The organism is Streptomyces sp. NPDC001678 (assembly GCF_042892945.1).
In the GTDB taxonomy this organism is placed as follows: domain Bacteria; phylum Actinomycetota; class Actinomycetes; order Streptomycetales; family Streptomycetaceae; genus Streptomyces.
This window is the reverse complement of record NZ_JBIAUP010000009.1, coordinates 1-230686: the sequence shown is the minus strand read 5'-3', so window position 1 is coordinate 230686 and position 230686 is coordinate 1. Positions and strand designations below refer to the sequence as shown.

The window sequence follows — 230686 nt, the reverse complement described above, 5'->3', positions numbered from 1 at the left end:
CCCTCGGCGAGGGCGGCGAGCGCGGTCACCGTGTCGGGCTCGGCGATGACGTAGCCGACGCGCAGCCCGGGGCTGAGGATCTTGCTCAGGGAGCCCACGGTCAGTACGCGCCCGCCGGGCGAGAGCTCGGCCAGCGAGGCGGGGGCGGTCCCTTCGAAGCGCAGTTCCCGGTAGGGGATGTCCTCGACGAGGACGAAACCGTGCTCCTCGGCGAGGCCCACCAGTTCGCGGCGCTTGTCCTCGGCGGTGGTGACGCCACTGGGGTTCTGGAAGTCGGGGATGACGTAGACGAAGGCGGGCACCCGTTCGGCGAGGCGCTCGCGCAGGACGTCGAGGTCGAGGCCGTCGTGACGGAGGGGGATGCCCGTCACCCGGGCGCCGTGGCGCTCGAATATCTGCACGGCGCGGTCGTAGGTGGGGGCCTCGACGTAGACCTCCGGCCCGGTGTCGCGCAGGAGGTGGGCGGCGAGCAGGTCGAGGGCCTGGAGGGAGCCGTTGGTGACGAAGATCCGCTCAGGGTCGGCGGCGTGGAACTTCGCGAGTTCCTCGCGCAGGGCGAGGTCGCCGGTGTGGTTGCCGATGGGCGCGTACTGGAAGACGTCGTCACGCCGGTCGGCGAGGACGGCCGCGGCCTGGGCGGCGAGTTCCTGGGCGGGGATGGCCTCGCGCGGGGGGATGCCACGGGAGAAGGGGAACATACGTGCCTCCGGTCTCGGGATATGGCTGTGGGGACGGGCCCCGTAAGGGGCGCGGGGAACTGCGCGACCAGCCACGGACGGCCCGCAGCCGACTGACCGCGCATTCCGGCGGAACGCTCAGAGATGGTGGGCGGCCGGTACGACGAGATCGCGCCCGATGTCCGCGACGCCATCGACACCGAGCTGGAGCAGCGTGTCCTCGATCTCCTGGCGCAACAACTCCAGCACCGCGCGGACGCCGTCACGCCCGGCGAGGGCGAGCCCCCAGAGGTAGGGGCGGCCCAGGCACACGGCGTCGGCGCCCAGGGCGAGGGCCTTGACGACGTGGACGCCGGAGCGGATGCCGCCGTCGACGAGGACGACGCCCCGGTCGCCCACGGCGGAGGCGACCTGGTCCAGCGCGACCAGGCTGGGGATCTCGCCGTCGAGCTGGCGGCCGCCGTGGTTGGAGACGATGACGCCCTGGGCGCCGAGGTCGAAGCAGCGGCGGGCGTCCTCGGGGCCGAGGATGCCCTTCACCAGCAGGGGCAGCGTGCTCCACTCCCGGATCCGGCGCAGGTCGTCCCAGGTCAGGGGGAGCCGGTCGATGCGGGCGTTGGCGGGGATGTCGCCTTCGAGGACGCCCAGGGCCCGCAGGGTGCCGAAGTCGACGAAGGGCGGGGTGCGGAAGCCGGAGCGCAGCGTGGAGACGCGGCGGGCCGCGTGGCTGGCGTCCACGGTGACGACGAGGGCCGACGCCCCGGCCTTCTCCGCCAGGGCGACGGTGGCGGCGACGTCGTCGAGGGAGCGGTAGGCGTAGAGCTGGAACCAGCTTCCGCCGGGCGCGGATTCGGCGATCTCGGGGTAGGCGTAATGGCTGTCGGTGCTGACGACGGAGATCGTGCCGGCGTCCTCGGCGGCCAGCGCCGTGGCGATCTCGGCCTGTTCGTGGAGCAGCCGCTGGGGGCTGGTGGGGGCGAGCAGCACGGGCAGGGAGAGCTGTTGGCCGAGGACGCCGGTGCGGGTGTCGGGGGTGGTGCCCGCGCCTCCGAGGGCGCGGGGGCGCAGCCACACCCGGTCGAAGGCGGCGGTGTTGGCGCGCACGGTCTCCTGGGTGCCGGCGCCTCCGGCCACATAGGCCCGGATGTCGGCGGAGAGCATGGTCTCCGCGGCGCGTTCGAAGTCCGGCAAGGTCAGCAGTCCGGCGAGTTCCATGTGTGCAGCCACTGAATGTCCTCCGGGGAGAAGGGACTTTCTCTGGTCAGCCGAATTGGTCGAAGGCCATCTTCACCACCATGCCCGTCACCACGAGGACGAGGACGGTGCGGACGAATCCCGAGCCCTTCTTGAGCGCCATGCGGGAGCCCAGCAGGGCGCCGGTTATGTTGCCGACCGCCATGCCGAGTCCCAGGGTCCACAGGACGTTTCCCTGGACCGCGAAGACGGCCAGAGCGCCGAGGTTGGAACCGGCGTTGACGACTTTGGCCATGGCCGCGCTCTCGAGGAACTGTTTGGCCAGGAGGGAGGTGAAGAGGATGATGAGGAAGGTGCCGACGCCGGGCCCGAACAGGCCGTCGTAGAACCCGATGCCGCAGCCCGCGACGGCGATGACGCACATGCGGCGGCGGGTGCTCGTGGCCGACTCCAGGCTCTGTACGCCGAAGTTCGGGCGGAAGGCGACGAAGAGGGCGACGGACACCAGCAGCACCATGATGACGGGGCGGAACCAGTCGGTGGGGAAGCTGGCGGCGGACAGCGCGCCGAGTGCCGCCGAGGGGACGGCCAGTCCGGCCGCCGGCAGGACGACGGAGCGGTCCAGCTCGGTGCGGCGGGCGTACATGACGGCCGCGGTGGACGTGCCCATGATCGCGGCTATCTTGTTGGTGCCCAGCGCGGTCGCGGGCGGGAACTGCGGGAAGGTCAGCAGCAGTACGGGGATGAGCAGCACTCCCCCGCCGCCCACGACGGCGTCCACCCAGCCCGCGGCGCCCGCGGCCAGGAGCAGCCCGGCCACGTCGTACCAGTCCATGTCGTCCTCGATTTCACGTGCCGGAACGATGCCGGGTGCCCGCCGCCGGCCCGGCGGGCACCTTGATCACACCACGCCCCGGATCTCGGCCATCCTGGGGATCACCCGCGGCCGTCGCATCATGCGCCGGGCCCACAGGGGGGTGGAGCGCAGCGAGTAGAAGCGGCGCAGCCAGCGGTCCGCACCGTCGTAGCGGGGCGCGAACGCCGAACGGCCGTGGGCGGCGACGTGGTTGTCGACGATGACGAGGTCTCCGGGTTCGAGGACGATGTCCTGGCACACGGTCTCCAGCGCCCGTGCGAGGGCCTTCAGGGCGTGGGCGCCCCGGGCGTCGGCGGCGTGGGTGTGGTGGGAGTTGAAGCGCAGGAAGGCCCGGCCGGGGTCGCCGAAGATCACGGGGTGGGGGCCGGAGACGGGTGGTGGCCCGGCGGCGGCGTCGCGGGTGAAGGACGACGGGTAGGCGCTGTGGTAGACGGGCAGTCGCAGCGCTTCGACGTCCTCGGGGGTCAGATGGGCGACGGCCTCGCGGACGGAGGCGACCCGGGTGGCGGCGACGCCGTCGTGGTCGCGGCGCAGGCAGAGCAGGCCCAGGAAGTCCGGGCGCAGCGGGTGGTGGACGTTCTCGGTGTGGAAGTCGAAGGCCACGGAGCCGCTGTTCTCGATGCGGGTCTCCTCCCCGGGCACGGGGTGGACGTCGTGGATGAGGGCGCCGGACTTCTCGTCCTGGTATCCGACGAGGGCGCCGAGGAGGTCGGCGACGAGGGTGAGGGTTCCGTCGGTCGGGTGGCCGTCGAGGGCGGCGGTGCCCCGGCCGGCGGGGGTGGGCGGGACGTCCCCGACCTCGATGCCGCGCAGCAGGACGTGGCCGTGGGGGGAGGTGCCCTCGGCGAAGTCGAGGAGGGTCTCGCGCAGGGCCGGCGGCAGGTCCCGTCGGAGGAAGGACATGGCGCCCTCGCCGGCGTCGGGGAAGCGGGCGGCTATTTCGGAGAGCGTCCATAATTTCTCCCGGTCCGGCCCGCTCAGCCGGTGGGTCCGTTTTATTTCCGCTAAGAGGGCCACGGTGTTTCCTCCAGGCAAGTGCGAACACGGGCGCAGGCGCTTTTCCGAAAACGGCGCGACAAAGGGCGCGACAAGGAAAGGAGGAGTGGGGAAGAAGTGGGGGGAATTCGGTGGCGGCAAAGGTGCGATCACGCTATCCGGGAAGGTCAAATCATGTCAACGAGAGGTTTCGGACAGCTGACAAGGGCATTTCACAAAGCCGCATTCCTCCCACCACCCCCTTTCTCGCATCTGGATCATGACCCTGAGCTGCGGTGGCGGAATCGCCTCGAGCGAGGCACGACCGAGACTCCAGCGGCCTGCGACGAAGCGTTCCGGCCAGCCGCTTTCATGGAACGTAAAGTTCCGGCAATGCATTGGTGTTATCGCACGAGCTGCGGGGGTCGGCGTAAGGAACTTGTAACACGGAGTTCCCTGACGCGCCGCCGCACCCGTGGTTGGCTTTCCAAGGTCATCCGCGTTTCCCCTTCCCGCCCTTTCTCCAGGGAGTTCCGTGTCCACCGTCTGCCGCCCCGTGCTCTGTCTTCCCGAACACACCGTGACCCTCGACGAGGCCGTCTCCCATATGGGCGCACTGCACTCCGGCCATCCGAGGATCGGCACGGCCCTGCGGCTGATGCGCAACACCTCGGTGCGCACCCGGCACCTCGTCGACCCCTTCGCGGACGTCATACGCCCGCGGACGTTCGGCGAGCGCATGCGCCGCTACGCGGAGGCCGGTACGGGCTTGGGTGTACGGGCCGCCCTGGGCGCGCTCGCCGAGGCCCGTACCGCGCCGGAGGAGGTCGACCACCTCGTGCTCGTCTCGTGCACCGGGTATCTGCTGCCGGGGCTCGACGCGCACGTCGCGGGCCGGCTGGGGCTGCGCCGGGACGTCCGCCGGCTGGCCTTCGCCCAGGTCGGCTGCGCGGGCGGCGCTTACGCGCTGGCGCGGGCCCGGGAGCTGGCGGCCGTCCGTCCGGGGTCCGTCACCCTGGTCGTCGCGGTCGAGCTGTGCTCGCTGTCGTACCAGGCGGGGGACGACCGGATCGCCTCCTTCGTCTCGACCGCGCTCTTCGGTGACGCGGCGGCGGCCTGTGTCGTCCGGGAGGACCGGCCCGGGCTGCGGCTCGGCGCCTCCTACGAGGACCTGGCGCCGGACACCCTGGGCCACATCTCCTACGAGGTCGACGAGCTCGGCTTCCACTTCGACACCAACCCGCGGATATCGCGCGTGGTCGCGGAGGCGATGCCCGGCCTGCGGCGCTGGCTGGAGGACGAGACGCCCGTGCTCGCGCCGCAGCCCGACTTCCTGATCGGCCACACCGGCGGGCCGCGCATCATGTACGAGGTCAGCAAGGGGCTGGGCATCCCGCCGGCCATGTTCGAGCTCAGCGAGAACTCCCTCACCCGGCGCGGCAACACCGCGAGCGTGGTCGTCCTCGACGTGCTGGAACAGACCTTCGACGACCCGCCGCGCGCCGGGGCCCAGGGGCTGGTCGTCGCGTTCGGGCCCGGGGTCACCACGGTGGCCGTGACCGGCACCTGGGTCGAGCCGTAGCGGGTGCGGGGACGGACGGGGGCCGCCCCCGCGCGAGCGCGAGGGCGGCCCCCGTCGCCGGGTGGTGCGGCTCAGTCCGTGCGGAGCGCCGGGTCGCTGACGCCGGGCTCGCCGTTCTCGACGTGTCCGGCGAACCGGCGCAGGAAGCCGGGGTCCCCCTCGCAGACCACCGTGATGTCGTACCAGCGCTTGCCGTGGCGCGTGTCCACGGTGTGGGTCACGGTCCGGCCCGCCCGCACGGTGATCGTCTCGTGCTCGCCGCCGTAGGCGTCGGTGACGGTCAGCCGCCGGTCCGTTCCGCCCGGGTTGGTCAGGGTCAGCTCCAGACGGCCGTGGCGGCCCTCGTGGCGGGCGATGACCTCGGGGGCGGCGGTGGTGCCGGGGCCCTTGAAGACGCGCAGGAAGCCGTTGGGGCCGTGCACCGACAGGTCGTAGGCGCCCTTGGAGTACGCCGTGTTCCAGGTGTCGGAGATCTTCTTGCCGGCCTCGGTGGTGTACGTCCACGGGCCGTCCGTACGGTTCCCGGAGGTGACCGTGAAGGCGGCCCCGGCGTGCTCGCCCCCGCTGAAGGTGAGGGTGAAGCGCCCGGTCGAAGGGGTCGCGGCGCCGTCCGTCAGGGGTGCGTAGGGCAGCGGCCGGGTGCGCTTCGTGCCCCGCTCCTGCCGGGGCATGGCGGGGCTGGCGGGCGGCTTCGGCACATAGTCGGGGTGGCGCTCGCGGTCCTTGGGGGCGTATCCGTCGGTGTCCGGCAGGTCGGCGGGCTCCGTGTCCTTCAGCCGGAAGTCGAACGCCGAGGTGAGGTCGCCGCAGATGGCGCGGCGCCAGGGCGAGACATTGGGCTCGGCCACCCCGAAGCGGCGCTCCATGAACCGGATGATCGAGGTGTGGTCGAAGGTCTCGGAGCAGACGAAGCCGCCGGTGCTCCACGGGGAGACGACGATCATCGGAACGCGCTGGCCGAGGCCGTAGGGGCCGGCGGCGTAGTGGCCGTTGCCCTTGAAGACGTCGAGGGCGGTGTCGACGGTGGACAGGCCCTGTGCGGCGGAGGCGGGCGGGAAGGGCGGGGCGACGTGGTCGAAGTAGCCGTCGTTCTCGTCGTAGGTGATGAACAGGGCCGTCCTGCTCCACACCTCCGGGTCGGCGGTGAGGGCGTCGAGGACCTGGGAGATGTACCAGGCGCCGTAGTTGACGGGCCAGTTCGGGTGCTCGGAGAAGGCCTCGGGGGCGGCGATCCAGGAGATCTGCGGGAGCCGTCCTGCCTTCACGTCGGCCCGCAGGACGTCGAAGTAGCCGTCGCCGTTCTTGACGTCCGTGCCGGTGCGGGCCTTGTCGTGGAGCGGGTCGCCGGGCTTGGCGTTGCGGTAGGCGTCGAAGTAGAGGAGGGAGTTGTCGCCGTAGTTGCCGCGGTAGGCGTCGTTGATCCAGCCCCATGATCCGGCCTTGTCCAGGCCGTCGCCCCGGTCCTGGTAGATCTTCCAGGAGATCCCGGCCTTCTCCAGCCGCTCGGGGTAGGTCGTCCAGCCGTAGCCGGCCTCCTCGTTGCCGAGGACCGGGCCGGCGCCCTTGCCGTCGTTTCCGGTGTGGCCCGTCCACATGTAGTAGCGATTGGGGTCGGTGGCGCCGATGAACGAGCAGTGGTAGGCGTCGCAGACGGTGAAGGCGTCGGCGAGCGCGTAGTGGAAGGGGATGTCCTCGCGCGTCAGGTACGCCATCGTGCCCGCGGACTTCGCGGGGATCCACCGGTCGTACTTGCCGTTGTTCCAGGCCTTGTGCCCGCCGGCCCAGTCGTGGTTGAGGCCCGCGATGAACTGCATGCCCAGGTCCTCGGCGTCCGGGTGGTAGGGCAGGACGTCCTTGGCGCCGTCGGGCTGGTGGAAGACCGTCTTCCCGTTCTCCAGGTGCATCGGGCGGGGGTCGCCGAAGCCGCGGACGCCCTTGAGGGAGCCGAAGTAGTGATCGAAGGACCGGTTCTCCTGCATCAGGACGACGATGTGCTCGATGTCCTGGATGCTGCCGGAGCGGCGGCGGGCGGGGATGGCGGCGGCACGGTCGATGCTGCTCGACAGGGCCGCGAAGCCCGCGGTGGCGCCGGCGATCTGGAGGAAACGCCGTCGATTGAGTTCAGCCATGGGTGAGGGACCTCTTGGGTGTGAGGGCTGACAGCAGCAGAGTGGTCCAAGAGCATCCAGCGCCGGGGAAGCGGTGGTGTCGCCAGTGTGACGGCGGGTGGTACACGGAGGGAACAGGCGTGCGGGGCCGGAAAAACGGCGAGGGGCCGGACACCCGATGGGTGTCCGGCCCCTGGAGCCGTCAGCGACGGCGGTGGTGGATCAGGCGTCGCCGCCGGTGGCGACGGCCTTCTCGGCCGCGGCCTCCTGCTGGGCGCGGGCGACCTTGCCCCGCACCAGGTACCAGCCGCCGACCAGGGCGGCCACGATGACCGGCAGGCAGTACACCGTGTCGCGACCGGCGCCCGGCTCGGCCGCCATCAGACCGAGCACACCGGCCAGGAAGACCAGGGTGATGATCTGGGTGTACGGGGCCCAGGGGAGCTTGTAGCCGGGGCGGGCGACCCGGCCGTCCTTGGACCGGCGCCAGAAGAGCAGGGAGCAGACCATGATCATGCCCCAGGTGCCGATGATGCCGATGGCGGCGAAGTTCAGCACGATCTCGAAGGCGTCCGCCGGGACGACGAAGTTCAGGCCGACACCCAGGACACAGAAGAACGCGGTGAGCAGGATGCCGCCGTAGGGCACCTGGCCCTTGTTCATCAGGCCCGTGAACTTCGGCGCGGAGCCGGACATCGCCATCGAGCGGAGGATGCGGCCGGTGGAGTACAGGCCGGAGTTCAGGCTGGAGAGCGCCGCGGTGAGGACCACGAGGTTCATCACACCGGCCGCGCCCGGGATGCCGACCTTCGACAGGACGGTGACGAAGGGGCTCTCGCCGGCGTGGTAGGCGGTGTACGGCAGCAGGAACGCGAGCAGGATGACCGAGCCGACGTAGAAGAGGCCGACACGCCACATGATCGAGTTGATCGCCTTCGGCATGATCTTCTCGGGGTTCTTGGTCTCGCCCGCCGCGACACCGCACAGCTCGACGGAGGCGTAGGCGAAGACGACACCCTGGATGACGAGCAGCATCGGCATCACACCGGTCGGGAAGATCCCGCCGTGGTCGACGATGTTGGAGATGCCCGGGGTGCTGTCGCCGACCTTGTGGCTGCTGGCCAGCAGGAAGATACCGACGACCATGAAGATCGTGATCGCGGCGACCTTGATGATCGCGAACCAGAACTCCATCTCACCGAAGTACTTCACGGAGATCAGGTTCACCGTGAGGACGACCGCGAGGGCGATCAGCGCGAGCACCCACTGCGGGATGTCGCTGAACATTTTCCAGTAATGGGTGTAGGTCGCGACGGCGGTGATATCCGCGATACCGGTCGTGGCCCAGTTCAGGAAGTAGAGCCAGCCGGCCGTGAAGGCGCCCTTCTCCCCCATGAACTCACGGGCGTAGCTGACGAACGCGCCGGAGGACGGACGGTAGAGGACGAGCTCGCCCAGCGCCCGGACGACGAAGAAGGCGAAGAGGCCGCACACCGCGTAGGCGATGAAAAGGGACGGGCCCGCGTTGTGGAGACGGCCACCGGCGCCGAGGAAGAGGCCGGTACCGATCGCTCCACCGATCGCGATCATGTTGACGTGGCGGGACTTGAGGTCCTTGCTGTAGCCCGCGTCGCCCGCGTCGACGTGCGTGGACGTCGCCGCGGGAGCCGGGGTGTCGGCCGCAGTGAGGGTGCGGTCACTCATGTATTTCTTCGCCTTCGTTCCGTGGGGGAGGCAGGACCGGGCCGCACGCTGATGTGGGGGTGACCTCCATGCCCGGGGAAAGGCCGCGCACGGCCCTCTCCCCTGCATCGCCGGGGCTTCCCGGCGATGGCCCGGTGTTCTTTCCGGGAACCGGCTGGCGACGCCGGTCCTCGGTGGTGTTTCACGAGGTCATGCGGTGAATGGTGAGAGGCGCGCAAGGATTCCGTCAAGGGTTAACGGAAAGTTGACATTTTCGAAAGCCCGGACTAGGCGGGGCTTACCCCGTCCTTATTTTGACTTTCCGCTACGGGCCATGAACGGCGGGTGGATATCGCTGCCCATTCCACCTATCCCGCGCGCCGCCCGGGCCGGTCGCCCATTTCCCGTCCCCCACGCCACCTTTCGACGGCCGGCGGCACCCCGGGGGGCCGCTCCGGGGCACGGAGAAGGGGCCCCGGCGATGCCGGGGCCCCTGTGTCCTTCCACACCCTGGTGACCAGGGTCACATATCACTCAGTGTTCCTCTTCGTTCCCGGATCCATTGCCGCTGATCACGGGGATGTCGTTCAGGATGTGCGAGAGCGGGTCGTCGCCGTCCTGAATGGTGGAGTTGTCCGTGCACTGCTGCTGTTGCTGCGAGGTGAGGACCGGGACGTCCTCGATGCCCACGTTGATCAGGAGCAGGAGCGACTGAAGGCCGAGCTTGCCCACGCCGATGCACAGCTTGTCGAGGCTGCCCTGGACGGCGGTCATCTGCGGGCTCTCGTGACCGCCGGTCACCGTGGTCCCGTGCTCGGTTTCCGACCCGTTGCCGTTCAGGGTGGTCAAACCGTCACGATCGAGCGCCGCGACCGGGGCGGCGGCGATCCCGACCGCCGTGGCCGTGAGGGCGACCGTCGCGAGTACCTTGTGGAGCACGTCCCTGCCTTTCGGTCGAGTGTTCCTCCCGAGCGGGAGGCGACCTGAGTAACTCCGGCATTTCGGAGAGGTTCCGAGCACTCACTCGTTCGTCCCAGCGGCGCCCCGGGCGGAGCCCCACTCCTCCTATTAGCGGGCCCGACGCGCCCCGGTCGCCTCTCCCCGCCGCGCCCAAAAATGCCTTATGTTCGCATTTTGACTCTTTGTTATTAGGCTACGAACGCGCGCTTGCCGACCCGCGAAGGACGCCCCCGTGATGCTCCTCCACCGGCCCCGTCAGTCGTCCCTCGTGCGATGTGCCTACGGCACCCCGCGCCGTGCCCTGGGCACGCTCCTCCTGCTGGGGCTGGTCGCCCTGGCCGCGGCGGTGGGGGGCCACGGGGTCGGGGAGCGCCTCGCCCCGGGCGGCTGGACACCGGCCCGGGCGCAGTCCACCCGGGCCGACGCCTTCCTGGCCGAGCGCTTCGGGGCCGGGCAGCCCCATCTCGTCCTGGTCGCCACGGCGCCGGGGCCGGTCGACGCCCCCGCGGCCGCCCGGGCGGGCCGGGCGCTGACCGAGCGGCTCGCCGCCGACCCCCACACCGCCTGGGTGCGCGGCTACTGGCCGCGGGCCCGGCCCGAGCTGCGCGGCCGGGACGGGCGCTCCGCCTGCGTCGGGGTGCGGTTCCACGGGGACGAGCGCGCCGTGCTGGCGGCCGCCAAGGCCGTCACGGCCCGCGAGGCCGGGCGGGCGGGGCCGCTGGAGATCACGGTCGCCGGTGAGGCGGCGCTGTTCGCCGAGATGGAGCGGCTGAGCACCGAGGGCGCCACGGTCGCCGAGATGATCATCGCCCCGCTGGTGCTGCTGATCATGCTGTGGATCTTCGGGAGCCTGGTGGCGGCGCTCCTGCCGGTCGTCGTCGGGGCCTTCGCCGTCGTCACCACCACCGCGCTGCTGCGACTGCTGAGCGAGGTGATGACGGTCTCGGTCTTCGTCCTGAACATCGCCACCGCGCTCGGCTTCGGGCTGGCCGTCGACTACTGCCTGCTGATGGTCAGCCGCTACCGCGAGGAGCTCGCGGCGGGGGCGGCGCCCGTACGGGCCGCCGGGCGGGTCCTCGCGACCGCGGGCCGGGCCGTCGCCTTCTCGGCGACCACCGTGGCGGCGGCGCTGGGCGCCCTGCTGGTCTTCCCCCTGCCGCTGACGCGCTCGCTGGCCCTGGGCGGGGCGGCCGTCGCGGTGTGCTCGGCGGCCGGGGCACTGCTGGTGCTGCCCGCGCTGCTGGTGCTGCTCGGCCCCCGGGTCAACCGCTACGACGTCTTCGCCCGCTGGCGCCGGGGCGGCCGCCGGGCCTTCGCCGAGGGCCGCTGGTACCGGCTGGCCATGTGGGTGACCCGGCGGCCCGCGGCCGTCGCCCTCGGCACGCTGCTGCTGCTCGGGCTGCTGGCCGCGCCCGGGGTGGACGCGCGGTTCGGCATGTACGACGACCGTATTCTCCCGGCGTCCTCGCCGGTCGCCCGGGCCTCGCAGCGGCTGCGCGCCGATTTCGACGGCGAGAGCGGCACCGCGGCGAGCGTCGTCCTCCCGGACGTCCGTGTGACGCCCCCGCCGGCCGCCGCCCCGGCCGTGGCGGCGGCCGCGGCGGACGGCGCGACGGACCCGGAGGACCCGGCGGCCCCCGAGGACGCCGCCGTGGACGAACCGGCGGGCCGGGCGGGCACCGGCGGCTCCTCCGGGGCGCCCGACGCCTCCACCGCGGCCGTGGACGCCTACGCCACCCGCCTCTCCCGCCTCCCCGGCGTACGGCGGGTGCGGACGGCCACGGGCGTCTACGCCCACGGCCGTCGCACGGCGGAGCCCGGGCCCTGGGCGGCGGGGTTCACGGGGCCCACCGGCACCTGGCTGAGCGTGACGCCCAGCGCCGCCTCCGTCCTCTCCCCCGACGGCCGGCTGCTCACGGAGCGGCTGCGCCACGAGCCCGCGCCCACGGCGGCCCTGGTGGGCGGGCCGGGCGCCCGGCTGACCGACACCGAGGACGCGTTCGGCGACCGGCTGCCCGCGGCCGTGCTGATCACCGTGGCCGCCACGCTGGTGCTGCTGTTCGCCTACACGCGCAGCCTGCTCGTGCCCGTCAAGGCCGTGCTGCTCAACGCGCTGAGCCTGGCGGCGACGTTCGGGATCATCGTCGCCGTCTTCCAGCAGGGCCGGCTCGACGCGCTGCTGGGGCCGCTCGACGGTCCCCGCACCACCGATGTGGTCATCCCCGCGGTGATGTTCTGCACCGCGTTCGGCCTCTCCATGGACTACGAGGTCTTCCTCCTCTCCCGCATCCTCGAGGAGCATCGCCGGGGCAGCCCCACCGACCTCGCGGTCGCCGTGGGGCTCCAGCGCACCGCGCGGCTGTTCACCTCGGCCGCGCTGGTCTTCGCCGTCGTCATGGGCTCCCTCGCCGCCTGCGACCTCGTCATGCTCCAGCTGATCGGCTTCGGGCTGGCCGTCGCCGTGCTCCTCGACTGCACGCTCGTCCGCGCCCTGCTCGTCCCCGCGATCATGTCGCTGGCCGGCCGTGCCAACTGGTGGCCCGCCACGCGCCGGGGCGCCCGCCCCGGTCCCGATACCGCGGGCCGCACGAGCCACCGGCCGTCGGCGCCCGCCGGACGGGCGTAAAACCGCCACGCCCCCGTCCCCCTGGCGGCGGTCCTCCCCCGGCCACGGCCTGGCGGCGCGTGGCGGGACAGGGGTCGTACGCCACGGGCGGCGGCCCGCCGGCTCCGTAGGGCGACCGACGCGCCTGCCGCCCGGAGCGGCCCGGCGGCCGCATACTGCGATCACGGCGCCGGACCGGAACCGGGGCGTCAGGAGGGCCGCGTGTCATGATCAGCACATCGCTCGCCGTGAGCACGACCCGCCGCAGGCTGCTGTACGCGCTGGCGGCCGCCGGCGGCGTCGCCGTGGGGGGCGGGCCGGGGGCGGCGGCACGGGGGCGGGAGGCCGGGGCCGACACGGGGAAGGCGCGGGAGATCCGGGCCGAGTTCCTCCACGCCTGGACGGGCTACAAGCGGTTCGCGTGGGGGCACGACGAGGTGCTGCCGGTATCGGGCGGGCACCGGGAGTTCTTCGCCGCCGGGCATCCGGTCGGGCTGTCGATCGTCGAGTCGCTCGACACCCACTTCCTGATGGGGCTCGACGACGAGGTCGGCCTGTGCCTCGACTGGATCGACGACCGGCTGGACCTCGACATCGACGCCCCATTCCAGGTCTTCGAGACGACCATCCGGCTGGTCGGCGGGCTGCTCGCGGGGTATCTGGTCACCGGCCGGAGGGCGCTGCTGGAGCTGTGCGCCGACCTGACCGACCGGCTGCTGCCCGCCTTCACCCGCTCCCCCACCGGCATGCCCTACCGCTTCGTCAACCTCCGTACGGGCGCGGTCTCGGGCCGTACGACGCCGCTGGCCGAGATCGGCACCCACATCCTCGAATTCGGTCTGCTGTCCGAACTCACCGGTGACCCGCGTTATCTGCGGGCCGCCAAGGGGGCGCTGGGCGCGGTGGTGCGGCGGCGGTCCTCGCTCGATCTGCTCGCCACCACCATGAACGTGGAGACGGGCGAATGGGCGGACCGGGCGGCGATCGCCGTCAACCCCCCGGTGGACTCCTTCTACGAGTATCTGTGGGGCGCCTGGACGATGTTCCGGGACGAGGACTGCCGGCAGTGGTTCCGGACGCTCACGGCGGCGATCAAGAAGCACCAGGCGGAGCGGTCGGACGGGCTGCTGTGGTTCCGGCAGGTGGACTTCCGCACCGGCGCCCCGCTGGGACGGCGCCAGTCCTCGCTGGCCGTCGCGGTCCTCCCGGTGGGCGGCGACAACGCCCTGGCGTCGGACTACTACCGCTCCTGGACCGCCGTCCTCGACAAGTACGCCGTCATCCCCGAGGAGATCGACTATCCGGGGCTCAAGGTCACCGACCCCCGCAACGAGCTGCGTCCCGAGTACGCCAACTGCGCCTTCGAGCTGTACTGGCAGACCGGGGACCCCTTCTACCGCACCACGGCGTGGCGCTACTTCCAGAACCTCAAGGCCCACCACCGCGTCCCCGACGGCTACACGGTCGTCGCCGACGTCACCCGCCGGCCCATGGCCAAGGGCGACCACTGCCCCGCGTACGTCTTCGCCGAGAACTTCAAATGGCTGTACCTCACCTTCTCGGACACCCCCCGCTTCGACTACGCGCGCGGGTATCTGAGCACGGAGGGCAAGGTGCTGCGCGGCGCCCGGCCGCCCGCCCGGGCCCGGCTCGGCTGGCTCTGACTCGAACTCCCGTTTACACGCAACCCTGTTGTGCGCCAAAGCGTCTTGAGGGGTGACAGCTGCCGCCGGGCTCCGGCCGGCGGCACGGGGGAAGCGTGTACGGGGGTACCGCATGACCGAGACAGTGATCAGCGCTGCCGGAAAGCAGGAAGCCGCGGCGGAGCTCACGCCCTTCGTCGACGCGTTGCGCGTCCCGCCGGTGCTGCGGCCCGGCCGGGCCGAGGCGCGCAGCGGCATCGAGATCGACCAGACCGCCACCTGGGCGCGCCTGCACTCGCAGCTGCCGCCCACCCGGGTGTGGACGTACGGGGGCCACTTCCCGGGGCCGACCATCGAGGTCCGGCGGGGCCGCCGGCTCCGCGTCACCTGGAACAACCGGCTGACGGGCGCGCACCCGGTGGTGGCCGTCGAGGCCGTGCCCGTACCGGGCGGGCCCGACCCGGCGGACGAGCCGGGGCGCGGCGGGGCGGTGCCGCTGGCCGAGGTGGCCGCGCTGCCCGCGTGGACGGTCACGCATGTGCACGGCGCGAACACCGGGGGCGGCAACGACGGCTGGACGGAGAACGCCGTCTCGCCCGGCGACAGCCAGCTCGCCGAATATCCCAACGACCACCGGGCCGTGGCCTGGTGGTACCACGACCACGCGATGGACATCACCCGCTGGAACGTCTTCGCGGGCCTGGCCGGGATGTACCTGGTGCGGGACGACGAGGAGGACGCCCTGCGGCTGCCGCGCGGCGAGTACGAGATCCCGCTGATCGTCCAGGACCGCAATCTCGACCGGGACGAGGACGGCCGGCTGACGGGCGCTCTGCTGCACAAGACCGTCGTCGTGGCCCACGACGCCGCGGGGAAGAACCTCACCCGGGCGTTCACCGGCCCGTACACGCTGGTCAACGGCGTCATCTGGCCGCATCTGGACGTGGCGGCCCGGTGGTACCGGTTCCGGGTCCTCAACGCCGCCAACGGCCGGACGTATCTGCTCCGGCTGGTCGACGACGAGACCGGCGAGCCGGTGCGCGGCGCGATGTGGCAGATCGGCACGGACGGCGGGCTGCTGCCGCGGCCGGTGGCGCTGGACGAGCCGCTGCCCGTGGCGCCCGCCGAGCGCCTCGACGTGCTCATCGACTTCGGCGCGCTGCGCGGCCGCCGGGTCCGGCTGGTCAACGCGGCCGAGGGGGTGCGCTATCCGCAGATCATGCAGTTCCGGGTGGACGACGAGGAGGTACGGGACCCGTTCACGCTGCCGGAGGTCATCTCCGCCTCGTTCCGGCGTCTCACTCATGAGACCGTGCCGGAGCACGGCCACCGGCTGCTCGCCCTCACCCCGCCCGGCACGGCCGGCAACGGCCACCCGGGGCTGTGGGAGATGCATCCGGTGGAGCCCGGCGCGGTGACCGTGCCGAGCGAGGGGGTGATCCAGCTCCAGGGCCCGGACGGCACGGTGCGCACCTACCGCCGGGGCGCCACGGCCTTCGACGACGCGCTGGGCTTCATGGTCGAGCACGGCGCGTGGGAGCAGTGGAGCTTCGTCAACCTGGGCGGCCCCATGCACCCGATGCACATCCATCTGATCGACTTCCAGGTGCTGGGCCGGGAGCTCTATCCGACGGGCGCGGGGAGCGGCTTCGACCAGGCGCTGGGCGGTACGCGCACCCCGCTGGCGTACGGCGGGACGGCGCCGGTGTCGGACAGCGACGCGGGCTGGAAGGACGTGATCCAGGTGCCGCCGGGTCAGCTGGTGAAGGTCATCGGCCGGTTCGAGGGCGCGAAGGGCCGGTTCATGTACCACTGCCATCTGCTGGAGCACGAGGACATGGGGATGATGCGGCCGTATGTCGTCATGCCGCGTGAGGTGATGGTCTTCCACCATGGCACGGGTGGCGGTCATGACGGCGGCCACGACGGTGGTCATGACGACGGCGGTGGCCATGACGGCCACGGTGGTCACGGCGGTTGACCGGTGCCGTCCGGCCGGTACCGCCCCCGGTCCCGGGAGCGCTCGCCGCTCCCGGGCGGGGCGGTACCGGCGGCGGTCACTTCGCGGCGGGCAGCGTGCCGAGGAAGTCCAGGAGCGCGGCGTTGACCTCGTCGGGGCGCTCCTGCTGCGTCCAGTGGCCGCAGCCCGGCAGGGTCACCCTGCGGTGGAGCTTCGGCACCAGGTGCGTCAGGTTCGCCAGCACCTGGTCCATGCCGGGGAAGGAGCGCACCACGTCGCGGTCCCCCTCCATGAACAGCGCGGGAACGTCGACGGCCCGGTTCTGGAAGGGGGCGGTGAGCTCCCAGTTGCGGTCAATGTTGCGGTACCAGTTGAGGCCGCCGGTGAAGGCGTGGTCGCCGTGGTTGGCGTACTCCCGGGCGAAGGTGGCGATGTCGTCCTCGGTGAGCCAGCCGGGGAGCCCGTCGGGCTCGGGCATCGAGTCCAGCAGGGCCTCCCCCTTGGGGACGACCCAGGGGCGGGGCGGGTCGGTGACGGGGCTGTCGCCGGAGGCGCCGACGAGCAGCCGGCGGAAGACCGCCGTGGGGTCCGCCGCGAGTTCGGCGTCGGCGCGGCCGGGCTCCTGGAAGTAGATCTGGTAGAAGCCGTCGCCGAGCACCGATCCGAGGGCGGTCAGCGGCGGTACGGGGCCGCGCGGGACCGGCGGCACGCTCAGGCCCACGACACCGCGTACGACGTCGGGGCGGAACAGGGCGGTGTGCCAGGCGACGGGGGCGCCCCAGTCGTGCCCGACGACCACCGCGCTCTCCTCGCCGAGCGCGTGGATCAGGGCGATGACGTCGCCGGTGAGGTGGAAGATGCTGTAGGCGTCGATGGCCTCGGGCTGTTCGCTGCGGCCGTAGCCGCGCTGGTCGGGCGCGACCACGCGGTAGCCGGCCTCGGACAGCGGCCCGAACTGGTGGCGCCAGGAGTACCAGCTCTCCGGGAAGCCGTGCAGCAGCAGGACCAGCGGCCCCTGCCCCTGTTCCGCGATGTGCAGCCTGACGCCGTTGACTTCGACAGTGCTGTGCTTGACCGCGCTGGTCACATGCCCTCCTGCGATTCACCTGCGAAACGTGCCGTCTCGGGTCAACGGTAGAGGGAATCCGTCTGTTCCGCCCCGGTGTTCGGGGCCGGGACGGCCGGTGGCCCCGGGAACTCCCGGGGCCACCGGCCGAAACCCGGTCGGCGTCCGGAACGGGGTTCAGGACGGGGCGCCGCGGGCGACGAGGGCGCGCACCAGCCGGCAGGTGGTCGCGGAGGGCTCGCGCACCCCGATCTGGACCGCCGCCGTCCGTATCCTGCGGTCCGTCGCCCGGTCGGGGGTGTAGACGCCGGAGTGCAGCAGGGCGATGGCCAGGCGCATCGCCTTCAGCTGGCGGTTGTACGTCTCGTACCAGTCGCGCGGCTGTCCCGCGGGCAGGCGTTTCTTGGGCAGGGTGGGAAGGCTCGGCAGATTCGGATGCGGTTGCGGTGTTGCGACAGCGGCCATGGGCGTCCTCCTCCAGAGGTCGTGGACTCTTGCTCCACACCCCCGATTCTACTGCCGGGCACTGACAATCGCCCCAGCTCAGAAGGGGTTTGCCGGGAGCGGCCCGGCCGCCGCCGGAGCCGCTCCCACCGCTTGTCGCCCCCGGCCCGGAGGCCGGGTGGCATCGGCCTACTTGTGCGCTGCCGCCGGAGCGGGCGTGGCACAGGCGATGTCGGTGCTCGTCTGGAAGACGCCGTCCTTCTTCGCCTGGCCGCCCTGGTACTCGTAGTAGAGGTACGAGTAGAGCTCGATCTTCCGGCTGGGGCCGCAGGCCGAGTCGGGGGCGATCTGGTAGGTCAGCTTGGCGGTGCGGGTGGCTCCCGGGAGGATCGGCACGTGGTAGCGCAGGGTGCCGCTCTGGTTGACCGCGTCGCACTGCACGGTGTCGCCGGTGCAGGACTTGAACGCGTACTTCAGGGCGGGGTCCTGCGAGGTGTTCCAGGTGGGCTGGATCGACTGGTACACGAACTGGGTGTTCGTGGTCTGGTCGTTGGTGAAGGTGAGGGTCACCGTGACCGTGTCGCCGGGCTTGGCGGTCGCCTTGTCGACGGTGAGCGTCATGGGCGCGGCGGGGGCGGCGGAGGCCGGCTGGGCCATGCAGGTCAGGCCGGCGGCGAGGGCGAGAGTGGCGGACAGACCGAGGCGTCTGAATCTCTGTGAGCGCATGGCCGAGGACAGTAGACACGCGACCGCGGCCTGACAGCACCCCCGGATGAGGATCGGCCAAGGTTTAGCCCGGCGATGTGACGTACGTTGCTGGTGCGTGGCCCGATGACACATGGGGACAGGTGTGCGAAGTTGGCCGGGATGTGTTGATGAGGCGTGCCGAAAGGGGACGGAAGAGCGCCGACAACGCCCCGGAGGGGTGTGGTTCGCGCCGTCGGCCGGGCTCCGCCCGGCTCGTGAAGCGGGTACGGAGAAGCCAGGAGCGTCATGCCCCTTTATGCGCGGAAGTCGTGAATATTGCCGTCCGCCCTATTGGGATGGGCCGCCGGTCGCTGAACACTCGACTCATGCGTCCGCTCGCCGCCGCCCCCGTCGCGATCGTGGGCATAGCCGGGATGTTCCCCAAGGCAAACGACGTCCGGGAGTTCTGGGACAACGTCGTCTCGGGCCGGGACTGTACGGCCGAGGTGCCGCCCGCCTGGTGGAGCCTCGACGACCACTACGACCCGGACCCCTTCGCCCCGGACCGCACCTACGCCCGCCGCGGCGCGTTCCTGACGCCCCCGCTGTTCGACCCGCGCGCGTACGGGATGACACCGCGGGCCGTGGACTCCACCGGCCTGGTCCAGCTGCTCGGCATGATGGTGGCCGAGGACGTGCTCCGCGACGCCGGCTGCCCGGGCGCCACCTGGTACGACCCCGCCCGCAGCGGTGTGGTGCTCGGCGTGTGCGGCACCAACTCCACCCTGATACCGCTGGCCGCGCGGCTGCTGGCCCCCGCCCTCGCCCGGGCCGTCGCCGCGCACGGGGCGCCGGAGGAGGAGGCCCGGCGGATCGTCCGGACGTACCTCGCGCGCCTGCCCGCGTGGACCGAGGACTCCTTCCCCGGAGTGCTGGGGAACGTCGTGGCCGGGCGGATCGCCAACCGCTTCGACCTGGGGGCGGCCAACCACACCGTGGACGCGGCCTGCGCCAGCTCGCTGGCGGCGCTGCGGGCCGCTGTCGACGAGCTGGTCTCCCACCGGGCCGACCTGATGATCACCGGGGGCTGCGACGCCGACAACTCCATCGTCTCGTTCATATGCTTCAGCAAAACTCCCGCCCTCTCCCCGAGCGGCCGGGTGCGTCCCTTCGACGCCGGGGCGGACGGCACCCTGATCGGCGAGGGCGTCGGCATGCTGGCGCTGCGGCGCCTCGCCGACGCCGAACGGGACGGCCAGCGGATCTACGCCGTCCTTCGGGGGCTGGGCGGCTCCAGCGACGGCCGGGGCACGAGCATCTACGCGCCCTGCGGCGACGGGCAGCTCACCGCGCTGCGCCGCGCCTACCGCGACGCGGACTGCCCGCCCCGCTCGGTGGGGCTGATCGAGGCGCACGGCACGGGCACCCCGGCCGGGGACGAGGCCGAACTGGCCGCCCTCAACCGGCTCATGGCCGCCGGAACGGAAGGCGAAGCACCTGGGGGCGACCGGTTCGTCGCCGTCGGCAGCGTCAAGTCGCAGATCGGGCACACCAAGGCGGCGGCCGGGGCCGCCGGGCTCATCAAGGCGGCCCTGGCGCTGCACCACAAGGTGCTGCCACCCACCCTCCATGTGGAGCGGCCCGGCCCGGAAGCCGCCCGCGCCGACAGTGTCCTGTACCTCAACACCGCGGCGCGCCCCTGGATCCGCGACCCGGGGCGCCCGGTCCGCCGGGCGGGGGTGTCCGCCTTCGGGTTCGGCGGGGTCAACTACCACGCCGTACTGGAGGAGCACCGGCCCGCGTCCGGCGCGGAGCCCCCGGCCGGGCACCGCGTCCCCCGGGCCCTGCTGTGGCACGCGCCCGGCCCCGACGAGCTCCTCGCCCGGCTGGAGCGCGGCGAGGACCCGGACGAAGGCTCCGGCGAGGGACCCGTCCCGCCCGGGCACGCCCGCCTCGGGTTCGTCGCCGCGGACGCCGAGCACCGGGCCGCGCTCCTGGCCACCGCCGTCGAACAGCTGCGGAACAGCCCCGGGCGCGACGCGTGGCGGCACGAGCGCGGCATCCACTACCGGCGGACGGCGCTCCCCGAGGGCACCCGCGTGGGCGCGCTGTTCGCCGGGCAGGGCAGCCAGTACGTGGGGATGGGACTGGGCGCGCTGCTCGCCGTGCCGCCGGTGCGCGCGGCCTTCGACGCGGCGGGCGCGCTCTTCCCTCCCTCGGACACCCTCGCGCGCACGGTGTTCCCGCCGCCGTGCCCGGCCGGTGACGCCCGGCGGGCCGAGGAGCGCCTGCGCCGCACCGCCTACGCCCAGCCCGCCGTCGGCGCGCTGGCGATGGGCCAGTACCGGTTCCTGGCGGAGCTGGGCCTCACCCCGCACGCGGTCCTCGGCCACAGCTTCGGCGAGCTGACGGCGCTGTGGGCGGCCGGCGTCCTCGACGACGCCGCCCTCCCGGCCCTCGCGCGGGCCCGGGGGCTGGCGATGGAGGAGGTGACCGAGGGGACGGACCCGGGGGCGCTGGTGGCGGTGCGCGCCCCGCAGGAGAGGGTGCGGGAGCTCCTCGCCGCGTACCCGGGGCTGGTGGTGTCCTGCCGCAACGCCCCGGACGAGCAGGTCCTGGGCGGCCCCACGCCCCTGCTGGAACGTTTCGTGACGCACTGCGCCGGGCTCTCGGTGCCCGTACGGCGGCTGCCGGTCGCCGCCGCCTTCCACACCCCGCTCGTCGCCCGGGCCCACGACGCCTTCGCCGCCGCGTGCGCCGTCACGGACTTCGCCGCACCGCGCCTGCGGGTGTACGCGAACACGGCGGGGGCCACCTACGGGCACGGCCCGGACGCCGACCGCCGGACGCTGGCCGAGCAGCTGCGGAACCCGGTGGACTTCGCGGCCCGGGTACGGGAGATGCACGAGGACGGTGTCGGGGTGTTCGTCGAGTTCGGCCCCCGGCGCGTGCTGACCGCGCTCGTGGAGCGCACGCTCGCCGGGCGGCGGGTGGAGACGGTCGCCTGCGACTCCGGGCCGGACGCCGACGGCGCGGCCGCCCTCAAGGAGGCGGCCCTCCGGCTCGCCGTGCTCGGCCTCCCGCTCGTCGGGCTCAACCGCTACGACGCCCCTCCCGCACCCGGACGGCCGGCGCCCTCGAAGGTCGCCCGGCGGCTGGAGGGCCCGAACTTCGCCGCCCTGGCATCACAGCGAGCGGCGGAACGTCAGACTCCGGAACACCAGACTCAGGAACGGCGGGCCACGGAACGGCAGACGGACGACGCGGACGGGCGGGGACGGCCCTGGTGGGCCACGCCCGGAAGCGCCCCCGGGGCGGCGGTCCCCGCGGCGGACGCGGCGGCCCTGACGCGTGCCGCCGCCGAGCACCTGGCCGTCCACACCCGGTTCCTGGACGGCCAGCTGGCCACCGCCGAGGAGCTGGGCCGGCTGCTGCGCGCGGGCGCGGCGAACGGCGGGGTCGACGCCTCCCTGGCCGCGGCCGTCCGGGCCATCGCGGACCACAACGTGGCGGTGGGGCAGGCGCACACGCGCGCGAGCGAGGTCGTCACCCGGCTGCTCGGCCCCGGTGCCCCGGCCCCCTCCCCCAGCGGCACCCGCCCCGAGGCGGACGTCCCCGCCGCGCCCGTCACCGCCCCGGACGGACCGTCACCGGACCGCTCCGCCCTCGCGGAACTCGTCGCCGCCCACCGGAACGGCGGGCCCGGCCGCCCGGCGGCGGGCGAACCGGCGGCCCTCGACCGGGAGACAGGCCTTGACCGGGAAGAAGTGGAGCGGGTCTTCTACCAAGTGGTCGCCGAGAAGACCGGCTACGACATCGGCATGATCGAGCCGCATCACTCGATCCAGGAGGACCTGGGCATCGACTCGCTCAAACAGGTGGAGATCGCGGCGGAGGTCTGGCGCCGCTACCCGGTGATCACCAGGGATGATCTCTTCCGGTTCAGCGAGGCCCGGACCGTGGCCGAGCTCACCGAGATGCTGGAACGCGTCCTCGTCGACCCGGTCGGCGCGCTCCGCCGCACCGAGGACGTCCCGCTCGGGCGCGCCTTCCCCGTCCTGCGTCCGCTGCCCGCCGTGGACGTACGGACGGACGCCTACCCGGACCGGCCGTGCGCCGTCCTGCTGGACGACGGCGGCGCGCTCTGCGCGGCGGCGGCCGGGGCGCTCCGCCCCGCGGGCTGGCGCGTCCTGCGGCTGCTGCTGCCCGGGGCCGGTGCGCCGGCCGAGGACGTCCAGGTCCTGGCCGACCTGTCCGAGGAGGCGCTCGTGCACGGTGTGGGCGCGCTGCTCGCGGCGGTGGAACGCGTCGACCTGTGCGCGATCGCCATGAGCCGCCCCACCGGTTCGGAGGCCGGCGAGGCGATCGCCCGGCTGCGGCACGCCGTACTCGTCGCCAAGCACCTGTGCCCTCCGCTGAAGGAGGCCGCCGCACGCGGTACCCGGGCGGCCTTCGTCGCGCTCACCGGGCTGGACGGCCGCCTCGGGTACGGGGGCGCGGGCGGCGACCCGGTGGCGGCGCTGGCCGGGGGCCTCGGCGGTCTCGTCAAGTCCGTGGCGCTGGAGGCCTCCTCGCTCTTCTGCCGCGCGTTGGACGTCGCCCCGGAGCTGTCCGCCGACGCGATCGGCGCGGCGTTCCTGGCGGAGGTCTCCGACTGCGCCACCGACGTCCGCGAGGTCGGCTGGGACGGCTCCCTGCGCCGCACCCCCGTGCTGGCCGACGCCCCGGACCCCGCCGTGCCCGCGCGACCGGCCCCGGCGGAGCTCACCGCCGACGATCTGCTGCTGGTCACCGGCGGGGCCTCGGGCATCACCGCGTGGTGCGTGGCCGCTCTGGCCGCCGAACGGCCCTGCGGCTTCGTGCTGCTGGGCCGCTCCGAGCTCGCCGACGCCCACGACCCGGCCGACGGCCAGATCGACGGACAGATCGACGAGCCGCCCCGGCACCGCCGGATCCGGGCCCTGGTCGAGGAGTTGCGCTCCCGGGGCGCCGAGGCCCACTACGTCGCGGCGGACGTCCGCGACGCCGCCGCGCTGGCCACGGCCCTCGCACCGTACGCCGGCCGCGTCACGGGAGTGGTGCACGGCGCCGGGGTGCTCGGTGACTCGACGCTCGGAGAGCTGACGGCCGACTCCGTCGCCCGGGTGGTCGACACCAAACTCGCGGGACTGCACAACGTGCTCTCCTGCCTCGACCCGGGCCAACTGCGGCGGCTGGTCCTCTTCGCCTCCGTGTCGGGCTACTGGGGCAATGTGCGGCAGACGGACTACGCCCTGGCCAACGAGGCGCTCACCCGCTACGGCCTGGCCTTCGCGGCGGCGCACCCCCATTGCCGGGTGACGCCCGTCGTCTGGGGGCCGTGGGAGGGCGGCATGGCCGCCCGTCTGAGCGACCTGTACGTCCAGCACGGCATCCCCGTGCTGACGCGGAGCGCCGGCTGCGAGCACTTCGTCGAACTGATGGGTCCGGGCCACGCCGGCGGTGCCGTCGTCATCGGGCCGCTGCGCGCGCCGTTCACGCTCGCCACCGAGCCGCCGGGCGCGGGCCTGGCCGCCCGGCGCGACCTGGCCGGCCTGGAGGCGGAGCCGGCACTGCGCGACCACCGCTGGTCGGGGGCGCCGCTGCTGCCGCTGACCGCCGCCGTCGGCTGGGGCCTCCACCTCCTGGAGCGCTGCCGGGGAGGGGCCGGGCCGGTGACGGAGTGCCGGGACTTCCGCGCCCGGCGGGGCCTGTACCTCGACGGCTCCCAGCCTGGGCACGCCCTGGCCCGGCTGGTGCCGGACCCGGCGGAGCCGGGCGCCGCCGTGGTCACGGTGCGCGCGGTGGACGACGGCCGGGAAACCCAGGTGCTCTACGAGGGCCGCTACCGGGGGTCCGGGCGGGCGCCCGGACCACCCCGCCGGGAGGACCTGCCTCAGCGCCCGTTCCGGGACGAGCCGCACCCCGTCTACGCGGCGGGCGGCTTCTTCCACGGGCCGTCCCTGCGGGGGCTCGGGGCCGTGCTGGAGGAGGGCCCGGACCGGCTGGTCGTGGGGGCGGCGCTACGGGACCCGGGCCTCGCCCACGGCGCGTACGGGGGGCGGCTGTACAGCCCGTGCCTCGCCGATCTGCTGGTCCAGGCGGGGGCGCTGCTGGGGCTGGCGCGCCTCGGGCGCGCCCCGGCGCCCGTCGGCGTCGAGCGCGTCGAGCTGTTCGCCCCGCTGCCCGACGGGGAGCCGTTCGTCGTCGTGGCCGAGCTCGTGTCCGCGTCGGTCATCGACCTGCGGTGCGACGTCACCGCGTGCGATCCGGACGGCCGGGTGCTCCAGCGCTGGACGGGGCTGACGCTCGTCCTCGTCGCCGAGGGGGAGCTCAAGGCCCGCCTCACCGCGCCCCGGACCGCCCCGGCGGCGGACCGACGGTGAGGACGGCGATGGACGGACTCGGCTTCGACGGCGTCCCCCTGGAGCCACCCCGGCTGTCGCCACCGGCCCCCACGGCCCGGTCCACCGACCCGCCGGCCGAACCTGCGGCCGACGGCGCCCACGGCCCGGCGACCGGCGCCGCCCCGGCCGAGGAGCCGCCACGCGGAGGCCGGGCAACACCCCCGGCGCCACCGGCAGCGAACAGCACGGCGGCGGCTCACACGGACATCGTCCGGCGGCCGGAACCCGACGCCACGACGGCCCTCGACGGCACGCCCGACCCCACGGACGTGGCCCGGACGCTCGCGCGCGAAGTGCAGCGGGCCCACGCGGCGGTGCTCGCCGCCCACCGGGCCATCAGCGCCTGGCAGACCGGCCTCGTCGCGGCCGGGACCGGCCTCGCCCCGGAGGATCCCGGGGCGCCCGCGCCGGAAGCCTCCCGCCCGGACGGCGCGCCCGGCTCGTGGGAGCGGTACGGCGGCCCCGCGTCGGCGCTCCTCGCCGGGGCCCGCGCGCCGGCCGACGCCACGGCTCCCCGGCCGTGCCCCGAGGTGTTCACCGTGACCTGGCACGATCCGGTGCCGTACGCGCCCGCCCCGCTCCGCGTCCGCTCGGCACCGGACGGGAGCCGCGAGGTCCTCGACGGCGCGCACCGCGTCCTCACGCTCCGCGCGACCGGCGAGGAGCCGCCACGGCGTCACGTCCCGCGGTTCCCGGAGGAGTTCCACCCGCACGCGGTGACGGACGTCCGCCGGCTGACCTGCGCGGAGCTCGACGCGCTCGCCGCCGGGGACGTCGCGGGCGTGTTCGGCCCCGCCCACGACCAGCGGGGCCTGGAGCCGGACGAGCTGCCCGCGCCCTGGCCGGCCCCGCTGCTGGAGGAGATCACGGTCGGCCCGCGCGCGGGCCGGTACGGCCAGGGCCTGCTGACCGCCACCGTGCGGCCGGCCGCCGGGGACGGCGGCCCGCAGTGGCCGTACTTGGTCGCGGCGGCCCTGGAGGCGCTGCGCGTGTACGCCTTCCACCAGGGGCTGCACCTGTGCCTGCCCGGGGCACGGGTGCTCCCGCTGACCGGCCGTCCCGTGCGTGTGGAGTGGCGGGGCGGTGCGGCCGGGCCGGGAGCGGGCGGCGAGCCGTGGCGGCTGACGGCGGAGGTGGCCGAACTCGGGCTGCTGCCGCGCCCGTACGCGGTCGCCGACTGCGAGATCGTCTCCGGCGGGCGGGTCGTGGCACGGCTGCACGGCCTCGGCGCGACGGTACGGGAGCGGCCCGGCGCCGGCCTGCTGCCGCACCCGGACCGGCTCAGCTGCCGCAGGACGTCCTCCGGCGCCCGGGCCCGCTTCCACGAGCTGCACATCGCCCGGGGCGCCGAGGGCCATCCGTCGACGTTCGACGCGCGCGGCGAGGGGATCAGCACACCGGTCCGGCCCCGCCTGCCGCGCGCGGGGCTGCGCGCGGTCGACCGGGGCGTCGTCTTCCGCGAGAGCGACGGGCCGGACCGGGCGGGCGCCCGGCTGGTCACCGAGCACGACGTCCCGGCGGACCCCTGGTACTGCCGGGAACACGGCGGTGGCGTACCGGCCTTCGCCCTGATGGAGATGGCCCTTCAGCCCCTCGGGCTGCTCGGGGGGCTCTCCGGCCTCTTGTGGACGTATCCCGACCGGGCCTTCGTCTGCCGCAATCTCGAGGGCCGGGCCCGGCTGACCCGGGCGTGCGACCCGCGCTCGGCCACGGTCGTCCAGGAGTCCGTGCTGCTGTCCGCGGCCGTCCTGCCGGGGGCGGTGATCGACCGGTACCGCTTCTCGCTGAGCACCGGCGGCGAGGTCTTCTTCGAGGGCGAGGCGACGCACGGCTACCTCACCTCCGAGGTCCTCGCCCTGCAGCAGGGGCTGGACGGCGGCCGGGAGACGCCCCCGTGGCTGGAGCGGCGGCCCGTCGCCCCGGCCGGGGCGCGGCGGCTGGACGCACGGCACGACGCCCGGCTGGGGCGGGGCCGGCTGGCGTTGCTGGAGGACGTGGTGGTGGTCCCCGGGGGCGGGGAGCACGGCGCCGGCTATGTGCTGTGCGCCAAGGCGGTGGACCCCGGCGACTGGTTCTTCGGCCGGCACTTCCCCCACGACCCGGTGCTGCCCGGGTCGGTCGGTGTGCAGATGCTCTTCCAGGCCGTGCGGGCCTTCGCGCTGTACACGGGGCTCGCCGGCGAGCCGCCGGGGCCGGGTCCCGATCCCGTGCCGGGCGAGGAGCTGCGCTGGACCTACCGGGGCCAGATCCTGCGCGGGCACCGGCGGGTGCGCGGTGAGGTCCACATCCGCGAGGTCCGCGCGGCCGGCGGCACGGTGCTGCTGCGCGCCGACGGCGGTGTGTGGCGCGACGGCCTGCGGATCTACCGGGCCGACAACATCACCGTGGCCCTGCCGGACGCCCGCCGGAGCACACCGTGAGGGGGCTCCGGCCCCGGGGCCGTCCTCACTCCACGACCGTGTGCTCCGCCTCCGTGTTCTCCTCCTCCACCGCCCGGCGCAGCTGGGCGTCCTGGATGAGGCTCGTGGGGTACAGGGCGCGGCCGAGGGCGTAGGGCTGGGCGTACACGGCGATCAGCTGGCGGATCTTCGCGCTGTCGGCCTGGGAGGGCACATGGACGGCCTGGACGGGGACGGCCTCGTCGTCGTCCGCACCGGGGAGACCGGCCCACATCTCCTCGGCGGCGCTCATCAGCTCGTCCGCCTCGTCGCGCAGACGGTGCCAGGCACCGTCCCGTACTGCCTGCTCCATGGCGGAGAGCGAGCCGAGGATGGTGACGTAGTCCTCGGCCAGGCGCTCCTCCTCGGGGGTCGGTTCCAGCGCCTTGACGGCCAACTCGGTTGCGTACACGGACACCTCCACGAACGGACGGGGGGATCCGGGACCACGCGTACGGTCCCGGCCCACGGCATCGTCGCGCCCCGGGTGCGCGGCCGTCACTGTGCACTCTGACCGTGCTGCCATTTATCACCCGCTCGGCCGAGCGGCGGATCCCCGCGACACCGCGCGGCCGTGGCTGTTGACTGTGCGCCATGCGGATTTCCTGGATGACGGACCGGGCGCCTGTCCCGGTGCCGCCCGCCCGTCGCCGTCGGCGGGTCGTGCCCCGGCTGCTGCTCGTGGCCGCCGCCGCGGTCTGTGCCTTCCTGCCGCCGGGGGCGGCGCCGGGTGGCGGGGAGCCGCCCGGGGTGGTCTCGGCGCGGCCGCTGACGGCGCTCGACGAGGCGTTCGGGGCGTACGCCGAGCGGGTGCGCGATCCGGGCCACTGGACCGGTGGGGACAGTACGTACTCGGTGCCGACGCCCGGCGGTGAACTGTGGGTCTTCTCGGACACGTTCCTGGGCACGGTGCGGCCCGACGGCTCCCGCTCCCCCGTCGCCGGGGAGGGCGGGACGACGCCGTTCGTCCACAACAGCTTCGTGCTGTGGCCCGCCTCCGGCGCCCCGCGCACGGTGACCGGCCGGGACCGGGCCGGGCGGCCCGATTCCCTGGTGGCGCCGCCGAACGCGGGCGAGTGGTACTGGGCGCGGGCCGGGATCCCCGACGGCCGGGGCGTCGCGGTCGTCTACGCCCGGTACGCGCGGACCGGCGCCGGGCCGCTGGACGTGGCCTGGCGCGGCTCGGTGGTGGCGCGCTTCGGCGAGGGGCGGCTCTCGCGGCCGGAGTCGGTCGCACCGCTGCCGTCGTCGGCCGGGATCTCCTGGGGCGCGTGGCTGGCCCAGGAGGGGGACCGCACCTATGTCTACGGCACCGAGGCCGCGCCCTCGGGCGGGAGTTACCTCCATCTGGCCCGGGTGGACGGTCCGGGCCTGCGCGGGCCCTGGCACTACCGGGCCGCCGACGGCTCGTGGTCCCGCGAGGAGTCCCGGGCCGCCCGGCTCGCCGGCCCCGGCGGGGCGGCGCTGCGGGTCTCGGACGAGCTGAGCGTGGTCCGGCACGGGGCCTGGTACGCGCTGGTCGGCCAGCGGGTGGACGTGCCGTTCAGCGCGGAGCTGCGGCTGGCCTGGGCGCGCTCCCCCGGTGGGCCGTTCACGGCGCCGCGCACGGTGTACACGGCGCCGGAGGCGGGCCCGGGCGGCAGCTACCGGAACCCGAACGTCCTGGCGTACAACCCGCACGAGCATCCGGAGCTGGAGCACGGCACGGACGAGCTGGTCGTCTCCTACAACGTCAACAGCCTCGTCCCCCGGGACGTGATCGACCGGGCGAGCGTCTACCGCCCCCGTTTCCTGCGGATCCGGACCGCCCGTTGACCGGCCGTCAGAGCCCGGCGTCCATGGCCAGCCGCCGTACCCCGGGCAGGTGGCCGTCGAGCTCGCCGGGCTCGAACCGGCACATGCCCACGACGTGCCAGAACTCGCCCGCGATGTCGCCGTCGAACTTGTAGCCCCCCGAGGGGTTGAGGGCGGCCCAGCCGCCGGGGACGCCGATGAGGGTGGCCCGGGCGGCCGGTTCGCCGTCCTCCGGCAGCGACCAGAGCCGTACCGTGCCGTCCTCGGCGCCGCTGGCCAGCAGGGAGCCGTCGGGGCTGAAGGCGAGGGTGAGGATCCGGCCGGTGTGTCCGGTGAGCCGGCCGGTCCCGGCACCCGTCAGGGGGTCCCACAGGCGGACGGTCCGGTCGTCGCCGGCGGTGGCCAGCAGGGAGCGGCTCGGGTGGGCGGCGGCCGTCCACAGCCGTCCCGTGTGGCCCCGCAGCCGGTGGACGACGGCGCCGTCCTGCCAGACGAGGGCCTGTCCGTCCCAGGAGGCGCTGGCCAGCCAGGCGTCGCCGGGACCGTGGACGACCGCGTACACCCGGTCGGTGTGGCCGGCGAGTTCGGCGACGAGACGGCTCCGGCCGAGGTCCCACAGGCGGACGAACGAGTCGTCGCAGCCGGTGGCCAGACCGGTGCCGTCCGCGGTGAAGGACAGGGAGCGCACCCGGCCCCGGTGCTGGCCGAGGGTGGTCACATGGGCGCCGGTGCTGCGGTACCACAGCCGGACGGTGTCGTCGTCGTTGGCGGTGGCGAGGATCTCGCCGTCGGCGCTGAAGGTCTCGGCCCAGACGTGGTCGGTCTCGGCGTCGATCTCGCGCTGGTACTCGCCGGTCTCGGCGTTCCACACATAGACGTCGCCGTCGCTGCTGGAGGTGGCGAGCAGCGGGCCGCGCGGGCTGAACACAGCGGAGACCAGCCGGTCGTTGTCGCCCGTGAGCTCGCGTACCCGGCGGCCGGTGGCGGGTTCCCAGATCCGGACGACGCCGTCGTTGCCGCAGGCCGCGAGCTGGGTGCCCGAGGCGCCGAAGGCCAGGCTGACGACCTTGCGGCCGTGGCCGCGCAGGACGTTGCGGCCCCGGCCGGTGGTGGTGTCCCACAGCCGTACCGAGCCGTCGTTGCCGGCCGACACCAGCAGCGGTCCCGACTCCGGGGCCGCCGGGCCGCCGTGGGGCCTGAAGCGGCAGGCCCACACCGAGCCCTGGTGGTCGGCGGGCTGCCGGCGCAGGGGCGCGGCCGTCCAGCCGGCCGCGGGCGGGGCGCCCTGGGTGATCCGCCAGAGCCGGACCGAGCCGTCGCTGCCGCCGGCCGCCAGCATGCCGCCCTCGGGGTCGAAGACCACCTGGTAGACGGCGCCGCCGCCGAGCAGCGGGGGACCCGCCGCCTCGCCCGTGCGCGGGTCCCACAGCATGACGTGGCCCTCGGTGTCGCCGCTGGCCAGCAGGGTGCCGGAGGGGTGGAAGTCCAGGGTGTAGACGCGGCCCGGGTGGCCGGTGCAGGTGTGCAGCGGGCGCAGGGTGGCGACGTCCCAGATCCGGACGGTGCCCCCGTCGCCCTCGCCCATGTCGCCGGTGGCGAGCAGGGTGCCGTCGGGGCTGAAGCGGGCGCGGTAGACGGCTCCCCGGTGGCCGTCGAGCTCGCCGAGGAGCCGGCCGGAGCGGGTGTCCCACAGCCGTACGCACGCGGCGGCGTCGCCGGTGGCCAGGACGGTGCCGTCGGGGCTGAACACGGCGGTGTAGACGGGCGCCTTGTGGCCGGGGAGGCGGTGGGTCACGGTGCCGGTGGCCACGTCCCAGAGGGTGACGGTGCCGTCGGCGTCACCGGTGGCCAGCCGCTCCCCGCTGAGGTCCAGGGAGACGGGCCAGACGCCGTCGGCGTGGACCTCGAGCCGGTGGAGGCTCCGGCCGGAGACGGGGTCCCACAGCCGTACGGTGCCGTCCGAGCCGCCCGTGGCGAGCACCCCGCCGCGGAACTTGACGGCGTAGACGCGGCCCGTGTGGCCGTGGAGGGTACGCAGGGCGGTGCCCGTGGCGGCGTCGCAGACCAGGACGCCGCCGTCCTCGCCGCCGAGGGCGAGGAGTTCGCCGCCGGGGCTGAAGGAGACGGGTTCGGGCAGCCGGCTGGTGCGCATGTCGAAGCCGTAGGGCACGCCGACCGCCGCGGGGCGGAAGCCGGCCTCGGCGGTCAGGCCGGGGGCGACGGCGGCCGCGCGGAGTTCGGGGGTGTCCAGGACGGCCGGTTCGGTGACCGCGTTGATCACGGCCGCGCGGTGCCAGCTGCCGCCGTCGACCCGGACGCCGCGCAGATCGGTGCCGATGAGCCGGGCCCGGCGCAGGTCGGCGCCGCGCAGGTCGGCGCCGCGCAGGTCGGCGTCGTCGAGGCGGGCGCCGGCGAGGCGGGTGTCGCGCAGGATCGCGCCGGAGAAGTCGGCGCCGACCAGGCCGGCGTCGGTGAGGTCGGCGCGGGTGAGGTCGACGCCGGAGAAGTCGCGGTAGGAGAGGTCCTCCCCGGCGAGGACGGCGCCACGCAGATCGGTGTGGGCGGGGATCCGCAGCCTGCTGAGGATCTTCATGGCGTTGGCCCTGGCCGTCTCGCCGGCCGCGCCCTCCGCCGCGCCGTCCTCGCCGCCGAGGGCCCGTTCGGCCCATTGCTGGCAGGTGCGGTGGTCGGCGAGGTCGCAGAGGAACTCCACCGCCAGCCGGCTGAACGGGCGGCGGGCCAGGAGGTCGGCCTCGCCCGTCTCGCCCCGCCCGAGCCGCACCGCGGCCTCGCGGGCCACCAGCCACTCGGCCACGGACCCGTGGATGAACCGGAACAGGCCGTCGTCGGTGCGCACCAGCAGGCTGCCGGATCCGACGGAGTGGGCGGCCTGGGGCACCGACAGCCGGGAGTCGGCGAGTTCGGTGAGGGTCTCGGCCACGTCGTTGAGCTCGTCCAGGCGCAGGGCGCTCTCGCCGCTCTCCCACAGCCGCAGGGCGAGGGTGGTGACGGCCTGCCACAGCTGCGTCAGGTCCAGGCCGGGGGCGCCGCCGGGGCCGCCCCGGGCGCGCCGGGCCTCGAAGCGCAGCCAGGAGGTGAAGACCTCCTCGTAGAGCCCGGCGGGGCTGAGCGCCCGGCCGGCGCCCGCGACGGCGCGCAGCCGGTCGTGGTCGAGGTCGGCGACGAAGCTGAGCAGCCGGGGGTTGCGGCACAGGGCAAGCAGGTCGGGGATGCCCTCCAGCAGCCGGAGCCGGCGGTCGGCGGCCTGTGCGTCGCCGTAGCGGTTCACCAGGTAGGAGCGGATCTGCTGGGGGGTGAACTCCTGGACGGCGAGCACCCGGCGCTGCGGGAGCAGCCCGACGCGCTCGCCGAGCGCGGTGAGCACCTGGGCCTGGGAGCGGAAGTGCTGGGTGCGGCTGCTGACGACGATCTTGGCGCTGTCGACGGCGGCGTCGAGGAGCACCTGGAGGTGGTCGGCGGCCCGGTCGTAGGTGACCTGGTTGACGAGTTCGTCGAAGCCGTCGAAGAGCAGGACGATCCGGCCCTGTCCGAGCATGTACCGGAAGGCGCGCAGGTCGATGGTGTCGACGCCCTGGCCGGCGAGGTGGGCGGCGACGAGCCCGTCGAGGGTGTGGGCCCGGTCGAGGCCGCTGAGCTGGATGAGCACCGGGACCAGGTGGGGCAGTTCGGCGGGGACGCGGCGGGCGATCTCGCGCAGGGCGAAGGTCTTGCCGTGCCCGAAGTCGCCGAGGAGCAGCAGGAAGCGGCCGTGGTCGGCGTCGAGGAGGCGCAGCACGTCGTCGACGAGCCCGTCGCGTTCCGTGCCGCCGGGGCGTTCCAGTTCGCGGTAGCGCTGGGGGAGGTAGAGGGCGGGCTGGTACTGGGGGTCGGCGCTGAGCCGCTCGGTCTGGGCGGCGACGTAGCCGCGCAGGTCCAGCAGGCCCTGGAACTCGGTGAAGCTGCGGACGAGGACGCCGCGGCGGCGGGCGTGTTCGCGGAGCTCCCGTGAGGGCGGCGGGCCGTCGTGGACGAGTTCGGCGTCGGGGTCGGCGCCGGAGGCGTGGACGTGGTCGATGAAGCTGTCGACGTCCTCGGCGCGCGGGGTGCCGACGAGGACGCCGACGCGCTGCTGCCGCACGAAACCGGACTCGGTCCAGGTGACGAGCAGGCCGGGCGGGTCGCCGGGCAGGCGGCGGAGCTGGACGTGCCGGTGGCGGACGCGGCAGACCTCGGCGACGCGGGAGAGCAGGGCCTCCTGGGGTCCTTCGACGACGCGGGCCTCGTCGGTTCCGCCGGGCGGCCGGCCGGGGGTGGTGGAGCCGGGGGTTCCGGGGATCGGGGTCTCGGGGGTGGGGGTGGCGGGCCGTTCGGGGCCGAAGACGTGGTGGGCGCCGCGCCAGCCGAGGGTGTAGCGGCGGGGGGCCTCGCCGGGGCTCTCGGGCCAGCGGGTGAGACCGTCGCGGGTGATCTCCAGGAGGCGGTACCGGCCGGGGGCGGCGGCGCCCAGGACGGGCAGGTCGCGGCCGGTCAGGGGCAGGACGGCGGCGGTGGGGGCGGCCGTGGCGGTGGGGCGGGCGGTGGTGGCCGGGCCGTGGAGCAGCAGGTGGAGCCGGGGCGCGGTGAGCCGGGCGAGGACGTCGGTGTCGCGCAGGGTCGCGGCGGCGGGGCGCCGGCCGGCCGCGGGGCCGCCGGCGCGGCCGGGGTCGGGGCCCAGGGCGCGGCCGGGCACGGGGGCCGTGGGGGCGGGGTCCGGGGCGGTGCCGGAATCGGGCGCGAGGGTGCCCCGGGTCTCCGGGGCGTGGCGCAGGGCGCCGAGGCGCAGCCAGCCCTCGCGTTCGTAGGAGCGCAGGGCCTGGGCGAACCAGGCGGCCTGTTCGGGGCCGAGCAGTCCGTACTGGTCCTCGGGGCGGTGGCTGTGGGCCATGGAGGAGTTGAGGCCGGCGACGACGGTGCGCAGGGCCGGGACGGGGAAGAGGGTCCAGGGCTGGTCGCCGTCGAAGACGGCGTCGAGGCCCTGGTAGAGCTCGCGGAAGAGGCGGGCGTAGTGGCGCCACTTGGGCCAGTAGGGCGGCCGGGGGCGCATCTCGTCGGCCTCGCAGGTGGCGAAGTAGGCGCGGCAGGCGGCCTGGCTGACGTCCTGTCCGCCGGGGACGATCGCGAGCCGGTCGGCGGCGAGGCCGAGGCGGGCGCGCAGGCCGGTGAGGAAGGTCAGGGCCTGGTCGCACTCGCGGGGGCTGCCGGAGGCGGTGAGGTCGCCGGTGACGACGAGGAGGTCGGGGGCGGGGGCCCCGGCGTCGGTGAGTTCCACGAGGTCGCTCCAGACGGCGGCCTGGAGCTCGGCGGGGTCGGTGCCGCGCCCGAAGCCGGGGCCGGCGAGGTGGAGCACGGAGACGCTGTCCCGGGCACGGTGGCCGGTGGTGGCCTGGGGGTAGCCGGGGGCGGCCGCGGGGCGGCGGCGGCCGGCCCAGCCGGGGCTGCCGGGTCCGGGCCCGGCGGGCGGGACGCTCACGACGGGGGCGGGGGCGGGGCCGTGGGGGTGGCCGGGGAAGCCGGGGTGGTGGTCGGGGCGGGCCCGGCCGTCGAGGGCGTGGCCGACGCGGGTGAGGAGGAGTTCACGGGCGGCGGCGGTGTCGTGGACGCCGACGAGGTCGACGTAGGTGATGGTGGCGAGGAGTCCCTCGACGGGGATGTCCTCCACGCGCACGGTGATCAGTCTGCGCTCGGGGGCGTCGGGGTCGGCGCGCAGTGCGGCCTGCCACTCCATGCGCCCGTAGCGGGAGCGTTCGTAGTTGCGGGAGAGAACGGCGATGACGGCGACGGACTCGCTGACGCCGCGGTCCATGAAGTCGACGAAGTTGGTGCCCGGTACGAAGTCCCAGGCCTGGAGGACGGTGCGGTAGCCGGCCTCCTCCAGGGTCCAGGCGATCCAGGCCGCCCAGCGCTCGTCCGCCGGGGAGTAGCTGATGAAGAAGTCCAACGGCCTTTGTCGTCCGTCGTTTTCCTGGCGTGCCACCATGACTCCATCCTAGGAACGGAGTTCCCCGGGGTCACTGTGTTCGTCATGAACGCTGTGCCATGCTCGGGCCGTGCGTGTCTTACGACGGCTGTCCTCGTGGCTGCATCCCCTGGACTGGCTCGCGGGCGGGATCCTGGCCTGTGGCCTGCTGTTCCTGGCGACGGGGCTGCTTCCGGCGGGGTCGGCCGGGGACGCGATGCGGCGGATCGCGCCCTTGCTGGCGTTCCTGGGCACGGTGATCGTTCTGGCCGAACTCACCAGCCGGGCCGAGGTGTTCGACGTGGTGGCCTCGGGGGTGGCGCGGGTCGGGCGGGGCAGTTACGCGAGGCTGTTCGTGTTGTGTGTGGTGTTCGCCTCGGTCACCACGATCACGCTCAATCTCGATACGACGGCCGTGCTGCTGACGCCGGTGATGCTGGCGCTGGCGGGCCGGGTGGGGATCGCGGCGGTGCCGCTGGCGATGACGACGGTGTGGCTGGCCAATACGGCGAGTCTGCTGCTGCCGGTGTCGAATCTGACGAATCTGCTGGCGGCGGACCGGGTGGCGCTCTCCCCCATGGGGCTCGCGGAGCGGATGTGGGCGCCCCAACTGGCGTCGGTCGCGGTGACGATGGGGTGTCTGTGGCTGTTCTACTGGCGCCGTGACCGCCGGGGTGCGCAGCGCTACGTTCCGCCGGAGGTCCACCGGCCCGCCGACCGGGTGCTGTTCCGGGTGTGCGCGGTGGCCTGCGCGGGTTTCCTGCTCGCGATCCTGATCGACGCGGTGCCGCTGTGGACGGCGTCGGCGGTGGCGGCCGCGCTCGCCGTGGCGGCCTTCGCGGTACGGCGACGCGCGGCACTGCGGCTGTCGTTGGTGCCGTGGCGACTGCTGGTCCTGGTGCCGGGGTTGTTCCTGGTGGTGGAGACGGTCAATGTCAACGGGCTCCACAAGCTGCTGGCGCGGGCGGTGGGCACGGACGGCGGTCTGCCGGGGATGCTGCGGGCGGCGGGAGTGGGCGGGGGGCTGGCCAACGCGCTCAACAACCTGCCGGTCTATCTGGCGGGCGAGTCGGCCGTGCCCGTGGGCAATCACGACCAGTTGCTGGCCCTGCTGATCGGCACCAACGTCGGCCCGGTGATCACCCCTTGGGCCTCCCTGGCGACGCTGCTGTGGTTCGAGCGCTGCCACGCGCAGGGTGTGCGGGTGTCCCCGGTCCGGTTCATGGGGACGGGCGCGGTACTGGCCGTCGGCGCCCTCCTGGCGTCCGTCGGCGCGCTGGCCGTCTCGAGGTGACCGGCTCCTACGGCGTGGGCGCCGTCGTGGGGCGTCCCTCCGCGACCAGTTCCAGGAGGTAGGGGAGGTCCTCCGGCCGTCCGGCGACGAAGCTGCGGTCGGTGTCGGGGCCGCCGACGCCGCCGTGGAAGGCGCCGCCGTCCAGGGACCGGATGGCCAGGCCCGCCTCGGCGGCCAGCAGCGCCCCGGCGGGCAGGTCGATGGCCTCGGCGCGGTAGCCGACGAAGCCGTCGATGTCGCCGCGGGCCAGCATCGCCCAGGCCAGCAGGGGCGCCCACAGCTGGAGCACCCGCCGGGAGCGCGCCTCCAGGGCGTCCTTGAGGGCGCGCGCCACCGGGTCCCGGCGGGCGACCGCGTGGCCCTGGGTCCAGGCCAGCAGGGGCCCGGCGGCGGACGGGCGGCCCGCGGGCCCGGTCAGCCGGCCGCGCGGCCCGTACGCGCCGCGGCCCGCCGAGGCCGTCCACGTGCGGTCGGTCACCGGGTCGTGCACGACGCCGAGCACCGGCGCCTCGCCGACGCACAGGGCGATGCCGACGGCGTAGGCGGGCAGGCCGATGACGACGTTGTTGCTGCCGTCGAGGGGGTCCACCAGCCAGGTGCGGCCGGTCCGCGCGCCGGGCGCCGCGGGGACGGGGCCCGCCTCCTCGGAGAGGATCCGGTCGCCGGGGAAGTTCTCCCGGAGCCGCCCGACCACCAGGCGCTCGGCCAGCAGGTCGAGTTCGGTGACCACGTCGCCGCGGTCGTCCTTGGCCCGCACGCCGTAGTCGTCGTGGAAGCGCGAGCGCAGCAGCGCGCCCGCCTCCTGGGCGGCGCCGACGGCCACCCGGCGCTCCGCCGCCAGGGACCCCGCCGGGCCGCCCGGGCCCGGGGACCCGGCGCGGCCGTCGTCATCGGCAGTGGTGTCCATCGATCCTCCTCAGGACGGTGCGGGCCGTCCGGGCGGTCTGCTCGGCGTCGCATGTCTGTCGTACCACCCGGTGCGCGGGGCCATGCACCGGTCCGAGGGTGAGGTCGCGGCGCCCGGGCAGGGACCGGCCGAGCAGCAGGGTGGCCGCGGCGGTGCCCGGGGGGACGACGGTGGTGTGGAACTCCCCCGCGGGGAGCCGGTAGATCCCGCCGGCGACGCCGGTCTCCTCGGCGCCGGGCGCACAGCTCACCAGGCGTGGAGTCGGCCGGATCTCGTCCACCGCCGGGGCGTCGCCCGACCCGTCGGCCGGGCACGGGACGGAGGCGGTGCTGCGGACCTCGAAGAGCCGGTGCGTGGGCCGTTCGGGGTCGTCGCGCACCCGGACCCGCAGATTGCCGACCTGCCCGTACAGCACACAGCTGGCCAGGTCCCAGCTGTGCGCGTGCACGGGCGAGGTGGTCAGCCGGGCGGGTGGCTCCGCCGTCGCCTCGTCGAAGACATGGACGCACACCCCCCGGTCGCCCTCGCGCCGCACCGGGAGACAGAGGAACCCCAGCGGATGGCGGACGGCGCGCAGTGCGCGCCGCCCGGAGGCGACCTCCTCCAGGACCGTCGCGGCCGCCGCGAACAGCTCGCCGGCCGCCGCCCCGTCTCTCGTCCCCCTCGCCATGGCCTGTTCGATGCGGCGGTAGTCCACGGGGCTGCGCACGGGAAGCTCACCTCCGGTACGGGTTCTCCGCATGCAGGGCCTTGTCGATGATGTCGCCCACGTCGCGGTCGGTGTAGGAGGCCGGGAGCGGCAGGCCGAGTCCTTCCAGGAGCCGGACGACCTCGTCGACAGTGGGCTCGTCGCCGAGCGGGACGGTGCGGGTGAGGTCCAGGGTGTGGGCCTGTTCCCGGCTCTGGTGGAGCTCGGTGACGTAGTAGTCGTAGAGCGGACGGTCGCGCTCCACCAGCAGGTTGACGCGCTGGGGGTCGTCCTGAGTGATGATCAGGCAGGAGTTGGAGAGGTCGAAGCGGAGCGTGGGGACGACGGAGGAGAGATGGACGTCGATCTCCAGGGTGTCCAGGCGCTGCCGGTACCAGCAGGCGGCGAGCACGGTGGCGAGGGACTCCTTGCGGGTCCGGTCGGCGCTCCATGCCTCGGCGGGCACCGCGTGCAGCCGGTGGGCGAAGGTCTGGCGGAAGCGCGCGTACGCCGCGCAGGCCTGCTCGTCGGCCGGGCTGACGATGTCGATCTTCATCATGAGGGAGCGGCGCTGCCGCTGGGCCTCCCGGACGCAGACGGGGAGGGTCACGGCACGCAGATAGGTGCCGGTGCCGCCCTTGAAGATCCAGCGGTCGGTGGTCAGCCGGGCCCGGTCCAGGGCCGCCTCCAGCTCGGCGCCGGACAGCGAGCGCACCATGGTGAGGTCCTCCAGGGCGTGCCGGGTGCCGCTCATGGCCGCGCGGATGTCCTCCTGCCGGCGCCGGCGCTCGGTCAGCGTCCCGAACACCAGCGCGGCCAGGACCAGCAGGATCGCCCCGGAGGTGATGTTGCTCTGGACCGGCTGGTCGAGGACGTCGAGGACGCCGATGGTCAGGGCCGCGCCCAGGGCGATGACACCGTCGAGGTTCCTGATGGTCCAGGCGACGGCGTTCTCCACGCCCCGTCCCAGCCGTGCCGCAGTGCCCGCCATGGCCCCCAGCCTCTCCCCCGGTTACGGCAATCGTAGGAGCCGGGGACGGCGGGCGGCCAGGCATATACCCGGTGACAGGTACGTTCCGCGCCAGGGCGGCCCTCGGTGCGGCGCCGGGGGCGAACCGGCCGGGGGCGGGGGCGCGTTGTGCTCAGCCGCCGGTCACCCGCAGGGTCGTGGGCCAGCCGTGGCGGTCGAGGATCCGGTAGAGCTCCTTGATGTCGGCGGGGCGCAGTTTGACGCAGCCGTGCGAGGTGTAGTCGGTGGGGCCGTCCCAGCGCTGGTAGCCGCCCCGGCCCTGGCCGCCGGAGCGGGTCATCTGGCTGTGGATGAACAGTTCGGTGCGGTCGGTGCCGTCGTGGCAGCGCTTGGTGCCGAGTTCGACGGCGTAGCCCTTGATGAGGTTGCCGTCGTACGCGGTGTGGTGGCGGCCCAGGGTGTAGGTGCCGTCGGGCAGCCAGCCCCGGCCGCGCAGGCACTCGTCGGCCACCCTGCCCGAGCCGGCGCGGTAGCTGACGACGGTCCGGCCGTGCCGGACGTAGGTCAGCCGGGAGTCGTCCGGGGTGTGCTTGGTGAACCTCAGGTAGGTGCCGCCCCCGCCGGCCGTCGCCCGGTCCGCCGGGGCGAGCAGGGCCGTGGTGGCGAGCGCGGCGGCCAGCGCGCCGCGCAGGAGGGCGACGCGGACCGGGGAGGACGCGGGACGTGGCATCAGGAGGTCTCCTTCGGAGCGGCCGGTGGTCACGGGACGGACGGGGTGGCGGACGGACGGGGTGGGGCGAAGATCACAGGCCGGGGCGGGATTCGGCCGGTGGAGCGCTGAGTACGGTGAGCGGGTGCCCAAGCAGAACCTGTTCCCGACCCTGGCGCGCTGGCGGCGCCGGGCCGCCTCGGCGGCCGTCCACCGCGGCGCCCGCTGGGTGCGGGAGGCCGGGGCCGTGACCGCCGAGTGCCCGGGCCCGTACCGCTTCCGCCGGCTCGGCCGGCACTCCCGGCTCGCCTTTCCGCAGGGCACCATCTTCGGGGAGCCGTGGATCGAGATCGGCGAGCACTGCGTCATCGCCCAGGACGTGACGCTCACCGCCGGGATGCTGCCCGGACTCGACCTGGGGCGCGAGACGATCGTACGGCTGGGCGACGGCGTGGTGCTGGGGCGCGGCAGCCATGTGATCGCCGACGCGCCGCTGACCATCGGGGACGACTGCTTCTTCGGCCCGGGCGTGTACATCACGACGACCAACCACAGCTACGACGACCCCGATGTGCCCGTCGGCAAGCAGTGGCCGCGCAGCGAGGCCGTGGAGATCGGCTCGGGCAGCTGGCTGGGCACCGGGGTGGTGGTCCTGCCCGGCGCGCGGCTCGGCCGGAACGTGGTCGCCGCGGCGGGTGCCGTCGTCCGGGGCGAGGTGCCCGACCACGCGGTGGTCGCGGGGGCGCCCGCCCGGATCGTGCGCACCTGGGACCGGGACACGGGCTGGCAGCCGCCGTTGCGCACACCGGCTCCCGTGCCCGTCCCCGAGGGCGTCACGGCCGAGCAGCTGAAGCGGCTGGCGCCGGGCCCGGCGGACGGCGGCTGAGCGCGGCCGCCCGCGCTCACCAGGCCACGGGCAGGGTCTCGGGGCCCCTGTTGATGGAGCCCCGCCGCCAGCGCATGTCCTTCGGCTCGACGGCCAGGCGCAGCCGGGGGAAGCGGTCCAGCAGAGTGGAGAGCATGACCTCGGCCTCCATCCGCGTCAGCAGCGCGCCCACGCAGTAGTGGGCGCCGTGGCCGAAGGACAGGTTGGGGGCCTCGTCCCGGCCGAGGTCGAGGCGGTCGGGTTCGGTGAAGACCGAGGAGTCCCGGTTGGCGGCCAGGTAGGAGACGTAGACGACGTCGCCGTCGCGGATGGTGGTGTCCGCGACGGTCAGGTCGGCGGTGGCGATCCGGGGCAGGCCGACGCCGTTGCGGTGGGGGATGTAGCGCAGCAGCTCCTCCACGGCCCCGGGCAGCAGCTCCGGCTCGGTGCGCAGCCGCTCCAGCTGGTCGGGGTGGGTGAGCAGCGCGTAGACCATGTTGGAGACCTGGTTGCGCACCGCGTCCATGCCGTTGAGGACGAGCATGACGGCGAGCGAGACCAGTTCGGCGCGGCTGAGCTCCTCCTGCGCGTGGGCGGCGACCAGGGCGCTGAAGAGGTCGTCGCCGGGGTCGGTGAGACGGCGGTCGGCCAGGGCGCGGAAGTAGCCGGCGATCTCGCGTTTGACCGCCTCGCTCTCCGCCTGGGTGTGGTCGCTGGAGAGGATGACGCCGCGCCAGGTCTGGAGCAGGTCGATGTCGCGGGTGGGCACGCCGAGCAGATCGCCGATCAGCTGGGCGGGCAGCGGCCCGGTCAGGCACTCCGTCAGATCGGCGGGCGGGCCCTGGCGGGCCATCCGCTCGGTCATCCGGTCCGCGAGCTCCTGGGCCCGGGGGCGCAGGGCGGCCACCCGCTTGCGGCCGAAGGTCTGGGCGACCAGGCGGCGCAGCCGGGTGTGGTCGGGCGCGTCGGTGCGGCCGATGCCGCCGGCGGGGGCCACCACGTGCGGGGTCATGCTGGTGACCGGCCGGTCGACGGTCAGGGCGCGGCTGAGCGTGGGGTCGGAGGCGACGGTCTTGACGTCCTCGTACCGGGTCACCAGCCAGGCGTCCCCCTCGCCGAACCGCATCCGGACGCGGGCGATGGGCTCCTCCCTCAGCAACCGGTGGAGCAGGGGGTCGAATTCGAGGGCGGGCAGCGGGTCGACGGACCAGTCGTGCACCGCGCCGCCGGGGCGGGGGGCGGGAGCGGCCCCCTCGGGCGGGGACGGCTCCGGGAAGGAAACGGTCATGCTCGTTCACGTCCTCATCTCGTGCCGGACTCGTCCCATACCGGAAGGTCGGCCGGGCCGCCCGACGGAACAGTCCCGGACATACTGGCTATTCCCACCCCGGAAAGGGGCATTCGCCGGGCCGAGGAATACACCCACAGGGGTGAGAGGAGGGGCCCTGCGCCGGGCCGCCGTAGGACCTCCGGTGTAGGGCTCTGGACCGTTACCCCGGGCGCGTCGGCGATCTAGCCTCGGCCCATGGAACCGACGAACGGCACGTTGAACGAGGCCCTGCGGCGACTGCACCGTTCCGGACCCGAATTCCGGGGTTTTCTGGCCAATCACGGCCCGATGGTCGTCGAGGCGCTGGTCCGGCACGGCCGGGAGAAGGCCGTCCACCGCTGGCTCGACGGATATACGACCCGGCTGGAGGAGGTACCCCGGCGACTGGCCCCCATCGCCGACGAGGAATGGCGCGAAGCGCTCGGCGACACCGGCCGGGCGGCCGACTGGACCGATTATTTTTCCCGGCGGATCGCCGAGCGCCCCTGGCGCGAGGTCCTGAGCGAATGGTGGCCCCGGCTGCTGCCCGGCATCGCCGGTGCCGCCGCGCACCCGGTCATCCGGGTCGGCCACGCCGTGCGGGCACTCGGCGAAGGGGACGAGGACGAGGCGGTCCTGGCGGAACTCGCCCACGCCCTGGGCTACTGGGCGGCCCGGCACACCCCGCTGCCGGCCGGGATCAGTCCCGCCGGGGACACCACACCCGCGCGGGCGCTGCCGGTCCTGCCGCGCATCGCCGAGCGCGGCGTCCTGCCGCTGCGCGGGTACGCCCAGCTGCCCGGCACACCCGGCTGGCGGGAGACCGTCGAGTCGGTGCGCGTCCCCGGCACCCCGCAGGAGATCCGGGAGCAGCTGACCGCGCTGGTCCGGGCCGCCACCCTCCACTACGGCGAATTCGGGCACGGCAACGGCGTGATGCTGGTGCACGCCGCGACCGCGCCCAACGCGGTGCTGCGCACCCTGCCGGCGCTGCCCGAGGAGCTGTGGGCGCCGTCGTTCACGACGGCCTGGGCGGTGACGGCCGCGATCACCTCCATCTACGCGGCGGACACCCCCCGGCCCGCGCCGGACGCCTCCTCGCTCGTCCCGGAGGAGGTCTTCGAACGCGCCGTCGAGCACGGCGACGAACACGTCATCAAATTCGCGGACACGGCGCTGGATGTGGCGGACGCGGCGGAGGAAGGGGACGAACGGGCCCTTGCGGCCGCGCTGAACGCCATTCGGCTCATTGATCGCGACGACTAGGTCGTATAGGCCCCGACCGGACCGGCCGGAATTCCCCACCGGGGACTCACCGGCCGGTCATCGCGCATTCATCGGCGCCTCCTGCGATGACCGCCGCGTTACCGTCCGCGCCCGACTCCGATGCACGGCGCAGGTACAGTCGCCGCTGGACTGACCGGTACGCCCGTTAGGGCGGACCATGTATCAATTATCAATGCCAGGAGGCAGGATGAGCGCGTCAGAAATCGGTGCCGCCGAAGTGCTGGCAGCGGTCCGGGACATTGTTCCGACGCTCCGGGACAATGGCCGGAAGACCGAGGACCAGCGCTGGCTATTGGCCGACAACATCGAATTGCTGGAAAAGGCGGGCGTGTTCCGCGTCGCCGTGCCCAAGAAATTCGGCGGCCTGGACCTCCCGGTGGCCGACCAGGCCGAGATCATTTCCGAGATCTCCCGCGGCTGCGGCTCGACCGGCTGGGTCTCCATGGTGTGGATCTCCACCGCCTGGATCGCCAGCCTCTACCCCGACAAGGCCCAGGAGGAGATCTTCGCCGAGGGTTCGGTGCGCATCTCCGGCGGCTTCACCCCGGGCGGCACCCTCAAGCCCGTGGACGGCGGCTACATCCTGAACGGCACCTGGCGCTTCAACACCGGTGTCCCCGGCGCCCAGTGGAACGTCCACGCGGCTCTGGTGGAGCACGAGAACGGTGAGCACGAGGAGCTCTTCGCGATCGTTCCGACCTCGGAGATCGAGATAGCCGACGACTGGGACGTCTTCGGCGCGTCCGGCACCGGCAGCGCCACCTCCACGGCCAAGGACGTCTTCGTCCCGGCGCACCGGATCGTCGGTGTCGACGTGTACGACGCCTCGACCCGCGACCGTTGGAACGCCGACCTCAAGGGCCGCAACTACAACCTCACCAGCTACATCCTGGCCACCTGCGCCCCGGTGTACCTCGGTCTGGCGAAGGGCGCCCTGGAGCTGTTCCTGGAGCGCACCCCGGGCAAGGCCATCGCCTACAGCGGCTGGACCGACCAGGCCCAGCACCCCTACACCCAGGTCGAGGTGGGCCACGCCGCCAACAAGATCGCGGCGTGCGAGGCGCTCCAGAGCGTCTGGCTGGAGAGCATGCAGCGTCCCGCCGACGCCGGCGAGAAGATGACCACGGCGGAGAAGGTCGCCGTCCGCGGTCAGGTCGGCTATGTCGTCCAGGCGACCAAGGAGGCCGTCGAGACGCTGTTCAACATCAGCTCGGCCTCGGCCATTCTGCGCAGCGCGCCGTTCCAGCGGAGCTTCCGTGACATCGCCGCGCTGTCGCTGCACGGCCTGCTGACGCCCGTCAGCTCCCTGGAGGCGCACGGCCGCGTCCTCCTCGGCCTCGAGCCGGGCACCGACTACATCTGATCCACCGCCGCGCGACCCGTGGCGTGTACGGGCAAGGACCGGCGGGTTTTCCGCCGGTCCTTACCCGTACCCCCTGCCACGGCCCGGCCCGCCCGGGCCCTCGCTCCCCTTCCTCCCCCTTCTCCCCCTCCTCCGTCGTGCCGTCGGCGAGCGCCGACGGCACGGTCATCCGATACACATCGAAGGATTTCCATGAACGCTCATGACGCAGGCTCCGTGAAGGTCACCGACCGCCGGCTGGGCCGCCGGTCGCTGCTCAAGGCCGTCGGCGCCACGTCACTGGCGGCTTCCCTGAGCCCGGTCCTCGCCGGCACCGCACGGGCCACCGAGGAGACCCGGCTCGACGCGATCGTCATCGGCGCGGGCTACGCCGGCGGCACCGTGGCCCGGGAGCTGGGGGCCAAGGGCCTGAGGACCGTGGTCCTGGAGGCCCGCGACCGGATCGGCGGCCGGATATGGACCGGCAGCTTCGCCGGCCAGACCGTCGACTTCGGCGGCGGCTGGCTCGGCCCGCAGCAGGAGCTGGCCCAGAAGGAGGTGGCGCGCTACGGGATCAAGACCTTCTACGAGACCCCCGGTGACCGCGCCATGATGCCGGGCCCCGACGGCCTGGTCGGGACGGACCTCCCCTCGGTCTCCAGCCGGCTGAGCGTGCTGTTCAAGGAGCTGTTCAAGGGCTCCGAGAACTACTTCGAGCACCCCGGCGACCCGCTGTTCCGCAAGGACCTGCTGGCCGCGGTGGACCCGCTCTCCCTCGAGGACCGGCTGCGGCAGCTGTCGCTCTCCCCCGTCGACCTGAAGTGGCTCAACGGCGGCTCCGCCGTCTACGCCGGCGGCTCGAGCTCCTGGGCCGGGCTGACCAGCATGGCCCAGTGGTACCAGCTCGCGGGCGGCACCTACGAGGGCTTCGAGTCCACGATGGGCATCAAGCCCGTCGGCGGTATGAGCGCGCTGCTGAAGGCGATGCTCGCCGACTCCAAGGCCATGGTGAAGCTCAACTCCCCGGTCAGCTCCGTGACCGAGGCCAACGGCAAGGTCACCGTCCAGGTCCAGGGCGGCGGCGCGTACTCCGCTCCGGTGGCGGTGGTCGCGACCCCGGCCAACGTCTGGAAGTCCATCACCTTCAACCCCGGGCTGCCCAAGGCGCACACCCAGGCGACCACCCAGGGCATGGGCGTGCCGCACGCGACCAAGATCTGGGTGCTGGTCCAGGGCAAGGTGGACGCGGTCTACGGTCAGGCCCCCGAGGGCTCGCCGATCCTGATGCTGGTGCCGCAGCAGCAGCTGCCCGAGGGCCGCCTCTTCGTCGCCTTCGGCGGTCCGTCGCTGGACACCAACGACAAGGCGAAGGTCCAGACGGCGGTCCAGGCGTTCCTGCCCGGGGCCACGGTGGCCGACTACCGGGCCACGGCGTGGCACGCCGACAAGTACGCGATGGGCGGCTGGGGCATGCGCCGTCCCAACCAGCTGCTCCAGCTGTTCCCGCAGATCGAGCAGCCGCACGGCCGGATCGTCTTCGCCGGCGCGGACATCGCCAAGGGCTGGCACGGCGCGTTCATCGAGGGCGCGATCGAGTCGGGCCTGCGCGCCGCGCAGCAGGCGGCGGCCCTCGCGGGCTGATCCTCCGCACCACTGACAGCGAAAACGCCCCCCGCCGAAGGCTTCGGCGGGGGGCGTTCCGCTGTTTCACTCAGGTCAGGCGGAGGGCTTCTTCAGGACCTCGATGAGGCTGGAGAAGCTGTTGGCCTCGAAGCCCTTGCCCATGCCGCGCTGGAAGATGTCCTGGACGGCCTTGAGCAGGGTGGTGTCGACGCCCGCGTCCTCGCTGGTGTGGAGGATGTGGTCGACGCTGGCCGCGCCCATCGCCAGCCGGTCCACGTCGCCGGGGTACTCGGCGTTGTCGACGTGCTGGGTGTAGAGCTCCAGGAAGTGCGGCATCATCGTCATCATGTTGGAGGCGTAGGGGAGCAGCTCCTTGGCGGAGACCCCGTTGGCCTTGCCCAGCGCCAGCGCCTGGTAGAAGCTGAGCATGCTGGTCCAGAAGATGATCATCTGGGCCTGGTAGTACATGGCCGCGAGGCCCGGGTCCTCGCCACGGTAGTCGGTGGCGGTGAGGACCGCGAGGGTCTCCTGGTAGGCGTCGAAGACGTCGCGCGGGCCGCTGTAGTAGGTGGAGGAACCCTCCTTGCCGATCAGGGGCGGGGGCACCTGGACACCACCGGTGACGTGCTTGGCGCCGTGGCCGGCGGCCCACTCGAAGGCCGCGCGGGCCTTGTCCGGGGTGTCGGAGCTGAGGTTGATCAGCACGCGGCCGTCGAGGGCGGCCGTGGCCGGCTCGAGGATGGCGTACATGGCGTCGTAGTCCGTGAGGCTCAGCACCACGAGCTCGTTGGCCTTGAGGGCGTCCTCGATCGAGGGGGCCAGGACGGCGCCCTTGGCGACCAGCTCGTCGGCCTTGCTCGCGGTCCGGTTCCACACGGTCACAGGGTGGCCGTTCTCCAGGAACGCGGTCACCATCGCCTGGCCCATCGGACCCAGCCCGATGACGGTCACTGCCTGCTTGCTCACTGGTTCTCCTTGGTTGTTACCGCGATTGATACCGCTGGGTGTCCGCTCCGCCGTCCTGACGGGGGTGTGGCAGGACGGAGGTGGCGGCGGCCCGTCCTCACTAGAACGAACGCTCTACCCAGAAACAACATAGCACAGCACTAGAGCGAACGCTCTATCCGTTAAACTCATGGAATGCAGACCACCAAGCCGCGACACGACGCCACCGAGGGAACGGACGCCGCCGTCGGCACCCGGGACCGGATCGTCCGGGCGGCAGCCCGGCTGCTTCAGCGCCAGGGCTATGAAGGGACGGGCATCAAGCAGATCGCCCGCGACGCCGAAGCCACCCTCGGCTCCGTCTACCACTTCTTCCCCGGCGGCAAGCAGGAGCTCGCCGTGGCCGCGATCCAGCACGGCGAGCGCGAGTTCGCCGACATCCTGCGCGCCGGACTGGCCGCCGCCGACGACTCCGCCGAGGCGGTCACCGCCTGCACGCGACTGCTCGCCGACTCCCTGCGGGAGTCCGACTGGATGGACGGCTGCCCCGTGGCGGCCACCGCCCTGGAGACCGTCGGGCGCGCCCCCGCCATCCAGCAGGCCTGCGCCGAGGCCATCGGCCACTGGACCGACCTGGTCGCGGAGAAGCTGCGCGGCGGCGGTCTCGACGAGGACACCGCCCGCGATCTGGCCTGCGCGGTGATCAGCACCCTGGAGGGCGCCGAGCTGACCGCGCAGGTGCTGCGGAGCGAGGAACCCCTGCTGACGGCCGGCCGGCATCTGGCCCGGCTGATCCACACCTATCGGTGAACGGACGTCCGGTCCACCGGAGAGGGAGGCGAAGCGGCCTCCCCCTGCGGTGGGCCGCGCCAAGGCGATGGTGCTCATGCTCTCTTTCGGGACGGGTGCTCGCTGACGCACTTGACCGTGCGTCAATCCCGAGCCGACCGTAACGCGGAGTCACCCAACCCATGCCCACCGTGCGGTCATCGTCCGGTCATCGCCGCAGGACAACCCCGCGATGACCGGACGATGACCGGTGTTTCCGCCCGCCCTGCCGGAGGGCTCCCTGGACCTCGCGGGCACCCTCCGACACACTCTGGCCATGCGCTGGACGGACATCGAAGAGATCGCGGCGGGCCTCGCCGAACAGCACCCCACCACCAGGCCGGTGACGACCGACCTGGCCCAGATCCAGAACTGGGCCGCCGGGCTGACCGGCTTCAGTGACGACCCCACCCGGTGCAACGCCCGGCTCCTGGAGTCGATCCAGCTCGCGTGGAGCGACAGGACCGTCACCCGGGAGGACAGAGCCAGCTGACCGCCCCCCTCCCACGCCTCGTCACCGATGGCCCGTTCACGGGTTGTCGACGGTTTGTCCAACAGCACCCGTGATGGTCGAGACCAGTACGCGAAGGACGTACACCCCACCGGAAAGGTCTCGCGATGTCGCTGGGATTCGCTCTGCTCGGCCCGGTCCGGGCCTGGTGCGACGGGGTGCCGGTCGACCTCGGGCAGCCCCGTTCGCACGAGGTACTGGCGGTGCTGCTGGCCGCCGCCGGCCGGACGGTGTCGCTGCCGCTGCTCGTGGACGCCGTGTGGGACGAGGGCGACCGGCCGTCCCGTCCGGAGCATTCGGTCCGCACCCATGTGTGGCGGCTGCGCCGGGCGCTGGCCCGGCACACCGCCGAGCCGTTGCTCGTCACCGTCGGCGACGGCAGGAACGGGGGGTACGCGCTGCGCGTCCCCGCCCATGCCGTGGACACCTGGGCCTTCGAGCGCGCCTCGGCCCGGGCCGAGGAGATCCGGGCCTCCGGCGGCACCGCCCAGCAGGCCCGCGAGGTCCTCGCCGGCGCGCTGGAGCTGTGGACGGGCGAGCCGCTGGCCGGGCTCCACGGACCGCACGCCCGGACCCTGCGCGCCCGCCTCCAGCAGGCGCGGCAGTCCCTGCTGGAGGCCCGGCTCGGCCTCGACGCCGAGCTCGGCGACCGGCCCCGGCTGGCCGCCGAGGCGGGCGCCCTGGTCATGGAGTTCCCTGCCAGCGAGCGGCTGCGCGCGGTGCAGATGCTGGCGCTGTACCGCGCGGGCCGCCAGGCCGAGGCGCTGGGCGTCCACGAGGACACCCGGCGCCACCTCGGCACCGCGCCCGGCGCCGAACTGGCCGCGCTGCACCAGCGGATCCTGCGCTCCGACCCCACCCTGCGGCTGCCCGAGGACGGCGGACCCCGGCCGCGCACACCCGGTCCGGGCGGCGCTTTTCCCTCCCCCCTCCCCGGCTTCACCGGGCGCCACGAGCAGATCCAGGACCTGACCGGGATGCTGACCGGGAAGGGCGCCTCAGCCGTCGTCGTCTCGGCGGTCAACGGCATGGCGGGCGTCGGCAAGACCACGCTCGCCGTGCACACCGCGCACGGCCTCGGCGACGACGCCTTCCCGGACGGACGCCTGTACGTCGACCTGCGCGGCGCCGACGCCGAACCCCTGCACCCGCACCACGTACTGGAGGGATTCCTTCGGGAGCTGGGCGTCGCCGACGAGGACGTCCCCGACGACACCGACGAACGCGTCGCGCTCTACCGCACCCTGCTGGCCGACCGCCGGATGCTCCTGCTGCTGGACAACGCGGCCTCCTGCGAACAGCTCAGACCGCTGATCCCCGGCGCCGCCGGCTGTGCCGTCCTGGTGACCAGCCGCGCCTGGCTCACCGGGCTCGCCGGGGCGCGCCACCTGCGGCTGGACGTCATGCCGCCCGAGGACGCCCTGCGCCTGCTGCGGCGCACCATCGGCGACCGCTCCGTGGACGCGGAACCGGAGGCGGCCCTCGCACTCGTGGCCGCCTGCGGACACCTGCCGCTCGCCCTGCGGATCATCGCCTCCCGCCTGGCCGCCGAACCCGGCCGGCCACTGGCGGACATGGTCCGGCGGCTGGCGGACGAACGCCGGCGCCTGGACGAACTGCGCACCGGTGACGCCGCCGTGGACGCCGCCTTCGAGCTCTCCTACGCCACCCTCACCCCCGAACAGGCCCGAGCCTTCCGGCTGCTGGCCGTCCCGGACGTCCCCGACCTCGCCCTGCCGAGCGCGGCCGCCCTGCTGGGGCTGGGCACCGACGAGGCGGAGGAGCTCCTCGAATCCCTGGTCGAACTCAACCTGCTGGAGTCGCACCGCCTGGGCCGCTACCAGTTCCACGACCTCGTCCGCGCCTTCGCCCGGGCCCGGGGCGCCCGCGAGGACTCCCCCGGCACGACGACCCGCGCCCTCGCCGGCCTGCTGGACTTCTGCCTGGCCACGGCCCGCAACGCCGACACGGTCGCGCACTCCGCCGAGCCGGGCGAACGCACGCTCATCGACGTCGTACCGGCCTCCCCCGGGATCGCCTTCACCACCGCCCGGGAGGCCACCGACTGGATGCGCGAGGAGACCACCCTGCAACGGGCGCTGATCGCCCGCGCCTGCGCCGCCGACGACGGCCTGCCGCTGTCCCAGGCCGCCGATCTCCTAGACCGCCTCAACACCGTGCTCTCCGGCATCACCCACCTCACGGCGGTGTCGGAACAGGCCCGGCAGGTCGCCGAGGTCGCCGCCCGGCGCGGCGACCGGCCGTCCGAGGCCCTCGCCCGGTACGTGCGCGGGAACGCGCTGTGGCACGCCAACGCCTTCCCCGAGGCCGAGACCGAGCTCCACCGCAGCCTGGAGCTCTGCGACCCCGCCACCGACCTGCGGCTGTGCGCCTCGGCCCACCTCACGCTGTGCGCCCACGCCCGGGTCCGCGGCCGCTTCGACGACGCGGTCGCGCACGGGGAGGAGTCGGTGCGGTTCTTCCGGACGCTGGGCGCGGCGACCGCCGAGGGCACCGCACTGGGCGAGCTGGCCTTCAACTACGCCCGCCAGGGCCGTCTTCCCGAGGCGCGGGCGGCGGCCGAGCGCGGCGCGGAGCTGCTCGGCGGGCGGGAGTCGGTGTCCAAGGCGATCGGCCTGTACTACCTGGCCCGGGTGCTGCGCCTGTGCGGGGACCGGGACGAGGCGCTGCGCCGGGCCGACGCCGCCCTGCCGCTCTTCCGCACCCTGAACGTGTCGTCCTTCGAGGCCGCGTCGGGCAACCTGATCGCCGAACTCCACGTCGAGGAGGGGCGGTACGCGCTCGCGGCGCAGACCGCCGAGACGTTCCTGCCGCTCGCCCGCAAGGTCAGCGCGATGCTGGAGGGCGGTCTGCTCCGGACGCTCGGCCGCAGCCTCCTCCACCTGGGGCATCGGGCCCGCGCCGGCGCCTGTCTGCGGGCCGCGCTGGAACTCTTCGAGGGGCTGCGGGCCGAGCAGGACGTGGCGCAGCTCCGTCGGCTGCTGGACGAGAACCGGCTGCCGGACGAGCACGCGGCAGCGCCGTTTATCGCGCGGTGAACGGGAGGCGGCAGTCTCTGCGGCACGGCGAGGAACCGCCGCACCGACCGTCCCCAGGAGAAACCCCGTGAAGACCGCTCGCGCTCTTGCCACCCTCGGCCTCGGCACCCTGGCCACCGTGGCCGCCGTCGCCTCGCCCGCCGTCGCCCAGGACACCAAGCCCGCCCGTGCCACGACCGCCCAGCACTGTGTGATCGACACCGACACCAACAGCAAGTCCTGCTTCTCCAGCTACAGAGTGGCCCTCTCGGTCGCCACCAAGGGCCGCGTCACCGACGCCCCCGACGACACCCGGGCCGCCGCGCACGACAAGAAGCTCCAGGAGCGCCTCAGCGGTCCGCGCGGCGAGCACGGCGCGAAGCTCGCCGGGAACGCCCGGTTCGCCGCGGCCGCCGAGTCCCGCGTCCTCAGCACGGTCTACACGGACAAGGACTTCGGCGGCTCCTCGCTCAGCTTCACCGGCAGCCTCGGCTGCCGGCGCTACCCCGAGTTCGCCAACCTGTACGACGGCTGGAACGACTCGATCAGCTCCACCTCCTCCGGCCAGTGCGACATCACCCTCTACCAGCACTCCAACTTCCTCGGCTTCAGCCAGACCTTCCGCGGCGGCGTCCCCTACGTCGGCGACGCGATGAACGACCAGGCCAGCTCGGTCAGCTTCTGATCCTTCCCCACCGCCTTCCTCGCGGCCCCGCGACGGAACTCCCGGCCTCCGGAGCCGGTGACGCCCCCCTGTCGAACACATGACCGGGGGGCGTCACCGGCTCCGGGGGCATCGACGGACCGCGCCCGCTCGGAGCGCTCAGGCCGTTCGGCCCGCTCAGAGGGCCAGGACGCTCCGGGCCGCGCGGAGGCCGGAGAGCAGCGCGCCGTGGACCGTGCTGCTGTGGTCGGCGCTCGTCGCCTCGCCCGCGAAGAACAGCCGCTCCCCGACGGGTTCGGCCAGGACGTCGTGGTCGCCGGGCTCGAAGGCGGCGGCCGGGAAGGAGTACGAGCCCCGGGCGAAGGGGTCGGCCGCCCAGCGGGTGAGCCGGTACGTCAGGGGGGCGGGCACCCCCTGCCCGTAGACGCCGCGCAGGGCGGCCAGGGCGTCGGCCACCACGGTGGCGTCGTCCAGCTCCTCCAGGCGGCGGGCGACGGGCCCGCCGTGGAGGACGGCCAGCACCGGGGCACCGGTGACGCGCCGCAGGTCGAACCAGTTGGCGAAGGCGCCGTGCGGGGTGTCCTCCAGGCGGATCACGTCGCTGTCGTCCCAGAACGCCTCCGCGAAGCGCAGATAGAGCTTGTCGTAGACGCCCATGCCCATGCGCTCGACGACGCGCGCCTTGGCCTCGGGAAGCTCCGGGGCGAAGGTGACGGCGCCGGCCTTCAGCACGCCCAGCGGCAGGGTGACCACGACCCGGTCGGCGGTGAGGACGCCATGGCCGTCGGTGTGCACCTCGACCTGGTCGCCACCGTGTTCGATGTGGGTCACCCGGTGGCCCAGCCGGACGTCCAGCCCCCTGGCCAGATGGTCCGTCAGCTGTCCGTAGCCGCCGGGGAAGACGGCCTCGACGCCCTCGTAGTCCTTGCCCCAGATCACGGCCATGAGGGCCAGCTCCCCGATGCCCGCGCCCCAGTCGTCCTCGGCCATGCGGCCGCACGCCTCGACGACCCGCCTGGCCCGTTCCGGCTCCAGGCCCACGACGCCCAGCACGGCGCGCAGCCCCTCCGCGAGGGACAGCCCCGGCTCCACCCGCGCGGCGAGGTCCTCCAGCGCGCCGCCGACTGCCTCCAGGTCCTTCCCCAGCGTCTCCGCCTCGGCGCGGGTGAGGCGCCGGCCGTCGGTGGCGTACGAGACGGTGCCGTCCTGGCTGCCGTAGTCGAGGGTGCCGACGTCGTAGACGACCGTGGTGGCGCCGGCCTCCTCGGCGAGCTCCGCGACGGGGTTGCCCTCGACGCCGTGGATCCACGAGGCGCCCAGGTCGACGCGGAGGCCCTCCCACTCCTCGGTCCACAGCCGCCCGCCGGTGCGCTCCCGGGCCTCCAGGACCGTCACCGAGTGGCCGGCGCGGGACAGTTCCCGGGCGGCGTACAGCCCGGCCATGCCCGCGCCGACGACCAGGGTCCTACGGCCGTCCGTGGGAGGGGCCGGAGCGCCGGTGCGGTAGATCGTCATACCGGAACCGTAAGCGATGGGGAGGGATCACGCGGCGGAAAACGGCCGGGGCCGACGGGGCATCATTGACGCGCCCCTGTCAATCCTCCGTCGTGCGTGGCACGCTCTTCTGACGCACCGTCGAATCCGCACCACTCGTCTGCCCGGACCCGGCAGCCGGTCCGGCCCCCCACACGGCCCCGCGCCCCACGCGCCCGGCCTCGGCAGAAGGAGTACGCGTGAGACGTCCCCACCGCAGCACCTCCGGCATCCTGCTGGCCGCCGGCACCCTGGTCGCCCTGGGCACTCCGGCCACCGCGTCCGGCGCCGCGCCGGCCGGGGCCGAACGGGCCCCGGCGACCGCGCACACGAGCGCCGCCCAGCGGGACGCCGTCGCCTTCTGGACCCCCGAACGGATGCGCTCGGCCACCCCGCTCGACGTGCCCGGCGCCGCCCCGGAGGGTCTCGCGGCCCCGGCGGCCCGTCCCGCCGCGGAGCCGCGCGGCGCGGTGTCCACCGTCGCGCCCACCGCCCCGGCCGTCCCGTCCGGCCCCTCCTCCCAGGTGATGTCCTTCCCGAATGCCGGCGGGCCGTGGACCGGGGGCGGCGCCGTCGTCCACACGATCGGGCGGGTGTTCTTTACGTTCCAAAACCGCACCGCCTCCTGCTCGGGCGACGCCGTGACCAGCAAGAACGGCAGTGTCGTGCTCACCGCCGGGCACTGTGTGAAGTACCAGGGGAGCTGGCACACCAACTGGGTCTTCGTCCCCGGCTACCACGACGGGCAGTCGCCGTACGGCACCTGGGCGGCGACCAAGACGCTCTCCACCCCGCAGTGGACGGCCAGCGAGGACATGAACAACGACATCGGGGCCGCCGTCGTCGGCCCGGTGGACGGCAAGCGGCTCACCGACGCCGTCGGCGGCCAGGGCCTGGAGTTCAACGGCGGCTACAACAAGGACATGTACGCCTTCGGGTTCCCGGCGGCGTCCCCGTACGACGGCAGCAAGCTGATCTACTGCAGCGGGGCGTCCTCCAAGGACTTCCTGCTCACCCAGGACCACGGTCTGGGCTGCAATATGACCGGCGGGTCCAGCGGCGGCCCGTGGTTCACGTCCTTCGACGAGTCCACCGGCACCGGGCTCCAGTCCTCGGTCAACAGCTTCGGCTACACGTTCCTGCCGAACACGATGTTCGGCCCCTACTTCGGCGACGAGGCCAAGAACCTCTACGACACGGCGCAGAACACCTGACGCCGGCATGCGGATGTCCCGTTCCCGCGCGGCGGGGGGCGGGGCATCCGCGTGCCGGGCGCGGGTCAGCGCTTGACGGCCCGCAGGATCACGAACTTCGGGTCGCTCGCGACGACCTCGCAGTTGCCGAAGAGCCGCCGCAGCCGGACGTGGTAGCCCAGGTGCCGGTTGCCGATGACCCACAGCTCCCCGCCGGGCCGCAGCGCCGCGCGGGCCCCGGCGAACATCCGCCGGGCCGTGGTGTCGGTGGTGGCCTGGTGGCTGTGGAAGGGCGGGTTGTTCAGGACGAGGTCCACCGACCCGGCCGGTACGCCCTCCAGGCCGTCGCCGACGCGGAAGGTGGCGACGGCGCCCGCTCCGGCGTTCTCCCGGAAGGTGGCCTCGGCGGAGGCCACGGCCTGGTGGGACTCGTCGGTGAACAGCAGTTCCGCCTCGGGGTTGGCCAGCGCCACGGCGGTGCCGACCACGCCGTTGCCGCAGCCCAGGTCGACGACGCGCTCGGGGCCCCGGCTCTCCGGCAGGTGCGCGAGGAGGAAGCGGGTGCCGATGTCGAGGCGGTCGGGGCAGAAGATGCCCGCGTGGTTGGTGACGGTCGCCCCCGAGGCCGGGCCGATGTCGTCGGGCAGGGCGTAGCGGTGCGGCCAGGGGTTGGCGGGGCGGACGGTGCCCGGGTCCGGAGTACAGAAGATCAGCCGGGACTTCTTCACCGCCAGGGACGTCCGGGTGGGGCCGAGGATCGTCTCGAACAACCGGAGCGTCGAGGTGTGGATCTCGGTGACCCGGCCGGTGCCGATGACGACGGTGTTCTCGTGGAGGGCGGGCGCGAGGCGGTGGAGCTGGTCCTCCAGGAGCGCGAGGCTCTTGGGCACGCGGACGAGCAGGACGTCGATCCGGCCGGGCGGGGTGTCGCGGGTGGACAGCAGCCGTACGTCACCGGCGGGGACGCCATTGCGTGCCAGGTTGGCCCGGGTCGCCTCCTGGCCGAGGTAGGAGTCGGAGATCTGGGTGGGCCGGTGCCCGGCGAGGGCGGTGACCAGGGCTCCCCACCGGTCGCCCACCACGACCACGGTGCCCGAGAGGTCCGTGCCGGCCTCCGCGAGGTGCTCCAGCAGATACTCGTCGGCGGAGTCCCAGGCACGCAGGGTGTCGCGGGGGTCCTCGGGGAAGCGGGTGAGCTCGTACTCACCCCGTGACGTCGTGAAACGGTTCATTGTGCTTTCAGGCTAGCCCAGTGGCCGCCGGGCCCGGTCCGGGTGGCGTCCCGGGCCGGGCGGGGCCGGCGGCGTCGCGCGGGCTCGCGCGGGTCAGCAGTCGGGCACGTCGGGGAGCTTGTCGCCGGGTGAGGAGACGAAGACGTTGGTGATGTAGCCGTCGTACTTGGGCAGATAGGCCCACCAGTCGTTGGTGTACGGGGGGACGGTGACCACCTGTCCCCGCTTCTGGCAGCCGGCCAGGACGTCGACGCCCGCGGGCAGTGTGGTGAGCACGGCGGAGTCGGTGGTGGCCCGGGCCCTTACGTGCACGCCGGAGCCCCACGTGCCGAACCAGCCGCCGGGGGTGCGGGTGCCGCCGGGGACGTTCAGCCCGCGCACCACCGTACCGAGGTCGGAGTACGCCTTGCCGTAGGGGGTGCCTTCGGCGTGGAGGGTGAACACGGCGACGATGGTGCGGTCGGCGGCGCCCACGGTGCCGGTGGTGTGGAGGGCGGGGCGGCGCAGGTCCACGCCGTCGGCCGGGGCGCGGCGCGGCGCCGGGGCCGGGGTCGGGGTCGTGGCTTTACCGGGCGTAGTGGCCGTATCGGTCGTGCAGCCGTTGGAGTCGAAGCCGGACCAGCCCTGTTTGACGGCCCAGGGCCGGTCGAAGACGGCCGCGATGCCGAAGCTCTGGTCGTAGCCGTCCGTGCCACAGCGGGTCGAGGCGCGCAGATTGCCCATGATGTAGTCGCGGACGGGCGCGGGCGCCTCGTCGAGGAGGTACCGGTAGACGCGGACGGTGTCCGCCGCCGAGAGGGCGGTGTAGCCCCAGTATCCGGGCCGGTCGGCCGGTGGGGGCGCGGTGTCGGCCAGTTTCAGCCGCGTCACCATCCGCTCGACGATCGCGCCGCCCCCGTTCCGGTCCCAGAACGCGCTGGCCGCGGCGTCGTCGCTGCTGCGCAGCATGACGTCCAGCCGGGCCCGGTCGGCGTCGGGTATGGGGTACGAGGGGCCGCGGTCCCAGAGGTGGTCGAGGGCGATCAGCAGTTTGACCACGGAGGCGGACCTGAACCGGGCCCGGGCGTTGAGTTGCTCGGTGAACGTGCCGGTCTGCCGGTCGAACACCGCGATGCCCGCGCTGACTCCGGCCGGCAGGCCGATGGCCGCCTGGCGCGCGGTGGGCGCGGCGCCGACGGCGGGTGTCGTGCACAGGGCGGCCAGGGCCAGGACGGTGAGGACCACCGCGGGCCTCAGGACACCGATGAAGCGGATATGCAACGCGCTCTCCTCCCGGACGGCGATCCCCGCGATACGACCGGCCCCGCGGGGTGCCGCGGTGGTGGGGGATCCTCTCCGGATGGTGGGGTGCGGCGGGCGCGCGGTCACCGGTATTCGGTCAGCGTCGAAGACGGCCGGGGGATTTCCGGTGTTCACACCCCGTCCGTCCCCTCTCCCCGGGGTTCTCGTCCCGGGCCGATTTCCCGTCAGCTCCGCCCGGGCGATGGGACTTCGGCCGTCTGCGCGCGGCTCCATCGTGGCACCATGGAGGGTCGGCGCGCCGAGGAAAGGGGAGGTCCTGTGAGCGGTCTGAACAAGAGTCCGGTGAGCGGTCTCAACAAGGGGCTGGAACGGGTCGTGGTGGCCCTGAGGTGGGATCCGAGCCCTCCGGGCGCGGCTCCCCACGATCTGGACCTGATCGCGGCGACGTACGGCGCCGGAGCCCCGCACGGCGACCCCGCCTACCTCGTGCACTTCGACAGCCGCTCCCCCGACGGCACGATCACGCTCAACCGGGACAGCCCCGACGGCAAGGGCTTCGGCGACGACGAGGTCATGACGCTGGAGCTCGACCGGCTGAGCCCCGACTACGTCCGGGTGGTCGTGGGCGTCGCCATACAGCAGGGCGACGGGCGGCTGACGTTCGCGAGCGTCGCCGGGACGGGTGTGCGGGTGCGGGCGGACCGTGAGCAGCTGGCGGACGAGGACTTCTCCGGGGTCGGCGGGGCGACGGCGGCGACGGTCGCGGAGTTCGCCCGCGACGCCTCCGGGGCCTGGACCTTCCGGGGCGGCGTCCGCGGCTTCGACGCCGATCCGGCGACCTTCGCGAGGATCATGGGGCAGTGACCCCCGCCCGTGCCCGGTGCCTCTGTTCCGAGCGGCACCGGGCACGGGCGTGCCGGGGGCGTGTCCCGGGCGTGTCGGGGCCTCACGGGAAGAAACCGGACCGCCGGTTCGTTTGATCGATGGGGTGGACCGCTCATATAATTGCCCTAGGTAACTATATGAGCGGCGGCCGACAGCGCTGCCGCCGCCGGAAGGAAAACCCTGATGACCGCCACCCCCAGCACCTTCCGCAGTCATGTGGAGGACATCCTCGATGCCCTGAACACCGCCCCGGACCGGCACGCCTTAAGCCATGAGGGCCGGTACGTGACGGCCGGCGAACTCCGCGCCCTCGTCTTCCGCATGGCCCGCGCCCTGCGCCTGCGCGGCATAGGCCGCGGCCAGACCGTCACCCTGCTCAGCGGCAACCTCCCCGAGGTCATCGCCGCCCGGTACGCCGCCAATCTCCTCGGCTGCTCCGTCAACCACCTCTACAACAAGCTGTCGGCGGAGTCGCAGGCCGCCATCGTCGAGGACGTCGAGACCCGGGCCCTGATCGTCGACCCGCGCTGGGCCGGCCGGGCCGCCGAGGTGACCGCGCAGGTGCCGGTGAAGGACGTCCTCACGCTGGGGCCCGCGCCGCTCGGCGAGGACCTCCTGGAGCTGGCCGCCGCCGAGTCCGCCGAGCCCCTGCCCGGCGAGGCACGGCCGGAGGACATCTGCACCATCCGCCACACCGGCGGAACCACCGGCCACCCCAAGGGGATCTGCAGCACCTTCGCGCAGCACACCACATACCTCTTCGAGCACCAGGACTACCCGCGCCGGCAGTTGCTGTGCACCACGGTCGCGCACGCCGGGGGCTCGTTCGCCGACACCACCCTCCGCTCGGGCGGCTTCGTGGTGCTCCAGGACGACTTCGACCCCGCCGCGGTGCTCGCGGCCGTCGAGCGCGAGCGGATCACCGACCTCTTCCTCCTGCCGCCGCTGCTGTACCGGATGATGGACCACCCGGACGCGGCCACCACCGACACCTCCAGCCTGCGCGCCCTGGTCTACGGCGGCTGCCAGGCCTCCCCCGCGCGGCTGGCCGACGCGATACGCCGCTTCGGGCCCGTGCTCGTCCAGTTCTACGGGCAGAGCGAGGCCGGCGGCATCAGCATGCTGATGCCCGATCAGCACGACCTGGCGCGCCCGGAGCTGCTGCGCACGGCGGGCAAGGTTCTGCCCCACATCGAGGTGGAGATACGCGACGAGTCCGGGCGGGCGCTGCCGAACGGCGAGCTCGGCGAGATCTGCGTCCGCTCCCCGCACCTGATGACCGGCTACTGGAAGCAGCCCGAGCTGACCGCCCAGGTGCTGCGCGACGGCTGGCTGCACACCGGCGACCTGGGCCGGCTGGACGACGAGGGCTTCCTCGCGGTCGTGGACCGGCTCAAGGAGATGATCATCGTGGTGGGCGGCCACGTCTACACCTCCGAGCTGGAGGACGTCCTCAACTCCCACCCCGGCGTGACGCAGAGCGCCGTCTTCGGCGTCCGCGACGCCGACAACATGGAGCAGGTGCACGCCGTCGTCGTCCGCCGCCCGGGCGCCGGCGTCGACGTCGACGAGGAGGAGCTGCGCGCGCTGGTGCGCGAGAGCCGTGGCGCCATGTACGAGCCCGCGCGCGTCTCCTTCACCGAGGCCCTGCCGCTGACCGACGCGGGCAAGCCGGACAAGAACCGGCTCCGCGCGGAGGCGGAGCGGGCCGTGGCGTGACGGGCGCGCCAGGGGCGAATCGTTACTCCTTGGCATCCGCGTAGCACCGCACCACCGCCGTGGTGAGCGGGAACCGCACGGGCGTGTCGCCGAAGGCGACGCGCCCGGCGTGGTCGCCCGCGGCGCGGATGGCGTCCACGACGGCGGGCGCCTCCTCCTCGGGGCAGTGCACGATCACCTCGTCGTGCTGGAAGAAGACCAACTCCGCGGCCATGTCCGCGATCGACCGGCGCAGCAGGGCGAGGACCATCACCGCCCAGTCGGCCGCGCTGCCCTGGACGACGAAGTTGCGGGTGAAGCGGCCCCGGGCGCGGGCGCCCGCCGTGCTGCCGGGCGCGGTGGGCTCCTCGTCCTGGGGGATGCCCGCCTCGTCGTACGCGCCGGCCGTGGCGGAGGGCGGGCAGGTGCGGCCGAGCCAGGTGCGCACCAGGCGGCCCTCCTCCCCCGCGCGGGCCGCGTCGTCGACGAAGGCCACGGCCGCCGGGAAGCGGCGGCGCAGGTCGGCCAGGTGTTTGAGGCCGTCGCCGGAGGTCTGTCCGTAGATGGCGCCCAGCATGGCCATCTTGGCCCGCTCCCGGTCGCCCGAGAAGGCCCGCTCGGCCAGATCGGCGTAGAGGTCGCGGCCGCTGCCCGCGACGTCCATCAGCCCGGGGTCGCGGGAGACGGCGGCCAGCACCCGGGGCTCGATCTGGTCGGCGTCGGCCACGACCAGGCACCAGCCCGGGTCGGCGACGACCGCCCGCCGCACCACCTTGGGGATCTGGAGCGCCCCGCCCCCGTTGGTCGTCCACCGGCCCGTGACCGTGCCGGCGGGCACGTACTCGGGCCGGAAGCGGCCGTCGCGCACCCAGGACTGGAGCCAGGCCCAGCCGTGGGCGGTGTGCACCCGGTAGAGCTTCTTGTACTCCAGCAGCGCCGGGACGGCGGGGTGGTCGATCTCCTGCAGCTCCCAGGCCCGGGTGGAGGACAGGGCGATGCCCTCGCGGGCGAAGGCCCGCACGATGTCGGCCGGCAGGTCGGGCCGTACGCGCACGCCGTCGCCGAAGGCGCGGGACGCCTCGTCGGCCAGCTCGGCCAGCCGCCGGGTCTCCTGGCCGCCCGGATAGCGCTCGCCCAGCAGCTCCAGCAGCAGCTCCCGGTGGACGTCGGCCCGCCAGGGCACCCCGGCCCGGCCCATCTCGGCGGCCACCAGGGTGCCCGCGGACTCGGCGGCGGTCAGCAGGCGCATCCGTCCGGGGTGCGCGGTCCGTTCCGTGCGGGCCAGTTGCTCCGCGTACACCTCCAGCAGGGCCGTCAGCTCGTCCGTGCCCGGCGGCAGGGGCACCGGGCCGGGGGCGAACAGGGACGGCTGGGTCTCCGCCGCCCGCGCGGGCGGGTCGGCCGGCACGGGCAGCCCGCGCAGCCGCGCCCAGGCCGCGGGCAGCGACCGGGGCTGGCCGGACTGGCCCTCCTCGTGCCCGATCAGCAGCGCCTCGGCGGCCTCGACGTCGTAGCAGCGCTCGACCCGGACACCTGCCGCGAGCAGCCGTCCGTAGGTCTCCGCCGTGGACCGCCACACCCAGCGGTCCACCCCGGGCCGCGACCGGACCGCCTCGGCCGCGCTCCTCTCCGTCTCGACGGGACCTGCGGCCCGCCCCTCCCCGTCGACCGGGCAGAGGCGCGCGCTCCCGTCCGCCGTCTCGGCCACTGCCCATCTCATGACGGAGAGTGTCGCACCGGGGTCTGACAATCACGGTCCGCACGGGTCCGTGGCCGCCCACCCGGCGGTCATCGGGGACCGGGACGGAAAATCCCGGGACGAAAGATCCCGGGACGGAAATCCCGGCACGAAATCCCGGCACGAAAAAATCGCCGGACACCGCGTGCGGTGTCCGGCGAGGCCGGTTCAGCGGGTGGCGGGGGCCTTCGGCGCGTCGGCCGCGTCCGTCGTCTCCGTCGCGTCCGTCTTCTCGCGTGGGGCCGAACCGGCCACCACCCGGCTGCGCCCGGACGGCCGGCGGATGGCGGCGACGCCGACACCGGCCAGGACGATCAGGCCGCCCAGGGCCGCCAGGGGGCTCGGCAGGACGCCCATGAGCACCGCGTCCAGCGCCAGCGCGGCGACCGGCACCGCGTAGAGCACGAGGGAGCTCGTCGAGGCCGTGGCCGCCTCCAGCACTCGCGACCAGGTGCAGAAGGCCAGCACCGTGCAGCCGAGGCCCAGCCACACCACCGCGGCGCTCTGCTGCCAGCCGGCCGCCGCCACCTGGCTCGCCGCCTTCGGGGCGAAGAACAGCAGGGGCACCAGGCCGAAGAGGCTGCCGTAGAAGATGCAGTCCATGCCGGAGTAGCGGCGCAGCAAGGGCTTCTGGAGGATGAAGGACGTCGCCTGGGCGGCCGCCGCGAGGACGACCATCGCCATGCCGGAGCGCGAACCGCCCCCGCCGCCGCCCGACAAGGCGACCACCAGAGCACCGGTCAGCGCGACGAGGAGCCCGCCGACGCCCCAGGCGCCGGGCCGCTCGCGCAGCACGAGCATGCCCAGGACGGTGGCGAACACCGGGGAGGTGGCGACGAGCATGGCGGCCGTGCCGCCCTCGACGTGCCGTTCACCGGCGTAGAGCAGCAGCTGATAGGCGGTCATGCCGGTGAGCCCGAAGCCCGCCATCCGCAGCGCGTCGCCGCGGCGCAGCCTGCTGATCCGGCCCGTGAAGACGAACGGCAGCAGGAGGACGACGGCGACGGCCAGCCGCAGCACGGCCATGGCGGTCGGCTCGTAGCCGTCGAGCGCGACACGGATCGCCGGGAAGGCCGAGCCCCACAGGATCGCGGTAGCGGCCATGAACTTCCAAGGAGTCGCCACTCGGCGCTCGCCCACCAACGGAAACACCGCCTCTGACGGGTCGGGAAAAGCCAACATCAACGACGCTACCGAGCTTCACTCCATAAGTCGAATAAAGAATTCCGTCATTAGATCAAAGGAATCCTTTGATGTGTGGGGGGTGGCCGTCCGGATGGCCCCCGCCGCCGGGCGGCGCGGCCCGCCCTCTCGTACGGTCGGACCACGGATGAGCAGAGGGCAGAGGAGCACCGGGTGATGAGCGGCCTCGAGACGGCGGACCATGTCAGCGTTCATCTCACCGGCTGCGGCCAGGAGGACGCGAGCACCGTGTTCGGTGCCCTGGAAGCGGCGTTCCCCGAGGTCAGCGGTCCGGAGGAGAAGGCGTCGGCCGGCGCGGCGGCCAAGGGCGGCGCCACGGTGTGGTGCATGGTCGTCGACGCGCGGACCCGTGCCACCCCGCGCGCCGTCGCACCGGCCCGGCTGGCCGCGCCCGTCACCGTCGACCTCTTCGGCGCCGCCGACCCGGTGCGCCAGGTCAAGGAGGAGCTCGGCGTGGTCTTCGGGGTGGAGGACCACGGCACGGTGCCGGGCGAGCACGAGCTGGAGGTGAGGCTCCAGCTGGGCTCGCACCCCGACGCCTGAACGACGGCCGACGCCGCTCCGCGCGCTGTCGCGCCCGCGCCACCGGAGGTATAACGGGTGGTGTCGCGCCTCCGCCGAGGAGGGTCGGTCATGAAACACGACATCGGGCCACGGCAGACCGTCGCGCCGCCCATCGAGGACCACGGCGTCATCGGCGATCTCCACACCGTCGCGCTGGTGGGCGTCGACGGCACCATCGACTGGTGCTGTCTGCCCCGTTTCGACGCGCCCTCGGTCTTCGGCGCGCTCCTCGACACCGAGCGCGGCGGCTCGTTCTCGGTCCGGGTGCGCGACGTGGAGCGCACCAAGCAGATGTACCTGCCGGACTCCAATGTCCTGCTGACCCGCTTCCTCGCCGAGGCCGCGGTCGCGGAGCTGTACGACTTCATGGTGCCGGACCATCCGTCCTGCCCGGCGAGCGGCGTCCGGCAGATCGTCCGCCAGGTACGGATGGTGCGCGGGAGCGCCACGATCGAGGTGGAGTGCCGGCCGGCGTTCGACTACGCCCGCGCCCCGCACACGGTCGAGGTGGTCGAGGGCGTCGGCGCCGTCTTCACGAGCCCGGCCGGCACGCTGGTGCTGCGCTCGTCCGTGCCGCTGCGCGCCGAGGGGGACGCCGCCGTGGCCACCGTCGTACTGGAGCCGGGCCGGACGCTGGAGCTCGCGGCCCAGTGGGGCGGCGAGACCCGCCCGTTCGCCCGCGGCGAGGCGTCCCGGCTGCTCGACGACACCCTGCGCTACTGGGACGGCTGGCTGCGCCGCTCCACCTACCAGGGCCGCTACCGGGAGGCGGTCGAGCGCTCCGCGCTCGTGCTCAAGCTCCTCGTCCACCAGCCCACCGGCGCCCTCGTCGCCGCGCCCACCACCTCGCTGCCCGAGTTCGTGGGTGGGGGCCGCAACTGGGACTACCGCTACACCTGGGTCCGCGACGCCGCGTTCACCCTCTACGCGCTGATGCGGCTGGGGTTCACGGAGGAGGCGGCGGCGTTCATCGACTGGCTCCACCACCGCTGCATGGAGGTGCCACCGGGCGCCGGGCTCCAGGTGCTCTACGGCATCGACGGCCGCTCCGAGCTGCCCGAGACCGTGCTCGACCACCTCGCCGGGTACCGCGGCTCCCGCCCGGTGCGCATCGGCAACGCCGCGGCGGACCAGCTCCAACTCGACATCCACGGCGAGCTGATGGACTCGGTCTACCTCTACAACAAGTACGGCGAGCCCATCTCCTACGAGCTGTGGGAGGCGCTGAGCCGTCAGCTCGAATGGCTGGAGAAGCACTGGGAGGATCCGGACGACGGGATCTGGGAGACGCGCGGCGGCCGCCGGCGCTTCACCTACTCGGCGCTGATGACCTGGGTCGCCTTCGAACGCGCCATGCGCATCGCCCGCCACCGCGGTATGCCCGCCCCGGTGGAGCGCTGGCGCGACGCCGCCGCGTCGGCCTACCGCTACGTCCAGGAGGAGTGCTGGTCGCCGGAGCTCAGCGCGTACGTCCAGTACGCCGAGAGCCGCACGCTGGACGCGTCCCTGCTGATCATGCCGCTGGTGAAGTTCGCCGGCCCGTCCGACCCGCGGTTCCTGTCCACGGTCCGGCGGCTGGAGGACGAGCTGGTCAGCGACAGCCTCGTCCACCGCTACCGGACCGACGGCACCGACGGGTTCAACGACCGGGAGGGGACGTTCAACCTCTGCTCCTTCTGGTACGTCGAGGCGCTGGCCCGGGCCGGGCGGGTCGGCGAGGCGCGGTACATCTTCGAGAAGATGATCACCCACGCCAACCACCTGGGCCTGTACGCGGAGGAGATCGGCGCGGCGGGCGAGGCCCTGGGCAACTTCCCCCAGGCCTTCACCCACCTCGCGCTCATCAGCGCCGCGACCAACCTCGACCGCGCCGTCACCGCCCACCGCGCGCCGGCGTCCCGGCACTGCCGGCTCTGACCCCGCCCGCTCCGGGCCCGCCGGCTCCGATCCCGCCGGCCGTCAGTGGACGCCCACCCGGCCGCCGAGGTCCACGGTGCCGTCCCCGTGACAGCGCGTCAGGATCACGGAGCCCACGCCCTGCCGGACGACGAGGTCCCGTCCGAGCTCGGCGGTGAGGGTCAGGGCGGCGGCACCGGTGGCCTCGTCCTCGACGATCCCGTCGCCGCGCCGGGGGAAGCCCCGGGCCCGTACCCGCCCCGCCGTCTCGTCCTCCCAGGCCCAGGCGTACAGCCAGCCCTCCCCCGGCGGCGGCGCGGGCAGCGCGTCCACCTCGGCGACCGAGGCGAACCGCTGGGTGCGCCGCCCGGCCGCCCATCCGGCCCGGGCCCGGATCCAGGTCGTCTCCCCCTCCTGCCACGTGGGCACTTCCCCCGCCGGTGGCCGCAGCACGTCCACCGCTCGTCCCCGCCGCCGCAGCCACCACGCGACGCCGACCAGCGGATGCCCCGCGAACGGCAGCGGGGCGCTGGGCGTCCGGATGTCGACACGGCCGGTTGCTGGGTCGTCGACGAACGCGGTCTCACTGAAGCCCAGTTCCGCCGCGAGCCCCTGCCGGGACTCCGGGGGAACCCCGGGGCCGTCCTCGACGATCGCGAGCGGATTGCCGCCTTCGCCTTCCGGCCCCATGAACACGCGTACCACCATGTGATCACCCATACAGGTGATTGAAACAGCTCCCGAGGACACCCGGGGACGCGGCGGCGGGAAGAGGCACAGCGTGCTGCCCGACCTCACCGACCCCCTGACGACCCTCGTGCGACGTCACCGGGAGCCCGCCGTCGTCCAGGCGGTCCGCTCCACGCTGGCGGCGGTGATCTCCTATGTGGTGGCCCTCCAGCTGAGCAGCGAGCCGGCGCCGCTCACCGCCCCGCTCACCGCGATCCTCGTGGTGCAGGTCACCCTCTACTCCACCCTCACCACCGGCATCCGCAGGGTGAACTCCGTGGTGGCGGGCGTGCTGATCGCCATCGGCTTCAGCGTCGTCGTGGGCCTGACGTGGTGGAGCCTGGGGCTGATCATCCTGGCCTCGCTGATCATCGGCCGGTTCGTCCGCGCGGGCGAATTCGTGCCGGAGGTGGCGATCAGCGCCATGCTGGTCCTCGGGGTGACCCGGGTGGGCTACACCGCCTGGGACCGGGTCCTGGAGACGCTCATCGGCGCCGTCGTCGGACTGTTGTTCGACATCCTGTTCGTCCCCCCGGTGTGGGTGCAGCCCGCCAGCGAGGCCATCGAGCACCTGTCCCGCCGGATGGGACGGCTCCTGCGGCGGGTCGGCGAGGAACTCGGCGGCCACACCCCGGTCGTGGAGGCGGCGGCCCGGCTCCACGAGGCGCGCCGCCTGGACCACGAGATCGTGCAGGTGGACGCATCGCTGCGGCAGGCCGAGGACAGCCTGCGCTTCAATCCCCGGGTCAGGGAGGGCCTGCTCCACCGGGTCGTACTGCGCACCGGCCTCGACGCCCTGGAGATCGCCGCCGTCGTCCTGCGGGTCATCTGCCGCACCCTCACCGACCTCGCCAAGGAGCGCACCGGTGCACCCCTGTTCGCCCCCGATGTGGCGGAGGCGATGCGGGAGGTGTTCATCCACCTCGCCCGCGCGGTGGAGAGCTTCGCCGTCCTGATCACCACCCAGGTGAGCGCCAACGCCGAGGAGGCCGAGTCCCGGCTCGTCGCCGGACTGGCCGCCGGCCGCGCGAGCCGCGACCGCGCCGCCGAGCTGCTCCTCCAGGGCGTCCGGCGGCACCCGGGCCAGTGGCAGCTCCACGGGGCGCTGCTGGCGGAGGTGGACCGGATCCTGGACGAGCTCGACGTGGAGAAACGGACCGAGCGACTGGCCGAGGAACTCGACCGCGCCGCCCGCGAGCAACGCGACCGTCACCCCAGACTCCACCGCGTCCAACGCCGCCTCCGCAGCACGGGCTACGGCTGGCGCAGCGCCACGGGCGGGGAGCGGTGACCGAGGGGGCCCGAGAGCACTCCCGCCCGAGCGCCCGGCTAGCGCGCGCCCTCCCCCTCCGGGTGGCCGGTCGCGCGGCCCCGGCGGGCCGGGGCGCGGCCGGACGGCTGCTCGGGGGCGGGGCCGGTGGGGATGGGCGGGATCTGGCGGGACTCCGGGGAGGCGGAGACCAGGGTCATGCGCTCGCCGCAGTGGCGGATGTCGAGGCTGTCGCCGTCCAGCAGGGTGTACGTGGCGGTGGTCCCGGTGATCTCCACCCGCACCCGGCGCTGCCGGAACTGGACGGTGAAGGCGAGGCGGCCCAGTTGTTCCGGCAGCCGGGGATTGAAGGCGATGAGCCCGTCGTCCTCGCGCATCCCGCCGAAGCCGATGACGAGGGCGAACCAGGTGCCCGCGAGGGAGGCGATGTGGATGCCGTCGCGGGTGTTGCCCTCCAGGTCGGAGAGGTCCATCATCGCGGCCTCGCCCACATAGTCGTAGGCGAGCCGCATATGGCCGACCTCGGCGGCCATCACGGCCTGCCCGCAGGCGGACAGCGAGGAGTCGCGCACGGTCAGCTGCTCGTAGTAGGCGAAGTTGCGGGCCTTCTCCTCCGGGGTGAAGGCGTCCCCGCGCAGGCACATGGCGAGGACGAGGTCGGCCTGCTTGACGACCTGTTTGCGGTAGAGGTCGAAGTAGGGGAAGTTCAGCAGCAGCGGGTACCGGTCGGCGTGGGTGCGGGCGAAGTCCCAGAGCTGGTGGCGGGTGAAGCCCTCGGACTGTTCGTGCACCTCCAGCTCCGCGTTGTAGGGCAGGGTCATCCGGGAGGCCGCGTCCCGCCAGGCGGCGGTCTCCTCGTCGTCCACGCCCAGGGCCGAGGCGAGGTCGGGGTGGCGTTCGGCGGCGGCCGCGGCCTCCCGCAGATTGTGCTGGGCCATCAGGTTCGTATAGACGTTGTCGTCCGCGATGGCGCTGTACTCGTCCGGCCCGGTCACCCCGTCGATGTGGAAGTCGCCGTGGTGGTCGTGGTGGCCCAGGGAGCGCCACAGCCGGGCGGTCTCCACCAGCAGGGGCAGCCCCACCTCGCGTTCGAAGGCGTCGTCGCAGGTGGCGCGGATGTAGCGGACGACGGCGTCGGCGATGTCGGCGTTGATGTGGAAGGCGGCGGTGCCGGCCGGCCAGTAGCCGGAGCACTCGCTGCCGTTGATGGTCCGCCAGGGGAAGGCCGAACCCGCCAGGCCCAGCTGCCGGGCCCGTTCCTGGGCCTCGGGCATGGTGTTGTACCGCCAGCGCAGGGCCTGTTCCACGGCCTGGGGCGCGGTGTAGGTGAGCGCGGGCAGCACGAAGGTCTCGGTGTCCCAGAAGCAGTGGCCGTCGTAGCCGGGGCCGGTCAGTCCCTTGGCGGGCAGGGCGCGGGCCTCGCCGCGGGCGCCGGCCTGGAGGACGTGGAAGAGGGCGAAGCGGACGGCCTGCTGGATCTCGGCGTCACCGTCCACCTCGACGTCGGAGCCCGCCCAGAACTCGTCGAGGTAGGCGCGCTGTTCAGCGGCCAGGCCCGCCCAGCCGGTGCTGGTGGCGGCGGCAAGGGCGGCGTCGACCTGGTCGCGCACGGCGGGCGCCGAGCGCACCGCGGACCAGCCGTGGGCGACGATCTTCTCCACGCACAGCTTCTGGCCCGGCCGCAGCCGTGAGGTGACGGTGAAGCGACCGAGGTCCTCGATGCTCTCCGACGCGGTCTCGGCCTTGGCGCCGCTGACGAAGTGCGCGGCGGCCACACCGACCCGCAGACCGCTGCGGGCGGTGCGGTGCAGCAGCCGGATGCGCGCAGCGTGGGCGTGGTGCTCCTCGGCGACCAGTGGGGTCTCCAGGACGGCGGCGGCGCGTGGGTCGCCCTCGGCGTGGGGCAGTTGTTCGTTGGCGACGAGCTCGGACTGGACGACGATCCGCATCTCGTCGTCGAGGGGCTCGATCTCGTAGGAGATGGCCGCCACCGCGCGCTGGGTGAAGGACACCAGCCGGGTGGAGCGGACGCGTACGCTGCGGCCGCTGGGCGAGGTCCACTCGGCGGTGCGGTGGAGCAGCCCGGTCCGGAAGTCGAGCAGCCGCTCGTGCTTGTGGCACTTCCCGTAGCGCAGGTCGAAGGGCTCGTCGTCGACGAGGAGCCGGACGAGTTTGCCGTTGGTGACGTTGATGATGGTCTGGCCGGACTCCGGATAGCCGTAGCCCGCCTCGGCGTAGGGCAGCGGCCGGAACTCGAAGACGCCGTTGAGGTAGGAGCCGGGCAGGCCGTGCGGCTCGCCCTCGTCGAGATTGCCCCGCCAGCCGACGTGGCCGTTGGAGAGGGCGAAGACCGATTCGCTCTGGGAGAGCACGTCCATGGAGAGCTCGGTCTCGCGCAGGCACCAAGGTTCGACCATATAGGACGGATGGGTGATCACGGGGCCTCCCCCAGCAGTTCCGCGAGGTCGTCGACGACGACGTCGGCGCCGTGTTCGCGCAGTTCCCCGGCCTGGTCGGCCCGGTTCACGCCGACGACGAAACCGAAGCCGCCGGCCCGGCCGGCCTCCATGCCCGCCAGGGCGTCCTCGAAGACGGCGGCCGCCCCGGGGGGCGTGCCGAGGTCGTGGGCGGCGGCGAGGAAGGTGTCGGGGTGGGGCTTGCCCGGCAGGTGCCGTTCGGCGGCGACGATCCCGTCGATCCGTACCTCGAAGAGGTCCTCGATGCCCGCGGCGGCCAGTACGGCTTGGCAGTTGGCGCTGGAGGAGACCACGGCGCGGCGCAGTCCGGCGTCCCGGGCGGCGCGGGCGTAGCGGACCGATCCGGGGAAGGCCTCGACGCCCAGCTCCTTGATCTTCGTAAGGACGAGGGCGTTCTTGCGGTCGCCGAGCCCCCGCACGGTGTCGAGGCCGGGCGGGTCGTCGTCGGCGCCCTCGGGGAGGTGGATGCCGCGTGAGGCGAGGAAGGAGCGGACGCCGTCGGCGCGGGGCATGCCGTCGACGTAGCGGTCGTAGTCGGTGTGGTCGAAGGGCCGGAAGGCCGCTCCGTCGCGGCGGCGCAGGAAGGCGTCGAAGGTCTCCTTCCAGGCCGCCTCGTGGACGGTGGCGGTGCGGGTGAGGACGCCGTCCATGTCGAACAGGCAGGCGCGGACGGTGTCGGGCAGGCCGAGGCGGGTCATGGTGTGGTGCCTTCCCCGCCGCCGTCGGTGTCATCCGGGAGGTACCAGTGGTGCGGGGCGATCAGGTCGTGGATGGCGTCCGGCCCCCAGGAGCCGGGCGGGTACGGGAGCACCTCCCCGGGCGCCTCCAGCAGGGGGGCGGAGACCTCCCAGAGCCGTTCGATGCCGTCGGAGCGGGTGAAGAGGGCCTGGTCGCCGAGCATGGCGTCCAGGATGAGCCGTTCGTAGCCCTCCAGGCCGCTGCGCTGCCGGACGGAGTCGGCGTAGCGGAACGTCATGCTGGCCGGGCCGAGCCGCATGCTGGGGCCGGGCTCTTTGACGAGGAAGCGGGCGGCGATCCAGCCGGGGTCGTCGAAGTCGACGACCATGGCGTTGGCGCAGGTTTCGACCGGGTGCCGCACCTCGGGGAACATCCGCAGCGGGGGTTCCTTGAAGTGGAGGGTGACGACCTGCCGCCTTCGGGCGAGCGACTTGCCGGAGCGCAGGTAGAAGGGGACGCCGGCCCAGCGCCAGTTGTCGATCTCGGCACGGAGGGCGATGAAGGTCTCGGTGCCGGAGCTCGGGTCGACGCCGGGCTCGGCGCGGTAGCCGTCGTACTGGCCGCGCACGGCCCGGCGGGGGTCGAGCGGTCGCATGGCCTGGAAGACCTTGTCCTTCTCGTCCCGCAGGGCCTTCGCGCCGAGGTCGACGGGCGGGTCCATGGCGACGAAGCCGAGCACCTGGAAGAGGTGGGTGACGACCATGTCGCGGAAGGTACCGGTCTGTTCGAAGAACCCGGCGCGGCCCTCGATGCCGATCGTCTCGGGTACGTCGATCTGGACATGGCTGATGTGGTCGCGGTTCCAGATGGGTTCGAAGAGGCCGTTGGCGAAGCGGAGGGCGAGGATGTTGTCGACGGACTCCTTGCCGAGGAAGTGGTCGATGCGGAAGACCCGTTCCTCCTCGAAGACGGTGTGGAGGGTGTCGTTGAGGGCGCGCGCGGAGGCGAGGTCGGTGCCGAAGGGTTTCTCGACGATGACCCGGGCGCCGTTGGCGAGTCCGGTGCGGCCGAGTTCCTCGACGACGGAGGCGAAGGCGCCGGGCGGTACGGCCAGGTGGTGGAGGCGGCGGGGGCTGCCGCCGAGGTCGCGTTCGGCCGCGCGGACGGCGTCGAGCAGCGGCCGGGTGTCCCCGGGGTCCGCGGCGCCGAAGCTCAGGGTGCGTTCGAAGGCCTCCCAGTCCTCGCCGACGGGCCCGTCGGCGCAGAACTCGGCGACGGCGTCCCGGGCGCGCGCCCGGAAGCCCTCTTCGGTGAGCGCGTCCGAGGCGGGCGCGGAGCCCACGATGCGGTAGGCGCGGGGCATGAGGCCCGCTACGGCGAGACGGAAGAGGCCTGGGATCAGTTTGCGCCGGGCCAGATCGCCGGTAGCGCCGAAGAGCACGATGACGTGGTCGTCAGGGGGCTGGGTGGCCTTCACACCCCCTACCTTCCGGCAGCCCCCGCCCGCGCGCGATTCGCGTCGCCCGTTCGGACGGCGCGGGGCCGGGCGGGGCGGTCAGCGGACGGGCAGGGCCAGCCCGGTCCCGGCGGAGTGGAGGGTGAGGGTGGCCCCGGGCGGGTTGCGCGCCACGTACAGCGGGTCGGCGCCGGTGACGACGAGGGCGAGCCGGTGCCCGGCGGGCAGGTCGTAGACGGTGGCGAAGAGGTCGAAGGACGCGTCGAAGGGGGTCCCGGGGGCGCGGTGGGAGAAGGAGTACGGGGCGTGGGTGACGAGCGCGCCGGCGCCGGCGGGGTCCATGGGGTCCAGGTCGTAGAGGCTCGCGACGAGGGTTCCCTCCGCCGCCGAGGGGGTCACCCGGGTGCGCAGGGCGGGGATGCCCCGCAGGCGCCGGGGGCGGCGGCCGGGGGACGTCCACCAGACGGCGGCGGTGCCGCGGGCCGGAGGCAGGGCGCCGGCGTGCGCGGCGTCGATGTGCGCGGCGGGGGCCGCGCCGGTGGCGATCACGGGGTCGGAGCCCGTTCGCGGCTCCAGCCGGGGGACGTGGTTGCCGGAGGCGGTCGCCCACAGGTCGTCGTAGTGCTCCCCGGGGTGGCCGGGGGGCCGCCCCCGGGCCTCCAGGAAGACGGGCGGCTCGGTGCCGGCGCCGCCGGGCCGGCCCCGCAGGTGGCGGTCGAACCAGCGCTCCGCGCTCGCCTGCGGCGCTTGCGTGGCGTGGTCGTCCCGCCGGTACTCCAGGCGCTTGGCCGTGCGGAGGCGGCTGAAGTACCGCCCGTTCTGGTTGGGGGACTCGACGGCCTGGGACCAGGTGTGGGCCAGCAGGACGGCGGGGGCGTGGGCGTTGAGCCGGTCCAGGTGGGTCATCGGCGAACGGGCACGGGCGAAGGAGCGGAAGGCGGGCGTGGGTTCGGGGTGCTCCGCGTACTCCCGCAGGGCCCGGCGCACTTCCGGGCTCGGCCGGACCACCCCGGGCCGGGCCGCGGCCTGGAAGAGGGGGTGGGCGCGCCGCCTGGTGCCACCGCCGTAGAGCCCGTCGAGGAGGTCCACCCAGCCCCCGAGGGCGGCCACCGCGCGCACCCGCCGGTCGGCGGAGGCCGCCAGCAGACCGATGCCGGCTCCGTACGCCGTGCCGTACAGGCCCACCCGCCGTGCGTCGGCCGGGGTGCGGGCGAGCGCCCAGGAGATCACCGCGGAGGCGTCGGCGACGTCCTCCGGCCCGGCCATGCCGAACGCGCCGCCCGAGCCGGGCAGGCCGCGCGGCCGGTAGCCGACGACGACGTACCCGGCGGCGGCCAGGCGCCGGGCCGCCGGGCCCTGGGGGGCGGCGGGTTCCGGGAAGGAGGCCGGCATCACGACCAGCGGGTGCGGGCCGCGGCCAGCGGGCCCGTACACCTCCGCCCGGAGCCGTACGCCCGGCGCGACCTCGATCGTGGTGCCGTGCGGGCCGGTGGCGGCGGTCCGGACGGCTGCGGGCGCGGCCACGGCGGACGCCGTGACGAGGACGGCCGCCACCAGGGCGGCCAGGGCGGACCGGACGGCTCGCATGGGTCACCTGCCGACGGGCTCGATACGGGCACGGGTCACCGGAGCGCGTCGGTCCGGCGCCCCGTGGGAGCCCGCGACACGACGGGCATACTTACCGACCGCAGCGTCTCGGACACGGAGGGTGACCGGCAAGGCATCCCGGCGCCGGCCACCCGTCCTGATGAACAACGCCCGCCCGGGGATTGGGCGTTGGCGCTAAGGGGCAGGGGGCCTCAACGCCGGGCGGCGGAGGTGACGGGGGCGACGGCGGTGACGGGGAGTTCGCGCGGGCCGCGCACCAGGAGCCCAGGGCGGTACGGCAGCCGTTCCGGTTCGGTGGCCGGGGCCAGGGCGGGGAGCGCGCCGAAGAGGCGCGGCAGGGCGATCGCCGCCTCCATCCGGGCCAGGCGGGAGCCGAGGCAGAAGTGCGGTCCGTGGCCGAAGGCGAGGTGCGGGGCGGTCCGTTCCGCGCCACCGTCCGCCGCCGGGCCCGTGAGGTAGCGGGCGGGCCGGAAGGCGTCCGGGTCGGGAAAGCGCTCCGGGTCGCGGCCCGCCGCCGCGAGCACGACGAGGACGGACTCCTCCGCCGGTATCACCGCTCCCCCGCCGAGGTCGACGGGCTCCGTCGTACGCCGCCAGGTCGTGCCCTCCAGGGGGCTGGCATGACGCAGGGTCTCCTCGACGACGGCGGCCCAGCGCGCCTCGCCGCCCTCCCGGGCGGCGGCGAGCTCCCCGGGGTGGGTGAGCAGCAGCAGCGACGCGGAGGCCAGCAGGTTCATGGTCGTCTCGTAGCCCGCGAAGAGCAGCAGGAACGCCATGGCGAGCAGCTCGCCGTCGTCGAGGCCGCCCTCGCTCGCGTCGTGCACCAGCGCGCTGAAGAGGTCGTCGCCCGGGGAGCGGCGCTTGTGCGCGATCAACGCGGTGAAGTACGCGTGGAGCGCGGCCCACGCCTCGTCGGTCGCGCCCCGTTCCAGGGTGTCGGCGGGCGAGCCGACCCGGTAGGTCCACTCCCGCAAGGAAGCCCGGTCGGCCTCGGGCACACCCAGCACCTCGCCGATCACCAGCACGGGCAGCGGGAAGGCGAAGGAGTCCACCAGATCGGCGGTCCCCTCGCGCGCGAGCAGCCCGGACACCTCGGCGACCAGGCCGTCGGTCAGCCGCTCGATCCTCGGGCGCAGCGCGTCCACGCGGCGCGGGGTGAACGCGGCCGTGGTCAGCCGGCGCAGCCGGAGGTGGTCGGGGGCGTCGGAGTTGAGCATGTGGCGGGCGAGGCAGGCCCGGGCCCGCTGGGCCGGGGAGTCCGGCTTGGGGCGGCCCGCGCGGGGCGGCGGCACATTGGAGAAACGGGGGTCGGCGAGGACCTCCCGCGCCCGGTCGTAGCCGGTGACGAGCCAGGCGTGCGTGCCGTTGGCGAGGGCCACCCGCGCCACGGGTCCCCGGGCGCGCAGCCGCGCGTAGTACGGGTACGGGTCGTGTGCGAAGCCGGGGTCCGCTGGGTTCAGGGTTTCGGGCACCCGCTCATCCTCACCGATCACGGTGCGTTCCCGGCCCCGGTGCCTTTGTCAGCGCTGTGGGGGCCTGCCTGTGCGATTCCTACAAAGCGCTCGGGGGATCAAAGCACTCGGGGGGATCAAGGCGCTCAGGGGGACACGGCCGGGGTGCGGCTCACCGTGCGGCCCAGCCGGGCGGCGGCCCGGGCGAAGGCGGCCGCGTCGTGGACGGCGGCGCCGCCGGGGTCGTTGTTGAAGTAGCAGTACACATCCGACCGGCCGGGCCAGGTGTCGGCGATCCGCCCGGCCCAGCTCGCCAGCGCCTGCCGCCCGTAGCGGGGCCACGGCTCGGCCGCGCCGACGTGGAACCGGACGTACCCCCAGTCCGCCGTGCGCCACAGCGGGGTCACCGGCCGCGAGTCGTGGTCGGCCCAGCACAGCGCCGCGCCGTGTTCCTTGAGCACGGCGCGGACGTCGTCCGTCCACCAGCTGTCGTGCCGGGGCTCCACGGCCACACGGGTGCCCGCCGGGAAGCAGCCGAGGACGGTGTCCAGGGCGGCGGCGTCGCCCCGCAGCGTGGGCGGGAGCTGGAGCAGCACGGGCCCCAGCCGGTCCCCCAGCCCGGCGGCGTGCCGCATCAGCCGGTCCACGGGCTCCTCGGGGTCGCGCAGCCGCTTGATGTGGGTGAGGTAGCGGCTGGCCTTGACGGCCATGACGAACCCCTTGGGGAGACGGTCGCGCCAGTTCGCGAAGGTCTCCGGCGTGGGCAGCCGGTAGAAGGCGTTGTTGTTCTCGACGGTGGCGAAGTGCCCCGCGTACTCCTCCAGCCACAGGCGTTGCGGTACATCGGCGGGGTAGAGGTCGCCGCGCCAGTCCTTGTACTGCCATCCCGAGGTTCCGACGAGGAGGGGCATGGCTGATCCCTGCCCCGGGGCGGCGCGCGTAGTTCACTTGTCGGCGTGGAATGCCTCTTCTGCGCGATCGCGGCCGGCGAGGCCGACGGGCACCGGGTCCTCGCGGACGGGACGGCGGTGGCGTTCCTCGACGCGCGTCCGCTCTTCCCCGGCCATGTGCTCGTCGTGCCCCGGCGGCACGCCGGGACGCTCACCGATCTGCTGCCGGAGGAGATCGGCCCGTTCTTCACCCGGGTCCAGCGGATCGCGGGCGCGGTGGAGCGCGCCATGGGCGCGGCCGGGTCGTTCGTGGCGGCGAACAACCGGGTCAGCCAGTCCGTGCCGCACTTCCATGTGCATGTGGTGCCGCGCAATCGCAAGGACGGTCTGCGCGGCTTCTTCTGGCCGCGCGGGCGCTACGCGTCGGAAGGCGAGGCGGCGGAGGTGGCGGCCCGGATCCGGGCGGCCCTGGAGGACTAGACCAGGGCGGCGCCACATGGACTATCACCCCTGATCCGGTCATATTGGGATTACGGCATGACGGCCGCTCCCGGGCCGTCCTGGGCCTCCCGGTCCCGGACGCCGGGGGCCAGAGGTGTACCCATGCGATTCGACGACCGAGTGGACGCGGGCCGGCGCCTGGCCGCCCGGCTGGAGGACCTCCGCGACGCCGGCCCGGTGGTGCTGGGCCTGCCGCGCGGCGGGGTCCCGGTCGCCTTCGAGGTCGCCCACGCGCTCGGCGCCCCGCTGGATGTGATCCTCGTGCGGAAGCTCGGCGTCCCCTACCACCGGGAGCTGGGGTTCGGCGCGATCGGCGAGGGCGGGATACGCGTCATCTCCGAGGACATCATGCGGATGAGCCGGGTCGACGAGGACGACCTCGCCGAGGTGCAGCGCGCCGAGGAGGCGGAGCTGGCCCGGCAGGCGGAGCGCTTCCGGGGCGGGCGGCCGCGGATCCCGCTGACGGGCCGGACCGTGATCGTGGTCGACGACGGCATCGCCACCGGCGCCTCCGCGTCGGCTGCCTGCCGGGTGGCCAGGGCCGAGGGGGCGGCCAGGGTCGTGCTCGCCGTGCCCGTCGCGCCCCCGGACGCGGCCGAGCGGATCGGCCCCGAGGTGGACGAGCTGATCTGTCTGAGCACGCCGCCCCTCTTCTCCGCCGTGGGCGAGTGGTACCGCGACTTCTCCCAGACCGCCGACGAGGAGGTCGTCGACCTGCTGCACAGGAACGCCCGGGAGACCGGTGCCGGGGACTGCCCGAGGCCGGACCCGGCCGCGCCTTCCGGCCCCGTCGAAGTGCCGGTGGAGGGCGGCCGCGTCCGTCTGCCCGGTGATCTGGACGTGCCCGCCGGAGCCCCCGGCGTCGTCGTCTTCGCCCACGGCAGCGGCAGCAGCCGCTTCAGCCCCCGCAACCGCGCGGTGGCCGCGGCGCTGGGCGAGGCGGGGCTGGGCACCCTCCTGTTCGACCTCCTCACCCCGCAGGAGGAGGCCGACCGGGCGAACGTCTTCGCCGTCGGGCCGCTGGCCGGGCGGCTGACCGAGGTGACCCACTGGCTGCGGCGCCGGACGGCCCTGCCCGTCTGCTACTTCGGCGCGAGCACGGGCGCGGCCGCCGCCCTGCTGGCCGCCGCCGACGCGGCGGAGGAGCACGCGCGGGGCGAGGGCGCGGACATCGCCGCCGTGGTGTCCCGGGGCGGCCGCCCCGACCTGGCCGGGAGCGACCGGCTGGCCGAGGTCACCGCGCCGACGCTGCTCATCGTCGGCGGCCGGGACGAGACGGTCCTCGACCTCAACCGGCAGGCGGCGGCCGCGCTCCGCTGCGAGAACCGCCTGGCCGTCGTGCCGGGCGCCACCCATCTCTTCGAGGAGCCCGGGACCCTGGACGCCGTGGCGGACCTCGCCCGCGAGTGGTTCACCGGGCATCTGGCGGCACCGCCCGCCCCGGCGGGCTGAATCTTCGTCAAACGGCAGGTGAGCACCATGGAGAAGATCGTCGACTGCGCCATCGACATGCAGTTCCGGGAGATCGACGCCACCACCCAGGCGGATGTCCGGCTCCGGCTGCACGACGGCTCCGGGCTGAGCGCCCAGGGCGTCGCCAACCGCAATCCGGACGACCGCCGCCAGCAGCGCGTCGGCGAGGAGGTCGCGGCCGCCCGTGCCCTCAACAACCTCGCCGAGCAGTTGCTGAGCAAGGCCAGTGACGACATCAGGGAGGTCATGCACGAGGACGCGCAGCTGACGCGCTGAGCGCCACGGGCGTCTTCCGGACGCCGGCGGGACCCTAGACCGAGGAGCGACCATGCCGCACACAGCCGACTGGGAGGTCCGCCTCCATCTCTTCGAGGACGACGGAAGGACGACGGCGCGAGCGGTCCTGGAGACGGGCACGTCCTCCCTGACCGGCACGGGCACCGCCCAGTGCGCCCCCGGCGACCGGGACGTGCCGGAGATCGGCGACGAGTTCGCCGCGGCCCGCGCCCTTCGCGACCTCGGCGGCAAGCTCCTGCGGACGGCGGAGCGGGACGTGGAGGCCAGGGGCGCCGCTCCCTCCCCCAGGGAGTCGACGCCCTACGGCTGGACCATGTGAGGGGGCTGTTATTTGAAGAGGGGGCTGTTATTTGAAGGGGCCCCCGCCCTCGACGAAGAACTTGAGGATGGTCAGCACCGCGACCACCTGCATCAGGATGTAGGCGACCTGCGCGGAGAAGCCGCGGATCTGGTAGATGGACAGCAACAGCCCCACGCGGTTGGGCCAGAAGCGCCGTTCGGAACGGAAGGTGTCGGCGTCCATGGCCAGGCTGGTGAGGGTGAGCACGAGGAGCATGAGGGAGACGGCGACGGCGACGTTGCCGAAGTCCTGGTCGGTGATCAGATTGCCGAGGACGCCCAGGCCGATGAGCAGGGTGTAGGCGAGGGCCAGGCTCAAGGCCCGGGCGGGACCCCGGCGGCCCGGCAGCAGACGCCAGAGCGCCCCGAGGACGAGCCCCGCGCCGGCCCACACGAGCTCCCAGTAGACGAATCTCCAGACCACGTCGGGAGCGCCGAAGAAGTACATCCCCCAGCGCATCCACTGGTCCTGGGGTCCATAGAACAGCCCAACGAGGAGGACACTGCCGGGGAGGCCGAAGGCGGCCGCCAGGACGGCGGAATGGCGGGCGTTGTCCCACCACTTGGCGTGCGGCCCCCAGCTCAGGGCGACGTCGACGACGGTGACGTGGGACGGCAGCAGGAACCGTGCAACACCGCTGCCGGTGTCGTTGATCCTCGGCCGCCATCGGTGGAGTCCGCTCAGCTCCTTCTCGAGCGCGTGCCGGTGCAGGACCGCGTCGGCTCCTCCCTGGTCCCCGGCGCGCAGGGCGGCGGTCAGTTCACGGAACCGGCGGGCGCGGGCGATGAGGTGGCTGCGTTCGGCCTCGGTGATGGTCTCGCACAGTTGCGGAGAGCCGTCGCCGCATCCCTCGAAGTGCTGGGCGAGCACCGAGCGCCGTCGGCCGACGGCGAGCAGTCCGTAGAGCGCGGCGATCCCGAGCACGAACCAGAGGGGGGTGAAGGCCTGGATCCCGGCGTAGGAGCCCTGGCGCCAGACGACCACGATGGCGAAGAACACCGCGAGCAGAAGACAGTCGAGAGGGCCGGGGCTGGCGTAGGGCACGGTGGGGGCGAGGTCCCTGGCCCGGAGCAGGGCGACGATCGCGAGACCGGACAGGACCCAGACGTGGGTGTAGTACCAGAGCGGGACCTGAGCCGCGTAGCGGACCGCGTCATGCACGAGTTCGAAGACATGGGCCGAGTGGTAGCCGCTGGCTTTGCGGTCCATCAGCCAAGTGGCCCGCTGCCACTTGTGCTCGTCGAACCAGGCCGCCCATGTGACGAACAAGGCGACGACCACGACGAGTACGGGGCCGAGCCGGCGCAGCCGCCAGGGGGCCGCCTCCAGGCGGAGCAGCCCGCCTTTGTGGGCGAGCGTCCAGCCCCACAGCACGAAGCCCGCCAGCCACAGCAACTGCACGGACGCCGCCAGCGCCACCAGCACGGCAAAGCCGGCGGATTTGGTCCGGCCATCGACATCGTACAGTTGCATGGGGAGCCCGAACCGGGACGGTGCCATGGCCACCAGTCCCGCTGCCGCCGCGATGACCGACGAGGCCACCAGGAAGGACCTCCTCGGCCGGGCCGTGACAACGAGCAGCCAGCCGGCCAGGAGGCCGATGAACACACTGTCGCCCGTCCAGCTGGGGCGCTCGGGGCCGGGCACCTTGACGATGCCGAGGATCGCCTTGAACAGCAGCAGGACCATGACGCCCAGGACAGCCTTGAGCACGCCCCATTGCCACAAGGCGGTGCCGCTGTTCCGTTCCAGGGCGGTGAGCTCCGGCCCGGCGGGCTGACGACGGGCGCGCAGGGCCGCCAGGATGATAACGACCGACGTGCCCAACCACCAGGCGGTCACACCGGCGGCGTTGGTGACCAGCAACGTCGCGGCGTCATCGCTGCCCGCCCAGCCCCGCTGCCAGGGCGGCTTCATCCGGACCGTCACCATCGGGCGCGACCCGGCGGACGCGCCGAGCCCGGTCCACACCATGCTCCCATTGCTCGCGTTCGACGGCATGGGAGCGACCTTTTTGGCGCCGAGCCCGCCCAGGTCGATCTCTACGCGATCCCAGTGGGCGCCCTGGAGCGCCGGTGGGGCGATGAGCTCCAGGTCCCATTTCTTGCTGTGGACGCCCACCCCCCACGGCCCGACGCGAAAGTCCCCACCTTGGCTGAACAAGAAGAGCGTTTTGTAGCTGACCTTGACCCAGGACGCCCCGGCCGTGACCTGCGGGCTGTGCGTGCGCCACTCCTGGGAGCGATTCATGGTCTTCGGATCCCGAAGGAGACAGCGCATCGCACGCCGGTAGTGGTCGGAATCCTCGCTCAGCAACAGGTGGTCGGCGTACTTCCAGCCCGCCGGCACCTGTACCGTCATCGTCCCCTTGGCCTCGGCGACGGAGCGGGCGTGGTTCTCCATCTGCAGCTTGACCTGCGCGTGGGCGTCGGCCAGCTGTGCCGTATGACAGTCGTCGGCCCGCGGGGCCCCGGCCGCGTGTGCCCGTGCGGGCCACCCGCCCACCCAGCAGACGAGGCAGGCGAGCAGCACCACGGCACAGCGTCGCCACGGGCCCCCCGTCACGACGCCATGCGCCGCTCTCCGGGGCCCTGCGGCGCCTGGCGCGTTCTCACGACAGCGTGTTCCTTTCGGCTGGACAGCCGCTGACCGGAGTGCACTGCAGAATCACCTGGCACACCTGCCCCTCGGCCTCTTCGCCGTCACCGCCCGTCTTGACGAACCGCCACTGGGAGGGCCGGGTGTGGCCGGTCGTCGCGGCCTTCTCGACCTGGATGCGCAGCGTGCGCGCCGCGATGTCGTGGGTCTCGACCAGGACCTCGTCGGCGGAGACGGGGAAGTGGTCGTGCAGCAGGCACAGGCCGAAGCGGTCGAGGTTCCCGTGTTTCTCCAGTACGGCCACCAGGTCGCGTACGAACTGGCTGTCCTCGGGCCCCAGGCCCTCGGCCTCCTCGAAGGAGGGCAGCGTCCGGTCAGGAGAGATCGTCCGGTTTCCCATGGCTCACTCCTCGGTGACGTATTCAGACGTATTCAGCAGACGGACAAAAGCGTAGGCATATGCATCACTCACTGCAATTCGGACGCGCCAGTGGGTCGCCGGCCGTTTCGCGACACCGGCCGAACAGGGGGCCGGTGCCGTTGCCCGGTTTCCGCCCGTTTCCCCCGGCGAAGTATCGAAAGGGGGCGCTGAGAAGGGGCTCCGGGGAGGGGACGGCCATGACCGTGATCGTCGGGCTCGCGCACAACGGGCGGGTGCATCTGGGTGGGGACTCGGCCGGCGTCGCCGGTCTCAGAATCACCGTGCGCCGGGATCCCAAGGTCTTCCGCAACGGCCCCTACGCCATGGGCTTCACCACCAGCTTCCGCATGGGACAGCTGCTGCACCACGCGTTCAGGGCGCCCAAGCCCAAGGGCGATCTGGACCGGTTCATGACCACCGTCTTCGTCGACAAGCTGCGCGCCTGCCTCAAGGACGGCGGCTGGGCACGCAAGGACTCCGAGCAGGAGCAGGCGGGGACGTTCCTCGTCGGCATATACGGCCGCCTGTTCACCGTCTACGACGACTACCAGATCGCCGAACCCGCCGACGGCTACGCGGCCGTGGGCTGCGGCGGCGAGTTCGCGCTCGGCGCGCTGCACGCCACCGCGGATCTCGGCCTCAAGCCCCGGGCGCGCCTGGGCCTGGCGCTGACGGCCGCCGGCTACCACAGCGCCGGGGTCTCCGCGCCGTTCAGCTATGTCACCGCGCGACGGCGCCCCTCCTGACCGCGGGCATGGGCCGCCGGCCCGGGGCCGCCGACCGGAAAGGCCGTTCGGGAAGACTGTTCGAGCGATGCGCCGAGGACACCCGGCGCACGGGGAAGGAGTACGCACCGGTGTTCGCAACCGCACCACTGCCCGGACGCCCGGAGCACGATCCGGCTGGTTTTCGCCGTCGACGGCCGGGAATCGTCGGTGCGGTGGAGTTGCCCGGGGCCGGAGGGGGTTCTATGCCTGCTGCGAAGAGCGGGAAGCGCGCACCGGCCCTCTCCCGGCCGCCCGGGGCCGCCGGCCGGACCGGGACGGCGGACGCCGACGTCCTGGGCTGTCTGGCCCAGGACCCGTCCGGCAGCCTCTCCCCCGACCGGCTGCTGAGCATGCTGCACGAGGCGGGCATCCTGCGCGACGACCCCAGGATCGCCGAGACCGTCGCCCATCTGAACCGTGTCCGCCCCGAGTCACCGGCGACCGGGCCGCTCCTGCTGACCGCGGAGGAGTTCGGCGCCGCCACACAGCACAACCGGGGCATCATCGAACGGGCCGCCTGCGGGGAACTCGTGGTCCCCGACTTCCCGGCGCTGGTCTCCGACCTCCGGCGCATCTACGAGGAGGTCCGCGCCGACCGGAGCGGCAGCGTCGCCGCGTACATCCCGCAGCTCGCGCGGGTGGCCCCGGACCAGTTCGCGATCTCGGTGTGCACGGTGGACGGGCAGCGATTCTCCATCGGCGACGCGGGCGTGAACTTCTGCCTTCAGTCGGTCTCCAAGACCGTCGGCTACTGCCTCACCCTGGAGGAGCACGGGCCCGACACCGTCCACCGCCACGTGGGGAGGGAGCCCAGCGGCCAGGGTTTCAACGAGCTGACGTTCAACAAGGCGGGGCTGCCGCACAACCCGATGATAAACGCCGGTGCCATCATGAGCTGCGCGCTCATCCAGCGCGGCCTGGACGCCGCGGACCGCTTCGACTTCGTCGCCGAGACCTGGAAGCGCCTCGCCGGCGGACGGAGCGTGGGATTCAACAACTCCGTCTACCTGTCCGAGCGCAGCACGGCGGACCGCAACTTCGCCCTCGGCTACTCGATGCGCGAACGCGGCGCCTTCCCGCCCGGCACCGATCTGCTGGCCACCCTGGAGTTCTACATCCAGTGCTGTTCCATCGAGGTCGACGCGCAGCGACTGGCGATCGCGGCGGCCTCCCTGGCCAACGCCGGGGTCTGCCCGCTGACGGAGGACCCGGTGTTCTCCGCGCAAACGGTGCGCCACTGCCTGTCGTTGATGTCCTCCTGCGGGATGTACGACTTCTCGGGCGAGTTCGCCTTCACCATCGGCCTGCCGGCCAAGAGCGGCGTCTCGGGCGCGCTGATGCTGGTCGTCCCCCAGCTGATGGGGATCGCCATCTGGTCGCCCCGGCTGGACGGCCACGGGAATTCGGTCCGGGGGATCGAGGTCTGCCGGCGCCTGGTCGACCGCTACAACGTCCACACCTACGACCTGCTCACGGGCAGCGGCCCCGAGACCGGCAAACGGGACCCCCGCCTCAAGCGCCACCAGAGCGTCACCGAGGGCATCGTGGGCCTGTGCTTCGCCGCCAGCAGGGGCGACGTCAACGAGATACGCCGCCTGGCCGCCTGCAACGTCCCCCTCGGCGCCGCCGACTACGACGGGCGCACCGCCCTGCACCTGGCCGCGGCCGAAGGGCACCGGGACACCGTGGAATACCTCCTGTCCAAAGGGGTCGACCCCCGGCCGGTGGACCGCTGGGGCGGGACGCCCCTGGACGACGCCGAGCGGTCGGGGCACCGGGAGCTGGCCCGGCTGCTGGCGGAGGCCCCGGAACCGCCGGCCGCCGCCACGGAGTGACCGCGCCGCCCGGCGTGCGGGGCGGCCGACGTGCGGGGCGGCCGGACTCGTGGAACGGTTCTGCGTGGTGATGCCGCGTGGTGCCGCGGCCACCGGGGAAAGCCGATCCGTCGCGAGGGGATGCGAGAGCATGTCGGTCACGTCGTTGACGAGCCTGGACGAGTTCGAGAGGGCCATCGCCCTGGAGCGGCCCGTGGTCGTGTGCTTCTGCGCCACCTGGGCCAATCTCTGCCGGACGATCGTCCCGGTCTTCGAGAAGTTCTCCGAGCTCCCCGAATTCACTCGCACGGTGGGCTTCTACAGCGTCGACGTGGACGAGGCGTACGACGTCGTGCAGAAGGCGGGCGTCGGCCCCGTGCCCACCTTCATCGCCTTCCGCGGCGGCAGCAGGCTCGCCGAGGTCGTGGCGCCGGCCCCGGAGGTGCTGCGGGAGCTGATCGGCGGCGCCGGCGCCGCCGGGCCCGCCTGAGCGACGCGCGGGAGCCACCCGGTCGCGCGGCGGCGGCCGCCGGACGGTTCACCCGGAGGCTCGCCGCCCCCGGCCCCGCCCCCGCCCGGTGAGGAGGTCCCGGACCCGGTCGAGCAGCCCCGTACCGGGCACCGGCGGCCTGGCGGCCGGCTCGGTTCGCGGGGCGGGTGACTGCCGGGGCCGGGTCGGGGCCGCGGCCCTGCCGGCGCGGACCTTCCCGCCCAGCTCGCGCAGCAGCTCGGCCGGGCAGACGGCCTGCGTCCGGGGGAAGAGCCGCTGTTCCTGCTCCAGCGCATGCGCGGTCACCCGGTCCACGAGCACGAGGAGGAGGCGGTCGAACTCCTTCTCGGCGGGCTCCCGTCGCTCCAGTTCCTCCAGGACCCGCTCGATGCCGGCGTGGTCGGCGAGCCCCCGCCGCTCCCACTCCGCTCCCCCGGGCAGACGCTCGCGGACGACGGGGTACAGGTGCTCCTTCTCCAGGGCCCCGTGGCGCACCAGCTCGACGGTGGCCCGCTCGGTCAGCTCCTTCCGCTCCGCGCTGCCCGGAGCGGCGGCGCGGACGCGCTCGAAGAGACGCTGCGCCTTCAGGTGGTCGGCGGTGAGTTCGCCGATGAGGTCCGCGTCCGAGGGGTCCCTGGGCACCGTGCTCCTTCCGGCGGGCGGTGGATGTCCCGTGCGTGTGCGTGACCTCTTCCCCTCGCCGCCCGGAACCGCGCGCCCGTTGGGCCGATCGGCAGTACCTCGGCAGCACCCGTTGGAAGGAACGCCCGGCCCGTCGGGCCGGGGCTCTCCGGCGCGCGGCACGGGCCGTGCCGTGATCTATCTGTCGAGAGTGGGACCGGTCCCGAGGGAGCGTGGTGGACGCATGCTGCTGCTGCGGAAGCGGAGGGCGATGCGGGGGGCCCGGGCGCGGCAGGCCGCCTTCGCCGGGTACGTCGGGCTCGACCGCCGTGCCCCGGTCTCCGAGGTGGTCAGGCTGCTGTTCCGGAAGGCGTTCCCGGACCACTGGTCGTTCCTGCTGGGCGAGATCGCGCTCTACAGCCTCCTGGTGCTGCTCCTCACCGGCACCTATCTGACGCTGTTCTTCGACCCGGACATGAACGAGCAGGTCTACCAGGGCTCGTACGGGCCGCTCAGCGGGCTCCTCACCACCAGCGCCTACGCCTCGACGCTCTACATCAGCTTCGACGTGCGCGGCGGGCTGCTGATCCGGCAGACGCACCACTGGGCGGCCCTGGTCTTCGTCGCGGCCCTGGGGGTGCACATGCTGCGTGTCTTCTTCACGGGCGCGTTCCGCCGGCCGCGTGAGCTCAACTGGACGATCGGCGTGACGCTCTTCGTGCTCGCGCTGCTGGAGGGCTTCTGCGGCTACTCGCTGCCGGACGACCTGCTGTCGGGCACGGGGCTGCGGACGGCCAATACGATCGTGATGTCGATCCCGGTGGTCGGCACGTATCTGAGCTACTTCGTGTGGGGCGGGCCGTTCCCGGGGCACGTGGTGATGCGCCGCCTGTACATCGCGCACGTGCTGTTCGTGCCGGGCCTGCTGATCGCGTTGGTCGGGGCGCACCTGCTGCTGATCGTGTATCTGAAGCACACCCACTGGGCGGCGCGGGGGCGGACGAACCGCAACGCGGTCGGCATGCCGATGTTCCCGCAGTTCGCCACGAGGTCGGCGGGGCTGAGCATGGCGGTCTTCGGTGTGCTCGTGCTGCTCGGCGGCGTCGCCCAGGTCAATCCGGTCTGGCTGTACGGGCCCTACCGGGCCGACCAGGTGTCGACGGGCGCCCAGCCCGACTGGTACGTGGGGTTCCTGGAGGGCGCCCTGCGGCTCATGCCGCCGTGGGAGAACGTGGTGGCCGGCCACACGCTGATGTGGAACGTCCTCCTGCCCGCGGTGGTGCTGCCCGGTGTGCTCTTCCTGACGCTCTACCTCTACCCCTTCTTCGAGAGGTGGGTCACCGGGGACCTCGTGGAGCACCACCTGTGCGACCGTCCCCGGGACCGGCCCGTGCGCACCGCGCTGGGCGTGGCGGCCGTGGTGTTCTACGCGGTGCTGCTTGCGGCCGCCGGCAACGATGTGACGGCGATGGTCTTCCGGGTCTCGCTGGAGACGCTGACCTGGATCTACCGTGTGGCGGTGGTCGCCGGGCCGCTGCTCGCCTTCCTCGTCACCAAGCGGGTCTGCCTGGCGCTCCAGGCCCACGACCGCCGGCTGCTGCGGGAGGGCGAGGAGACGGGGGCGGTCAGCCAGTCGCCGGAGGGCCGGATGCGCGAGGGTACGCGGCCGTTGGCGGCCGCGTACCGCTACCGGTTGCTGGTGCGCGACGTCCCGGCCCCGCTGCCCCGCCCGGCGGCGGGGTCGCCGCGCCGGTACCGGCTGCGGGCGGCGTTGAGCTCCTGGTACTACCGGGACCGGGTGGAGATGCCCGCCACCACCGAGCAGCGGCTTCAGGTGTCGGGCCGGACGATGGGGCCGCTCGCCCGGGTGGACGAGGAATGAGCACGCCCCGCCGGCACCGGTGTCAGTCGTCCGTGTCGACGAACTGGAACACCATCCCGAGGATTCCGGCCATGGTGACGGCGACTCCCATGATGAACAGCCACAGCCCGTAGACGATGCCGAGCAGCAGCAGGGCGGCGCCCAGGGCGGTGAGGGGCGGGTAGCCGCTGTGCGGCGGGAAGAAGTCCAGCGCGCCGGCCCGCTCGTGGATCCGCCCGTCGCGGCGGTCCTCCGGTCTGCCGCCCTTCCGGCGGTGGTTCACGGCGCAGAAGAAGGCGATGACCGACGCCATCAGGAAACAGACGGTCAGTGCGGCGCTGCCGGCCGGTTCCCGGGAGAGCCACATGTAGACGGCATCGGTGAGGAGGAAGAACACCGCGACACCGGCGAAGAGACAGGCCTCCGTCTTCATCGGCTCCGCCCTTCCGGCGTGCCGGGGGCCGGCTCGGCCGTGCCGCCGCCGGCCGGCAGGGCGAGGACCTCCGGGTGGTGGAGGTCGAAGGCGGGCGAGTCGGAGCGGATCCGCGGGATCGCCTCGAAGTTGTGGCGGGGCGGCGGGCAGCCGGTGGCCCACTCCAGCGAGCGCCCGTACCCCCAGGGGTCGTCGGCCTCGACCTTCGCGCCGAATCGCGCCGTCCTCCAGACGTTGTAGAGGAACGGCAGCGTGGACACGCCGAGCAGGAACGCGCCGATGGAGGAAACGGTGTTCAGGACGGTGAACCCGTCGGCCGCCAGATAGTCGGCGTAGCGGCGGGGCATGCCCATCTCGCCGAGCCAGTGCTGGACGAGGAAGGTCGTCTGGAAGCCGGTGAACAGCGTCCAGAAGTGCACTTTGCCGATGCGCTCGTCCAGCATTTTCCCGGTCAGTTTGGGCCACCAGAAGTAGAAGCCGCCGAACATGGCGAAGACGATGGTGCCGAAGAGGACGTAGTGCAGATGGGCGACGATGAAGTAGCTGTCGGTCAGCTGGAAGTCCAGGGGCGGGGAGGCGATGACCACTCCGCTGAGCCCGCCCAGCAGGAAGGTGACCATGAATCCGACCGCCCACAGCATGGGCGTCTCGAAGGAGACGCTGCCCCGCCACATGGTGCCGATCCAGTTGAAGAACTTCACACCGGTGGGGACGGCGATGAGGAAGGACATGAGCGAGAAGAACGGCAGCAGCACCGCGCCGGTGGCGAACATGTGGTGCGCCCAGACCGTCGCCGAGAGCATGGTGATGGCGATGGTCGCGCCCACCATCCCGGCGTAGCCGAAGACGGGTTTGCGGCTGAAGACCGGCACGATCTCGGTCACCACCCCGAAGAACGGCAGGGCGACGATATAGACCTCGGGGTGGCCGAAGAACCAGAACAAGTGCTGCCAGAGCAGGGCCCCGCCGTTCGCGGCGTCGAATACGTGCGCGCCGAATTTCCGGTCCGCCTCCAGCGCGAACAGGGCCGCTGTCAGCACGGGGAAGGCGGGCAGCACCAGGACCGCCGTGAGCAGGACGTTCCAGGTGAACAGCGGCATCCGGAACATGGTCATTCCGGGGGCCCGGAGGCACAGGATCGTGGCGATGAAATTGACCGAGCCCAGCGTCGTGCTCACTCCCGTCAGCACCAGGCCCATGGCCCACAGATCGGCCCCGGCGCCCGGCGAGTAGACGCCCCCGTTCAGCGGGGCGTAGGCGAACCAGCCGAAGGACGCCGCCCCTCCGGGCACGACCAGCCCGGAGACCACCATCAGCCCTCCGAAGAGGAACAGCCAGTACGTCAGCGCGTTCAGGCGGGGAAAGGCGACGTCGGGAGCGCCGATCTGCAGCGGCATGACGGCGTTGGCGAACCCCGTGAACGTCGGGGTCGCGAAGAGCAGCATCATGACGGTGCCGTGAATGGTGAACAGCTGGTTGTACTGGGAGGTGCTGAACAGCTGAAGTCCCGGCCGGGCGAGCTCCGCCCGCATCAGCATCGCCAGTACTCCTCCGAGCAGGAAGAACCCGAAGGACGTCGCCAGATACATGTTCCCGATCGTCTTGTGATCGGTCGTGGTGAGGTATTCCCTGATCCTGCCGCCCAGGCCGCCGCCCGGGCCGGAGGGGCCTTCCGGGGGCTCCAGGACGCGATCGATCTCCAGCTGCGGCATCGCCTCTCCGAGACGCTCGGCATCGGTGACCGGGTAAACGGGGCACTCCGCCGTCGGGCACGGGCGTGTCACCCGTTCGCCCCCGGTTGCGGGCACGGAGGGCGAGGAGTGAGCTGGATGCACAGGCGATTCCGTCCGTGCGGGCCTGTTCGGCGCACTCCGCCGGATATATCATGAAAATGAGGCCTTTGTCGGCCACGGGGTGGGCCGCCTCGGGCACCGTGAACCGAAACTCAGGAGATCGTCGTGATCGTCCTAGGTGTCATTCTTCTTGTCATCGGATTCGTGCTCGGCTTCCATATCTTGTGGACGATCGGCATCATCCTGCTGGTCATAGGTCTCATCCTGTGGGTCCTGGGCGCCGCGGGTCATGCCGTCGGCGGCCGGCGTCATTATTGGTAGTTGTGGAGCGGCGGCCGGCCCGTTGGGCCGGGGGACTGCCGCTCACGCTTGGCACTGGAACCCCTGGGCATACACCTCGGCGAAGGCTGCGGGGAGGGCCGGGAGGAGTCCGGCGGGGGCGCGGTCCTCGCCGTTCGGACGACCGGGTTTCACACGCCCGCGCGACCTGGCGCGCGTCCCGGCCCGCTTCGTGTGAAGGTGGGCCGAACGGGACGCCCACAGGATCCGGACCCGCACGGGCCCGTGCACCGAGGAAACGGGGCACCATCATGACCAACGATCCCGAACCCGAACGCACCCCCGGCCCGGAGCCGGGTGCCGGGGTGCCGCCCGGTGAGACCCCGCCCGGCGAGGACAGCACCGGCGGCATCGGCCCGCGCGACGACATGACACGGGGCTGGGCCAAGGGGCCGGTGTTCGTCATCGGCGCCCTGGTGCTGATCTTCGCCGTCACTGTGCTCATCTGGGCCGCGATCGTGTGACCACGGCCCCCTGTCAATGGAGTGATGGTCATGGCGGAGCGCAAGAAGCGCGACGAGGACGAGCGCGGCAAGGGAGCGGACGAGAAGGCGGCGTCGCCCGATGCCGCCCACAGGTCCCAGGAGATCACGGAGCTGGAAGAGCTGGCGATGCGCGAGGCGAGGCGGGGCACCGCCGAGTCCCTGGACCGGGCTCTCAAGGCTGTCGAGCGCGCCGCGAAGCTGAGGCGCGACAGCCAGACCTGAGCCGGCCCGCGACCACATGTGCCGCAGCCGTCGCACCGGGCGCCCTCACCGCACGCAGTCCCGCACGGGCCCCGCCTCGCGCCCCCGTCAGCGGCGGAACGCCGGTTCACCGGACCCGGAACGTCGGGAATGCTGGAACCGCCCTCACGCCGCTCCGGCCGCTTCGCCCGTCCCGTTCTCACGCTTCTCCCGCTTCTCCCGCGAAGGGCCGGCTTCGACCTCCGGGAGTCCTCGTGCGCCCTCGTCCGGCGATCCACGTCCTCGGGCCGGCCTCATTCGCCCTCGCCACCGTTGTCACCGTCGGCGGCCTCGCCCAGGCGGCACCTGCCAAGTCCGACCCCAGGACAGCAGCCCTGCGGCAGCAGGTCGTCACCCTGGCCAACGCCCGTCGTCAGGCCGCCGGTTGCGCTCCGCTGCGGCTCAGCCCCCAGCTGACCGCCGCCGCCCAGAAGCACTCCGACGACATGGCCGGGGAGCACTTCTTCAGCCACACCGGTCTCGACGGCGCGGGACCGGGGACCCGGATATCCGCCGCCGGCTATCGCTGGGACGCCTACGGGGAGAACATCGCCCGCGGCCAGGCGACCCCGGCCGCGGTGATGGACGCGTGGATGCGCAGCGCGGGCCACCGGGAGAACATCCTCGACTGCTCCTTCGAGGAGGTGGGCGTCGGTGTCAACACGACGCCCGAAGGGCCCTTCTGGACACAGGACTTCGGGAGCCGGCAGTAGCCCTCACTCCGCCGTCGGCAGGGGCTGGTCGGTCCAGATGGTCTTGCCGGTGGGGGTGTAGCGCGTGCCCCAGCGCTGGGTGATCTGGGCGATGATGTACAGGCCCCGGCCGCCCTCGTCGTCGACGGCGGCGTGGCGCAGGTGGGGCGAGGTGTGGCCGGTGTCGGAGACCTCGCAGACGAGGCTGCGGTCGCGGATCAGGCGGACGTGGACCGGTCCGCCGGCGGCGTAGCGGACGGCGTTGGTGACGAGTTCGCTGACGATCAGTTCGGTCGTGAACGACAGGTCGTCGAGCCCCCATTCGCGCAGCCGGCGGGTCGTGGCGTCCCGGGCGTCCGCGACGGACGCGGGCTCGGCGTCCAGTTCCCAGACAGCCACCTGGTGTTCGCCGAGCATCCGGGTGCGGACGAGGAGGAGGGCGGCGTCGTCGTCGACCGGCCCGGGCAGCAGGGCCGCGACGGTGCGGTCGCAGAGCTCCTCCAGGGGGCGGTCGCAGTGGGTGAGGACGCGGGTGAGGAGGCCGAGTCCGGTCTCGGTGTCATGGTCCGGGGTCTGGACGAGCCCGTCGGTGAACAGGGCGAGCAGGCTGCCGGCGGGCAGTTGGAGGTCCGTGCTCTGGAAGGGCGCGCCGCCCAGGCCCAGGGGCGGGCCCGCCGGGAGGTCCGGGTAGCTGACGGCGCCGCGGGCCGGGTCGACGACGGCGGGTGGCGAGTGTCCCGCGCGCGCCATGCTGCACCGCCCGGTCACCGGGTCGTACACCGCGTACAGGCAGGTGACCCCGAGGGCCTCGTCACGGCCGGTCCCCGGCCCGTTCCGGCCGTGGCCGCGCGCCCGTTCCTCGGCGGCCCGTTCCTCGGCGGTCTGCCCGACGACGTCGTCCAGGCGGGCGAGCAGTTCGTCCGGTGGGAGGTCGAGCCGGGCCAGGACGCGCACGCTGGTGCGCAGCCGGCCCATGGTGGCGGCGGCGCTCAGCCCGTGGCCGATGACGTCCCCGACCACCAGGCCGACCCGGGTGCTCGACAGCGGGATGACGTCGAACCAGTCGCCGCCCACCCCGGAGCGGCTGTCGGCGGGCACATAGCGGCTGGCCGTCTCGACGCCGGTCAGCGCGGGGAGGTGGTCGGGCAGCAGGCCGCGCTGGAGGCTGAGCGCGGCGGTGTGCTCCCGGGTGATGACCAGCATCAGGACGATGCCGGTCAGCAGGGCGCCGAGGCCGACGACGCTCACCCCGCCGGTCCGTCCGATGACCGGCAGGTCGAAGGAGGTGGCGCCGTAGGCCGGGTCGGCGTAGACGTCGAAGGCCGCGTAGCAGAACAGGCAGAGCATCATGAGCCCGCCGAGCCCGGGGAGCACCCCCTTGTACAGGAGGTCCCGTGGGCTGCGGGTGAGCAGTGCGCGGTAGTGCCAGACGCAGGCGAAGCCGGTGAGGCCGTAGTAGAACGCGATGGCGAGGCCGACGGCCTTGATGGAGTCGGCGAGGACGTCGCCGCTGATGACGGTCAGCAGGGCGAAGAATCCGATGGAGACCACGCCCACGCCGACGGTCGACCAGGTCGGGGTGAGGAACCTCTGGTGCACCCGGGCGAAGCGTGAGGGGCAGGCCTTGTGGGCGGCCATGGAGAAGACGGTGCGGGCCAGGGGCAGGATCGTGGTCTGGGTGGAGGCGACCGCCGAGGTCAGCACGGTGAAGATGAGCAGTTTGGTGAGGAACCAGCCGGTGCCCCGGGTGCCGAAGACGGCGCCGCCCAGGCCGGAGAGGACGTCGCCGGAGTTGGCCTTGTTGCCCAGGCCGGTGCCGTCGGCGCCGATCCCGGCGAAGGCCTGCGCCGAGGTCGCCACCAGGGCGTAGACGACGAGGAGGAGCACGGTGGAGACGACCGCCGCCCGCCCGGGGGTGCTCCTGCTGTCGGCGGTCTCCTCGTTGACCGCGACGGCGGTGTCCCAGCCCCAGTAGATGAAGACCGCGGCGAGGATGCCCTCGGTCAGGGCCTTGGCGGAGGGGACGTGGAGGGGGTTGAACCAGGAGGCGGAGACGGGGAGCGACGTCGGCGGGGCGCCGGTGCCGTAGACCCTGACCAGGGCGGTGACCGCGAACAGGGCCAGCACCAGGACCTCGACGCACACCATCCAGCACTGGAGGACGGCCGACACCTGGATGCCCACGTAGCAGACGGCGGTCGTCACGGCGATCCAGGCGATCCCGGCGACGGTGGTCCACAGCCGGCTTCCGGCGAGCGAGTCGTACCCGAGCAGCCGGAAGCCGTAGATGCCGGCGATCTCCGCGAGGTTCGCCATGGCGATGATGTCGGCGACGATGATGCCCCAGCCGCCCATCCAGCCGACGCGCGGGCCGAAGGCGCGGGAGGCCCAGGTGAAGGTGGTCCCGCAGTCGGCGTCGGTCGCGTTGAGCTCCCGGAAGGCGTACGCGATCAGCAGCATCGGGACGAAGGCCAGCATGGTGATGACCGGGGCCTGGAGGCCGACGCCGGCCACGATCAGGCCGAGGGTGGCTGCCAGGCTGTACGCCGGAGCGGTGGAGGCCATGCCCATGGCGACCGAGGAGAACAGCCCCAGGGCACCGGCCCGCAGCCCCTTCGTGCCGGCCCCGGGGCCGGGCGCGAGCGGCGCGGCGGGCTCGGCCGAGGCCGTCTCGTGCATGTGTCTGCCCTTTTCTCGCGAGGTGGGTCGGAGTCCGTCGGGATACGCGCTGTCACGCGCGGTGGGGTCAGCGGACGCGGTACGGGCCGGCCCGGTCGTTCCGCAGCGTCAGGCCGTGACCGGGGGTGCCGTCCTCGCCGGGGTGGATGACGCCTCCCGCCGGGTCGAGGGTCCCGTCGAAGAACAGGTTCTCGATCCGGACGTGGTCGTGGAACCACTCCACGTGCCGCAGGTTGGGCACGGCGGCCGCCATGTGGGCGTGGACGTGGGGGGCACAGTGCGCCGACAGGTGGAGTCCGCGGGCCTCCGCCAGGGCGGCGGCGCGCAGCCAGACGGTGAGGCCGCCGCAGCGGGTCGCGTCGGCCTGGAGGCAGTCCACGGCTCCGGCGGCCGGCATTCCGCCGAAGTACGGCAGGGAGTGGCCGTATTCGCCGGCCGCCACGTCGAGGGCTGTCGCGGCGCGGACGAGGGCCAGGCCGGGGAGGTCGTCGGAGGAGACCGGTTCCTCGAACCAGGTGACGCCGTGGTCGTCGAGGTACCGGGCGACGCGGACGGCCTGTTTGCGGGTGTAGGCGCCGTTGGCGTCGACGTAGAGCTCCACCGCGTCCCCGATGCTCCCGCGTGCGCGGGCGACGCGGTGCCGGTCGCGGTCCTCCCCCCGGCCGCGGTCCTCACCGATCTTGATCTTGACGCGCGGGATGCCCGATTCCGAGGCCCAGAGCCGGAGCTGGCGGTCCTGCCGCTCGTCGTCGTACGTGGTGAAGCCGCCGCTGCCGTAGACGGGCACCCGCGCCCGGTGGGCGCCGAGGAGCCGTACGAGGGGCAGGTCCAGCAGCCGGGCCTTGAGGTCCCACAGGGCGATGTCCACGGCGGAGATCGCGCCCGCGACCAGCCCCGGCCGGCCCGTGTTGCGCACCGCCCGGCTCATCACCTCCTGCGCGGCGGGGATGTCCCAGGCGCTGTGGCCGGTGAGGAGCGGGGCGAGCTCGGCGGCGATCACGTCGGCCGTGGCCGGCGCGCCGTAGGTGTAGCCGAGGCCGGTGGTGCCGCCGGAGCGGACGGTGGCGAGGACGAGTGTCGTCGAGTTCCAGGCCAGGGTTCCGTCGGCTTCCGGCCCGTCCGTGGGGACGGTGCAGACGGCGGTCTCCACACCACTCACCGCCGGGGTCATGACCTGTCCCCCACCGGGGAGCGGAGGCCCGCGCGCGCCCCGGCGGCCAGCCTTCCGGCAGCGCGGTCCACAAGCGCCATGATGGTCAGCGCGGGATTGGCGCTGCCCTGGGTGGGCAGCACGATGCCGTCCGTGAGGAGCAGATTGGGCACGGCGAAGGTGCGCAGGTCCGCGTCCACGACACCGTGTTCCGCGTCGCGCGCCATGCGGCAGCCCCCGACGAGGTGGGCGTACCGGTTGATGGTCATCACTTCGCTCGCCCCGGCGGCCCGCAGGATGCCCTCCATCACCGCCTCCGCCGCTTTGATCACCTGCTTGTCGTTCTCGTACTGGCTGTAGCTGAAGTGGGCCACCGGCAGCCCGTAACGGTCCTTCTCCCCGGCGAGGGTGACGCGGTTGCCGGGCAGCGGCAGCAGCTCGCACAGGGCGCCGAGGGGGGCCCAGTGGACGTAGTCGCGCATGTGGCGGCGCAGGTCCTCGCCCCAGTGGCCCTGCGCCGCCACATGCTCGGCCCAGACGATGGGCAGGGGCGAGACGTTCTGGACGGAGAAGCCCCGCCGGTAGGGCCGGTCGGACCGGGTCTCGTAGAACTCCTCGCTGGTGACCTCGGGCGGTGGCGCCTTGTAGGGCCGCACCTCCTGCGTGAACCGGCCCGAGGTCTGGGGCGCGCCCTGCACCATCACATAGCGGCCGACGAGGTCGTGGTCGTTGCACAGGCCGTCGGGGAAGCGGCGGCCGGTGGAGTTCAGCAGCAGGCGTGGCGTCTCGATCGAGTATCCGGCGACGGCGACCGTACGGGCGTGCTGGAAGCGCTCGCGGCCCTCGCGGACGTACCGGACGCCGGTGGCCAGGCGGCCCCGGTCGTCCAGTTCGACGCCGGTGACCATGCACTGGGCGCGGATCTCGGCGCCGTGGGCGAGGGCGTCGGGTACATGGGTGATCAGGGTGGACGCCTTGGCGTTGACCTTGCAGCCCTGGAGGCAGAAGCCGCGGTAGACGCAGTGGGGACGGTTGCCGAAGCGGCCGTTGGTGATGGCGACCGGCCCCACCCGGGCCTCGATGCCCAGGGCGGCGGCGCCGCGCAGGAACACCTCGCCGTTGCCGCCCACGGGGTGCGGCGCGTGCGGGTAGGGGTGGGGGTCGCCCCAGGGCCAGTACTGTCCGGCCACCGGGAGCTCCTGCTCGATCCGCTCGTAGGAGGCCCGTAGGTCGGTGTAGGCCAGCGGCCAGTCGGCGCCCACGCCGTCCTCGGTGTACGTCCGGAAGTCGGAGGGGTGGAACCTGGGGGCGTAGCCGGCGAAGTGGACGGTCGAGCCGCCCACGCCGCAGCCGACGACGAGGTCCACCTCGTCGCGGTCGTCGAAGCGCCGCATGCCGTCGACGAGTTCGCGGTCGAAGCGGGCGTCGCCGCGCGGGAGCAGCCAGGCGGAGGCGTTACGCTCGCGCACCCGGCCCAGGGGGGAGGCGCTCTGCCGGAAGCCGATCTCGTTCCAGGCCCAGGGGTGGGAGTAGAAGGCGGTGACCGTGTAGCGCGTCCACAGCCCCCATACATGACCCGCCGTCAGATCGCGCCAGCGGTCCGGGCCCCTGTCGCGGACGGCCTCGATCAGACGGGCCTGCCGCTCCCGTGACAGCTCGGCGAAAGGGGCGTCGTCCCAATCGCGCGCGTCGTCGTCGAGGGCGCGCAGCGAGAGCCGCCACGCCGTGTCGTCCTCGGGCATGTTCTCGAACCGCCACCCGTCGGTCTGCCGCTCGGCGAGCCGTGCGTCGATCATCTCCAGCACCGGCACCCTCGGGTCGTCCCACTGGGCCAGCAGATGGTCGAAGAGCACGGTGGCCACGGCTTCCTCGGCGAGGGTGAAGAACCGCGACTCGGGCTGCCGGGCCGTGCGGGCGTGGACGACGGCCGAGGTCGTGGCGTCCCAGGTGCCGGCCTGCGCGAGGACGTCGTAGCCGGCGAACCGGGAGGGGCGACGGCCCGGAGTCGTCGCCGACGGGCCCCCGCGCCCTCCCTCGCGCGCCACGGGTCATCGCTCCCTGCGCAGCAGCGCGGCCAGCAGCCCCATGCCGCCGACCATGGTCACCAGCAGCGGGGCGAACAGCGGCGGGCCCGTCTCGATGTTGTAGCGGGCCAGTGACCAGCCGCCGGGCTTCTGGGCGATGCCCCGTACGTGGAGGTACGTGCCCTGGAGGCCGTTGGCGGCGATGGCCGCCGAGGCGAGCGGCAGCGCGGTGCGCGCCATCCGTTCGCTCAGGAACCCGGCGACGCCGGCGGCCGCCCCGACCGGGCCCAGCGCCACCGGCCACCACATCACACGGTTGCCGAAGCTCGCCCGGTCGTGTTCCAGGTAGATCTCCGCGGCGGTGAGGAGCGAGCCCGCCGCCGTCAGCAGGGACAGGGAGCGTTCGAAGCGGCCGTGGCGGACGTCGCGCACCATCCGGGCCGGTTCGAACGGGTTCCGGGAGCCCCGCGCACGCGGCGTCACGGCCCCTCCCCCGCCCCGGGCGCCCGGTGCTTGGAGCCGCCGGGCAGCATCTCCTGGATCTTCGCCTTGAACCCCTGCCGCACCATGGCGCCGCGGTCGCTGTCGCCCTTGACGACGGAGGCCGCCGCGGCCTCGATCTGGTCGAGGGTGGCGTGCGGCGGGATGGGCGGTACGGCCGGGTCGGTGCGGAAGTCGATGACGAAGGGCGTCTCGGCGGCGAGCGCCCGCTCCCACGCGCCGATGACCCCGTCCGGCTTCTCGACGCGCACGCCGTCGAGGCCGAAGGAGCGGGCCACGTCCGCGTAGGGCACGTCCGGGAGGGCCTGCGAGGGCAGGAACTGCGGGGCGCCGGACATGGCCCGCATCTCCCAGGTGACCTGGTTGAGGTCGTGGTTGTTCAGGACGGCGACGACCAGCCGGGGGTCCTGCCACTCGCGGTGGTACTTGCCGACCGTGATCAGTTCGGCCAGGCCGTTCATCTGCATGGCGCCGTCGCCCACCAGCGCGATGACGGGCCGGTCGGGGTGGGCGAACTTGGCACCGATCGCGTAGGGCACCCCCGGTCCCATCGTCGCCAGCGTGCCGGAGAGCGAGCCGCGCATGGTCCCGCGCATCCGCAGGTGCCGGGCGTACCAGTTGGCCGCCGACCCCGAGTCCGCCGTGATGATCGCGTCGTGGGGCAGCAGGCCGTCCAGGGCGTGGACGACGTACTCGGGGTTGACGGGATCCGCGTCGACCGCGGCGCGCCGTTCCATCACCTCCCACCAGCGGGCGGTGCCCTTCTCGATGCCGTGCCGCCAGCCGCCGTGCTTCTTCGGCTTCAGCCGGGGCAGCAGCCGGGTGAGCGTCTCGCGGGCGTCGCCGACGAGGTTGACCTCGAAGGGGTAGCGCAGCCCCACCATGAACGGGTCGATGTCGATCTGCACCGCCCGCGCCTGCCCGAACTCCGGCAGGAACTGGGTGTAGGGGAAGTTCGAGCCGACGACGACGAGCGTGTCGCAGTCGCGCATCATCTCGTACGAGGGCCGGGTGCCCAGCAGCCCGATCGCGCCGGTCACATACGGCAGGTCGTCGGGCAGCACGTCCTTGCCCAGCAGCGCCTTGGCCACGCCCGCGCCGAGGACGTCGGCGAGCCGCTCGATCTCCGGCCGGGCGGCCCGGGCGCCCTGGCCCACGAGGATCGCCACCTTCTCGCCGTCGTTCATCAACTCGGCGGCCCGGGCGATCTCCTCGTCCGCCGGCACCGGCGCGTACGCGGGAGCCCCCAGGCTGGAGGGCACCATCTTGAACGCGTGCGTCGGCGGGGAGTAGTCCAGCTCCTGGACGTCCGCCGGAATGATCAGGGCGGTCACGGTCCGTTTGGCCCGCGCCGTGCGCAGCGCCCGGTCCAGGACGTTGGGCAGCTGTTCCGGGACCGTCACCACCTCGCAGAAGTCCGAGGCGACGTCCTTGAAGAGCGTGTGGAGGTCGACCTCCTGCTGGTAGGAGCCGCCCATGGCGCTGCGGTTGGTCTGGCCGACGATCGCGACCACGGGCACGTGGTCGAGTTTGGCGTCGTAGAGCCCGTTGAGCAGGTGGATGGCGCCCGGCCCGGAGGTGGCCGCGCACACCCCCACCTCGCCGGAGAACTTCGCGTAGCCGACGGCCGCGAAGGCCGCCATCTCCTCGTGGCGCGCCTGGATGAAGCGGGGCTGGTCGTCGGCGCGGCCCCACGCGGCCAGCAGCCCGTTGATCCCGTCACCCGGATAGGCGAAAACCCGCTGGACACCCCATTCGCGCAGGCGTTGGAGGAGGTGGTCGGACACCTTGGCGGACATGGTTCTCCCTTCGGGCGTGCTCGTGCGGGCCTCACCGGGGACTCCCCGGGAGAATCGCTCCCACCTCCGCCTCCCGGACTCACCGTGGCACCGGGCGTACGCGTGCGCAGGGAGAGCGCCGCCGATCGGGTCAGCGGGCTCCTGCCCTACGGGACCGGATTCACGCCCCCTCCACCACCCGCCGTCCGGTGCCGGGGCCCAGCCGGCCGGGGCCGCGCGGCGAGCCGGCCGCCGCGGTGAGCATGATCTCCCTGACCCGGTCCAGGTACTTCGGCACGCCCGCCGCGGCCTGCGGGGTGTCCGGCATGCTGACCACCAGGTCGGCCCGGTCGGGGAACCAGTTCAGCCACAACGACACCCCGCCGGCGTTGTCGGGCCCGGTCAGGACCGTCGCGTCGGCGGCCAGGTAGTCCCGCGCGCCCGGCGCGGACCGTCCGTCCAAATAGGACGCCATGGGCGGGATGTCGGGGACGTCACCGTCTTCGAGAAGCAGTTCGAGCGCCCGGTGCAGCGGGACGTCGTATCCTTCGCGGGCCCGCTGGAAGCCCTGCTGCGCGACGGTGATCGTGCCGGCGAGGGTCGGCGAGGCGGGCAACCGGAACAGCAAGGGCACGAGGTTGACGAGCCAGCCGTGCGCGCGGAGCAGCCGGGGGTAGGCCCTGGTCGACACGGCGGTGAGCACGCGGTAGACGTCGTTGCCGGTGAACTCCCACTGCGCGAGGGCCAGTGCGGCGAAGAAGCCCGCGCCCAGTCCGCCGCCGTGCCGGGCGCAATGGGCGCGGAAGGCGCGTGCCTCGTCACCGGTGAACACCGGGTACTCGAGGCGGGTGCCGGCCAGCAGCTCCCCGGTGTCGTTGCCCAGTTCGACGGGGAAGGCGGGGAAGCCGCCGTCCTTCACGGCCAGGAACTCCGACCACGCGGCGAGCTCCGGCGAGGCCTTCGTGAGTGAGTCGGAGCGTCGCCGCTCACGACGGTTGAGGTCCAGATACCCGGGTGCCGGCGGCAGGTCGGCCGGGGCGCCGGTACGGGCGGCGTGGTAGCGGGCGCGAAGCTCGTGGAACAGCAGCGCCAGGGAGTGGCCGTCGGTGTAGGCGTGGTCGATCGCGAAATACACCGTGGACGCCGTGTCCCGGCGGATCACTCCCGCCAGCATGCCCAGCCGGCCCGCCGAGGTCCGCTCGTCGATCCGCCGGTGGAGACGGGCGCGGAGATCGTCCCCGCGGGTGAAGTCGCCCACGCGCACGGGGCGCACCGTGAGGGACTCGGGCGGTATCCGGAACCCGGTCAGGTCCTCGGCCCCGGGCCCGCCGGGCTCGTACCAGGTGTGGAACGCCTCGTGCCGGCGCACGAGCCCTTGCCAGGCCTCGGCGAGCGCGTCGGGATCGGCCCGGCCCTCCAGGTCGAACGCCATGGCCACCCAGGGCGACTGACGCCGTCCGGCGGCGCGGTTGGCGGCCGCCAGCCGAAGGTGCGCCCGCTGGAAGTGCGACGCGGGGACGTCGTGCGGTACGGGCGCCCGGTCGGTGACCGGCTCGAACTCCACCACTTCGCCCGGCCGGGGCCGCCAGTCGAGGATCTCGGTCATACGCACAGGGGATCTCCTTCTCCAAGGACTAGGCGGGCGCGGGTACGGCCTCGGCCGGCCTGCGGCCTTCGGCGGCGCGGGTGGCGGCGTGCGCGGCGGCCCGTACGAAGCGTCCGACGTTCGCGCGCGCGACGGCCGTGTCGGGGAAGCGCGCCGACAGGTGCACGCCGCGATCGCTCCGGGTCAGCCACACGTACACCTCGGCCGGGCCGTGGATCCGGCTGCGCAGCATCGTGTCCCCCGGCAGGGGCGGGGTGCCCGTCACACGGCGCACGTCGAGATAGGACACGACGAAGCGGGGGTGGATCTCCCGGCGCAGTATCCGGCTGAGGTGGGGCAGCGAACTGCCCGGTCCCGGCCCGCGCCGGCGCAGTTCGGCGGCGGCGTGGGCGACCGTGTCGGCGAAGGCCGCCCCGGGAGCCGCCGGGATCCGCACCGGGTGGAGGCCGACGAACCAGCCCGGGGCCGTACGCCACCGGTCGGGCCGGGCGTTGGCGAGGCCGACCACGGACAGGTGCCGTTCCCCCGCGACCCGCGCGGCGGCGAGCGCGAGGCAGGCGAGCAGCCCGGCGGCGGTCGTGCCGCCGCCCTCGCGGGACGCGGCGGCGAACCTGCCGGCCGCCGGAGCGTCGAGCAGCCAGCGATAGGCACTGCGCTGCGCGTCCGGCGCCTCGGACGCGCCGAGGGGCAGGGGGAAGGCGGGCGTCCCACCACGGGCGTCACCGAGCAGGGTCCGCCAGGGAGCCGTGTGTTCGGGCCCGGCCGGCAGTCGGCCGACCAGGCTCCGCTCCTCGGCCCCGAAGTCCAGGAAGGTCGGCCCGGGGGCGTCCCCGGCGCGGCCGGCCAGGGCGTCGCGGATCTGTCCCGGGACCATGGCGAGCGTATAGCCGTCCATGACGCCGTGATCCGCCCCGGCGAACACCGTCGTACCGCCCGCGTCCTCGACCGTCGCGAAGACCACCTGCGGCCAGCCCAGCGGATCGGCCCTCCGGTCGAAGAAGGCCTCGATCTGCCGCCGGACCGAGGCGCCGTCGGCGAAGACGCCGACCTCCTCCTGTCGCAGCGTGACGGCGCCCGCCGGGAGCGTACGGCGCGCACAGCGCCCGGGGGTCGGCACCAGATGGCTGCGCAGGTGCTCGTGCCCGCGCAGCCAGGCCGCGAACGCGGCACCGACCCGCTGCCAGCCGGCCCGGCCCACGCCGAACGACACCCCGATCCAGGCCGGGTCCCTGTGCCCCGGCCCCCGGGCGGCCGCCGTACGCACATGGTGCTCGTGGACGAGCGCGGGCGCCCGGGGGTCGTCGGCCCAGGCGGAGGCCGGGGCGGTCGGCGTCCAGAACACCAGCCGGCCGGCGGGAACCGTGCTGTCGCCCAATTCCATGAATTCCAATTCGCTCCTCCATAAATCCCCGGTGCGGCCTGCGGAAGCTATCCGGGCGCGATGAAACAAAGATGAAGAAGCGATGTTTTCGCTGATCACGAAGGCTGGGCCGCCGACCCGGGGAAGGCTTTCCCTTGTTGCCCGTCAAAGGCGCTGCTAGCGTCTGCCCCCGTCATTCGATCCGCACCGCGGCATTTTCCGGCCGCACCGACGGAGGGTCAATTCATGAATGCACGAGCGGACACCGGGCCCGCCCCGTTCACGGGCGACGCGCAACCGCCTTCGGATTACGCCGCGCTGCGCCGCGACCCGGAATACGCCGAGCTGAACCGCGCGCTGCTCGACCTGGTCCCGGCCGGCTCCGCACCGGCCGTCCTCGACGTGGGGTGCGGGGACGGGGCCGTCAGCGAGCAATTGCTGCTGCGCGACCCGGCCATGGCCCTGACCGGCGTCGACCCCGACCCGGCGCTGCTCGACGCGGCGCGGGCCCGGCTGGGCGACCGGGCCCGGTTCGCCGAGGGGGACGCGTCCTCCGTCTCCCACCTGTTCCCGCCGGACGTCTTCGACGTCGTCGTGCTGGCCAACTGTGTCCATCTCGTCCCGGACCTCACCGAGGCGCTCGACGCGATCGGGCGGGTCCTGGCCGGCGGCGGGCGTCTGGTGTTCAACTCGGCGTTCTACTCGGGCGCGGAGTCCCCGTCCGATCTGCCGCGGTACGCCGAGCTGGTCGGCACGGCCCGCGACACCGCCCGCAAGCGCGGGCTCCCGCCGGCCCGCTCGGTCGCCGGCCGGCCCCCGGGGCTGCGCAGGACCGCCGAGGACTACCAGGCCGCGCTCGCGGCGGCCGGATTCACCGATGTCGTCACCGACGAGCGGGCGTTCACCCTCGGCCCGCGCTTTCTCACCGCGTTGTGCTCGACCCCGATGTTCGCCACCGCCGCGTTACCCGGGGTAGCGCGGCACACCGCCGCGGAACTGCTCACCGAAACGCTGCGAGAACTGTACGAGCGCACCCCGTTCACCATCACGCGGCGCTGCGTCTACTTCTCCGCCACCCGGCCGTGAAACAGCCCCGAAAGGAATTCGTCATGACCGAGGTATGGAACGTGGTGACCCGGGCCATCACCGGCATCCGGCCTGATCTGGGCGAACCCGGAACGGCCATCACCCGCGATTCCGCGCTGTTCTACGCGGCCGATCCCGAACAGCCGGTGCTCGGCCTCGACTCCATGGAGGCACTGGAGCTGATCACCGTCCTGGAGCGGGAATTCGGGGTCGAGCTGGCCGACACCGGCATCCGGATCGCCGACCTCCACACGGTCGGGGACGTGGCCGACGCGATGGCGGGGGCGCGGTGACACCCCGGGCGGCGGCGCGCCATCGCGTGCTGGTGACCGGCATCGGCGTCGAGTCGTGCGCGGGCGGCACACCGGACGAGCTGTGGGACGCCCTGGCCTCGGGGCGGCCCGCGACCTCGGCGCTGGAGCTCGGACAGCCGTCGCCCTGCCAGGTCGGCGGCGTGATCCGCGGGTTCGACCCCCGCGAGCACATGTCCGCCCAGCAGGTCCGCCGCACCTCGCGCTTCCAGCAACTGCTGTTCGCGGCGGCGATGAAGGCACGGGAGGACGCGCGACTGCGCACGCCGCCGGGGGCCCTGTACATCGGCACCGGTGGCGGCGGGCTCGACGAGACCGCGCGGCTCGTGACCGTGCTGAACCGGAGCGGGTGGCCGCGGATGGACCGGCTGGGAATGCTCCGGCTGCTGCCCAACCAGGCCGCCGGGCTCGTCGCCCAGGAACTGGGCACAACGGGCCCGGTGCTCACCCTCTCGACCGCCTGCGCGGCCTCGACGGACGCCATCGGGGCGGGCCTGCGCGCGGTGCGCGACGGCACCGCCGACGTGGTCCTCGTCGGCGGTGTGGAGAGCTGGCTGGACACACCGGCCCTGGCCTCGTTCCGCCTGCTGGACGCGCTCTCCCAGCGGCCCGCGGCCCAGGCGGCGGCCGCGTCACGGCCGTTCGACCGCGACCGGGACGGCATGGTCCCGGCCGAGGGCGCCGCCGTGCTCGTCCTGGAGTCGGAGCGCTCCGCGCTGCGCCGTGGCGCGACCGTGCACGGCGAGGTGCTCGGCGCCGCGTCCACCTGCGACGCCCACCACCCCGTGGCGCCGCGCGCGGACGGCGCGGTGGCGGCCAGGACGATCGAGCTGGCCTGCGCCGACGCCGGCCTCGACACCGGCGCCGTGGACCTGGTCAGCGCGCACGGCACCTCGACGCCGCAGGGCGACCGGGCCGAGACCGCGGCGATCAAGCAGGCGTTCGGCGCGCACGCGCGACGCGTGGCGATCACCGCGCCCAAGTCGGTCATCGGCCACGCGTGCGGCGCCAGCGGGATCCTGGAGAGCGTCGGCGTGCTGCGCGCGATCCGGGAGAAGTACGTACCGCCCACCGCGAACCTGGACAACCCCGATCCCGGCTGCGATCTGGACTACACCCCGCTCGTGGGCCGCCCCGCCCCGATCGGTGTCGCCGTCAAGCAGAACTTCGGTTTCGGCGGCCACAACTCGGCGGTGGTGTTCGGCGCCGCGTGACGAGGGCGGGGCGGCGGCGCCGTCATCGGGTGCCGCGGGCCCGGTAGGTGCGGGCGAGGTGGTCCCGGAGGCGGGCGTGGCGGAACTGGTAGACCGCGCCTGCCTGACGGAGCACACCCCGCCGGTAGGCGTCCTCCAGGAAGGCCACGACGGCCCAGGGCAGCCTGCCCGTCAGCGGCAGCCAGATCCGGGAGAACACGGCCCACTGGCCCCAGGCGGTCAGGGTGAGGGCATAGCCGAGGGCGCCGCAGAGCCCGCTGATGAGGCCGAGTTTGACCGAGGACTCGGGAGACCATACGAGCGGGCCCAGGAACACCGACATGAGCGGGACCGCCAGCGCGGACCCGACGCCGGTCAGCAGCCCGAAGACGGGTACCCAGACGAGGACCTGGGCGATGACCGTCCGGCGGTTGGTGCGCAGCAGGCCGGCCGGGTTGACGGCCGACCTGATGTCGAGCGGGGTCTCGAGGAGGGCCAGGAGCCCCAGGGTGGCGCCTCCCAGCATGAACACGACCCCGAAGAACACCCCGTCGTAGAGGCCGAAGAACAGCATGGCCAGGGGGCCGGTGCCCCAGAGGAGGCCCTTGAGCACTCCGTGCTCGAAACCGTAGCCGAAGCCGAAGCCGAGCCCGCACAGCAACCCCAGCACGACACGGGCGCCGGTCCTCCGGCCGGGCGCGGCGGCTCTGCCGAACACCTTCACGCGCACACCGGACGGGGGCACCGCCGCGCTCCTGGCGGCGACCAGGAACCAGTAGGCGACGGCACAGATGACCCCGGAGAGGAACCCCGTCGTCAGCCCTTCCGCGATCTGGAAGCGGAGGGGGTCGAAGAGGGTGCCGACGACGCAGTCGACGACCCCGACGACCAGACAGGTCAGCAGCGCGGTCACCAGGGTGCGCGCCGGGCGGCGCAGCCCCGAGCCGAGCCGCCACCACTCCAGGTCGGGGGTGTCGAGCCGGGTCAGGTGGTGGGCGAGGTAGCCGAGCCAGTACTGGGCGCGTTCGGGGTCGAAGCCGCGGCGCGTACCGCTGTCCGGGTGGTGCTCCGGCCGGAGGCGGTAGGCGGTGGCGGTGAAGGTGTCGAGAAGGTGGTCCTCCAGTTCGCCGGGGCCGCCGAACCGGTGGGTGTCGAGGAGCGAGGCCGGGTCGCGGCCGGGGGTGTCGCTGTAGACGGCGCGGGCGAGCGTGACCATCAGCGGGGTGGTCAGCACCGCGGCGAGCTGCTCGGCGCCCCGGCCGCGCGGCCGCTCGCGCAGCGCGCTCAGCACGGGGTGCCACGCGGTCGTCGCGGCGTCCCCGCCGCGGGCCTTGCGCGTGGTGCGCGGCAGGTAGTCGGCCAGGTCGTCCAGGGTGAGGTCCGTCAGCTCCACCGCGGCGGCGGACGTGAGCACGTCGGTCTCCGCCACGGCCGTGGCGTACTCGGCCGGACGGCTCGTCAGCAGCAGGGGAAGCGTGGTGGCGTTGAGCGCCTCCAGCGCGGGGCGGTGCAGGCCTGCGGCGATCTCGTCGAAGCCGTCGAGCACGGGGAGCACCCGGCCGGCCTCGACCAGCGCGGCGGCCAGACTCGGCCCGCCGGGCGCCGGGGCGGCGAGCCCGGGGTGATCGCGGATCAGCTGCGCGGTCAGCCAGTCCCGGAACGTGATGGCGGTGGGGTCCCAGGCGCCGATGCTGAAGATCACCGGTACGGGGTCGGTGCGGGTCCTCGACGTGATGTGGTCCAGGACGAACCGCGTGGTGAGGATCGACTTCCCGGAACCGGGCCGCCCCAGCACGACCAGCCGCCCGGAGGGGATCCGCCGGTACACGTCCACGACCTCGTCCAGCCGCCCGCCGAGCTCCAACGGCCCGGGGGCCCCTGACGTCCCGTGCGTCCCTCCGGCGGGGAGCCGCCGGATGTTGGCCCAGTGATCGGTCAGCTCCTCCGCCCCCGCCCGCCAGCACACCGGCAACGGATACGGATCGTGCACCTGCCGCTGCTCCTCCTCCCGCTGCCACCGCGCGGCCACCGCGTGCGCGAGCTGCTCGGCGACGTCGGCGAGGACGTCCCGCAGCGCGGAGGGGGGCCGGGTGATGGCCGGTCCGGCGGGGGCCGGCTGCCTGGCGGGCCACTCGGCCGGTACGGGCTGCCCGGTGGCCGGTTCCACGGGGGCCGACGACCCGGCGGACCGTTCGGCCGAAACCGGTCTCCCCATGGCCGGTTCGGCGTGGCCGGCCCGACCGTCGGACAGGCTGTCAGGCCCCCCGTCGAACCGGCCGTCCGACCGCCCGTCCGGCCGGCCCGGCGCCCCGGGCCGGCTGACGGCGGCGGCCAGCAGCTCCTCGCTCTCCGCCGGCGCCAGCCCGAGCGCGTCGGCCAGCCGCCGCACCGTGGTCACCCTGGGGTCCGCGCGTTCGCCGGTCTCCAGGCCGCGGATGGTGCGCACGCCCACCCCGGCACGTTCCGCCAAGGCCTCCTGAGTCATTCCCGCGTCGCGCCGCAGCCGCCGTAACAGCGTGCTGAACTCACTGGCCACAGATCACGGCCTCCCCCTCGGACCTCTCAGACCCCTCGGACAAGTGTTTCCCCAGCTGACGGACTCTAGCGCGGCCACCGGCCGCATACGGCCGGTCCCTTGGCCTGTCCGTTCGCCCACCCCGGGGCCACCTTCGACGGTGATCCGCCGCGGTAAGCGGCACGACTCACGGGGAGCCACGATGCCGATCACCACGACCACCGGCCGACCGGCCGTCACCACACTCGGACGCCAGGAACGGGACGTCCTCTACGCGGTCGGCTGCGGCCTGCGGGACGACGAGATCGCCACCGCCCTCGCCATCCCCGAAGAGGCCGTGGCCGGGCACCTCGCGCGGATCCTCACCGCGCTCGGGCTGCGCGACCGGGCCGCCGCCATCGTCCACGCCTTCGACTGCGGCCTCGTCGCCCCCGGCCGAGGCCCCCGGAGACAGGCGACGAGCCCGGAACCCGGACGAGCGCCGCGACCGGCCGTGGCCGCCCGGCAGGTGCCCGGACCGCGCTTACGGATCTCCGTCCTCGGCCCCTTGCGGGCATGGCGCGACGGACAGCACCTGGACCTGGGGCACCTGCGCCAGCAAGCCGTCCTGGCGACGCTGGCCCTGTGCGCGGGCCGGTCGGTCAGCCGGCAGGAACTGACCGACGGGGTGTGGGGCGAGGAGCCCCCGAACACCAACGTGGTGCCGGTGTACATCTACCGGCTGCGCAAGATCCTGCGCACGGGAGGCGACCCGGACTCGGTGATCGAGCGCGACCGGAGCGGCTACCGGCTGCTCCCCGGCGCGGTCAGCGTGGACGTGGCGCAGGTGGAGGAACTCGTCACCGCGGCCGGCGTGGCCGAGCGGGCGGGCGATCTGGCCGAGGCGGTCCGCGCCTGCTCCCAAGCGCTGGACCTGTTCCGCGGCGAGCCCCTGGCCGGCCAGCCGGGGCCGTTCGCCGAGCTGGAGCGGCTGCGGCTCACCGAGCGCAGGATCGTCGTCGTGCAGCGGAAGCTCGACTGGCAGTTGCGGCTGGGCCAGCACTCCGAAGCCGTCGCCGAGCTGTCGGCCCTGTCCGTGACGCAGCCCCTGAACGAGCCCGTGGCCGTGATGCTGATGCGCGCGCTGTACCTCAGCGGCCGGCAGGGCGACGCGCTGACCGTGTACGACCGCACCCGCCGCCGTCTGGCGGAGGAGCTGGGGGTCTCTCCGGGCCGGTTGCTGCGGCAGACGCACCGGACGATTCTGCGCGGGGACGACAGCGGGGACGGCATCCGCCTCGGTCTCACCGGAACCACGCGGTGAGCGACCCGGCGCGGCGTACGCGCGGCGAGGAGCTGTTGCTGGCGAGGATCTCGGCGGCGGCCGGCCGCGAGCGCCTCGGCAGGCGGCGTGCCACCTACGCGGCGGCCGCGCGCACGGCACGCACCGCACGCACGGCGCACGTGAAAGCCCTGCTGGCGCTCGTCCGGCACGGCGGGTCCGCCGGGGCGGCGAACGCGCGCGACGCCGCGCGACTGGACCTGTACGAGAACGGGATGACGGTCGCCGTCAAGGGCCGGATCCACGTCGTCCGCTACGACACGACCTCCGTGTTCCGGACGGAAGCCGCGGGCGAGGCCTGCGCGGTCACCGACGTCGACGGGGAGCGGGTCGTGCTGCGCCACGGGCCGGAGCGGGGCGAGGCGCCGGAATGGTGGTCCGAGATCGAGCAGGGCGTCGTCCGCGCCCAACTGCCCCGGGCGCTGGCCGCGCTCGCCAGGGGCGAGTGCCTGGCCTTCGGCGGCGTCCGGCTCACCGGGGAGGAGATCGGGTGGGGAGAGGTCCGCGTGCGCTGGCCGCGGGTCCGGCGGCTCCGGACCGGGCCGGGAGCTGTCCGGCTCGACGTCGACGGGACATGGCACGAACTGGGCCCCGCAGGTCCCGGGATCCCCAACCTCTTCGTCCTCCGGGCCCTGGTGGAGCGTCTCGGCGGGGGCGGCGCGCGCTGACTTCCCGCACCGTGCGGCGGCCTGGCGAGCGGTTTCATCACGATGTCAACGACCGCGCATAACCTCCAACCTTCACAAGGCAGTTGTGTGTCAACACTCTCAGCAGAAGGAGAAACAGAGCGATGACCCTGGCCCGCAGATGGAGGAAGGCGATCGTCGCAGGGGCGGCGACAGCGGTCATGGCGGCCATGACGGCCGCCGTGCCCGGGGTCGCCCACGCGGATCCGGCGCACCACTACTACCTGGAGTTGGGCGGCACCGGCGCGGCGGCGCCCGCGCCCGGCTGCACCGGCAGCTACGCGTTCGCCGACAAGCACCTCGACGGGGGCATTCCGGTCCCGGTGTGCTACCCGGCGAGTGCCGGCCCCTGGCTCAACGGCCGCAACCAGTTCCCGGACCCGACCGCGCCGAGCTTCGACGACAGCGTCCGCGAGGGCTACCGCAATCTGCTGGCCGCCGCGGAGGAGACCCACCGTCGCGACCCCGGCGCCCGTCTCACGATCGTCGGCTACTCGCAGGGCGCCCAGGCGGCCGACCAGGTCCTCCAGACGATAGCGAGGGGGGAGAGCGGCATACCCCGCTCACTGGTGAGCGGCAAGCTCTACTCCGACCCGATGCAGCCGGGCACCGGCATCTGGGCCAAGCTGCCCAAGGGCTGGAGCGCCTTCGGGTTCACCTCTCCCGGCCCCGGCCCGGAGAAGTTCGACGGCATCCCGGTGCAGCGATTCTGCATCCGCACCGACGGGGTGTGCGACGCGACGGCGCTGACGTCCATCGGCGGCTTCCTGGCCCAGCACCCGAAGTACCAGCGGGACGGCGACATCATGACGAAGACCATCGCCCAGGACGGTGGCGAGGGGGTCGTCTGGTACGAACCCTGACCGGCCCCTCACCGGGGCCGGACGGCCGGGGGGACGGCCGGGCGGAAGACCACGGCGGCCCCCAGCGCGGCACCGGCCGGTACGAACACGTCGCCGGACGGCGTCTGCCGCAGGGGAAGCCCGTTGCGGCGCAGCAGGTCGCGGGTGAGGGCGAGGTCGCGTACGGCGACGGTGCAGCTCACGAGTGCCGGCAGCGCGGCAGGTTTCCGCTCGCCCCGCCCGTCTCGCCGGCCGGCCGAGGTACGTCTCGTACCGCCGCCGGGCCGCCGCCAGTTCCGGGTCGGCGACGCAGAGCATCGCCTCGACGAGTTCGACGGCGCCGTTGATCTCCGGATAACGGACGGTCTCGACCGGGACCTCCGCGCCCGGGGGCGCGGCTCGCCGCACCGTGTTGACCCCGCTGTGCCGGACACCGGCGGCGGTCAGCCGCGCGGCCGCCTCGTCGATGGCGGGCGAGGAGAACATGAGAATGTGCAGGCCCTCGAACCGGCCCAGGCACGCGGCCAGATTGGCGTTGCTCTCACCGATCCGTTCCACGAGCACGGGCAGCACCTCGGCCGGCGCTTCCAGGGGAACGAGCCGGGCGTCGGCCGGAAGGCGGACGGTGTCGCCGTCCTTCACGCACGTCGCGAGTTCGAGAAAGGAATTCGTGAAACCGGCCACCGGTCAACGCGCCGCAGGACGAGGGCCTGTCACACGGCGGCGGAGCCATCGACGTCTAAACGGGTTGGGCCGTCCGGCCAGCGGCTGGTACGGTCTGGGCAGCCGTGAGAGAACGCGAGGAGGTGAGACCCATGAAGGCCGTATCCATGTGGGTGCTCCCCCTTTTCGTCACGGTGGGCGATTGACGCAGGTGTCGCCGGGAGCGCCTCAGACAAGGCACTCCCGAGAGGCAACACCAATGAATTCAACGCATTCCCCTTCGCCCATGAGCGACCACTCCGCCGTGGTCACCCGGGTTTCCGACACACAGTGGCACGCCGTCGAGGACGACCGGGTGGTCGGCCACGGCGACGCTTCGCGCCGGCCCGACGGACGGCTCTTCGTCAGCGTCGACGCATGGCACGACGCGGTCTTCGACCGCATCGCCGAAACGATGCTGACGGACCTGCCGGCACCGCTGTACACCGTCGTCGACGAGGCCGACCACGACTCGAGGTCCGCCTGGGAGCGGGCCGGCTTCACCACCGCACGCCGCGAGTGGGGCTATCACGTACCCACCGATCCGCGGGTCACCGGCCTCGGCTCGGTGCGGCCCCCGTCGGGCGTGACGATCGTCCCCGCCGGCGAGGCGGAGGAGGGCCCGCTGCGGGCTCTGGACCGTGTCGTCCGCGACGAGGTCGAGGCCGGCGCCGGCTGGCGGACGATGCCGGCCGAGGTACTGCCCCGCCCGGCGGGGATCACCGTGGCCGACCTGTCGAAGTACGCGGTGGCGCGGCACTTCGACCAGTACGTGGGCCTGGTCCGGGTGACGCCGCTGACCCGGCGGCCACGGATCGGGCTGATCGCCGTCCGCGCCGACAGCCACCGCCGCGGCATCGCCCGGGCACTGCTGGCCCACGCGCTGGGCTCGCTGCACCGCTCCGGAACGGCTTCGGCATGGGCCGAGGTGGACGAGTCCAACGCGGCGGCCACCGCCCTCTTCGAAGGCATCGGCGCCCGCCGCGCGGGCAGCACCCTGGAGCTCGTCCGCCACTGACATCCCAGTCCCGGTCCCACCACACCGCACGGCCACAGAACGAAAACCGAAAGAAGTGAGAGACCATGACGAAATCGTCAGGAGGCATAGACGTCGAAGGCACCGTCGTCGAGTGCCTTCGCAATGCCACCTTCAAGGTTGAACTGGAGAACGGGCACACGGTGCTCGCCCACATCAGCGGGAAGATCCGGAAGAACTACATCAAGATCCTCCCGTACGACCGGGTGCTCGTGGAACTCAGCCCCTACGACCTCACCCGAGGCCGGATCCGCTACCGCTACCGGTCGTAGCGGAGAGAGCGACCGCCGCTCCGAGCCCGTAGTGCACATAGCTGTGGATCAGCTGGAATCCTGACTTCGCCGCGAGGTGGCGGCTGGGGTGGTTGTCGCGGGAGCAGGTCCACGACGGGACGCGGCCCCGCGCGGTGATGTCGGCGCACAGGGCGCGGACGCACGCGGTGGCCAGGCCCTGGCCCCGCTCGGCCGGCAGGGTGGCCACGGCGATGTCCTCGTAGCGGCTGCCGGCGAAGAAGGTGGCGGCGAGGGAGAGCAGGCGCCGGTCGCGGAAGGCCCCCCAGCCGTGGCCGGACGCGGCGAGCCCGGCCGGGCCGCCCCAACTGCTGGCGATCCAGGCGAGGTCGGGGCCCAGGGCCCGTACGGCAGGCGCGTCGGCGGGCACGAGGGGGCGGACGAGCAGGCCGGGGTCCTGCCGGGCGGCGGGCGCCGGATCGTCGTAGGCCCAGATCATGCGTTCCCAGGGGACGACCCGTGTGAAGGCGCGGCCGAGCACGGGCAGGAAGGAGTCCGGGGTGACGACATAGCAGTGGGCCAGATGTGCGAGGTCCCCCGGGGCCGTCGTACGCGGGGTGCCGGCGAGGACGGCGTACCCGGCGCAGGAGACGGCGGCCGCCGTCGGGCGCGCCCGGTGGTCGGTCCACCAGGTGCCCAGGCCGGTGCGGGCGGCGTGTTCGGGCAGGGCTCCGACACCCGGGCGGCCGGCGGGGAACCAGGGGTGCCGGGCCCGGGCGGCCGGCGCCGTGCGGAGGGTGTCGAGGGTGTTGACGTTCGGCATGACGGCTCCGGAGAACCCGAGGGGCGGGCGGTGCCACGCCGCCCGCCCCGGTGGTGACGACCTGCGGTCAGGTGCAGGCCTTGCTGCCGTGGTTGGACTTCTTCTTGCGGCGGTCTCGCTTCTTACGGGCGCGCTTGGACACGGATGCCGTTCCTTCTTCCGGTAGCGGATACAGGGTTGTTACGGAGGTCAGGCCGTCCGGGCGACCAGCTCGTCGGCGAGCTTGCACAGTCGGCGTACCGTGCGCTCCTCCATGGCGACGGGGGCGGCCGGTGACAGGGCGGTGCAGTCGTAGTACGCGCCGGGGACGAGCTCGGCGGCCGGATCACACAGCCGTACGACACGCTCGGCGCCCTGCGAGGCGGAGTCGCCCTCGTGGGCGTACATCGGCAGCAGGGCCGTGTCGCACACGCCCGGGTGCACGCTGACCGATGTCCACGGCGCCTGCTCGCGGGAGAAGATGGTCAGGGCCAGCTGGGACTGGGCGTAGGCGGCGATGCGGGAGTAGCGCTTGGCGCGCTGGGGGTCGCCCCAGGAGATGGACGCCGTGCGGTGCATGGACGACGACACGTTGACCACGCGGCTGCCGGGGCGGGCGCTGAGCGGGCCGGACAGCTCGTGGGTGAGGAGGTAGGCGGCCAGGAAGTTGACCTGGAAGGAGAGTTCGTTGCCATCAGTGGTCACGGTGCGCCGCTCGGGTGCGACGACGGCCGCGTTGTTGACGAGAACGTCCAGCACCGGGTGCTCCTCGGCGACGCGGGCGGCCATGGCGCGGACCTCGTCCAGCCGGGAGAAGTCGGCCACGACCAGGCGCAGCCGCAGGGTGTCCACGCCGGCCGCGACCAGGCGGGAGACGGCGTCGTCGCCGGAGGTCCGGTCGGGGGCGTGCACGATGACCGTGTCCCCCCGGCCGGCGAGCAGCCGGGCGGTCTCCCAGCCGATGCCGGAGGTGGCACCGGTGACCAGCACGGTCCTGGGAGCGGGCGAGACAGCAGAAGACATGGGAATCCACTCCGGGAATTCGAGCAAAGCGGCAGCAGGATCCGCCTCATGGCGGGCTGCCGTGCGAACAGAAAGGCGACGTCAGCGGAGGCGCACGCGAACGTGTACGTGAACGTGAACGTGTCCACCGGCGGGCCGGGTGAGGTGCGCAGACATCACGAGGGTGCGCTCGGCGGCCTCGCGGTGTCGTCGCGGGAAGATGTGCTCAGCGCACGGGAAGTGAGCAGCGCGCGGTGCCGGACAGCGCCGTATGAGGCGGCCGGTCGTCGTGGCGCAGGTGGCTGTTCACGAGCACTATCCAAGGCGACCGGGCGGCCCGGGGCAAGCGACACGCCGCTTCCCTGACGCGCTTCTGACATGCCACCACGCGCCGTACCGCACCGCACAGCACAGGCCGGCAACCGCACGCATCAGCAAGGGCGTTCGGGTCTCGTCAGGAAGCAGACGAGCCCCTTCCCCGAACTACCTCCGCTTGTTCTACTCATACTCGAACAAGTGGAGGTAGTCCCATGTCGCAGTCGCACCCCGCGCCCCTCAACGCCCGTCGCGTCCTCGTCGCCGCCGTACCGCCCGTGCTCGCCGTCGCCACCGTCCTGGCGACCTTCCTGTCCGTCCGGGACCGGCTGCCCGACCGGTTGGCCGTCCATATCGGAGCGGGAGGGAACGCCGACGGTTTCTCCGGACAAGGAGGCTTCCTCGCCACCGCGCTGGGCGTGCTGATCGGCGACGGCATGCTCTTCGCCGCCCTCGCCCACTGGATACGGACGACTCCCGGCGTCCAGCGCGTCCTCGCCGTCATCGGCGGCACCGTCGCGGTACTGACCGGATGGCTGATCGTCGCCGTGCTGCTGGCCAACACCGACGTCACCGACGCCTCCTCCGTGACCCTGCCCGGCGCGCAGGCCGCGCTCGCCTTCGCGGCGGCGGCCGGCTACGCGGCGGTGGGCTGGCTGGTCTGCGGCAGGGCCGAGGAGACCGGGTCCGTCTCCGGCCCCTCCGCCGGCGCCGAGCGCATCGCGCTCGGGGACTCCGAGACCGCCGGCTGGACCCGCGTCGCCGGATCCCGTGTGCTGCCCGTCACCGGCATCCTGGTGGCGACAGCCGGCATCGTCATCGGATTGACCACCGGGTGGATGCCCGCGCTGCCGCTCTTCATCACCGGCCTCCCCATGGCCCTGCTGACGGGCGCCCGCGTCACCGCCGACCGGCGCGGCATCACCGTCACCCCCTCCCTCGCCCCCTGGCCCCGGCTCAATGTGCCGCTGCAGAGGATCGCCGAGGCCGGCCACCGCACCGTCAATCCCGTGCGCGACTTCGGTGGCTGGGGCTACCGGGCCCGGCCCGGAGCCAGCGGCATCGTGCTGCGTTCCGGCGACGCCATCTCCGCCCGGCTGACGACCGGCAGCGAGTTCGTGGTGACCGTCGACGACGCCGCCACCGCGGCGGCGCTGCTCAACACCCTCGCCGACCGCGAGCGCCGCACCGCCGCCGGAGGGTGACCGTGCTCTTCCGCGTCGACCCCTCCTCGCCGCTCCCCCTCGGCGACCAGATCGCCGCCTGCGTCCGCGGCGCCATCGCCGACGGCACCGTGCGCACGGGCGAACGCCTGCCCTCCGCCCGTGACGTCGCCGCGTCCCTCGGCGTCAATATGCACACCGTCCTTCGCGGCTACCGGCGACTGCGCGAGGAAGGGCTGCTCGAACTGCGCCGCAGCCGGGGCGCCGTCGTCACCGCGGGACCGACCGTCGAGCGGGCCCGGCTCGCGGCCCAGGCCCACCAGCTGGTCGCCGACGCCCGCACGCTCGGGATGACCGACGCCGACGTGCTCGCCCTCATCAGGGCCTCCCTGACCGACGGAACCTGAACGTCCGCTGTCAAGACGGCAGTTCCCCTCCATCAAGATCGCATAAGGAACCCCCGCCGGACGGTGACCTGACCCACCGGTAATGGAAACGTTCCGGCCGAAAGATCGCGAGCCCCGCGGCAGGTGTCCTCCGTCCCTGCCGCGGGATCGCCATGTCCACACCCGAGGGGGAACCTCCATGAAGATCACCCGCCGCACCGCCGGCATCGTCGCCGGTCTGACCGCCACCGCGGTCTGCGTCACCGGCGCCACGGCCGCCGCGGCGCCGAGCTCCGCCGGTCACGCGCGGACCGTGCACGCCGCGGCCGCGAAGCCGGCCCCGAGCGCCGCCGAGGACGGCAAGGCCGTCTTCCAGGGCCTGTTCTTCGGCCAGGGCCGGGTCGGCGCCGAGCTCGCCAAGAACCCGCTGTTCAGCGACATGCGCAAGGAACTCTCCAAGGGCGACGCCCAGGACTCCGCGCGCGTGGCCCGGATCGTCACCGACGCCGTGGACGCCAAGTACCCCGGCTTCTTCGCGGCCTTCGGCAAGAAGGCCCGCAGCGGCGACCCGCGCAAAGTCGAGACGGCCGTCAACGACGCGCAGACCAAGCTGCTGTCGACGGTCAAGACCAGCGACGCCAAGGGCTCCGCCCAGCCGGTCCAGAACGGCCAGATGTGCGGCACCTTCGTCGCCGTCGCCGGCGCGGTCATCCACATCGCCGCCGCCGTGACGGCCGCCGCCGCCGCGGTCACCGTGACCGTCGCGGTCGGCGCCAACTTCGTCAAGGCCAAGAACTGGTTCTGGAGCGTGGCGCCCAAGGACGACACCACCGCCCTGGGCCACGACGAGGCCGTCGCCACCGTGACGAAGATCCTCAAGACCGCCTGACCCGGGCGCGTCCTCAGCGGAACACACCCCTGACCGTGGGCCGGGCCACGCCGGCTGCCCGGCCCACGCACCAGCAACCCCAGACGCACACCCAGTACAGCCGGTACAGCCAGACGCAGACGACCGGGAAGACGACGTGATACCCGCCCAACGCACCGCAGGAGAACGGCCCGAACGGCCCGAACGGCCCGAACGGACATCGGGAGTCCGCCGCCTCATCCGCTCAGCCGTACAAGGCCCCGCGCCTCGCCGCGTCCACGTGTCCCGCCGCTCGGTGCTGGCCGTCGTCATCGTCTGGAGCGTGGCCGTCCTCTACGTGGCGCAGGTCCACGTGCCCAAGAACGTGCTCTCCCTGCCCGGTCAGAAGCAGGTCCGCGCCACGGTGGCCAACGTCGCGCCACAGGGCTGGGCGTTCTTCACCAAGTCCCCCCGGGACGTGGAGGTCCTGCCCTACCGGCAGGCCGCCGCCGGCGGATGGGCCTCCTTGGCTCTGACACCGCACTCCAGCCCCCACAACGCCTTCGGCCTCGACCGCGCCTCCCGCTCGCAGGGCATCGAGATCTCCCTCCTGCTCAATCTGGCGGAGAAGAAGGAGTGGAAGGAGTGCGGGGAGAACGACCTCGCCGACTGCCTGGCGAACGCCCGCCCGTCCCGGAAGGTGCGCAACCCCTCGCCCGAACCGACCGTCTGCGGGCGCGTCGCGCTCGTCCAGGAGAAACCCGTCCCCTGGGCCTGGCGCGACCTCGTCGACGAGCGCACCACCCCCGAGCGCTACCTCGCCATGGACGTCACATGCTGAACATCCCGGCTCTCCGCCGTACCCGCGCCATCCCCCTCCCCTGGGGCAACGCCTACGGCCTCGCCCGCACCCTGCTCGCCCTGGGCACCGCCGCGACCCTGGCTTTCAGCAGTTCCGCCACGCTCTTCCGGCCCGTCGTCACGATCGGCGAGTACCCGCTGTGCCAGGGCATGACGGCCGGCGGGGCCTTCTGTCTCGTCCCGCGCGGGCAGTTCGACCTGCTGCGCTGGCTGTGCGTCGCCGCCCTCCTGGTCGTCGCCTCGGGCTGGCGGCCCCGGATCACCGCCCTGCCGCACGCCTACATCAGCTTCAGCGTCTTCTCCGGCATCGCCATCGGCGACGGCGGCGACCAGATCACCTGGATCCTCTCCCTGCTCCTGGCCCTCGTCGCACTCGGCGACGGACGGCACTGGCACTGGCAGAGGCACTGGCGCACACCCCGGGGACCCGCGGCCGACGACGAGCCGGTGTCCCGTGTCACCCGCGGCTGGGCGCTCCTCGGCACCAGCGCGTGGGTCATCGCCCGCCTCCAGATGGCCCTCCTCTACTTCCAGGCGAGCGTTGCCAAGCTCCCGCACACCGAGTGGGCCGACGGCAGCGCCATGTACTACTGGGCCAACAACTCCTCCTTCGGCTTCCCCGAGTGGATACGGCCCCTCACCGATCCCGTCGTCCACTCCCCCGTCGGCGTCGCCGCCCTCTCCTGGCTGCCCATCGCCCTCGAACTCGCCCTGGCAGCCTCGCCGTTGATGTCGCAGCGGGCCCGCTGGGCACTCCTGCCGCTCGGTATCGCCTTCCATCTGGGCATTGCCCTCCTGATGGGGCTGTGGAGCTTCGCCCTGGCCATGGGGGCCGGCCTCTTCCTGCTGCTCAGCCCCGTCGGCCACCACTTCCCGCTTGTCCCGTCCCACCGTTCGGGGAAGGGGCGGACCTCTGCGGGCGCGCCCGCCTCGCCCGGTGGACCGGGCGACCGGCTCGTGGTCATACGTCCCAGGTGACCGGGAGGCTCTTCACCCCGTAGATGTCCGCGGTCTCCGGGCGCAGGACGACGTCCTCGGCCGGTACGGCCAGGCGCAGTGCGGGGAAGCGGTTGAACAGCGCGGGAAGCGCGACGCGCATCTCGACGCGGGCCAGTTGCTGGCCCAGGCACTGGTGGATGCCGTGGCCGAAGGCCAGGTGGCCGCCGTCCTGCCTGCGGATGTCGAGCACGTGGGGGTCGGCGAAGCGCTCGGGGTCGCGGTTGGCGGTGTTGTACGACAGGATCACCGTCGTGCCGGCCTTGATGGTCTGCCCGCCCAGTTCGACGTCCTCCAGTGCCGTCCTCCAGAACTGCTTGGCGACGCTCAGATACCGCAGCAGTTCCTCCACGGCCGGATCGGTGAGGGCGGGGTCGGCGCGCAGCGCGGCCAGCTGCTCCGGGTTCCGCAGGAGTGCGAAGGTGCCCAGCGACAGCATGTTCGCGGTGGTGTCGAACCCGGCCGCCAGCAGGATCAGGCTGATCCCCTTCAGTTCCTCATCGCTCAGATCACTGTCGGTGAGTTCGCTGAGCACGTCGTCGGTGGGGTTGGCGCGCTTGGCGGCCACCAGCTCCGCGAGGTAGTCCTGGGTGGCGGTGTAGGCCGCTATCAGCTCCTCGTCGCTCGTCTCCCCGCCCATGAACTTGTCGATCTGTTCCTGGAAGGAGCCCCGGTCCTCGTACGGCACTCCCAGCAGCTCGCAGATCACGATGGTGGGGATGGGCTTGGCGAACGCGGTCACCAGGTCCGCCGACGGCCCGGCCTTCTCCATGGCGTCCAGGCAGTCGGCGGTGATCTGCTCGATGCGCTCGGTGAGCAGCCGCATCCGCCGCACGGTGAACTTGCCCATCAGCGGCTTCCGGTAGCGCCTGTGCTGTGGGTCGTCCATGAGGAGGAACTCGCCGGGCGGCGCCGGCGGGATCTCGAAGTCCGCGACGTTCATGAGCTCCCTGCGCGAGCTGAACCGCGGGTCGGCCAGGACCGACTTGACCAGGTCGTACCCGGTGACGAGCCAGCCGGGTTTCCCACCGGGGTGGGTGCAGCGGCTGATGGGGCCGTACCGGCGGGCGTCGGTCAGCTCCGCAGGCGGGTCGAAGGGGCAGCCGGGCCGACGTGCCGTCGGCAGCGTGGTGACGGTGTGGACGGATTCACCCATGACCATTCCTCATCTCGCGATATGACGTGTTTTCCACTGCCCGAAAGCTACGTTGCATTCAGAATCCCGTCAATCACCAGAAAACCGTTTTCCCAGGTCAGGCGAGGGAAATTGATGCAATGACGCTGGGATCGAATGCAATGCTTTGTTGCAATGACTGGCGGCGAAGGCAATACTGACGGCATGCCAGGAGGACGGTTGACCCAGCAGGACCGCCAGCGCGTCGCGGCCGGACTGGCCGACGGGCTCTCGTACGCCGAGATCGCCAGACGGCTCGGCCGGTCGACCTCGACGATCAGCCGGGAGGTCGGACGCAACGGCGGCCCCGGCGGCTACCGGTCCCAGCAGGCGCACCAGGCGACGGTTCAGCGGGCGCGGCGTGGCACACCGGCACCCCCACGCGCGGCCGGACCGCCGGGCGGCGGCACGGTGGAAGAGGAGATCGTCGAGCTGGCGGTCAGGTCGGGGATGCCGAGGATGACGGCACGTGTGCACGTCGACCTGTTGCTGGCCGAGGACGGCAGGCGAGGCCTGGTACCACTCGGTCGTGATCAGCGCGCGGCAGACGCTGGAGACGGCGCGGGCCGCGATGGCGGCGGCGGAGACGTCCGGGCCCGACGGTCCCGTGGGGCAGCGGCTGACCAGGGCGGGGACGTTCCTGGAGCGGATCACCCTGGACATGCTGGAATCGGCCGACCTCTGGCGCACCCTCCTGGCGTGACGGGCCTCATGGCCCTTCCCGACGTCAGCGGCGACGCGTGGATCAGGCGGTGAGGTCTTCCACCCGGGGTGCCACGAGGCCGAACAGGTCGCCGATGGTGGTCAGGGCGGCGGCCTGGAGCGCGGCGGCGGGCAGGGCGATGCCGTCGGGAGCGGCGAGGGCGCGGGTCGCGGTGGCCTCGGCGACGACGGTGGGCCGGTAGCCGAGGTTGAAGGCGCCCTGGGCGGTGAAGGTGACGCACATGTGCGTCATAAATCCGGCCAGCACCAGGTCGGGTCCGCAGCCCAGGTCGCGCAGGGTCTTTTCCAGGCCGGTGGCGTGGAAGGCGTTGGGGAACTGCTTGATCACCACCGGCTCCCCCTCGGCCGGGGCGACCTCGGGGCTGATGGCGCCGATCTCGGCCCGGATGTCGTAGGGGGTGCCCTCGCCACCGTCGTTGACGATGTGAATCACGGGTGTGCCCTGGGCGCGGGCGGCGGCCAGCAGCCGCGCGCCGGCGGCCAGCGCCTCCTCGGCCCCCTCCAGGGCCATGACACCGGTGCGGTAGGTGTTCTGGAAATCGATCATTACAAGGGTGGCGTCGGCGAGCCCGGGGAGCCGGCCGTCCAGGCCGATGACGTCACGCAGCGTCGTGGAAACAGACATGGTTGTCCTCATTGGGGTGCGGTAGGGGTCAGGCCGTGGTCAGGCCGTGGTGGTGCGGAAGCGGCGCCGGTAGGCGGCCGGGCTCGTGGCGATCTGCCGGCGGAAGGCGCGGTGGAGGGTTTCCACCGAGCGCAGGCCGGTGTCCCGGGCGATGCGCTCCAGGGGCCGGTCGGTGGTCTCCAGCAGGCGGCGGGCGGCCTCGACGCGCAGGGCTTCGACGTACGCGGCGGGGGTGGCTCCGGTCTCCTGGGTGAAGACGCGGGTGAAGTGCCGTTCGCTCAGGCACATCCGGGCCGCCAGGGCGGCCGCCGACAGGTCCGCGTCGAGGTGGTCGGCGATGTGCCGGCGCAGTTCGTCGATGTCCCGGCGGGACGCCGGCGGGTGGCTGATCGGCACGCTGAACTGGCTCTGGCCGCCTTGGCGTTTGAGGTAGACGACCAATTGCCGGGCGACCGCGAGCGCGAGGTCCTCACCGTGGTCCTCGGCGACCAGGGCGAGGCTCAGGTCCAGGCAGGCGCTGATGCCCGCTCCGGTCCACACCCTCCCGGAGCGGATGAAGATGGGGTCGGGGTCGACGGTGACCTCGGGGTGGTCGGCGGCGAGCCGGGCGGCGGTGGACCAGTGCGTGGTGGCGGTCCTGCCCTCCAGCAGACCGGCCGCCGCCAGCAGGTGGGCACCCACGCATACGGAGGCGATCCGCCGTGCGTGGGGCGCGGTGTCCTTGATCCAGTCCACGACGTGGGGGTCGGTCCGGGGCCGGGCCCCGTCGGCGTCCGCGTCCACCGCACCGGGCACCAGGAGGGTGTCCACCGCGGTGCCGACGTCGCCGAAGCCGAGGTCGGTGACGACCCGCACGCCCGCGGAGGTGGCCACCGCCTCCCCGGCCCGCCCGGGCCCGGCCAGGCGGACCCGGTAGTCGGCGCGGCCGCCGGACTCCCGGTTGGCCAGCGCGAAGACCTCGGCCGGGCCCGTCACGTCGAGCAGATCGACGTCGGGGAAGACCGCGATCACGACGCGGTGGCTGGTTTCGGACATGCCCCTATCGTCCGCCCCGGCCCGTGCGACCGCAATGACAGGCTTGTGTCACATCCGGACATCCCCCGGCACTCAGCGCGGGGGCGGGACCGGGAGTGTCTCGACGGTGCCGTTCAACCGTGCTCGCTCGGCCGCGAGAACCGCCAAGTGGCTGGCGAGGGAGTCGCGCGGGCCCGACTTGATCCGTGCGGGGTCTCCGGTCGCCACGGCCTCGACGAAGGCGTCCATGAGGCCCGCGTCTCCGCCGCCGTGGCCGCCGGCCGCCGTCATCTCCCCCAGCCGCGGGGGCGTGACGTCCACTTCCTCGCGGGTCAGGAAGTCATGGACCCGGATGGTCTCGCCGTCACCGTAAAGCTCGCCGCGGGTGCCGAAGATCCGGGTCTTGCGGTGGCCGCCCCCGTTGAAGGCGGTCATGGTGAAGGTGGCGGTGGCCCCACCGGGGAACTCCATCGCGACGACCTGATGGTCGACCACGTCGTTGTCGCAGTCGTAGACGCACCGGCCGTAGGGCCCCGTGCGCAGCGCCTCGCCGAGTGCTTGCGGCGTGAAGTCGTCGACGATGACGCTCAGGGGCCAGCGGTGTTCACCGCGGTCGAGCATGCCGCCGTAGAAGTGCGCGGCCGAGTACGGGCAGCTCGGCGCGACCGGGCACTCCACGCATCGGTCGGCCGCCCCGGCGGGCCGGTTGGCCGGGGTGAAGTGCGAGAGGCGGCCGAAGCTGGAGAGGCGCTCCGGCGGCTGCCCCACGATGTACTGCAGCCAGTCCAGGTCGTGGCACGACTTGGCCATCAGCATGGATGTCGCCACGTCGGTGCGGCGCCAGTTGCCGCGGACGAACGAATGGGCCTGGTGCCAGAAGCCGACCGGCTCCAGGTGCTGGATGGTGATGATGTCGCCGAGGCGTCCGGAGTCGACGACGGCCTTGAGTGCTTGCGTGTAGGGGGTGTAGCGCAGGACGTGGCCCACGGCGAGCATGACGCCGGCCTTCTCGACCGCCGTCACGACCCGACGGCAGGATTCCTCGTCCAGTGCCATCGGCTTTTCCAGCATGATGTGGTAGCCGAGGGCGGCGAACGCTTCGGCCGGCTCGACGTGCGCGCGGTCGAGGGTGCAGATCAGCACGGCATCGGCGATCCTGCCGCGAGCGGCGAGCTCCTTCCAGTGCGGCACCGCGTTCCCGGTGGCGATGTCGTGTTCTTCGGCGAACCTGGCGCGGCGCACGGCTCGTGGCTCGGCCACACCGACGACAGTTGCCCGATCGGGGTGCTTCAGGGCCCACTTGGCGTATCCGGTGCCTCGATCGCCGGCGCCGACGACGAGGAGAGAGACAGGCGACATGACGCAACCCTATTGAGTCCCGCGCGCCCGGGGAGGCGCTTTCCGACAGCGCCTCCGCCGCACGCGCCGACGGCCTACGCCGGCCAGGACAGCTCCACCACCTTCAGGTCGGGTGAGGCCAGGATGTCCTTCTCGCAGAACCGTCCGCGCACCCAGGTGCCCGCCGAGTAGAGCTTGGTCTGGTCGGCGTAGTGAGGGGAGGTGGGGTCCGCCGACTGCGAGGTGGTCACCAGGGTCGCCGTGTCCGGGCAGGGATCCTGGCCGAAGGCCACGACCTGGATGTAGCTGGACCCGGTGCGGACGTCGACGTTGCCGCGCCGGGGGTCCCAGACAGGGGTGATCAGGTTCAGCACGCCCAGCGCCTCCGGGGCTCCGTGCATGGCGATCCGCTCGTCCCCCCGGGTGACGGACTGGTGGTCGCCGAGCGGGGCGTCCAGTGGGATGCCCGCGGTGTGCAGTTCCGCCGCCGCGTCGCCGAAGGCCCGCTGCACCTCGGGGCTGGTGGTCCTGAGGGTGTTCGGTGTGGCCACCGGGTCGGCCGGGTCGAAGGGGACGCTCCATGGGCCGCCGGGCACCGTGCCGAGCTTGAGCGCGAACCGCTCGAAGAGCAGGGAGCCCCGGCTCGCCAGGGAGTAGGTGTGGTCCCAGCCGGCCAGCGCCGCGCAGGCCGGGCCGACGTCCACCGGGCCGTTCGACGAGGGCGCCCTTCCGCCGGGTAAGGCGGAGCACATCCGGGCGGTGTCGGCCGCCGCCAGGACGGCCGTCCGGCTGCGGTCGGCGAACAGCGTCCGCTGCATGGACGCCTTGGTGACCCCCTTGTCCTCGAGGGCTTCCTCGACGGAGGCGATGGCCTCGCGGGTGCGCGCCGAACGCGGCGTGCCGATGTCGCCGACGATCCGGGGGTAGCCGGTGATCGGGGCGTGCGGGTTGGCCAGCCATGCGCTGTCGTTGGAGTTGAGCACGTAGTCCTTGCGCTGGAGCGAGGGCAGCCGCCTGGGCGAGAAGAGGCCGGGCTCGATGGAGTCCGGGTCGGTGCCCCAGGCGCAGGAGGACCTGGCGCCGTCGAGCACGGGCACCCCGGTGCGCGGGAAGACCTCCCGTCCCAGGGCGGTGCCGCAGGTCGCGGCCTGCTCGTCGGTGACGTGCGGGACCACCTGGATGTCGCCGTAGAAGGCGTTGCCGGCACGGTCGGTGGCCAGGGTGTTGATCCAGGGCGCGCCCTGGGTGGTGGACAGTGCCTCCTTGACGTCGCCGGTGTCGCGCGCGGTGGCGAAGCCGAACCAGGTGTTCAGGCCCCTGAGGTTGGTGGCGTTGGCGTCGCGCACGGCGTGGACGGTGCTGTCCGTCCAGGGCAGGTCGACGCCCATCGCGGAGGTGAGCACGGGCCCGTAGCGGGTCTCGTACAGGGTCCGCTCGATGGTGGAGAGGGTGCCGTCGGCGCCCTTGACGGTCACCTTCACGGTCCGCGGGGTCATCTTCTCCCGGACGCCGTCCACCAGGTAGGACGTCGGGTCGCCGGGGGCCGGCCGAAGCTCGTAGAGGCCGAACGTGCGGGGTGTGGCGAGGGTGTGGGTCCAGGCGACCTTGTCGTTGTGGCCCTTCTGGACGAACGGGGTGCCGAGCAGCCCGGCGCCGGAGACGTCGAGCTTTCCGGGCACGGTCAGTTGCACCTGGTAGAAGCGGCTGGCGCCGCGCCAGGGGAAGTGCGGATTGCCGAGCAGCACGCTGCTGCTCCCGGCGGCGCCTTCCGAGCCGACGGCTATGCCGTTGCTCCCCTTGCCGTCCGCGCCGAGCGTACGGGCGAGCCCGGCCCGGAAGCGGTCGGCGGTCCGCTCGTCGGCGGGGGCCGGCCCGGTCGCGGTGGACGGCCGGGCCTTGGCGATGCCGTCCGCCAGGGCACCCTGGCCCGTCCAGGACATCAGCGCGTAGAAGAGGCGGTAGACGTCGGTCGGGGTGATGGGCCGCACCCGGGCGGCGCCGTGGCAGGCCGGGTCGGTGATGCCGTCCCGGCCGGTCTCGGCGAGGTAGCGGTTGTAGCCCCGGGCGTAGCCGGTGACGATGTCCCGGATCTCGGGGCGGGGGCCCTTGGGGGCCGGCCGGGCGGCCAGCCGTTCCACCACGCCCGAGTCGTTGATGCGCTGGAAGTGGAGGTCGCTGGTGAGGTTGTCGCTCGCCGAGCTGAGGGTCGTGTCGCCCGAGCCTCCGGGGCCGTAGTAGCGCGATCGTTCGGCTGCGACGGTCAGGAAGTTGTCGGCGAGCACGCAGAGGTTGTCCTTCGCGACCGCGTAGCCGTATCCGTAGCCTAGGCCGGTGAAGTCCTCGGCGAGGATGTGCGGGACGCCGTGTTCGGTGTAGCGGATCGTGGCGCTCGCCCCCGCGGCGCGCTCCACGGCCGCGGCGGGCGGGCCGGGCAGGGCGCTCAGGGTGAGCAGCATCGAACCGATGACCGAGCACAGGGTCCCTCTCATGCGCGTGCGGCGCATGGTCACCACCTTTCCTTGAGGACCGGCCTCAGACCATGACCGCGCCGTTGTGGGTGCGGTGGATCCTGCTGCGCCGGCCGTCCAGGTGTACGAAGATCCGCTGCAGCCAGCGGTCCCTGCCGTCGTAGCGGGGGGTGAAGTCGGCACGCCCGTGCAGCACGATGCGGTTGTCGACGAACACCATCTCGCCGCACTGGAGCTCGACGGAGGCCGAGACGTCGTTCAGGGTCAGCCGCAGCCGCTCCAGGGCCTGCTTGCCCTCGTCGTCCAGTGCGGTCGTGGCGTTGAAGTCGACGCAGATGTTGGGGTCGTCGGGGCTGCCGTCGAGGACCGGGTGGGGCGTGGTGCTCTCCCCGGAGCGGAAGGAGGGCGGCGGCGCCGTGACGAACCGTGCGCGGTGCAGCACCTCCCGGTCGGCCTCGGGGATCAGCGGCAGGGCGTGCCGGATCGAGGCGACGAGTGTGCCGGCGCTCTGCCCGACGGCCTGGCGCAGGCAGGTCAGGCCCACGAAGTCCGGGCGGTTGGGGTGGAAGGCGTTCTCCACGTGGAACTCCAGGGGCACCGATCCGGCGTTGCTCTGGGAGGTCTCCAGGCCCCGGACGGGGACGACGTTCTGGACGAGGGCGCCGGACTTCTCCTCGCGATAGGCGACGAGCTCGCCGAGTTGCAGCCCGACGAGCACGGCCGCGGCGGCGGGGACCGTGGCCTCGCGCTCCACCGACCCCGGGACGCCGGGGGTGTCGGGCAGGGCATCCTCCTCGATGGGCAGGCCCGCGATGACCAGCGTCCCCTGGGCGCCGGGGTCGTGCCGGTACCTGCGGACGGTGTCCAGCAGCCGGGTGGGCAGCAGGCAGCTCAGCTGCCGGGCCCGGGCGAGCCAGCCGGGCTCGTCGACCAGCCGGGGGGACGAGGCCGCGAGGTGCTCGGCCATCGCCCGCAGCTCGAAGCGCTCCGCCTCGGTGAGTTCCAGGCGGTATGTATCGACGTATTCGGCTGCGCGGGTGGACACGCCGTTGACGGTCATCGTGCGTTCCCTTCGTAAGAATTGCCTTTACTGCATGGGGGGGTTGTTCCTCGCGGCTCACGACACCGGAGGCAGGGCGCGGCTGTCGACCTTTCCGTTGGTGGTCAGCGGGATACGGTCGATCGCGACGAAATCGGCGGGAATCATGTAGTCGGGCAGCACCGCCGCCAGCCGGTCGCGCAGTCCGGCGCCGTCCACCGGGCCCTTGACGGCCGGTACGACATAGGCGACGAGGCGGACGAGTCCGGGGCTGGGCTCTCGCGGGACGACGACGGCGTCGCGGACTCCCGGGTGGAGGGCGATATTGGCCTCGATCTCGCCGAGTTCGACCCGGTAGCCACGGATCTTCACCTGGTTGTCGATGCGGCCCAGGAAGTCGAGGGTGCCGTCGGGCAGCCACCGGGCGAGGTCCCCGGTGCGGTAGAGCCTCGCCCGGCGGTCGGTGCCGTAGGGGTCGCGCACGAACCGTTCGGCGGTCAGGTCGGGGCGGCCCAGGTAGCCGCGTGCCACCCCGGCGCCGCCGATGTACACCTCGCCGGGCACACCGATGGGCACCGGCTCCAGGCGGTCCGTCAGGACGTACATGGTGGTGTTGGGGATCGGGGTGCCGAGCGGGATCAGTTCGGTCGTGGGGAGGTCCGTGACGGGCTGCCCGGAGTTGCCGATGGTGATCTCGGTGGGTCCGTACTCGGTGGCCACCCGGGTGCCTGTGGGGCCCGCCAGCTCGGACCAGCGCGCGGCCAGCGCGGCGGAGAAGGAGTCGCCGGCGGCGATCACGATTCCGGCGAGAGAGCGGATCTGCTCGGCGGTGAGCTGGTGGGTGAGCAGGTCCAGGTGGCCCGGGGTCATCTTGACGAAGCTGTAGGGAGCCCCCGCGGCCAGGTGACGGCCCAGGTCGGCGGCGTCGAAGGGCTCGGGCAGCAGGTGGACGGGCTGTCCGGCGAGCAGCGGCGCGAAGAGGTTGGGGATGCCGAGGTCGAAGGAGATGGAGGAGAAGACGGGAGCGCCGCCGCTGCCGTGGGCCACGTACGCGTCGAGGGTCCACAGCAGGTAGTTGACGAGACCGCCGTGCTCGATCATCACGCCCTTGGGCGCCCCGGTGGAACCGGAGGTGTAGATCACGTACGCGAGGTGGGAGGGGGCGACCCGGATGCCGGTGGGGGTGGCGGGACGGGCGGCGACGGCGTCGCGCTCCTCGTCGAGCAGCACCAGCGTGCCCTCGTGGAGGGGTTCCAGGACGGGCCGGTGCTCCGAGGTGGTGACCACCAGGGAGCAGCCGGTGGCCGCCAGCATGCCGCGGGTGCGTTCCAGCGGCAGGTCCGGGTCGAGCGGCAGGTAGCCCGCCCCGGCCTTCCACACGCCGATCAGCGCGGGCAGCAGGTCGGGGGTGCGCCGCAGGCTGACGCCGACGAGGGTGTCGGCCCGGGCGCCGAGGGACACCAGGTGGTGGGCGATCCGGTTGGAGCGCTCGTCCAGCTCCCGGTAGGTCAAGGTTCCCTCGCCGGTGCGCACGGCCACCGCGTCGGGGGTGGCGGCCGCCTGGTCCTGGAGCAGGCCGACGACGGTGACCGTGCCCCGGTCGGCCGAAGGGCCCGCGCTCCAGGTCCGCAGGACCGCCTCCCGCTCCTCGGGGGCCAGGCAGGCCGCGTGGGCGTCGCCGTCCGGCGCGGCGGCCATGGCCTCGAGGACCGTCCGGTACATCCGCGCGAGGCCGTCCACCCTGGCCGGGGCGATCGCGCCGGGGGCGGTGCGCAGCAGCAGGTGGCCGTCGCGGGCGAGTACGTGCAGGCCGTATCCGCTGGTGTCCTGGGCGCCGGCCACGTACTCGACGCGGCCCGGGCCGGCGGTCTCCCGGGGGTCGTGGGCCTCGAACAGCGCGTGGGCGAGCCGTCCCGGGCCTTCGTCGGCGTGGTCCGCGCCGGGCCGGGGGACGTAGCGGTGGTGCCAGCCCTGCCGTTCCCGCTCGCCGACGCGCGCCACCAGATCGCGCCAGGTGGACGCCTCCCGGTCCACCGCGAAGGGCAGGACGACGCGGTGCAGTCGGGTGTCGCAGGCGACGGCGTCGTCGTCCGGCGTCCCCGGGGGCCGGGCCACGACGTCCGTGCGGAAGGCCGGTTCGGCGGTGAGCGTGCTCAGCACCTTGACGTGGGCGGCGAGCAGCACGGTGCGCAGGGGGACGCCGGTGCCGGCCGCGAGCGCCTCGAGCCCGTCGCCCAGGTCGTCGAAGGGGACGGTCGGCTCCTGCGGGCGCCGCTGCCCGTCCGGGGCGGGGGCCCAGGCGCGGGGCAGGGTGAAGGGGGCGTTGTGTTCCGTGAGTTCCCGCCAGTGGCGGCGACCGGCGCGGTCGAGGAGGCCGTCGCGTTCGGCCGCCGCGCAGAGCCCGTGCCGGACCACGGGGCGCCGCCCGGCGGGGCCGGGGTCGAGGAGAGCCCGCCGGTAGCCGGCGAGGAGTTCCGCCAGGACGGCGTCCGCGCCGACGGTCTCGGCCAGTACGCGGTCGAGGGCGACGACGAGCACCCATGCCTCGTCCGGCTCCCGGACGGCGGTCAGCCGCAGCGGAGGCGGGGTGGCGGTGTCGAAGGGTTTGCCGCGCTCGGCGTCGAGGAGCGCGGCGAGCCGCTCCGCCGTGGTCCGGGCGTCCAGGCCGCGGTGGTCGTGGAGGAGCAGGGGCACCTGTGCCTCGGCGTGGGCCCGCTGCAGCGGTTCGGAGCAGGAGACCGGGTCGAGGGAGGAGCGCAGTACCTCGTGGACGCGCGCGAGGTCGGCGGCCGCCGTCTCCAGGGCGTCCGGGGAGAACGGGGCCGGGGGGCCGATGCGCCGGGCGGCGATCCGGGAGCCCTGGGGCGGCGAGCCGTTCGTGAGGAGCGCGGCCTGGGCCCGGGTGAGCGGGTAGGCGTCCACGACGTCGCCGGGGAGGCGGGCGCGGTCGCCGTCGCTGATGAGCGCGAAGGGCGGGACGCCGTTTCCCGGCGCCGTCCGCTGGTGCGTGGTCATGGACCTCTCCTAGGGGGTGACGGGGGCGTGCCGGGGCAGCGTGTCGCGGATGGCGGCCAGGACGTCGGGCGCGGCCGAGTGCAGGAAGAAGTGGTCTCCGGGGAAGAGCTGGAGGCGTGGGCTGCCGGTGGTGTGCTCGCGCCAGCCGTGCAGCGCGGTGGGCGGCACCGACGGGTCGGCCGTACCGCCGAAGACCGTCAGTGGCACGGGGAGGGGCGGCTGGGCGCGGTACTCGTAGGTCTCCAGGACGGAGAAGTCGGCGCGCAGGGTCGGGAGCATCAAGGCCATCAGCTCCTCGTTCTCCAGCAGTTCCCGGGGGGTGCCGTTGAGGAAGCGCAGTTCCTGCCGGAGCTCGGCGTCGGTGGCGCTGTGCACCACCGGCCGCCGGCGGGGCGTACCGGGGGCGGCGGCGCCGGAGACGAACAGGTGGGCGGGGAGCGGGAGTCCGCGCTCGCGCAGCGTCCGGGTCAGTTCGAAGGCCAGCAGGGCGCCCATGCTGTGCCCGAAGAGCGCGAAGGGCCGGTCCAGCGCTCCCTCGATCGCGTCGGCGAGGGCCTTCACCATGGGGCGCAGCCGGCTGATCGGGGTCTCCGTCAGGCGCCTGCCCCGGCCGGGCAGTTCCAGGGCGCAGACCTGGAACCGTCCGGGGGCCGCACCACGCCACTTGTGGTAGACGGCGGCGCTTCCGCCGGCGTACGGGAGGCAGAAGAGCCGGTATTCGGCTTCCGGCCGCAGCTCCTGCCCGGTGAGCCACTTACCGTCCACGGGAGACCTCCTCGCGGATGCGGCCGTAGTCGAGCCGGACGAGCCGGTCCGCGACGTCGAAGTACTGGTCGTCGTGGCTGATCACCACTATCCCCGCGTTCCTTTCCTTCAGTTCGGCGAGGAGTTCGGTGTAGAAGAACTCCTTGAAGACCGGGTCCTGGTCCGCCGCCCACTCGTCGAAGAGGTAGAAGGAGCGGTCCGCCAGGCAGGCGGTGAGCAGCGCCAGGCGTTTGCGCTGCCCCTGGGACAGCGCGGTGGTGGAGAAGCGGTCGTCGACGACGGAGACCTTGTGGTCGAGCTGGAGCCGCCGCAGGTGGTGCTCCGCCTTCGCCGCCCGGTCGGCGTCGGGCAGCCCGGCCAGGCTGTCGAAGAGGAAGAAGTCCGAGAAGACGGCCGAGAAGAGCTCCCGGTACTCCTCGCGGCCGGCGTCGGTGACCTCGGTGCCGTCCACGTGGACGGTCCCCTCCTCCGGCCGGTAGAGGCCGGTGAGCAGCTTGGCCAGGGTGGTCTTCCCGCTGCCGTTCCCGCCGACGACGAAGAGGACCTCGCCGCGCCGGAAGGTGAAGTCGAGCGGGCCCAGGACGAATTCCTCCCCGGCCGCGCCCGGATAGGCGTGGGTGACGCCGCGGAACTCCACCTGCCGCCAGTCGCCGAAGGCGGCCGCGGGGCCGGGGAGCCGGGGTTCCCGGCCCGCGGACTCCAGCCGCTCCAGCCGTTCCTCGATGGTGCGCAGGGCGACGGAGGCCCGGCCGAGCACCGGCAGCCAGGTGAGGACGCCCTGGAGGCTGGACATCATGAACAGCAGCACCATGACGCTGTCCGTCAGCGTCTTGGCCGAGAGGTCCAGCCAGAGGGGGAAGCAGAAGAGCAGCACGCCGATCAGGCCGAAGAAGACGGCCTGTCCGCTGCCCGCCGCGCCCTCGAAGACCGCGAGGCCCAGGACGCCGCTCCTGCGGTAGGAGCGGGCGGTGGCGTCCAGTTGGTCGCCGGCGAGCGCGGTGCGCCGCCGGCGGTCGAGCTTGAGCTCCTTGATCCCCTCGGTGATGGCGCGGAAGTGCTCGAAGAGCCGGTCCTGCTGCTCGCGGGCGGCGCCCAGGTGCCGCAGCCCGTAGTGGGAGAACAGCCGGTAGACGGCGACGCCCAGGGCGGTGGCGACGAGCGAGGCGAGGGCCACGGCCGGTGAGACGAGGGCCATGTACACCAGGCACACGACGACGAAGGCGGCGCTGAAGCACACCATGGGCAGGCCGGGCAGCGCGTCGGCGATCACGACGACGTCGTCGGACAGCGCCGAGTACAGCCGGGGCGTGCCGGTCTTCTCCACGGTGCGCAGCGGGGCGCCGAGGATGGCGTCGATCAGCCGGCGGCGCAGCTGGTAGATCAGGTCCTGGGAGAGCCTGAACAGCAGGTTCTGCGAGCAGAAGCGGGTGACGACGGTGGCCAGGCACAGGCCGGTGAACGCCCAGACCAGCCATGCCGGTATGTCCCCGGACCGGCCGAGGGCGTAGTTGACCACCGCGATGAAGGAGGCGCCGGCCCCGCCGCTGACGACGCTGGCCGCGAGAGCCAGCAGGAAGAGCCGGCGGGAGGAACGCAGCAGGTAGGTGAACAGTGCCATCCTCAGCCCCGTCCCTGGTGCGGCAGCGGCCCCAGCAGAAGGCGCTTGAGGTCCTCGACGGGGCGGTCCGGGTCGTCCGTGACGGCCGCCAGCAGTCGCGGCCACTGGCGTGTCATCGCCGCCACCGCCCGGGCGTCGAGGCGGTCGAGCGCGTACAGCCACATGCCCCGCAGGGTCCCGGTGTCGTCCTGGCGCACGATGAGGGCCAGGTCGACGGCGGACGCCTCGAAGTCGACGACGACCTCCTGGAACACGTAGTCGTCGCCGAGCCCCAAGTCCAGCGGTTCGGCCGTGAGGCCGTGGAGGTCCAGGGAGGGCACGGTGGCGTTGAGGAGGTTGAAGGAGACCGCGGACGGGTCGTGGTCCTCGGTGACGACGCCGTCCAGGGCCCACAGCGGGGCCTCCTGGTGGGCGTAGGCGCTCAGCGTCCGCTCCCGGACCTGGCCGAGGAGGTCCCGGAAGGTCAGGGGGCCGGAGAGGTCGGCCCGGACGACGAGGTGGTTGACGAAGTAGCCGATCAGGTGTTCCGTCTCGGGCCGTTCACGGCCGGCGACGGGGAAGTCCACCGGGATGTCGTCGCCGCCGGAGTACGCGGACAGCAGCACGTCGAAGGCGGCGAGGAGCACCATGAACAGGGTCGCGCCCTCGCTCCCGCCGAGGCCGGCGAGGGCGTCGGCCGTGCCGGCGTCGAGGGTGAAGCCGCTGGTGGCGCCGGTGGCCGGCGGGACCGCCTGGTGTTCGGGGGCGGTGAAGCGCAGGGTGGGCGGCGGGTCGGCGAGCAGCTTCCGCCAGTGGTCGAGGTCCTCGTCGAGGGTGCCGTCGTCCAGCCGCTGCCGCTGCCAGGCCGCGATGTCCGCGAACTGCGCCTCCAGCGGCGGGAGTCCGGGCCCGCCGGTCCCCCTCACGCGGGCGCCGTAGTGCGCGCCCATCTCCTCGAAGAGCACACCGTAGGACCAGTTGTCGGTGATGAGGTGGTGCATCACCTGGATCAGGGCGTGCTCGTCGTCGGCGAGCCTGACGAGTGTGGCGCGGACCAGGGTCTCCTCGGCGATGCGGAAGGGGCGGTGCTCCTCGGCCTCGACGATCCGGCGCAGTTCCGCCGTCCTGGTGGCCTCGTCCATGGGGCGCAGGTCCACGACGGCCAATGGCCAGGTGCCGGTGGCCTCGGTCTCCTGGACGGCCGCTCCGGGCCGGACGACGACGCGGGTGCGCAGCGCCTCGTGGCGCCGCACGATGTCGTCGAGCGCACCGCGCAGGGCCGCCTCGTCGAGCGGGCCCCTGAGCCGGAGGGCGGTGAGGACGTTGTGGAAGGGGTCCTCGGCGTCCACGGGCTGGTGGACGTAGAGCTCCTCCTGGGCGAAGGAGAGCGGGACGCCGCCGGTACGGTCGGCGACGGGCACGGCGGTGACGGCCGGGGCGCCCCCTGTCTTCCGCTCGGCGATCCGGGCGGCCATCCGGGCCACGGTCGGGTTGTCGAACAGGTCGCGCAGCGGCACGGGGACGCCGTGGGCGGCGGAGAGCCGGGAGGCGAGCCGGGTCATGAGCAGGGAGTGGCCGCCCAGGTCGAAGAAGTCGTCGTGGACGCCGACGCGTTCGACGCCCAGCAGGTCCTGCCACGCCTCGGCGACGGAGCGCTCCAGGTCGTTGCGGGGGGCGGTGGGCTCCGGCCCGCCGTCGGCCGGGCCGGCTCCGGGCAGGGCGTCGTGGTCGGTCCGGCCGGCGGCGGTGAGCGGGAGTTCGGGCAGCACCACGACGGCCGAGGGCACCAGGTAGTCCGGCAGCCGCTCCGCGAGCCGGGCGGTCAGCGCGTCCGGTGCGGGGGTGCGGTCGCCGTCCGGGGTCACATGGGCGACGAGCCCGATCCGGCCGGAGCCGTCCGCCCGGGGGGCCACGACGGCGCGGCGGACCCCGTCGAGCCGGGCCAGTTCGGCCTCGGCACGTGCCGGGTCGGCGTGGAAGCCCCGGACGGTCGGCCGGTCGCCCGCGCGGCCGAGGAGCTCCAGGGTGCCGTCGTCACGGACGCGGGCCAGGTCCCCGGTGCGGTGGAGCCGCTCCCCGGGGGCGAAGGGGTCTTCGAGGAAGTGTTCGTCCGTCAGGTCGGGCCGGTCCAGGTAGCCGTCGGCGAGCCCGGCGCCGCCGAGGTACAGCTCGCCGGGGACGCCGGTGGGCACCGGCTCGCGGTAGCGGTCCAGGACGTGGGCGCGGACGCCCGGGGCGGGCAGGCCGATCGGCACCCGTTCCCCGGGGGCGTCTTCGGGGCACGTCCAGGTGACCGCGGCGGGCCCGGTCTCGCAGGATCCGTAGACGTGGTGCAGGCGGGCCCGCGACCGGGCGGCGAACCGCTCGGCCAGCGACGGAGGCAGCGGCTCCCCGCCGCACAGCACCCGGCGCAGCCCGGCGCACCGCGCGGCGCCGGGCCGGCTGAGGAAGAGGTCCAGCACCGAGGGGGTGAACTGGACGGTGGTGACGCCCTCGTCGTGGATGGTCTCCGCGAGCAGCTCGGGGTCCCGGTGGCCCGCGGGAGCGGCGAGGACCAGCGTCGCACCGGCCGTCAGCGGCCAGAGCACCTCGCTCACCAGGGCGTCGGCCGAGAAGGGCGACGCGTGCAGCACACGGTCGTCCGCGGCGAGGCCGTGGGTGTCCCCGAGCCGCAGCAGCCGCTCGTGGACGGCGCGGTGGGTGGCCGTCACGCCCCGGGGCGCCCCGCTCGTGCCGGAGGTGAAGCCGACGCAGGCGAGGTCGTCCGCGTCCGCCACGTCCTCGGGGGCGTGCTCGGGTTCGCCTTCCAGGGCGGTGCCGAGCTCGTCGAGGCACAGGGCTTCGGCGTCCACCGGGGGAGTTGCGTCCAGGACCCGGCGCCGCGTCAGCAGCAGGGGGGCCCGGGCGTCGTCGAGGAGGCGTGCCAGGCGGGGGTCCGCCGGGTCCACCGGTACGAGCGCGCCGCCCGCCTTGAGTACGGCCAGCGCGGCGACGACCAGCTCGGGCGAGCGCTCCAGGGCGATCGCGGCCAGGACGCCCGGGCGTACCCCGAGCCGTCGCAGGCGGTGGGCCAGCCGGTTGGCGCGCCGGTCGAGCTCCTCGTAGGTCAGGGTTCCGCCTCTGTGGCGGACGGCCTCGGCCCGGGGGGTGCGGCGGGCCCGCTCCTCGAAGAGCCGGTGGACCGGGCCCGGCTCCGGCCGCTCGGGGGCGGCGGTCGCGGCGCCGGGGGCCGGCCGGGGGTGTCCGGCGGTGCCGAGCAGCGGGATGCGGCCGACGGGCCGGTCCGGGTCGTCGGTCACGGCACGCAGGATCCGTTCGAAGAGCTCCGCGAGCCGTCGCGCGGCCGCCTCGTCGAAGAGGTCCGTGCTGTACTCCAGCCGGCCCCAGACCGAGCCGTTGTCCTCGAACATGTCGAGGAGGAGGTCGAACTCGGCCTTCCGCGCCTCGAGGGGTACCGGCTCGGCCCGCACGGGGCCCACGTCCCAGGTGGGCACCGGCACGTTCTGGTAGGAGACCAGCACCTGGAAGACGGGGGTGTGGGCGAGGGACCGCTCGGGCTGGAGCTGTTCCACCAGCCTCTCGAAGGGGACGTTCTGGTGGTCGTAGGCGTCGAGGCAGACCTTGGCGACGCGTCGCAGCACCTCGCGGAAGGAGGGGTCTCCGCCGAGGTCCGTGCGCAGCACCAGGGTGTTCACGAACAGCCCGACCAGGGGCTCCAGTTCGACCAGGGTGCGGTTGGCCACGGGGGTGCCCACGACGACGTCCTCGGTGCCGCTCAGCCGGGAGACCATGGTCTTGAAGGCGGCGGTGAGCGCCATGAAGACGGTGGCCCCCTCGGACCGCGCCAGGTCCTGAAGCCGCCCGAGCAGTTCGGGTGACAGGCGCAGCGGCACGGAGGAGCCGCGGTAGGTCTTCTCCCTGGGCCTGGGGAAGGTGGTGGGCAGGCCGGTCTCGGAGGGGATGCCGGCGAGCTGCCGGGTCCAGTAGGCGAGGTCCTCCTCCCAGGCGGCCTGGGCCCGGGCGTCGTTCTGCCACATCGCGAAGTCGGGGTACTGCACGGCCAGCGGAGGCAGTTCGGGGGCGCGCCCCTCGGCGAGCGCTCCGTAGACGGTCGTCAGCTCCCGCATGAGGACGTCCATGGACCACCGGTCGGCGGCGATGTGGTGGATGTTGACCAGCACCACGGCCTCGTCGCCGGCCAGGTCGAGGATCTCGGCGCGCAGGAGCGGCCCCGTGGCGAGGTCGAAGGGCGTGGCGACCAGCTCCGCCTCGCGCCGCTCGATCTCCGCGGGCACCTCCCGCGGGGGCAGGTCCCGCAGGTCCACGGTGCGGATGCCGGGCGGGAGGTCGTCGCGGACCTGCTGGACGGGCTGTCCGCCGGCCTCCGAGAAGACCGTCCGCAGCGCCTCGTGACGGCGTACGACCTCCTGGCAGGCGCGGGTGAACAGCTCCGGCCGGAAGTCCCCGCGCATCCTCAGGGCGGCCGAGATGACATAGGAGGCGTTGTTGGCCGAGAAGCGGTCCAGGAACCAGAACCGGCTCTGGGAGAAGGCCAGCGGTACGGGCGCCGCCGGGTCCTCGCGCGGCACCACCGTCCGCGACGGCGAGCGTTCGATTCCTTCGGCGCGCAGCAGGCTCTCCAGCAGCGCCCGCCGCTGGGGAGAGAGGTCGAAACGTCCGGCGGTGCTCACGGGTGCAGCCTCTTTCGTTCGGAGTTCGGGGTGCCGTCGCCGAGGGCCGCTTCGACCTGCTCGTCGGACAGGGCGCTCAGCCGGACCAGCAGTTCGGCGGTCTTCTCGATGGCCTCGCCCTGGGCGCCGTCGTCCACCAGGGCCTCGGCGAGACCGGCGACGGTGGGCCGGCTGAAGACGCGGTGGAGGGGGATCTCCGTGCCGAACGCGTCCCTGAGGCGGGCGACGACGCGGGTGCTGAGCAGGGAGTGGCCGCCCAGGTCGAAGAAGTCGTCGAGGACTCCCACCCGGTCCAGGCCCAGCACCTCCGCCCAGATGCCCGCCACGACCTCCTCCACCGCGCCGCGCGGGGCGACGTAGGCCGAGCGCAGGTCCACACGGGCGGTGTCGGGGGCGGGCAGCGCCTTGCGGTCGGTCTTGCCGTTGGGGGTCAGCGGCAGGGCCGGGAGGAGGACGAACGCGGAGGGGATCATGTAGTCGGGCAGCGACTCCCCGAGCGCGCCGCGCAGCAGGGGGACGAGCCGGGCGGCCCGGCGGCGGTCCGCGCCGTTGACGTAGGCGTCCCAGCGCGGGGCCGGCTCCGGCTCGGGCCGCCGCCGGCGCGGGGCGGGCGCGAGGGGCCGGCCGTCGCCGTCGAGGCGCCGGGCGACGAGGTCGAAGGCGCCGTCGGCGCCGTGCCGGGTCCAGTCGAGGTCGATGCGGTGGCCGGTCTCCCGGCCCAGCAGCCACAGTTCCTCGGGGTCCGCGCCGTGTTCCCGGGTGCCGGCGGCCGGTTCGGCACGGAGCTCGGCGACGGTCGCCAGGGGTTCCTCGGCCATCCGGCGCAGGATCCGGGTGACGGGGAGCAGCCGGGCGTTGGGGACGTCCCGGACGGCGAGGACGTCGGGGCGCCGCTCGGTGAGCAGGGTGCGCAGGGCGGCGACGGTCAGCCCCTCCTCGTGCCAGTCGAGCCACTCGCCCTCGGGGTGCGCGGCCTCGGCCCCGTCGGTGTCCGCGACGGTGAGCAGCACGTCGTAGCGGAAGCGGGTCATCTCGTTGCGGTGCGCCCCGCGCTTGGGGATCACCTCCACGTCGGTGACGGCGGGGGTCCGCGCCGCGACGGCGGTGAAGAATGCTGGGTCGATGACCAGTTCGCCGTCGTCCGCCGCGGCCCGGTCGACCCGGGCCCGCAGTTGTCCGGCGGTGAGGTCCGGGGCCGCGCGGAAGAGCTCCACGGAGCCGTGGAAGGCGTTCAGCAGCGGGAGGCTGCGTACGTCGCCGACGACGAGCGTGCCGCCCGGCGCGACGCGCCGCAGGGCGGCCTCGATCACCGTGAGCAGGTACCGCTCGTCGGAGAAGTACTGGACGACGGAGTTCAGGACGACGACGTCGAAGCGCTGCTCGGGCAGTGCGTCGAGGTCGTGGGCGGCGCGCTCGAAGAGTTCGACGTGGCCGAGCGACCGCTCCGGCGCGCTCGTGCCCCGCCGCAGCCGGGCCAGCGCCACCGCCGAGACGTCGGTGCCCCAGTACCGCTCGCAGTGCGGGGCGGCGCGGTGGAGCAGCAGGCCGGTGCCGCAGCCGACGTCGAGGACGGAGCGGGGCCGCAGGCCCAGGACGAGGCCGGCGGTGTTGTCGACCCACTCGCGCATCTCCTCGGCGGGGATGGGCGCTCCGGTGTAACTGCTGTTCCAGCCGCGGATGTCGAAGGCGGGGTCGGTATCGACGGCGCCGTCCTCGGCGCCGTCACCGGTCCGCGCCGCGTAGGCGGTGTCCCAGATGCCACGCCACTGCTCCAGCCGCTCCAGTTGCTCGGGCCGGGTGCCGCTCGCCTCGTCGTCCGGGTCGCCGGCCACGACGTAGGCCACCAGGCGCTGGTCGCCGGGGGTGTCCTCGCGGACCGTCACCACCGCGTTCTCGACGGTGGGCTGACGCTCCAGGACCGTTTCGATCTCGCCGAGTTCGATCCGGTAGCCGCGCAGCTTGACCTGGTGGTCCAGGCGGCCCAGGAACTCGATGCCGCCGTCGGTGCGGCGGCGGACGAGGTCGCCGGTGCGGTAGAGGCGCTCGCCCGGGCGGGAGGGGAAGGGGTGCGGGACGAAGCGCTCGTCGGTGAGCTCGGGGCGGCCCAGGTAGTCGCGGGCCAGTCCGGCGCCGCCGATGTACAGCTCGCCGGGGACGCCGGGCGGCACGAGCCGGCCCTCGTCGTCCATGACGTGCAGCTCGGTGTTGGCGATGGGCTCGCCGATGGAGATCCGCTCGTGTCCGACCCTGGCGACCGACGACCAGATGGTGGTCTCGGTGGGCCCGTACATGTTCCACAGGGTCACGCCGGTGGCCAGCAGGCGCTGGGCCAGTTCGGCCGGCAGCGCCTCGCCGCCGGCCAGGGCGCGGAAGTCCGGCCCGCCCCGCCAGCCGGCCTCCAGCAGCATCCGCCAGGTGGAGGGCGTGGCCTGCATCATGGTGGCCCCGGAGGCCGCCAGGGCGGCGGCCAGGCGCTCCCCGTCGGCGGCGGTCTCCCGGTCGGCGAGGATGACGCGGGCGCCCTCGGCCAGCGGTAGCAGGATCTCCAGCATCGAGATGTCGAACGCCAGCGTGGTGACGGCGAACAGGGCGTCATTGGGGGCGATGCCGGGCCGTTCCGCCATCGACTTCAGGAAGTTGGCCAGTGCGCCGTGCGGTATCCGCACCCCCTTGGGCCGCCCGGTGGAGCCGGAGGTGTAGATGACGTAGGCGAGGTCCTCCGGGCGGGCCTCCTCCTCGGGGGCGGCGTCGGGTTCGGCCTCCAGCTCGGCGGCGAGCTCGTCCACGCACAGGACGTCGGCCCGTACCGGGCCCAGGCCCTCCAGCACGGACCGCTGGGTCAGCAGCACCGGCAGGGCGGAGTCCTCCAGGGTGAAGGCGATCCGGTCCGCGGGGAATCCCGGGTCCAGGGGCACGTAGGCGCCGCCCGCCTTGAGCACGGCGAGCAGGGCCACCACCATCTCGGGGGTGCGCTCCATGCAGATGCCGACCAGGACGTCGCGGCCGACGCCGAGGCGACGCAGCCGGTGGGCCAGCCGGTTGGCACGCCGGTCCAGTTCGCCGTAGCCGAGGACCTCCTCCCCCGCGCGCAGCGCCTCCGCCTCGGGGGACGTGGCGGCCCGCTCGGCGAAACGGCGGTGGGCGAGCAGGGTCCCCGTCCACTCGCGCCGGGTGAGGTTGCCCTCCTGGCGCAGCCGCAGCTCCTCCTCGGGCGCCAGCATCGGCACGGTCCCGACGGCCTGGTCGGGGTCCGCGATCAGGTTCTCCACCAGCAGCTCGAGGTGGTGCGCCATGCGCTCGACGGTGATGCCGTCGAACAGGTCGGTGTTGAACTCGAACCAGCCGCTGAGGCCGTCCGGCCGGTCGAAGACCTGGAGCTCCAGGTCGAAGCGGCTGCTGGTGCTCTCGACGGCGACGGGTTCCATGCGCAGGCCCACGCCGTCGAAGGAGGGCAGCGCGATGTTCTGGTACATGAAGGAGACCTGGAAGACCGGCGAGCGGGACAGGTCCCGCCGCGGGTGCAGCTCCTCGACCAATCGTTCGAAGGGCAGCTCCTGGTGGGCGAAGGCGCCCAGGGAGACCCCGCGGACCCGGGCGAGCAGCTCGCGGAAGGTCGGGGCGTCCGACAGGTCGGTCCGCAGGGCGAGGGTGTTGGTGAAGAGCCCTATCAGCCGTTCGACCTCGGGGCGCCCGCGCCCGGCGACGGGGACGCCGACGACGATGTCCTCCTCCCGGCTGTAGCGGTGCAGCAGCACCAGGAAGGCCGACAGGACGGTCATGAACGGGGTGGCGCCCTCGCTCCGGCTCAGTTCCCGCAGCCGGTCCATCACCGGTCCCGGGACGGCGAACGGGCGGGAGCCGCCGCGCATGCTCTGCGTGGCGGGGCGGGGCCGGTCGGTGGGCAGTTCCAGCGTCGCCGGGGCGCCCTCGAGCGTCCGCTTCCAGTACGCGAGGTCGCCCGCGACGGCGTCGCCGGCCAGCCGCTCGCGCTGCCAGACCGCGTAGTCGGCGTACTGGACCGGCAGCGCCGGCAGGTCGGGTTCGCGTCCCGCGCGCAGCGCCCCGTACAGCTCGACCAGTTCGTCGAAGGCCACGGAGGTGGACCACAGGTCTCCGGCGATGTGGTGCATGGCCAGCAGGAGGATGTGCTCCTCGGGCGCCAGGCGCAGGAACTTCATGCGCAGCAGCGGCCCGGTGCCCAGGTCGAACGGGCGGGTGAACTCCTCGCGGGCGAGCTTGCGGATGCCGTCCTCGCCCTCGGGCCCGCGCAGGTTCTCGCAGGCGACGACGGTGACCTCCACCTCGCCCGTCTCGGCGACGTACTGCACCGGCTGCCCGTCGGCGTCCTCGAAGGTGGTGCGCAGGGACTCGTGGCGCCGGACCAGCTCGGCGCAGCTGCGGCGCCACACCTCCAGGTCGAGGGCGCCGTGCACCCGCATCGCGCCGGGGATGTTGTAAGCGGCGTTGCCGGGGGTGAGCTGCTCGAGGAACCACATGCGCTGCTGCGAGAACGACGCGGGGAAGGTGCGCCGCTCCTTCTTCCTGCCGCGCAGCCGTTCCGCGAGCAGCGCCCGCTTCTGTTCCGGTGTGAGGTCCGCCAGGCCGTTGGTGCTCATGCGTTCTCCCCCTTGTCGCCCCGCTCCTTCGGTGCGTCCGCGTCCGCGGCGAGCACTTCCAGGAGCATCGCTTCCACTTCTTCGTCGGACAGGCCGTCGAGACCGTCCGGTTCATCGCGCCGCAGGGCCCGGATGCCGTCCTCCGGGCGGGCGCTCCTGCCCCCGCCCGCGGCGAGCAGGGCGGCGGTGCGGGCCACGGTGGGCCCGTCGAAGAACTCCTTCAGGTCCAGCTCCGCGTCGAACCGGGTCTGGATCTTCGCCCCGATCTGGACGGCGGCCAGCGAATGGCCGCCGAGGGCGAAGAAGTCGTCGTCGGCGCCGATGCCCTCGATGCCCAGGACCTCCTGCCAGACCGCCGCGACGGCCCGCTCCATGTCGGTGGCGGGCGCGACGTAGGGCGTGGGGAGGTCGGGGCGGGGGTGGGTACCGCTCGGCGGCGCGATCGACTCGGCCTCGCGGGCCAGCAGTTCCGGTGTGATCGACCGGGCCAGGCGGCGCGCCTCGGGCAGGTCGTGGTGGGAGACCACGAGGTGCTCGGGGAGCTCGGGCGCGGCCAGCAGCCGGGCGAACGCGGCCACGCCGTCCTGTTCGGTGATGCCCTCGGCGAGGGTGCGCAGGACGCCGGGGGCCGGCCCGTCCCCGCCGGCCCGGTCGGTGGTGGCGGCCGCGGTGGCCTGTTCGATCTGCTCGATCATGGCGTCGACGTCGTTGATCCGCTTGAGGGTGAAGTCGCCGATCGCCACCAGCGGCCGGCCCTCGGGGTCGAGGATCTCGATGTCGCACGTCAGGGTCTCGCCCGCGTCGCCGGATCCCTTGAGCCGGACGTCGCAGTACACGGTGCCCGTCAGGCCGGCGGAGATCCGCAGGCTGCCGTAGGTGAACGGCAGGTAGTAGCCGCCCTCCATCTGGATGCGGGCCGACACGCCGGCCACGTCCAGCAGCGCCGGGTGGAGGCCGTACGCGTCGAGGTCGCCCAGGAAGGCGTCGTCGAGCCGGAGTTCGACCAGGAGCCGCCCCTCGCCCACGTGGACCCGGCGCAGGCAGCGCCAGCGCGGTCCCAGGGTGAAGTCGATGCGGCCGCCCCGTTCCAGCAGGTTGAGCTTGAACAGGCGGGAGAGCTCGCCCTGTTCCTCCACGACGGGCGCGTCGCCCAGTTCCCGCCGCAGCGCGCCGAGGTCGCGTGCCCGGCTCGCGCCGGGGTCGTGGAAGGAGACGGCTCCGACGGCGTGCGTCTGCCAGTTCGCGGTGTCGCCGGCGGCGTCGTTGCTGCGCACCGTGAAGCGGAGGCGGCCGTCGTGGGGTTCGACCGTGGTGTACAGCCGGCGGGTGCGTCCGTCGGGCACGATGACGGGCAGGGCGAAGAGGACGTCGTGGAGTTCGATGTCCCGTCCGCCGGCCTGCTCGGCCACGGCGGCCCGGACGAGTTCCAGGTAGGTCGTCCCGGGCACCAGACCGTGTCCCATGATGCGGTGGTCGTCGATGACCCAGGTGTCGGCCGTGCTGAGCGTGGTGGTGTAGGTGCGGCTCCCGTCCTCTTCCCGGACGAGGCGCCGGAGCAGCGGATGGCCGGTCGGCTCCCCCTCCGGCTCGTCGCCGCCGAGCCGTGCGGCGAGCCCGGCGGCCATGCCCACGCCGCGCCAGGTGTCCCAGGCGACGGCCGTCACGGGCAGGCCGGTCCGGCGGCGCTTCCACTGGGCGTAGGCATCGAGGAAGGCGTTGGCCGCGCAGTAGTCGCTCTGGCCCGGGCCGCCCAGGAGGGCGGTCAGCGAGGAGCACAGGACGAGGAAGTCCAGGTCGTCGCCGCAGACCTCGTCGAGCACCAGGGTGCCGTGCGTCTTGGCGGCGAGCACCTGGTCGGCGTCCGTCCCGGACTTGCCCGCGATCATGCCCCGTGAGGGCAGCCCGGCCGCGTGCACGACTCCGTTGAGCGGGCCGTGGCGGCGCAGTTCGCCGACGGCCCGGCGGGTCTGGCCGAGGTCGGTGACGTCGGCCCGCAGTACGACGAGCCGGGCGCCCGTCTCCCGGATCCGCCGCAGCCTGCGGATCCGGGCGGAGGTGGCGTCCTGGTCCCCGTGGGTGGACAGCCACGCGTCCCAGTCCTCCTCGGCGGGGAACGGGGAACGGCCGAGCAGTCCGATGACGGGCCGGTCCGCGCCGCGGGCCAGGTGTTCGGCGAGGGCGAGGCCGACCCCGCCCAGGCCGCCGGTGACGAGGTAGACGCCGCCGTCCCGCAGCCGTGTCCCGGCGCCCTCGCCGAGGGGGACGGCGTCGAAGTCGCGTGTCCACCAGTGCCGTCCGCGCAGGGCGAGTTCGCGCTCCTCGACGGGCAGGCCGAGGGCGGCGCGCACGGCGTGGAGGGCGTCCTCGCCGGGGTCGAGGGGATCGGTGCCGGTGATGTCCAGGGTGCGGCAGACCGTGCCGGCGAGCTCCTGCGGGATGACCGTGCAGGCGCCGAGGAGGGTGGCGTTCTCCGGCTGGAGCGCCTCCTCGCCCGTCACCGCGTACAGGCCGCGGCCCAGCACGTCCAGGGTGAGCGGTGCCGACGGGCGTACGTCGCCGACGGCCTGGGCGAGGGCGAGGAGGCTGTCGAAGCCGAGCCGCCGGGCCTCGTCGAGCCCGGCCGCCTCGAGGCGCTCCGCCGGCGGGGCGGCGGTGCTCCACAGGTGGACGACGCGAAGGGACTCCGCGCCCACGGCGTCGAGGGACTTGAGCAGTTCGGCGAAGTGCTCGCGGCCGGCCGGGGGGAGCGTCCAGACGCGCTCGTCGTCCCGGTCGGGGCCCGCGTCGTCCCCGGCGGCGACGCGGAAGACGGTGGCGCCCTCGGCCTCCAGCCGGTCCGCCAGCTCCCGGCCCAGCCGCAGGTCGGTGCCGAGCACGGCCCACACGGCGGGCCGCGCGGGGACGGGCCGCCCGGCAGGCCGGGGCAGCCGCTTCCAGCCGGGGGTGTAGAACCAGTCGTCGAGCGGGGCGGCCGGCCGGGCGGCGGGCCGCGGTTCCCGGTCGGCCGGGTCCGGGTCGATCCAGTAGCGCCGCCGCTCGAAGGCGTAGCCGGGAAGGCGTAGCAGCCGGCGGTCCTCGTCCGCGAAGTAGGCGGACCAGTCGACCGGCACCCGGGCGCTCCACAGCCCGCCGAGGCCCTCCAGCAGGTGTGCTCGGTCCTCGCGCTTGTCCCGCGGATGGCGCAGCGAGCCGAGGGCGGTGCGGCCGTCGTGCCAGGCCCGGTGGCGGCGGGCGAAGTCGACGAGGGTACGGCCGGGTCCGACCTCCAGGAGCACCAGGCCGGGGTCGGCGAGGAGGACGTCCAGGGCGTCGGCGAAGCGCACGGTACGCCGCAGGTGCTGCCCCCAGTACTCGGGGCTGGTGGCCTGTTCGTCCGTGATCCAGGTGCCGGTCACATCGGAGACGAAGGGGATGGCGGGCGCGTTCAGCCGGACCCGGCGGACCTCGTCGACGAACGGGGCGACGGCCGCGTCCATGCTCGGCGAGTGGAAGGCGTGCGAGGTGTGCAGCCGGCGGGAGGGGGTCCCGGCGGCCTTCAGCCGCCGCTCCAGCTCCGCGACGGCCTCCTCGGGGCCGGAGACGACGCTCAGCCCCGTGGAGTTGACCGCCGCCAGGCACAGGCCGGCGCTGTCGCGGATCAGGTCCTCGGCCTCGTTCTCCGGCAGGAAGACCGTGAGCATCGCGCCGGGGGGCATCGACTGGACGAGCCGGCCGCGGGCCGCCACCAGGCGTACGGCGTCCTCCAGGGAGAAGACGCCCGCCAGGCAGGCGGCGACGTACTCGCCGACGCTGTGACCGGCCATGGCCTTCGGCCGCACGCCCCAGGAGTGCCACAGCCGGGCGAGGGCGTACTCGACCGTGAAGAGCGCCGGCTGGGTGAGCGCGGTCCGCTCCAGCCGGGCCGCGGCGCTCTCGCTCTCCGCGGGCGGGGCGAACAGCAGCCGGCGCAGGTCCTCGCCGAGGTGGGGGGCGAACAGCTCGGCGCACCGGTCGAGTTCGCGGGCGAAGAGCGGTTCGTGGTCGTAGAGGCCGCGGGCCATGCCGGGGTACTGGGCGCCCTGGCCGGGGAAGAGGAAGGCGACCGGGGCGTCGCCGTCGGAGCCGGCGGCCGCCGGGGCGGCGCCGGCCAGACGGCGGAGGCCCGCGACGGCCTCCGCCCGGTCGGCGGCCACTACGGCGGCGCGGGCGGCGAAGGGCCGCCGGCCGCGGGCGAGGGTGTGGGCGATGTCGCCGAGGCCGAGGTCCGGGTGGCGCTCGAGGTGGTCGGCCAGCCGGTGCGCGCCCGCGGCCAGGGCGGGGGCGGTCCTCGCCGACAGCGGGAGCACCTGTACGGGCCGGGAGGGCCCGGCGGGCACCGGCGCGGGGGCCTCCTCCAGGACGACGTGCACATTGGTGCCGCCGATGCCGAAGGCGCTGACGCCGGCGCGGCGCGGCACCCCGTCCCGGGCGGTCCAGGGGCGCAGCGCGTCGTTGACGAAGAACGGGGTGGTCTCCAGCGCGAGTTCGGGGTTGGGGCCGGTGTAGCCGAGGCTGGCCGGGATGGCCTTGTTCTTCAGGGCGAGGGTGGTCTTGATCAGGGCGGTGACGCCCGCGGCGGCGTCGAGGTGCCCGACGTTGGTCTTCACCGACCCGATCGCGCAGTATCCGGTCTCCGAGGTGTGTTCGCGGTAGGCCCGGGTGAGGGCGGCGATCTCGATGGGGTCGCCCAGGGCGGTGCCGGTGCCGTGGGTCTCGACGTAGCCGACGGTGGCGGGGTCCACGTCGGCCACGGCCAGCGCCTCGGCGACGACCTCGGCCTGTCCCTCGACGCTGGGGGCGGTGTAACCGGCCTTGAGGGAGCCGTCGTTGTTGACCGCCGTGCCCCGGATGACGGCGTCCACACGGTCTCCGCCGGCGAGCGCGTCGTCGAGCCGGCGCAGCACGACGACGCCGGCGCCGTTTCCGGCGACCGTGCCGCCGGCGGACACGTCGAAGGCCCGGCAGTGTCCGTCCGCCGAGAGGATGCCGCCCTGTTCGTGGAGGTATCCGCTCTTGAGGGGGACGGAGACGGAGACCCCGCCGGCGAGGGCGATGTCGCACTCCCCGCCCAGCAGGCTCTGGGTGGCCAGGTGCACCGCCGCCAGGGAGGTGGAACACGCGGTCTGCACGGTGAGGGCGGGGCCCTTGAGGTCGAACTTGTAGGCGGCCCGGGTGGCCAGGAAGTCCTTGTCCCCGGCGATCAGGGCGCGGTGGATGCCGGTGGAGTCGAGGATCTCGCGGTTCCCGGCGATGTTGAACAGGAGGTAGGAGTTGAGGCTGGAGCCGGCGAAGACCCCGATGCGGCCCTCGAAGCGGCCGGGGTCGACACCGGCGGACTCCAGCGCCTCCCAGGCGCACTCGAGGAACACCCGGTGCTGGGGGTCCAGCAACTCGGCTTCGCGGGGGCTGTATCCGAAGAAGCCCGCGTCGAACCGGTCGGCGTCCTCCAGCACCCCCTTGGCCTTCACATAGCGCGGGTCGCGCAGTTCGGCCGGGTCGACGCCGGACTCGAGGAGCTCCTCGTCCGTGAGGGCGGCGATGCTCTCGCGGCCCTCCGCGAGGTTCCGCCAGAAGGTGCCGACGTCCGGAGCGCCCGGGAAGCGCCCGGCCATGCCGGTGATCGCCACCTGGTTCGAGTCGTCCGCTGTGTGTGGCACGAGGGTCACCTACCGTTCCGTGAACGCGCCCGGCGGTCAGCGGTCCGCTGCCTCCGGTCCCTGGACTGACGACGGCTCTCGGCGCGGTCCTGGGCGCCGAGGGCCGGCCCCCCGCGCGATGCGCCGGGGCGGCCGAGGTACTCCGTGAGGGAACCGACCGTCGGGTACTGAAAGAGTTCGATCATGGAGAGCCGGTGGCCGAGCGTCTCCGCGAGCCGGTTCTTGAACTCGGCCATCAGCAGCGAGTGGCCGCCCAGGTCGAAGAAGTTGTCGTGGGCGCCGACCCGTTCGACGCCGAGCAGCTCGCGCCACAGCCCGGCGAGGGACGCCTCCAGGCCGTCTCGGGGCGTCACGAACGACGTCCCGAGTTCGGGCCGCTCCCCCTGGGGCTCGGGCAGGGCGGCCCGGTCCACTTTGCCGTTGGGGGTGAGCGGCAGCTCCGGCAGCACGACGAAGGCGGCCGGCACCATGTACTCGGGCAGCCGTTCCCTCAGGTGCGCGATCAGCTCACCGGCGGCGGGGGCCCGCGGCCCCTCGGCGGTCAGGTAGGCGGCCAGCCGGACGTCCGCGGCGCCGTGCTCGCGGGCCACCACCACGGCCTCGCGCACCCGCTCGTGCCGGTTCAGCACGGACTCGATCTCACCGAGCTCGATGCGCAGGCCCCGGAGCTTCACCTGGTGGTCGAGACGGCCCAGGAACTCCAGGGCGCCGTCGCCGCGGTGGCGGGCGAGGTCGCCGGTGCGGTACAGGCGTGCCCCGGGCTCCGGGCCGAAGGGACTGGGAACGAAGCGCTCCTCGGTCAGCTCCGGCCGGCCCAGGTAGCCCCGGGCGAGGTTGTGGCCGCCGATGTACAGCTCGCCCGGCACACCGTCGGGGACCGGCCGCAGGTGGCGGTCCAGCACGTACATCGCGGTGTTGGCGATGGGGTACCCGATCGGGACCGGCCGTGGATCACCGTCGCGCCGGCAGGCCCAGGCGGTGACGTCGACGGCCGCCTCGGTCGGTCCGTAGAGGTTGTGCAGCTCCGCGCCCGACCGGGCGAAGAAGCGCTCCTGGAGGGAGGCGGACAGCGCCTCGCCGCTGCAGATGACGCGCCGCAGGCCGGCGCACCGCTCCGCTTCCGGGTCCTCCAGGAAGAGCTGGAGCATCGACGGGACGAAGTGCACGGTCGTGACGGACTCGGCGCGGATGGTCTCGGCGAGGTAGCGGCTGTCCTTGTGCCCCTCGGGCCGGGCGACGACCAGCACCGCCCCGGTCATCAGCGGCCAGAAGAACTCCCACACCGAGACGTCGAAGGAGAAGGGGGTCTTCTGCAGGACGCGGTCGGTGCCGTCCAGCCCGTAGGCGTCCTGCATCCACAGCAGGCGGTTGCGGATCGCCGAGTGGACGTTCATCACGCCCTTGGGCCGGCCGGTGGAGCCGGAGGTGTAGATGACGTAGGCCAGGTCCTCCCCGGCCACGGCGACCCCGAGGTCGTCGGAGTCCTCCCGGGCCAGCTCCTCGGCGAGCTCCTCGACGCACAGCGTCCGCGCCCCGGCCGGGGGAAGCTGTCCGAGGATCCGGCGCTGCGTCAGCAGCACCGGCGCCGCGGCGTCCTCGAGCATGTGGGCGAGCCGGGCCCGCGGATAGCCGGGGTCCATCGGCACATAGGCGCCACCGGCCTTGAGGACCGCCAGCAGGCTCACCACCAGTTCCAGGGAGCGTTCCATGGCGACGCCGACCAGTACGTCGCGGTCCACGCCGAGGCGGCGCAGCCGGCGGGCCAGCCGGTTGGCGCGCCGGTTCAGCTCGCCGTAGGTCAGGGAGTCGCCCTCGAAGCGCACGGCCTCGGCCTCGGGGTGGAGCCGCGCCCGTTCCTCGAAGCACTCGTGGATCAGGCCCTTGCCCGGCCAGCGGCGGGCGGTGTCGTTGGCCTCGACGACGATGCGGTGGCGCTCGGCGTCGTCCAGCAGGTCCAGCAGGTCGACGGGGGTGTGGGGGTCGGCCGCCACCAGTTCGGCCAGCCGCCGGAAGTGACGGGCCATCCGGGCCACGGTCGCCTCGTCGAACAGGTCCCGGTCGTACTCGAACCAGCCGGTGAGCCGGCCGGCCTCGTCGAAGCATTGCAGCTCGAGGTCGAAGCGGGCCCCCTCGGCGCTCAGCGGTACGCGCTCGATCTCCACCCCGGCCATCGCCAGGGCGGGCAGCGGGTCGCTCTGGTACGACAGGCCGGCCTGGAAGACCGGGGACCGGCTCAGGTCGCGGGCCGGGCGCAGCTCCTCCACGATCCGCTCGAAGGGGACGCCCTGGTGGGCGTAGGCGCCCAGGCAGGACTCCCGCACGCGTTCGAGCACCTCGCCGAAGCCGGGGCCGCCGCTCAGGTCCGTGCGGACCGGCAGGGTGTTGACGAAGAAACCGATGAGCGGCTCGGCCTCGGCCCTGCCCCGGCCCGCCGTCGGCACGCCGACGACCACGTCGTCCTGGCCGCTGTAGCGGTGCAGCAGGATCTGCAGGACCGCCAGCAGCGCCATGTACGGGGTGGCGCGGTGGCGCTTGCCCACCTCGCCCAGGGCACGCATCAGCGGCTCGGGCAGGGAGAAGGGGACGGACCCTCCGTTGAATCCCTGGACCGCGGGCCGGGGCCGGTCCGTCGCCAGCTCCAGGGCGGCGGGCGCCCCGGCCAGGTGACGCCGCCAGTACTCCAGGTCCTCCGCGAGCTCCGGCCCGCGCGTGCGCTGCTGCTGCCAGGCGGCGAAGTCGCCGTACTGGATGGCGAGTTCCGGCAACGGCGAGGGCTTGCCGGACCCGAACGCCGCGTAGAGAGCGGACAGTTCGGACACCAGGACGCCCACGGACCAGCCGTCGGAGACGAGGTGGTGCATCGCCAGCGCCAGGACGTGGTCGTCGGTCCCGAGCCGCAGCAGGCGGAACCGCAGCAGCGGCCCGGCGGCGAGGTCGAACGGCTCGTCGAGCGCCTCGGTGATCGCCTTCTCCAGCTCCGCCCCGCCCGGCCGCGACCGGCTCAGGTCCGTCTCGGGAAGGTCCAGGGCGAGGTACGGACGGACGACCTGCACGGGCTTGCCGTCGCGCAGCGGGAACACGGTGCGCAGGGACTCGTGACGCCGGACGATCTCGTTGAGGGCGTCGAGCAGCACGCCGGGGTCCAGCCTGCCGCGCATGCGCAGGGCGGCGGGGATGACGTAGGCGGGGTTGTGGGGCCGCAGCTGTTCCAGGAACCAGATCCCCTGCTGTGCCACGGAGAGGGGGAAGGCGTTCTCCGCCGGGCCGCGCTCGCGCATCAGCTTTTCGAACAGGGCGCGCTTCTCGGGGGAGAGCGCCGCCAGGCTCGCCTGAAGGTCGGTCATTTCACGTCCTCGTGTCCGGCCCCGGCCCGGCCCTCGGGGAGGTCGGCGAGCTGGGCCAGCAGCTCGGCCGCGGCGTCCTCGTAGCGCTCCACGCGCTGGATGGCCGTGTTCCCGGCGGGCGCCCCGCCCTCCGCCAGGTGCCCCGTGATCCGCTCGGCCAGCGTGCGGACCGAGGCGCCTTCGAGGAAGGCGGAGATGGGCAGGGACACCCCGAGCCCGCCCTCGATCTCGTTCTTCAGCTCGACGGCCATCAGGGAGTCGACCCCCAGGTCGATCAGGGGCGTGCCGGCGTCGGGCCGGGAGGACCGGGCGTCCACGGCGGCGGTGACGCTCAGCAGGAGCTGCGCGGTGAGCGTCTGCGCCCGCTCGCCCTCCGGGAGCCCCAGGAGCTCCTCGCGGGTGGGCAGGCTCCGGGCGCGCCGGGCGACGGCCCGGGCGGCGGGCACGCTGCCGCGCGCGCCCACGAGCTCGGAGAGCAGGGCCGATCCCGAGACGTCCTGGTACCGGCGGCCCCAGTCGGACCAGTCCACCGGCACGACGGCGACCTGCGCCAGGTCGTGGCGGAACAGGCGGTGCAGGACGCGCAGCGCCTGGCCGGGGCGGAGGGTGCCCATGCCGCGGCTGAGGCCCGGAGTGGACTCGGCCTCCCGAGCGGCCATGCCGGTGTTCCGCCAGATGCCCCAGTTGACGCTCTGGGCCGGCTTGCCCAGCTCGCGGCGGTACCGGGCCAGGGAGTCCAGGAAGGCGTTGGCGGCCGCGTACGCCGCGAAGAAGGGCGAGCTGAGGATCGAGCTCGTCGAGGAGAAGAGCGTGAAGAAGTCCAGCTCGCGGTGCTCGAACTGACGGTGCAGCACCCAGGCGCCGAGCGCCTTGGACCGCAGGTGCCACTCGAGGGCGTCCGGTTCCAGGTCGAGCAGCGGTACGACGTCGCCGACGCCCGCCGCGTGCACCACACCGCGGATCGACGGCCGGCACTCGGCGTCGTAGCGGTCGAGGAAGGCGCGCACCCGGTCCTCGTCGGAGACGTCGAGCGCCTCGATGCGCACGCTCGCGCCGAGGGCCTCCAGCTCGCGGACCGCGGCCGTCTTCGCGGCCTCCGGGCCGTCGGCGGGCAGCGTGGCCCACTCCTCGCGCGGCGGCAGCGGGGTGCGGCCGGCCAGCACCAGGTGGCGGGCGCCGGCGCGCGCCAGCGACCGGGCCACCTCGAGGCCGAGGCCGCCGAGGCCGCCGGTGATCAGGTAGGCGGCGTCCCGGCGCCAGAGGGCGCCACGGGCCGGGGTGTCGGGGAGCTGCTCGCGCACCAGCCGGGCGACGTGGCGGCCCTCGCCGCGCAGGGCGACCTGGTCCTCCCCGTCACGGCGCGCGATCTCGTCGAGCAGCCGGGCGGCGAGGGACTCGGGGCCGGCCTGGGGATCGAGGTCGACGAGGCCGCCCCAGACGCCGGAGTGCTCCTGCTGGAGGGCGCGGCCCAGGCCCCACAGGGGGGCGGAGGCCACGGCGAGCGGGGAGCCGCTCGCGTCGTCGGCGGGTGTGCGCACGGCGCCCCGGGTCACCAGCCACAGGCGCGCGGTGGCGTCGCCGGTGCCTTTGGCGAGGGCCTGCGCGGCCCGCACCGCGCTCATGCAGCCGTCGCGCTGCGCCCGCAGCAGGGCGGCGCCGGAGCCGGTGGTCCCGGCCTCGTCCAGGCTCCACAGGTGGACGACCTCGAGCTCGTCGCCGAAGGCGGCCAGTTCGCCCAGCAGGCGGGCGAGGTCGGTGGCGCGGTCGGTGCGCACGACGGCCTCCGTGGAGCCGTCGAAGCGGTACTCGTCCCCGGGCCGTACGCGCACGGCGCGTTCCCCGCGGGCGGCGGCGGCCGTCACGAGGGCCTCACCGGCCCCCGTGCCGTCGGCCAGTACGACCCAGGTCCGGGGGGCGGTGTCCGTCAGGGGCGCGGCGGGGGCGTCCGCGGGCTGCCAGTCGAGGCGGTGGAGCAGGTCCTCGTCCGCGAACCCGCCGGTCTCCTCCGGCTCCTCCGCTCCGGGCTCGTACCCCTGGCCGTCCTGGGCGTCGGCGCCGCGGTGGCGCGGCTCGCGCCATACGGGCGTCTGCTCGAAGGCGTAGGTGGGCACCGGCACCCTGGTGCGGGTGTGGTCGGCGTCGAAGCCGTGCCAGTCGAGGTCGCCGCCGTGCGCGTGGAACTGGGCGACGGCCGCGGAGAGCACCTGCCAGTCGTCCTGTTTGGGCCGCAGGCTGGGCAGCAGCAGCGCGTCGTGGTCGGCGGGCAGCATGTCGCCGACCAGGCCCAGGAGGGTCGGGGCGGGGCCGACCTCGATGAAGGTGCGGTAGCCCATGCCGAGCAGGGTGGAGACGCCGGCGGCGAAGCGGACCGGCCGGCGGGCGTGGCGGCACCAGTACTCGGCGTCGGGCGCCTCGTCCCACTGCCACAGCCGGCCGTCGAGGTTGGACACGAGCGGGATGCGCGGCGGCGTGAAGGTGATCTCCTCCGCGGCGCGGCGCAGGGGCTCGAGGATGGGCTCGATCAGGGGCGAGTGCGAGGAGGTGGTGATGTGCAGGAGCTTGGCCCGCACCCCGCGCTCGGAGAAGACGGCGCAGACCCGTTCCACCAGCTCGCGGTCGCCCGAGATCGTGGTGTTGGCGGGCCCGTTGACGGCCGCGACGGAGATCCGGTCGGGCCAGTCGGCGATCTCCTCGGCGACCTCCAGCTCGGAGGCGGAGATCGCCGCCATCGCGCCGCTGTCGGACAGGGTCTGCATCAGCCGGGAGCGCGCCACGGTGAGTTTGAGGCCGTCCTCCAGGCTCATCGCGCCGGCGACGCACGCCGCCACGTACTCGCCGAAGCTGTGGCCCATGACGGCCACCGGCTCCACGCCCCAGGACCGCCACAGCTCCGCCATGGCGTACTCGACCGCGAAGACGGCCGGCTGGGCGTACCCGGTCTCGTTGACCTCCTGGGACTCGGGGTCCTCCGGGTGGAGGACCGACAGCAGGGGCTTGGGCAGCATGGGCCGCAGGATCTCGGCGCAGCGGTCGAGCGCCTTGCGGAAGGTGGGCTGGGTCTCGTACAGGCCGCGGGCCATGCCGACGCGCTGGACGCCCTGGCCGGTGAAGAGGAACACCACGTCGCGGTCACTGGCCTCGCCGACGGCCGTGCTCTCCGGCAGTGGTTCGCCACCGGTGAACGCGGCCAGTCCGTCGGCGAGTTCACGTTTGGTGGACCCGGTGACGGCCAGGCGGTGGCGGAAGCGGGAGCGGCCGGTGTTGGCGGAGTGGCAGAAGTCGGCGGCGGAGCCGGGACCTTCGGCGCTCAGCCGGTCCCGGTACCTGCCGGCGAGTTCGGCCAGGGCGGACTCGCTCTTGGCCGAGAGGGCCAGCACGGACACCGGCCGGGTGTCGTCCACCGGGGGCTCGGTCCGCTCGGGAGCCTCCTCCAGGATGAGGTGGACGTTGGTCCCGCTGAATCCGAAGCTGGACACGCCGGCGATGCGGCGGCCGCCGGTGGCGGGCCACGGGGTGAGCTCGGTGGGGACGGTGAAGGTCGTGCCGTCGAAGGAGATGTCGGGGTTGAGCTGCTGGAAGTGGAGGTTCCCGGGGATCTGGGCGTGCTGGAGGGAGAGGACGACCTTGATCAGCCCGGCGATGCCCGCGGCCGCCTCGGGGTGGCCGATGTTGGTCTTGCAGGAGCCCAGGTAGAACGGCGCGCCCTGCTCGCGGCCGTAGACGTCGGCCAGCGCCTCCACCTCGATGGGGTCGCCGATCCGGGTTCCGGTGCCGTGCGCCTCGACGAAGGTGACCTCGTGGGGCTCGACGCCGGCGGCGGCGACCGCGCGGCGCAGCACATCGCGCTGGGCGGAGCCGTTGGGGGCGGTCAGGCCCGCGCTGCGGCCGTCCTGGCCGACGGCGCCGCCGCGCAGGACGGCGAGCACGTTGTCGCCGTCGCGGACGGCGTCCGACAGGCGCTTGAGGACGATGACGCCGCATCCCTCGCTGCGCACATAGCCGTTGGCGGAGGCGTCGAACGCCTTGCAGCGCCCGTCCACCGAGACCATGCGGCCGAACTGGGAGAAGGAGACGCTCGGCAGGGGGGAGAGGATGACGTTCACACCGCCGGTCAGGGCCAGGTCGCACTCGCCGGAGCGCAGGCTCTGGGCGGCCTGGTGGACGGCGGCCAGGGCGGAGGAGCAGGCGGTGTCGACGGCCACGCTCGGGCCGCGCAGGTCGAGGGTGTAGGAGATACGCCCGGGCAGGACGCTGTGGGCGAAGCCGGTGGTGGCGTGGGCGGTGTAGTCCAGCGGGTGGTGGAGGGTCTCGGTGGCGAAGTCGAAGCTGGCGACGCCCATGAAGACGCCGGTCCGGCTGCCGGCCAGGGACGAGGGCGCCAGGCCCGCGTTCTCCAGGGCCTCCCAGGCGACCTCCAGGCTCAGCCGCTGCTGCGGGTCCATGAAGAGGGCCTCGCGCCGGGAGATGCCGAAGAACTCGTGGTCGAAGCGGTCGACGTGGTCGAGGAAGCCGCCCGAGCGGGTGCTGACCTTTCCCGGAGCGGGCTTCTCGCTGAAGAAGGCGTCGGCGTCCCAGCGGTCCGCGGGGACCTCGGTGACGGCGTCGATGCCCTTGCTGAGCACGTTCCAGTAGGTGTCGGCGTCGACCGCTCCGCCGGGGAAGCGGCAGCCGAGGCCGACGATCGCGACGGGCTCGGAGGCGGCGCGTTCGTACGCGTCGAGCCGGCGCTGCATCCGCTCCATCGTCAGATAGGCGCGTTTGAGCGTGGATGCCGAGGTCGTCTCGCCGCCCGGCGTGGTGTTTTCCGAGGTCATTTCAACGCCCTTCGTCGATCTGCTTCGTCTTGGCCAGGAGGAGCGCCTCGATCTCGCCGTCGGAGAGCGCGTCCAGGTCGCTCTCGGTGTCGTCAGCGTGCGGCGGGGCGGCGGTGGCCTCGGTCCGGGTGGTGGCGCCTGCCGGCGCCGGGTCGTCGTCGGGTCCGGCTTCCAGGGGGATGTCCATGCGCTCGGCGAGGAAGGGGACCAGCACGTCGATCGTCGGGTAGCGCCAGGTGATGGTGGCGGGGAGCTCGGTCCACAGGGACGACTCCAGTCGTTTGCGCAGTTCGAGCGAGAGCAGCGAGTCGAAGCCCATGCTGGTCAGCGGGGCGGCCGTGTCGATGTCCGCCGCGTCGAGCCCGAGCACACGGCCCGCCTCCGCCCGGCAGTGCTGTACGAGGATGGCCCGGCGGCGCCGGCCCGGCTCGACCGCCAGCAGTTCCTTGCGGACCCCGCTCTGCGGCCGCCGGGTGCCGGGGGTGCCCGCGCCGGTGTCCAGCAGGCTCGCGAGGAGACCGGGGACCACTGCGCCGTCGGCGGACTGCCGCAGCTTCTCCCGGTCGAGCGGCAGGACGCCGGCCTGGGCGGTCGGGGTGCGCAACAGCCGGTCCAGGGCCTCGATGCCGTCCCTCGGGACGATGCTGAGGAGGCCCCGGGCGGACAGCGCGCCGCCACGGTCCGGGCGGGCGGCGAGTCCGGCCTCCGCCCAGGGGCCCCAGTTGACGCTCAGCGCGGGCAGGCCCAGCGCGCGGCGGTGCTGTGCCAGGGCGTCCAGGAAGGCGTTGGCGGCGGCGTAGTTGGCCTGGCCGGCCGAGCCGATGAGCGAGGCGGCGGAGGAGTAGAGCACGAAGAAGTCCAGCGCGCGCTCGCGGGTCGCCCGGTGCAGGTGCCAGGCGCCCGCCGCCTTGGGTTCGGCCACGGCCCGGAAGCGGTCCGCGTCGAGCCGGCCCAGCAGGCCGTCGTCGAGGGTGCCGGCGGCGTGGACGATGCCCGCGAGCGGTGGCATCGAGGCGTCGATCCCGCCGAGGAGGGCGGTGACGTCCTCGTGACGGGAGACGTCCACCGCGCGCGTCTCGATCTGGGCCTGCCGGGAGCGCAGTTCGCCGAGGACCGCCTCCGCGGCGGCCGAGGGGCCGCTCCGGCCGGCGAGCACCAGGTGGCGGGCGCCCTGGTCGACGAGGTACCGGGCGGTCTCCAGGCCCAGCGCGCCCAGGCCGCCGGTGATCAGGTAGGTCGCGCCCGCCCGGACGGGCCCGGTGGCGCGTTCGGCGATCGTCGCGGGGCCGGAGGCGTCGGGGTGCAGCACGATCTTTCCGGTGTGCCGGGCCTTGGCCATGCGGGCGAAGGCCTCGGAGGCCTTGGAGTACGGGAAGTCCGTCACCGGCAGCGCGGTGAAGTCCCCGTCCGCGAAGCCGCGTACCAGCTCGTCGAAGAGGTGGGCGACCAGCCGCGGCTGCTCGGCGAAGGAGAGTTCGAGGTCGACGGCGAAGAAGTGCCGGTTCTGCTTGAGCAGGCCCAGGCCCAGGTGGCTGTCGTCGTAGACGTCCTGTTTGCCGATCTCGACGAAACGGCCGCCCGGCGCCAGCAGTCGCAGGCCGCGGGCCAGCGCCTCGCCGGCGATCGAGTTGAGGACCACGTCGACGCCGTGGCCGTCGGTCAGTTCCCTGATCTCGTCGGCGAAGTCCAGCGACCGCGAGTCCATGACGTGCCGGACGCCGAGGGAACGCAGCAGTTCCCGCTTCTCCTTCGTGCCGGCCGTCGCATAGACCTCCGCGCCGTTGCGTCGCGCGACCTGCAGAGCGGCGAGGCCGACGCCGCCGGTCGCGGAGTGGATGAGGACCTTCTCCCCCTCGCCCAGGCGGGCCAGGTACTCCAGGCCGTAGATCGCCGTCAGGAAGGCGACGGGGAGGGCGGCCGCCCGGGCGTCGTCGAGCCCGGAGGGCCGAGGCGCCACCAGGGCGGCGGCGGTGGTGGCGTGGGCCGCCATGCTGGAGGTGGCGATGGCCATCACCGCGTCGCCCGGCCGGAACCGGTCGACCCCCTCGCCCACGGCGGTCACCCGCCCGGCGCACTCGCCGCCGAGGGGCACGCTGCTGCCGGAGGGCACGCCGGGGCAGATGTCCATGGCCTTGAGCACGTCGTTGAAGTTGAGGCCGGCGGCGCCGACTTCGATCTCGACCTGTCCGGGGCCGGGTGCGGTCCGGTCCCACCGGGTCGGCGTCAGGCTGTCCAGCGTGCCGGGCCGGGTCGCCAGGAGGCGGTGGTTGCCGTCCTCCCGGGGGGCGTAGGGGCGCCGGTGCCAGGCCGTGGCGTTCTCCTCCCCGGGGGCGCTCCAGGCCCGGAGGCGGGGGACGAACCGCTTGCCGTCCCGTAGCGCCAGTTCCTCCGTGTCCCCGGGCCGCAGCAGTTCGTCCAGGAGCCCGGCCGCGTCGGCGGCGGGATCCGGGTCGAGGTCGACGACGGTGGAGCGGAGTTCGGCGTGCTCGAGCCGCAGTACCCGGGCCAGGCCCCACAGCGGTGCCTGGGCGACGGCCGGGGGCGCGTCCTCGTCCCGGATCCGCTGGGCGCCCCGGGTGGCCAGCACCAGACGCGGGGGCGTGTGGTCCCCGTCGGCCGTGGTGAGGGCCTGGACCAGGTGGAGCGCCGAGACGGTGCCACCGTCCGTCGCCGTCCACAGCGCGCCGGGCACGTCGTCGTCGGCGAAGTCGGCGTCGAGCGTCCAGGCGTGGACCGCGCCCGCGGGCGCGGACAGGGTGGCGTACAGCTCCGTGAGGAGCGTGGTGAGGTCCTCGCGCCCGGCGGGGTCGACGGTGTACCGGTGCTCGTCCAACCGCCGGTAGCCGTCGCCGGGGGTGACGGTGACGCAGGTGCCGCCCGCCGCCTCGATCCTGGAGCGCAGGTCGTCGCCGGTGCCCGTCCGGTCGGCGAGGAGGAGCCACCAGCCGGCGGCCGCGTCCGCGCGGGCCGCGGCCGGGTCGTCGGCCGCCTCCTGCCAGCGCGGCTCCAGCAGGGACTCGGCGACGGCGTCGCGTTCCTCCGCGCCGTCCAGGCGCTGGAGGGTGACCCCGCCGACCTCGCCCACCCGGTGGCCGGAATCGTCGAGGAGCAGGACCCTTCCGCGGTGGGTTCCCTCGGGCACGGCCTCCGCGGTGTCGATCACCGCGTGGGCCCAGCGGGGGGCGGCGTGCCCGGGGACCAGCGTGAACCGGCCGACGCCGACGGGGAGGTAGGTGGCGGCCTCGCCGAGCGCCGCGGCGAGCACCTGCAGAGCGCTGTCGAGCAGGGCCGGGTGGACCAGGTAGGGGTCCCTGTCCGTGGTCAGTTCCGGCAGGCCGCGGAGGTGGGCGAGGGCCTCGCCCTCGCCGCGCAGGATCTCGTCGACGCCCTGGAACGCGGGGCCGTACCCGAGGCCGGCCCGGTCGAGGGCCGCGTAATGGCCGTCGGCGTCGGTGGGCTCCGGGCAGCGGTCGCGCAGGGCGTCCAGCGTGTCGGCGGTGTCGGGGCCCTGCGCGTCGCGTGCCGGGATCCGGTACCTGCCGCGCGCCGCCTCGGCCCAGTCCTGTCCGTCGTCCGCCTCGCCACCGCGGCTGAACAGCCGGAAGGAGCCGGTGTCCCCGGTCTCGGGGAACGCCACGAGCTGGAGGGTGGTGCCGGCCGCCTCCTCGGGCACGACCGTCATCCGGGTGAAGCGGACGTCCTCGATGACGGTCCGCTGGTCGCCGAGCGTCTGCCGCGCCGCGGCCAGGGCCGCGTCCAGCACGAAGCTCGCGGGCAGTACGGCCGTGCCGCCGACGCGGTGGTCCCGCAGGTAGGGGAAGTCCGCGAGGTCGACGCGAGCGGACCAGTACGAGGCACCGGGCGCGACGGCGGAGCGCACGAAGTCGCGCAGGGCGGGGTGGCCCTCGCGCGCCGTCCGGCGCGCGCGCCCGCCTTCGTCGTCGACCCAGTGGCGCTGTCGCTGCCAGGGGTAGGTCGGCAGGTCGGCCATCGGTCCGCCGCAGCCGTACAGGCGGCCCCAGTCGACGGGGTAGCCGGCGGCGTAGAGGCGGCCGACCGCGTCCAGGACCGAGTGGCGGCCGGAGGTGTCGCGGCGGAGCGAGGCGACCACCACGCCGTCGGCCTCCTGGACGGCCAGCCGCTCCGTGACGGCCTCACCGAGCATGGGGTGCGGGGAGATCTCGACGAAGGCGTCGTGGCCGGAGTCGGCCAGCGCCGTGACGACGTGGTCGAAGAGGACGGGCGAGGTGAGGTTGGCGGCCCAGTACTCGGCGTCCAGCCGGGCGCCGTCGACGGGTTCGCCGGTGACGGTCGAGATCATCGGGATCGCCGCAGCCCGGGGCGTCAGGCCGGTCAGCAGGCGCCACAGCTCACCGGCCGCGGGCTCCATCAGGGGGCAGTGGGAGGCGAACTCGACCGACTCCAGGACCCGGCAGAAGACGCCCTCGGCCTCCAGGTCGCGGGCCAGGCGCTCCAGGGCCGCGCCCTCGCCGGAGAACACCGTGCTGCCAGGGCTGTTGCTCGCCGCGATCCACACGGGGCCGGGCGCGCGGTCGGCCAGGACGCGCAGCGCCCGCTCGTGGGAGACGCCGGCCATGGCCATCCGGCCGCGGCCGGCCGCCGCGCGCAGCGCGCGGCCGCGGTGCAGCGCCACCAGGAGCGCGTCCTCCAGGCCCAGGGCGCCGGCGACGTGGGCCGCGGCGATCTCGCCGACGCTGTGGCCGACGACGGTGGCGGGCTCCACGCCCCAGGACCGCCAGAGCGCGGCGAGGGCGATCTGGACGGCGCACAGGGCGGGCTGGCCGACGTCGGTGGCCATCAGCCGTGACCCGTCCTGATCGGCCGTCAGCTCGGCGAGCAGGGACCAGTCGGTGTGCCTGCGCAGCAGAGCGTCGCAGCGCTCGAGGGCGGCGCGGAAGACCGGCTCGGTCTTCAGCAGGTCGGCGGCGACGGGCCACCAGCGGGCGCCCTGCCCGGAGAAGACGAACGCCGTCCTCGGCCGCCGGCCGACCCGCCGCCCGCCGGTGGACAGGCCCGGCGCCTCCTCGCCGCGGGTGAACGCGGCCAGTGCCTTGTGGAAGTCCCCCAGTGTGCCGCCCACGACGGCGATGCGGTGTTCGTGGTGGTCGCGGCGGACCCCGGCGGCGAAGGCGAGGCTCTGCGGGGTGAGCCCGGCCCCGGCGGCCAGCCGGGTGACGTACCGGCCGGCGAGGTCGCGGAGGGCCTCCTCGCTACGGGCCGAGACGGCGAGCGCGTAGGCGTGGCCGGGGGCGGGAGGCTCGGCGACGGGCTGTCGCGTCGCCTCTTCGACGACGACGTGCGCGTTGGTGCCGCCGAAGCCGAAGGAGCTGACGCCGGCGAGGGCGGGCCCCTCCGTCGCGGGCCAGGGCTGCAGCCGGTCGGCGACCCGCAGCGCCACCTCGTCGAAGGGGATGTGCGGGTTGGGCTCGCGGTAGTGGAGGCTCGCCGGGACCATCCGGTGACGCACCATCAGAGCGGCCTTGATGAGGCCGCCCATGCCGGCCGCGGCCTCCATGTGGCCGAGGTTGGACTTCACCGAGCCGATCAGGCAGGGGGTTTCGGCGTCCCGGCCCTCGGCGAGCACGGCGGCCAGCGCCTTGGCCTCGATGGGGTCGCCGAGCACGGTCCCGGTGCCGTGGGCCTCGGCGTAGTGCACCTCCTGCGGCCGTACGCCGGCGTTGGCGTAGGCGGCCCGCAGGACGGCCTCCTGGGCCTGCGGGTTGGGGGCCATGAGGCCGTTGCTCCGGCCGTCCTGGTTGACCGCGCCGCCGCGGATGACGGCGTGCACGGTGTCCCCGTCCGCGAGCGCCCGGCTGAGCGGCTTGAGGACGACGACTCCGGCGCCCTCGGAGCGGACGTATCCATTGGCGCTCGCGTCGAAGGTCTTGCAGCGCCCGTCGGGGGCCATCACCCCGGCCTTGCCGAAGTTGATGGCGAACGCCGGGGAGAGGATCAGGTTGACGCCGCCGACGAGGGCGGCGGTGCAGTCGCCGCTCGCCAGCGCGGAGAGCGCCTGGACCACCGCGACCAGCGAGGAGGAGCAGGCGGTGTCCACGGCCATGCTGGGGCCGCGCAGGTCGAAGAGGTACGACAGGCGGTTCGCGGCGATGCTCAGCGCGCTGCCCGTGCCGGTGTAGGCGTCGATGCTGTCCAGCTCGGTGAGCCTGCGCGTGGCGTGGTCGAAGGTGGAGATGCCGACGAAGACCCCGGTGCGCGAGCCGGCCAGGCTCTCCGCCGGGATGCCGGCGTCCTCCAGCGCCTCCCAGGCGACCTCGGCCAGCAGCCGCTGCTGCGGGTCCATGCGGGCCGCCTCCGGCGCCGGGATGCCGAAGAACCGGGCGTCGAAGCGGTCGACGCCGTCGAGGAAGCCGCCCCAGCGGGTGGGGGTGCGGCCGGGCACCGAAGGGTCGCTGTCGTAGAACTCGTCGACCTTCCACCGGTCGGCCGGCACTTCGGTGATGGCGTCACGGCCTTCGCACAGCAGGTCCCAGAAGGCCTTGGGGCTGTCGGCGCCGCCGGGGAAGCGGCAGCCCATCCCGACGATGGCGACGGGCTCGGGGGCGGACGGCGCTCCGCCCGGCCGGCCGGCGGGGCGGGCGGCCGCGGCCGGGCCGGGGACGGTCGCACGGTCGTCGCCGGAGGACGGCTCCACCGCCTTCGCCGGTGCGCCGGCGAGGTGGCCGGCCAGGGCCTCGACGGTGGGGTACTCCCAGGCCACCGTGGTGTTCACCGGCCGCCCGAGCCACTGCTCCAGGTCGCCGATCATCGTCACCATCTCCACGGACTGCAATCCGTAGCCGGCGATGGGCCGGCGCGGGTCCAGCTCGCTCGCCGGGACGCCGAGCCGGTCGGCGAGCCCGGTCAGCAGCCACTCCTCGATCCGGTTCCGCCCCGGGCCGGGCGTCGTGCCCTCGCCGGGCGCGGTGCGGCCGGCGGCCGGCGTCGGCGTCTGGCTCCAGGTGGCGACGGTGGCGAGGGTGCCGTCGAGGAAGGAGTCCAGGCACGCGGCGCGCTGGAGCTTGCCGCTGGAGGTCTTGGGGACCCGGCCGCGGCCGACCAGGGCGATGTGGTGCGCCTGGAGCCCGTGTTCCTCGGCGACCCTGGCCCGTATCGCCGCGATGACGCGGTCGGTGTCGAGGTCGTCCGGGCCGCCGTCGACCTCGTGGACGATGATCAGCCGCTCCTCGTCGCCGGCCTCGCGGGCGCCGGCCACTCCGCAGCCGGGGCGCAGGGCCGGGTCGGCCTCCTCGACGGTCCGTTCGATGTCCTGCGGGTAGTGGTTGCGGCCCGCGATGACGAGGACGTCCTTGATGCGGCCGGTGACGTGGAGTTCGGTGCCGTCGAGGAACCCCAGGTCGCCGGTGCGCAGGAAGGGGCCTTCGCCGGTGTCCGGGATGTGGGCCGCGAAGGTCTCCTCGGTCTCGCGCGGCCGCTGCCAGTAGCCGTGGGCGACGCTCGGGCCGCTGACCCAGATCTCCCCGACCCGGCCCTCGGGCAGCCGGGTGTGGGTGTCGGTGTCCACGATCGCGACGGTCTGGCCGTCGAGGGAGGCGCCGCAGCCGGCCACCGTCCGGGCGTCCTCGCCCGGGGCCGCGTCGACGGCGTGGTGCCGGGCCAGTTCTCCGGACGCGAGCCGCCGGGCGACCGGCGCCGCGGCGCGGTCGCCGCCGGAGACGACCAGGGTCGCCTCGGCCAGCCCGTAGGCCGGGTAGAGCGCTTCGCGCCGGAATCCGGCGTCGGCGAAGGTCTCGGCGAACCGGTCCAGTGTGCTCTGGCGGACCGGCTCGGCGCCGTTGAGCGCGAGCCGCCAGCCGCTCAGGTCGAGGGTGGCACGGTCCTCCTCGGCGATCTTCGTCGCGGCCAGCTCGTAGGCGAAGTTGGGGGCGCCGCTGAGGGTCGCGTGGTGCTCGGATATCGCCCGCAGCCAGCGGACGGGGCGCTTGAGGAAGGAGAAGGGCGACATGAAGGTCACCGGGTATCCGCCGTGGGCGGGCGCCAGCAGCCCGAAGATCAGCCCCAGGTCGTGGTAGGGCGGCAGCCAGCTGACCATGTGGTCGGTGTCGCCGGCCGCGAAGAGCCGCCGGTTCTGCTCGGTCAGGTTGTGGGCGAGGTTGGCGTGAGTGACCATCACGCCCTTGGGGCGGCTGGTGGAACCGGAGGTGTACTGGAGGAAGGCCAGGTCGTCGCCGGTGAGGTCCGGGTGGTGCCAGGAGTCGGCGGCCGCGTCGTCGAGGTCGTCGACGCTCAGCCATGCCAGCTGTCCGAGCGCGGGGGCGGTGGCGGCGAAGCGGTCCCGCAGCGCGGTGACCGACGCGGGCGCGAGGACGGCGGCGGGGCGGGCGTCCTCGATGATGCCCACCAGTCGCGGCAGCGTGCGCTTGAGGAACGCGGGATCGGGCGGGTACACCGGCACCGCGATCACTCCCGCGTAGAGGCAGGCGAAGAACGACGCCACATAGTCCAGACCGGCCGGGCAGAGGATCAGCGCCCGTTCCCCTGCGGGGACCCGCTCCTGGAGCGCGGCCGCGATCACGCGGATCCGGCGGTCCATGTCGGCGTTGGTACGGGCGAGCGGGTTCCCCTCACCGTCGACGAGGAAGCGGAAGGTGCGTTCCGCCGGGTTTTCGGCGAAGACGTTCCGGAAATGATCGACCAGTGTGGTCGATGCTCGGCCCGGTGTGGCGCCGTTCGGTGATTTCGAGTTCTTGCGCATTGCTGCCGCCCCCCTTATTCCGGTCAGATCTTTCCGGGATCGCGAGGGACTTTATTGATCCCCCGTATCCGGTTCAAGAGATTTTCAAGTGGTCCTTTGCGCAGGGCCGTTAGCCTGGCTCCGGCAAGGACGCCCGGCGTGGCGTCAGCCGGCGGCCGGTTCCACGAGTTCGACGAGAATGCCGCCGGTGTCGCCGGGGTGCACGAAATTGATCCGCGAGCCCGCGGTGCCGCGGCGCGCAGCGTCGTACAGCAGCCGGACGCCGCGTGCGCGCAGTGTGGCGCAGGCGGCCTCCACATCGGTGACGGTGTAGGCGACCTGCTGCACTCCGGGGCCCGAACGGTCCAGGAACCGGGCGATCGTCGACGTCGGCGACAGTGGCGCGAGCAGCTGCACGCGGCCGCCCCGATCGTCGGTCCCGACCTCCATCATCGCCTCGCGCACGCCCTGTTCGAGGTTTTCCTCGATATGAACGCAGCGCATGTCGAACACCCGCTGATACCGCTCGATCGCCGCCTCGAGGTCGGGGACCGCTATTCCGATGTGGTCGATGCGCACCAGACCGATTCCTGCCGTCGTCGTACCGGCCGCGGTCGGGTTGCCAATGTTTTCCACCATGAGTCGGCCGACGGGGCCGCACCGGATCCGGGCACGGCTCCGCCTCCTCCGTTCTTTGGGAATTGAAGGGGTCTTGGGAATGGAACGGGTTCGCGGGTACCCGGTGCTCAGGCCCGGGCGATCGCCAATGTGGCGTTCTGGCCGCCGAATCCACAGGAATTGCTCAGCGCGAGTTCCACGGGCGTTCGGGTCGGCGCGTCGGCGACCTCGATGTCCATCCTGGGGTCGAGCCGGTCGAGGTTGGCGGTGGGGGGCACCAGGCCCTGTTCCACGGCCAGGACGGAGAAGACGGCCTCCACCGCCCCGGCCGCGCCCAGCAGATGGCCCGTCACCCCCTTGGTGGATGTCACGAGCGGGCCGTCGGGCAGCACCCGGTCGATCGCCGCCGCCTCCACCAGGTCGTTGAGGGGGGTGGAGGTGCCATGGGCGTTGATGTGCCGGACGTCGGCCGGGGTGGCGTCCGCGTCGGCCAGGGCCGCGCGCAGGGCCTGTTCGATCCCGGCGCCCTCGGGGTGGGGGCGCGTCATGTGGTGCGCGTCGGCGCTCGCCCCGTAGCCGGCGATCCTGGCGCGGACGCCCGCGCCGCGGGCCCGGGCGTCGGCGGTGCGCTCCAGCACCAGCACTCCCGCGCCCTCGCCGGCGACGAATCCGTCCCGGTCGGCGTCGAAGGGCCGCGAGGCGGCCGCCGGGTCGTCCGAGCGCCCGGACAGGGCGCCCATCTGCGCGAACCCGGCCATCACCAGCGGGGTGACCATCGCCTCGCTGCCGCCGGCCAGGACGATGTCGCAGCGGTCCAGCGCGAGCAGGTCCCGAGCCGTGCCGATGGCGGTGGTGCCGGAGGCGCAGGCCGTGGCCACCACCAGGTTGGGGCCGGTCGCCCCGAACTCCATGGCGGTCTGCCCGGCCAGCATGTTCGGCAGCTGCATGGGCAGCAGCAGCGGGGACACCTTGGCGGCGCCGCGCTCGCGCAGGACGTGGTGCTGCGCCTCCACCGTGCCCGGTCCGCCGTCGGCGCAGCCGAGCACCACGCCGACCCGGGCGCCGTCCCAGGTCCGCGGGTCGAGCCCGGCGTCGGCGATGGCCTCCCGCGCGGCCACCAGCGCGAACCGCACGAACGGGTCCAGGCGGTGGGCGCGGCGGGCGCCGAGCAGTTCGTCCGCGTCGAAGCCGGGGACCCGGCAGGAGATCCGGACGACGTTGTCCTTCAGGGCGGGGTCCAGGGCGGCCGCGGGCCGGCCCGCGCAGACCGCGGCCCAGCTCGGCCCCACCCCCACCCCGCCCGGGGTGACCAGCCCGAGGCCGGTGACGGCGACATCGATCCCGGACATCAGGCCTTGGTGCTCCGCTCTTCCACGAGGCCCACCATGTCGCTGATCGTCGACGCGCCCAGCAGCTCGTCGTCGCCGATCTCGAGGCCGAACTCCTGCTCCAGCATCAGCGACAGCTCGACCATCGCCAGGGAGTCCAGCTCGATGTCCTCCCATGTCGCCTCGGGGGTCACCTGCTCCGGGGTCACCTTGAGGTTGTTGACCAGGATTTCCTTGATCTGCTCGAACCCTACGGACACGGCGTTTCCTTTCCTGAACACGGGAAGTCCCCTCAAAGGGGCGGCTGTTGGTGGGGTGGTCGCGGGCGAGGGGCTCAGAGGGCCTTCACTTCGGGCCACCGCAGGGTGGTGGCGCCCCAGGCCAGCCCGCCGCCGAACGCGGTGAGCAGGACTCGGTGCCCCGGCACCAGGCTCCCCTCGGCGGCGGCCTGGGCCAGCAGGAGCGGGATGGAGGCGGCGCCGGTGTTGCCGACCCGCTCGATGTTGGACAGCCGGCGCTCGGCCGGGATCCGCAGCCGGTCCGCGACCGTGGCCAGGATGCGGGCGTTGGCCTGGTGCGCCGCGAGCCGGTCGATGTCGGCCATCCGTGTGCCCGCGCCCTCGGCCGCCGCGTGACAGGCGGCGGTCATCCGGGTGACCGCGTGCCGGTAGGTGTCGCGCCCCCGCATCCGGAAGTACTCCTCGCCCGGCGCCGCCGGTACCCCCGAGGAGCGCTGCCGGGAGCCGCCCGCGGGTACCTCGATGAGGTCGCTCAGGGTGCCGTCGCTGCCCAGCACGACCGGTCCGAGGGCGCCCGGCTCGGCCGCCTCGCCGGCCCGCAGGACCACCGCGCCGGCACCGTCGGCGAAGATCACGGCGGTGGTGCGGTCCGCCGGGTCGATGATGGTGGTGAAGGCGTCGGCCGCGATGAGCAGGACCCGCTCGGCGGTGCCGGCCGCGATGAGGCCGGCGGCCGTGGCCAGTCCGTAGAGGAAGCCGGTGCACACGGCGGCGACGTCGAAGGCGGCCACTCCCGTCAGCCCGAGCCGCGCGGCCACCTCGGGCGCGGTGGCCGGGCACGGCCGGTCGGGGGTGGTGGTGGCCAGGACGACGGCGTCCGCACCCTGCTCGCCCGCGGAGGTCAGCGCCCGTCGGCCGGCCTCCACCGCGAGGTCCGAGGTCGCGGTCCCGGGTGAGACCACATGGCGGGTGGCGATGCCGGTCCGGGTGCGTATCCATTCGTCGGAGGTTTCCAGCCGGGCCTCGAGGTCCTGGTTGGTCACGACGTCGGGGGGCAGGTACGACCCGATCCCGGCGATGACCGCCGCGCGTCCCGGAGGCGGGCCGGCCACGGCGGGACGTTGCTGGCCTGAATTCACCGATGCGGCCGTGGAATCAGCCATGGTGCCGAGTTCTCCTTCCTGGTGGACCAGCGGGAGGGATACGGCATCGGGGGACGGCCGGCATGGCGGAAACTATTCAACCCCGTTGCCAAAGAAACGACCTGAAATGGCGCAAACGATTCAAACAAACATCCGGCGCCTGCCTCTCAGTTGTACCGACGGCCCGTCCGGGCGGCAAGCACCGGCCATTGTCCCGAAAGACACTTGCACGCACCAACTACGCGGGGTCTCAGCTCGCTTTACCAGGGCTTGGCGCGCATCGCCGTTCGAGTTCCCGCGCGAACTGGATCCACTGCTCACCGCATCGCCGCGCCGTGCGGGCCACGTCGGCGGCACGGTGCGTGGGCACGCCCTCGGCCAGCCAGCGCCATTTCTCGGGGGCCAGCGACTGGGATGTCAGCAGGTGCAGCAGGGTCCGCCCCGCCTCGGTGAAGCGCAGCGAGGGGTCCTTGCGCATGTTCGCCAGCACGGAGCGGCCCTCGGAGGGTGCGGGGGACGCCGACTGCCGCCCCTCACCTGGGGATTCCCGTGTATCCTCGGCGTCGGCGACCCGCTGTTCGGCGGCGCGCAGCTTCGGCGGCACCGGGTCCTCGCCCCGCTTCAGCCTCTTGCGCACGTCCCTGGCCGTGGCGACGGCGACCCCCGCCGCCTCGGCGATCTCCCGCAGCGAGGCGTCGGGCCGGCCGAGGATGAACTCGCAGGCCCGCCTGCGGGCCTGGGCCGCGTTGAGCGGGCGGACCCGGCCGTCCCGGCCGGTCCGGGCGTTCAACTGTGCGGCCTGGTCGGTTGAACGGGTGCGCAGGCCCCCGACGGCGCTCGGGGAGATGCCGGTGACCTCCGCGATCCGCCGGTCCGACCAGTGCGGGTGCGTACCGATGATACGGGTGGCCGCGGCCATCCGGTCGGCCTGCGAAAGCGGCATCCCGTGCTGGGTGTTGAGCTTCACCGCCAGGACGAAGGCGTCCTCGGGGGAGCCGTCGACGAACCGGGCCTCGATGTGTTCGTCCCCCCTGAGCAGGGCGGCCCTCACCCGGTGCACCCCGTCGATGATCCGCATCGTGGGGCGGTGCACGACGATCGGTGGCAGCGGAACGTCCGATTCGGCCAACGCCCGGGTGTGCTGGGCGTTCTCCCCGGCCAGCCGCGGTGAGCCGGCGGGCAACAGGGACCTGACCGACACGATTTCGGTCAGGTACTGCTGGAGTTCATTCCTGTCGTGGAAGGTCACGGTACCGGCCAACAGTTCGGACATGGTTCCCCTCTCCATGCGCCTGGTGATCCCTCCTACTCCAGCGCGTCTATGATCACTCTTAAAGAATTCCAACCGGTCAGTTTGGTCAGCTTGGTCAGCTCGACGTTCAACTCCGCCGCGCTCGGCGCAGCGGCCGCGCTACGAAAGGTTGGCTTGCTCAAGTGAAATCCCGTGGACGTGCGCGATGGGCGATCGGCGGTCTGCTCGCCGGAGGCGTGCTGGTCAACTTCGTCGACCGCACGGCCTTATCCGTGGCGAGTTCGTCGCTCGCCACGGAATTCAGCCTTGATTTCAGCCGGCTCGGCCTTGTCCTGTCGGCGTTCACCTGGTCCTACTGCCTGGTGCAGTTACCGGCCGGAATCCTGGTGGACACCTTCGGTGTCTCCCGGCTCATGCGCTTCGCCTCCCTGCTGTGGGCCGCCGCCTGCCTGCTGACGGCCGTGGCCGGCGGGCTCGGGCTGGTGATCGCCGCCCGGCTGCTGCTGGGGGTGGCCGAAGGGCCCGCGATGGTCGGCGCCTCCAAGGCGACCGCCGCCTGGTTCCCGCTGTCCGAACGCGGCATGGCCACCGCGATGTTCGACGGCGCCACCAAGCTGGCCAACATGGTGGCCTTTCCCGTGCTGGCGTTCGTGATGAGCGAATGGGGCTGGCGTGCCGGCTTCCTCTTCAGCGCGGCCCTCAGCCTGGCCTTCACCGCCGTGTGGTGGTGGGGCTACCGGGACCCGTCCGCACACCCCCGGCTCGGCCTCCGTGAGCGCGAGTACATCCTCGCGGGCGGAGCCCGCGACGCCGAGCACGACGGCGGCGCCCTGCGCCGGGCCCTGCGCTCGCGCACCGTCTGGGCCCTGGCCCTGGGGTTCGCCTGCTACGGCTACACCATCAACGTCGTGCTCACCTGGATGCCCCAGTTCTTTCAGACGGAGTTCGAGGTCCGGCTGCTCGACTCGGGCCTCTACTCCATGGTCCCGTGGGGCGTGGCGACGGCCGCCGAACTCGTCGTCGGCGGCTGGCTGGTCGACAGACTCGTCCGCCGGGGCCGCGACCCCCGCCGGGTCCGCAAGACGGTGCTGCTCACCGGCCTGGCGCTCGGGGCGACGGCCGGAGCCGCCGCCACCGCCGGATCACCGCTGGTCGCGGTGGGCTGGCTGTCGCTGGCCCTCTCGGGGCTGGCCATCGCCGCCCCCGTCGCCTGGAGCCTGCCCGGCCTGCTCGCGCCGCCGGGCGCCGTCGGCTCGGTCAGCGGCCTGATGAACTTCGCCAACACGGCCGCCACGGCAGGCGGTGTGGTGCTGACCGGCTGGCTGGCGGAACTGACCGGATCGTTCCACACCCCGCTGCTGTGCACGGTCGGCGTGCTCGGCGTGGGGGTGGCCCTGTACTGCGTGGTGCTGCGTCCCCGGCCGGCACGGCAGGGTGCCGCCCTCGTGCGGGCCGTAGGCGCCTGAGCCCGTCCCGGGCTGTTCGTTCCGCCGTGTGTTACGGCGGAGTCCCCCATCACCCCCTCGTACCCCCGGTCCGGCGCCGCCCGGCCCGACGATTCCCCAGCCCCCTACAGACCGATGCCTCGGTACCGTCCGGTGCCGGGGTCGAGGTATGCCCAGATGAACGAGACATCGGCCCTCCCCGCAGCTCTGGCCCGTCTTGCCTGGTCGCCTGAGCGCCTGGCCCGAGAGGTGAACAAACGCAGCGGACCGGGCACCATCAGCAGCAAGGCGCCGTACAACTGGCTCAAGGGCGCCCGCCCTCGACGACAGCTCCCCCAGCTGGTCGCGGAGATACTCACCGATCACCTCGGCGAGACCGTGACGGTCGAGGAACTGTGGCCCGAGCAGCCCACCGCCTCAAAGTCGCCGCCGGGCGCCTACGGTCCCCGTACCGGGCCCGCGGCCGCCCCGCCCACCGCACCGGACCCCGTCTCGGCGACGGTGGACTGGCTGGTCGCACGGGAGGCGGAACCCCCCGTGCGGCTGTCCGGCGACGAAGTGCCCGCGGCGGCGGTGCAGATGCTCGCCGCACGACTCCAGCAGCTGCGCGGGCTGGACGACAGCGCCAACACCCGGCTGGTCATGGAGTGGGCCCTGCAGGACCTGCGGTGGGTGCGGAAGCTGACCGAGGAGTACGCCTACGACGCGCCGACCGGCGTCCTGCTGCACCAGATCGCCGCCGAACTGGGGCAACTCGCCGGCTGGCTGGCCGCCGACATGGGCCAGGAGGAACTCGGCACCTCCTGCTTCCTCGCCGCCCTGAGCGCGGCCCGCACCGCCCGGGACCGGTCGCTGGCCGCGTACATCATCTCCTGCATGAGCTACCGGGCGGCGTGGGACCGCCGGGGCGACGAGGCGTTGCGGCTGATCCGCGTCGCCCGGATGGGCTCCGCCCGGGAGGGCGGCGGGCTGGACCAGGCCCTGCTGGCCTCCCGGGAGGCCCGGGCCCACGCGGCCCTCGGTGACGTGAAGGGCGGCCAGCGGGCCTTGGAGGAGGCGGCCGGGCTCGCCGAGGGCGCGGGCCTGCCCGACGCGCCGTGGGCCTACTGGCTGTCTCCCGGTGTGATGGTGGCCGACGCGGGCCGGGCCTGGCTGGAGATGGGACATCCCGAGCGCGCGGAGCGGCACCTCACCCGGGGGATCGAGCTGCTCGGCGACGACCAGCCCCGCGACCGGCTGCTGCACTGGACCTCGCTGGCCCAGGCGCGGCTGGCCCGCCGCGAGGTGGACGGCGCGGCGGCCGCGGCCGGGGAGGCGCTCGTCCTGGCCGACCGCGTCACCTCGCTGCGCGCCGACGTCCGGCTGTCGTGCCTGCGCCGCCGGTTCGTCCGCTACGACTCCAAGGTGGCGCGCCAGACCGTCCAGTGGACCGACGAGATGCTGCGCAGGGCGAACCTGGGCACGGCGTGCTGAACGCTCCGCCGCAAGGGCGGTCCGGCGGCCACGGACCGTCGGTGGCCGGTGGGGCGGTGCCGCAACGGACCTGGGCAGGGCCGCTCAGCGCGCCGTCCGGTGGGCCGTGCCCCTGGTCCGCCACAGCCACACGACGTCCCGGCCGAAGGAGCACACGAGCGCGGCCAGTGCCAGCCCGACCAGCGCGGTGGTGGCCGGCCGGGGCACGATCCCCGCGCTCGCCACCACGAGGACGATGCCCTGGAGCGCGGCCACGACCTTGCGCGAGAAGCGCGGCGGCAGGGGTGCCCGGAGCCAGGGCAGCACCCTGGCCGCCGCGACGAAGGCGTAGCGCATCGCGCCGATCGTCAGCACCCACGCGCCCAGAGACCTGGCGACGAAGCCGCTGAGCACCAGGATGAGGAACGCGTCGACCTCCATGTCGAAGCGCGCGCCCACGGCGGACGCGGTCCCCGTACGCCGGGCCACATGGCCGTCGACCCCGTCGAGGACCAGCGCGACCGAGGCGACGGCGACCAGGACCACGACCAGCGGCCGTCCTCCCGGGCCGTTGGCCACCAGGGCCGTCACCCCTCCGACCAGGGCGGCCCGGGCCAGCGTGACCCGGTTCGCCGGTCCCAGCCGTCGCGCCCACGTCCGCCGCAGCGCCAGCACCAGGGCGACCGAGGTGACGGCGGCGAACACGGCGCCGGCCAGCCAGCCGACGGGCCCCAGGCCGACGGCACCCCACAGGAGCGCCAGGAGGAGGAGCTGACCGCCGGCCATCCCGATGGTCAGCTCCCGGCCCAACCGGCATGGGTCGCGCGGGTCTTGGATGGCCACCGCACCGTCTCCCAGTTGTATGGCGAACACAATTGCGTTCCTCGTATCGTAACGAGCGTTCGGCCAGGCCCCAGAGGCCGTGACGCCTTCTCCCCACCTTGGAGGTCGCAATGGACCGCCCGGCACGAGCCTTCTGGATCCGGGCCCCCGGCCACGGCGAGATCCGGCCGGTCCCGGTACCGCAGGCGGGCGCCGGCGAGGTGCTCGTCCGCGCCCTGTACTCCGGGGTGAGCCGGGGCACCGAGACCCTGGTCTTCCGTGGCGGGGTGCCCGAGGGCCAACGGGAGGCGATGCGGGCGCCGTTCCAGGAGGGGGACTTCCCCGGGCCGGTCAAGTACGGCTACCTCAGCGTGGGATGCGTCGAGGAGGGCCCGCCGGACCTGCTGGGCCGTACCGTCTTCTGCCTCCACCCGCACCAGACCCGCTATGTGGTGCCGGCCGGCGCGGTGACGGTCGTCCCGGACGCGGTGCCCCCGCGGCGGGCCGTGCTCGCCGGTACGGTGGAGACCGCGGTGAACGCCCTGTGGGACGCGGCACCGCTGGTCGGCGACCGGATCTCCGTGGTGGGGGCCGGCATGGTCGGCTGCTGCGTGGCCGCGCTCCTCGCCCGCTTCCCCGGCGTCCGGGTGGAGCTGGTGGACACCGACCCCTCCCGGGCCGCCGTGGCCCGGGCACTGGGCGTGGGCTTCGCGACGCCCGAGGAGGCGGCGGCCGGCCGCGACCTGGTCGTCCACGCCAGCGCCACCGAGGCCGGGCTCGTCAGGTCGCTGGAGCTCCTCGCCCCGGAGGGGGAGGTCATCGAGCTCAGCTGGTACGGCGACCGGCGCGTCGGCCTGCAGCTGGGCGGCTTCTTCCACTCCCGGCGCCTGGTCGTGCGCAGCAGCCAGGTGGGCGCGGTGTCCCCGGCCCGCCGCGCCCGCCGCACCCATGCCGACCGGCTCGCGCTCGCGCTCGACCTGCTCTCCGACCCGGTGTTCGACGCGCTCATCACGGGCGAGTGCGCCTTCGAGGAACTGCCGGGGGTCATGCCGCTCCTGGCCGGCGGCGAACTGCCGGCCCTCTGCCAACTGATCACCTACGCGCCCGCCACGACCGGGGACCGGGCGCGGACCGACCGCCCTGGGGGTTCGTCCGTTGTTCAGCATCACCGTCCGTGACCACATGATGGTGGCCCACAGCTTCCGCGGCGAGGTCTTCGGGCCCGCGCAACGGCTGCACGGCGCGACCTTCCTGGTGGACGCGACGTTCCGCCGGCCCGAGCTCGACACCGACGGCATCGTGGTCGACATGGGGCTGGCCACCAGGGAACTCGGCGCGGTGCTCGGCGAGTTCGCCTACCGCAATCTCGACGAGGAGCCCGCCTTCGCGGGCGTCAACACCTCCACCGAGTTCCTGGCCAAGACCATCGCCGACCGGCTCGCCGACCGGGTCCGAGCGGGCACCCTCGGCGAGGGCGCCCACGGGCTCACCGGGATCACCGTCACCCTCCACGAATCCCATGTCGCCTGGGCCAGTTACGAGCGCGCGCTGTGAGCACGGCCACGACGACCGCGGACCGGGTGCACGTCGTCCTGCCCGGTGACGTCGACGACACGACCGCGCCCAGCGGTGGCAACGTCTACGACCGCCGGGTGTGTCAGGGCCTGGCGGCGGCCGGCCGGCCGGTGCGCGAGACCGCCGTCGCGGGGAGCTGGCCCCTGCCCGGCGCCGCCGCCCGCGCGGCACTGGCGGAGACACTGGCCGCACTGCCCGACGGCGCCCTCGTCCTCCTCGACGGACTCGTGGCGTGCGGCGTGCCCGGCCTCGTCGTCCCCCACACCCGCCGACTGCGCCTGGCCGTCCTGGTGCACCTGCCGCTGGCCGACGAGACGGGGCTGCCGGCCGAGCGGGCCGCGGACCTCGACGCGCGGGAACGGGCCACCCTCCGGGCGGCGGGCGCGGTCGTGGCGACCAGCGACTGGGCCGCCCGCCGGCTGATCGCCCACCACGGGCTCGACCCACGGCGCGTCCACGTGGTCGCCCCCGGCACCGACCCGGCGCCGCCCGCGCCCGGCACCGACGGTGCGTCACGGCTGCTCTGCGTCGCCTCGCTGACCCCGCGCAAGGGCCAGGACCTGCTGGTGACGGCCCTTGCGACCCTCGTGGACCTGCCGTGGAGCTGCGAGTGCGTGGGCCCGGCGGGCCGTGACGCGCCCTACACCGCACGGCTGCGCCGGCTCATCGAGGGGTACGGGCTCGGTGACAGAGTGCGGCTGACCGGCCCGAGGACGGGTGCGGAACTCACCGCCCGGTACGCGGCCGCCGACCTGGCCGTGCTGACCTCCCGCGCCGAGACCTACGGCATGGTGATCACCGAGGCGCTGGCGCGCGGCGTGCCCGTGCTGGCGACGGCCGTCGGCGCCGTGCCGGGGACACTGGGGCGGGCACCGGACGGGAAGGTGCCGGGCGTCCTGGTGCCGCCGGAGGACCCGGTGGCCCTGGCCGCGGCCCTGCGCCGCTGGTTCGAGGACCCCGCCCTGCGCGGCCGCCTCAAGGCGTCGGCGCTGCGCCGGCGGGAGTCGCTGGACGGGTGGCCGACGACGGCCCGGCACCTGGACGAAGTGCTACGACGGTTCGGCCGGGAACCCTGGAGGAACACGTGAACGCGGTGGGAACGGCCCGGTTCGCCCCCCAGTGGCTGCGCCTGCGCGAAGCCGCCGACGCCACGGCCCGGTCGCCGGAGCTGCTCGGCCCGCTGGCCGCCCGCCTGGCGCGGGAGCGACGTCCGCCGGGGCGTACGTTCGTGTGCGACGCGGGCTGCGGCACGGGCTCGATGGGGCGCTGGCTCGCCGGGCGGCTGCCCGGGCCGCAGCACTGGTACCTGCACGACCACGACCCCGGTCTCCTCGGCCTCGCCGTCGCGGGCATGCCCCGTGTCTCGGCCGACGGCGGCCCCGTCACGGCCGTCGCCCGGCCCGGGGACATCACCCGCCTGCGCGCGGCCGACCTGGCCGGCACCTCGCTGGTGACCGCCTCCGCGCTGCTGGACCTGCTCACCGCCGAGGAGGTGGACGGCCTCGCCGCGGCCTGCTGCGGGGCCGGATGCCCCGCCCTGCTGACGCTCTCGGTGGCCGGGCGGGTCGGGCTCTTCCCCGCCGATCCACTGGACGGCGAGATCGCGGCCGCGTTCGACGACCACCAGCGCCGCGTCGTGCGTGGCCGCCGGCTGCTCGGCCCGGACGCCGCCGACGTCACCGCGCGGGCGTTCCGGCGCCGCGGCGCGGAGGTGCTGGTCCGCCCCAGTCCCTGGCGGCTCGGGGCGAGCCACCGGGCGCTGACGGCCGAGTGGCTCACCGGCTGGGTCGGCGCCGCCCGCGAACAGCGCCCGGACCTCGCCGGGCGCGCGGACGCGTACCTGCGGCGCCGTCTGGAGGCCTGTGCGACGGGCGGGTTGCGCGTCGTGGTCCACCACGTCGACCTCCTGGCGCTGCCCGCCGTCCCGGGAGGCGGCCGGGGATGACGCCGACGCGCTGGGCCCGGCTGCGGACGGCGCTGGGGGCGGTCGTCCTCGCGGTGCTGCTGTGGCGGCTGGGCACGGGGACGCTCCTGGACGCGCTGGGGGCGATCGACGACCGGGCGCTGCTGGCCGCCCTGGGGATCGGCCTGGCGACCACCACGTTCAGCGCCTGGCGCTGGTGCCTGGTGGCCGCCCGGCTGGGTCTGCGGCTGTCCCCGCGGACGGCCGTCCTCGACTACTACCGGGCGCTGTTCCTCAACGCGGTGCTCCCCGGCGGGGTGCTCGGCGACGTGCACCGGGCGGTGCGGCACGGCCGGGACTCCGGTGATGTGGGCCGTGGGGTGCGCGCGGTGGTGCTCGAGCGGACCGCGGGCCAGGTAGTGCTCGTGGCGGCCGGGGCGGCCGCGCTGCTGAGCCGGCCCGCCCTGCTCTCGGCGGTGGGCGACGGTCTGCTGTCCGCCCCCGCCCTCGCGGCCTGGCTGGGGGTGCTGCTGGTCGCGGCCTCGGTGGCGCTCCATCAGGGGCGGGTCGCCACCCGTGTCCGCCGCGCGCTGGTCGCGGCGTTCGCCGACGCGCGGGCGGGCCTGCTCGCCCGCGACACCTGGCCGGGGGTGACGGCGCTGTCGGTGGCGGCGCTGGCGGGCCATCTCGCCCTGTTCCTCCTGGCCGCCCGCGTGGCCGGGGCGACGGCGCCGGTCTCCCGGTTGCTGCCGCTGCTGTTGCTGGCGCTGCTCGCGATGGCACTGCCGGTGAACGTCGGCGGCTGGGGGCCGCGCGAGGGCGCCCTGGCGCTGGCCTTCGGGGCCGCCGGGCTCGATGCCCGGCAGGGGCTGGCCGTCTCCGTGGTCTACGGGGGGCTCGGCTTCGTCTCAAGCCTGCCGGGCGCCGGTGTCCTGCTGGCGCGGCACCTCGCACGGCCCTGGCCGGACCGGTCCCAGGTCGAACTCGAAGAGCGAGTCGTCCCCCAGCGCGAAGCGCCGCACGGGGGCGCGCAGGGCCCCGCCCATGGTGTCCGGGCCGGGAAAGCGCAGCCCCGGCACTCCCTCGCCCAGGATGAGGGGCGCGACGGTCACATAGAGCCGGTGCAGGGCGCCCGCCGCGAGGAACCGTGAGACGGTGACGCCCCCGCCCTCGACGAGGACCCGGCCCAGGCCGCGCCGGGCGAGCGCGTCCAGCAGGCGCCCGGGGGCGAAGTCCGTGCCGGGGACGCGCAGGACCTCGACGCCCTGCCGGAGCTCCGGTTCCCCCACCCGGCCGGCGTCCACCACCCACAGCGTGGGCGCGGCGCCGTCCGTGAAGACGCCCCGGTCCCCCGGTACGCGGCCACTCCGGTCGAGCACCACCCGCACGGGGTCGGCGCCCGCGCAGGCGCGCACGGTCAGCCGGGGGTCGTCCGCGGCGGCGGTGCCGGCGCCGACGACGACCGCGTCGGCGAGGGCCCGCAGCCGGTGGAGGTGGCGGCGGTCCTCCTCGCCGGTGACGTACCGCGCGTCGCCCGTGCGCGTGGCGATGAACCCGTCCACGCTCTGCCCGAGCTGGGCGAAGGCGTGGCGGGGCCCGGCCAGGCAGAGCGGTGCGTAGCGCAGGGCCAGCCGGTCCGCCTCCGGCGAGGCCGTCCACCGCCACCGCCATCCGCCGTCGTCGCCGGGGACGAGCCCGGCCGCTTCCGCGTCCCGTTCGGTCCGTACGCCCAGCAGACGGTTCCAGGCGTCCGCTTCGTCGAGCACACCGGTCGGTCGGCTCATGGCCGCACCCGCCTTTCCGCCCTCCTCCGGGCCGGGGAATCTCTGGGGAGACTGATGTCTTCGTAGGCCTGCGAGGTGAAGTCGCTCCAGGGGCCGAGGACTTCGAGGTATTCGCCGAAGGAGGTCGCGAGGCTCGCGAGCAGCGCCTCGCCCTTCGCGGGCGACGCCGCCGACGGCCGTCCGATCACGCCGGAGTCGGTGTACGCCGCCATGCCGAGGGTGAGCAGGTGCCGGCGGTCGTCGGCTTCCCGGTCCCCCGTCGTGTGTCCGGGGCGGACCAGCCGGGGGTGGGTGTGCAGGAGGACCGAGGTCTCCAGCTCGCCCGCGTGCATGTCGGCGTGCGAGGTGGTCTCCAGCCCGGCGGCCTCCCGCGCCGCCTCCCAGTCGGCCGGTCCGGGGAAGAGCGCCATCCGCGCCGGGCCGCCGTCCACCGACTCCTGGACGAGGTTGCGCAGCACGTGGTTTCCGCCATGGCCGTTGACCAGGACCAGCCGGTCGGTGCCGGAGCGGCGGAGGGAGTCCGCGATGTCCCGCACGACCGCGTACAGGGTGGCGGCGGAGACGCTGACCGTGCCCGGCCACGCCGCGTGCTCGTGCGAGCAGGAGAACGTCAACGGAGGGAGCACGCGCACCGGGTGGGCGGCGGAGACCGCCCGGGCGATGGCGCACGCGATGACCGTGTCGGTGGCCAACGGCAGGAACGGGCCGTGCTGTTCGAGACTCCCGATGGGAAGCAGGGCCACCTCCGCCTCCCTCCCCCGCACGTCGTCGGTGGTGTCCGAAGGAAGTGGAAAATACCCGGCATCACTCATGACCGAAGATGATCGCGGTCGACAACTGTACTGTGCAAGTGGGCACTTGAATCCGGTCACCGGGAAGTCGGGAAGCGGGTGCGGAGGTAAGATCCGCTTATGGCAGCAGACGGTATCGCCTTCGGCGACATTTCCCGGCCGGCCGGAATCGAACGGGTGGTGGAGGTCCGTTTACCGACGACCCACGGCGAATTCCTCGCCATCGGCTATCTGGACCGCGCCCGCATGCGCGAGCAGGTCGCGCTGGTCCACGGCGACGTCTCGGGGCACGGCACCCTCACCCGGGTTCATTCCGAGTGCCTGACCGGGGACGTCTTCGGCTCGTTGCACTGCGAGTGCGGTGACCAGCTGTCCAGCGCCCTCGATGCCATCGTGGCGGAGGGGTCCGGCGTGCTCGTCTACGTCCAGGGTCACGAGGGCCGCGGCATAGGGCTGCTGGCCAAGCTCAAGGCCATGCGGCTGCAGACGGAGGGGCTGGACACCGTCGAGGCGAACCTGGCCCTGGGCCTTCCGGTCGACGCCCGCGATTACCGGGTGGCCGCGGATATCCTCCACGACCTCGGCATGCGGTCCGTCAGGCTCCTGTCCAACAATCCGCAGAAGCGGGACGCGCTGCGGCGCCATGGCATCGAAATAAGCGAGCAGGTACCGCTGTTGACGTCACCCCACCCCGAGAACCTCCGCTATCTGCGGACCAAGCGGGAACGGCTGCAGCACCTTCTCCCGCATCTGGACGGCCTGTCCGGCTGAGCCGGTCGTTCAACTGTCACCGGGCGGTTCAACTGTCCCGGCTCTCCCGAGCCCTGATACATCCTGGCCCCGGCCGCCCGGCAACGCCGCGGAGGAATTGATTCCATTGGGCCCTTGCACCTCCGGCGCGGTTGATGGCAGCGTACAGACATCCCGAGCAAGGAAAGCGGATGGATCGCTCATTCCAAGAATTGACCCGCGGCACTCAGCGGCGACGACTCCGGGCATTCGCCTTCGAAGTGCTGAGGTCCTATGACATCGACGTCCGGCGGATGCGCCTCGTGCAATACGAGGACAATGCCGTCTACTTCGTGGAGGGCAGCAGCGGGAAGGACCCCGGGGAAACCGCCCTCTATATGCTCCGCATCTCGGTACGCGATGGGCGCAGCCCGGCCGAGCAGAATTCCGAGCTCGACTGGATGGCGGCGCTGGTCGCCGACAAGGCGGTGACCGTCCCGGCCCCCGTGGCGACCCGGTCGTCCGGAAAGGTCGTCACCGTCGAGGAACCCGGCTGGCCGGAACCGGCGACGGCCGTGGTCTTCGAATGGATTCCGGGCCGGGCGTCCCCTCCCTACGGCCGCCCGCGTGTCGCCGGGGAGCTGGGCGCCATCACGGCCCGGCTGCACGAGCACGCCTCGGGGTTCCGGCCGCCGGCCGGCTTCGTCCGCCCCTCGTGGGGCCATGCGGACGTCTTCGAGAACGGGGCCGCGATGACGGACCCGACGGCCCGGGACCGGCTCCGCGAGGACGAGCGCCGGACCCTGCGCGAGGTGTGTGCGGCGGTGCGCGAGCGACTGCCGGAGCAAAGTGCCGCCGACTGGGGCGTGATCCACGCCGACCTGCACCGGGGCAACCTGGTGGGCACCCCGGACGGCACCGTGGCCGTCATCGACTTCGACGACTGCGGCTGGGGTTTCTACATGCTCGACGTGGCCACCGTGCTGTCGTCCGTGCTGCGCACCTGCCGGAAGGAGCCGGGCGCCTACGACCGGTTCGCCGAGGGGTACCTCGACGGATACCGGTCGGTGCGGGAACTGCCGCCGGCGGCGGCTCGTTTCGATGAATTCCTGGTCATGCGCGACATGATCATTCTGAATTTCGTGCTGGGTTCCCGCAATGCGGCCGTACTGAGCTGGGGCCCGCAGCGCGCGCAGGGGATCCTGCGGCTCATGCAGAACTACCTGAAAACTGGCGAATACGATGGACATCTGAGTCTGGCGTCGTGATCCACGGCGGGCAGGCCACAGAGAGGAGTGCCGAGATCATGCCTTCGCTCCCACTGGCTGCTCCACAGATCCAAACCTTCGGCGGATTCCACATCAGGCGGCGTCGGCTGTTCTCCCCCACCACCGGGAAAACCCTGATCATCCCGCTCGACCATGCCATCACCATGGGTCCGGCCGGTGGCCTGGAGAATCCTCGCACCGTCATCGAGGCGGCCGTCGGGGGAAAAGCGGACGCGGTGATGCTCCGGCCCGGTCTGGTCCACAGCCTGGCCGTGCCCGGAGCCGAGCGGCTGGGCGTCATCATGGCCCTGACCGGCCGGCTGGCCACCGGGGTGGACCACGTCCTGCTCAACACGGTGGAGTACGCCGCGGCACACGCCGCGGACGCCGTGTGCGGGGAGTTCAAGTTCGGCTCGCCCGGCGACCTGGAGAACGCCCGCGTCATCGCGGCGCTGGCGGAGCGGGCCCACGAGCTGGGGCTGCCGGTGCTGGTCACGGTCTACAGCAGGCCGGAGGCGGTCCGGCAGCTGGGCGCCGGCGCCTACGCCCATGCCTGCCGGATCGCCGAGGAGATAGGCGCCGACTTCATCAAGACGTCCCTGCCGGACGACGAGGACATCATCCGGCAGTGCGTCGAGAGCACCTCGGTGCCCATCGTGCTGGCGGGCGGCCCCCCGGACGCCTCGACGGAGCTGACGGACTTCCTCGGCAGGGCGGTGCGGCTGGGGATCGGCGGCGCGGCCATCGGGCGCCGCGCCTGGGCGGCGGACAAGCCCGTGGAGGCCGTCCGCGACCTGGTGACCGCGGTGCACGGGGACCGGTTCGATGACTGAAGCGGTGGACCTACTGGTCGTCGGCCTCGGATACGTGGGGCTGCCACTGGCCAGGGAGGCCGTCCAGGCGGGCTTACGGGTCCGGGGATTCGACGCGAACCCCCGGGTGGTGAGGCAGCTGAACTCCGGCGTCTCGCATGTCGACGGCGTGGGCGACGGCGACATCGCGGACATGCGCGCCGCCGGCTTCACCGCCACCTGCGACGAGGACAACTTCGGCGCCCCACGGGTCATCGTGGTGTGCGTGCCGACTCCGCTGAGCGAGACAGGACATCCCGACCTGTCCAATGTGGTGGAGGCCAGCGGGATGGTGGCGCGCCGGCTCAGGCGGGGGATGCTGGTGGTGCTGGAATCCACCACCTTCCCCGGCACCACCGACGACATCGTCCGGCCCGTCCTGGAGGAGTCCGGCCTGCGGGCCGGCGACGACTTCCGGCTGGCCTTCTCCCCGGAGCGCATCGACCCCGGGAACACCGAGTACGGGGTGCGCAACACCCCCAAGGTGGTGGGTGGTTACACCCCGGAGTGCACCCGGCACGCCATGGAGTTCTACGGCCGGTTCGTGGTGAAGGTCGTGGCCGCCAAGAGCACCCGCGAGGCCGAGATGGCCAAGATCCTGGAGAACACCTACCGGCAGGTCAACATAGCGCTGGTCAACGAAATGGCCATGCTCTCCCATGAGTTGGGCGTCGACCTGTGGAACGCCATCGAGTGCGCCACGACCAAGCCCTTCGGTTTCGCCGCCTTCCAGCCGGGTCCCGGGGTCGGCGGCCACTGCATCCCCATCGACCCCCGCTACCTCTCCTACCAGGCGCGGGCACTGGGCCGGCGGTCACAGATGATCGACCTGGCCCAGGAGATCAACGACGGCATGCCGGCGTATGTGGTCGAGCGCGCCGGGCGGATGCTGGCACGCGCCGGAGGCGAACTGGCCGGTGCCCAGGTGCTGGTCCTGGGTGTCACCTACAAGGCCGACATCTCCGACCAGCGCGAGTCACCCGCCGACGACGTCGTGCGGCACCTCAGGGAACGGGGCGCCGACGTCCGTTACCACGACCCCTACGTCGGATCGTGGGCCGTCGACGGCCTGGACGTCTTCCGTGCCGGCGATCTGGACACCGCGCTGGCCACCGCCGATCTGACCATCGTGCTCCAGTGGCACGCGCAGTACCGCGAGCACCTCGACGCGTCCAGGACGCGGGTGCTCTTCGACACCCGGGGCCGGCTGGCCGACCACGACGCGGCGGTGCTGTAACACCCCCGTCCCGCCCGTCCACCGCCTTGACCCACCCCTTCCTCTGTCTCCTTCCCCTGTCTCCTTCTCCTGTCTTCCGCGTAGCGCTGTGTGGAGGTTGCGATGCCCACTGCACGATTACTCGACGACGTTCCGGGGCTCCCGGACACCTGGCTGGTCACCGGGGTGGCCGGGTTCATCGGCTCACATCTGCTGGAAACACTCCTGGAAGCCGGCAAACGGGTGGTGGGGCTGGACAACTTCTCCACCGGGAAGAAGGAGAACCTCGCCGATGTGGAAGCCAGGGTGGGCCCGGCGCGCTGGGCGCGCTTCCACCTGATCGAGGGTGACCTGCGGTCCCGGGACGCCTGCGACGCGGCCGTGCGGGGCGTCGACGCCGTACTCCACCAGGCCGCGCTCAACTCGGTGCCCCGCTCCATGGCCCACCCCGACCAGGTGCTCGAGGTCAACACCATCGGTTCCGTCAACCTGTTCAGGGCCGCGACGGAGGCCGGGGCGTCCCGGATCGTGTACGCCAGCTCCAGCTCCGTCTACGGTGACGTCCCCACGGCGCTGCGCCGCGAGCCCGTCCTGGGCGAGCCGGTGTCGCCGTACGCGGTGAGCAAGCGGGCGATGGAGCAGCTGGCCGCCGTCTGTCACCGAAGCGGCGGCGTCACCATGACGGGGCTGCGCTACTTCAATGTGTTCGGGCCCCGCCAGAACCCCGACGGCCCGTACTCGGCGGTGATCCCCCGGTGGATCCGTGCCCTGCTGACCTCGCAGCCGCCGGTGGTCCACGGCGACGGCACCCAGTCCCGGGACTTCACCTACATCGACAACGTGGTGCGGGCCAACCTCCTGGCGGCGGCCCGGCCGGCCGGCTCCGAGGGCGTCTTCAACGTCGGTACGGGACACGGCACTTCGCTCAACGACCTGTTCGAGGAGCTCCGGACGAACGTCGCCGAGCTCGCCGGCCGCCCGGAGGCCGCGAGGACGGTCCCGGCCACGGCACCGCCCCGGGCGGGCGATGTCGCCTCGGCGCTGGCCGACCTCGAACTGGCCGAGCGGGGCCTGGGCTACAGGCCCCTCGTCGGCCTGGCCGAGGGGCTGCGCCACACCGTCTCGTGGTTCGCCGGGACCCACGACGCACAGCACACCGTGGAATCGAGGAGGTAGACCATGCGGATCGCGATGTACTGGCACAACGGCAGGAGCCTCGGGCACACCGCGGAGAGCGCCAAGGTGGCGCACGGGCTGGTCGACAGCGGCGAGGAGATGCACATCTCCGGCCTGACGGGCGCCTGGCGCGGGCTGGACCTGCTGCCCGCCGGCATGGACGTGGTGAAGCTACCCGCCTTCACCAATTACGACAACGCTTCCGGCTGGGGCACCACGGGACGCACGGCGATGGCGGCCGGGCCGCTGTTCCGGCTGCGTTCCGAGCTGTCCGAGGTCTTCCTGCGCCACTACGCCCCGGACGTCTTCCTGGTCAACCATCTGCCGCGGGGCGCCGAGGACGAGCTGGTGCCCGCGCTGACCGCCACCCGGGGCGCCGGCGAACGGCGCGTGCTCACCCTGCGCGGGGTGCTCTTCGACGCCGAGAAGACCGACCGGGAGTACTTCTCCGAGGACAGCGCCCGCTGGATCGACCGGCACTTCGACGCCATCCACGTCCACACCCACCCCGAGGTGTTCCGGCTCGAGGACCACTACGGCGTGCCGCACTACCTACGGGACCGCATCCACTACACCGGGTACCTGGTGGACGAGTTCCAGCTCGGCCGGGACGCGGCGCGGGCATCCCTGGGGGTGGACGACGCCGAGCGCCTCGTCCTGGCGAGCATGGGCGGCGGCCAGGGAGCCATGGGGCTGTGGACCGCGCTGATCGACGCGCTGGCCGAACAGCGGACGGGGTTCGACCGGGTGCGGCTGGTGACCGGACCGTATCTGGAGGCGGCGGACGCCCGGACGCTGCGGGCCCGGGCCGCCGAGCTGCCGTGGCTGGAGGTCGTCGCCTATGAGCCGGCGATGATGACCTGGATGGCGGCCGCCGACCTGTTCATCGGCGCCGCGGGGGCGAACATGCTCAGCGAGGTGCTCGCCGTCGGCTGCAACAGCATCGTCATCCCGCGCCAGGTGCGGGAGTCGGAGCAGCGGATCCACGCCCGGCTGCTGGCCGACCGCGGTCTGGTGCGCATGTGCGACCTCCCGGACGTGCTCGCCGGCGCCATCGGCCCCACGCTCGCCGAGGCCCTGCGGGAACCGCTCGCCCCCAAGGCCGGACACCTGCTCGGCGGCGCCCGGCGCTACGCGGCGCTGCTGCGGGGTGAGGGCGCGTGAGCGGGACGACCGTGACGACGGCCGGGGAGCGGACCGACGCGTCCGGCCTGCGGGTCTGCCTGCTGGTGCGCTACTTCACCGTGGGCGGGCTGGAGCGGGTGGTGACCTCGCTGGCCAACGAACTCGTGGCGCGCGGCGTCAAGGTGCGGGTCGTGGCCCTGGCGGTGGCCAAGCGCAACGCGCTGATGACGGAACTGGACCCCCGGGTCGAGACCGTCTCCCTGTCCGGCTCGCCGCGCCGGCGGCTGGCCGAGGTGGAGCGGCTGACCCGTGGTCACGTGGTGCACGTCCACTTCGGTGACGGCCGGATCCACCCGTTGGTGCGGCTGGCCCTTCGGGGCCGGCGCACCGTGGTGACGTACCACAGCGTCTACACCCACAAGCGCACCTGGCTGCGCAACCGCGTCGACCGGTTCTTCAACAGCCGGGCGGACCAGGTGCTCGCGGTGTCGGAGGCGGTGCGGGAGTTCTGCGCCACCCAGGTCGGCCTGCGGGCGGACCGGGTGGAGGTGGTGCCCAACGCCATCCGGGTGGACGTCCCCGAACGCCCGGCCGGGCCCGGCGACGGCAGCCTCACCGTGATCAGCCTGGCCGGGCTGTACCCGCACAAGAACCAGGCCGCGGTGCTGGCCGGGGTGGCGGAGGCCCGCCGGCGCGGGGTGGACGTCCGGCTGCGGGTCATCGGGGACGGCCCGGAGATGGCCGACCTCTACCGCCGGGGCCTGGAGCTGGGGATCGCCGGAGCGGTCGAGTGGTACGGCCAGGTCTGGCGCCGTGACCTGGTGCTGCCGCTGCTGATGTCGTCCCAGGCGTTCGTCTCGGCGAGCCGGTTCGAGGGCATGCCCATCTCGATCCTGGAGGCCATGGCGGCCGGCCTGCCCCTGGTGCTTTCGGACATCCCGCCCCACCACGAGACGGCCGGCGAGGCGGCGGTGTACTTCCCGCCGGACTCCCCCGGCGAGCTGGCCTCGGCACTGGAGGCGCTGGCCAAGGACCCGGAGCGGCTGCACGCGCTGGGCGAGGCGGGGCTCGGCCGCTCCGCGCTCTTCGACCTCGACCGGTTCACCGAGCGCCACCTGCGGGTCTACCGGCGGGCGAGGGCCTGATGAGCCGGGGCCGGTGCGTGGCCGTCGTCAACGCCTCGGTGGTGCACGCCGACCGCGTGGGCTCCGGCGACTGCCTCTTCCTGCGCGACGGCGTCATCGAGTACGCCGGCGAGCACCGCAGGCCGCCACCCGGCTACCGGGTGGTCGACGCCGGCGGGGACCACGTCCTGCCCGGGCTGGTCGACGTCCACGCGCACGGCGCCTTCGGCCGGACCTTCAACGAAGCGGCCGACGACGCCTGGCGCACGGTGCTCGCCGCCCACACGGCGGCGGGCACCACCGGCCTGCTGGCCACCCTGGCCACCGACGGACCGGACGCCATGGCCGCCGCCCTGGCCGTCGGGCACCGGGTGCCGCCCGGCTCCGGGCTCCTCGGCGCACACCTCGAGGGCCCATACCTCAACCCGGTGTTCCGGGGCGCGCACCCCCACGACGCGCTGCGGTCTCCCGGGGAGGAGTCGTGGCGGGGGCTGTTGCCGGAGCCCGGCTTCGTGCGGATGGTGACGCTCGCCCCGGAGCTGCCCGGGGCGATCCCGCTCGTCCGGGAGCTGACCGGCCGGGGCGTGGTGGTCTCGGCCGGTCACAGCGGGGCCTCGGACGAAGCCCTGGCGGCCGCCCGCGCCGCCGGACTGCGGCACGTCGCGCATCTGTGGAGCGGGCAGTCCGCGCTGCGCAAGGACGGCCCGTGGCGCCGGCCCGGGCTGCTGGAGTCGGTGCTGGCCTCCTGCGGGCTGACCGCCGAACTCATCGCGGACGGGCGGCACCTCCCGGCGGAGCTGGTGCGGATCGCCCACCGCTGCCTGGGACCGGACCGGCTGTGCCTGGTCTCCGACGCCTCGGCCGGCACCGGGCTGCCGCCCGGCACGACGTTCACCATGGGCGCGGCCCGGGGCGTCGTCGCCGAAGGCGTCGCGCTCGACCACGACGGGGCGTCCTTCTGCGGCAGCACCAGCTTCCTGTCCGACGTCCTGCGCTTCACCGTGCTGGGCGCGGGCGTCCCACTCGTGGAGGCCGTACGGATGGCCACGGCCACACCGGCCCGGCTGCTGGGCCTCGCGGACCGGATCGGCTCCCTGACACCGGGCCTGGCGGCCGATCTGGTGGTGCTCGACCGGGAGCTGAGGGTCCGCCGGGTCGCCCGGGGCGGCCGGTGGCTGGACGAGGAGAACACCGCGGACCCGAAGGAGGAGAGCGTCCATGGCTGACCGGCCCACCACCCGCTACGCCCTCGTGGGCGCCGGCACCCGGGCATGGAAGAACTACCTGCCGCTGTTCGAGCCGGGGCCGTCCGCCGTCGGCACCCTGGTCGCGGTGGCCGACAACGATCCGGAGCGGCTGGCCGCGGTGGCCGAGCGGTGGCCCGTACCCGTGTACGCGACCGACGACGTCCGCCCCCTGCTCGACGCGGCGCGTCCCGACGTCCTGATCGTCACCACGCCCGACCACGCGCACGCCGCGCAGATCCGGGCCGCGCTGGAGGCCGGAGTCCACGTCCTGACCGAGAAGCCGATGACGCTGACGGCCGCGCAGGCGGCCGCGGTGGTGGCCACGGAGCACCGCTCACGCGGCACGGTGCGGGTCGCGCACAACATGCGCTATCTGAATCTCCATCAGGTGATCGCGGACCTGCTGGCCGAGGGACGGATCGGCACGCCCGTCGAGGCACACCTGTCCTACCGGCTCCGGCCCGGCCACGGCCGCAGCTACTTCCTGCGCTGGCACCGCAGGGCGGCGGCGTCCGGGGGGCTGCAGATCACCAAGAGCTGTCACCACTTCGACCTGCTCAACTGGTGGCTCGCGGACCGGCCGCGGGAGGTCACGGGCTGGACCCGGCGCGTCCACTACCACTCCGGGACGGACGCGGGGGACGACGAGAGCCGGGTGCCGGCGGACGCGGACATCGCCGACACGGTCTCCGCCGTGATCCGCTACCGCGGCGGGGCACTCGCCCACTACTCCCTGTCGGCCCGCTCCCCCTGGGAGGGGTACACGCTGACCGTGCAGGGCACCGGGGGCGAGCTCAGCACCCGCTACGAGGTGACGCCGCCCGACGGCGCGGAGCCGTCCGGCCACTACACGATCCGGGTGAGCCCGCTGGACGGACCGGTCCGCCACCTCCGTGTCCCCCGGGAGACGGGCACCCACTCCGGCGCGGACGCGCGCATGGCCGACGCGCTGCTGCGGGCCGTACCGGACGGTGCCGGGGACCGGGCCGCCACCGCGGCCGACGGCGCGTACGCCGTGGCCGTCGGGGAGGCGCTGACGCGTTCGGCGGCGCGCGGCGGTCCGGTCGCGATCGACGAGCTGCTCCCGGAACCGGTCACACCCGCAACCACGACAGGAAGGGAACTCTGAATGGGCGCCACGGGACTACCGGTCACACTGCGGATCGGCGAGCTCTCGCCCGGCCGGGCCGAGGAACACCGGCAGGACGGCGAGGAGGCCGTCGTGGTGATCCTCGGCGGCCGCTGCGACGTCGACTTCGGCGAAGGCGGTCCGCGCTGGCAGGGGCTGGGCGAGCGCGCGGACGTCTTCGACGGCAGGGCCACCGCCTTCTACGCGCCGCCCGGCCGGCGCTGGCGGATCGCCGCGGGCGCGGCGGGCGTGCGCTTCGCCGTCGCCTCCGCGCCGGCCTCGGCCTCGGCCTCGCGCGAGCCCTATGCGGTGCGGCCGGACGAGGTGCGCACGCAGAAGCGCGGCAGCGGGGTGTGGGGCCGGGAGGTGCACGACATCGTCGGGCCGGACCGGCCGGCGGACGGCCTGCTGGTGGGTGAGACCTTCAGCGCGGAGGGCGTGTGGTCCAGCTATCCGCCGCACAAGCACGACGAGCACGACCCGCCGCACGAGAGCCACCAGCAGGAGGCGTTCCACGTCCGGGTGTCCCCGCCCTCGGGGTTCGGGCTGTTCCTCCACTACCCGTCCGAGACGGCCGAACGCCGGTCCCGGGTGGTACAGGACGGTGACGTGGTCACGGTGCGGGAGGGCTACCACAGCTTCGTCGCCGCGGCCGGGCACCGCTTCTACTACCTGTGGGCGCTGGCCGGCACGGAGCGGCACCTGTGCTTCCGTACCGATCCCCGGCACGAGTGGCTCCTGGACGCCGCCGGGCCGACGGCCCCCGGCGGCGATGCGGGACCCGCCGCGGACGGCGGTGCGGGATGACGGACGGCATGGCGTGCGACGCCGTGCCCGGCGACCTGCCCACATCGATGCGGGCGGCCGTGTGGCACGGTCCCGGCCGGCCCCTGACCCTCGAACGGCTGCCCGTACCCCGGGTCGAGGAGCCCGAGGACGTGGTGATCCGGGTGCGTGCGGCCATGTTCGGCGCGGCACTGGTGCGCGCCGTCACCAGCGGGCACCCGAAGATGACCCCACCGGCCGTGCTGGGCACACTGGTCGCGGGCGACGTCGTCGCGCTCGGCCCCGCGGTGCGTCACCTCGAGGTCGGCCGGCCGGTCACCGTCGACCCGCACCCGCCCTGCGAGCACTGTGCCAACTGCCGCGACGGGCTGCGGGCCCTGTGCGACACCAGGGCGGGTGTGGAGCCGGGGGCGCACGCGGAGTACGTGCGTGTCCGCCCGCCGCTGACCGCGCACGTCACCCCGGTGCCCGCGGGGGTGTCGCCCGCGGCCGCGATGCTGACCGAGATCGTGGCCTGTGTCCTGGACGCGACCGACACCGCGGGCATCGGCCCCGGCAAGGACGTCCTCGTCATCGGCTGCGGACCGGTCGCCCTGATCCAGGTGCGGCTGGCCCGGCTGCGCGGCGCGGAGCGGGTCCTGTGCACCGTCAACCACCCGGGCAGGGAGGCGCTCGTCACCGCGGCGGGCGGCATCCCCGTGGCCTTCGACGACCGGACGGCGGAGCGGGTCGCCGGGCTCACCGGCGGGCGCGGTCCCCATGTGGTGGTCGAGGCGGTGGGCCGCGCCGAGACGTACCGCACGGCGTTCGACCTGGTGCGCACGGGAGGCACGGTGGTCGGTTTCGGCGGCTGCCCGCCCGGCACCACGCTCCCCCTCGACCTCAACGACGTCCACTACCGCCGGATCCGCTTCCTCGGCAGCTACCACTACGAGCCCGGAGTGTTCGCGGCGGCCCTCCGCCTCCTGGCCTCGGGGGAACTCGACCTCGCACCCCTGCTCACCCACCGCATCCCCCTCGACCGGATCTCCGACGCCGTACGGACGGCCCGTCTGCCCGACTGTCTGGTGCCGGTCGTCGAACCCTGGAAGGACTGATGAACCGATGCACAGTACCCGAGTGCTGATCACCGAACCCGGCCGCGTGGAGCTACGGCGCGAGGTACTGCCGGAGCTCTCCGGTGACGAGCTCCTCGTGCGCACCCGGATGACGCTGGTGAGCACCGGCACGGAACGCAACTGCTTCCTCGGCGAGTTCGAGAAGCCCTCCCACTGGGCCTCCTGGGTGCGTCATCCGTTCGCGCCCGGCTACAGCGCGGTCGGCGAGGTGCTGGCGGTCGGCCCGACGGCCGCCCGCCACCGGCCCGGTGACCGGGTCGTGCTGCGCAGGGCGCACCAGAGCCACGCGGTCGTCTCGGAGCGCTCGGTCTACCCGGTGCCGGACGAGGTGCCGGACGAGTCGGCGGCCTGGTTCGCGCTGTCGGCCATCGCCCAGCACGCCGTGCGCAGGACGGGCGCGCTGTTCGGCGAGCCGGTCGCGGTCGCCGGCCTCGGCCCGCTCGGCCAGCTGGTGCTGCAGTACGCGGCCGTCGCCGGCGCCGCCGAGCTGTACGCCGTGGCCCGGGGCGAGTCGCGGCTGACGGCCGCCGCACGGCACGGCGCGACCACGGTCCTCGCCGGCGGGGTGGCGGCCGCCGAGGAAGCGGTCACCGAACTCACCGGTGGCGAGGGCGTCGGCATCGCGTACGACGTGACCGGCGCCCCGGAGGCGCTGGCCGCGCTGTCCGGCCTCACCCGCGACGCCGGGACGCTGGTGCTGGTCGGCGACACCGCCTGGCCCGGCCGGCAAGTGCTCGGCGGAACGGTCCTGCGCAAGGCGCAGACCCTGGTCGGCGTGCACGACAGCGACATCCAGCGCGCTCCCCGCGGCCGTCACCTGCGCGGCACCTACGCGGACAACGTCGAGCTGTTCTTCCGGCTGATCACCCAGCGGCGCATGGCGGTGGACGACCTGGTCACCCACATCTTCCCCGCCGGGGACGCCGAGGACGCCTACAAGCTCATCGCCACCCCGGACAACGACGCCATCGGCGTGCTCCTGGACTGGCAGGACGCCGGCTTCTGAGGGCGCGGCACCCGGGGCTTTGGCCTTCACCACCAACCGAGGACGAAAGGACAGACCATGACCGTGCGCATTGGCTTCGTCGGCGTCGGATACATCGCCAAGGAGCACCTCAAGCGGGTGCTGACCGATCCGGAGGCCAGGGTGGTCGCGCTGTGCGACTCCGACCCGGCCGCCGCGGAGGCCACCCGCAAGGGCGTGCTCGACAAGCTCCGCGGGACGGCGCCGGAGGAGCTGCTGAAGGCGTTCGCCCAAGCGCCCGTTCACACCGACGCCGTCCGGATGTTCCAGGAGGAGCGCCTCGACGCGGTCTTCCTCTGCCTGCCGCCCTTCGCCCACGGCGAGGTGGAGTTCGCGGCGATCGACGCCGGGCTCCCCATCCTGGTGGAGAAGCCCGTGGCCGTCGACCTGTCGGTCGCCACCGGGATATCCCGCGCCCTGCGGGAAAAGGGCCTGATCGGGGCGGCCGGCTACCAGAGCAGGTATTCGCAGATCGTGCCGTTCGTCCGGGAGACCCTGGGCGAGCGGACCATCGCGATGACTCTCGCCCATCGCTTCACCAAGCTGCCGCCCCGCGACTGGTACCGCCACCAGGACCGTTCCGGGGGCCAGGTCGTGGAGATGGCGACCCACCAGGTGGACCTGCTCCGGCTGCTGGTGTCCGACATCTCCACCGTCTACGTCGCGGGCGGGCGCCGCATCGCCACCCGGGAGGCATCGGAGATCTTCGACACGACGGCCGCCAGCCTGACGTACGCCAACGGAGCCGTCGGCAGCCTGGTGACCAACATGGTCTCGGGCCACGGGAACCCCGCCTACGCCCGGGGCATCCACATCATCGCCGACGGCCTGACCGTCTCGATCCTGGGCCACGAAGGGGAGTCGCGCACCATCGAGGTGGTCACCGCCGACGGCAAGCGGGAGCGGACCTTCGCGGACGACTCGATGGCCGCACAGGACCGCGCCTTCGTGCGCGCGGTGCGCGACAACCGCCCGGAGCTGGTGCTCGCCTCCTACGACGAGGCGGTGCGCACCCTGGCGACGACCCTCGCCCACCAGGCGTCCGCGGAATCCGGGCAGCCGGTACGGGTGGACACGCTGCTGGGCTCCCCGACCGCGCCCTGAGGACCGGATCCGTGCTCGCACCACACCGACAGAAGGGTACTCCCATGCTGCTGGGAGCAGGCACCGACACCATCACCGACGACTACACCCTTGAACAGAAGTTCGCCGAACTCCGGCGGCTGGGACTGGACTTCGTGGAGGTCCCGCTGCGCAGCGCCGACGCGCCCGCCCAGGCGGAGCTCTTCCGGGAGCTCGCCGCCGCCCATGAACTGCCCATCGCCTCCGCCGTGGTCGCGGAGTTCGTCCGGCTGCCCGATGTGCCGGAGGCGGAGCGCGCCGACGCGGTGCGCCGGGTCGTCGACACCGCCGAGGTGGCCGTGGGCCTCGGCTGCGACCTGGTCCTCGTGCCCGTGCGCGTCAAGGCGGAGGAACCCCGGCGCGCCGAGGTCTACGCCAAGGCGTACGCCGAACTGCTGGCGGCGACCGAGCGGCACGGCACCGTGATCGCCGCGGAGTTCGTCGGCGGGGCGCTGCCCTCCGCCGCCGCCGAGCTGGTCGGGTCGCTGGACGACCCGAGGGCCCGGCTGTTCTTCGACACGGGCAACTGCCTCTACGCGGGCGCGGACCCGGTCGCCGATCTGCGCGCGCTGCTGCCGCTGGTCGCGCAGGTGCATCTCAAGGGCGGCCCGGACACGCCGCTCGCCGCGATGCCGCTGCGCGAGCTGGGAGCGGTCCTGGAGTCCGGCGGTTTCGCCGGTCGCTGCGCGCTGGAGATCGAGTCCCCCAAGGGGCGGCTGAGCATCCGGGACGCCGTCTCCGTACTGCGGATGTACGGGCTGTGGCAGCCCTCGCAGGAGAGGAGCGAGCGCAGTGCGGGGTAAGGCGAGGGTATTCCTCACCTTCGACGTGGAGGACCCGGTCACCCCGCTCAGCGACGACGCGGTGCTGTGGCTGGCCGCCATGCTGCGGGAACGAGGGGTGCCCGCGGCGTTCTTCCTCACCGGCGACAAGGCCCGTGCCCTCGTCCGGCGGAAGCGGCTGGACGTCTTCGAGGCGCTGCGCACCCACGACATCGGCTACCACACCAACCACCACTCGACGCACCCGACCGTGGCCGAGTACCTCGAACCCCACGACTGGGCGGGTGGGGTGGCCGAGGTCGTGGCCCGGGAGCGATCGGGGGCCGACCTGATCCGCGAGCTGACGGGCCGCCGGCTGTGCGGCTTCGCCACTCCCGGCACCTCGTGGGGGCCCCAGATCCCCGGTGCGCTGACCGGCCTGGACATCCCCGCCCACCTCCACTCCTTCAGCAGGACCGGTGGCGGCCACAATCCGCACTGGTACGCGGGCACGCTGTGCTTCGCCCGCTCCGAGGCGGTCGGTCCGGTGGAGGACATCCTGCCGGACCCGCTCCGGTTCGCCGCACTGCTCGAAGAGCTGCCCGGGCTCCTGGAACGCGCGGCACGGTCGGAGGACGGCGTGCTGCACCTCTACGTCGGCCATCCGACGATCTTCGTCAACCGCGAGTTCTGGGACGGGATCAACTACGCGGCCGGGCGCAACCCGGACCCGGAAGCCCCGATCAGGGCCCCGGAACCGCGGCCGGTGGCGCAGACCCGCACCATGCTGGACAACCTGGCGCACCTCGTCGATGTCGTACGCGCCTGCCCATCGGCCGAGTTCGTCGGCTTCGGCGAGGTCGTGGCCGACCGACGGCGGGCCCCCGTGCTCCACGCCGGCTGGTTCGGCCGGGCCCTGGCCGAGGCGGCCGCCGGGCCCGGCATCGCCACGACCTCCCGCGTGCTCTCGCCCGCCCAGCTGCTGTACGCGATGTGCCGGGAAGTACTCGGTCACGACGTCGAGCGCGACGGGCCGGTACCCGAGGTGCACGGTCCGGTCGACCGGCCGGACGGTACCGTGGCGACGGGCGCTCCCGCCCGCGTCGGCCGGGACCGGCTCCTCGAACTGGCCGCGGACGTCTGCCGGGCCGGCGACGCCACGGGTGCGCTGCCGGTCCTGGCGCGGGCGACCGGTGGCGTCGCCGTCCCGGTCGCGTCCCTGTACCGCTCCCTGCTCGACCTCACCGCCGACGGGGCCGCCGGGGTCCGGGCGCTGCGGTCGCCGCCGGAGTCGGTGCCGCTCGTCGAGGCCCCCGAGCTGCCCGAGGTCGGCGACGAGATCTCCGAGCACTTCGCCCGGCGGGTCCGGCGCTGGCTGCACCGGCCCGACCTGGACGTGGACGAGCTCACCCGGCTCACCCGGGCCCAGACGTGGACGCTGCGGGCCACAGCGGCCGCCTGAGCGAGTCGTCTCCCCTCCTTTTCGCCAACGCCCTGACCCCCACCCGCAGAAAGCGACGGTGAGATGTCCCTCGGGAAAGCGAACGTCCGTGACACGGGCGCTCCGCCCCCGCTCAGCCTCTGGCGGGTACGCGACTTCGTCATCGTCTGGTGGGCGCAGGTCACCTCGCGCGTCGGTACACAGATCTCCCAGTTCGTGCTTCCCCTGCTGGTGCTCGACGCGACGGGTTCGGCGAGCACGGCGGGGCTGATCACCGCGCTGGAACAGGTGCCGTACGTGGTGCTGGCCATTCCGGCCGGGGCGTTGGTGGAAAGGTGGAACAAGCAGGTCGTGATGGCGGTGGGGAACTTCCTGCGCGCCGTGCTCTTCGGGCTCCTGGCGGGCTATCTGCTGGGCGGCGGCACCAGCGTCTTCCTCATCGCCGGCACGGTGCTCTGCTCCGGTGTCGTCTACGTCTTCTTCGACGTCGCCAACAGCACGGTCTTCCCCCGTATCCTTCCCGCGCACGAACTGGCCAGGGCCTCCGGCTGGGTGGAGGGGACCACCGCGCTGACCGAGGTACTCGGTCCGGCTCTGGGAGGTGCGCTGATCGGTCTGGGGGCGAATGCCATGCAGGGCGCCGGCTATGCCTTCGGAGCGGACGCGCTCACCTATGTCGTCGCCGGCGCCGGAGTGCTGTGCCTGCGGACCTCCCTGCGCCCGCCGGTCGCGCACGAGGCACGGGTGTCCCTGTGGGCGTCGATCCGTGAGGGAGTGGGCCACCTCCTGCGCCACACCGAACTACGGCGGCTGGCCTTGGCGAACTTCGTCAACATCGCGGCCCTCGGCACGGTGTGGCTGAGCTTCATGACCGTGATGAAGTCGGAGTTCCACCTGGACTCGTCCCGCACGGGCCTGCTGCTCGCGCTGGGCGCGGCGAGCGGGGTGCTGGGCAGCTTCTGCAGCGGCTTCCTCCACCGCCGGCTGGGCACGTACGGGGTGATGCTGTTCACGGGGCTGGGCTGGGCGGCGGGTGAACTCACCATGGCTCTCGCGCCTGCCCCCTGGGTGGCCGAACTCGGCCTGGCACTGGCCCTGTACGTGGCACCCCCGTACTTCTCCACCCTCTATGCGCACCGCATGACGATCATTCCGCAGGAGCTGCACACCAGGATCAACAGCATCTACCGGCTGCTCGCCCAGGCAGGCCTGCCGGTCGGTCTGTCCATCGGCGGTGTGCTGCTCGAGACCGCGGGTCCCCGGCCCTATCTGGCCCTGGCCGCCGCGGTGTTCCTCGCGACGGCCCTCACGGTCCAACTACGGGCCCGCCGGACGGGCACCGGCCCGTACGGCGCCTGAGAAAGGATTATTGGCCCGAAGGCATCCTTCGACAGTTGCTCCGGTTGCCGCGGAAGTGCCGATTGCTAGACTCGCCGCATCGACTCGAGCACACGTTGCACCGGAGCGGCGGAGCCGCTGCCGACAGAGTCCTCATCTCCCAATCCCCTGAAGGCATACGGAACATCAGTGCGTCCGTACGCCGTGCACCACACTAAGGAGTTCCCTTGCCGAGCCAGCAGGAGCGTGCCGGGCGGTTACAGCGGACGGCGCCGCCCGCACCCATCAAAAACGCGGTCACCGTCATGTACGCGGGGGTCGCGCTCACCCTGGTCGCCGTGCTCGCCGTGATCATCGACCAGGCGACGGCGGACAGTCTGACCCAAGGCCTCAAGGACGCCTATCCCCAATACAGTTCGGATCGCATCGACACGGTGAAGTCGAGCATCCTGACCTACCTCTTCACCATCGGCGTGGCCGGTGTCTGCCTGTGGCTGTGGCTGGCCCGGGCCAGCCGGAAGGGCAAGTCCTGGTCGCGTGTGGCGGCCACCGTCGTCTTCGCCCTCGCCACCTTCATCTCGCTCTACAACTTCACCCAGCACTTCCCTCTGTATGTGACCGTGGCGGGGCTGCTCCCCTGCGCGGCGGGGCTGGTGGCGGTCGGCCTCCTGTGGAAGCGCGACGCGTCGTCCCACTTCGCGGGCGACGGCGCCACCGCCTGACGGTGACGGGCCTGCTGCCCGGGGACCACCGGGCCCCGGGCAGCCGCGTTCCCGGTGGGCGTCCGCCGTCTACTTCGCCTCCGCGAACGCCTTGGCGTGCGCCAGTGTGATCCGGCTGTTGGCACCGAGGGCACCGCGCACGAAGGCGCGCGCGTCGTCCACGGTGGCCCCCTCCCCGAGGACGTCCTCGACCGCCTCCGCCCGTATCACCACGGTGTGAGCCGAGGTCACCCGCACCCCGCCCGCCATCTCCTCGAGCCGCCACTCCCCCGTGTGCGCCGCCATGAGCGCCGGCACCCGGGTCTGCTTGTAGACGATGCGGCTGCGGGGGAAGCACACGCGCACGGACTTCGTCGTGTGTGCCGTGCCGTCCGCCGTGACCGTGTCCATCTCCAGTATCTGGAGGTCCGCGGCAGGCTCCTCCAGGGCCACGCGCGAGACGTGCGGCAGCCGGTCCGGCCAGTCCTCGGCGCGGTGGAGGAAGGCGTAGACGTCACCTGCGGCGCCGGCGACGTCGACGCTGTCCTCGAAGGAGACCCGCAGGGCGTCCCGGTGGGCCGCGGCCTGTTCGGCCACCTCCTTCAGCGCGGCGAGCTCGGAGCGGCTGTTGCGGTCCGTGACCTCCTCGATCCAGACGAGGGAGCGCGGGTCGTCGCCGACCGCGCGGTAGTCGTGCTCGAGGACGACATCGGTGCCGCCGTCCGGCCGCGGTCCGAGCCGCCAGACGCCGGACATCCCGGCGACCGGCGGCTGGGAGACCTCCTGGCGGAAGGTGACGGCCGGCTCGGCGGGCCGCAGCTCCCGCCGGGAGGTCCAGGTCTTGACCTCCTCACCGGCGATCGCCCAGATCCGCACCCGCTCGGATCCGGCGTCCCCCGCCAGCCGCTCCACGTGGACGGTGGGGTGGAAACGCACGGGCCACAGCCCGATGTCCGCGATGACGTCGTAGACGGTCCCGGGCGGGGCGGCGACGGTGATGGTGTGCTGTACGTGGGGCATGGGTCGTCACGTCCTTACGCGGTGGCGCGCCGGGCCGGGCATCAGTAGTTGCCCAGCCCGCCGCAGACGTTGAGGGCCTGGGCGGTGATGGAGGCGGCGAGCGGGGAGACGAGGTAACCGACGAGTCCGGCGACCTCTTCGGGGGTCGAGTAGCGGCCGAGGGGGATCTTGGCCTCGAAGCGCTCCAGCACGGCCTGTTCGCCGGTGTCCCAGATGCGGGCGTAGTTGGCGCGGACCTGCTGGGCCATGGGCGTCTCGACATAGCCTGGGCAGACGGCGTTGACGGTGATGCCGGTGGGCGCCAGCTCCAGGCCGAGCGCCTTGGTGAGCCCCACCACGCCGTGTTTGGAGGCGGAGTAGGGAGCGCCCAGCACCACCCCCTGTTTGCCGCCGGTGGAGGCGATGTTGACGACCCGTCCGCTTCCTCGCTCCCGCATCCCGCCCTTGGTCAGCACCTGCCGGGTCATCAGGAAGACGCCGTGGAGGTTGGTGTCGATGACGTCGTACCAGGTCTCGTCCGACAGCTCGGCGGTGACTCCACCGCCGCTGCGGCCGGCGTTGTTGACGAGGACGCCGACGGTGCCGTACCGCTCCACGGCCGCCGTCACGAAGGCGGCGACGGACCCGGGGTCGCGGACGTCGAGGGGGGCGCCGTCGACGTCCAGGCCGCGCCCGCGCAGGTCCGCCACGGTGGCGGTGACCTTCTCCGCGTGGCGTGCTCCGATGAACACCTTCGCGCCGCCGCCCGCCAGCCGTTCGGCGACGGCGAGGCCGATGCCGCTGGTCCCGCCGGTGACGATCGTCGCTCCGGCGCTGTCCTCGGTCATGTTCTTCTCCTGTCCGTGTGGTGGTGCCACGTCCCGTGCCGCCGCCTGTGCCCGTGGCCGGTCATACGGCCGTGCGGAGCGGCTCGTTGACGAGGGCCAGGAACCGTCTCGGCGTGCCGGCCGTGCCGACGGCCTCGTCGGCGAGCTCGACGCCCCGCTGCCGCTCGACCCTGCTCGCGGCCTCGAGCAGGGCCAGCGAGTCGTAGCCCAGGTCGGCGAAGGGGACGTCGAGGATGTCGCCCGAGAGGTCCACGCCCTCGGCCTCGCCGGCGCACTCGCGCAGGACGCCGATCAGGTCGTCCAGGGTCATCTCCCGAGCGGTCATGGCTCTCCTCCGGATTCCCCGCGCAGCACCAGCGCGGCGTTGAAGCCCCCGTGTCCCCGGGAGAGGACCAGGGCCGTGCGGACGGGCAGGTGTCGTGCGGTGTCCCGGACCAGGTCGACCGGGCAGTCCTCGGCGAGGTCCGTCACATGCAGGGTCGGCGGGACGACCGCGTCGCGGATGGCCAGCAGGGCCGCGACGGCGTCCAGGGAGGACGCGCCCGAGTACAGCCGGCCGGTCATCGTCTTGGGGACGGTCACGGGGACGGCGCACGGCCCGAACACCTCGGCCAGCGCCCTGGCCTCGGCACGGTCGAGCGCACGCACCCCCGCGCCGTCCGCGAAGACCACGTCGATGTCCGCCGGGTGGGCCCGGGCGTCGGCCAGGGCCAGCTCGACGGCCCGGCGCAGCCCCGGCGGGCGGCCGGTGGCGGGCGCCGGGTCGAAGGTGGCGCCGTAGCCGGCGACCGTGCCGTAGCTCCGGGCGCCCCGTGCCCGGGCCGCCGCGGCGTCCTCGAGGACGAGCAACGCGCCGCCCTCCCCCGGGACATGGCCGTCGGCCGCGGCGTCGAACGGCAGGTAGGCGCGCCGGGGATCGTCGCTGCGGCTGAGCCTGCCGCCGGTGATCTGCGCGACCAGTCCCCAGGGGGACAGGGAGGCGTCCATGCCGCCGGCCAGTACGACGGGGACGCCGGCGCGCACGCGCCGACGGGCGTGGCCGAGCGCGTCGAGGCCGCCGGCCTGGTCGGTCACCAGGACGCCGCCGGGGCCGCGCATGCCGTGCCGGATGGAGATCTGGCCGGTGTTCACCGCGTAGAACCAGGCGAAGGACTGGTAGGCGCTGACGTGCTTGGGGCCCTTGCTCCACAGGTTCTGCAGCTCGTTCTGGGCGAACTCGAAGCCGCCGGACCCGCTGGCGGTGACCACTCCCATGTCGAAGCCGGAGCGGGCGGCGGGGTCGATCCCGGCGTCGGCCAGGGCCCGGTCCGAGGCGACGAGCGCCATCCGCGTCATCCGGTCGGTCTGCGGCAGCAGTCTGCTGGAGAGGTGCTCGGCGGCCGGGAAGTCCCGGACCTCGCCGGCGAGCCGGGTGGGGTAGCGCCCGGCGTCGTAGCGGCTGATGCCGGACACGCCGCTGATCCCCTCGACGGTCGCCTTCCAGTACTCCTCGGTGTCCGGGCCGTTGGGCGCGACAGCGGCGAGGCCCGTCACCGCCACGTCACTCATGCGGCGGCCCTCCGTCCGGGGGCGGTCAGCACCATGGCGCTCTGGAACCCGCCGAATCCGCTGCCCACGGTCAGCGCGGTGTCGATCCGCCGTTCGCGCGCGACCAGCGGTACGTAGTCCAGGTCGCAGTCGGGGTCGGGGGTGTGGAGGTTCGCGGTGGGGGGCACCACCCCGTGCTCGATCGCCAGGGCGCACGCGGCGATCTCGATGGAGCCGATCGCACCGAGCGAGTGGCCGATCATGGACTTGATGGAGCTGACCGGAACCCGGTAGGCGTGCTCCCCCAGGCTCCGCTTGAAGGCGGCGGTCTCGTGCAGGTCGTTCTGCCTGGTCCCGGAGCCGTGGGCGTTGACGTAGCCGACGTCCTCGGCGTTCAGCCGCGCCCCATCCAGCGCGGCCCCGATGGCGGCGGCCATCTCCAGGCCGTCGGGGCGCAGGCCCGTCATGTGGAAGGCGTTGCAGCGGGAGGCGAAACCGGCGATCTCCGCGTAGACGTGGGCGCCGCGCCGCCGGGCGTGCTCGTACTCCTCCAGGAGGAGGACGGCGGCGCCCTCGCCGAGGACGAAGCCGTTGCGGCTCTTGTCGAAGGGGCGCGAGGCGTGGGCCGCGTCGTCGTTGCGCGGGGAGGTGGCCTTGATGGCGTCGAAGCAGGCCACCGCGATGGGGGTGATGGGGGCGTCGGTCGCCCCGGCGAGCATCACGTCGGCGCTGCCCTCGGCGAGGAGTTCGCAGGCGTAGCCGACGGAGTCGATGCCGGAGGTGCATCCGGCGGAGACGACGGCCACGGGGCCTTCCGCGCCGGCGTCCCGCGCGACCTCGGCGGCGATGCTGCTGGGCACGAAGTGCCCGTACAGGTGCGGGACTCCGTAGGCGGGGTCGACCAGCCATTCGCGGCCGCCGTCGCTGAGGACGACGTACTCCTCCTCGAGTCCGGTGCTCGCGCCGACCGCGGTGCCGATGGCGACGCCCGTGCGCTCGGGATCGAGGCCGGCACAGTCCAGTCCGCTGTCCCGGAGGGCCTCGCGCGCGCTGACCACGGCGAGCTGGGCGGCCCGGTCCATGCGTCGCGCCTCGCGCGGGGTGAGGCCCTCGGCGAGGGGGTCGAAGGAGCACTCCGCGGCGATCTGCGAGCGGTAGGGGGCGGGGTCGAAGAAGGAGATGCGACCGGTCGCGGTGCGGCCCGAGGTGATGAGGTCCCAGAACGCCCGGGTGCCGTTGCCTCCCGGGGCCACCACGCCGATGCCGGTGATCACGACCCGGCGCGGGTGGGACGCCGTGTCCGCCATGGGGTCTCCTTTCCTGGCTCGGTGGAGCGGCCGGGGCCGCCGGGTGCCGTGTCCCGGGTCACCCGGCGGCTGCGGACCCTGAGCAGGCCCGCGGTGTCGTCGAATTCGTCCTCGCACTCGGTGCTCGCGGTCACGACCGGGGCGCCGTGCGGGGGCGTGGTGACGATCAGGGTGGCCGAGCGGGCGGTGAGCGTCCCGTCGGCGCGGTGGGCGACCGCGGTCAGGGTGATGTGGTGGCGCTGGACGGCGCCGCCGGCCGCGCGCTCGGCCGCGAGCCGGCGGCTGTGCTCGGCGATCGCCTCGGCCCCGCGCAGCGCGGCCGCCCGCCCGTCGACCCGGAATTCGGCGGCGGGGGTGAACGTGTCGCGGTAGGCGTCGAAGTCCCCGGCGTTCACCGCGCCTGCCTGGCGTGCGTAGAACCGCTGGAGGTACAGGGCCGGGGGAAGCTGTCCGGCGGCCGTCACCGGGGGTCCGCTCCGGTGGCAGGCAGGTCGTCGCGGGTCACCCTGCGCTCGCGGACCCGCCATGCGTCGCCCTCCTTGACCAGCCGGTCCTCGCAGACCGTGCTGACGTGGAGCGAGGAGCCGGCGCCCACGACGGACTCGACGACCAGGACGTAGGAGCGGGCGTCGGCCGAGTTCCCGGTGTGCCGGCGCACGTCGAGGTTGGTGAGGACGTGCCGGTGCACGGCACCGCGCTCGGCGCGGGCGGCGGCCCCCCGGCGGGTGGCGGCGTCGATGGCGGGCCGTCCGGTGAGGGGCTCGGGCAGTCCGTTGGAGACGAACACCCCGTCCTCGGTGAAGCCTGCCGCCCAGTTCTCGAAGTCGCCGCTGTCCACGGCGTACATGTGACGGGCGTAGAACTGCTGGATCTCCAGGTACGGATCGGTGGTGACCTGGTCGGTCGCGGTCGGCTCGGCGGGCATCGCGCCTCCTTCGTCGGAATGGCCGGATCTTCCGGGTAACGCACGCTGTCGGCCGGTCCTCAAGGAACACTCAAAGCTCGGCCAAGGATGTTTCCAGCCATCGCAACAGTGGGGCATTTCGCCTCCTGGGATGGCCTTTACCGCTCCTCTAGCGCGCTTTGAGCAGGGGTTGCGAGCGTCCGGGGATCGGCCGCCATCCGGGAGGCTCCCCAGGTGGGGACGGCTTTTGTGCCGGGGCGGACGGACTTGCGACGGAGGTGGAAATGGTGGACCGGACGGTCATGCGCCACATGGCCGAGAACATGGCATGGAATGAGCCATCCGCGATGGGGGGTGTTTCCGTGGACGCGATGCTCGCGTCCACGGCCGCGGCGTTCCCGGACCGGGTGGCGGTCGTCGGCGGGGGGCACCGGTGGACGTACGCCGGGCTCGACGCGGCGGCGACCGCCTGTGCCAGGGCCCTGCGTCCGCTGGTGGCGCCCGGCACCCCGGTGGCGGTGTCGTCCTTCCCGCACCCGGCGTTCCTGGCCGGCTACTACGGCGCCGTCCGCGCGGGGGCGGTGGTGCTGCCGCTCAATCCGTTGCTTCCGGACGCCGCCGTGGAGAGGGTCCTGGAGCAGTCGGGCGCGGGGGTCGCCCTGGTGACCCCGGAGGTGTACGACCGCGTGCGGGGCATGCGAGGGCGGCTGCCCCGGCTCGCCCGCCTCCACCCCTGGTGGGGCGAGGACGCCGCGGTGCCGCTGACGGACACCACGGCGGCCGCCTGGGAGGCGCCGTCACCGTCGCCCGGCGAGGAGGACATCGCGGCGGTGATGTTCACGAGCGGCACCACCGGGCCGTCCAAGGGCGTCGCGGTCTCCCACCGCGCGGTGCGCGTCAACGCGGCGCAGTTCGGCCGGTGCCATCACATGGACGCCGCGTCCGTGGTCCTGTGCCACCTGCCGATCGTCTCCCCCATGCACATGAACGCGGCGGTCCGGGCGGGGGCCTGCCAGGTGCTGTGCCCGTCCCCCGACATCATGACGTCGGTGCGGCTCGCGAACGAGCACCGGGCCACCCACTACTACAGCCTGCCGGTGCGACTGGCCCGCCTGGCGACCGACCCGGACCTCGCGCGGCTGTCCCTGGAGAGCGTGTCGATGATCGCGGCCGGCAACCAGACGCTCGCCCCGCGGATCGTCTCCGGTCTCTCGCAGCGCTTCGGGGTGCCCGTCTTCCAGGGGTACGGGCTGACCGAGTCGGCCCACCTCGCCCACACCGACGGCCCCGTCCACCCGCGGCCCGGCTCGTGCGGCCCGCCCGTCCCCGGCAGCGAGTCGCGGATCGTGGACATCGACACGGCGGAGGTCCTCGCCCCCGGCGAGGTCGGCGAACTCCAGGTGCGCGGCCCGCAGTTGATGTCCGGCTACACCAACCGGCCGGAGCTGCGCCCCTTCGACGAGGAGGGCTGGTTCGCCACCGGGGACGTGGGGTCCCTGGACGAGGAGGGCTACCTCTACGTGCTCGACCGGCTGGTCGACGTCTTCCGCCACGAAGGGATGCTGGTGTCGCCGTCCTTGATCGAACGGCTGCTGCAGGAACATCCCGAGGTGGCGGAGGCCGCCGTGGCGGACCGGGCGGACGGCGAGCAGGGCCGGGCGCCGGTGGCGTTCCTGGTCCTGACCGAACCGGCCCCGGTGGACCGGGAGAAGACGGTGACGGCCGTCCTCGAGTCGGTGAACGCCGTGCTGGAGCCGCACGAGCGGCTGCGGGACGCGGTGGTCGTCCCCGCCGTCCCCCGCTCGGCGACCAACGGCAAGGTCGACCGCAAGGCGCTGCGGGCCGGGCTATGCGACGGGCCGGCGACCATCACGGTGTGAAGCCCCCCGCGGCCGGCCCTGAGCGCCGGCGCCGCCGGACGGCGCGCTCGACGCGCCGGGGGTGCTGGGGGTGCTGGGGCCGGTGGCCTCACTGTTCTCGTAGTGCGCCGTCACCTTGCCCAGGATGCGCACGAGGTCCCGCAGGTCCTGCGGTTCCAGCAGGCGGGAGAAGCAGTCCTCGACGTTGGCCGCCTGCAGCGGCAGGGCCTTCGCCAGCGCCTCCCGGCCGCTGTCCGTGATGACCGCGTACACGGCCCGGCGGTCGCGTTCGGAGGTCTCCCTGCGGACGAGGCCGGACGCCTCCATACGGTCGATCAGTTTGCTGACGCTCGCCTTGGAGACGACGAGCAGTCGCGAGAGCTCCAGCAGCCGGCGTCTGCCGTCGGGATCGGTGTGGAGCAGGACCAGGACCTCGAACCACGCGAGCGACATGCCGAGGTCGCGCGTGAGCCGCCGGTCCAGGGTCTTGACCACGGAGCCGTAGGAGTGGACCAGCGACAACCATGCCTGGAATCCCGGGCGCAGGACGGCCTGCGGGACGACTCCCAGCGGCGGAATCTCATCGGTTGACATGCTAACAATTCCCCGTCTAGCCTCGGGTTCCAGAAAGTTTCCAGGTTAACTCTGCCATGTGGGCGGTCACTTGTCATCGCCCCGTCCGCGACGGCGGTCGCCTTACCGGCCGACGGGCGTGACCCCCTTTCTCCCCACCTCTTTCGAGGAGCCGAACAATGGCCAGTCACCCGGCCGGTACGGCGGGCCCGGACACCGTCGGCCACCCGTTACGCACCATGGTGATCACCTCGGTCGCCGCGTTCATGGTCTCCCTGGACCAACTGGTGGTCACCACCGCCCTCCCGACGATCCGGGACACGCTCCACACGGACATCCAAGGCGTCGGATGGGTCGTCAACGCCTATACGCTCACCTTCGCCGTCCTCCTGCTCACGGCCGCGGCGATCGCCGACCGCTTCGGCCGGCGCCGCCTGTTCTGTACCGGCCTGGCGCTGTTCACCGCCGCCTCCGCGCTGGCGGCCCTGTCCGGCGGCATCGGCACCCTGGTGGCCGCGCGGGCCGCCCAGGGCCTGGGCGCCGCCATCGTGCTCCCGCTCACCTTGACCATGCTGTCCGCGGCGTTCCCGCCGGACAAGCGCGGTGCCGCGCTGGGCGCCTGGGGAGCGATCTCCGGCCTCGCGGTGGCCTGCGGCCCGGTCGTCGGCGGCTTCATCACGGACTCCGCCTCCTGGCAGTGGATCTTCTGGATCAATGTGCCGATCGGTGTCGTCCTGCTCGCCTTCGCCTTCCGGGGCCTCACCGAGAGCCGTGGGGCGAGCGGCCGGCTCGACCCGCTGGGTACGGCCTCGGTCAGCCTGGGCCTGCTGGGTGTGGTGTTCGCGATCGTGCGCGGACCGGACGAGGGCTGGGCCTCCGCCGAGGTCCTCGGCACCGGCCTCGCCGGCCTCGCGCTGCTGGCCGGCTTCCTCTTCTGGGAGAACCGCACCGCCTCTCCCATGCTGCCGCTGCGGCTCTTCCGCGACCGGACGTTCTCGGCCGTCAACGCCCTGTCCCTGCTGATGTTCTTCGGGATGTTCGGCTCGGTCTTCCTGGTCACCCAGTACCTGCAGACGGTGCAGGGCAGTTCGCCCTTGGGCGCGGGGCTCAGGATGCTCTCCTGGACCGGCATGGTGATCTTCGCCGCACCCCTGGGCGGGGCCCTCTCGGACAGGATCGGCGGCCGTCCGATCCTCGTGGCCGCGCTCGGCCTGCAGACCGCCGGCCTGCTGTGGCTGGCGCTCTTCGTCGACGCCGGCACCTCCTACGCGGGCCTCGTACCGGCGTTCGTCTGCAACGGCATCGGCATGGGGCTGTACTTCGGCCCCACCGGCAACATCGTGATGGGCGCCGTGCCCCGTCATGAGGAGGGCATCGCCTCCGGCGCCAACAACGCCATCCGCGAGCTGGGCGGTGTCCTCGGAGTGGCCGTGCTGACCTCGGTCTTCGCCGCGTACGGCGACGTGGGGACACCGCACCGGTTCGTGTCGGGGCTCGGTGCCGCCCTCTGGCTCGGCGCCGGCGTCGTCGCCGCCGGCGCGGTCACCGCGGCCCTGCTCCCGGGGCGGCGGGCGACCGTCGGCCCCTCCCGGACCGGCACGGTTCCGGCCACCGACAGCGCATCCCCCGAGCGCGCGGTGGCCTGAACCTGCCGCGTCCGCCCGGCGGGCCACGGCCCCGGCCGTGCGTGCCCGCCGGGCGGACGGATCAACGCGAAGAGTATGGAGGGGGTGTTCAGTGGACACGCTCCGACGGAGTCCCCAGTTCCAGCGGGAACAGTTTCGACTCGCCGGGCGGTTGCAGCTGGACGTCCGCGGTGAGGATCGCCTGGTGCAGCCGCCACATACGCGGCGAAGGATCGATGCCGAGATCCTCGCGGAGGTTGTTCCGCAGCTGCTGGAACACCTTGAGCGCCTGCCCGGGCCGGCCGGAACGGTAGAGGGAGATGATGTACAGCCAGTGGAGGTTCTCGTGCAGCGGATACCGGATCACCAGCCCGGACAGCTCGCCGAGCAAGGCGTGGTGCTGGCCCAGCCGTAAGTCGGCCTCCGCGCGCTGTTCGATCACACTCAGCCGGCTCTCCTCCAAAGACGTGCGGTACGCCAGGAGCCGGGGGCCGACCCTGACGTCGGCCAGCGCCGGCCCACGCCACAGGTCCAGCCCCTTGCGCAGCGAAACCGAGGCCCGCTCGTTCTCCCCCCTCTCCAGGGCCCGCCGCCCGAGGTCGGCGTGGCGCAGGAACTCGCCGGCGTCATGGGTCCCCGTCCCCGACGCCAGCCGGTATCCCCAGCCCTTGAAGGACAGGACGTGCCGGGCCACCTCGGAACTGCCGATCCGCAGGGCGTCGGCGAGGGTCCGCCGCAGCAGGACGATGTAGGTCTGCACGATCGTGACGGCGCTGGCCGGAGGGTCGCTCTCCCACAATTCGTCCACCAGCGCATCCGTGGAGACCACCTCATCGGCGCGGGCCGCCAGCAGGGCCAGCACCTGACGTGGCTTGGGCGCGCTCGGCGCCGCCTCGCCCCCCACCGACCGCACCGCCAACGGCCCGAGAACCCGGATGTCCACCTGTGCACTCGCCTCCCCCGCGATAGTAGGCAGGCTCCAGAGTCTGCTTGGCGCAAGGCGCCGACTCCAGCACAACCATCCCTGAACACACGACAGTTGCACGCGTCAACAGCAGGAGGTACGAGAACGTGAGAGACGCTGGGAGGCGTTCGTCGACAACCCTGGTGGCGCCGGGCGAGCTGGTGCAGCTCGACGACGGCGTCCACGCCTACGTACAGCCCGACGGTGGCTGGTGCCTGAACAACGCCGGGATCGTGGTCGGCGACGGGGGCACGGTACTGGTGGACACCGCGGCCACCACCGCGCGGGCCCGGCTGCTGCACGAGGCCGTCCGTTCGCTCAGCCCCCGCCCGGTCGGCTTCGTCGTCAACACCCACAGCCACGGCGACCACACCTTCGGCAACGCCGAGTTCGCCGGCGAGGCCACGGTCATCGCCCATGAGCGCGCCGCGGCCGACATGGCCGCGCACGGCCTGGCCCTGACGGAGCTGTGGCCGGGCGTGGACTGGGGAGACATCCGGCTGCGGCTGCCGGACGTCACCTTCAGCGACAGGATGACGCTGTCGTCCGCCGGCCCGCGGATGCGCCTGCTGCACCTCGGCCCGGGTCACACGGCCGGCGACACGGTCGCCTGGCTTCCCGACCAACGGGTGCTGTTCACCGGTGACCTGGTGTTCTCCGGCGTGACCCCGTTCATCCTCATGGGCTCGCTCTCGGGCACCCTCCGCCTCCTCGACCGGCTGCGGGCACTGGAGCCGCTGCACGTCGTGCCCGGCCACGGCCCGGTAGGCGGCCCCGAATTGCTCGAGGAGAACGCACGGTACCTGCGCTGGCTGCGCGAACTGGCGCGTTCGGGCGCCAAGGAGTCCGTCGCACCGCTCGAGCTGGCGCGGTCCGTCGGCAACCACCCGTTCTCCCACCTCCTCGACGGCGAACGCCTGGTGGGCAATCTGATCCGGGCCTACGCGGAGGAGCGCGGGCTGGAGCCCGCCGCCCCGCTCGATGTACAGGGCGCGTTCGAGGAGATGGTGGCCTTCAACGGTGGCCTCCCCCACTGCGGGGCATGACCGGACGACACGAGCGCCCCACCTCTGCCCACATTCCGAAGGAGAACATCCCCATGCTCACGGCCGCTGCCGTTCCGCGCGGAGTCCCCGCCGTCGTGGTGATCGCCCACACCCTGGCCGTCCTGTACACCACCGGTTTCGTATGGACCTTGCAGCTCATGGACTATCCCATGGTCGCGCGACTGCGCGGAGAGGCGTCCACCGCCTATATGGCCGCGCACAACGGAATGTTCTGGCGCGTCCTCGCCCCCGGCCTCATCACGGCGGGGGTCACCGCGCTCATTCTCGTCTTCGTGCGCCCGGCCGGCGTCCCGCCGGCCGTACCGCTGGTCGTTCTCGCCCTGCTGGCCCTCATCATCGTGCTGTCCGGAGCGGTGGCCACACCCGACCGGCTGGACCTCGCGGACGAATTCTCGGCCGCGACCCATGCCCATCTCCTGAAGGTCAGCTGGATCCGCACCTCGGCATTCACCGTATGGAGCGGTATCGACGCCTGGCTGCTCTGGAAAACGATCCAGGGGAAAGGCGCCTGAAATACGGTCCGTTTCGACTGCTCAATTACTTCAGTTGAACACTTCCTGAACCCGCTCACCGAAATCGGCGGGATACCGAAAAAACCGAGGCCGCTGCGGGGCCGAATGATATCGGCCCCGCAGCGGCGCTCCCGGCTTTCGCTCGGGCGATACCTCAGGCGAAGGACAGCGGAAGGTTGGCCAGCGGCTGCGCCACCTGGCTCATCAGCACCGCGGTGAGGCCGACCTTGTCCGTGGCGGCGTTGACCGCACCTGTCTCCTGACCGGTCTGCAGGTTGTAGCCCTTGAACGTCTTCTGCACGGTGACGGGCGTGCTGAAGCGGCCGTCCTGCCCCACCGTCACGGTCACCACGCTCGCCCGGTCACAGGCCACGCGCTTGGAGAAGTCCAGGTCGCACTCGGCCACGCCCACCTTGCTGCCGGGGGTGTAGCCCTGCCCGGAAACGGTGATGGTCTGACCGCCGGAAAGGCCGGAGCTCGGATTCGCGCCGAGCGTCGGCCCGGCCGCGAGCGCCGGTCCGGCGACGAGCACGGTGGCGCCCATGGCGACGGCGGCGAGGGAACCGGCACGAAGGGTGTTGCGCAGGCGGTTCTTCATTTCCTTTGCCTCCTCGTTCGACAGCGGGAGAGAAATGCGAACTGAATGACCCGGGTCTGGTGACACAAATCCTGTCTTTGCGTTTCAGTGGAGTCAACGGATCGATGACCGCCTTTTCCACGGCAGTTGAACGGGCGCGCCCGTAGAACGCCGTGACCTGTTCCGGCACCTCGATCAATGCGACGGTGCCGTAGCCGCCCGGCTCGAGGTGGAAGCACAGCCGTGGACCGCGGCCGGCACGGCCGCGCGGTAGCCCGGGGCGGCGCCCACTTCGACGTCGCGCCGACGGTCGCACGAGCCGCCCGTCCCGTTCCCGGCGCGGACCGACAAGTCGATGTGAATCACACCACACACCGTCAATTGGCTTGCGGATCATGTGTGCGCATAGATTTGAGGCGCCGCATCATCACCCGCTTTGCGAGTGGCCGGCCGCCGATAATTCGGTCAACTATTGAACAATAGCGATTCGGTTGATCGTTGAACACATTCGAATCCCTCCGATTTTCCGTCCCGGCCCGGAAGGTGCCCCTTGTTCGCCCTGCTCGTCGATGCCCGAATCGCCGCCGGACTCTCCGACCTTCCCCTCGTCGGCGACCGTATCTCCCCTGACCACGACCTCGGCATCACCGGCGTGAAAGCCGTCATCGCCTCCGACGCCCTCACCGCCGATCAGGTGAAAGCACTCAACGAACAGATCTCCCGCCTGGACGGCACCCACCCGAGGTTTCCCGAAGAGACCCGCGGGCGCGCCCTGGTGGCCCTGGACTACGAGTGGGGAGGCGAGACACGCACCCCCCTGATGTTCCGCCTCGCCGGTGCCGAGTCCCCCAGGAAGCAGCAGGACGCCCTCGCGCCGCGCGCCCTGGCAACAGCGGGTCCGGCGGCTGTATCCGACGTCCCGTCGGACGCAGCCGACGACTCGGCGACACCGGCCGCCGCATGGGTCACCCTCGACCGCTCCTTCGGCCCACTGCTCCTGCGGCGCCTGGGCGCCAGCTACCAGGACGAGAAGATCTGGGTCCTCTGCGACGCCTCGGTGCACGCCGGCCCCCTGGAGCTCGGCGTGGACGGGCTGGGCCTGGGTATTCCCCTGGACGGCAAGGACTTCACGCCCTCCGGCCGGCTCGACGGGCTGAGTCTGTCCTTCCGCAAGCCTCCGCTGGAGATATCCGGCGCGTTCGTGAACAAGCCGGTCGCCGCCGATTCGCCCTACGAGCGGCTGATCGAGGGCAGCGCCCTGATCAAGACCCCGAGCGCCGGCTTCACGGCGATCGGCGCGTACGGGAGCCTGAAGGACGGAATGCGGTCGCTCTTCCTGTACGCCGAGTTGGGGGCGAAGTTCGGCGGCCCGCCGGCCTTCCGGGTCACCGGCGTCAAGGCCGGCTTCGGCTACAACAGCAGCCTGCGCGTGCCCGCCATCGACCAGGTCGCCGGCTTCCCCCTGCTGCGCGGGATCGACGGAGCGGGCCAGGACACGCCGCCCGAACCGCTGGACGTGCTCAAGGAGCTGACCGATGGGACCGACGGCGCTCCCGCCTGGGTCACCCCGCACGAGGGCAGCACCTGGCTGGCCCTCGGCCTGAACGCCGACGTCTTCGAGATCGTCCACTGCAAGGCCCTGGCGTTCGCCGAATTCGGCCCGGACGACCTGGTGGTGGGGCTGCTGGGCTCGGCGAAGGCCCAGTTCCCCGACCCGGAGAAGAAGATGGGAGAGCCGTACGCCGGCGTCGAACTGGACATCTCCGCGGTCTACCGGCGCTCCGCCGACATGCTCGCCGTCGACGCCCGTCTCGCCCCGGACAGCTTCCTGCTCGACCGGTCCGTGCACCTGACCGGCGGGGCGGCGCTGCGCCTGTGGTTCGGCAACAGCGACCATCCCGGTGACTTCGTCTTCACCATCGGCGGCTACCACCCGCACTACACCCCGCACGCCCACTACCCGCAGGCGGACCCGGTCGGCGTCAACTGGACCTCCGGCTCCGAGCTGACGGTGAAGGGCACCAGCTACTTCGCGCTGACCCCCTCGGCCGCGATGGCCGGGGGCCGGCTGGACCTGCGGTACGACGGCTCGTGGGCCAAGGCCCGGGTCGACGTCGGCTTCGACGCCCTGGTCGAGTGGGCGCCGTTCCACTACGAGATGGACGTGTGGGCGGAGATCACCGCTCAGGTGTGGCTGCTGTTCGGCTGGAGCGGCGAGGCGTCGCTGGGTGCCCGGCTGTCGGTGTGGGGACCGCCGTTCGGCGGCACCGCGCACGTCAAGGTGCTCGGCATCTCCATCCCGATCGACTTCGGCGAGCCCAGGACCGGTCCCGCGCCCATCGGCTGGGAACAGTTCCGCACGCTGCTGCCGCGGCACCCGCTGACGCTCGCCCCCGTCGACGGCCTCCACCCCGACCACGCCGAGCAGGCGCCGTCGGACGGTCCGGAGAACGGTCCGGAGACCTGGACCGCCGCCGCCGACGGCTTCGCCTTCACCGTCGGCACCGCGTTCCCCGCCTCCGCGCTGACGGTCAACGGGGTGAACGAGACGGCCAACGGCGTGGACGGGACGGGCGACGGCCCCGCCAAGGTCGGCATCCGTCCGATGGCCAAGACCGGCCTCGACGTCACGCTCTCGGTCACGGTCGAGGAAGAGACCGCCGACGGCGGCTGGCGACAGCTGCCCGCCGACCGCTGGCAGGACTGGACGGTCACCACGCAGCGCACCCCGCAGCCGGCCGCGCTGTGGGGCGCCGGGAAGGCCGACGACGCGCTCACCGCGGACCCCTTCGTCCGCGGCCTGGTCAGCGGCGCGCGCATCGCCGTACCGGCCCCGCGCCTGCCCGAGGCCGCCGCGTCCAGCCGCAGCGGCCGCCTCGACCACGCCCCGCTGTCCGAAGGGACCCTGCCGCTCGACCCGGACGCGACCCCCGCCGGGATCCGCGCGGAACGCGAGGAGACCGACGGCACCGGCGCGCTGCGGGTCGACACGCCCGAGCAGACCGCGGCGCGGCGGGCCGCGCTCGCCGCCCTGTCCGCCGCCGGCTATCCGCTCGACGCCGGCGCGGCGCTCGACCGCTACGCCCGCGAAGCGGTCTTCTCCTCCCCGCCCCTGCGTCTCGCCCACTCGTGAGGACCTCATGACCACGCACCCGACCGAGCAGTCCGCACCGGCGGACGACACCCCCGTCACCTTCCACGACCACCTGCTGCCCGGCATCGAGGCCGGCCGCTACCGGATCACCGTCGAACAGCGGCTCCCCGCCGAGCACCTGCCGGGTGCCCACCTCGACCCGGTGGCACAGATCGTCGACGTACGGGCCGCGCAGTTCCGCATCGACCCCTCCTGGGTGCACGCCGTGTACCCGGCCGCGCACAGCCAGGGCCCCTTCCACGGCCTGCTCCCGCACATCACCCTCGGCCCCGCGGCCCTGCCGTGGGAGCGCGAGCCCTTCACCGGCGGCGTCCAGAACCCCGCCCGGGCCCCCTGGACGGCGCTGCTGCTCTTCGGCGAGGGCGAACTGCCCGGCGACCCCAACGCCCTGGGCGCCACCACCTCGGTGACCGTCCGCGCGCTCCTCGACGGCGACATCGCGGTCTCCGGGCCCGCCCTGGACAAGGACGCCGTCGACCCCGCCCTGCTCGACACCACCTGCCGGGTCGTCGACGTACCGCGGGCACTGCTGGCACAGCTCCTCCCCGAGCCGTCCGGCCTCGCCCTCCTCGCCCACGTCCGCTCGGGCGGCGAGGACGCCGCGCCCGCCGACGGCCGGGGCGGCCGGCCGGACCGGGAAGCGCACGCGGTCATCACCGCCGCCCGCTTCCCCGACGCGGACCGGAGCCGGTACGTGGCCCACCTGGTCTCGCTGGAGGGCCACACGCCGCCGGGGTCGCAGGCCGACGGCAAGCCCGTGCGCCTGGTGTCCCTGCACAGCTGGACGTTCACCTCCTGCGCCGTGTCCGGCGACGGCTTCGGCCGACTGGCCGGACGCTTCGCCCCGGGGCACGGCGAACACAGCGCCGCCCCGCTGCGCCCGGCCGCCGCCACGGACGCGGGGCTGCCGGACGAGCTGGGCGCCCTGCTGGAGCAGGGCATGGTCCCGATGACCCACATCACCGACTCCGGCGAGCGCGCCCTCGCGTGGTACAGCGGCCCGTTCCTCCCCCGCGTCGCACCCGAGCTGCCCCGGCCGGCGGACGGCCACTTCCCCGACGCCGACGGGCTGCTGCTCCACGAACCGCACACCGGCACCTTCGCCACCGGCTACGCCTGCGCCTGGAACGTGGGCCGCGCCCTGGCCCTGGCCGACCCCGGCTTCGCCACGACCCTGGTCCGCCTGCGCCACCAGGGCCGGCTGCGCCGGGCGACCGACCGCCAGTACGCGACGTACCGCCGGCAGCTCTTCCACGGCGCGTCCGCCGCACCGGCCGGACCGGCCCCGCGCACAGCCGCCCGCGCGGCCGCCCCCGTGCCCGCCCCGACGCCGCGCGAGCAGTTCGAGGAACTGCTGCGCGGCGGCGCCCTCGACGCGCTGGCCGCGTCCTTCGCCGCCCCCGGCGAGGCCACCGCCGCCGACGATGCCGGGGCCCCCGACGATGCCCGGCCGCAGCCCCGCACCGTACGCGCCGCTCCCACCGCGTACCGCCTCGACGCACCGCGGCGCTCCTCCACCCCGCCGTCACCGTCATCGTCGCCGGACGCGCGGGAGGCGGCGGCATGGCTGGCCACGCTGCGCGCGCTCGGCGGAGTGCCGTTCGACTGCCTCGTCCCGGACCAGCGGATGCTCCCGCCCGAGAGCCTGCGTCTGTTCCACGTCGACCGCGGCTGGCTCCACGCCCTGCTCGACGGCGCGCGCAGCCTGGACCGGCACCCCGGCGCCGACGCCACGACCGACGCCGAACTGGACGCCCTGCTCGACGGCCAGGGGCCCGTGCCCGCCGCCGGTCTGCTGCTGCGTTCGGCCCTCGTCCCGGGCTGGCCGACGCTGCGCGTCGAGGCCCGGGCCGCGTCCGGGACCGTCCCGGTCGAGGTGATCCGCCGCGAGGCCCTGGGCGGCGACGTCCTGCTGATGCTCTTCGACCGGATGCCCGACCGGCTGACGATCAGCGAACCCCACCAGGGGCTGCACTTCGGCGTCGACGAGCGGGGGAACGTGGCCCTGCGCAGCCTGGCCCCCGACGAGGTCGGCCGGCCGCTGGGGCGCTCGGTACCCGTCGGCACGGACCCGGCCCTGACCGTCATCACTCCCGCCGGGGCGCGAGTGCTGGACGTCGGCAGGCTCGCGGCCCGCCTCGCCGAGGACGTCAAGCCCGGATCCCCGCTCTCCCCCGCCGAGTTCGCCGTGCAGCTGGTGCGCGCCCCCGAGCAGCTGACCCTCACCTTCGAAGGAACCACCCGATGAACACCGACCTCCTGGTCCCCGTAAGGCTCCGGGCCCTGGTCGTCAACGACCAGGTGCGCAGGAAGGACTCCTTCCTCCGGTGGATACCCAACTACCACCTGCTCGGGGTCCACCGCTCCCCGGAGCCGTCGCCCTACGCGAGCACGGACACGGAGTTCTCCCGGGAGGCGGGCCACGACGGCGTCCACCTGCACTGGGAGCTCCCGGCGGCACTGCGCCGGGCGGCCACGCCCGGTGGCGAGGTCACGCTCCCGCCCGCGCCGAACCGCTGGCTGGTCGTCCGGCACGCCTACACGGCCGCGGGCGAGTACGCCACCGCCGCGTGGGTCGTCGAGAGCGACTTCCTCGACAAGCGCACGGGCACCGTGCCCTACCTGCGCCCCGGCCGGGGCCATGTCACCCCGACCCGGATCGGTCGCCACACCGAGGCCGCGCGGTGGGCGGAATCCGCGGCGGACCGGCCCACCTTCCTGACCGCGACCGGCCCGGGGACCCTGTCCTTCGCCGCGTTCCAGCCGCACTGCCAGGACGTCTTCTCCTTCCACGACCCCCTGGCGCGACTGCCCCATGAGTTCGACCGCCTGGGCTACCAGGTCATCGGCTGGCACGCGACGGGTTCCGACGACCCGCTCGCCGACCCGAAGGTACGCGAGGCGCTGGAGGGCTCCCTGGGCTGGCAGGCGGACCGCACCCCGCCGCCGGGTGCCCGTACCGTCTACACCGGCCGCGTCCACAGCGTGCTGCCCCATTACGACCCCTCCGGCGAGCAGCGGCCCGACCCGACCGTGGCCGTCGCCGACAGCGCCCGTTCCGCGTTCACCGCCCTGACCGAGAACAAGGCCGCCGCCACCCCGGCCCTCGCCCTGGCGCCCGCCCTGTTCGATCAGCTCCAGTCCAACACCCTCACCCGGGTGAACGACCCGGACAACGCGCACCGCCTCGCCGACAGCCTGCTCGGCGCCGGCTTCGGCGAGGGCACGGTCTCGTACGCCTGGCACGCGGTGCCGCCCGGCACCTCGGACGAGCCCGCCTCCCCCGAGGACGAGCGCCGGGCCCGGTCCGTCGAGGCCGCCCTGAACGCCGCGCAGCACGCCCACGACCGGGCGGACCGCGAGCTGGCCGGGCTGCGCCGGAGGCTGTACGGCATATGGCGCCTCCAGGGCCTGCCCGTACTGCCGCGCGGCTACCACCACCAGCAGCTGACGCAGGAGCTCGACCCGGCGCGCGAGGGCAGCCTCGCCGCGCGCGTCCGCGCCGGCCGGGAGGAGGCCGACCGCCTCCGCGCCGTCCTCCCCGACGGGGACACGCCCGCGCGACTGGCCGAATCGGTTCGTCAGTACGCCCAGGCACACGGCCTGCCCACCGGCTGGGACCTCAAGCGCGTGGCCCCCGCCCCCTTCCAGCGGGCCCTGGACCCCGCCGTCGTCCTGCAGGGCGCCGGCTCCCTGCCCGTCTCGGACGACGCGACGCTGCGCTGCCGGTTCGGCGACCAGACCGTGACGGCCGTACAACTCACCAGCAGTTCCGTCGAGTTCACCGCCGACCGGGCCGAACTCGCGTGCAACACACTCGACCTCGGCACCGGCGAGCACACGGCCATGCCGGACTCCACCCGCGCCCTGCTGCGCGAGGCGTTCCTGCTCGACCCGAACAGCCGGGCGGACGCGGGCGCGGTGGCGATTCCGCGCTCCGGCACCACCCCGGCCTTCGGCAATGACCCGTGGGAACAGCCGTGGCACCCCCTCCACCTGCTCTGGGAGGTCGAGTACCACCCCCTCCCCCACGACCAGTGGGAGTTCGACGGCAATCGCTACTCCTGCCTGCGGCCCCGCCCCGAGGCCGCGCGCACCTACACCGGCCGGACGCTGCTCAGCGACCACCTGCCGCGAAGCCTTGCCGACCAGCTCCGGCAGTACGCGCCCGACGACCCCGACCTCGCCCCGCACTGCGAGGCGCTGGCCGACCGAGTGGTCCGCGGGGACGTGCTGTCCAGCTCGCTGGCGGGGCTGCGCGACATGCTCATCGGCCAGGACCCCGGCCAGGGCGTCCCGCCGCTGGGCGCGCCGCCGGAGCTGGCGGAGCTGATCGGTGACGCCTACCGCACCAGCCCCGACCCGGGCCCGCTGCCCGTGCCCTTCGAAGGCTGGCCGGACTCCGGCTTCCAGCAGCTGCGCGCGGGCCAGTTCCGCTTCCTGCGGCTGACCCTGGTGGACTCCTTCGGGCGCGCCCTGGACGTCATCACCCCGGCGGGCACCGGCGGGGCGAGCGGCCTCCGGCACCCGGTGGTCGCCGACGCGCTGCGCCCGCAGCACGTCCCCGAGGCCCTGGGGACGACCCCCGAGCACGTCGTCCAGCTGCCGCCGCGCCTGCCGCAGGCCGCACGCCTGGGGCTGGACCTCATGGACGCCGCCCGCGACACGGACCCGGCCACCCACCTCGACGACGGCAACCCGCTCGCCGGCTGGATCGTCCCCAACCTGGTCGACGGTTCGCTCGCGGTGTACGCACCCGACGGCACCGCCCTCGGCCTGCTGCGCTGGACGTACCGGATCGGCCGGCCGGACAGGGAGGCGGTGTGGACACCGCTGCCCGGTGCCGCTCCCGCCGGCCTCGACGCCCTGCGCACCGCTTTCCCCCACCTGCACACGCTCGTCACCTGGCTCCAGGGCACCGGCACGGACGGCAGCCCGCTGCCCGCCGCCATGGACCTCCTGGAGACCTCGCTGGTGGACATCGTGCCCACCGCGGGTGCCGCCTCGGCCGCCCTCGCCGGGCGCCCGCTGGCCCTCGTGCGCTGCCGCCTCCACCTGGACCTGGACGGACCGCCGCCCACCGACCCGGGCTGGCGGCACATCTTCGACCACGAACCGCCGGAGCCGGAGTTCACCGGTTACTCCTGGCCGGTACGCCTGGGCGAGCGCCGGCGCATCGGCGACGGGCTGGTGGGCTACTTCGCCGACACCGACCCCGGCACGCTGCGCACCGTGGTCGCACCGGGCGACGCGCATCCGCGCATCGCCGCCATCGGCGACGGAACCCACCTGCGCGTCACGGCCGGAGCGGCCCGGCACCTGACCCTGCTCGTCGACCCGCACGCGCCCGTGCACGCCACCACGAACCTGCTGCCCACCACGGCGCTGGAGATCCCCCACCGCTTCACCGACGGACCGCTGAACCGCATGCGCACGGTCCTGCGCACCGGGCCGCTGCTCACTCCGGCGGCCGCCCTTCAGGAAGGCGCCGTCGCCCTGCCGGTGCGCACCGTCGACGACCGGATGTGGACCTGGGCGGAGCGTACCGCCGACGGCACCTGGGCCGCCTTCCCCACCACGGCCGCGAGCACCACCCCGCGCTGGGACGACCGGGCCCCGGTACTCCGTTCCGGCCTGCTCACCTCCCTCGGCCCGCTCCCGCAGGCCGACGACGCCGACACCGCCGCCGCATCCGAGTAACTCCCGCAAGCACCCAAGGAAACGCCACCATGAGCACCCACCTCGGCGGCACCAGCCGCCTGACCTACAGCCTGGCCACCGTCCCGGCCCCCCTGGCCACCGACCGGCCGGCCCACATCGACGTCGTCGTGTCCAACTCGGGCACCGAGGCCGTCCTGTGCAAGCAGATCCTCCTCGTGCTCCCCACCGGCGACCTCGCCCAGGACCTCGTGCCCGCGGGCCACCGCGTCGTCCCCACCGCCGAACCGGCCGACCAGTGGACCGTCGACGAGATCGAGAGCGGGGTCCTCCTCACCCTGCCCCAGGACGACATCGCGGCCTTCACCGCCGGCGGCACGCCGCTCACCGTCCGCCCCGTCACCGGCGAGTCCGTCTCCCTCACCACCCATGGACTCCTTCTGCGCCTCAAGGACTTCAAGGCCAACGGGGTCGCGGGCACGGCCCTGCTGCGCATCCGGGAGACCGTGAGCGTCGACAACGGCCAGACCTGGGAGACCCACCAGGTCACCCTCCCGCTCGCCAAGTACCCCCCGGCCGAGGCCCTCACAGCCGATGTGGTCGGCGATCTCGTCGTCCGCGAGGCCGACGACAACGGCAACCCCGGCTCCAACCCCGTCACTCAGCTCAAGCCGGGCCGGAAGGCCGTCCTCACCTGGACGGCGCCGTCCGACGCCGTCTGCGACGTCCACTACGGCGACGGCCAGTACTCCGGGCCGCTCAGCGGCCGGGACAAGTGGCAGTTCCCCCTCCCCGGCCTCACCCGCGACACCCACTTCCAGGTCCGGGTGACGCTGAAGCGCTCCGGTGAGACGATCACCCACCACCTCTCGACGGCCGTCGCCGTCGAGGAGCCCGTCTTCCCGCATCTGACGGTCGCCAGGATCACCGCGAACGGCGAGAAGAACTACTGCGGAAACCCGTTCCTCACCATCGACGGAGCCGTGAAGGTGGAGAAGGAGAGCCACCTCTTCGGAGCCCTGCACGGCGAAGCGGGCACGCTCACCGTGAACAATGCCGTGGTCGCGAAGAAGAGCCTCACCGTCGAAGCGGAAGTCACCGTGACGGGCACGCTCACCGCACAGAAGGTCCAGGCACAGGACGACGTCCAGGCCAAGAAGCTCGCCGTGACCGAAAAGGCGCTCGTCGGCTCGACGAACTTCAGTGGCATGGCCGACGGTGACCTCTGGATCAGCGGCAAGTTCTCGGCGGACCGCGCCGACCTCAAGGCCCTCCTCGGTACTCCGGAGAAGCTGACCGGCGCCTTCAACGGCACAGTACGCACGGCCCCGTCCCATGGCCTGCTGCTCCTGTGGATCAAGACCGTCGGGCACCACGCCACCAGGACCGTCTACGTCGACATCAACACCGGCGGCGAGAACTACGAGACCGTGGCCGCCGCGTCGATCGACTACGGAAACGCCCCCGACGTCTGGGGTGCCTCGGCCACCGTCCCCCTGCGCAAGGGGCAGCGGTACAAGATCTGGCAGCAGGGCGAAGGCGGCACCACCGACGCGTACTTCTTCCCCGTCCTCTCCGGATGACACCGGTCACCGGCTGACCACGCCACCGAGTGCCCCCGAAGGAGAACAACTTGAGCCCCCACTCCGGGCCACCGACCGATGGAAACCCCGCCCGTAAGCCGGCCGATATCGTGCTCACGGACACCAAGGACACGACCTGCGCTGTCATCACCTTCCCGGAAGCGGGCGATCAGCGTGCCGGCGCACCGCCGACCGTGATGATCGACTGTGGAAGTTCCCTCGGGACGCAGGAGACCGCCGAGAAGATGCGCGCCACCGTGCGGCGAGCCCTCGCCGGGCGCAAGCGCATCGATCACGTGTTCCTCACGCATCCTGACTCCTCCCATTGCAACGCCTTGCTCCCGGTGACCCAGGGGCTGGAGATCGGGCAGGTCTCCTGCGGCGGAGACCTGCGGCAATACGCCGGTCTCCAGGGAGGAACGGAGCTCCACCGGTGGCTGGTCGGCAATAACGCGCGCACCTTTCCCCCGTCCTTCCGGGGATTGGGCGCGCCGGTCGTCTCCTTCGCCGGAATGCGGCTCTATGTGCTCGCGGCGAACTCCACCGGCCATACGGGATCGTCCGACGCGGACGCGAACGGGTGCGTCCTCCTGCTGGTCCACGGTTCGTTGCGCGTCGCCTTCCTCGGCGACGTGCCGGGCTCCGTCGCGGCCGGCCTTCAGGCGGAGGCGTTCCCGGCCGGTGCCGAGGACGAGCACATGGGCCACCCCCTCTCATCCCAAGGACAGATGCTCGTGCTCGGGCACCCCTCGGCCGACGGCGTCTACGGGTGGCCCTGGGGCCCGGAGGGGAACCACCGGTACACCCTCGTGCGGGAGCACACTCCGTCCGCCTCGGAGGGCGGCCCGGCCACCGGACACTCCAGCGCCGCGGTGCTGTTGTCGGGCCCGTCGGCGGAAACGGCATCCGCCGCCGAGGCGGAGGAGAAGGACCGGTTCACCTTCACCTCCGTCGACTCACGGACCGCCGGTCCTCAGCCGTCGCCGCCGCCGGTTCTCTCCGGCTGACTCCCGGCAAGGCCGGGCGCGCGTTTTTCACTCTCTTCCCGAATCAGGATCACAGATGCCGAACGGCAGTCAGAAGAAGCTGCTCCCCATTTTTCCGTACGTGCTGAAGAGGGTGCCGGACTGGGTGTACCGGATCGACGGCCGGAGCCCGGACGAGATATTCAAGGACGGGTTCACGGGCTGGGACACGTACTACGACATCCCGGGCCACCTCGCGGACTGGAAGACCTACAGCAAGAAGAGCGGATTCGTCAGCGTGGCGCGCGACGCCGACACCGCCATGAAGATGTTCGTCCGCTGGGAACTCGGCCCTCTGCTGAAAGAGATGAGGGAAACGGACCTCAATGCCGGACTGGCCGTCCAGGAGCTCGCGAAGAAGGGGTACGGCAGCGAGGCGGAGCTCTCCAAGCTGCGGAAGATAGCGCGGGAGCTGGCCGACGACCGGGACGGCACCTACTTGAAGAAGTGGCTGTACGTGATCAAGCCGACCAAGTACTTGGTCAGCATGGAAGGCAATGTGCTCGACCCCGGACGGATTCGCCACGCCGGACTCCGGGCCCGGAAACTGGTGAAGGAAGCCACCGAGTGGGACGCGCCGTGGCACATCCCCCCGCAACGGGTCCTGGAGGCGTACCAGGTGGACATCACCCTGCGCTTCACCTACTCCGAACGGCGCGACGGGCTCCTCGCGGTCAAGCAGCACGCGTGGTCCTCGGCAAGGGACTTCATCAAGCACACACCGGATCGACGCAAGGGCTTTCCGGGATTCGACAGGGGCTTCCGGTACAACCCGTTCGAGGACGAAGCGGCGCGCTGGACAGGGCTCGTCGGCTATTGGACGAAACTCGACGAAGCGCCCTGGACCCCTGGCTCCCGGAAGTTCACCGCTCCCCGGGGGTGGAACGGTGAGAAGGAGTTCTGGCCGGATCAGGGCCAGGCGAGCCCCAGCCATCCGTTCGGCACTCCGGCAGAGGTGACTCCGGTCGTCCCCCAGTGGGCGCGTTGACGGCCGCACACGGCTCAGGAACGTATGCAGAAGTGAAAGGCGAAGTGGTGTCCCTGTCGATGGCGCAGGTCCGGACGATCCTCGGAGACGCGAAAGGAGAATTGACGCTCACCCCTCAGCAGTTGGCACATGAGAGCGCGCTGGAACTCTTCGACGACTATCTCTTCACGGACGCCCTGACCGTCCACGACCCTGAGGTGGACCTCGAAGCGCTGACCGTCACCGGCCGGCTGACACTGGCTCGCCACGGCGCCGACCTGCCCTGCACCCTGCGGTTCCTCGGCGATGCCCGGGGAGCGGACGTGAGTGCCGTCGAACTGGACGTGCGGCTGCCGGACTGGCGATGCCGGCTGGGCGACCTCGACCTCGACCTGGGGTTCCTGGGCACCATGTGGGAGGCGGGACGGCTGCACGCCGTCCTCACCCTCGGCCTGTCCGAGGACAGCGGGGCCGTCGTGCCCCGCTGCGTGGTCCGCCTGCCGGGAATCGGCGCGGGCCACCAGCAGTGGGAGTTCGACGTCACCTCTTCCGGGGCGTCGACGGTCACCGCGTCGTCGGCGCTGGGCGAGGGACTGTCCTTGTCCGCCCTCGCCGACCTCGCTCGGTTGCCGTTCGGTTCGGGTGCCGATTTCGCCCTTCCGGAGGAAATACCCGTCGCCACCCCCCGGATACGGCAGATCCAGGTGATCGCCGACACCGGCCGGAAGCGGCTGCGCAGCGTCTGGCTGCGGGTGGGCCTGGCCGATCACGTGGCGGTGATCCCGGGGACGGCGGAGCTCACCGCCGTCGAGGCGGAGTTCACCCTGACCTTCCCCGAGAGCGGCCCGGTGCGGACCCGGGCCGTTCTGCGTGCCGGTATCGGCGTGCACGGCTACACCCTCGGCGGAACCGTCACGGTTCCGGAGCTGGAGGTGACGGCCGAGGCTGCCGGCCCCTTCCCGGACGCCGGCGCAGCGGCCGAGCTCGCCTCCGGGAGCGGCCTGGAGAGCCTTCCGGTCGCCCATGCCACGGTCAGGGCCGATCTGCGGGAGGGAAGTTACGCCCTCGCGCTCGGCTATTCGGCACCCGCGGCACCCGGTGCGGACTTCGCCCTGGAGAACGCCGCCCTCGAAATATCCGGTCACGGGAGCGGGGCGCCGGATGTACGGATCCTCGGCGAGCTGGCCATCGGATCCGCCCGGGTCCGCACCGTCGCCGCCCGTACGACGGACGGCCGCTGGGAACTGGCCGGCTCGCTGCGCCATGTGGACTTCGCCCAGGTCGCCGACTGGCTGTCGGAACGCATGGGAGTGACCGTGCCGGAATTCCTGCGCGGCGTCGTCCTCGACGACCTGTCCGTGGCCCGGAGTGCCGATGGTGCCTTCGAGTTCTCCGCCGACAGCCTGTTCCCTCTCGGCAGCCGCAAGGCAGAGCTCGCCATCAGCGCCGCCAGTGGCACCGGTTCGAGCGCCGGGCACCTGGAAGCCACGCTGTCCATCGATCCGTCGGCGGCCGAACCCATGGTTCTGGAGCTCCAGGCGCAGGCAGGAGGCCGCGTGCGGGCCTCCTGGCAGGGCGACGCCGCGGTATCCGTGGCAGACCTCGTCGAATGGCTCGGAGGGACAGTGGACGATTCCGTACGGAACCTCCTGCCCGAGGTCACCAAGCTCGACCTGATGACGGGGGACGGCGGTGTCGTCGTCGCCGCGGACGCCGGAACCGTGCGTGCCGTATTCGCCACGATGCCGTCCGCAGCGACGCCCGCCCCGCTCGCGGACACCCGCCTCGGCTGACCAACCATTCCTCGTATTCGGATTTCTCGTATTCGGAGCACCCAGTGACTCACCCCTCCACCCCCGGGACACCCCCCGCGCAGCTGCGGATCACGATGGGCAAGTGGGGTTCCTGCCCGGCCGTGGAACTCCGCCCGGGAATCGCCGTCACTTCCGTGAAACGCACAACCATGGAGTCGAACCCGAAAGACCCCCTCGACCAGGCGTTCCTGGACCACGTGAACGATCTGCTGACCCGGCTGGAGGCCGTTCCCTCCGGTAAGCGCCTGGTGGACTTCTTCGGGCAGAACACTCCACTGCCCGGCCGTGGCGGATTCGGCGAGTCCGCGTTCACAGCCCAGTACGAGCCAGGGAATTCCCCGGCGAGCATCTCGGTGGTGATTCTGTCCCGAGGGGGCGGGACCACTGCGGAGACCCGCACCCGTACCGACGAGACACACATCGCCCGCAGCGGCCGCGGCTACTACTCGTACATCGAGTTCAACCCGCGTTTCACCGTTGTGCAGGACCGGGTCGTCCTGGCGCCCGAGGTCGTCCTCGGCCATGAGCTGATCCACGCGGCCCACATCCTCGCAGGGTCGATGGAGACGAACGAGGAGGCGCTGCCCTACGTGGCGGGACTCCTCAACGGCGTTCTGGCGTTCGACACCAGCCCACTCGAAGAGATCGTGACCCACGGCAATCCCATCGCCCTGGAGTGGTTGTTCGGCACCACGACCGACACCGAATCGGGTCGGAAGGTCCTGCGCAACACCCCCGGGCAGCTGCGGAGCATCGAAGCGGTCGACCGCCATCTGCCCGACCCCCTCGGCGCCGCCGAAGCCGCGCGATCGGAGCACATACGCACACAGCGGATGGAGTTGTTCGACATCAGCGAGCGGCGGCTGGTCGAGGAGCTCGGATTCGCCGCGCGCCCCACCTACGGTCCGCTGGCGAAGGAAGACCAGGCTGCGGGCATCTGGAAACAGGGCTGGAAGCGACCCGAAGGGGACAAGATATTCAAAACCCCCATCCCCGGCCTGCCCAAGAAAACGGTCAAGAATTTCCTCACCAGGGAGTACTTCGATCGCTTCTATGCCGAGCCGGACGGTTTTCTCCCGGATCGCGAAAAGGCCGAGCCCCACGTTCAGCAGGAACTCGTCCCCGAGCATGCCAAACAGGCCAGGCGCATCATCGCGGCCCACGACGCCCCTGCCGCCCTGCTGGACTTCGCACGCCCGCACCCACCCGTGGCCGACCCCGGCAACGGCCCCGCCGTCATCGTGATCAGCGAAGAAATCTACGCCTGACCTCACCGTTTCGTCGGGCGGACGGCCGTAAGTGACCACAGAACATCGAGGACGGGATTCGGCAATGCCATTGTCCATTGAGGAAATAGCCGAGAGGGCACGGAACGGGAGTCTGCGGCTCCAGGCCGAGGAGTTCACCGACCCGGCGGTCCGCAGCGTGTTCTCCACGTATCTCGGCTCCCCCGAGCTGAACTTCTCGGACGCGGAATTCACCGCGGAGAGCATGACGGTGCGGGGGCACTGCGTCGTGCCCGCTCTCGGGCCGGAGCCCTGCCCGGCCGTGGCGGAGTTCCTGGCCGACGCGTCGGGCCGGACGGTCGTGGGATTCGTGCTGGTCGTGGACGCCCCGAAGTGGCGGCTGCCCGAGCCCTTCCCCGCGTACGACCTGAGCCCGCTTCAGGCCCTGGGGGCGCAGGCGCCCGTCGTCGTGCTCGACGCCACCCCTACTACGGACGACGCCACCCCTCGTACGGACAGGGACGCGGAGCGGGAGCGGACGCCTGCCGTCACGGGGGCCCGGTGGGAGCTGCCGGGCCTCGACGAGCCGGTGCTGTTCCTCGCCTCCGTGCACGAGGGCACTTTCACGGTGTCCGCCCGCTTCCCCGACGGGCTCACCCTGCCTTCCTTGCGGCACATGGCGGACCTGCCGGGCTGCACGGGCGCGGACGCCGTCACCGAACACTTCCCCACGGAGTGGCAGGGGCTCCTCGCCTCCGCCCTGCCCGCGCTCCGCGAGGTCACCGTCTCGTACACCCCCGGGGACGGGCGGATCGCCGGAGCGCTCGAGGTCGACCTCGCCCACGAATGGCCGCTGCCGGCGGGCATGACGCTCAGCCAGGTCCGGGCGCGGATCACCCTGGACTCCGCCGACCGGCAGGACGGCTGGGGCGGGCTGTCGGTCGAGCTGAGCGGGCACCTGTCCGTGGGCGGACTGGAAAGCGCCGTCACGGTCGAGCTGCCCGCCTTGACGGCGCACGGCGAACTCGCCGACGGCGGCGGCCTCTTCGAGCGGGCCGCACCCGACATCGCCCAGAACGGCATGGGACGGCTCTCCTTCCTGTGCGACCTCCGGGAAGGCGTCTTCGTCGTCGCGGGCGAGCTCCTGAGTCCCCTGGAGATCGCGGGCGTACGGATCGAGGACCAGTCGGTGCTGGTGTCCGGCGGCGGGGACCGCGCGCTCGAGGTCACTCTGGCGGGCACGCTCGTCGTGGGCGGCACCCGGATCGGAGTGCGGGCCGCCAGGACCGCCCGGGGCTGGGGACTGACCGTGGAGGCGGACCGCATCGCCTTGCGGGACATCAGTGCCTGGACCGAGCAGACCCTGGGCAGCGGCCTGCCCGCCTCCCTGGCGGAGCTGACGTTGCGGGAGCTGTGCTTCGAGATCGTCCCCACGCCGTCCGGACGGCTGTTCGCCGCGGCCGGATCCGCCGAGTTCCCGCTGCCCGCAGGGCTGCGGGCCCGCGCCCACCTCACCACGCGGATCAGCACGGGGGACGGCCCGTCCGAGGTCGAGGCCACCGGCTCCCTCCTCCTCGGCGGCCCGGAGTCGTCGCTGATGGAGCTGGACCTCGTGGCGGACAAGGATCCGGACGCGACGAGCTGGTCCGCGACCTGGGCCGCCCAGGAAGGCATCACGCTCGCGGAGGCGCTCGCTCCCCTGCTGCCCGCGACCGGCGCGCCGACGGCGGGACTGCCGAACCTGCTGCCCGCCGTCGAGAAGGTCTCGCTGCGGTACACCGCGCCGACGGCGGCCGGCGCCGCCGCCTCCCTGGTCCTGACCACCGACGCCCGGCAGGCACGGGCCGTCCTGGTCGTCACGGACTGAATCCCCTCGCGGACTCCCCGAAAGGAAACACCCCCTCATGAGTCGCCTCAAAGGGCTCGACCTCGCCCGCCTGATACCACCGCTGCCGGTCCGGGCGGCCAGGGAGTCCCGCATCGACATCGCCTGGCTCGGCGGCGAGCCGCTGCCCCTGACCGTGGTACGGCCCGGCATCGCCGTGTGCACGGACCCGGACGTCCTCGACCTGGACGACTCCCCTGCCGAGCCCGGCCTCGAACTGGACGCCAAGGACTATATGAAGGAGGTCGACTTCCTGCTCCGGCGGATCGAGTCCTCCGAAGCGGGCAAGCGCCTCGTCGAGTTCCTGGGCCACGCCCGGCCGCTGCCCGACCCGGACGGCACCTACGGTGGGCCGGAGGACCGGCACGAGGACATCAGCACCCGGGTCCTGTACCGCCACCACGGCTCCCGGAAGAGCGGTCCGGTGCCGGAGCGACGGGACCTCGCGGGGATCAACGTCATCATCGCGCAGGCCACGGACGGCAACCCCGCCCAGTGGTCACTGAACCACAGGCTCGGGGGACCGCTCTACAACGGCCTGGGCGCGTACTCCGTCGTGTCCTTCCACCCACGGGTGCTGATGCTCTCCGACGACGTGGCCACGGCCCCCGAGATGATCCTCGCGCACGAGCTGATCCACGCTGCCCACGCCCTGGCCGGGACCATGGACGACGCGGGTCACGACAACGACGAACGCGCCAAGGTGCGGCAGGCCGCGTTGGCCGAGACCGAGCGGCTGTTCCGCGAGCGGTACGGCATCGGCTACGAGGTCAGCAAGAGGAACCCGGGCCCGGTGGAGGCACGCGACACCGGGAAGTCCGAGACGCTCCAGGAGCGTGAGGCGTTCTACCGGGCGACAGGCAGCGAGCTGTCCCTGCGGTACCTCTACCCGCTCCCGGTCGCGGAGACGGATCAAGGACTTGTCGTACTGCGCGGTGTCAACTGGGAGGAGATCCGCACCCACGGCAGCGACGTGGCCCTGGAGTGGATCGACGGCGTGGTGGAGCGGCGCAAGGGCCGGCGGATCTCGTCCTCCCGGGCCGAAGTACGGGCCGAGCGGGTGGCCTTCGACCACCACGCGCGTGCGGTCGTACGCGCGGGCCGCCGGGACGCCGACAGCCGCGCCGCCCTGCGCGATGCCGCGGCCACCTGGCAGCAGCGCAAGCGCGTGCGCGGGGTCACCGAGGTCGCCATCGCCCGCGACCTGGGCCTCCGGCACCGCATCGCCTACGTCGCGCTGACGAGGGTGGAGCGCGTTCTCCATCTGGCAGTGCCCCGCAAGCGCGTCCCTCACCGTCTTTTCGCCGGCGCGAGCAGCTTCGTCTACAAGGGCGACACCTCTTTCCTCAAAGCCCTGGAGACGTTCCTGAGCACCGTCGACCAGGCCGCGGCGGCCGGCGTGCGGGACCACCGGGGCAAGATCGGCGCCCCGCTCCTGGACCGGGGCTACCTGGTCGAGCAGCGCGCGTGCCATCGCAGCCCGGGCAAGCCCGCCGAGACCTCCCGGCCCCGGCGGCTGAGCCCCGACAGCCTTCCCGAGGAACAGCGCAAGCAGGCAGGGGTGATCGTCAACCGGAACCGGGCCGGGACCTCGGCCACCGGTAAAGCGTCCTCGGGGCCGATCACCGATATCAACCCGGGGCAGGCGGTCGGCCGCCCCGAACCCCGCAAGGGGGAGGTGGGCTTCGTCGCCATGGTCCCGGCCAAGGTCGACGACCACAAGAAGCTCCTCGAACTGGCACGCCGCTACCGCGACGAGGCCACCAGGACCCGGCAGGGGTGTGCGCTCGTCATCGGGCTCAACGAGGGCTATCCCTACGCCGAGAGCGCCGCCGACCGCGAGAAGCGCGTCAGCCGGCAGAAGCGGATCATCAAGGAATTCGCCGACGCATGGCAGCGCGAGAAACCCGGTTTCCCGGTCGCGGTCCTTTCCTTCCTCTGGCGCGCGCCGAGCAACAGCAAAAACCTCGGCGATCAGAAGACCATCCCCTACGGCGCCATCCGGCAGGCCATCGCCGGAAGCGACCGGGCGCGGGAGTTCGCGGAGGCGCTGTACGCCGACGGTGACGGATCCAAGCCGATCTACTTCCACACCGGCGACGCCGATGTGAAGTCGCTCAGGGCTCCCGATGAAAAAGAACTGTTCGACAAGGTGGCGGACCGGCTGCGGGAGATGGACTGGCCCGACCTCTTCAGCGGGGGCTACCGCCTCCTCGCGAACGACGATCCGCGGGTGAACATCGCCGCCGCCATGGACCGGGACGTCCGCGTCGCGATGGCCGGCATCGACCCCAGGACCGTCTACCTCCCGGAGCCCAACACCTTCATCAAGCTCCTGGACGGCCTCACCGGCCTGGAGGACGGCGTCTCCTTCGGTACGGGCGACCAGGAAGGAGAGGCCCTGGCGAAGTCCCTCGGGAAGGCCCGCGGCGAGGACAAGAGGGTGTTCGACCCCGACTGCTCCGTCGTCACCGACGGCGACAGGCTCGTCAAGGCCATCCTGAAACTGGACACGCCCAAGACGGACCCCGTCAGCAAGCGCCTCGCCGCACTCCGCCAGACCTACACCCAGAGCCATGCCCGCCGTGAGGAGTGGGACAAGCGCGTCCTCAATCCCGGCCCCGGCTCCTACCACGTGCCGCGTGACAAGGCAAAAGACCTGCTGGATCTCCTCTTCCGCATTCCGGACGACACCAGACTGGCGGAACTCGCGGGAGACGCCAAGGCGTTCGACGAATACTTCGCCGAGGGCAGGAAGAAGGAGCTCGTGAAAGAACTCAACGAGAAGGGGCTCATAAAACTTCTCGGCGCCTATCCCCCGCTCGCCAAAATCATCAACGGCACCCACGAGGCCCTGCTGCGCAACTACGTCGACGCGTACCGCCGGCTCCCGCACTGAGCACGAAGCGACCGGGGCCTGAATCCGGTGGAGGAATCAGGCCCCGGCAAGGGCGTGGCCGAGGGGTCGGGAACTCACTCGGCCAGCTGGTCGAGCTGGCGGGCCAGCAGCTCCACGGTTTCCGTCGCCGCGGCCCGGTCCCCGTCGATACCCAGCTGCAACAGCACGCCGTCCAGGGCGGCGGACGCGAGACGGGCGGCGCCCGGGGCGACGGCGGGAGGCATACCGGCGCCGACGAGCCACTGCTCCGCGGTGCGGAGGTAGGACGACGTGGCCGGCACCAACCGTTCGCGCCACAGCTCGTCCGCGTCGGCCAGTGCGGCCGCTTCCAGATACAGCCGCATGGCCACGCGGGCGTTCGGTTCCGCGAGGGCCTGCCACAGTGCGCGCACCAGATCGGACGGCTTGGCGACCCGCTGCCCCTGCCACATGACGGCCAAGTCCGCGAACGCCCGGTCCAGCAGTGCCATCACCAGCCCCTCGCGACTGCCGAAGTGGTACACGAGCATCCGGTCGCTGGTGCCCAGCGCGGCGGCGAGGGGCCGCAGGGTGAGCGTTGCGAGGCCGTGCTCCCCCACGTAACGCACTGCCGCGTTCAGCAACTCCTCGCGACGGGACATGTGCTTCTCCTCAGGTGCCGTGTAGCGTATGTAGCGATCGCTACATACTAGGTGAACGGCGGTGCGGCTCGATGGGGAAACGACGGCTGGTGCACGTGTGGCCCGAGACCGTGGGGGCTTTCGTGATCTGGGTGGCCGCCTCGGCCGGTGTCACGGCCCTGGCCCCCACCCTCGCGGACGCTCCGACCACGCCGGCCGCGGCGGCGGTCGCGACCGTCTTCACGGGCATCGGCGTCCTGGCCGGCCGGCTGCTCCCGGCCGGACGCGGGATCCGTCTCGGCATCGCCGTCGTGGTCGTCGGACAACTCCTCGACGTCGCCCTCGTCCTGGCCGCCGACGGACTCTACCCACGGACCGACGAGGGCGGCAGCGGGCGCGTCCTGCTGCTCCTGCTCGCCGGATACGCCGGGTTCCTGCTGGGCGCACTCGCGGGCGACCGCTCCTTCAAGGCGGACACGGCGGCATCGCCACCCGGAGGAACCGCCTCCTACTGAGGTTTTCGTTAGTTCTGTGGTTGTTGGGGGTGGATGGTCAGTCCGGTGTGGGTGAGGAAGGACCAGGGGAGTTGTTCGTCGGAGCAGA

At 73.2% G+C, this 230686-nt stretch carries 166 protein-coding genes and 2 pseudogenes (1 of these 168 cut by a window edge); 88 read left to right on the top strand and 80 right to left on the bottom strand.

Features of this window, described 5'->3' with window-relative positions:
• The 4 genes from ACFYZR_RS20610 to ACFYZR_RS20595 form a co-directional block, all read right to left on the bottom strand.
• Positions 1-698, bottom strand: partial view of a PLP-dependent aminotransferase family protein gene (locus ACFYZR_RS20610; protein WP_391912226.1) — the 5' portion only. Its footprint begins 406 nt before the window's first position; 698 of the gene's 1104 nt are visible here — the first part of the coding sequence; it begins with the start codon at positions 696-698; its stop codon lies beyond the left edge, outside the window.
• Between the two features lie 117 nt (positions 699-815).
• A complete protein-coding gene (locus ACFYZR_RS20605) occupies positions 816-1904 on the bottom strand; it encodes an alpha-hydroxy-acid oxidizing protein (protein WP_391912224.1) in 1089 nt (362 codons plus the stop codon).
• A 34-nt stretch (positions 1905-1938) separates the two neighbouring features.
• On the bottom strand, positions 1939-2706 hold the full coding sequence (locus tag ACFYZR_RS20600; protein ID WP_391912222.1) for a sulfite exporter TauE/SafE family protein: 768 nt from the start codon (positions 2704-2706) through the stop codon (positions 1939-1941).
• Positions 2707-2772: 66 nt separating this feature from the next.
• Positions 2773-3765, bottom strand: coding sequence for a TauD/TfdA family dioxygenase (locus tag ACFYZR_RS20595; RefSeq protein WP_391912220.1), 993 nt, complete (start codon positions 3763-3765; stop codon positions 2773-2775).
• A 493-nt stretch (positions 3766-4258) separates the two neighbouring features.
• Between ACFYZR_RS20595 and ACFYZR_RS20590 the strand changes: the two genes are divergently transcribed.
• Positions 4259-5305, top strand: a complete 1047-nt coding sequence (locus ACFYZR_RS20590; RefSeq protein WP_391912218.1) for a type III polyketide synthase — start codon at positions 4259-4261, stop codon at positions 5303-5305.
• A gap of 71 nt (positions 5306-5376) precedes the next feature.
• Here ACFYZR_RS20590 and ACFYZR_RS20585 read toward each other — a convergent pair whose 3' ends face one another.
• The 3 genes from ACFYZR_RS20585 to ACFYZR_RS20575 all read right to left on the bottom strand — a co-directional run bounded on the left by ACFYZR_RS20585 (position 5377) and on the right by ACFYZR_RS20575 (position 10035).
• The gene (locus ACFYZR_RS20585) at positions 5377-7434 is read right to left on the bottom strand and encodes a phosphocholine-specific phospholipase C (protein ID WP_391912216.1); all 2058 of its coding nucleotides are present in this window, start codon (positions 7432-7434) and stop codon (positions 5377-5379) included.
• Between the two features lie 201 nt (positions 7435-7635).
• The gene (locus ACFYZR_RS20580; RefSeq protein WP_391912214.1) at positions 7636-9117 is read right to left on the bottom strand and encodes an amino acid permease; all 1482 of its coding nucleotides are present in this window, start codon (positions 9115-9117) and stop codon (positions 7636-7638) included.
• 513 nt (positions 9118-9630) lie between these two features.
• Positions 9631-10035, bottom strand: a complete 405-nt coding sequence (locus ACFYZR_RS20575; RefSeq protein ID WP_391912212.1) for a rodlin — start codon at positions 10033-10035, stop codon at positions 9631-9633.
• A gap of 256 nt (positions 10036-10291) precedes the next feature.
• Between ACFYZR_RS20575 and ACFYZR_RS20570 the strand changes: the two genes are divergently transcribed.
• The 3 genes from ACFYZR_RS20570 to phsA all read left to right on the top strand — a co-directional run bounded on the left by ACFYZR_RS20570 (position 10292) and on the right by phsA (position 16285).
• Complete coding sequence (locus tag ACFYZR_RS20570; RefSeq protein WP_391912383.1) at positions 10292-12682, top strand: MMPL family transporter; 2391 nt, start codon at positions 10292-10294, stop codon at positions 12680-12682.
• A gap of 206 nt (positions 12683-12888) precedes the next feature.
• Positions 12889-14325, top strand: a complete 1437-nt coding sequence (locus ACFYZR_RS20565; RefSeq protein WP_391912210.1) for a glycoside hydrolase family 47 protein — start codon at positions 12889-12891, stop codon at positions 14323-14325.
• 112 nt (positions 14326-14437) lie between these two features.
• Positions 14438-16285, top strand: a complete 1848-nt coding sequence (gene phsA, locus ACFYZR_RS20560) for an O-aminophenol oxidase PhsA (protein WP_391912208.1) — start codon at positions 14438-14440, stop codon at positions 16283-16285.
• Between the two features lie 76 nt (positions 16286-16361).
• On the opposite strand, the gene ACFYZR_RS20555 is transcribed toward phsA, so the two are convergent.
• The 3 genes from ACFYZR_RS20555 to ACFYZR_RS20545 all read right to left on the bottom strand — a co-directional run bounded on the left by ACFYZR_RS20555 (position 16362) and on the right by ACFYZR_RS20545 (position 18500).
• Positions 16362-17351 (bottom strand): alpha/beta fold hydrolase, encoded by a 990-nt coding sequence (locus ACFYZR_RS20555; RefSeq protein WP_391912206.1) that lies wholly within the window; start codon positions 17349-17351, stop codon positions 16362-16364.
• Between the two features lie 156 nt (positions 17352-17507).
• The gene (locus tag ACFYZR_RS20550; RefSeq protein WP_391912204.1) at positions 17508-17795 is read right to left on the bottom strand and encodes a hypothetical protein; all 288 of its coding nucleotides are present in this window, start codon (positions 17793-17795) and stop codon (positions 17508-17510) included.
• A gap of 168 nt (positions 17796-17963) precedes the next feature.
• Complete coding sequence (locus tag ACFYZR_RS20545; protein ID WP_189447201.1) at positions 17964-18500, bottom strand: hypothetical protein; 537 nt, start codon at positions 18498-18500, stop codon at positions 17964-17966.
• A gap of 347 nt (positions 18501-18847) precedes the next feature.
• On the opposite strand from ACFYZR_RS20545, the gene ACFYZR_RS20540 reads away from it, so the two are divergent.
• Both ACFYZR_RS20540 and ACFYZR_RS20535 read left to right on the top strand, forming a co-directional pair.
• A complete protein-coding gene (locus ACFYZR_RS20540) occupies positions 18848-24865 on the top strand; it encodes an SDR family NAD(P)-dependent oxidoreductase (protein ID WP_391912201.1) in 6018 nt (2005 codons plus the stop codon).
• 8 nt (positions 24866-24873) lie between these two features.
• A complete protein-coding gene (locus ACFYZR_RS20535; RefSeq protein WP_391912199.1) occupies positions 24874-27306 on the top strand; it encodes a 3-hydroxyacyl-ACP dehydratase in 2433 nt (810 codons plus the stop codon).
• Positions 27307-27331: 25 nt separating this feature from the next.
• On the opposite strand, the gene ACFYZR_RS20530 is transcribed toward ACFYZR_RS20535, so the two are convergent.
• The gene (locus ACFYZR_RS20530) at positions 27332-27736 is read right to left on the bottom strand and encodes a hypothetical protein (RefSeq protein WP_391912197.1); all 405 of its coding nucleotides are present in this window, start codon (positions 27734-27736) and stop codon (positions 27332-27334) included.
• A gap of 182 nt (positions 27737-27918) precedes the next feature.
• On the opposite strand from ACFYZR_RS20530, the gene ACFYZR_RS20525 reads away from it, so the two are divergent.
• Positions 27919-29139 carry a hypothetical protein gene (locus ACFYZR_RS20525; protein ID WP_391912195.1) on the top strand — a complete coding sequence of 407 codons (1221 nt, stop codon included), beginning with the start codon at positions 27919-27921 and terminating at the stop codon, positions 29137-29139.
• 7 nt (positions 29140-29146) lie between these two features.
• Here the strand turns inward: ACFYZR_RS20525 and ACFYZR_RS20520 are convergent, their stop codons facing one another.
• Positions 29147-35134, bottom strand: a complete 5988-nt coding sequence (locus tag ACFYZR_RS20520) for a TIR domain-containing protein (RefSeq protein ID WP_391912193.1) — start codon at positions 35132-35134, stop codon at positions 29147-29149.
• Positions 35135-35204: 70 nt separating this feature from the next.
• Between ACFYZR_RS20520 and ACFYZR_RS20515 the strand changes: the two genes are divergently transcribed.
• A complete protein-coding gene (locus ACFYZR_RS20515; RefSeq protein WP_391912191.1) occupies positions 35205-36407 on the top strand; it encodes an SLC13 family permease in 1203 nt (400 codons plus the stop codon).
• A gap of 7 nt (positions 36408-36414) precedes the next feature.
• Here ACFYZR_RS20515 and ACFYZR_RS20510 read toward each other — a convergent pair whose 3' ends face one another.
• The 4 genes from ACFYZR_RS20510 to ACFYZR_RS20495 all read right to left on the bottom strand — a co-directional run bounded on the left by ACFYZR_RS20510 (position 36415) and on the right by ACFYZR_RS20495 (position 39702).
• Entirely contained in the window at positions 36415-37314 is a 900-nt protein-coding gene (locus ACFYZR_RS20510) for an inositol monophosphatase family protein (RefSeq protein WP_391912189.1), read from the bottom strand.
• A complete protein-coding gene (locus ACFYZR_RS20505; protein WP_391912188.1) occupies positions 37295-38023 on the bottom strand; it encodes a hypothetical protein in 729 nt (242 codons plus the stop codon). The genes ACFYZR_RS20510 and ACFYZR_RS20505 overlap by 20 nt, the downstream gene beginning before the upstream one ends.
• A 7-nt stretch (positions 38024-38030) precedes the next feature.
• Positions 38031-38993: a hypothetical protein gene (locus tag ACFYZR_RS20500; protein ID WP_391912186.1), complete on the bottom strand. Its 963-nt coding sequence runs from the start codon at positions 38991-38993 to the stop codon at positions 38031-38033.
• Between the two features lie 151 nt (positions 38994-39144).
• Complete coding sequence (locus tag ACFYZR_RS20495; protein ID WP_391912184.1) at positions 39145-39702, bottom strand: L,D-transpeptidase; 558 nt, start codon at positions 39700-39702, stop codon at positions 39145-39147.
• 124 nt (positions 39703-39826) lie between these two features.
• Here ACFYZR_RS20495 and ACFYZR_RS20490 point away from each other — a divergent pair, with 124 nt between their 5' ends.
• A complete protein-coding gene (locus tag ACFYZR_RS20490; RefSeq protein ID WP_391912183.1) occupies positions 39827-40567 on the top strand; it encodes an acyltransferase in 741 nt (246 codons plus the stop codon).
• Positions 40568-40583: 16 nt separating this feature from the next.
• Here the strand turns inward: ACFYZR_RS20490 and ACFYZR_RS20485 are convergent, their stop codons facing one another.
• Positions 40584-41834 (bottom strand): cytochrome P450, encoded by a 1251-nt coding sequence (locus ACFYZR_RS20485; RefSeq protein WP_391912181.1) that lies wholly within the window; start codon positions 41832-41834, stop codon positions 40584-40586.
• A gap of 237 nt (positions 41835-42071) precedes the next feature.
• Between ACFYZR_RS20485 and ACFYZR_RS20480 the strand changes: the two genes are divergently transcribed.
• From ACFYZR_RS20480 to ACFYZR_RS20470, 3 genes are all read left to right on the top strand, one after another.
• Positions 42072-43121, top strand: coding sequence for a questin oxidase family protein (locus tag ACFYZR_RS20480; protein WP_391912179.1), 1050 nt, complete (start codon positions 42072-42074; stop codon positions 43119-43121).
• A 208-nt stretch (positions 43122-43329) separates the two neighbouring features.
• A complete protein-coding gene (locus ACFYZR_RS20475) occupies positions 43330-44505 on the top strand; it encodes an acyl-CoA dehydrogenase family protein (protein WP_391912177.1) in 1176 nt (391 codons plus the stop codon).
• Between the two features lie 192 nt (positions 44506-44697).
• On the top strand, positions 44698-46125 hold the full coding sequence (locus ACFYZR_RS20470; protein WP_391912175.1) for a flavin monoamine oxidase family protein: 1428 nt from the start codon (positions 44698-44700) through the stop codon (positions 46123-46125).
• Positions 46126-46200: 75 nt separating this feature from the next.
• Here the strand turns inward: ACFYZR_RS20470 and ACFYZR_RS20465 are convergent, their stop codons facing one another.
• Complete coding sequence (locus tag ACFYZR_RS20465; RefSeq protein ID WP_391912173.1) at positions 46201-47073, bottom strand: NAD(P)-dependent oxidoreductase; 873 nt, start codon at positions 47071-47073, stop codon at positions 46201-46203.
• A 174-nt stretch (positions 47074-47247) separates the two neighbouring features.
• On the opposite strand from ACFYZR_RS20465, the gene ACFYZR_RS20460 reads away from it, so the two are divergent.
• The 4 genes from ACFYZR_RS20460 (at position 47248) to ACFYZR_RS20445 (ending at position 52114) form a co-directional block, all read left to right on the top strand.
• A complete protein-coding gene (locus tag ACFYZR_RS20460; RefSeq protein WP_391912171.1) occupies positions 47248-47862 on the top strand; it encodes a TetR/AcrR family transcriptional regulator in 615 nt (204 codons plus the stop codon).
• A gap of 295 nt (positions 47863-48157) precedes the next feature.
• A complete protein-coding gene (gene iscX / locus ACFYZR_RS20455; protein WP_311608225.1) occupies positions 48158-48373 on the top strand; it encodes a Fe-S cluster assembly protein IscX in 216 nt (71 codons plus the stop codon).
• 125 nt (positions 48374-48498) lie between these two features.
• On the top strand, positions 48499-51450 hold the full coding sequence (locus ACFYZR_RS20450; RefSeq protein WP_391912169.1) for a BTAD domain-containing putative transcriptional regulator: 2952 nt from the start codon (positions 48499-48501) through the stop codon (positions 51448-51450).
• A gap of 67 nt (positions 51451-51517) precedes the next feature.
• Positions 51518-52114: a hypothetical protein gene (locus ACFYZR_RS20445; protein WP_391912167.1), complete on the top strand. Its 597-nt coding sequence runs from the start codon at positions 51518-51520 to the stop codon at positions 52112-52114.
• A gap of 156 nt (positions 52115-52270) precedes the next feature.
• Here ACFYZR_RS20445 and ACFYZR_RS20440 read toward each other — a convergent pair whose 3' ends face one another.
• The gene (locus tag ACFYZR_RS20440) at positions 52271-53608 is read right to left on the bottom strand and encodes a flavin monoamine oxidase family protein (protein ID WP_391912165.1); all 1338 of its coding nucleotides are present in this window, start codon (positions 53606-53608) and stop codon (positions 52271-52273) included.
• Positions 53609-53826: 218 nt separating this feature from the next.
• Here ACFYZR_RS20440 and ACFYZR_RS20435 point away from each other — a divergent pair, with 218 nt between their 5' ends.
• The gene (locus tag ACFYZR_RS20435; RefSeq protein WP_391912163.1) at positions 53827-54840 is read left to right on the top strand and encodes a peptidase; all 1014 of its coding nucleotides are present in this window, start codon (positions 53827-53829) and stop codon (positions 54838-54840) included.
• A gap of 65 nt (positions 54841-54905) precedes the next feature.
• Here the strand turns inward: ACFYZR_RS20435 and ACFYZR_RS20430 are convergent, their stop codons facing one another.
• Together ACFYZR_RS20430 and ACFYZR_RS20425 are read right to left on the bottom strand one after the other, a co-directional pair.
• Positions 54906-56051 (bottom strand): methyltransferase, encoded by a 1146-nt coding sequence (locus ACFYZR_RS20430; RefSeq protein ID WP_391912161.1) that lies wholly within the window; start codon positions 56049-56051, stop codon positions 54906-54908.
• A gap of 93 nt (positions 56052-56144) precedes the next feature.
• Positions 56145-57311 carry a hypothetical protein gene (locus ACFYZR_RS20425; protein ID WP_391912159.1) on the bottom strand — a complete coding sequence of 389 codons (1167 nt, stop codon included), beginning with the start codon at positions 57309-57311 and terminating at the stop codon, positions 56145-56147.
• A gap of 324 nt (positions 57312-57635) precedes the next feature.
• Here ACFYZR_RS20425 and ACFYZR_RS20420 point away from each other — a divergent pair, with 324 nt between their 5' ends.
• Together ACFYZR_RS20420 and ACFYZR_RS20415 are read left to right on the top strand one after the other, a co-directional pair.
• A complete protein-coding gene (locus ACFYZR_RS20420) occupies positions 57636-58157 on the top strand; it encodes a TerD family protein (RefSeq protein ID WP_391912381.1) in 522 nt (173 codons plus the stop codon).
• A gap of 204 nt (positions 58158-58361) precedes the next feature.
• On the top strand, positions 58362-59897 hold the full coding sequence (locus ACFYZR_RS20415) for an AMP-binding protein (protein WP_391912157.1): 1536 nt from the start codon (positions 58362-58364) through the stop codon (positions 59895-59897).
• Positions 59898-59919: 22 nt separating this feature from the next.
• Here the strand turns inward: ACFYZR_RS20415 and ACFYZR_RS20410 are convergent, their stop codons facing one another.
• Both ACFYZR_RS20410 and ACFYZR_RS20405 read right to left on the bottom strand, forming a co-directional pair.
• Entirely contained in the window at positions 59920-61596 is a 1677-nt protein-coding gene (locus tag ACFYZR_RS20410) for a bifunctional 3'-5' exonuclease/DNA polymerase (RefSeq protein ID WP_391912155.1), read from the bottom strand.
• A 186-nt stretch (positions 61597-61782) separates the two neighbouring features.
• Positions 61783-62718, bottom strand: coding sequence for a DMT family transporter (locus tag ACFYZR_RS20405; protein ID WP_391912153.1), 936 nt, complete (start codon positions 62716-62718; stop codon positions 61783-61785).
• A 255-nt stretch (positions 62719-62973) separates the two neighbouring features.
• Here ACFYZR_RS20405 and ACFYZR_RS20400 point away from each other — a divergent pair, with 255 nt between their 5' ends.
• Complete coding sequence (locus tag ACFYZR_RS20400) at positions 62974-63360, top strand: hypothetical protein (protein WP_391912152.1); 387 nt, start codon at positions 62974-62976, stop codon at positions 63358-63360.
• A gap of 90 nt (positions 63361-63450) precedes the next feature.
• Positions 63451-65298, top strand: coding sequence for a glycoside hydrolase family 15 protein (locus tag ACFYZR_RS20395; protein ID WP_391912150.1), 1848 nt, complete (start codon positions 63451-63453; stop codon positions 65296-65298).
• A gap of 42 nt (positions 65299-65340) precedes the next feature.
• On the opposite strand, the gene ACFYZR_RS20390 is transcribed toward ACFYZR_RS20395, so the two are convergent.
• On the bottom strand, positions 65341-65997 hold the full coding sequence (locus tag ACFYZR_RS20390) for a PhzF family phenazine biosynthesis protein (protein WP_391912148.1): 657 nt from the start codon (positions 65995-65997) through the stop codon (positions 65341-65343).
• A 64-nt stretch (positions 65998-66061) separates the two neighbouring features.
• On the opposite strand from ACFYZR_RS20390, the gene ACFYZR_RS20385 reads away from it, so the two are divergent.
• Positions 66062-67297 (top strand): FUSC family protein, encoded by a 1236-nt coding sequence (locus ACFYZR_RS20385; protein WP_391912379.1) that lies wholly within the window; start codon positions 66062-66064, stop codon positions 67295-67297.
• A gap of 38 nt (positions 67298-67335) precedes the next feature.
• Here ACFYZR_RS20385 and ACFYZR_RS20380 read toward each other — a convergent pair whose 3' ends face one another.
• The 6 genes from ACFYZR_RS20380 to ACFYZR_RS20355 form a co-directional block, all read right to left on the bottom strand.
• Entirely contained in the window at positions 67336-69714 is a 2379-nt protein-coding gene (locus ACFYZR_RS20380) for a glycoside hydrolase family 65 protein (protein WP_391912146.1), read from the bottom strand.
• Complete coding sequence (locus ACFYZR_RS20375) at positions 69711-70451, bottom strand: HAD family hydrolase (protein ID WP_391912145.1); 741 nt, start codon at positions 70449-70451, stop codon at positions 69711-69713. Before ACFYZR_RS20375 ends, ACFYZR_RS20380 begins: the two co-directional genes overlap by 4 nt.
• Complete coding sequence (zwf, locus tag ACFYZR_RS20370; RefSeq protein ID WP_391912143.1) at positions 70448-71908, bottom strand: glucose-6-phosphate dehydrogenase; 1461 nt, start codon at positions 71906-71908, stop codon at positions 70448-70450. Before zwf ends, ACFYZR_RS20375 begins: the two co-directional genes overlap by 4 nt.
• A gap of 78 nt (positions 71909-71986) precedes the next feature.
• Positions 71987-73474 carry a CocE/NonD family hydrolase gene (locus ACFYZR_RS20365; RefSeq protein ID WP_391912141.1) on the bottom strand — a complete coding sequence of 496 codons (1488 nt, stop codon included), beginning with the start codon at positions 73472-73474 and terminating at the stop codon, positions 71987-71989.
• Between the two features lie 212 nt (positions 73475-73686).
• Positions 73687-74967, bottom strand: a complete 1281-nt coding sequence (locus ACFYZR_RS20360; RefSeq protein WP_391912139.1) for a cytochrome P450 — start codon at positions 74965-74967, stop codon at positions 73687-73689.
• A gap of 125 nt (positions 74968-75092) precedes the next feature.
• Positions 75093-75857, bottom strand: coding sequence for a DUF72 domain-containing protein (locus ACFYZR_RS20355; protein ID WP_391912137.1), 765 nt, complete (start codon positions 75855-75857; stop codon positions 75093-75095).
• Positions 75858-75902: 45 nt separating this feature from the next.
• Here ACFYZR_RS20355 and ACFYZR_RS20350 point away from each other — a divergent pair, with 45 nt between their 5' ends.
• From ACFYZR_RS20350 to ACFYZR_RS20335, 4 genes are all read left to right on the top strand, one after another.
• Positions 75903-76316 (top strand): HIT family protein, encoded by a 414-nt coding sequence (locus ACFYZR_RS20350; RefSeq protein ID WP_391912135.1) that lies wholly within the window; start codon positions 75903-75905, stop codon positions 76314-76316.
• A 123-nt stretch (positions 76317-76439) separates the two neighbouring features.
• A complete protein-coding gene (locus tag ACFYZR_RS20345) occupies positions 76440-77789 on the top strand; it encodes a phosphoribosyltransferase (RefSeq protein WP_391912133.1) in 1350 nt (449 codons plus the stop codon).
• 27 nt (positions 77790-77816) lie between these two features.
• Complete coding sequence (locus ACFYZR_RS20340; protein ID WP_391912131.1) at positions 77817-78086, top strand: dsRBD fold-containing protein; 270 nt, start codon at positions 77817-77819, stop codon at positions 78084-78086.
• 52 nt (positions 78087-78138) lie between these two features.
• Positions 78139-78426, top strand: coding sequence for a DUF1876 domain-containing protein (locus tag ACFYZR_RS20335; protein WP_391912129.1), 288 nt, complete (start codon positions 78139-78141; stop codon positions 78424-78426).
• 27 nt (positions 78427-78453) lie between these two features.
• Here the strand turns inward: ACFYZR_RS20335 and ACFYZR_RS20330 are convergent, their stop codons facing one another.
• On the bottom strand, positions 78454-80979 hold the full coding sequence (locus ACFYZR_RS20330; protein ID WP_391912127.1) for a DUF6185 family protein: 2526 nt from the start codon (positions 80977-80979) through the stop codon (positions 78454-78456).
• A 79-nt stretch (positions 80980-81058) separates the two neighbouring features.
• Complete coding sequence (locus tag ACFYZR_RS20325) at positions 81059-81445, bottom strand: hypothetical protein (RefSeq protein WP_391912125.1); 387 nt, start codon at positions 81443-81445, stop codon at positions 81059-81061.
• 218 nt (positions 81446-81663) lie between these two features.
• Here ACFYZR_RS20325 and ACFYZR_RS20320 point away from each other — a divergent pair, with 218 nt between their 5' ends.
• The 3 genes from ACFYZR_RS20320 to ACFYZR_RS20310 all read left to right on the top strand — a co-directional run bounded on the left by ACFYZR_RS20320 (position 81664) and on the right by ACFYZR_RS20310 (position 84537).
• Positions 81664-82212 (top strand): hypothetical protein, encoded by a 549-nt coding sequence (locus tag ACFYZR_RS20320; protein ID WP_391912123.1) that lies wholly within the window; start codon positions 81664-81666, stop codon positions 82210-82212.
• A gap of 224 nt (positions 82213-82436) precedes the next feature.
• Positions 82437-84068 carry a glutaminase A gene (glsA, locus tag ACFYZR_RS20315; protein ID WP_391912121.1) on the top strand — a complete coding sequence of 544 codons (1632 nt, stop codon included), beginning with the start codon at positions 82437-82439 and terminating at the stop codon, positions 84066-84068.
• A 130-nt stretch (positions 84069-84198) separates the two neighbouring features.
• Positions 84199-84537: a thioredoxin family protein gene (locus ACFYZR_RS20310; protein WP_391912119.1), complete on the top strand. Its 339-nt coding sequence runs from the start codon at positions 84199-84201 to the stop codon at positions 84535-84537.
• 48 nt (positions 84538-84585) lie between these two features.
• Here the strand turns inward: ACFYZR_RS20310 and ACFYZR_RS20305 are convergent, their stop codons facing one another.
• Positions 84586-85179, bottom strand: a complete 594-nt coding sequence (locus tag ACFYZR_RS20305) for a hemerythrin domain-containing protein (protein WP_391912118.1) — start codon at positions 85177-85179, stop codon at positions 84586-84588.
• A 226-nt stretch (positions 85180-85405) separates the two neighbouring features.
• Between ACFYZR_RS20305 and ACFYZR_RS20300 the strand changes: the two genes are divergently transcribed.
• Positions 85406-87040, top strand: a complete 1635-nt coding sequence (locus tag ACFYZR_RS20300) for a cytochrome bc complex cytochrome b subunit (RefSeq protein WP_391912377.1) — start codon at positions 85406-85408, stop codon at positions 87038-87040.
• Positions 87041-87062: 22 nt separating this feature from the next.
• Here ACFYZR_RS20300 and ACFYZR_RS20295 read toward each other — a convergent pair whose 3' ends face one another.
• Positions 87063-87452 (bottom strand): cytochrome c oxidase subunit 4, encoded by a 390-nt coding sequence (locus ACFYZR_RS20295; protein ID WP_391912116.1) that lies wholly within the window; start codon positions 87450-87452, stop codon positions 87063-87065.
• Positions 87449-89164 carry a cytochrome c oxidase subunit I gene (gene ctaD / locus ACFYZR_RS20290; protein WP_391912114.1) on the bottom strand — a complete coding sequence of 572 codons (1716 nt, stop codon included), beginning with the start codon at positions 89162-89164 and terminating at the stop codon, positions 87449-87451. Before ctaD ends, ACFYZR_RS20295 begins: the two co-directional genes overlap by 4 nt.
• 246 nt (positions 89165-89410) lie before the next feature.
• On the opposite strand from ctaD, the gene ACFYZR_RS20285 reads away from it, so the two are divergent.
• The 4 genes from ACFYZR_RS20285 to ACFYZR_RS20270 all read left to right on the top strand — a co-directional run bounded on the left by ACFYZR_RS20285 (position 89411) and on the right by ACFYZR_RS20270 (position 91022).
• The gene (locus tag ACFYZR_RS20285) at positions 89411-89566 is read left to right on the top strand and encodes a DUF6131 family protein (protein ID WP_391912112.1); all 156 of its coding nucleotides are present in this window, start codon (positions 89411-89413) and stop codon (positions 89564-89566) included.
• 269 nt (positions 89567-89835) lie between these two features.
• Positions 89836-90048, top strand: coding sequence for a DUF6480 family protein (locus ACFYZR_RS20280; protein WP_391912110.1), 213 nt, complete (start codon positions 89836-89838; stop codon positions 90046-90048).
• 30 nt (positions 90049-90078) lie between these two features.
• A complete protein-coding gene (locus tag ACFYZR_RS20275; RefSeq protein ID WP_391912109.1) occupies positions 90079-90291 on the top strand; it encodes a hypothetical protein in 213 nt (70 codons plus the stop codon).
• Positions 90292-90524: 233 nt separating this feature from the next.
• Positions 90525-91022, top strand: a complete 498-nt coding sequence (locus ACFYZR_RS20270) for a CAP domain-containing protein (protein WP_391912107.1) — start codon at positions 90525-90527, stop codon at positions 91020-91022.
• Between the two features lie 3 nt (positions 91023-91025).
• On the opposite strand, the gene ACFYZR_RS20265 is transcribed toward ACFYZR_RS20270, so the two are convergent.
• From ACFYZR_RS20265 to ACFYZR_RS20235, 7 genes are all read right to left on the bottom strand, one after another.
• Positions 91026-93680, bottom strand: a complete 2655-nt coding sequence (locus tag ACFYZR_RS20265) for a SpoIIE family protein phosphatase (RefSeq protein WP_391912105.1) — start codon at positions 93678-93680, stop codon at positions 91026-91028.
• Between the two features lie 67 nt (positions 93681-93747).
• Positions 93748-94851, bottom strand: coding sequence for an enolase C-terminal domain-like protein (locus ACFYZR_RS20260; RefSeq protein ID WP_391912103.1), 1104 nt, complete (start codon positions 94849-94851; stop codon positions 93748-93750).
• Complete coding sequence (locus tag ACFYZR_RS20255; RefSeq protein ID WP_391912101.1) at positions 94848-96875, bottom strand: GMC oxidoreductase; 2028 nt, start codon at positions 96873-96875, stop codon at positions 94848-94850. The genes ACFYZR_RS20260 and ACFYZR_RS20255 overlap by 4 nt, the downstream gene beginning before the upstream one ends.
• 3 nt (positions 96876-96878) lie before the next feature.
• Positions 96879-97337, bottom strand: coding sequence for a hypothetical protein (locus ACFYZR_RS20250; RefSeq protein ID WP_391912099.1), 459 nt, complete (start codon positions 97335-97337; stop codon positions 96879-96881).
• Positions 97334-99154 (bottom strand): thiamine pyrophosphate-requiring protein, encoded by a 1821-nt coding sequence (locus tag ACFYZR_RS20245; RefSeq protein WP_391912097.1) that lies wholly within the window; start codon positions 99152-99154, stop codon positions 97334-97336. Before ACFYZR_RS20245 ends, ACFYZR_RS20250 begins: the two co-directional genes overlap by 4 nt.
• A 160-nt stretch (positions 99155-99314) precedes the next feature.
• Entirely contained in the window at positions 99315-100739 is a 1425-nt protein-coding gene (locus tag ACFYZR_RS20240; RefSeq protein ID WP_391912375.1) for a condensation domain-containing protein, read from the bottom strand.
• Positions 100740-100767: 28 nt separating this feature from the next.
• The gene (locus tag ACFYZR_RS20235; RefSeq protein WP_391912095.1) at positions 100768-102120 is read right to left on the bottom strand and encodes a hypothetical protein; all 1353 of its coding nucleotides are present in this window, start codon (positions 102118-102120) and stop codon (positions 100768-100770) included.
• A 225-nt stretch (positions 102121-102345) separates the two neighbouring features.
• Here ACFYZR_RS20235 and ACFYZR_RS20230 point away from each other — a divergent pair, with 225 nt between their 5' ends.
• Genes ACFYZR_RS20230 through ACFYZR_RS20220 form a run of 3 tightly spaced genes read left to right on the top strand, consistent with a single transcriptional unit; the run spans position 102346 to position 104710 of the window.
• Positions 102346-103185: a class I SAM-dependent methyltransferase gene (locus tag ACFYZR_RS20230; RefSeq protein ID WP_391912093.1), complete on the top strand. Its 840-nt coding sequence runs from the start codon at positions 102346-102348 to the stop codon at positions 103183-103185.
• 23 nt (positions 103186-103208) lie between these two features.
• Positions 103209-103478, top strand: coding sequence for an acyl carrier protein (locus ACFYZR_RS20225; protein WP_391912091.1), 270 nt, complete (start codon positions 103209-103211; stop codon positions 103476-103478).
• A complete protein-coding gene (locus tag ACFYZR_RS20220) occupies positions 103475-104710 on the top strand; it encodes a beta-ketoacyl-[acyl-carrier-protein] synthase family protein (RefSeq protein ID WP_391912089.1) in 1236 nt (411 codons plus the stop codon). The genes ACFYZR_RS20225 and ACFYZR_RS20220 overlap by 4 nt, the downstream gene beginning before the upstream one ends.
• A gap of 22 nt (positions 104711-104732) precedes the next feature.
• Here ACFYZR_RS20220 and ACFYZR_RS20215 read toward each other — a convergent pair whose 3' ends face one another.
• A complete protein-coding gene (locus ACFYZR_RS20215) occupies positions 104733-107159 on the bottom strand; it encodes an NACHT domain-containing protein (protein WP_391912087.1) in 2427 nt (808 codons plus the stop codon).
• A gap of 247 nt (positions 107160-107406) precedes the next feature.
• Here ACFYZR_RS20215 and ACFYZR_RS20210 point away from each other — a divergent pair, with 247 nt between their 5' ends.
• From ACFYZR_RS20210 to ACFYZR_RS20200, 3 genes are all read left to right on the top strand, one after another.
• Positions 107407-108507, top strand: coding sequence for a BTAD domain-containing putative transcriptional regulator (locus ACFYZR_RS20210; RefSeq protein WP_391912085.1), 1101 nt, complete (start codon positions 107407-107409; stop codon positions 108505-108507).
• Positions 108504-109193 (top strand): hypothetical protein, encoded by a 690-nt coding sequence (locus tag ACFYZR_RS20205; protein ID WP_391912083.1) that lies wholly within the window; start codon positions 108504-108506, stop codon positions 109191-109193. The genes ACFYZR_RS20210 and ACFYZR_RS20205 overlap by 4 nt, the downstream gene beginning before the upstream one ends.
• Before the next feature lie 122 nt (positions 109194-109315).
• A complete protein-coding gene (locus tag ACFYZR_RS20200) occupies positions 109316-110074 on the top strand; it encodes a PE-PPE domain-containing protein (protein WP_391912081.1) in 759 nt (252 codons plus the stop codon).
• 8 nt (positions 110075-110082) lie between these two features.
• On the opposite strand, the gene ACFYZR_RS20195 is transcribed toward ACFYZR_RS20200, so the two are convergent.
• On the bottom strand, positions 110083-110256 hold the full coding sequence (locus tag ACFYZR_RS20195) for a hypothetical protein (protein ID WP_391912079.1): 174 nt from the start codon (positions 110254-110256) through the stop codon (positions 110083-110085).
• A gap of 719 nt (positions 110257-110975) precedes the next feature.
• On the opposite strand from ACFYZR_RS20195, the gene ACFYZR_RS20190 reads away from it, so the two are divergent.
• Both ACFYZR_RS20190 and infA read left to right on the top strand, forming a co-directional pair.
• The gene (locus tag ACFYZR_RS20190) at positions 110976-111773 is read left to right on the top strand and encodes a GNAT family N-acetyltransferase (protein ID WP_391912077.1); all 798 of its coding nucleotides are present in this window, start codon (positions 110976-110978) and stop codon (positions 111771-111773) included.
• 65 nt (positions 111774-111838) lie between these two features.
• Entirely contained in the window at positions 111839-112063 is a 225-nt protein-coding gene (gene infA, locus ACFYZR_RS20185) for a translation initiation factor IF-1 (protein ID WP_391912068.1), read from the top strand.
• Here infA and ACFYZR_RS20180 read toward each other — a convergent pair.
• Positions 112026-112844 carry a GNAT family N-acetyltransferase gene (locus ACFYZR_RS20180; protein WP_391912066.1) on the bottom strand — a complete coding sequence of 273 codons (819 nt, stop codon included), beginning with the start codon at positions 112842-112844 and terminating at the stop codon, positions 112026-112028. The two genes, infA and ACFYZR_RS20180, sit on opposite strands and share 38 nt — an antisense overlap.
• Positions 112845-113033: 189 nt before the next feature.
• A complete protein-coding gene (locus ACFYZR_RS20175; RefSeq protein WP_391912064.1) occupies positions 113034-113846 on the bottom strand; it encodes an SDR family NAD(P)-dependent oxidoreductase in 813 nt (270 codons plus the stop codon).
• Between the two features lie 509 nt (positions 113847-114355).
• On the opposite strand from ACFYZR_RS20175, the gene ACFYZR_RS20170 reads away from it, so the two are divergent.
• The 5 genes from ACFYZR_RS20170 (at position 114356) to ACFYZR_RS20150 (ending at position 118375) form a co-directional block, all read left to right on the top strand.
• Positions 114356-115345: a DUF1648 domain-containing protein gene (locus ACFYZR_RS20170; protein ID WP_391912062.1), complete on the top strand. Its 990-nt coding sequence runs from the start codon at positions 114356-114358 to the stop codon at positions 115343-115345.
• Between the two features lie 2 nt (positions 115346-115347).
• Complete coding sequence (locus tag ACFYZR_RS20165; protein ID WP_391912373.1) at positions 115348-115710, top strand: GntR family transcriptional regulator; 363 nt, start codon at positions 115348-115350, stop codon at positions 115708-115710.
• A gap of 178 nt (positions 115711-115888) precedes the next feature.
• Entirely contained in the window at positions 115889-116578 is a 690-nt protein-coding gene (locus tag ACFYZR_RS20160; RefSeq protein WP_391912060.1) for a hypothetical protein, read from the top strand.
• Between the two features lie 259 nt (positions 116579-116837).
• Entirely contained in the window at positions 116838-117377 is a 540-nt protein-coding gene (locus ACFYZR_RS20155; protein ID WP_391912058.1) for an SdpA family antimicrobial peptide system protein, read from the top strand.
• Positions 117371-118375, top strand: a complete 1005-nt coding sequence (locus ACFYZR_RS20150; RefSeq protein WP_391912056.1) for a sporulation-delaying protein SdpB family protein — start codon at positions 117371-117373, stop codon at positions 118373-118375. Before ACFYZR_RS20155 ends, ACFYZR_RS20150 begins: the two co-directional genes overlap by 7 nt.
• On the opposite strand, the gene ACFYZR_RS20145 is transcribed toward ACFYZR_RS20150, so the two are convergent.
• Positions 118359-119549 (bottom strand): cytochrome P450, encoded by a 1191-nt coding sequence (locus ACFYZR_RS20145; RefSeq protein ID WP_391912054.1) that lies wholly within the window; start codon positions 119547-119549, stop codon positions 118359-118361. The two genes, ACFYZR_RS20150 and ACFYZR_RS20145, sit on opposite strands and share 17 nt — an antisense overlap.
• A 135-nt stretch (positions 119550-119684) precedes the next feature.
• Between ACFYZR_RS20145 and ACFYZR_RS20140 the strand changes: the two are divergent.
• Both ACFYZR_RS20140 and ACFYZR_RS20135 read left to right on the top strand, forming a co-directional pair.
• Positions 119685-119816, top strand: a pseudogene (locus ACFYZR_RS20140) (MarR family transcriptional regulator); the annotation flags it as partial.
• 220 nt (positions 119817-120036) lie between these two features.
• Positions 120037-120270: a hypothetical protein gene (locus tag ACFYZR_RS20135; RefSeq protein ID WP_391912391.1), complete on the top strand. Its 234-nt coding sequence runs from the start codon at positions 120037-120039 to the stop codon at positions 120268-120270.
• Between the two features lie 42 nt (positions 120271-120312).
• Here ACFYZR_RS20135 and ACFYZR_RS20130 read toward each other — a convergent pair whose 3' ends face one another.
• The 19 genes from ACFYZR_RS20130 to ACFYZR_RS20040 form a co-directional block, all read right to left on the bottom strand.
• The gene (locus tag ACFYZR_RS20130; RefSeq protein ID WP_391912052.1) at positions 120313-120915 is read right to left on the bottom strand and encodes an isochorismatase family protein; all 603 of its coding nucleotides are present in this window, start codon (positions 120913-120915) and stop codon (positions 120313-120315) included.
• A 39-nt stretch (positions 120916-120954) separates the two neighbouring features.
• Positions 120955-121950 carry a GlxA family transcriptional regulator gene (locus ACFYZR_RS20125; RefSeq protein WP_391912050.1) on the bottom strand — a complete coding sequence of 332 codons (996 nt, stop codon included), beginning with the start codon at positions 121948-121950 and terminating at the stop codon, positions 120955-120957.
• Positions 121951-122022: 72 nt separating this feature from the next.
• Positions 122023-123288 (bottom strand): Gfo/Idh/MocA family protein, encoded by a 1266-nt coding sequence (locus ACFYZR_RS20120; RefSeq protein ID WP_391912048.1) that lies wholly within the window; start codon positions 123286-123288, stop codon positions 122023-122025.
• Positions 123289-123362: 74 nt separating this feature from the next.
• Positions 123363-125771, bottom strand: coding sequence for a penicillin acylase family protein (locus tag ACFYZR_RS20115; RefSeq protein WP_391912046.1), 2409 nt, complete (start codon positions 125769-125771; stop codon positions 123363-123365).
• A 28-nt stretch (positions 125772-125799) separates the two neighbouring features.
• Complete coding sequence (locus ACFYZR_RS20110; RefSeq protein WP_391912044.1) at positions 125800-126780, bottom strand: TauD/TfdA family dioxygenase; 981 nt, start codon at positions 126778-126780, stop codon at positions 125800-125802.
• A 72-nt stretch (positions 126781-126852) separates the two neighbouring features.
• The gene (locus ACFYZR_RS20105) at positions 126853-129789 is read right to left on the bottom strand and encodes an amino acid adenylation domain-containing protein (protein WP_391912042.1); all 2937 of its coding nucleotides are present in this window, start codon (positions 129787-129789) and stop codon (positions 126853-126855) included.
• Positions 129790-129798: 9 nt separating this feature from the next.
• Positions 129799-130554, bottom strand: coding sequence for a thioesterase II family protein (locus ACFYZR_RS20100; RefSeq protein ID WP_391912040.1), 756 nt, complete (start codon positions 130552-130554; stop codon positions 129799-129801).
• Positions 130544-132172, bottom strand: coding sequence for a cyclic peptide export ABC transporter (locus ACFYZR_RS20095; RefSeq protein ID WP_391912038.1), 1629 nt, complete (start codon positions 132170-132172; stop codon positions 130544-130546). The genes ACFYZR_RS20100 and ACFYZR_RS20095 overlap by 11 nt, the downstream gene beginning before the upstream one ends.
• Positions 132173-132174: 2 nt before the next feature.
• The gene (locus ACFYZR_RS20090) at positions 132175-136842 is read right to left on the bottom strand and encodes an amino acid adenylation domain-containing protein (RefSeq protein ID WP_391912036.1); all 4668 of its coding nucleotides are present in this window, start codon (positions 136840-136842) and stop codon (positions 132175-132177) included.
• On the bottom strand, positions 136839-141458 hold the full coding sequence (locus tag ACFYZR_RS20085) for an amino acid adenylation domain-containing protein (RefSeq protein ID WP_391912034.1): 4620 nt from the start codon (positions 141456-141458) through the stop codon (positions 136839-136841). The genes ACFYZR_RS20090 and ACFYZR_RS20085 overlap by 4 nt, the downstream gene beginning before the upstream one ends.
• Positions 141455-147133, bottom strand: a complete 5679-nt coding sequence (locus tag ACFYZR_RS20080; protein WP_391912032.1) for a beta-ketoacyl synthase N-terminal-like domain-containing protein — start codon at positions 147131-147133, stop codon at positions 141455-141457. The genes ACFYZR_RS20085 and ACFYZR_RS20080 overlap by 4 nt, the downstream gene beginning before the upstream one ends.
• 5 nt (positions 147134-147138) lie before the next feature.
• Positions 147139-150477, bottom strand: a complete 3339-nt coding sequence (locus tag ACFYZR_RS20075; protein ID WP_391912030.1) for an amino acid adenylation domain-containing protein — start codon at positions 150475-150477, stop codon at positions 147139-147141.
• Positions 150474-155291 (bottom strand): SDR family NAD(P)-dependent oxidoreductase, encoded by a 4818-nt coding sequence (locus tag ACFYZR_RS20070; RefSeq protein WP_391912028.1) that lies wholly within the window; start codon positions 155289-155291, stop codon positions 150474-150476. The genes ACFYZR_RS20075 and ACFYZR_RS20070 overlap by 4 nt, the downstream gene beginning before the upstream one ends.
• A gap of 1 nt (position 155292) precedes the next feature.
• Positions 155293-164025: an SDR family NAD(P)-dependent oxidoreductase gene (locus tag ACFYZR_RS20065; protein ID WP_391912026.1), complete on the bottom strand. Its 8733-nt coding sequence runs from the start codon at positions 164023-164025 to the stop codon at positions 155293-155295.
• 144 nt (positions 164026-164169) lie between these two features.
• Complete coding sequence (gene mce, locus ACFYZR_RS20060; RefSeq protein ID WP_391912024.1) at positions 164170-164643, bottom strand: methylmalonyl-CoA epimerase; 474 nt, start codon at positions 164641-164643, stop codon at positions 164170-164172.
• 107 nt (positions 164644-164750) lie between these two features.
• A complete protein-coding gene (locus ACFYZR_RS20055) occupies positions 164751-165971 on the bottom strand; it encodes a beta-ketoacyl-[acyl-carrier-protein] synthase family protein (protein ID WP_391912022.1) in 1221 nt (406 codons plus the stop codon).
• Positions 165971-166210 carry an acyl carrier protein gene (locus ACFYZR_RS20050; protein ID WP_391912020.1) on the bottom strand — a complete coding sequence of 80 codons (240 nt, stop codon included), beginning with the start codon at positions 166208-166210 and terminating at the stop codon, positions 165971-165973. The genes ACFYZR_RS20055 and ACFYZR_RS20050 overlap by 1 nt, the downstream gene beginning before the upstream one ends.
• Positions 166211-166284: 74 nt before the next feature.
• Positions 166285-167352, bottom strand: coding sequence for a beta-ketoacyl-ACP synthase III (locus ACFYZR_RS20045; RefSeq protein WP_391912018.1), 1068 nt, complete (start codon positions 167350-167352; stop codon positions 166285-166287).
• A 229-nt stretch (positions 167353-167581) separates the two neighbouring features.
• Positions 167582-168604, bottom strand: a complete 1023-nt coding sequence (locus ACFYZR_RS20040) for a ParB/RepB/Spo0J family partition protein (RefSeq protein WP_391912016.1) — start codon at positions 168602-168604, stop codon at positions 167582-167584.
• Positions 168605-168765: 161 nt separating this feature from the next.
• Here ACFYZR_RS20040 and ACFYZR_RS20035 point away from each other — a divergent pair, with 161 nt between their 5' ends.
• On the top strand, positions 168766-170049 hold the full coding sequence (locus tag ACFYZR_RS20035) for an MFS transporter (protein WP_391912014.1): 1284 nt from the start codon (positions 168766-168768) through the stop codon (positions 170047-170049).
• A 156-nt stretch (positions 170050-170205) separates the two neighbouring features.
• Entirely contained in the window at positions 170206-171501 is a 1296-nt protein-coding gene (locus tag ACFYZR_RS20030) for a hypothetical protein (RefSeq protein ID WP_391912012.1), read from the top strand.
• 84 nt (positions 171502-171585) lie between these two features.
• Here ACFYZR_RS20030 and ACFYZR_RS20025 read toward each other — a convergent pair whose 3' ends face one another.
• A complete protein-coding gene (locus ACFYZR_RS20025) occupies positions 171586-172323 on the bottom strand; it encodes a CDP-alcohol phosphatidyltransferase family protein (RefSeq protein ID WP_391912010.1) in 738 nt (245 codons plus the stop codon).
• Between the two features lie 110 nt (positions 172324-172433).
• Between ACFYZR_RS20025 and ACFYZR_RS20020 the strand changes: the two genes are divergently transcribed.
• From ACFYZR_RS20020 to ACFYZR_RS20000, 5 genes and pseudogenes are all read left to right on the top strand, one after another.
• The gene (locus ACFYZR_RS20020; RefSeq protein WP_391912008.1) at positions 172434-173480 is read left to right on the top strand and encodes a zinc-binding alcohol dehydrogenase; all 1047 of its coding nucleotides are present in this window, start codon (positions 172434-172436) and stop codon (positions 173478-173480) included.
• Positions 173458-173856, top strand: a complete 399-nt coding sequence (locus tag ACFYZR_RS20015) for a 6-pyruvoyl tetrahydropterin synthase family protein (protein ID WP_391912006.1) — start codon at positions 173458-173460, stop codon at positions 173854-173856. The genes ACFYZR_RS20020 and ACFYZR_RS20015 overlap by 23 nt, the downstream gene beginning before the upstream one ends.
• A complete protein-coding gene (locus ACFYZR_RS20010; RefSeq protein ID WP_391912004.1) occupies positions 173853-174965 on the top strand; it encodes a glycosyltransferase family 4 protein in 1113 nt (370 codons plus the stop codon). Before ACFYZR_RS20015 ends, ACFYZR_RS20010 begins: the two co-directional genes overlap by 4 nt.
• Positions 174962-175822, top strand: a complete 861-nt coding sequence (locus ACFYZR_RS20005; RefSeq protein ID WP_391912002.1) for a class I SAM-dependent methyltransferase — start codon at positions 174962-174964, stop codon at positions 175820-175822. Before ACFYZR_RS20010 ends, ACFYZR_RS20005 begins: the two co-directional genes overlap by 4 nt.
• Positions 175819-176643, top strand: a pseudogene (locus ACFYZR_RS20000) (lysylphosphatidylglycerol synthase transmembrane domain-containing protein); the annotation flags it as partial. The gene ACFYZR_RS20005 and the pseudogene ACFYZR_RS20000, both read left to right, overlap by 4 nt.
• Positions 176644-176688: 45 nt before the next feature.
• On the opposite strand, the gene ACFYZR_RS19995 reads toward ACFYZR_RS20000, so the two are convergent.
• Both ACFYZR_RS19995 and ACFYZR_RS19990 read right to left on the bottom strand, forming a co-directional pair.
• On the bottom strand, positions 176689-177564 hold the full coding sequence (locus ACFYZR_RS19995) for a RibD family protein (protein ID WP_391912000.1): 876 nt from the start codon (positions 177562-177564) through the stop codon (positions 176689-176691).
• Positions 177561-178376, bottom strand: coding sequence for a creatininase family protein (locus ACFYZR_RS19990; protein ID WP_391911999.1), 816 nt, complete (start codon positions 178374-178376; stop codon positions 177561-177563). Before ACFYZR_RS19990 ends, ACFYZR_RS19995 begins: the two co-directional genes overlap by 4 nt.
• A gap of 99 nt (positions 178377-178475) precedes the next feature.
• Between ACFYZR_RS19990 and ribA the strand changes: the two genes are divergently transcribed.
• The 17 genes from ribA to ACFYZR_RS19905 all read left to right on the top strand — a co-directional run bounded on the left by ribA (position 178476) and on the right by ACFYZR_RS19905 (position 196532).
• The gene (gene ribA, locus ACFYZR_RS19985; protein ID WP_391911998.1) at positions 178476-179126 is read left to right on the top strand and encodes a GTP cyclohydrolase II; all 651 of its coding nucleotides are present in this window, start codon (positions 178476-178478) and stop codon (positions 179124-179126) included.
• Between the two features lie 239 nt (positions 179127-179365).
• Positions 179366-180352: a phosphotransferase enzyme family protein gene (locus tag ACFYZR_RS19980; protein WP_391911996.1), complete on the top strand. Its 987-nt coding sequence runs from the start codon at positions 179366-179368 to the stop codon at positions 180350-180352.
• A gap of 38 nt (positions 180353-180390) precedes the next feature.
• On the top strand, positions 180391-181185 hold the full coding sequence (locus tag ACFYZR_RS19975; RefSeq protein WP_391911994.1) for a class I fructose-bisphosphate aldolase: 795 nt from the start codon (positions 180391-180393) through the stop codon (positions 181183-181185).
• Positions 181178-182440, top strand: a complete 1263-nt coding sequence (locus ACFYZR_RS19970) for a nucleotide sugar dehydrogenase (protein WP_391911992.1) — start codon at positions 181178-181180, stop codon at positions 182438-182440. The genes ACFYZR_RS19975 and ACFYZR_RS19970 overlap by 8 nt, the downstream gene beginning before the upstream one ends.
• Positions 182441-182542: 102 nt before the next feature.
• Positions 182543-183595 carry an SDR family NAD(P)-dependent oxidoreductase gene (locus ACFYZR_RS19965; protein ID WP_391911990.1) on the top strand — a complete coding sequence of 351 codons (1053 nt, stop codon included), beginning with the start codon at positions 182543-182545 and terminating at the stop codon, positions 183593-183595.
• A 3-nt stretch (positions 183596-183598) separates the two neighbouring features.
• Positions 183599-184759 (top strand): glycosyltransferase family protein, encoded by a 1161-nt coding sequence (locus ACFYZR_RS19960; protein ID WP_391911988.1) that lies wholly within the window; start codon positions 183599-183601, stop codon positions 184757-184759.
• Positions 184756-185865: a glycosyltransferase family 4 protein gene (locus tag ACFYZR_RS19955; protein ID WP_391911986.1), complete on the top strand. Its 1110-nt coding sequence runs from the start codon at positions 184756-184758 to the stop codon at positions 185863-185865. Before ACFYZR_RS19960 ends, ACFYZR_RS19955 begins: the two co-directional genes overlap by 4 nt.
• The gene (locus tag ACFYZR_RS19950) at positions 185865-187070 is read left to right on the top strand and encodes an N-acetylglucosamine-6-phosphate deacetylase (protein ID WP_391911984.1); all 1206 of its coding nucleotides are present in this window, start codon (positions 185865-185867) and stop codon (positions 187068-187070) included. The genes ACFYZR_RS19955 and ACFYZR_RS19950 overlap by 1 nt, the downstream gene beginning before the upstream one ends.
• Positions 187063-188220: a Gfo/Idh/MocA family protein gene (locus ACFYZR_RS19945; RefSeq protein ID WP_391911982.1), complete on the top strand. Its 1158-nt coding sequence runs from the start codon at positions 187063-187065 to the stop codon at positions 188218-188220. The genes ACFYZR_RS19950 and ACFYZR_RS19945 overlap by 8 nt, the downstream gene beginning before the upstream one ends.
• Positions 188221-189027: a 5-deoxy-glucuronate isomerase gene (locus tag ACFYZR_RS19940; RefSeq protein ID WP_391911980.1), complete on the top strand. Its 807-nt coding sequence runs from the start codon at positions 188221-188223 to the stop codon at positions 189025-189027.
• The gene (locus tag ACFYZR_RS19935) at positions 189024-190103 is read left to right on the top strand and encodes a zinc-binding dehydrogenase (RefSeq protein WP_391911978.1); all 1080 of its coding nucleotides are present in this window, start codon (positions 189024-189026) and stop codon (positions 190101-190103) included. The genes ACFYZR_RS19940 and ACFYZR_RS19935 overlap by 4 nt, the downstream gene beginning before the upstream one ends.
• A 7-nt stretch (positions 190104-190110) precedes the next feature.
• Positions 190111-191130 carry a zinc-binding dehydrogenase gene (locus tag ACFYZR_RS19930; protein WP_391911976.1) on the top strand — a complete coding sequence of 340 codons (1020 nt, stop codon included), beginning with the start codon at positions 190111-190113 and terminating at the stop codon, positions 191128-191130.
• A gap of 57 nt (positions 191131-191187) precedes the next feature.
• Entirely contained in the window at positions 191188-192252 is a 1065-nt protein-coding gene (locus ACFYZR_RS19925; protein ID WP_391911974.1) for a Gfo/Idh/MocA family protein, read from the top strand.
• 44 nt (positions 192253-192296) lie between these two features.
• Positions 192297-193073: a sugar phosphate isomerase/epimerase family protein gene (locus ACFYZR_RS19920; protein WP_391911972.1), complete on the top strand. Its 777-nt coding sequence runs from the start codon at positions 192297-192299 to the stop codon at positions 193071-193073.
• A complete protein-coding gene (locus ACFYZR_RS19915; RefSeq protein ID WP_391911970.1) occupies positions 193063-194493 on the top strand; it encodes a polysaccharide deacetylase family protein in 1431 nt (476 codons plus the stop codon). The genes ACFYZR_RS19920 and ACFYZR_RS19915 overlap by 11 nt, the downstream gene beginning before the upstream one ends.
• Positions 194494-194556: 63 nt before the next feature.
• On the top strand, positions 194557-195831 hold the full coding sequence (locus ACFYZR_RS19910) for an MFS transporter (protein WP_391911967.1): 1275 nt from the start codon (positions 194557-194559) through the stop codon (positions 195829-195831).
• Positions 195832-196037: 206 nt separating this feature from the next.
• Positions 196038-196532 (top strand): hypothetical protein, encoded by a 495-nt coding sequence (locus ACFYZR_RS19905; RefSeq protein ID WP_391911965.1) that lies wholly within the window; start codon positions 196038-196040, stop codon positions 196530-196532.
• Positions 196533-196601: 69 nt separating this feature from the next.
• Here the strand turns inward: ACFYZR_RS19905 and ACFYZR_RS19900 are convergent, their stop codons facing one another.
• The 7 genes from ACFYZR_RS19900 to ACFYZR_RS19870 form a co-directional block, all read right to left on the bottom strand.
• Positions 196602-197531 carry an aromatase/cyclase gene (locus ACFYZR_RS19900; RefSeq protein WP_391911963.1) on the bottom strand — a complete coding sequence of 310 codons (930 nt, stop codon included), beginning with the start codon at positions 197529-197531 and terminating at the stop codon, positions 196602-196604.
• 41 nt (positions 197532-197572) lie between these two features.
• The gene (locus ACFYZR_RS19895; protein ID WP_391911961.1) at positions 197573-198358 is read right to left on the bottom strand and encodes an SDR family NAD(P)-dependent oxidoreductase; all 786 of its coding nucleotides are present in this window, start codon (positions 198356-198358) and stop codon (positions 197573-197575) included.
• A gap of 61 nt (positions 198359-198419) precedes the next feature.
• Positions 198420-198683, bottom strand: a complete 264-nt coding sequence (locus tag ACFYZR_RS19890) for an acyl carrier protein (RefSeq protein WP_391911958.1) — start codon at positions 198681-198683, stop codon at positions 198420-198422.
• Positions 198680-199906 carry a ketosynthase chain-length factor gene (locus tag ACFYZR_RS19885; RefSeq protein WP_391911955.1) on the bottom strand — a complete coding sequence of 409 codons (1227 nt, stop codon included), beginning with the start codon at positions 199904-199906 and terminating at the stop codon, positions 198680-198682. Before ACFYZR_RS19885 ends, ACFYZR_RS19890 begins: the two co-directional genes overlap by 4 nt.
• Positions 199903-201192, bottom strand: coding sequence for a beta-ketoacyl-[acyl-carrier-protein] synthase family protein (locus ACFYZR_RS19880; protein WP_391911953.1), 1290 nt, complete (start codon positions 201190-201192; stop codon positions 199903-199905). Before ACFYZR_RS19880 ends, ACFYZR_RS19885 begins: the two co-directional genes overlap by 4 nt.
• Positions 201156-201656 (bottom strand): nuclear transport factor 2 family protein, encoded by a 501-nt coding sequence (locus ACFYZR_RS19875; RefSeq protein WP_391911951.1) that lies wholly within the window; start codon positions 201654-201656, stop codon positions 201156-201158. Before ACFYZR_RS19875 ends, ACFYZR_RS19880 begins: the two co-directional genes overlap by 37 nt.
• Positions 201653-202117 (bottom strand): nuclear transport factor 2 family protein, encoded by a 465-nt coding sequence (locus ACFYZR_RS19870; RefSeq protein WP_391911949.1) that lies wholly within the window; start codon positions 202115-202117, stop codon positions 201653-201655. Before ACFYZR_RS19870 ends, ACFYZR_RS19875 begins: the two co-directional genes overlap by 4 nt.
• Before the next feature lie 350 nt (positions 202118-202467).
• Here ACFYZR_RS19870 and ACFYZR_RS19865 point away from each other — a divergent pair, with 350 nt between their 5' ends.
• Complete coding sequence (locus ACFYZR_RS19865; protein WP_391911947.1) at positions 202468-203976, top strand: class I adenylate-forming enzyme family protein; 1509 nt, start codon at positions 202468-202470, stop codon at positions 203974-203976.
• Here the strand turns inward: ACFYZR_RS19865 and ACFYZR_RS19860 are convergent.
• Positions 203944-204549 carry a MarR family winged helix-turn-helix transcriptional regulator gene (locus tag ACFYZR_RS19860; RefSeq protein WP_391911945.1) on the bottom strand — a complete coding sequence of 202 codons (606 nt, stop codon included), beginning with the start codon at positions 204547-204549 and terminating at the stop codon, positions 203944-203946. The genes ACFYZR_RS19865 and ACFYZR_RS19860 overlap by 33 nt on opposite strands.
• Positions 204550-204707: 158 nt before the next feature.
• On the opposite strand from ACFYZR_RS19860, the gene ACFYZR_RS19855 reads away from it, so the two are divergent.
• On the top strand, positions 204708-206174 hold the full coding sequence (locus ACFYZR_RS19855; protein WP_391911943.1) for an MFS transporter: 1467 nt from the start codon (positions 204708-204710) through the stop codon (positions 206172-206174).
• Between the two features lie 88 nt (positions 206175-206262).
• Here ACFYZR_RS19855 and ACFYZR_RS19850 read toward each other — a convergent pair whose 3' ends face one another.
• Positions 206263-207096, bottom strand: a complete 834-nt coding sequence (locus tag ACFYZR_RS19850) for a BTAD domain-containing putative transcriptional regulator (protein ID WP_391911940.1) — start codon at positions 207094-207096, stop codon at positions 206263-206265.
• Between the two features lie 128 nt (positions 207097-207224).
• On the opposite strand from ACFYZR_RS19850, the gene ACFYZR_RS19845 reads away from it, so the two are divergent.
• Both ACFYZR_RS19845 and ACFYZR_RS19840 read left to right on the top strand, forming a co-directional pair.
• Positions 207225-208163, top strand: a complete 939-nt coding sequence (locus ACFYZR_RS19845; protein ID WP_391911938.1) for an MBL fold metallo-hydrolase — start codon at positions 207225-207227, stop codon at positions 208161-208163.
• Positions 208160-208696 (top strand): hypothetical protein, encoded by a 537-nt coding sequence (locus tag ACFYZR_RS19840; protein ID WP_391911936.1) that lies wholly within the window; start codon positions 208160-208162, stop codon positions 208694-208696. The genes ACFYZR_RS19845 and ACFYZR_RS19840 overlap by 4 nt, the downstream gene beginning before the upstream one ends.
• A 154-nt stretch (positions 208697-208850) precedes the next feature.
• Here the strand turns inward: ACFYZR_RS19840 and ACFYZR_RS19835 are convergent, their stop codons facing one another.
• Positions 208851-209294, bottom strand: a complete 444-nt coding sequence (locus ACFYZR_RS19835; RefSeq protein ID WP_391911934.1) for an enediyne antibiotic chromoprotein — start codon at positions 209292-209294, stop codon at positions 208851-208853.
• A gap of 529 nt (positions 209295-209823) precedes the next feature.
• Between ACFYZR_RS19835 and ACFYZR_RS19830 the strand changes: the two genes are divergently transcribed.
• From ACFYZR_RS19830 to ACFYZR_RS19785, 10 genes are all read left to right on the top strand, one after another.
• Positions 209824-212406 carry a DUF6603 domain-containing protein gene (locus ACFYZR_RS19830; RefSeq protein ID WP_391911931.1) on the top strand — a complete coding sequence of 861 codons (2583 nt, stop codon included), beginning with the start codon at positions 209824-209826 and terminating at the stop codon, positions 212404-212406.
• A gap of 7 nt (positions 212407-212413) precedes the next feature.
• A complete protein-coding gene (locus ACFYZR_RS19825) occupies positions 212414-214675 on the top strand; it encodes a hypothetical protein (protein ID WP_391911928.1) in 2262 nt (753 codons plus the stop codon).
• Entirely contained in the window at positions 214672-218127 is a 3456-nt protein-coding gene (locus tag ACFYZR_RS19820; RefSeq protein ID WP_391911926.1) for a hypothetical protein, read from the top strand. Before ACFYZR_RS19825 ends, ACFYZR_RS19820 begins: the two co-directional genes overlap by 4 nt.
• 29 nt (positions 218128-218156) lie before the next feature.
• Positions 218157-219668 (top strand): hypothetical protein, encoded by a 1512-nt coding sequence (locus ACFYZR_RS19815; RefSeq protein WP_391911924.1) that lies wholly within the window; start codon positions 218157-218159, stop codon positions 219666-219668.
• A gap of 50 nt (positions 219669-219718) precedes the next feature.
• Positions 219719-220675: an MBL fold metallo-hydrolase gene (locus tag ACFYZR_RS19810; protein ID WP_391911922.1), complete on the top strand. Its 957-nt coding sequence runs from the start codon at positions 219719-219721 to the stop codon at positions 220673-220675.
• A gap of 55 nt (positions 220676-220730) precedes the next feature.
• Positions 220731-221681: a hypothetical protein gene (locus ACFYZR_RS19805; RefSeq protein ID WP_391911920.1), complete on the top strand. Its 951-nt coding sequence runs from the start codon at positions 220731-220733 to the stop codon at positions 221679-221681.
• A 101-nt stretch (positions 221682-221782) separates the two neighbouring features.
• On the top strand, positions 221783-223453 hold the full coding sequence (locus ACFYZR_RS19800; protein ID WP_391911918.1) for a hypothetical protein: 1671 nt from the start codon (positions 221783-221785) through the stop codon (positions 223451-223453).
• A 170-nt stretch (positions 223454-223623) separates the two neighbouring features.
• The gene (locus ACFYZR_RS19795; protein WP_391911916.1) at positions 223624-224742 is read left to right on the top strand and encodes a M91 family zinc metallopeptidase; all 1119 of its coding nucleotides are present in this window, start codon (positions 223624-223626) and stop codon (positions 224740-224742) included.
• Between the two features lie 64 nt (positions 224743-224806).
• The gene (locus ACFYZR_RS19790; RefSeq protein ID WP_391911914.1) at positions 224807-226567 is read left to right on the top strand and encodes a hypothetical protein; all 1761 of its coding nucleotides are present in this window, start codon (positions 224807-224809) and stop codon (positions 226565-226567) included.
• 37 nt (positions 226568-226604) lie between these two features.
• Positions 226605-229484: a M91 family zinc metallopeptidase gene (locus tag ACFYZR_RS19785; RefSeq protein WP_391911912.1), complete on the top strand. Its 2880-nt coding sequence runs from the start codon at positions 226605-226607 to the stop codon at positions 229482-229484.
• Positions 229485-229558: 74 nt separating this feature from the next.
• Here ACFYZR_RS19785 and ACFYZR_RS19780 read toward each other — a convergent pair whose 3' ends face one another.
• The gene (locus ACFYZR_RS19780; RefSeq protein WP_391911909.1) at positions 229559-230104 is read right to left on the bottom strand and encodes a TetR family transcriptional regulator; all 546 of its coding nucleotides are present in this window, start codon (positions 230102-230104) and stop codon (positions 229559-229561) included.
• A gap of 71 nt (positions 230105-230175) precedes the next feature.
• On the opposite strand from ACFYZR_RS19780, the gene ACFYZR_RS19775 reads away from it, so the two are divergent.
• A complete protein-coding gene (locus ACFYZR_RS19775) occupies positions 230176-230598 on the top strand; it encodes a hypothetical protein (RefSeq protein ID WP_391911907.1) in 423 nt (140 codons plus the stop codon).
• The last annotated feature ends 88 nt before the right edge of the window (positions 230599-230686 follow it).

Bases quoted from the DNA above. Each gene is read 5' to 3' on its own strand.
- ACFYZR_RS20235 (WP_391912095.1), bottom strand. From the start codon at position 102,120: ATGGAATTGGGCGACAGCACGGTTCCCGCCGGCCGGCTGGTGTTCTGG.
- ACFYZR_RS19815 (WP_391911924.1), top strand. From the start codon at position 218,157: ATGAGCACCCACCTCGGCGGCACCAGCCGCCTGACCTACAGCCTGGCC.
- ACFYZR_RS20375 (WP_391912145.1), bottom strand. From the start codon at position 70,451: ATGACCCGCCTCGGCCTGCCCGACACCGTCCGCGCCTGCCTGTTCGAC.
- ACFYZR_RS20310 (WP_391912119.1), top strand. From the start codon at position 84,199: ATGTCGGTCACGTCGTTGACGAGCCTGGACGAGTTCGAGAGGGCCATC.
- ACFYZR_RS20510 (WP_391912189.1), bottom strand. From the start codon at position 37,314: ATGGACACCACTGCCGATGACGACGGCCGCGCCGGGTCCCCGGGCCCG.
- ACFYZR_RS19945 (WP_391911982.1), top strand. From the start codon at position 187,063: ATGGCTGACCGGCCCACCACCCGCTACGCCCTCGTGGGCGCCGGCACC.
- ACFYZR_RS19805 (WP_391911920.1), top strand. From the start codon at position 220,731: ATGCCGAACGGCAGTCAGAAGAAGCTGCTCCCCATTTTTCCGTACGTG.
- ACFYZR_RS19930 (WP_391911976.1), top strand. From the start codon at position 190,111: ATGCACAGTACCCGAGTGCTGATCACCGAACCCGGCCGCGTGGAGCTA.
- ACFYZR_RS19950 (WP_391911984.1), top strand. From the start codon at position 185,865: ATGAGCCGGGGCCGGTGCGTGGCCGTCGTCAACGCCTCGGTGGTGCAC.
- ACFYZR_RS20055 (WP_391912022.1), bottom strand. From the start codon at position 165,971: ATGTCCGGGATCGATGTCGCCGTCACCGGCCTCGGGCTGGTCACCCCG.
- ACFYZR_RS20295 (WP_391912116.1), bottom strand. From the start codon at position 87,452: ATGAAGACGGAGGCCTGTCTCTTCGCCGGTGTCGCGGTGTTCTTCCTC.
- ACFYZR_RS20125 (WP_391912050.1), bottom strand. From the start codon at position 121,950: ATGTCCGAAACCAGCCACCGCGTCGTGATCGCGGTCTTCCCCGACGTC.
- ACFYZR_RS20070 (WP_391912028.1), bottom strand. From the start codon at position 155,291: ATGACCTCGGAAAACACCACGCCGGGCGGCGAGACGACCTCGGCATCC.
- ACFYZR_RS20245 (WP_391912097.1), bottom strand. From the start codon at position 99,154: ATGTCCGCCAAGGTGTCCGACCACCTCCTCCAACGCCTGCGCGAATGG.
- ACFYZR_RS20180 (WP_391912066.1), bottom strand. From the start codon at position 112,844: ATGCCGAACGTCAACACCCTCGACACCCTCCGCACGGCGCCGGCCGCC.
- ACFYZR_RS20190 (WP_391912077.1), top strand. From the start codon at position 110,976: ATGAATTCAACGCATTCCCCTTCGCCCATGAGCGACCACTCCGCCGTG.
- ACFYZR_RS19900 (WP_391911963.1), bottom strand. From the start codon at position 197,531: ATGCCCCACGTACAGCACACCATCACCGTCGCCGCCCCGCCCGGGACC.
- ACFYZR_RS19910 (WP_391911967.1), top strand. From the start codon at position 194,557: ATGTCCCTCGGGAAAGCGAACGTCCGTGACACGGGCGCTCCGCCCCCG.
- ACFYZR_RS20085 (WP_391912034.1), bottom strand. From the start codon at position 141,458: ATGAGCACCAACGGCCTGGCGGACCTCACACCGGAACAGAAGCGGGCG.
- ACFYZR_RS20390 (WP_391912148.1), bottom strand. From the start codon at position 65,997: ATGGGTGATCACATGGTGGTACGCGTGTTCATGGGGCCGGAAGGCGAA.
- ACFYZR_RS20495 (WP_391912184.1), bottom strand. From the start codon at position 39,702: ATGCCACGTCCCGCGTCCTCCCCGGTCCGCGTCGCCCTCCTGCGCGGC.
- ACFYZR_RS20065 (WP_391912026.1), bottom strand. From the start codon at position 164,025: ATGCGCAAGAACTCGAAATCACCGAACGGCGCCACACCGGGCCGAGCA.
- ACFYZR_RS19885 (WP_391911955.1), bottom strand. From the start codon at position 199,906: ATGAGTGACGTGGCGGTGACGGGCCTCGCCGCTGTCGCGCCCAACGGC.
- ACFYZR_RS20470 (WP_391912175.1), top strand. From the start codon at position 44,698: ATGAACGCTCATGACGCAGGCTCCGTGAAGGTCACCGACCGCCGGCTG.
- ACFYZR_RS19975 (WP_391911994.1), top strand. From the start codon at position 180,391: ATGCCTTCGCTCCCACTGGCTGCTCCACAGATCCAAACCTTCGGCGGA.
- ACFYZR_RS20210 (WP_391912085.1), top strand. From the start codon at position 107,407: ATGCCGATCACCACGACCACCGGCCGACCGGCCGTCACCACACTCGGA.
- ACFYZR_RS20260 (WP_391912103.1), bottom strand. From the start codon at position 94,851: ATGACCCCGGCGGTGAGTGGTGTGGAGACCGCCGTCTGCACCGTCCCC.
- ACFYZR_RS19820 (WP_391911926.1), top strand. From the start codon at position 214,672: ATGAACACCGACCTCCTGGTCCCCGTAAGGCTCCGGGCCCTGGTCGTC.
- ACFYZR_RS19835 (WP_391911934.1), bottom strand. From the start codon at position 209,294: ATGAAGAACCGCCTGCGCAACACCCTTCGTGCCGGTTCCCTCGCCGCC.
- ACFYZR_RS20325 (WP_391912125.1), bottom strand. From the start codon at position 81,445: ATGGGAAACCGGACGATCTCTCCTGACCGGACGCTGCCCTCCTTCGAG.
- ACFYZR_RS20550 (WP_391912204.1), bottom strand. From the start codon at position 17,795: ATGGCCGCTGTCGCAACACCGCAACCGCATCCGAATCTGCCGAGCCTT.
- ACFYZR_RS19795 (WP_391911916.1), top strand. From the start codon at position 223,624: ATGGAGTCGAACCCGAAAGACCCCCTCGACCAGGCGTTCCTGGACCAC.
- ACFYZR_RS20415 (WP_391912157.1), top strand. From the start codon at position 58,362: ATGACCGCCACCCCCAGCACCTTCCGCAGTCATGTGGAGGACATCCTC.
- ACFYZR_RS19860 (WP_391911945.1), bottom strand. From the start codon at position 204,549: ATGTCAACCGATGAGATTCCGCCGCTGGGAGTCGTCCCGCAGGCCGTC.
- ACFYZR_RS20075 (WP_391912030.1), bottom strand. From the start codon at position 150,477: ATGACCGACCTTCAGGCGAGCCTGGCGGCGCTCTCCCCCGAGAAGCGC.
- ACFYZR_RS20045 (WP_391912018.1), bottom strand. From the start codon at position 167,352: ATGGCTGATTCCACGGCCGCATCGGTGAATTCAGGCCAGCAACGTCCC.
- ACFYZR_RS20500 (WP_391912186.1), bottom strand. From the start codon at position 38,993: ATGGCGGGCACTGCGGCACGGCTGGGACGGGGCGTGGAGAACGCCGTC.
- ACFYZR_RS19775 (WP_391911907.1), top strand. From the start codon at position 230,176: ATGGGGAAACGACGGCTGGTGCACGTGTGGCCCGAGACCGTGGGGGCT.
- ACFYZR_RS20570 (WP_391912383.1), top strand. From the start codon at position 10,292: ATGCTCCTCCACCGGCCCCGTCAGTCGTCCCTCGTGCGATGTGCCTAC.
- ACFYZR_RS20475 (WP_391912177.1), top strand. From the start codon at position 43,330: ATGAGCGCGTCAGAAATCGGTGCCGCCGAAGTGCTGGCAGCGGTCCGG.
- ACFYZR_RS20600 (WP_391912222.1), bottom strand. From the start codon at position 2,706: ATGGACTGGTACGACGTGGCCGGGCTGCTCCTGGCCGCGGGCGCCGCG.
- ACFYZR_RS20020 (WP_391912008.1), top strand. From the start codon at position 172,434: ATGGACCGCCCGGCACGAGCCTTCTGGATCCGGGCCCCCGGCCACGGC.
- ACFYZR_RS20485 (WP_391912181.1), bottom strand. From the start codon at position 41,834: ATGACCGTTTCCTTCCCGGAGCCGTCCCCGCCCGAGGGGGCCGCTCCC.
- ACFYZR_RS20565 (WP_391912210.1), top strand. From the start codon at position 12,889: ATGATCAGCACATCGCTCGCCGTGAGCACGACCCGCCGCAGGCTGCTG.
- phsA (WP_391912208.1), top strand. From the start codon at position 14,438: ATGACCGAGACAGTGATCAGCGCTGCCGGAAAGCAGGAAGCCGCGGCG.
- ACFYZR_RS20175 (WP_391912064.1), bottom strand. From the start codon at position 113,846: ATGTCTTCTGCTGTCTCGCCCGCTCCCAGGACCGTGCTGGTCACCGGT.
- ACFYZR_RS20095 (WP_391912038.1), bottom strand. From the start codon at position 132,172: ATGGCACTGTTCACCTACCTGCTGCGTTCCTCCCGCCGGCTCTTCCTG.
- infA (WP_391912068.1), top strand. From the start codon at position 111,839: ATGACGAAATCGTCAGGAGGCATAGACGTCGAAGGCACCGTCGTCGAG.
- ACFYZR_RS19880 (WP_391911953.1), bottom strand. From the start codon at position 201,192: ATGGCGGACACGGCGTCCCACCCGCGCCGGGTCGTGATCACCGGCATC.
- ACFYZR_RS20440 (WP_391912165.1), bottom strand. From the start codon at position 53,608: ATGACGATCTACCGCACCGGCGCTCCGGCCCCTCCCACGGACGGCCGT.
- ACFYZR_RS20120 (WP_391912048.1), bottom strand. From the start codon at position 123,288: ATGTCGCCTGTCTCTCTCCTCGTCGTCGGCGCCGGCGATCGAGGCACC.
- ACFYZR_RS20410 (WP_391912155.1), bottom strand. From the start codon at position 61,596: ATGAGATGGGCAGTGGCCGAGACGGCGGACGGGAGCGCGCGCCTCTGC.
- ACFYZR_RS20400 (WP_391912152.1), top strand. From the start codon at position 62,974: ATGAGCGGCCTCGAGACGGCGGACCATGTCAGCGTTCATCTCACCGGC.
- ACFYZR_RS20230 (WP_391912093.1), top strand. From the start codon at position 102,346: ATGAATGCACGAGCGGACACCGGGCCCGCCCCGTTCACGGGCGACGCG.
- ACFYZR_RS20150 (WP_391912056.1), top strand. From the start codon at position 117,371: ATGCTGAACATCCCGGCTCTCCGCCGTACCCGCGCCATCCCCCTCCCC.
- ctaD (WP_391912114.1), bottom strand. From the start codon at position 89,164: ATGCCGCAGCTGGAGATCGATCGCGTCCTGGAGCCCCCGGAAGGCCCC.
- ACFYZR_RS20030 (WP_391912012.1), top strand. From the start codon at position 170,206: ATGAACGAGACATCGGCCCTCCCCGCAGCTCTGGCCCGTCTTGCCTGG.
- ACFYZR_RS19890 (WP_391911958.1), bottom strand. From the start codon at position 198,683: ATGACCGCTCGGGAGATGACCCTGGACGACCTGATCGGCGTCCTGCGC.
- ACFYZR_RS19995 (WP_391912000.1), bottom strand. From the start codon at position 177,564: ATGAGCCGACCGACCGGTGTGCTCGACGAAGCGGACGCCTGGAACCGT.
- ACFYZR_RS20200 (WP_391912081.1), top strand. From the start codon at position 109,316: ATGACCCTGGCCCGCAGATGGAGGAAGGCGATCGTCGCAGGGGCGGCG.
- ACFYZR_RS19925 (WP_391911974.1), top strand. From the start codon at position 191,188: ATGACCGTGCGCATTGGCTTCGTCGGCGTCGGATACATCGCCAAGGAG.
- ACFYZR_RS20545 (WP_189447201.1), bottom strand. From the start codon at position 18,500: ATGCGCTCACAGAGATTCAGACGCCTCGGTCTGTCCGCCACTCTCGCC.
- ACFYZR_RS19935 (WP_391911978.1), top strand. From the start codon at position 189,024: ATGACGGACGGCATGGCGTGCGACGCCGTGCCCGGCGACCTGCCCACA.
- ACFYZR_RS20520 (WP_391912193.1), bottom strand. From the start codon at position 35,134: ATGGTGGCACGCCAGGAAAACGACGGACGACAAAGGCCGTTGGACTTC.
- ACFYZR_RS20280 (WP_391912110.1), top strand. From the start codon at position 89,836: ATGACCAACGATCCCGAACCCGAACGCACCCCCGGCCCGGAGCCGGGT.
- ACFYZR_RS20355 (WP_391912137.1), bottom strand. From the start codon at position 75,857: ATGCCCCTCCTCGTCGGAACCTCGGGATGGCAGTACAAGGACTGGCGC.
- ACFYZR_RS20480 (WP_391912179.1), top strand. From the start codon at position 42,072: ATGGAACCGACGAACGGCACGTTGAACGAGGCCCTGCGGCGACTGCAC.
- iscX (WP_311608225.1), top strand. From the start codon at position 48,158: ATGCGCTGGACGGACATCGAAGAGATCGCGGCGGGCCTCGCCGAACAG.
- ACFYZR_RS20535 (WP_391912199.1), top strand. From the start codon at position 24,874: ATGGACGGACTCGGCTTCGACGGCGTCCCCCTGGAGCCACCCCGGCTG.
- ACFYZR_RS19865 (WP_391911947.1), top strand. From the start codon at position 202,468: ATGCTCGCGTCCACGGCCGCGGCGTTCCCGGACCGGGTGGCGGTCGTC.
- ACFYZR_RS19970 (WP_391911992.1), top strand. From the start codon at position 181,178: ATGACTGAAGCGGTGGACCTACTGGTCGTCGGCCTCGGATACGTGGGG.
- ACFYZR_RS20405 (WP_391912153.1), bottom strand. From the start codon at position 62,718: ATGGCCGCTACCGCGATCCTGTGGGGCTCGGCCTTCCCGGCGATCCGT.
- ACFYZR_RS20345 (WP_391912133.1), top strand. From the start codon at position 76,440: ATGCGATTCGACGACCGAGTGGACGCGGGCCGGCGCCTGGCCGCCCGG.
- ribA (WP_391911998.1), top strand. From the start codon at position 178,476: ATGGCAGCAGACGGTATCGCCTTCGGCGACATTTCCCGGCCGGCCGGA.
- ACFYZR_RS20115 (WP_391912046.1), bottom strand. From the start codon at position 125,771: ATGCGCCGCACGCGCATGAGAGGGACCCTGTGCTCGGTCATCGGTTCG.
- ACFYZR_RS19940 (WP_391911980.1), top strand. From the start codon at position 188,221: ATGGGCGCCACGGGACTACCGGTCACACTGCGGATCGGCGAGCTCTCG.
- ACFYZR_RS19895 (WP_391911961.1), bottom strand. From the start codon at position 198,358: ATGACCGAGGACAGCGCCGGAGCGACGATCGTCACCGGCGGGACCAGC.
- ACFYZR_RS20335 (WP_391912129.1), top strand. From the start codon at position 78,139: ATGCCGCACACAGCCGACTGGGAGGTCCGCCTCCATCTCTTCGAGGAC.
- ACFYZR_RS20525 (WP_391912195.1), top strand. From the start codon at position 27,919: ATGCGGATTTCCTGGATGACGGACCGGGCGCCTGTCCCGGTGCCGCCC.
- ACFYZR_RS19855 (WP_391911943.1), top strand. From the start codon at position 204,708: ATGGCCAGTCACCCGGCCGGTACGGCGGGCCCGGACACCGTCGGCCAC.
- ACFYZR_RS20585 (WP_391912216.1), bottom strand. From the start codon at position 7,434: ATGGCTGAACTCAATCGACGGCGTTTCCTCCAGATCGCCGGCGCCACC.
- ACFYZR_RS20580 (WP_391912214.1), bottom strand. From the start codon at position 9,117: ATGAGTGACCGCACCCTCACTGCGGCCGACACCCCGGCTCCCGCGGCG.
- ACFYZR_RS20105 (WP_391912042.1), bottom strand. From the start codon at position 129,789: ATGACCACGCACCAGCGGACGGCGCCGGGAAACGGCGTCCCGCCCTTC.
- ACFYZR_RS20365 (WP_391912141.1), bottom strand. From the start codon at position 73,474: ATGCGAGCCGTCCGGTCCGCCCTGGCCGCCCTGGTGGCGGCCGTCCTC.
- ACFYZR_RS20145 (WP_391912054.1), bottom strand. From the start codon at position 119,549: ATGGGTGAATCCGTCCACACCGTCACCACGCTGCCGACGGCACGTCGG.
- ACFYZR_RS20340 (WP_391912131.1), top strand. From the start codon at position 77,817: ATGGAGAAGATCGTCGACTGCGCCATCGACATGCAGTTCCGGGAGATC.
- ACFYZR_RS19840 (WP_391911936.1), top strand. From the start codon at position 208,160: ATGACCGGACGACACGAGCGCCCCACCTCTGCCCACATTCCGAAGGAG.
- ACFYZR_RS19920 (WP_391911972.1), top strand. From the start codon at position 192,297: ATGCTGCTGGGAGCAGGCACCGACACCATCACCGACGACTACACCCTT.
- ACFYZR_RS20225 (WP_391912091.1), top strand. From the start codon at position 103,209: ATGACCGAGGTATGGAACGTGGTGACCCGGGCCATCACCGGCATCCGG.
- ACFYZR_RS20130 (WP_391912052.1), bottom strand. From the start codon at position 120,915: ATGTCTGTTTCCACGACGCTGCGTGACGTCATCGGCCTGGACGGCCGG.
- ACFYZR_RS19990 (WP_391911999.1), bottom strand. From the start codon at position 178,376: ATGAGTGATGCCGGGTATTTTCCACTTCCTTCGGACACCACCGACGAC.
- ACFYZR_RS20395 (WP_391912150.1), top strand. From the start codon at position 63,451: ATGAAACACGACATCGGGCCACGGCAGACCGTCGCGCCGCCCATCGAG.
- ACFYZR_RS20320 (WP_391912123.1), top strand. From the start codon at position 81,664: ATGACCGTGATCGTCGGGCTCGCGCACAACGGGCGGGTGCATCTGGGT.
- mce (WP_391912024.1), bottom strand. From the start codon at position 164,643: ATGGTGGAAAACATTGGCAACCCGACCGCGGCCGGTACGACGACGGCA.
- ACFYZR_RS20275 (WP_391912109.1), top strand. From the start codon at position 90,079: ATGGCGGAGCGCAAGAAGCGCGACGAGGACGAGCGCGGCAAGGGAGCG.
- ACFYZR_RS20170 (WP_391912062.1), top strand. From the start codon at position 114,356: ATGTCGCAGTCGCACCCCGCGCCCCTCAACGCCCGTCGCGTCCTCGTC.
- ACFYZR_RS19790 (WP_391911914.1), top strand. From the start codon at position 224,807: ATGCCATTGTCCATTGAGGAAATAGCCGAGAGGGCACGGAACGGGAGT.
- ACFYZR_RS20160 (WP_391912060.1), top strand. From the start codon at position 115,889: ATGAAGATCACCCGCCGCACCGCCGGCATCGTCGCCGGTCTGACCGCC.
- ACFYZR_RS20430 (WP_391912161.1), bottom strand. From the start codon at position 56,051: ATGAACCGTTTCACGACGTCACGGGGTGAGTACGAGCTCACCCGCTTC.
- ACFYZR_RS19870 (WP_391911949.1), bottom strand. From the start codon at position 202,117: ATGCCCGCCGAGCCGACCGCGACCGACCAGGTCACCACCGATCCGTAC.
- ACFYZR_RS19785 (WP_391911912.1), top strand. From the start codon at position 226,605: ATGAGTCGCCTCAAAGGGCTCGACCTCGCCCGCCTGATACCACCGCTG.
- ACFYZR_RS19965 (WP_391911990.1), top strand. From the start codon at position 182,543: ATGCCCACTGCACGATTACTCGACGACGTTCCGGGGCTCCCGGACACC.
- ACFYZR_RS20265 (WP_391912105.1), bottom strand. From the start codon at position 93,680: ATGCACGAGACGGCCTCGGCCGAGCCCGCCGCGCCGCTCGCGCCCGGC.
- ACFYZR_RS19825 (WP_391911928.1), top strand. From the start codon at position 212,414: ATGACCACGCACCCGACCGAGCAGTCCGCACCGGCGGACGACACCCCC.
- ACFYZR_RS19780 (WP_391911909.1), bottom strand. From the start codon at position 230,104: ATGTCCCGTCGCGAGGAGTTGCTGAACGCGGCAGTGCGTTACGTGGGG.
- glsA (WP_391912121.1), top strand. From the start codon at position 82,437: ATGCCTGCTGCGAAGAGCGGGAAGCGCGCACCGGCCCTCTCCCGGCCG.
- ACFYZR_RS20540 (WP_391912201.1), top strand. From the start codon at position 18,848: ATGCGTCCGCTCGCCGCCGCCCCCGTCGCGATCGTGGGCATAGCCGGG.
- ACFYZR_RS20460 (WP_391912171.1), top strand. From the start codon at position 47,248: ATGCAGACCACCAAGCCGCGACACGACGCCACCGAGGGAACGGACGCC.
- ACFYZR_RS19960 (WP_391911988.1), top strand. From the start codon at position 183,599: ATGCGGATCGCGATGTACTGGCACAACGGCAGGAGCCTCGGGCACACC.
- ACFYZR_RS20450 (WP_391912169.1), top strand. From the start codon at position 48,499: ATGTCGCTGGGATTCGCTCTGCTCGGCCCGGTCCGGGCCTGGTGCGAC.
- ACFYZR_RS20240 (WP_391912375.1), bottom strand. From the start codon at position 100,739: ATGACCGAGATCCTCGACTGGCGGCCCCGGCCGGGCGAAGTGGTGGAG.
- ACFYZR_RS20040 (WP_391912016.1), bottom strand. From the start codon at position 168,604: ATGTCCGAACTGTTGGCCGGTACCGTGACCTTCCACGACAGGAATGAA.